The sequence below is a fragment of the Klebsiella sp. BIGb0399 genome, from assembly GCF_003752615.1.
Lineage (GTDB): Bacteria > Pseudomonadota > Gammaproteobacteria > Enterobacterales > Enterobacteriaceae > Klebsiella > Klebsiella lignicola.
The window spans coordinates 344,559-516,947 of sequence record NZ_RKHT01000008.1 but is presented as its reverse complement, the minus strand read 5'-3'; the positions used below and the strand labels follow the sequence as shown (position 1 = coordinate 516,947).

Genomic DNA, 172,389 nt, shown 5'->3' with positions numbered 1-172,389 from the left:
GGCAGCAGGAACGGCTTGTCAATCGCACGCTCTGGTTCCGGGATGTAAGAATCCAGGTAGCCAGCCAGCTCAACGATCTTAGCTTCCCACTCTGCGTCGCCTTCCAGCGCTTTCAGAGCAGAACCACGGATGATCGGAGTGTCGTCGCCCGGGAAGTCGTACTGAGACAGCAGCTCACGCACTTCCATCTCAACCAGTTCCAGCAGCTCTTCGTCATCAACCATGTCGCATTTGTTCAGGAACACGATGATGTAAGGAACGCCTACCTGACGACCCAGCAGGATGTGCTCACGAGTCTGCGGCATCGGGCCGTCAGTCGCAGCAACAACCAGGATCGCGCCGTCCATCTGCGCAGCACCGGTGATCATGTTTTTAACATAGTCGGCGTGGCCCGGGCAGTCTACGTGTGCGTAGTGGCGAGTCGGGGTGTCATATTCAACGTGGGAAGTGTTGATGGTGATACCACGAGCTTTTTCTTCTGGTGCGTTATCGATCTGGTCGAATGCACGAGCAGAACCACCGTAGGTTTTAGCCAGAACGGTAGTGATTGCAGCGGTCAGAGTAGTTTTACCATGGTCAACGTGGCCGATAGTACCGACGTTGACGTGCGGTTTTGTACGTTCAAATTTTTCTTTAGACACGGCTATATTCCTTACTATAGTGCTCTCCCCATCAGGAGAGAGCACGGGATTTTGGTTTTAACCCTACGGCTTATTTACCACGGGCTTCAATTACGGCCTGAGCAACGTTGTTCGGCGCGTCATCATACTTCAGGAACTCCATGGAGTAAGAAGCACGACCTTTGGTCAGAGAACGCAGCTGAGTTGCATATCCGAACATTTCAGACAGCGGAACTTCAGCATGAATCTGTACGCCAGTAGCGTTAGATTCCTGGCCTTTCAGCTGACCACGACGACGGCTAAGGTCACCGATGACATCACCAGTGTTCTCTTCCGGAGTCTCTACTTCAACCTTCATGATTGGCTCAAGCAGAACTGGTTTCGCTTTCTTAAAGCCATCTTTAAAGGCAATAGAAGCAGCCAGTTTAAACGCCAGCTCAGAGGAGTCAACGTCATGGTAAGAACCGAAGTGCAGACGCACACCGAGATCAACTACCGGGTAACCTGCCAGCGGACCAGCTTTCAGCTGTTCCTGGATGCCTTTATCAACGGCCGGGATGTATTCGCCAGGAATTACACCACCTTTGATGTCGTTGATGAACTCGTATCCTTTCGGATTTGAGCCCGGCTCCAGTGGGTACATGTCGATCACAACGTGACCATACTGACCGCGACCACCAGACTGCTTAGCATGTTTACCTTCGATATCGGTAACTTTAGAGCGAATCGCTTCGCGGTAAGCAACCTGAGGTTTACCGACGTTCGCTTCAACGTTGAATTCACGCTTCATACGGTCAACGATGATGTCGAGGTGCAGTTCACCCATACCGGCGATAATGGTCTGGTTAGATTCTTCGTCAGTCCATACGCGGAATGACGGGTCTTCTTTAGCCAGACGACCCAGAGCCAGACCCATTTTTTCCTGGTCAGCTTTGGTTTTCGGTTCAACAGCGATGGAGATTACCGGCTCCGGGAATTCCATACGCTCCAGAATGATCGGCGCATCTGGGTTACACAGGGTGTCACCAGTAGTTACGTCTTTCAGACCGATAGCTGCGGCGATATCGCCCGCGCGAACTTCTTTGATCTCTTCACGTTTGTTAGCGTGCATCTGTACGATACGACCGAAACGCTCACGTGCGGATTTCACGGAGTTCAGGATGGTATCACCAGAGTTAACCACACCGGAGTACACACGGAAGAAGGTCAGGTTACCCACGAACGGGTCGGTAGCAATTTTAAATGCCAGAGCAGCAAACGGCTCGTCATCGCTAGCGTGACGCTCAGCCGGAGTGTCTTTACCGTCGTCCAGAATACCGTTGATCGCAGGTACATCAACCGGGGATGGCAGGTAATCAATTACCGCATCCAGCATCGCCTGAACACCTTTGTTCTTGAACGCAGAACCACAGGTTACCAGGATGATTTCGTTGTTCAGAACGCGCTGACGCAGAGCTTTCTTGATCTCTTCTTCAGTCAGTTCTTCACCACCCAGGTATTTCTCCATCAGCTCTTCTGAAGCTTCTGCAGCGGACTCGATCAGGTTCTGGTGCCATTCATCAGCCAGATCCTGCATGTCAGCCGGAATATCTTCATAAGTGAAGGTAACGCCTGCGTCTTCTTCGTTCCAGTTGATGGCTTTCATTTTCACCAGGTCAACAACACCGGTGAAACCTTCTTCAGCACCAATTGCCAGCTGCAGCGGAACCGGAGTCGCGCCCAGACGGGATTTGATCTGACCAACAACTTTCAGGAAGTTCGCGCCCATGCGGTCCATTTTGTTAACGAACGCAATACGCGGAACTTTATATTTGTTTGCCTGACGCCATACGGTTTCAGACTGTGGCTGAACACCACCAACTGCGCAGTAAACCATTACTGCACCATCAAGCACACGCATGGAACGTTCTACTTCGATGGTGAAGTCAACGTGCCCCGGGGTGTCGATGATGTTAACGCGATGCGGTTCATACTGCTTAGCCATACCAGACCAGAATGCAGTAGTCGCTGCGGAGGTGATAGTAATACCACGCTCCTGCTCCTGCTCCATCCAGTCCATGGTTGCTGCGCCGTCATGAACTTCACCGATTTTGTGGTTTACACCGGTGTAGAACAGAATACGTTCGGTAGTAGTGGTTTTACCGGCGTCGATGTGCGCACTGATACCGATGTTACGGTAGCGTGCGATGGGTGTTGTACGAGCCATTTGATTCCTCGTTTGTTTCTTTAGGCGTTCAGTTAAGTTATCCAGTACGGGCGACTTACCTGAAGCGCCCGCCTGGTGACTATGACTCCGAAGGGATTACCAACGGTAGTGTGCGAACGCCTTGTTGGCTTCTGCCATACGGTGAACGTCTTCACGTTTCTTAACTGCAGTACCTTTGTTGTCTGCAGCGTCAGAAAGTTCGTTCGCCAGACGCAGAGCCATGGATTTATCACCACGTTTACGAGCAGCTTCTACGATCCAACGCATTGCCAGGGCATTACGACGAACCGGACGGACTTCAACTGGAACCTGATAAGTAGAACCACCTACGCGGCGGGACTTAACTTCGACGGTCGGACGGACGTTGTCCAGAGCGACTTCGAAAGCTTCCAGTTCATTTTTACCAGAACGCTGAGCCAGGGTCTCCAGCGCGCTGTATACGATTGCTTCTGCAGTAGATTTTTTACCATCTACCATCAGGATGTTGACAAATTTTGCCAGCAGTTCTGATCCGAACTTAGGATCTGGAAGGATTTTACGCTGACCAATGACGCGACGACGTGGCATGGAAATACTCCGTTGTTAATTCAGGATTGTCCAAAACTCAAAGAGTTTAGTTTGACATTAATATAAAACGTTTGGCCTTACTTAACGGAGAACCATTAAGCCTTAGGACGCTTCACGCCATACTTGGAGCGAGCTTGCTTACGGTCTTTAACGCCGGAGCAGTCAAGCGCACCACGAACGGTGTGGTAACGAACACCCGGAAGGTCTTTAACACGACCGCCACGGATCAGGATCACGGAGTGTTCCTGCAGGTTGTGACCTTCACCACCGATGTAGGAGGTGACTTCGAAACCGTTAGTCAGACGAACACGGCAAACTTTACGCAGTGCGGAGTTCGGTTTTTTAGGAGTGGTGGTATATACACGAGTACATACGCCACGTTTCTGCGGGCAGGCTTCCAGTGCAGGCACGTTGCTCTTTGCAACTTTGCGTGCGCGTGGTTTGCGTACCAGCTGGTTAATTGTTGCCATTAAATAGCTCCTGGTTTTAGCTTTTGCTTCGTAAACACGTAATAAATCGCCTCATATAATATGAGGACGCAGAATTTTAGGGCGGTGCCGAAAAGGTGTCAAGAAATATACAACAATCCCGTCATTACCAGGCCAATTGCCCGGGATGTTTGATCGACATTCTGACGAAATCAGTATAGCCAACCCTGACGACACTGTCTGAAATTTGACCAGTCAGCCCGCGGGCATCGATGTCATCTTGCAGAACATGAATGGTTATGGGGGCAGACTGCAACATTTCAAGGAAGCGGCTACCGGCGATGGCGGCAGTGACGCCATCCGATAACAGCAGCAGGTCATCCCCGGCGTTCATCAGACGGAGCATGGTGGCGATATCGGCATGCCAGGGAGAAACGCTTAAGGTGTGGAGCATCAGAACCTCAAAACCGCAGAATCACGTTGAAATCATCGAGCCGGGCGCGTAGCGCCTCGGGTTCCAGCCATTCAGCATCGACAATCCACGGTGTAGCTGCATCAAGACCACGGTCACGGACGGAAGCCGCACATATCCAGCAGGCGTCGATGTCATACAAAGACAGCAGCTTAAAGGTGGCGATATAGTCGCGGGCAAGCACCGCTGACGGGGTTTGCCCCGGCAACAGCTGAAAGACACCGTCGCCAACAAAGAAAACGCCCAGCTCATCGGTGAGTGCAGAGGTCGCCAGCAGTGCATCCAGACCTTCCCTGCCGGAAGCCGTGCCGTGCGGCGCGGAAGAAAAAACAAAGGCCACGCGTTTCATCAGAACTGCACCATCCGATCGCAGGTTAAAGACGCTTCGGCCAGCGCGCCCAGGCCGCTCAACGTAAACCCTGGCTGCAGATTATGGCCCGGCAAGCCTAGCTGCTGAGCTTCCCGCTCATCGGTTACGCCACGGCGCAGTGCAGCCGCAACACAAATGTGTAAAGCAACCGCATGTTCGTCATGCAAGCGTTGCCACGCGCGCACCAGGTCAAACTCATCGCTGGCAGGCGCCGTCAGCTGGTTAGCGTTATAGACACCTTCACGATAGAAAAAAATGCAGGCCAGTTCATGACCCTCTTGCAGAACCGCCTGAGCAAACTGCCAGGCACTGCTGGCCTGTTGTGTACCGTAGGCCGGGCCTGTCACCGTAATGGCAAAACGCATTACTTATCCAGCCCCTGGAAATCGCCGCTCTTAAACTGGCGAATGTAGAGGTAGACCGTATGTTTGGAAATATTGAGCCGATCGGCGACCTGGTTAATGGCATCTTTGATATCAAAGATCCCTTTCTCGTAGAGGTTCAGGACAATCTGGCGGTTTTTGGCATTGTTGGACACATTGCGGTCCGCATTGACTTCCTCAATCGTGAACTCAAGCGTTTGTGCGACCAGGTCATCAACAGACGATGCAAAGTTCACCTGCGAGTTCACCTCCGGCGTTTCCGGCGGAATAAAGGTGCTCATGATTTGGGAGAACGGAACATCGAGGTTCATGTTGATGCACAGCAGACCAATGACCCGATGCTCGCGGTTGCGGATAGCAATCGTGACCGACTTCATCAGGACGCCGCTTTTGGCCCGCGTAAAGTAACATTTGGAAACGCTGCTGTCGGCACCCGTCATATCGTGCAGCATCCGCAGCGCGAGGTCGGTAATAGGCGAGCCGATTTGGCGACCGGTATGTTCACCGTTGGCGATGCGGATAGCGGAGCATTTCAAATCCTGTAGGGAATGCAGCACGATCTCACAATGGGAACCAATGAGCATCGCTAACCCGTCCACCACCGCTTCATAGGATTTGAGGATATCGAAGTCGGTCTGGTCGAAAGGACGTTGATCCAGCAGGTCAAGCTCACTGGTTTCGTTGGTTAAAAGCGACCTGGACATGAAAAAAAGCACTCCTTTTCAGGAGCCTGTCATTTTTTACACCAAATCATTCAAGGTGCGTTGCGGCACAAGTCCAGGACAAATTCATCAGCAACGAATTTGACCAGCCAGAAGCTGGCTCAGTAAGAGGCACGACGTCTCTTATGATTCCCGGAGCTGACTCCGATGGTCACCGATATTAGCGGGTGCGGCCAACGTAGATGCAGCTTGAAGGATGAAGTGTAGCTCGTCAGGGCAGGCTCATCATCATTATTAAGCTATCTAAAGTAATACAGCGCTTGAGGCACTTTCCAGTTTTAATTATATCCGCCCCAAATAAAAAAGCCGCCGCCTTTGAGGGCGGCGGCTTAAACCAGATTACTTCTTGGCGTCTGCAGCCGGTGCTGCTGCTGCTGCGTCAGCCGCTGCTTCAGGCTTGGCATCGGCTTTCGGTGCTGGCTTGATATCCAGCAGTTCTACGTCAAATACCAGGGTGGAGTTGGCCGGAATACCCGGTACGCCTGTTTTGCCGTAAGCCAGATCCGGTGGGATGACCAGCTGGATTTTACCGCCTTTCTTGATATTTTTCAGGCCTTCAGTCCAGCCCGGGATCACGCCGTCCAGACGGAAGGAGAGCGGCTCACCACGGGTGTAAGAGTTATCGAACTCTTTACCGTCGATCAGCGTACCTTTGTAGTTCACGACAACGGTGTCGCTGTCTTTCGGTGCGTCACCGGTACCTTCTTTCTCAACTTTGTACAGCAGGCCAGATTTAGAGGTTTTTACACCCTTCTCTTTGGCGAAGGTGTCACGATAGGCTTTGCCTTTCGCGTCGTTTTCAGTCGCGTCTTTTTCCATTTTCTGCTGTGCAGCAGTTTTTACGCGAGTTTCGAAAGTCTGCAGTGTCTGCTCGATCTCTTGATCGGACAGTTTACTCTTGTTGGCAAACGCATCCTGAACACCGGCGATCAGCTGATCTTTATCCAGCTTGATGCCCAGTTTTTCTTGTTCTTTCAGGGAGTTTTCCATGTAACGTCCCAGCGATGCACCCAGCGCATAAGCAGATTTTTGATCGTCATTTTTAAATGCCGCTTTGCTTTCCGTCGCAGGTGCCGCCTTCGCAGCAGTATCAGCCGCAAAGGTCAGCGGTGCATTCAGGGCGACAGCCATTGTGGTCGCCAGCAGCGTTACTTTAAACAGTGATTTCATCCATTTCTCCAGGGCCGGGGCATCTCGCCCCAGGGTTATCGTAAAATGCAAAAGGGGTACTATAGAACGTTGCAGGATAAATCTACATACAGTCGTTCCTGAATATCACCCGTTTTAAGACTATTTTTGTATAAATTAGTTTCCTGCCTTACGCCAGGTTGCTGCACAACTGATGAAAATTCAGTAGAATCCGCCCGCGAAATCCGACAAAAGGGGTAACTCATGCACGATAATACACTGGAGACTCGCCTGGCGGAGTTGGAAAGCCGGCTGGCATTTCAGGAAATCACCCTTGAAGACCTCAACAAGACCGTTACCGCCCATGAGATCGAGATGGCGAAAATGCGCGAGCATATGCGTCTGATGGTCGAAAAACTGAAAGCCACCCAGTCATCGCACATCGCGTCACAGGCCGAAGAAACGCCTCCTCCACATTATTGAGACGTAAAAAAAGCGGGTTTCCCCGCTTTCTGTATCCGGTAGCAGCTATGCTACCGGATTGAATACCTTTAGAATTTCAAGCCACTATCTCGCGACATAGCGGTAACCTGAGAACACCCGACGTACCGGCGTTAACAGCGCGCCTGCGCTTGAAAGACGTCAGGTATTAGTGGCAGCCGCAACCACCGTTACCGCAACCACCTTTGCCATGTTCATGACCGTGGTCGTGATCGTGGCCGTGACCGCCGCAGCAACCATCATGATCGTGGTCATGATCGTGGCCGTGAGCACCGTGTACGTGACCGTGTTCCAGCTCTTCCGCCGTCGCTTCGCGAATCGCAACCACTTCAACGTTGAACTTCAGGTTCTGACCCGCCAGCATGTGGTTACCATCAACCACAACGTGCTCGTCATCAACTTCGGTGATTTCAACCGGTACCGGACCCTGGTCGGTTTCAGCCAGGAAACGCATGCCGACCTGCAGTTCATCAACGCCCATGAAGACGTCTTTAGGAACACGCTGAACCAGGTTTTCGTCGTACTGGCCGTACGCGTCGTTCGCGCCGACTTCTACGTCAAATTTGTCGCCCACTTCATGACCATCCAGCGCATTTTCCAGGCCGGAGATCAGGGAACCGTGACCATGCAGGTAGTCCAGCGGCGCGCTCACCGGAGACTCATCAACCAACACACCGTCTTCTGTACGTACCTGATAGGCCAGGCTGACCACCAGGTCTTTTGCTACTTTCATGATTGCTCCTGAGCATGGGAAGAATAGTGGCGCAGATTGTAACGGAATTCTGCAGCCGTGTACCCTCTAGCTTAAAAAAAGGCGAGCGATAACGCTAGTCCGGATGAAAAATGCCAATCACCTGTTCATCTTTGCGGACATGCTCTTTTGCCTCTTTATCCGCCTCACGCATCTGGTGCCCACACTTAACACACTCAACAATATCGACATTATTTTCACGCCACATCGCCAGTGAATCCTGAGCCTGGCACGTCGGACATTTTGCGCCAGCAATAAAACGTTTACGTACCGCCATCTTTTTATGACCCTTTATTCAAACTCATCCCAGCCATCAAGCTGTCTGCTCTCTTTCTGCATCTCGCGCTGGAAAATCTCCTCCAGCTCCCGGCGTGCTTCCCGCACGCGTGATATCTGCAGCGTATCAGTATTTACCGGCATTAACTCGCGCAGCATTCGCATATCCAGACGACGAAAGTGCAGTTGCGCACGTTGTGCCTGGTGCGGGTGCATGCCGACGGTAATCAGCGCTTTGCGCCCCAACTCCAGGGCGCTGGAAAAGGTCTCACGCGAAAACTGCACCACGCCGGCCTGCAGCAATTCATGGGCCTCAACGCGGCCCCGCGCCCGCGCCAGGATATTGAGATGCGGGAAATGCTGCTGGCACATCTCCACCAGCTTCATAGTATCTTCCGGCTCATTGCAGGTGATCACGATCGATTGTGCCGCCTCGGCCCCTGCCGAGCGCAGCAACTCCAGCTGAGTAGCATCACCAAAATAGACCTTGTACCCATATTTGCGCATCAGATTAACCGCGCTGATATCGCGCTCCAGTACGGTAATACGCATTTTATTGGCCATCAGTAAGCGGCCGATCACCTGCCCGAAACGGCCAAAGCCGACGATAATGACCTGCGGTTTATCATCCTCAACCCACGGCGCCTCATCTTCTTCTTCCGACTGATTAAAACGCCGGGAGAGCACGCTATCTATCAGGGTCATCAGGAGCGGCGTGGTCATCATCGACAATGTAACCGTCACCAGCAGCAGCGCCATCTGATCGTTTTCAAACAGCCGGAGTGAAGCCGGCAGCGAGAACAGTACAAAAGCAAACTCTCCACCCTGGCTCAGCACCCCGGCAAACTGCATTCGTTCCGAGCTTCGCAAGCCATACACTCTTGCCAGGATATACAGCACCAGGCTTTTTACCGCCACCAGCACCGCGACGCTTGCCGCCACCCACAGCAAATGGGTGTACAGCACGCCAAGATTCAGCGCCATCCCCACGGAGATAAAAAACAGACCGAGCAGAAGCCCCTTAAACGGCTCGATAGCGATCTCCAGCTCGTGGCGATATTCGCTTTCGGCCAGCAGCACGCCGGCAATAAAGGTGCCGAGCGCCATCGACAGGCCAAGGGCGTCCATAAACAGAGCCGACCCCAGCACCAGCAACAGCGTTGCAGCGGTGAATACTTCGCGCACACCGGAGCCGGCGATAAAGCGGAAAACCGGCCTCAGCAAAAAGCGGCCGCCAATCAGCATGCCGCCGAAAGCCAGCACCTTCATCCCGATCGTGACCCAGTCAAAATGGTCATCGCCGGGACCCGCCAGCAGCGGTACCAGGGCCAGCGCCGGGATCACCGCCAGATCCTGAAACAGCAGGACGGAAAACCCCAGCTGCCCGGATTCGCTCCGGCTCATTCCCTTCTCACGCATCAACTGTAGCGCCATCGCCGTGGACGACATCGCCAGCCCAATACCGCCGACCACCGCCGCCTGCCAGGAGAAGCCGGTCAGCACCAGCAGGCCGCCGAGAATACCCGCGCTGAGCAGCACCTGCGCCGCCCCCACGCCAAAGATCGAACTGCGCAAGCGCCACAGCTTAGACGGATTCAGTTCCAGCCCGATGATAAACATCAGGAACACCACGCCCAGCTCGGAGAAATGGAGGATCTCATCGACATCACTGATGAATCCCAGCCCCCACGGGCCAATCGCAATTCCGGCCAGCAGATAGCCTAAGACTGCACCGATACCGAGCCTGGCGGCCAGCGGTACCGCAACCACGGCAGCAAACAGAAATAAGACGCCGGCTAACAGCAGATCAGCTCCCGCCATAAATTCCTCCTGCCGTAATGGGATTGGCCAGCCAGTCACGGTAGGCGCGGGCATGACTTTTCAGATCGTCGGGCGATTGCCGGCGAGCCCAGTAGACAATAATCGGACTCATCCAGTGCATGCGACACATGCCGGCCGTCAGCTCAAAGGGCCGCAGAATATCGTTCATCGGATAGCGGTTTGCATCACGTCGGTAGGCACTTTCTGGCTCACCGGTGGTGATCACGCTGCGCCAGTACTTTCCCGCGAGCTGATTTCCTCCGGCACCGCTGGCAAAGCCGCGGCTCAGAACCCTGTCCAGCCACTCTTTCAGTAAGGCCGGGCAGCTCCAGGTGTATAACGGATGCTGGAACACAATCACCTCATGTTGGCGCAGGAGTTCCTGCTCATGGGCAATATCGATAAAAAAATCGGGGTAGTGCGCATAAAGATCGTGCACGGTGACATTAGGCAACTGTAAAGCCGGTTCAAGCAAAACCCGGTTGGCCACGGAATCCTGGGATTCTGGGTGGGCATACAGCAGCAAAACCTTCGCTGTCTGAGACATCATTCCCCTCCCGAATGTCTTTTGGCGGCCTCTAACATGGCTGCGTCCTGACGCAACCAGAATGACTTTGTCTATCGTCTTCGTTTTGGGCTACCATTGCGGCCCGGTGGAGCTATTTGCTACCACATTACATTATCATAATGACAAACTAACATAGTCAGAACATACGGCGCCTTATGATTGTTTTCTCCTCGTTACAAATTCGTCGCGGCGTACGAGTCCTGCTGGACAACGCCACTGCCACCATCAACCCTGGCCAGAAAGTCGGTCTGGTGGGCAAAAACGGCTGCGGGAAATCCACGCTGCTATCGCTTTTGAAAAACGAGATTAGCGCCGACGGCGGCAGTATGACCTTCCCGGGCAGCTGGCAGCTGGCGTGGGTTAATCAGGAAACCCCTGCACTTCCGCAGCCCGCTATTGATTATGTTATCGACGGCGATCGCGAATATCGCCAGCTTGAAGCGGATTTACATCACGCCAACGAGCAGAACGACGGCCACGCTATCGCCACGGTGCACGGCAAGCTGGATGCCATCGATGCCTGGACCATTCGCTCCCGCGCCGCCAGCCTGCTGCACGGGCTGGGGTTCAGCAACGAACAACTCGAAAGCCCGGTCAGCGACTTTTCCGGCGGCTGGCGTATGCGTCTGAACCTGGCGCAGGCGCTGATTTGCCGTTCCGATTTACTGCTGCTTGATGAACCGACCAACCACCTCGACCTCGATGCGGTCATCTGGCTGGAAAAATGGCTCAAAGGCTATCCGGGCACGCTGATTCTGATCTCTCACGACCGCGACTTCCTCGATCCGATCGTCGATAAAATCATTCATATCGAACAGCAAACCATGTTCGAATACACCGGCAACTACAGCTCGTTTGAAATCCAGCGCGCGACCCGCCTGTCGCAGCAGCAGTCGATGTACGAAAGCCAGCAGCTGCGTGTCGCGCATCTGCAGAGCTATATCGACCGTTTTCGTGCCAAGGCCACTAAAGCCAAGCAGGCACAGAGCCGTATCAAGATGCTGGAACGTATGGAGCTGATCGCCCCGGCCCACGTCGATAACCCGTTCCACTTCAGCTTCCGCGCCCCGGAAAGCCTGCCCAATCCCCTGTTGAAAATGGAGAAGGTCAGCGCCGGATACGGCGAGCGGATTATTCTGGACTCCATCAAACTCAACCTGGTGCCGGGTTCCCGTATCGGCCTGTTAGGCCGTAATGGCGCCGGTAAATCGACGCTGATTAAGCTGCTGGCCGGTGAACTCCAGCCGCTGCACGGTGAGATTGGCCTCGCCAAAGGTATTAAGCTTGGCTACTTTGCCCAGCATCAGTTGGAGTTCCTGCGCGCGGATGAATCGCCATTGCAGCACCTGGCTCGTCTGGCGCCACAGGAGCTGGAGCAGAAGCTGCGCGATTATCTCGGCGGGTTTGGTTTCCAGAGCGACAAGGTCAACGAAGAGACCCAGCGTTTCTCCGGCGGTGAAAAAGCGCGACTGGTGCTGGCACTCATCGTCTGGCAGCGCCCGAACCTGCTGCTGCTCGATGAACCCACCAACCACCTTGATCTCGATATGCGCCAGGCCTTAACCGAAGCGCTGATTGATTTCGAAGGCGCACTGGTGGTGGTATCGCACGATCGCCATCTGATCCGCTCGACCACTGACGATCTCTATCTGGTGCACGACGGCAAAGTTGAGCCGTTTGATGGCGACCTGGAGGATTATCAGCAGTGGCTCAGCGACTCGCAAAAGCAGGAAAGCCAGAGCACTGAAGCGCCGAAAGAGGCCGGTAACAGCGCCCAGGCCCGCAAAGATCAAAAACGGCGGGAAGCCGAACTGCGTACGCTGACTCAACCGCTGCGCAAAGAGATCACCCGCCTCGAAAAAGAGATGGAGAAGCTCAACACACAACTTGCCCAGGCGGAAGAGCTGCTGGGCGACAGCGAGCTGTATGACATCTCTCGCAAAGCGGAGTTAACCGCCTGCCTGCAGCAGCAGGCCAGTGCGAAGTCGGGTCTGGAAGAGTGTGAAATGGCCTGGCTGGAGGCGCAAGAGCAGTTGGAGCAAATGCTGCAGGAAGGCTAAAGCCGGGTATGCTAATAACAGAGGCGAAAATCCAGCGATGTGGTTTTATGGGAACGCATCGTGCTTCGCCTCTGTTAAAAACCGCATAACTCACCTGCAAGAGGAACTGCCATGGTTAAAAAAACGCTCCTTTCCCTCTCACTGCTGTGCGCCCTGACCCATACAGCCTTTGCCGCCTACACCGAGAGCGAATTAAAAAACAAAGAAAACGTCATCGCATTTTATAATAAAGCGTTGAACGATAAAGACTTTGAGGCCGCCAGCCCCTATCTCGGCCAGCAGTATATCCAGCACAACCCCGGTGCAAAGGATGGGCCTGAAGGCTTTCGCCAGTTTATCGCCTTCCTGAAAGATAAATACCCGGACTCCCGCAGCGAGATTAAACGGACGATCGTCGATGGCGACTACGTTGTCCTGCACGTCGCCACCACCGGACGCGAACCCGGAGTCACCCGCGCCATCGTGGATATTTTCCGCCTCGATGCACAGCACAAAATCGTGGAACACTGGGACGTTATTCAGACTGTTCCGGAAAAAACGGCCAGCGGCAACGGCATGTTTTAAATCCGTCACCCAGCCATCTGTAGTGCAAGGTGGCTGTTTTTCCTGCGTTATTCTCTGACCTCCCCTACACCTTGCTCTGTTTCCCCTCGTCATAACACTTGCGAATGTGTCTTGTTTAACCAATTTATTTACTTTACTGTAAAGTAAATAAATTGATGTGGATGCCGTAACATGACGCTGTACAAAAGGTGGGGTTATCTGTTGTTTTTCATGTTGTTATCGGCATTCAGCGCCGGAAATTCTGCGTCCGCACACCTTATTATCGCGCCGGTAGCGATCAAAATATCCGCCATCTGTCCGGCGCCCGCCGCCTGGACGCGCAGCGGCCTGCAACAGCGGTTGTTCAACCGTCAAAGTACGCTGGCAACGCTGCATCAACTGCGGGAAAAGTTGCAGCAAAACTCACTCAGTATCCAGGTCTATGACCGCCTGTGGACAGCATATCAGTGGAACCTGATGTTGCTTGAACTCAATCCACTCTGCGTCAACTACGCACGACGCGCCCTCTACTGTCCTGAAGCCTATCCCTCGCTTCTCCGGAAACTTTATCCCGCTGACTGACGAAAGGTTTGTGAATATGCTGGCACATTTTTTTGTTTCCCGACCCGTTTTTGCCGCCGTCATGGCAATTTGCATCATGGCGGCCGGCGCGCTCGCCCTGTTTACGCTACCCGTTGAACAATATCCCGATATTGCACCGCCTGGCGTCACCGTGACGGCAAACTACCCTGGCGCCTCTGCTGAAACGATCGAAGAAAGCGTCACTCAGGTGCTGGAACAGCAAATTAAGGGCATCGATGGTTTGCTCTATTTCTCCTCCAGCAGCAGCTCTGCCGGACAGGCACGCATCAGCCTCAGCTTTGCCCAGAATATCGATCCGGATATGGCGCAGGTCCAGGTCCAGAACGCCGTCAACCAGGCATTAACCCGTTTACCGCAGGAAGTACAACAGCAGGGGATCACGGTGACCAAATCGCAGGGAGACAGCCTGATGGTGGTCGCCCTGTACGATACAACCGGCCAGCTTACCAATATTGATATCAACGACTTCCTGGTCAGCACCTTGCAGGATCCGCTCAGCCGCGTCGATGGCGTCGGAGAAACCACGGTGTTCGGCGCCCAGTACGCCATGCGCATCTGGCTGAACCCGCACAAGCTCAACAGTTTCGGGCTGATGCCTTCTGATGTACGCGCCGCCATTGAGGCGCAAAACACGCAGGTGACCAGCGGGGAAATCGGCACGCTGCCGACGCTGGAGGGACAATACCTCAACGCGACCGTCACAATGCAGTCGCGGCTGGAAACGCCGGAACAGTTTGAAAACATCACGATTCGGACCAACCGCGATGGGTCCACGATCTATCTGCGCGACGTTGCTCGCGTCGAGGTCGGCGCCGAAAACTATCAGAACCTGACCACCCTGAATGGCTACCCGGCCGCCGGGATCTCCATCCAACTGGCCTCAGGGGCAAACGCGCTCAGTACTGCCGAAAATGTACGCGCTGAAGTCGAAAGATTAAGCCCTCAGTTCCCTGCCGGCATGGTGGCGGCCTACCCACGCGACAGTACGCCGTTCGTCACCGTCTCGATTGAAGGCGTGGTGCAAACCCTTATCGAAGCCATCATTCTGGTGGTGATCGTCATGTACTTGTTCCTGCAAAACTGGCGTGCGACGTTGATCCCAACGGTCACCGTCCCGGTCGTTCTGCTTGGCACCTTTGGCATCCTCAGCGTGCTCGGCTACAACATCAATACCCTGACGCTGTTCGCCATGGTTCTGGCGATAGGTCTGCTGGTCGATGATGCCATCGTGGTGGTCGAAAACGTCGAGCGGGTAATGGCTGAAGAGGGACTCGGCCCGGTAGAGGCGACGCTACGCTCGATGAATGAGGTCACCGGAGCGCTGATCGGTATCGCGATGGTGCTGTCGGCCGTCTTTGTTCCCATGGCCTTTTTTGGCGGCTCCGTTGGCATCATCTACCGGCAGTTTACCGCCACGATCGTGACCGCCATGAGCCTGTCCGCGCTGATAGCAATGACGCTGACCCCGACCTTGTGCGCGCATTTGCTCAAGCCCGGTCACGCGAAGCAAGGCCGCTTTTTCCGCTGGTTTAACCACGGTGTCGAAAAAAGCCAAAACCGCTATCTCATTCTTCTACAGCGCATCACCCGCCGGCCCTTACGTAACTGCCTGCTCACTCTCCTGCTGATCCTGTTGATGCTCTGGCAGTATCAACGCCTGCCAACCGGCTTCCTGCCGGAGGAGGATCAGGGGTCAGTCGTCATTCAGTTTACGCTGCCGTCCGGCTCGCCGATGTCGATGACCGAGCAGGCGGGAAAAGACATCTCAAACTATTTTATGACCGAAGAGAAAGACAACCTGAACGTCATTTTTATGGTCACCGGGCGTAATAACGCCGGCAGCGGGCAAAACGTCGGTATGGCGTTTGTCGAGTTAAAACGCTGGGACGAACGCCAGGGGACGGAAAACAGCGCCCAGTCGATTATTGCTCGCGCCAATCAGTACTTCAGGGCCTCGACCAACGCGACGATTAGCGTTTCCGCCCCGCCGGCCGTTCGCGGGCTTGGGCAGTCCAGCGGCTTTGAGCTGTGGCTGCAGGACCAGTCGGCGCAAGGGTATGACGCGCTACTGGCGGCGCAAAAAAACCTGCTGTCGATGGCAACAGCCAACAGCAATCTCGATGCAGTGAGGCTCAACAGCCTTGATGAAAAATCCCAGCTGCACATTGAGGTGGATCGTCAAAAGGCCGAATCCCAGGGGCTGGCGCAGGCTGACATCAACGAGACCATCGCCGCCGCCTGGGGGGGCGCTTACGTTAACGATTTTGTCGACCGCGGACGTATCAAACGTGTTTATATGCAAGGCGATGCCCCGTGGCGCTCCAGCCCCGAAAGTCTCGCCGCCTGGTTTGTACGCGGCAGTGAAGACAACATGGCCTCTTTCAACAGCTTCGCGTCGATGCAATGGACCACCGGGCCACAGATGCTGCAGCGATTTAACGGTCTGTCGGCGGTCCAGTTCCAGGGAAGCGCCGCCAGCGGTATCAGCTCCGGTAGCGCAATGAATGAGATGACCTCACTGGTGCAGGACCTGGATGGCTTCGGTCTGCAATGGAGCGGTTTGTCATACCAGGAACAGGCCTCATCGGGGCAGACGCTGTGGGTTTACCTTGCCTCCGCGATCTTTATTTTCCTCTGTCTTGCCGCGCTCTATGAAAGCTGGTCAATTCCGCTGGCCGTCATGTTGATCATTCCACCGGGCATATTGGGGGCCGTAAGCGCATCGACGCTGGCCGGTTTTGATAACGATATTTACTTTCAGGTCGGGATGCTGACCACCATGGGGCTGTCGGCTAAAAATGCCATCTTGATCGTTGAGTTCGCCCAGACGAGGCTGACGGCAGGCCAAAAGCTGGTGGAAGCCACCCTTGAAGGCGCGCGCCTGCGTTTGCGGCCGATCATAATGACGTCGCTGGCATTTGTTGCTGGCGCCATCCCTCTGGTACTCTCTAGCGGAGCTGGCGCGTCGAGCCGCACGGAAATCGGAACCGCGGTGATCGGCGGAATGCTTTCCGGGACACTCCTGACGCTGCTCCTGGTCCCGCTTTTTTTCATCCTGATCCAGCAGGGGATCCACTCCCTAAAAGGAAAACACAAAGGATAGCAATTGATGGCTAACCAACGCGGGCGTCCGATGACCGCACGCCCTCGCATTTTACATACCGCATGCGAACTGTTTTTAAAGCACGGGCTGGATGTCTCCCTCGACGCCATCGCCGCTGAAGCAGGAAGTTCCCGCCCCACGCTCTATAACCACTTCCCGGGTGGTAAAGATGCGCTGCTGCTGGAGAGCTTTACCTATTTAAACGGGAAAATGCAGCCGCCGCTGCGTCAGCTGCTGCAGGATAAGCAGCACGACCTGCCAGCGCTGCTGCTTGGTTTTGCCCGTGTCGTGCAGGCGCATTTTTACAGTGCGGAAAATATCCGTTTTCAGCGCCTGCTGATCCAGGTGCTGGTGCAAAAGCCCGAGCTATACGCGGCACTCGAACAACGCCCGGCGGGCCGGGTGTTGACCGTACTGGTTGAGATACTCAGCACGCAAAATGCGCGCGGCACGCTGACCCTGACGGAACCCGAGGTTCAGGCCAGATTGTTCCTTGGGTCGGTGATGGGTTACCCGTTACCGGCGGCGCTGATCTCGCAGCAGGCCCTTGATCCCGCCCAGTTGGAGCCGCTCGCTAAGTCCGCCGTCACCACTTTCCTCAGCGCCTGGCATTACCACTCCTGAGCCGCCGGACAGACGCCTGCCGGGTGCGATAATTTCCGGCAGCGCGTACTCCAGTCATCACCCGGACGCAATTTCGTGTAACCTATAGAGCTGGCCGTAAGACCACATATTGGATAACCGGCGCACCTCGTGCGCGGTATAGTGTTGTATTAGTTTATTAATTGCTCTGGTGCTATGGTTGAAATCACCCCCACAGAAATGACGCCCCCTGAAGACGATTCGCGCGAGTTTCATCCGATGCGCGGCGTGGGCAATCGTCATCTGCAAACCATGCTTCCGCGTCTGATCCGCCGCAAACTGGGCTTCACCCCCTTCTGGCAACGCCTCGAGCTGCCGGACGGTGATTTTGTCGATCTGGCATGGAGCGAAGCCCCCTCCCTGGCACGGCACAAACCGCGCCTGGTCGTTTTTCACGGCCTGGAAGGCAGCCTGCACAGCCCCTACGCCCACGGTCTGATTCATGCCGCCATGCAGCGCGGCTGGCTTGGCGTGGTGATGCATTTTCGCGGCTGTAGTGGTGAACCCAATCGCAATAACCGGATCTATCATTCTGGCGAAACCGAAGACGGCAGCTGGTTTCTGCACTGGCTGCAACGTGAATTTGGTACGGTCCCGACCGCCGCCGTTGGCTATTCACTGGGGGGGAACATGCTGGGCTGCCTGCTGGCAAAAGAAGGCGATAACGCCCCGCTGGACGCCGCGGTGATCGTCTCAGCTCCCTTCATGCTGGAAGCCTGCAGCTATCATATGGATAAAGGTTTTTCCCGGGTCTATCAGCGCTATCTGCTTAACCTGTTAAAGGCCAATGCGGCCCGTAAGCTGAAGGCCTACCCGGGTTCGCTGCCGGTCGATTTACGCCAGCTCAAAGGGATGCGCCGTATCCGCGAGTTTGACGATATGATCACCGCGAAAATCCACGGCTTCGCCGATGCGCTAGACTACTATCGCCAGTGCAGCGCGATGCCGCGATTAAGTGATATCACCACGCCGACGCTGATCATTCACGCGAAGGACGATCCTTTCATGGATCACCACTCTATCCCGCCGCAAGAACAGCTGCCGGCAAATGTCGAATATCAGCTGACCGAGCAAGGCGGCCACGTCGGGTTCGTTGGCGGCACGCTGCGTAAGCCGGAAATGTGGCTGGAACGACGCATTCCGGACTGGTTAACCCGTTGGTTGGGAGCATAAATATGATTATTCCCTGGCACGATCTGGATCCCGAAACGCTGGATAACCTGATCGAAAGCTTTGTATTGCGTGAAGGCACCGATTATGGTGAACATGAACGCTCGCTGGTGGATAAAGTCGCCGACGTCAAACAACAGTTAAAAAGCGGAGAAGCCGTGCTGGTGTGGTCTGAACTACACGAAACGGTCAACATTATGCCCCGCAAGCAGTTCCACGGCTAAGGCGGCACCACACCATCGTTTAATCTGGGAGTTGTTATGTCTGCCAAACATCCGGTGATTGCCGTCACGGGTTCCAGCGGTGCGGGAACCACGACCACCAGCCTCGCCTTTCGTAAAATTTTCGCACAGCTGAATCTGCGTTCTGCGGAAGTCGAAGGCGACAGCTTCCATCGCTACACCCGCCCGGAAATGGACATGGCGATCCGCAAAGCGCGCGATCAGGGCAAGCACATCAGCTACTTCGGCCCGGAAGCCAACGACTTCGGCCTGCTGGAAAATACCTTCCTTGAATACGGGCGCAACGGCAGCGGCCAGTCGCGAAAATACCTGCATACCTATGACGAAGCGGTCCCGTGGAATCAGGTTCCAGGTACCTTCACGCCGTGGCAGCCGCTCCCGGAACCAACCGACGTCCTGTTTTATGAAGGGCTGCATGGCGGCGTGGTCACCCCGCAGTACAACGTCGCGCAAAATGTCGACCTGCTGGTCGGGGTGGTGCCGATTGTCAATCTGGAATGGATCCAGAAGCTTATCCGGGATACCAGCGAGCGCGGCCATTCCCGTGAAGCGGTAATGGATTCCGTGGTGCGTTCGATGGAGGACTACATCAACTTCATCACCCCGCAGTTTTCCCGTACCCATATCAACTTCCAGCGAGTCCCCACCGTCGATACCTCGAACCCGTTTGCGGCGAAAGGCATCCCTTCACTGGATGAAAGCTTTGTGGTGATCCACTTCCGTAATCTGCAGGATATCGATTTCCCGTGGCTGCTCGCGATGCTGCAGGGATCGTTTATCTCGCATATCAATACGCTGGTGGTTCCGGGGGGCAAAATGGGTCTGGCGATGGAGCTGATCATGACGCCGCTGGTAGAGCGCCTGATGGAAGGCAGAAAGATCGACTAGGCATAAAAAACCCCGGACGCATAACGACCGGGGTTGTTCTCTGCTACCTGGCACTATCCTGCCGTCGGTTAGCCTTCAATGACTTCATAGGTGTGGGTGATGTTGACTGCTTTTTGCAGCATCAGCGCCACCGAGCAATATTTCTCTGCCGACAGATCCACCGCACGCGATACCGCCGCATCCTTCAGCTCTTTGCCGGTCACAATGAAATGCATGTTGATATGGGTAAACAGGCGCGGCGCCTCTTCCCGGCGTTCAGAGGTCAGCTTCACCTCACAGTTGGTCACATCGTGACGCCCTTTCTGCAAAATAGACACAACATCAATCGCGCTGCATCCGCCCGCCGCCATCAACACCATTTCCATCGGGCTTGGCGCTTTATCTCCGGAGTTGCCGTCCATCAGAATCTGGTGACCTGATGCGGACTCTCCGATGAAGGTTAACCCTTCAACCCATTTCACACGAGCTTGCATAAAATTTAACTCCGAGGTTGCAATTTTCCTGACAGATTACGCGCACATAACAATTCTCGCAACGGAAGGCGACCTACATCATGCTGAAGCGAGACACCAGGAGACATGCGGCAAAAGCTATGCTAAAACAGTCGGGATGCTACAGTATTACATTGATGTATTGCATGTATGCAGAGGAGTTCACATTACAGGCTGAAGAAAAATCACCAGCCATTTCCCAGGCATAGGGAAACAATACGATTGCATGCCCGGATGCCGTGTAGTGTCGGCACCCGGAGATAGCTTATAACAGAGGATAACCGCGCATGGTGCTTGGCAAACCGCAAACAGACCCTACCCTCGAATGGTTCTTGTCTCATTGCCATATTCATAAGTACCCATCGAAAAGCACGCTGATCCACCAGGGTGAAAAAGCAGAAACGTTGTACTACATCGTCAAAGGCTCTGTGGCTGTGCTCATCAAGGATGAAGAAGGTAAAGAGATGATCCTCTCTTACCTCAACCAGGGCGATTTCATCGGTGAATTAGGCTTGTTTGAAGAAGGCCAGGAGCGTAGCGCCTGGGTACGTGCAAAAACCGCATGTGAAGTGGCCGAAATCTCTTACAAAAAATTCCGTCAGCTGATCCAGGTTAACCCGGATATTCTGATGCGCTTGTCGTCGCAGATGGCTCGTCGTCTGCAGGTCACCTCCGAAAAAGTGGGTAACCTTGCCTTCCTCGACGTCACCGGTCGTATCGCTCAGACGCTGCTGAATCTGGCTAAACAGCCGGACGCCATGACCCACCCTGATGGTATGCAAATTAAAATTACCCGCCAGGAAATTGGTCAGATCGTCGGTTGCTCCCGCGAAACCGTCGGCCGTATTCTGAAGATGCTGGAAGATCAGAATCTGATCTCCGCACACGGTAAAACTATCGTCGTTTACGGTACGCGTTAAGTCGTTAAAACGGCGTGTTGCCCCCGCAATACGCCGTTTTTGTCTCCCCCTGATGTGGCGCAGGCTGATTTACCACCCGGAAGTCAACTATGCACTGCGGCAAACGCTGGTGTTGTGTTTGCCTGTCGCGGTCGGTCTTCTCCTCGGCCATCTGCAACAGGGTCTGCTGTTCTCCTTAGTACCTGCCTGCTGTAACGTCGCCGGTCTGGACACCCCGCACAAACGCTTTTTCAAACGCCTGATCGTGGGCGGTTCGCTGTTTGCCGGCTGTAGCCTGGTGGTCCAGCTGCTGCTGCAACAGGAGATCCCGCTGCCCCTGATCCTTAGCGGCCTGGCGCTACTGCTTGGCGTGACGGCAGAGATTAGCTCGCTCCATGCCAGACTCCTCCCGGCCTCGCTGATTGCGGCCATTTTTACCCTGAGCCTTGCCGGGAACATGCCCATCTGGGAGCCGCTGTTGATCTACGCCCTCGGCACCTTGTGGTACGGATTGTTTAGCTGGTTCTGGTTCTGGCTCTGGCGCGAACAGCCGCTGCGTGAATCCCTGAGCCTGCTCTACCGGGAGCTGGCTAACTACTGCGAAGCGAAATACAGCCTGCTGACTCAGCATATCGACCCGGCGACATCGCTCCCGCCGCTGCTCACTCGCCAGCAAAAGGTGGTGGACCTGATCACCCAGTGCTACCAGCAGATGCATATGCTGGCGGCGAACCAGCGCAACGATCACAAGCGCCTGCTGCGGGCGTTTCAGGTGGCGCTGGATCTACAGGAACATATCTCCGTCAGCCTGCATCAGCCTGAGGAAGTCCAGAAGCTGGTGGAGCGTAGCCATGCGGAGGCGGTGATCCGCTGGAACGCGCAAACCGTTGCCGCCCGTCTGCGGGTGCTGGCCGACGACATTCTGTACCATCGTTATCCGCAACGCTTTCATATGGATAAGCAGATTGGCGCGCTGGAGAAAATAGCCTGGCAGCACCCCGACAACCCGGTGGGACAATTCTGTGCCTGGCACTTTAGCCGCATCGCCCGGGTGCTGCGCACCCAGCGCCCGCTGTATGCCCGCAACCTGATGGCAGATAAAGAACGCCGCCTGCCGCTGCTGCCGGCGCTAAAGCACTATCTCTCATGGAAATCGCCGGCGCTGCGCAATGCCGCGCGTATCTGCGTGATGCTCACCGCCGCCAGCCTGATGGGCAGCGCCCTGCATCTTCCCAAGCCCTACTGGATCTTAATGACGGTACTTTTCGTCACCCAAAACGGCTACGGCGCGACGCGAGTACGCATCGTCCATCGAGCGGCCGGCACCCTCGCCGGCCTCGCCATTGCCGGGCTGACGCTGCACTTTCACGTTCCTGATGGCTATACGCTGACCGCACTGCTGATCATTACGCTGCTGAGCTACCTGATTATTCGCAAGCACTACGGCTGGGCGATGGTCGGCTTTACCGTGACGGCGGTATATACCCTGCAGCTGCTGACACTTAACGGCGAGCAGTACATTGTCGCCAGGCTTATCGATACGCTTATCGGCTGCCTGATCGCCTTTGGCGGGATGGTCTGGCTGTGGCCACAGTGGCAGAGCGGGTTGCTACGTAAAAACGCCCACGACGCGCTGGAGGCCGATCAGGAGGCCCTCAGGCTGATCCTCAGCGACGATCACCAGGCTCCGGCGCTGGCCTATCGCCGCATGCGCGTCAATCAGGCACATAACTCGCTGTTTAACTCATTGAACCAGGCCATGCAGGAGCCAGGGTTTAACTCGCATTATCTGGAAGATATGAAGCTGTGGGTCACCCACAGCCAGTTTATTGTTGAGCACATCAACGCGATGACCACCCTGGCCCGCGAGCACAACATGCTGACGCCGGAGCTGGCCCGGCGCTATCTGGAATCCTGTGAGATTGCGCTTCAGCGCTGTCAGCAGCGGCTGGACACTGACGGTCCCGGCAGCGCTGACGACGTGAATATTATGGAATCTCAGGACGTTGAAGTGAGTCGTGGCCCGCTAAGTACCATGGAGCAGCACCTGCAGCGGATCCTCGACCATCTGAACACCATGCACACCATCTCGTCGGTGGCATGGCGTCAGCGCCCACATCATGGCATCTGGCTGAGCGCGACTAAGCGCTAAGCACCTTCTGCACTGCCTGGGCAAAGCGCGCCATTCCTTCGGCAATATCCTGCTCATCGATCACCAGCGACGGCACAAAGCGCATGACGTCCGGCCCGGCGTTGAGCACCATGACGCCCGCATCCGCCGCGGCATACAGGAAATCGCGCGCCCGGCCTTGATGCTGCGGTTTGAGCTCTGCGCCAATCAGCAGTCCCATGCCGCGGATATCGCTAAACAGGTCGAAGCGAGCATCAATCTCCTGCAGATGTTGCACAAACAGCGCCCGCTTCGCGTTCACCCCTTCCAGCACATCAGGCGTGTTGATCAGGTCAAATGCCGCCCCGGCAACGGCGCAGGCCAGCGGGTTGCCGCCGTAGGTTGAACCGTGGGAGCCGGCGTGGAAGGCGCTGGCAATCTCGTTCGTGGTCAGCACGGCGCTGATCGGAAAACCGCCGCCCAGCGCTTTGGCGCTGGTGAGGATGTCCGGCGTCACGCCATAGTGCATGTACGCAAACAGCGAACCGGTACGCCCCATCCCGCACTGTACTTCATCAAACACCAGCAGCGCCTGATGCTCATCGCACAGCTCGCGCAGCCCTTTCAGAAACTCTGGCGTCGCCGCCATCACGCCACCTTCGCCCTGAATCGGCTCTACCACGATTGCGCAGGTGTGATCGTCCATCACCGCTTTAACCGCGTGCAGGTCGTTAAACGGCACGTGGATAATATCGGCGGGTTTCGGGCCGAAACCATCAGAATACTTTGGCTGCCCGCCCACGGACACGGTAAACAGCGAGCGGCCATGGAAGGCGTTATGGAAAGCGATGATTTTAGTCTTATACGGACTGTGGCGGGTAATGGTGTAGTGACGCGCCAGCTTGAAGGCCGTTTCGTTAGCTTCCGTACCGGAGTTCATAAATACCACACGCTCGGCAAAGGTGGCGTCCACCAGCTTGCGACCAAGGCGCAACGCCGGTTCGTTGGTAAAGACATTGCTGGTGTGCCACAGGGTTTCGCCCTGCTGCTGCAGCGCCGCCACCAGCGCCGGATGACAATGACCTAACGCCGTCACCGCAATCCCACCGGCAAAATCAATGTACTCTTTACCCTGCTGATCCCATACGCGGCTACCTTTACCCTTTACCGGGATGAATTCCGCAGGTGCATAAATCGGCAGAATAACTTCATCGAATGTGGCGCGGGTAATTACCGGTTGCTCAGTTGCCATGTCATGCCATCCTTCTTCGTTACGCAATCATTATTGTGATAATCTAATCACAAAATATGCATAAAAAATCAATCAATGGCAACTGTATCGCCAAAATAATTCGGGTTGTGAGGTGAAGCGACTAAGCGCTGGCCAGAAGGGTGAGCCTCACCATCAATGAGGCTCATACATCCAGGCAACTTGAAGGATGAAAGGTATAAATCATCGATTGAGGAAGTTTGCCAGCAGCTGATGCCCCTGCTCGCTGAGAATACTCTCCGGGTGGAACTGTACCCCTTCGAGATCCCACTCGCGATGGCGAATCCCCATAATTTCACCGCTCTCGCTACGCGCCGTTACGTCAAAGCAGTCGGGAAGCGTTGCAGGATCAATCAGTAAAGAGTGATAGCGGGTGACCACCAGCGGATTATTCAGCCCCAGGAAAACCCCGGTGCCGTTGTGGCGGATGGGGGAGGTTTTGCCGTGCATGACGGTGGCGGCGCGTACGATAGTGGCCCCAAAGACCTGCGCAATCGCCTGATGGCCCAGGCAAACCCCCAGCAGCGGAACCCGACCGGCGTAGTGCGCGATAACCGCCAGCGAGATGCCGGACTCATTCGGCGTACAGGGCCCGGGCGAGATAACAATTTTCTCCGGCGCCAGCGCCGCAATCTCCTCAAGCGTCAACTCATCGTTGCGCCTGACCAGCACCTCTGCCCCCAGCTCGCAAAAATACTGGTACAGGTTCCAGGTGAAAGAATCATAGTTATCGATAAGCAGGATCATGGTGGCTCCGGAAAAAACAAAACCGGGCTATTCTACTCAGATTATGGTGTTGCGCTTATCACTTTGCGAAACATCCGTGCAGAAGGGTCGGAATCGCCCTTTCCGCTGATACATAACGGGCGATAAGGCGCGGGCGATAATTACCCGCGCGGGAAGAAAAGCTTACGGCAGGACTTTCGCGGAGAGGATGACGACCGGTTTAGACGGAACATTCTGGTACGGCCCGACGTTGTGGGTCTGCACCTGAGAAATCTTATCGGCCACGTCCATGCCTTTCACCACTTTACCGAAGACCGCGTAGCCAAAATCACGCTGCCCGTGGTCGAGGAAGGCATTGTCAGCGATATTAATGAAGAACTGACTGGTCGCGCTGTCCTGATCGGCAGTACGCGCCATCGCGATGGTGCCGCGGGTGTTGCGCAGGCCGTTATCGGCTTCGTTTTTAATCGGCGGATTCGGCTGCTTTTGCTGCATCTGTTCGTTAAAGCCACCGCCCTGCACCATGAAGCCCGGGATTACGCGGTGGAAAGTGGTGTTGTTATAGAAACCACTGTTCACGTATTTCAGGAAATTATCCACGGAAATCGGTGCTTTCTGGCTATTTAACTCCAGCTCAATATTTCCCGCGGAGGTCGTCAGCAATACATGAGGATCGCCCTTCGCAGCCATAGCCGGAGAGAAAGCTGAAATGGCGACAACGGCAACCACCGCCGCCAGAGTTGATTTGAACATGGGAATTCCTTAACGGAGCAGAATAAAAAGCGAGTGCTTTGATTCTAAAGAGCCTTTGCATCCTGGGCCAGCGTTTTACCTAATTTTACGTAGCTGAAATAGTTGTTACGACACACGCATTAACCAGCAGGACATGCAAAACCGATCAACATCACACTAATCAATGCAAAAAAGAGTGCATTACATAATAAACGTTTGCTTACATCACGCGAATGAATAAAATCTGTTCGCCATCGCGCAGTCAATGCGTTTTACATTTCTATTCACAGGCCAGTCATGACTAACAGCAACCGTATCAAGCTCACATGGATCAGCTTCTTCTCCTACGCCCTTACCGGTGCGTTGGTGATCGTCACCGGAATGGTGATGGGAAATATCGCCGATTATTTCCACCTGCCGGTTTCCAGTATGAGTAACACTTTTACTTTCCTCAACGCCGGTATCCTGATCTCTATCTTCCTGAACGCCTGGCTGATGGAAATTGTCCCGCTGAAAACTCAGCTCCGTTTTGGCTTTATCCTGATGGTACTGGCCGTGGCCGGGCTGATGACCAGCCACAGCCTGGCGCTGTTTTCCGCCTCGATGTTCGTCCTGGGTCTGGTTAGCGGGATTACCATGTCGATCGGTACTTTCCTGATTACCCACATGTATGAAGGCCGTCAGCGCGGCGCGCGCCTGCTGTTTACCGACTCCTTCTTCAGCATGGCGGGGATGATTTTCCCAATGGTCGCCGCCTTCCTGCTGGCCCGTAGCATCGAGTGGTACTGGGTATACGCCTGCATTGGTCTGGTCTACGTGGCGATCTTTGTGCTGACTTTCGGCTGTGAATTCCCGGTTCTTGGTAAAAAAGCACAGCAGGACAACCAGCCTGTGGTCAAAGAAAAGTGGGGCATCGGCGTGCTGTTCCTCGCTATCGCGGCGCTGTGCTATATCCTCGGCCAGCTGGGCTTTATCTCCTGGGTGCCTGAATACGCGAAGACTCTGGGCATGAGCCTGGCCGACGGTGGTCAACTGGTGAGTGACTTCTGGATGTCTTACATGATTGGTATGTGGTCATTCAGCTTTATCCTGCGCTTCTTCGACCTTCAGCGGATCCTCACCGTTCTGGCGGGCCTGGCAACGGTGCTGATGTATCTGTTCATCAACGGTTCGCCGGAGCACATGCCGTGGTTTATCCTGACCCTGGGCTTCTTCTCCAGCGCGATTTACACCTCGCTCATCACTCTGGGTTCACTGCAGACCAAAGTGGCGTCGCCGAAGCTGGTGAACTTCGTTCTGACCTGCGGCACCATCGGCACCATGCTGACCTTCGTCGTCACCGGCCCGATTGTGGCAGCCAGCGGCCCACTGGCTGCACTGCACACCGCTAACGGCCTCTACGCCGTGGTCTTTGTGATGTGCCTGATCCTCGGGTTCGTCTCCCGCCACCGCCAGCACAACATGGCAGCGGCGTCTCACTAAGCCTTTAAGCTGTCGGCCCCTTGGCATCCGCGAAGGGGCTGTTTCTGGTAAAGAACAACTCCTCTCCCCCTCGGTCAGTCTGGATCCAGGTCTGTGCCAGCTGCGTCGTGGCAATCACCCGCCCCTGACGAATCGACCAGCGGACCGGTACCTGACAACGCACCGCTTCAAAACCATTCTCCGCCGGTAGAATAATCAGGTTGGCCGGGTTCCCCGGGACAATACCGTAATCCTGCAGACCGAAGGTGCGGGCGCTGTTGTCGGTGATAAGCTTCAGCCCGTCGTTAATCTGCTGATAACCCATCAGCTGACAGACATGTAACCCCATATGCAGCACCTGCAGCATGTTGGCGGTGCCGAGCGGATACCACGGGTCGAACACATCATCGTGACCAAAGCAGACGTTAATGCCCGCCGCTATCAGCTCCTTCACCCGGGTAATACCCCGGCGCTTCGGATAATCATCAAACCGTCCCTGGAGGTGAATGTTCACCAGCGGGTTAGCCACGAAGTTGATCCCCGAGAGCTTCAGCAGGCGGAACAGCCGTGAGGTATAGGCGCCGTTATAGGAGTGCATCGCGGTGGTATGGCTGGCGGTGACCCGCGGGCCAATCCCCTCTTTCAGCGCCAGAGCGGCAACGGTTTCGACAAACCGCGACTGCTCATCATCGATTTCATCGCAATGAATATCCAGCGGCCGCTGATACTGTTGCGCCAGACGGAACGCAATATGCAGCGATTCGACGCCATACTCGCGGGTAAACTCAAAGTGCGGAATGGCGCCCACCACATCGGCTCCAAGGCGCAGCGCCTCTTCCAGCAGGGCCTCTCCATTGGGGTAGGATAAAATCCCCTCCTGGGGGAAGGCGACGATCTGCAAATCTACCCACGGCGCTACCTCCTGCTTCACTTCCAGCATCGCTTTTAGGGCGGTCAGCGTCGGGTCAGAAACGTCAACGTGGGTACGAACAAACTGGATCCCGTTGGCAATTTGCCACTTCAGGGTTTTCCACGCCCGGGCTTTCACATCCTCGTGGCTCAGCAACGCCTTGCGCTCGGCCCAGCGCTCAATACCCTCAAACAGCGTACCGGACTGGTTCCAGTTTGGCTCGCCGGCGGTTTGGGTGGTATCCAGGTGAATATGCGGTTCAATAAACGGCGGAATAGCCAGCCCTCCACGGGCATTGAGCACTTCGTAACTTTCACTGCGCGCGTCACCCATCGGGGTGATATCGCCAAAACAGCCTTTATCTATCGCAATCTGCCATAACCCGTCGCGGTCCGGCAGACGTACGTTCTGAATTAACCAAAGCGGAACTGCTGTCATCGTGATGACTCCCGTTAATAATGCTGATTATTCACCCAGGCTATGAACATTTTCTCACCTCCAGTTTGTACACAAAAGCAACAGGAAGGAAAAGCCTGAGTTTTCCATAACTTATAAAAATCCATTAAAATCATGATCATACCCATTAAGTGGTAGGCGGGAGCGATCTTGATTTGTATCAATAAGTGCACTGGCTGAATCGTTAAGGTAGGCGGTAATAGAAAAGAAATCGAGGCAAAAATGAGCAAAGTCAGAATCGCTATTATCGGTAACGGCATGGTCGGCCATCGCTTTATCGAAGAGCTTCTTGATAAGGCGCCTGCCGGACAATTCGACATTACCGTGTTCTGTGAAGAACCCCGTATCGCTTACGACCGTGTCCACCTGTCGTCTTACTTCTCCCACCACACTGCGGAAGAACTTTCGCTGGTTCGTGAAGGATTTTACGAAAAACATGGCGTGAAGGTGTTGATCGGCGAACGTGCGATCACGATTAACCGTCAGGAGAAAGTCATTCACTCCAGCGCCGGACGCACCGTCTTTTATGACAAGCTGGTCATGGCAACAGGGTCTTATCCGTGGATCCCACCGATCAAAGGCGCGGAAACTCAGGACTGCTTCGTCTACCGTACTATTGAAGACCTCAACGCGATCGAATCCTGCGCCCGCCGCAGCAAACGCGGTGCGGTCATCGGCGGCGGCCTGCTGGGCCTCGAAGCCGCTGGCGCCCTGAAGAACCTCGGCGTCGAGACGCACGTGATTGAGTTTGCTCCGATGCTGATGGCCGAGCAGCTGGATAACATGGGCGGCGAACAGCTCAAGCGTAAAATCGAAAGCATGGGCGTGAAGGTCCATACCAGCAAAAACACCAAAGAGATCCTCCAGCAGGGCAGCGAAGCGCGCAAAACCATGCAGTTTGCCGATGGTAGCGAACTGCAGGTCGACTTTATCGTCTTCTCCACCGGTATTCGTCCCCGCGACAAGCTGGCGACCCAGTGCGGTCTGGCGGTCGCCCAACGTGGCGGCATCGTCGTGAATGATACCTGCCAGACCTCAGACCCGGATATCTATGCGATCGGCGAATGCGCCAGCTGGGACAACCGCGTCTATGGCCTGGTAGCCCCGGGCTATAAGATGGCGCAGGTGACCGTCGATCATCTGCTCGGCAACAGCAACGCCTTTACCGGCGCCGATCTCAGCGCCAAACTGAAACTGCTTGGCGTCGACGTTGGCGGCATCGGTGATGCGCATGGCCGCACGCCGGGCGCCCGTAGCTATGTCTATCTCGATGAAAGCAAAGAAGTCTATAAACGCCTGATCGTCAGCGAAGACAATAAAACCCTGCTTGGCGCGGTGCTGGTTGGCGATACCAGCGACTATGGCAACCTGCTGCAGCTGGTACTGAACGGTATTGAGCTGCCGGAAAACCCGGACTCGCTGATCCTGCCGGCCCATGCGGGCAGCGGCAAACCGTCGATTGGCGTCGATAAACTGCCGGACAGCGCGCAAATCTGTTCCTGCTTCGATGTCACCAAAGGCATGCTGGTTTCCGCCATCAACAAAGGCTGCCATACCGTGGCGGCGCTGAAAGCTGAGACCAAAGCCGGTACCGGCTGCGGCGGCTGTATCCCGCTGGTCACGCAGGTGCTGAACGCCGAGCTGGCGAAACAGGGTATCGAAGTTAACCACAACCTGTGCGAACACTTCGCCTACTCCCGTCAGGAGCTGTTCCACCTGATCCGCGTCGAAGGCATTAAAACCTTCGAAGAGCTGCTGGCGAAACACGGTAAAGGGTACGGCTGTGAAGTGTGTAAGCCGACGGTCGGTTCCCTGCTGGCCTCCTGCTGGAATGAGTACATCCTCAAGCCGCAGCATACGCCGCTGCAGGATACCAACGATAACTTCCTCGCCAACATCCAGAAAGACGGTACTTATTCAGTGATCCCGCGCTCCGCCGGCGGTGAAATCACCCCGGAAGGCCTGGTCGCCGTCGGGCGCATTGCACGCGAATATAACCTCTACACCAAAATTACCGGTTCACAGCGCATCGGCCTGTTCGGCGCGCAAAAAGACGACCTGCCGGAAATCTGGCGCCAGCTGATTGAGGCGGGCTTCGAAACCGGCCACGCGTATGCCAAAGCGCTGCGTATGGCAAAAACCTGCGTCGGCAGTACCTGGTGCCGCTACGGCGTCGGCGACAGCGTGGGCTTCGGCGTCGAGCTGGAAAACCGCTACAAGGGCATCCGCACGCCGCACAAAATGAAGTTTGGCGTCTCCGGCTGTACCCGTGAATGTGCCGAAGCCCAGGGCAAAGACGTGGGGATTATCGCCACCGAAAAAGGCTGGAACCTGTATGTCTGCGGCAACGGCGGGATGAAACCGCGCCACGCCGATCTGCTGGCCGCCGACCTCGATCGTGAAACGCTGCTCAGCTATCTCGACCGTTTCATGATGTTCTACATCCGCACCGCCGATAAGCTGACCCGTACTGCACCATGGTTAGACAACATGGAAGGCGGGATCGACTACCTGCGCAGCGTGATCATCGACGACAAGCTGGGCCTGAACGAACATCTGGAAGAAGAGCTGGCGCGTCTGCGTGCCGCCTTCGCCTGCGAGTGGACCGAAACGGTCAACACCCCGGCGGCGCAAACCCGCTTCAAACACTTTATCAACAGCAACCAGCGCGACCCGAATGTGCAGGTCGTTGCGGAACGCGAGCAGCATCGCCCGGCCACGCCGTATGAGCGTATCCCGGTGACGCTGGTGGAGGAAAACGCATGAGCCAGTGGATAAACATCTGCAAGATTGACGAGATCCTGCCCGCAACCGGCGTCTGCGCGCTGCTGGGCCAGCAACAGGTCGCCCTGTTCCGGCCCTACCATGACGATCGGGTGTTTGCGATCAGCAATATCGACCCGTTCTTCAACGCCAGCGTACTGTCACGCGGCATCATTGCCGAGCACGAAGGCGAGCTGTGGGTTGCCAGCCCGCTGAAGAAGCAGCGCTTCCGCCTGCGCGACGGTCTGTGCATGGAAGATGAAAGCCACTCCATCGCCCACTTTGAGGCGCGAGTCAAAGACGGCAACGTGCAGCTGAAAGCATAACGCCCTGCGGTTCCCTCCCACCCGGAGGGAACCCTATTTTTTTCTTATGACCACTAAGCGGTAGACACCAGAAAAGTCGTGTATTCCGTCAACCCTCTGCTGTTATGCTACGACCGCTTACCCTCTCCCACTGCTTTTCTGCGAGGATGTTCCGTGGACCACTTACCTATTTTCTGTCAGCTGCGCGGTCGCGATTGTTTACTGGTCGGCGGCGGTGATGTTGCCGAACGCAAGGCGCGCCTGTTGCTGGATGCCGGCGCCAGGTTAACGGTCAACGCGCTGGCATTCTCGCCGCAGTTCCAGGCGTGGGCGGATTCGCAGATGCTGACGCTGGTGAAAGCGCCCTTTGACCCCGTGCTGCTTGACGCCTGCTGGCTGGCGATTGCCGCCACCGACAATGAAGATGTCAATCAACAGGTCAGCGACGCCGCAGAAGCCCGTCGGATATTCTGTAACGTGGTGGATGCGCCGCAGCAGGCCAGCTTTATTATGCCGTCGATCATCGACCGTTCGCCGCTGATGGTCGCCGTCTCCTCTGGCGGTACCTCGCCGGTGCTGGCGCGACTGCTGCGGGAAAAGCTGGAATCCCTGTTACCACTCCATTTAGGTCAGCTCGCGCACTATGCGGGCCAGCTACGTTCGCGGGTGAAAAAACAGTTTGCGACGGTTGGCGAACGTCGCCGTTTCTGGGAAAAGCTGTTTATCAACGATCGCCTCGCGCAATCGCTGGCCAACCAGGACCGTCAGGCCGTGGCGGATACCACCGAGCAGTTGCTTACGGAGCCACTGGATCATCGTGGTGAAGTGGTGCTGGTGGGCGCCGGGCCGGGCGATGCCGGGCTGCTGACGCTGAAAGGGCTCCAGCAAATTCAGCAGGCCGACGTCGTAGTGTATGACCGCCTGGTCTCCGACGACATTATGAATCTGGTACGTCGCGACGCCGACCGGGTGTTCGTCGGCAAACGCGCGGGTTACCACTGCGTACCGCAGGAAGAGATTAACCAGATCCTGCTGCGCGAAGCCCAGAACGGGCGCCGCGTTGTGCGTCTGAAAGGTGGCGATCCCTTTATTTTCGGCCGCGGGGGTGAAGAGCTGGAAACCCTGTGCAACGCCGGGATCCCCTTCTCCGTGGTACCGGGGATCACCGCCGCTTCCGGCTGTTCCGCCTATTCCGGCATCCCGCTGACCCATCGCGATTACGCCCAGGGCGTGCGGCTTGTCACCGGGCACCTGAAAACCGACGGCGAGATGGACTGGGAAAATCTGGCTGCAGAGAAACAAACCCTGGTGTTTTATATGGGGCTGAGTCAGGCACCGGCCATCCGTGAAAAGCTCATTGCCCACGGTATGGCGGCAGAGATGCCGGTCGCCATTGTGGAAAACGGCACGGCGGTCAGCCAGAAGGTGGTCTCCGGGACGCTGGATCAGCTGGATCTTCTGGCACAGCAAATGGCCAGCCCGGCATTGATTATCGTGGGTCGCGTGGTCAGCCTGCGAGACAAACTGAACTGGTTCTCACATCATTGATTCAGGCTATGCCTGAATAGCAAAAGGGCGGGATAACCCGCCCTTCTCTGTTTGCCGAACGCTGACCGATTACGGCTTAGCGACAAAACCAATAGCGTCGTACACCGCTTTCAGGGTCTCAGACGCACGAGCGCTGGCCTTGTCGGCCCCGTCTCTCATCACCTGGTTCAGGAACGCTTCGTCGTTACGGAAGCGGTTATAACGCTCCTGCAGCTCCAGCAGCATGCCGGACACGGCATCGGCCACTTCGCCTTTCAGGTGACCATACATTTTGCCTTCAAAATGCTGTTCCAGCTCGGCGATGCTCTGCCCGGTTACCCCAGAGAGGATATCCAACAGGTTGGACACGCCGGCTTTATTCTGCTGGTCGTAGCGCACAACAGGCGGCTCGTCACCGTCGGTCATTGCACGTTTGATCTTCTTGACGACCGATTTCGGGTCTTCCAGCAGGCCGATCACGTTATTGCGGTTGTCGTCCGACTTAGACATTTTCTTGGTCGGCTCAAGCAGGGACATCACGCGAGCGCCAGATTTCGGAATAAACGGTTCAGGCACTTTAAACACGTCGCCGTAGATGGCGTTGAAGCGCTGGGCAATATCGCGGCTCAGCTCCAGATGTTGCTTCTGGTCTTCGCCGACCGGCACCTGGTTGGTCTGATACAGCAGAATGTCCGCCGCCATCAGCACCGGATAGTCGAACAGGCCGGCGTTAATGTTTTCTGAATAACGCGCCGATTTATCCTTGAACTGGGTCATACGGCTCAGTTCGCCGAAATAGGTGTAGCAGTTCAGCGCCCAGCCCAGCTGTGCGTGCTCCGGCACGTGTGACTGAACGAAGATGGTGCTTTTCTCAGGATCGATCCCGCAGGCCAGATAAAGCGCCAGCGTATCCAGCGTCGCTTTACGCAGTTTCTCCGGATCCTGACGCGCGGTGATAGCATGCAAATCCACGATGCAATAGATGCAGTGATAATCATCCTGCATGCTCACCCACTGACGCAGCGCACCCATGTAGTTGCCAATGGTCAATTCACCTGAGGGCTGTGCGCCACTAAAAACGATGGGCTTAGTCATTTTTCAATTCCTGAGTTTCACTGTTCGGTAGCCCGAAAGCGGGCAAGAGTTCATTAAATTGGTCGAAGATGTAGTCCGGTTCGCTGAGGGCAATCGACTCACCGTAGTTATAGCCGTAGGTCAGCCCGATGGAACAGCAGCCCGCCGCTTTTGCCGCCTGAATGTCATTGCGGGAATCCCCGACAAACAACAGCTCAGCTGGCGCCAGCGCCAGTTTCTGCGCTACCAACAGCAGCGGATCCGGATGCGGTTTTTTATTCTTCACATCATCGCCGCCAATAACGACGCTAAAGTATTTCGCGATGTCCAGCGCGTCGAGGATTGGCGCGACAAACGGCGTCGGCTTGTTGGTCACCAGCGCCAGCGGTAAACCTTTCGCGTGCAGGGCACCGAGGGTATCGGCAACCGCCGGGAACAGGAAACTGCCCTCTTCAGCGGCTTCGGCGTAGTAGCGGTCAAACAGCTTACGCAACACCATCAGTTGCTCTGCCTGCGGGATATCGTCATGATCGACAGACGGTTTACCCATTGCGGCACGCTGGGTGGCACGTTCCTGACGCGCCCAGTTGAGGGCCCGCTCCATCAGAACATCCGCGCCGTTGCCAATCCAGGTCACGACGCGTGGCTCACCGGCGACCGGTAACTCCAGCGCGTAAAGTGCGCTATCAACCGCGGCAGTCAACCCCGGCGCGCTGTCCACCAGCGTCCCGTCCAGGTCGAAGGCAATACCGCGAATGGCGTGTAATTTATCCATGACTAACCTTTGCTAATTCACTGCGCATTTGATCAATAACCTGCTGGTAGTCCGGCTGATCGAAAATCGCCGAGCCGGCAACAAACATGTCGGCACCCGCTGCTGCAATATCCGCGATATTGCTGACCTTGACGCCGCCGTCGACTTCCAGGCGAATGTCATAGCCCGAGGCATCAATACACTGACGAACTTCGCGCAGTTTATCCAGCGTCTGTGGGATGAAAGACTGGCCGCCGAAACCTGGGTTGACGGACATCAGCAGGATAACGTCCAGCTTGTCCATCACGTAATCGAGGTAGCTCAGCGAAGTGGCCGGGTTAAACACCAGACCGGCTTTACAGCCATGTTCTTTGATTAACTGCAGGGTACGGTCGACGTGCTCAGAGGCTTCCGGATGGAAGGTGATGATACTGGCGCCCGCCGCGGCGAAATCAGGAATGATGCGGTCAACCGGCTTCACCATCAGATGCACGTCGATCGGTGCGGTGATGCCATAGTTGCGCAGTGCTTTCAGCACCATAGGGCCGATGGTCAGATTCGGCACGTAGTGGTTGTCCATCACGTCAAAGTGCACAACATCGGCACCTGCAGCCAACGCTTTGGCGGTATCTTCACCCAGACGGGCAAAATCAGCCGACAGAATCGAAGGGGCAATCAAATACTGCTTCATCCGCATCTCCTTGAAATTATTTAGTCTTGGGCGGACGGTAAAGTGCAAGAAGCTCGTCCACCTTCTTTCGTGTACCACCGTTGCTGCTGATGCTGCGTCGCACTTTGACGACATGCAGCTTAGCCTGACGATACCATTCGCGCGTCAGCGCCGTATCGTGGTTGGAAATCAGAACCGGAACCCGCTGTTCGAGCAGATTCTCTGCCAGTTGCGCCAGGTGCGCCTGCTGTTCGGCATTAAAGCTGCTGGTGTGGTATGCCGTAAAATTGGCGGTCGACGACAAAGGGGCATACGGCGGATCGCAATAGACCACCGAAGACCCGTCCGCGCGTGCCATGCTGTCGGCATACGACTCGCAGTAGAAGTACGCATTCTGCGCCTTCTGGGCAAAATGATACAGCTCGGCTTCCGGGAAATAGGGTTTCTTGTAACGGCCGAACGGGACGTTAAATTCACCGCGCAGGTTGTAACGACACAGGCCATTGTAACCGTGGCGGTTGAGGTACAGGAACAACACCGCACGGCGGAATGGGTCCTGGCTCAGGTTGAATTCAGTCCGGAACCGGTAGTACTGCTCTGCGGCGTTATTTTCCGGCGTAAACATGTCACGCGCTGCGGCCACGTACTCATCAGTCTGCAATTTGACGATGTTGTAGAGACCGATCAGATCGCTGTTGATGTCCGCGAGGATATAACGAGAAAAGTCGGTATTAAGAAATACCGACCCGGCGCCCACAAAGGGCTCAATCAGACAATCACCTTGCGGCAAATGCTTTTTAATATCGTCAAGCAGGGGGTATTTCCCCCCTGCCCATTTCAGAAAAGCGCGATTCTTTTTCATGCTGCCTAACTAATTACACATTCTCCGGCTGTGGAGAAAGCTCCGACAGCACCCTGCGCTTAAGACTACACCGCGCTTATTTCAGGTCAGCTTGTACCTGATGCAGCGGTTTCGCCCACGGGTTTTTCGCCTGCACGTCCGCTGGCAGAGTGGTTACAGCACGCTTCGCTTCGTCTTTCGAGGCGTAGATGCCGCTGACCAGTACATACCAGGGTTGACCGTTGCGGGTGGTCTCATAGACAACATATTTTTCCAGCTTCTCTTTCTTCGCCCAGCTATTCAGGTTGTTGTAGTTGGAGGAGGAGCTAAGTTGCAGAGTGTAGTTGCCAGACGGTGCCGCTTTCATGGAGCTGACATCACCCGCTGTTTTACCACCGGCAGCTGCTGCCGGAGCCGCTGTCGCCGCCGTTGTGGCTGCTGCAGTGGCCGCTGGCGCGGTCGCCGTGGCTGCCGGAGCAGGTTTAGTCTGTGCTGTCGCAACAGGCTTGCTCGGCTGGGTAACAGGCGCTTTCACCGGGGCGGTTGCCGCAGTGCTTTCTACACGCTTAGGCTGTACTGGCTTCGCTTCAACCGGCGCTTTCGCAACGGGCTTCGGCTCAATAACCGTATGCTTACGCTCTGCCGGACGCTGGGTGGCGGCAGTCTGACGTTCGGTTGTCGCCTGACGCGGCGCGGTGCCATTGCGTACCGGAGCAACGGTGGCAGGTTCGGTCGGCAGTGTGGAGTTAGCCACAGCGCTGTCAATCTGGCCCGGTTGCTGAGTCAGTGCATTGTTCAGATCGCCCTGAACTTCAACACGCTGCTGCCCTTGCGGCTCAGTGGTCGTCTGGCCTTGAGTCGGGTTAGCGGCGATTGGCGGCAGAGAGACGTCCTGCTGCTGAGTGGTACCCGCAGTCTGACCCTGAGAAGCAGACGGCTCCTGAGAGGCTGGCTGAGCATTACCAGACTGATCGTCTGACAGGTTGATGCTCTTTTCACCTGATGCGGTTTGTTCGCTGGAAGAGGACGGCGACTTCAGTGCAGAACCGATGCCAACAATCAGCAGCAGCAGCACGAGGATCCCCACCCCCATCATAATATACTGGCGAGACGCTGGCTTTGAGGGCGCTTTCTTACGCTTACGCGGACGGCGCTCTACCTGCTGCTCTTCCTGCTCTTCGTCTTCTTCAGACTCTACGTCCTCTTCATACTCTTCTTCATCGCGCTCGCGGCGTGCTTTACTGGCACGTGTTGGACGGCTGTCATCCGCATCAAGATCGACATCATCAAAATTGATCTGCGGATCGCTATCGCGCTCGGAAGATTGACGGGAACGACCAGTACGACGATCGCTGCGATCGGCTTTCAGATCGTCTTCTGGTTTTAATTCATCCATTTAACACCCCACTAAAAGGCTTATGCTCACGACTTTTGCATGTCACCTGAAATGATAACGCCGCGCAAGCGCGGCTAGACCTTCTTATTGTTGCGCTAGCTGAGTATCAGCAATCGCGCCAAGAACAACATCATGCGGCACTCCGCCGCGTACTTCGCTTTTCCCTATAGCGAGCGGAAGTACCAGCCGCATCTCACCGGCCAGCACTTTCTTATCACGCATCATGTGGGGCAGATACGCTTGCGCAGACATCTCCTGCGGTCCACGTACCGGCAAGCCCGCACGCTGCAACAGCGTAATGATACGCTGAGTGTCCTGTTTGCTGAACTGCCCTAATCGTTCGGACGTATGCGCGGCCATCACCATACCGGCAGCGACGGCTTCGCCGTGGAGCCAGTTACCGTAGCCCATTTCGGCCTCAATAGCATGACCAAAAGTATGTCCAAGATTGAGTAAAGCACGTAACCCGGTTTCGCGCTCGTCAGCAGCGACAACTTCGGCTTTCAGCTCACAACAACGACGAATGCAATACGCCATGGCTTTCTCGTCAAGGGCCATCAGCGCATCGATATTGTCTTCAAGCCAGCTGAAGAATTCAGGGTCAAGGATAATGCCATATTTGATGACTTCGGCCAGTCCGGATGAGAGCTCGCGGGCCGGCAACGTCTTGAGACAGTTGAGATCGACGACCACGGAAACCGGCTGCCAGAAGGCACCAATCATGTTTTTTCCGAGAGGATGATTGACGGCCGTTTTACCACCGACCGAGGAGTCCACCTGCGACAGCAGAGTGGTTGGAACCTGGATAAAGCGCACGCCGCGCTGATAGCTAGCCGCAGCAAAGCCGGTTAAATCACCGACTACACCACCACCGAGCGCCACCAGCGTCGTATCACGGCCATGCGGTTTTTGCAGCAGGGCGGTAAAGACGGTATCCATCACTGCCAGGCTTTTGTACTGCTCGCCGTCAGGGAGAATGACACTGTCAACCTTAACACCCGCCAGCTCCATCACGGAGCGAACGTTATCCAAATAAAGCGGCGCCAGAGTCTCATTGGTGACCAGCATTACCTGATCGCCTGATTTCAGTGGCTGGAAGGAAGCTGGATCGTTAAACAAACCAGCCGCGATGGTAATCGGGTAACTACGTTCCCCGAGAGTTACAGTAAGCCTCTCCATAACGCGACGTCCACCTCAGTTGCTTTTACTCTGACGCTCTTTATTAAGCCAGAATCAATTGCTTTCCAGCATATGAATAATCTGGTTTGCCACGACTTTTGCGCTTTGATCGTCGGTACGGATAGTGACGTCAGCAATCTCTTCATACAGTGGGTTGCGTTCGTCGGCCAACGCTTCAAGAACTTCGCGAGGCGGCGCTTCAACTTGTAAGAGAGGACGCTTTTTATCACGCTGCGTACGGGCAAGCTGTTTTTCGATCGTTGTTTCCAGGTACACCACCACGCCGCGGGCGGAGAGACGGTTACGCGTTTCACGGGATTTCACAGAGCCGCCGCCAGTCGCCAGCACAATTCCCTGCTTTTCCGTCAACTCATTGATGATCTTTTCTTCACGGTCGCGGAAGCCGTCTTCACCTTCGACATCGAAAACCCAGCCTACATCTGCGCCAGTGCGTTTCTCAATCTCTTGATCAGAATCGTAAAATTCCATATTGAGCTGTTGGGCTAACTGGCGCCCAATAGTGCTTTTGCCGGCACCCATAGGCCCAACCAGAAAGATATTGCGTTTCTCTGCCATTTTTTCGGTACTACTAAGACTATTCGTTAATGGTAAACCCGCTTCGCAACTACCCGGCGCAGCAGGACATGAACTGAAACCTCATATGCAATAGAGCGAGAGTCAGACTGAAAATTATCTCAATACTCAGGCAGGTTTGGCAACTGAATATACTCTTCAATATTCAAACTACCCTGCCGTCGGCTGCACTTTTTCGCCTCCAGGTGCATAGTTATCTATGTTTCTGGGGGTAAATCAGCTTGCCGCCTTGATGCATCCTGAGTGATCTTGTTTAAATCACCGGACAAAAAAGAAGATTGATGCCGTACCCGACTCTCAAATCGGTACCCCTTGTATGCTAAATCCGTCCTCACGTCAAACACCTGAAACGTGTTTAGCAATAAAAGGGCTTAATGCACTGCCAGAATTCGTGGGGTGATGAAGACCACCAGTTCACGTCGTTCCTTCCCTTTACCATCGTGACGAAACAGCTGACCAAGCAAGGGGATATCGCTAAGTAAGGGAATACCATCGCGGGCTGATTTCTTTTTTTGTGAAAATATGCCGCCCAGCGCCAGCGTTTCACCGCTTTTCACTTCGACCTGGGTTTCAATTTCTTGTTTGTCGATCGCCAGCACTTCGCCATTCTCCTGTTTCAGGGCCTGGCCCGGCGTATTTTCGCTAATCCGTAACTTCAGGCGCACACGGTTTTGCTGCAGAACCGTTGGCGTGACCTCCATGCCTAACACCGCTTCTTTAAACTCCACCGAAGTCGCGCCGTTTTCACCCCGGGAAACCTGATACGGGATCTCGCTCCCCTGTTTGATACTGGCAGGCTGCATGTGGGAAGCCAGCAAACGGGGGCTGGCGATGATTTCCACCAGCTGCTTTTGTTCCAGCGCCGAGAGCTCCAGTTCCAGCAACCGCCCGCTGATGCGACCGATGTTAAAACCGGCCCGTGTATCGGCATGACTTACCGCCTGCTGACTGCTCAAGGTCGTTAGCTTGCCGAAACCTGGCGTATTGCTGGCCTCGGCCAGACTCCATTTCACCCCCAGTTCACGCAGGCTGGTTTCACTCATGGAAACAATATGCGCAGCCAGTTCGACCTGACCAACCGGGAGATCCATCTCCTGCGCCCACGCTTTCAGGATCGCAAGATGGCGGGCATCATCGCGCATCAGCAGGCGATTGGTGCGTGTATCCACCGTCAGGCTGCCACGAGCGCTGAGTAATTTATCCCCGACCTTCGCCAGCTCCGCCGCGTCGGCATAGTGCAAAGTCATGCTGTGCCGTTGTAACGGCAAGCTAAGTAATCGCTTCTCACGTTCCGCCTCCTGCTGTGCCTGCCGGGCGTTTTTCCAGGCCAGCGTGTGCACATAGAGAACCGTGCCCTGCTGGCTAAGCGTCAGTCCGGCGCTATCGATAACCGACCGTAACGCCTGCTGCCAGGGAATATTTTTAAGATGCAGCGACAGCGAACCGCTGACGTCCGGCGCGATAATCAGGTTTTTTTGCCGCATTTCTGCCAGGGTTTGCAGCACCTGAGCAACCGGCACATCATCAACCATCAGAGAAACTGGCGGCTCATTTTTTGCCGCTCCGCTCGCGGTAAGCGCCATTGCTGGTAGCAGCAGAATCAGCAGGCTTATCCATCGCATCATTTATTCCGACCTCCTTTCGCTTCCACGCCCAATGCAGGGGTTCGCATCCTGGCCCGGTAGTGATTTCAATGCGTTCCGCCGTCAGCGCAGTGACTTGCCAGCCAGAAGGCAAGACGTCATCCACCCGTACGCGGCGCCATTTCCCTGCGCTGTCCTGCAGGTAACCCACGTTCTGCTGCGCAGTACCCACCGCGCCGCCGTAATGCCATTGCGCCAGCTGCGCCGTCTGGCAGCGGTCTTCCACTGGCTCAAACGGATCGCGTTCGGCAGCCAGCCCCGGCAACGGAAGCAGACACAGCAGACACCACCCGTTAATCCGCATGCTCGGCCTCCAGCGCCAGCGTCATCTGCAACGATCCCTTGAGAGGATGAAGTGAAAACGCCGTGACGCGCATACTGCACTGCGCGAGCCACGAAAACAGAGGCGGTACCGCCTGCCAGCGGACATCCAGCACCAGTTCTCCCCCTCGCCCCACAGGACGCCAGGCCAGCAGTTTGCTGCCAGCACCGGGCAGATCCATCGGAGAAAAGCGCTGCGTGATGGGTTCTTCAACGCTATCCTGCTGCGCAGCGACCTGTAGCGGCATCAGCCGCAGCCACTGCTGGCGTATGCCGGGAGGCTCATGGCCTTCAACTGGCGCAGGTGGTAACGAGAACCAGAAATACCCCGCCACCAGCAATACCAGCACGATCGGCAGCGCCAGCTGGCCGCCGCGCCCGGTATAAAGCAGCCCGCTCCAGCGCTCAATGATGGCTCGCATCGGCGTGCTCTCCGGCAAGCGAAAAACTAAACTGCCAGTACCCCTGCTCACCGCGACGCGTTTCACCAGCCCTCGCGGGCCGGAACCCGGAAACCGCACTGAGAGCCTGCTCCAGCCCCGCTACGGCGTTCAGGTTCAAGGCCTGCCCGCTCAACGTCAGGGCATCACGCTGATACTCCAGCCGGGTTAACCAGACCTGTGATGGAAGCCGCGTGGCAATGGTCTGTAGACGCTGATGCCAGGCCTCGGTCAACGCTCGTCTGTGCTGCCGCTGGCGCCGTTGTTCCCACTGCTGTTGCCGCTCCAGCAGCAGGCTTTCGCGCTGGCTGAGGGCAGCAAGGAGCTGGTTGTCCGCCGCCATGCGTACCGCGACAGGTGCCTCGCCGGCGTCGCGTGCTGCCCGCTGAGCCACGGCGAGCGTCAGCAGCGTCAGTACCAGCCCGATGGCATACAGCATCCCGATGCGCACTCGCTGACGGCGGCGCACGTCACGCCAGGGTAGAAAATTGACCAGGGCAGCCATGGTTAACGCCCGCCTAACGCCAGCCCGATCGCCACGGCAAAGCCATCGCCGCCCTCTGGCAACGGGGGTTGCAGGCGGTAAATGACGCTCCAGGGGTCAAAGCAGGGTTCATCGCCGGAACCAGCAGCGCAATGCTGGAGTGACTCGGCGTTGATCTGCCGGGCAAGCTGGGTAAATGAAGCGGTTTCAGTGCAGGACGAGCAGCCCCAACCCTCTTGCGTGGCCCACAACCAGTTCTGGCCATGACGCCACCCCAGACCGTGCGATCCTGAAGGCAGCCAGGGGAAATAGGCGCTGAGAGCACTGGCATCCGGCACAATCTCTGCCACTCTTAGCTTCAGACGCACCGCGAGCTGGCGCAGCAGGTCGATCTCCAGGCGTTGCGCCGCCGTCACCCGCCATTCAGTCAGTGCCGGTGCGGCCGAATAATCGATGCAGAGTGAGGCGACGGGCATTTCCAGTTGCTGTGCCATAACGCTGGTTATCCATTGCGCGCGTTCACTTTCGCTGAGGGACAGCTGTGTTCGCGGCAGCCGCTTTTGCAGGGTTCGGCTGGCCGGAAAGGCAATGCTGACCTGGTGTTGCAGCGGCAACTCTCGCCGCCAGTGCCGTAGCTGCTGTGCCAGCCCGACAACGTCAACCACCATTCCATGACGAACGGTGCCGGGTGTCAGCGGGATACGCCACCAGCGACATAACGCCCAACGTGAGCGCGCGTAACGCAGCGCCACAAGCACGATTTCGTCCTGCTGGATATGCATCCCTATTCGCCAGTTGCTGAAAGCCATGCTTACGATCTCCTTGTCCGCCATTACGGCTCGACTCTATCAATGCACCAGGCTTGCCTTTATACTACCGCGCGTTTGTTTATAAACTGCCCAAATCAAACTAAATGGGAAATCTCCGGTGAAGTTCGTAAAGTATCTATTGATCCTTGCAGTCTGTTGCGTACTGCTGGGAGCAGGCTCGATTTTTGGCCTTTATAAATATATTGAGCCGCAACTCCCCGATGTCGCGACCTTGAAGGATGTGCGTTTGCAGATCCCGATGCAGGTCTATAGCGCGGATGGCGAGCTGATCGCGCAATATGGCGAAAAACGTCGTATTCCTGTCACGTTGCAGCAAATGCCGCCTGAACTGATCAAAGCGATTGTTGCCACCGAAGACAGCCGTTTCTATGAGCACCATGGCATTGACCCCGTCGGTATCTTCCGTGCCGTCAGCGTGGCCATGTTCTCCGGTCATGCTTCGCAAGGTGCCAGTACCATCACTCAGCAGCTTGCGCGTAACTTCTTCCTCAGTCCGGAGAAGACCCTGATGCGTAAGATCAAAGAAGCCTTCCTGGCGATCCGCATCGAGCAGTTGCTGAATAAAGATGAAATCCTTGAGCTGTACCTGAATAAAATCTATCTCGGCTACCGTGCCTACGGCGTTGGCGCCGCGGCGCAGGTCTACTTTGGTAAAAACGTCGATCAGCTGACGCTGAGTGAAATGGCGGTAATTGCCGGCCTGCCTAAAGCACCGTCGACCTTTAACCCGCTCTATTCGATGGATCGCGCTACCGCACGTCGCAACGTGGTTCTGGCGCGTATGCTGAGTGAAGGCTATATCACCCAGACGCAGTACGACAGCGCACGTAGCGAAAGCATCGACGCTCGCTACCACGCACCGGAAATTGCCTTCTCCGCGCCTTATCTGAGTGAAATGGTCCGCCAGGAAATGGTCCGCCGCTACGGCGAGCAGGCCTATGAAGATGGCTACCGCGTTTACACCACCATTACCCGTAAAAATCAGCAATCGGCCCAGCAGGCAGTCCGCAATAATGTGCTGGATTACGATATGCGCCACGGCTACCGCGGCCCGGCAAATGTGCTGTGGAAAGTGGGTGAAACCCCGTGGGATAACGCTAAAATTCTGGCGGAGCTCAAACGACTGCCGGGATACGGGCCGCTGACGCCTGCGGTGATCACCGCGGCGAACCCGCAGGAAGCCGTTGCACTATTAAACAACGGTACCGCCGTCACGCTGAATATTGATGCCGTCCGCTGGGCGCGTCGCTTTATCTCCGATACCCAACAGGGCGCTACGCCACGTAAAGTGACCGACGTACTGCAGGCCGGGCAGCAGGTGTGGGTGCGCCAGGTGGGTGCTAACTGGGCGCTCTCACAGGTTCCGGACGTCAACTCGGCGCTGGTATCCATCAACCCGCAAAATGGCGCCATTATCGCGCTGGTTGGCGGTTTCGATTTCAATCAGAGCAAATTTAACCGCGCGACCCAGGCGCTGCGTCAGGTCGGCTCAAACATCAAGCCGTTCCTCTATACCGCGGCGATGGATAAGGGCCTGACCCTGGCAAGTATGCTCAACGACGTACCGATTTCCCGCTGGGACGCCGGCGCCGGTTCCGACTGGCAGCCGAAGAACTCCCCGCCGCAGTACGCCGGCCCGATCCGCCTGCGTCAGGGGCTGGGACAGTCGAAAAACGTGGTGATGGTACGCGCCATGCGCGCTATGGGCGTCGATTATGCCGCGGAATATCTGCAGCGCTTCGGCTTCCCGGCACAGAATATCGTACGTACCGAATCGCTGGCGCTGGGTTCCGCTTCCTTTACGCCGCTGCAGGTGGCCCGCGGTTACTCGGTGATGGCGAACGGCGGTTTCCTGGTGACGCCTTTCTTTATCAGCAAAATCGAGAACGACCAGGCCGGTGTGATCTTCGAAGAACGACCGAAGATTGCCTGCCCACAGTGCGATGTGCCGGTGATTTACGGTGACACACCGAAATCCAACGTGCTGGAAAACAAGGATGTCGAAGATGTCGCCACCTCTGACACCGCACAGAATATTCCGGTACCGCCGCAGCCACAGCTTGAACAGGCTAACCAGTCTCTGGTCGCGCAAACCGGCACGCAGGAATACGCGCCGCACGTGATTAACACCCCGCTGGCATTCCTGATTAAAAGCGCGCTGAACACCAACATTTTCGGCGAACCAGGCTGGATGGGTACCGGCTGGCGTGCCGGTCGCGACCTGCAACGCAAAGATATCGGCGGTAAAACCGGGACCACCAACAGCTCTAAAGACGCCTGGTTCTCGGGCTACGGTCCTGGCGTCGTCACGTCGGTATGGATTGGTTTCGACGATCACCGCCGCGACCTGGGGCGGACCACCGCTTCCGGGGCGATTAAAGATCAGATCTCCGGCTATGAAGGGGGGGCAAAAAGCGCCCAGCCGGCCTGGGATGACTTTATGAAACGGGTGCTGGAAGGCGTACCGGAAGAGCCGCTAACTCCGCCACCTGGCGTGGTGACGGTGAATATCGACCGGAGCACCGGGCAGCTCGCGAGCGGGGGTAACAGCCGCGCCGAATACTTCATCGAAGGCACGCAGCCTACTCATCAGGCGGTGCATGAAGTGGGGACCACCATCACCGATGGCGGTGGCGAAACTCACGAATTGTTCTGACAAAAAAAGCGCCTGCGGGCGCTTTTTCTTTATCTCTGTGCTCGGATCGGCACCTGACTTTCGCGAACTACAACCGCCCCTGAGCCAGCAGCCATTCACGGACCAGGAACAACGCACTGACGTTGCGCGCTTCATTAAAGTCTTCTTCATCCAGCAGCGTCATCAGCTGCGATATCGGCCAGCGCACCTGCGGTAACGGCTCCGGCTCATCGCCCGGCAGCGATTCCGGATACAGGTCTTCCGCCACCAGAATATTCATCTTGCTGGAGAAATACGACGGCGCCATGCTCAGTTTTTTCAGGAACGTCAGCTGGTTGGCACCGAAACCGACTTCTTCTTTCAGTTCGCGGTTCGCCGCCTCCAGCACGGTTTCACCCGGATCAATCAACCCTTTGGAGAACCCCAGTTCATAGGATTCGGTGCCAACGGCATATTCACGAATCAGGATGAGGTGGTCATCAACAATCGGGACAATCATCACGGCTTCACGCGTAGAAGGACGCATGCGTTCATACACGCGACGCACACCGTTGCTGAACTCCAGATCCACACTTTCAACGTTAAAAAGACGCGAACGCGCTACTGTTTCAACATTAAGAATGGTGGGTTTTTGTAATGATTTGCTCATTGTTATCGATCTATGCTGTGATTCCAGAAGGCATTGTGCGATACGCGCCACGGTTTCGGCAATTCAATTCGCCACTAATTTACATAATTGCAACCTAAATAGCGGTAGGCGAACGCTGATTAAGATAAAAAAGTCAATAGTTTGAAATGTCTTTGAGAATTTACTGATTCCTGATTTTTTGCGTTTTTGATAAGCTACCAGGCAGCTGTATCGCATACTAATTTTTCCCGTATTTACACGACATCTGCCACGAGCAAACTGCAGGTTTGCGCAACGTGTTATGCAATCGACGAACCTGTAAGAAAAGAATAACTATGATGGGATGGGCATGGGCACCTTTCTGATTTCTGTCACAGCTCTGCTAATCTGCGCATTGCTCATCGGGTGGTGGTATCGCGTGCATGCCAGACGTCGCCGCCTCCCCCTGCTGCATGCCTTTAGTGACGCCGCGACGCGCAAGATCACGACGGATGAACAGCGGGCGGTAGAAAAATACCTCGAGGGCGTCAATCGCTCACAGCAGACGCCGGCATCCGGAGCCAGCGTGGCGCCGGCCGATCTCTCATTAACGCCTCAGAGCGATACCGTCTTTACCGTCACCCGCGCGATTACGCGCTACGGCATTACCACTGACGAATCGAACAAATGGCGCTATTTCCTCGACTCGGTAGAAGTTCATCTGCCACCGTTCTGGGAACAATATATCAATGACGAAAATAACATTGAGCTGATCCCTACCGAGAGCCTGCCGCTGGTCATTGCACTCAATGGTCATGCGCTCAGCGATTATCCGCAGGAGCATCGCAACTTCGCGCTTGAGCGGGTATCGGCCACCCAGGCCTCAATACGCGGGGAAGAGAGCGAGCAGATTGAGCTGCTGAACATTCGCCAGGAAAGCCAGGAAGAACACGCCCTGATTCGTCCTGACGGCCTTCGTGAAGCCGTCCTCATCGTCGCCTCGTTCCTGCTGTTTTACTTCAGCCTGATCAGCCCCTACGTGTTTACGCCGTGGTTGCTGGCTGGCGGCTTGCTGCTGCTGGCAGCAGGCCTGTGGGGGATCTATGCCCCGCCGCGTAAGACCTCGCTCCGGGAGATCCACTGCCTGCGCGGAATGCCAAAACGCTGGGGCCTGTTTGGCGAAAATGACCAGGAGCAGATCAACAACATCTCCCTGGGAATTATCGATCTGATTTACCCACGCCACTGGCAGCCCTGGATTGCCCAGGATCTCGGCCAGCAAACGGATATCGATATCTATCTGAGTCGCCATGTCGTTCGCCAGGGTCGCTTCCTGTCATTGCACGATGAGGTGAAACACTTCCCTCTGCAGTATTGGCTGCGCAGCGCGATTATCGCCAGCGGCGCGCTGCTGGTGGTGGTGATGCTGTGGGCCAGCGTGCCGCTGAATATGCCGTTTAAATTCACCCTCTCTTGGCTGAAGGGCGCGCAGACAATTGAAGCTACCACCGTCGCGCAAATGGAAAAGTCGCAGGTTCGCATCGGCGATACGCTCAGGTTGAAAGGCATTGGGATGTGTAATATCCACTCTCCCGACAGCTGGACGGCCAAAGAGAATTCGCCGTTTATGCCCTTCGATTGTTCACAGATCATCTGGAATGAAGCCCCGCCGCTGCCGCTGCCGGAGTCCGACATTGTCAGTAAAGCCACCGCGCTGATGCAGTCCGTTCAGCGCCAGCTGCATCCTGACCCGGACGATGATTCACGCGTCAGCCCGGCGCTGCGCTCGGCAATTCAGAAATCAGGCATGGTATTGCTGGACGACTTTGGCGATATCGTGATTAAAACCAATAGCCTGTGTTCGGCCAAAGATGACTGTACCCGGTTGAAAAATGCGCTGGTTAACCTTGGCAATACCCGTAACTGGGAAGCCCTGACCAAGCGCGCCAGTTCAGGCAAGCTGGATGGCGTCAACGTGCTGCTTCGCCCGGTCAGCGCCGAATCACTGGAGAACCTCGTCACCACCTCAACCGCGCCGTTTATCGTTCGCGAGACATCGCGTGCGGCACAGGCGCTGAACAGCCCGGCCCCTGGCGGCTTCGTGATCGCCAGCGATGAAGGCAGCGAGCTGGTCAATCAGCCGTGGCCCACCACCAGCCTGTATGACTATCCGGCCCATGAACAGTGGGGTGAACTGCAACGGTTGGCTGGCATGCTGATGCGTACGCCATTCCACGCCGAAGGGATCGTCACCAATCTGTTCACCGATGCCAACGGGACACAGCACATCAATCTGCATCGCATTCCTGACCGCTCCGGTCTGTGGCGCTATCTTGGCACCACCCTGCTGCTGCTGACGATGTTAGGCTGCATGTCGTGGCACGGCGTCCTGACGATTCGTCGCTACCAGCGCCATCGCCAGCGGATGGAAGATATTCAGAAATACTATGAAAGCTGCCTGAATCCGGTCCTCATCCCCTCGACGGATCATCAAGAGTAATTCCCGGCGCGATGGGTGTGATACCCTGTCGCGCATTTCCCCCCTCGCTGGAGACTCACCATGCACGTAGATATTGCCTGGCAGGAGGTCGATACCGTTCTGCTGGATATGGATGGCACGCTGCTCGACCTCGCCTTTGACAACTATTTCTGGCAAAAGCTGGTCCCGGAAACCTGGGGGGCCGCCCGCGGGCTCAGCCTGACAGAAGCCAAAGAGGCGATGCACCAGGAGTATCATGCGGTTCAGCATACGCTAAACTGGTACTGTCTTGATTACTGGAGCGAGCGTCTGAATTTGGATATTCGTGCGATGACCAGCGAGCAGGGGCCACGCGCTTCACTGCGTGAAGATACCGTGCCATTCCTTGATGCGCTCAAGGCCAGCGGCAAGCAGCGGATCCTGTTGACCAACGCCCATCCGCACAACCTGGCCGTTAAACTTAAGCATACCGGCCTCGATGCACACCTTGATTTATTGCTTTCCACCCACACATTTGGTTATCCGAAAGAGGATCAGCGCTTATGGCGTGCGGTCGAGGAAGAAACCGGCTTTGATGCGCGTAAAACGCTCTTTGTCGATGATAACGAGGCCATTCTGGATGCTGCCGCGCAGTTCGGTATTCGCTACTGCCTTGGCATCACCAATCCGGATTCCGGGCTGGCGGAAAAAAGCTATGCTCGCCACCCAGGGTTGAACGATTACCGGCGGCTGATCCCTTCCCTGACCCAACAGGAGAGGCCATGAAAGAAAAACCCGTCGATGCCGTCAGGCTGGACAAATGGCTGTGGGCGGCCCGCATCTATAAAACCCGTGCGCTGGCGCGCGAGATGATTGAAGGCGGTAAGGTGCACTACAACGGGCAGCGCAGTAAGCCTGGGAAAATCGTCGAGCCAGGCGCAATCCTGACCCTACGCCAGGGCAATGACGACCGCACGCTACTCGTCAAAGCGATCATGGAACAACGCCGGCCCGCCAGCGAAGCCGTCTCGTTGTATGAAGAGACAGCGGAGAGCATCGAAAAGCGCGAGAAAACGGCGCTGGCACGCAAAATGAATGCGCTGACCATGCCCCATCCCGACAGACGTCCGGACAAGAAAGAACGCCGCGACCTGATGAGATTTAAACACGGTGACAGTGAATAACCTTCTATATCCGTAGAAGCCACTGTGACCAGCAAGAGAGATAATTATGACTCAACACGATCAATTACATCGTTACCTGTTTGAAAACGTTGCCGTGCGCGGTGAACTGGTGACCGTATCAGAAACCCTGGCGCAGATTCTGGAGAATCACAGCTATCCGCAGCCGGTTAAAACCGTGCTGGCCGAGCTGCTGGTTGCCACCAGCCTGCTGACCGCAACGCTTAAATTTGCCGGTGATATTACCGTGCAGTTGCAGGGCGACGGGCCGCTGTCTCTGGCGGTGATTAACGGCACCAACCAGCAGCAGCTGCGCGGCGTCGCGCGCGTTCAGGGCGATATTCCGGAAGATGCGGATCTGAAAACGCTGGTCGGCAATGGTTATCTCGTCATTACTATCTCTCCGGATGAAGGCGAGCGCTATCAGGGCGTCGTCGGTCTGGAAGGCGACACCCTCGCGGCCTGTCTGGAAGATTATTTCCAGCGCTCTGAGCAGCTGCCGACCCGTCTGGTCATCCGTACCGGTGAACTTGAAGGTAAACCGATGGCGGGTGGCATGTTGCTGCAGGTGATGCCGGCACAGGATGCACAGGCGGCAGACTTCGAGCATCTGGCGACGCTGACGGAAACCATCAAAGCCGAAGAGCTGTTCACCCTGTCTGCGACCGACGTACTGTGGCGCCTGTATCACGAAGAAGAAGTGACCGTTTACGATCCGCAGAACGTGGAATTTAAATGCACTTGTTCTCGCGAGCGCTGCGCCGGTGCGCTGAAAACGCTGCCGGATGAAGAGATCGACAGCATTCTGGCTGACGAAGGCGAAATTGATATGCACTGCGATTACTGCGGCAGTCATTACCTCTTCAATGCGATGGATATCGCCGAGATCCGCAATAACGCCTCTCCGGCCGACCCACAGGTTCACTGATTTTCTTCCCCCGCCAGCGGGCCCGGTGTCGGTTTTCTGCCGCCGCCGCCGCTGGCGTGAAATTTTCCTTCGCGAGATGAATCGATTTTCACTGAAAGAGTTACGTAACTTTCTTTCAAGAAAGCGATTACATTCACATTTCAGCAGTTTCTTTAATTACTTTTTAACCAATAAGAAACATCTATCACCACCCATCGCCATTTTCCTGAGATAATCACGCACGCTTCGTGACAGGAGTCACCGTGTTTTTCGTAAGTAAGGCGTTTGTCGAGATACGTAAATCTATGAGCCTGGTCGCGGTCTATACCCCTAAAGAACCCCTACAATTTGAAGCAGTATATCTTAATGGCTAAGGAGCAGTGACATGCGCGTTAATCATGGTTTAACCCCGCAGGATCTCAAGGCTTATGGTATCAACGACGTCCAGGATATCGTCCACAATCCAAGCTACGAAACATTGTATCAAGAGGAACTCGATCCCAATCTGGAAGGGTATGAGCGTGGTACCCTCACCAGTCTCGGTGCGATCGCTGTCGATACCGGTATTTTCACCGGTCGTTCGCCGAAAGATAAATATATCGTTCGCGATGACACAACCCGCGATACCGTCTGGTGGTCAGATAAAGGCAACGGTAAGAACGACAACAAACCGCTGTCTCAGGAAACCTGGCAGCATCTGAAAGGTCTGGTCACCGATCAGCTTTCGGGTAAACGCCTTTTCATCGTTGATGCGTTCTGTGGCGCCAACGCCGACACCCGCCTGAGCGTGCGTTTCATTACCGAAGTGGCCTGGCAGGCACACTTTGTCAAAAACATGTTTATCCGCCCAAGCGAAGAAGAACTGGCACAGTTTACGCCAGACTTTATCGTGATGAATGGCGCCAAATGCACCAACCCGCAGTGGCAAGAACAGGGTCTGAACTCTGAGAACTTCGTCGCCTTCAACCTGACCGAGCGCATTCAGCTGATCGGCGGGACCTGGTACGGCGGCGAGATGAAGAAAGGGATGTTCTCTATCATGAACTACCTGCTGCCGCTGCAGGGTATCGCATCGATGCACTGCTCCGCCAACGTCGGCGAAAAAGGAGATGTTGCGGTCTTCTTCGGGCTTTCCGGCACCGGCAAAACCACCCTGTCCACCGACCCGAAACGCCGCCTGATTGGCGATGACGAGCACGGCTGGGATGACGACGGCGTCTTCAACTTCGAAGGCGGGTGCTACGCCAAGACCATTAAACTGTCGGAAGCCGCCGAGCCGGATATCTATCACGCTATCCGCCGCGATGCGCTGCTGGAAAACGTCGTCGTGCGCGCTGACGGTACCATTGATTTCGATGATGGTTCGAAAACCGAGAACACCCGTGTCTCCTACCCGATCGATCATATCGAAAACATTGTTAAGCCGGTCTCTAAAGCTGGCCATGCCACCAAAGTCATCTTCCTGACCGCGGATGCCTTCGGCGTACTGCCGCCGGTATCGCGCCTGACCGCTGACCAGACCCAGTACCACTTCCTCTCCGGCTTTACCGCCAAGCTGGCGGGTACCGAGCGTGGTGTGACCGAACCAACGCCGACCTTCTCAGCCTGTTTCGGCGCGGCGTTCCTGTCGCTGCACCCGACGCAGTATGCGGAAGTGCTGGTAAAACGCATGCAGGCATCCGGCGCCCAGGCCTACCTGGTCAACACCGGCTGGAACGGCACCGGCAAACGTATCTCGATTAGAGATACCCGCGCCATTATCGACGCTATTCTCGACGGTTCGCTGGACGATGCAGAAACCTTCACCCTGCCGATGTTTGATCTGCAGATCCCGACCTCGCTGCCGGGTGTGGATACGCATATTCTCGACCCGCGTAATACCTACGCGTCGCCGGAGCAGTGGCAGGAGAAAGCCGAGCAGCTGGCGAAGCTGTTCGTTGAGAACTTTGAGAAGTACACCGATACGCCGGCAGGCGCAGCGCTGGTGGCCGCAGGCCCGAAACGCTAACCCTCAGTCGCTAGCGTGCTGCTATCGCGGCACGCTATCTCGGTGACAGGCAGCAAATAAAGAAAAAGCCGGGCGTTCGCCCGGCTTTTTACGTTTATCACTACTCACAGCCTGGGTAGATTAACTCTCTTTCCCTGGCTTCGTAGGCGCCTGTACGCGCTGGAACGGCACCGGCAGCCACGCACGAATCAACAAGCCACCGCGTTCACTGGAGCCAATCTCCAGGCGACCGTTATGGTTATCGATAATACGCTGCACAATCGCCAGCCCCAGTCCGGTTCCGCTGGTGCTTCGGGCGCTGTCGCCGCGAACAAACGGCTGGAACAGATGCTCGCGCTGCTCCGGTTTGATCCCCGGACCATCATCCTCAACCTGGAACCACGCGCTGTTGGCTTCGCTACCGCTGCTCACCTTAATCCAACCGTTGCCATAACGCGCGGCGTTAACCACCATATTGGCCAGCGCACGCTTGATCGACAGCGGATGGATCCGCAGGGGGATTTCGCCTGGCTGCAGGTTAGTCGCGATTTCCCGCTCGTAGCCGCTCTCTGCCGCGATAACCTCACCCAGCACCGAGTTCAGGTCCGCCAGCTCCATCGGCATCTCCTGACCGGTACGCAGGTAGTCGATGAACTGCTCGATGATGGCGTTACACTCTTCGATATCTTTGTTGATCGATTCGGCGAGGTAGCCGTCCTCTTCGCCCATCATCTCCGTCGCCAGACGAATACGCGTCAATGGCGTACGCAGATCGTGACTGACGCCGGCCATTAGCAGAGTACGGTCGTCCGCCAGCTGTTTGACGCCGGCGGCCATATGGTTAAAGGCCCGGGTCACCGATCGCACTTCAGAGGCACCGTACTCCCGCAGCGGTGGCGGAATAATGCCGCGTCCAACCTGCAACGCTGCATGCTCCAGGTCAACCAGGGGTCGGTTCTGAATACGGATAAACAGCCAGGCCCCGCCAATCGCCAGCAGCATAATCGCCAGGGTATAGCGGAACAGCGGCGAGAAGTCGCCCTGATGGATTTCCGTCAGCGGTACGCGCACCCAGATATTGGGTGACAGCCAGGTTTTCAACCACACCACGGGAGAGCTTTTATTCACCTCAACCCGCACTTCGGTTGGCCCACCTAGCTGGTGCGCCATCTGCTGACTTAAGAACTCATAATGCTGCGCCCAACGCAGACCTGCATCTTCCGCCGCTTCGTTGGAGTACAGCGAAATCCCCAGCTCGCGGTAAATCTCGCGCCGAAACGCCGGCGGCACCACCAGTTGGGTACCGTCCTCCAGCTGCAGCTTATCGGTCATCAGCATACGCACTTCGTATGCCAGTACCTTATTAAACTGCTGGAGGCTCGGCAGGATCGCAAAGTTCAGCACCACCAGATAGGTCGTCACCAGGCTGACAAACAGCAGAGTGACGATCAGCAACAGGGTGCGGGCAAACGAGCTTCGCGGCGAGAAGCGCAGGCGTTTCATGCCTTAGCGCCGTCCGGCACAAATACGTAGCCAAGCCCCCACACGGTCTGGATATAACGCGGGTGGGCCGGGTCTTCTTCCACCATGCGACGCAGGCGGGAGATTTGCACGTCGATGGAACGCTCCATCGCCGAGTATTCGCGACCACGGGCCAGGTTCATCAGCTTGTCACGGGAGAGCGGTTCGCGCGGATGGCTGACCAGCGCTTTCAGTACCGCGAACTCGCCGCTGGTGAGCGGCATTGGCTCATCTTCACGGAACATCTCACGGGTGCCGAGGTTCAGCTTGAACTTGCCGAAAGCGATTACCGCTTCTTCCTGCGACGGCGCGCCCGGCAGCTCATTCGCCTGACGACGGAGCACGGCACGGATACGGGCCAGCAGTTCACGCGGGTTAAATGGTTTCGGAATGTAGTCGTCAGCACCGATTTCGAGGCCCACGATACGGTCAACTTCTTCCCCTTTCGCCGTCACCATGATGATCGGCATCGGGTTGCTCTGGCTACGCAGACGACGGCAAATGGACAAGCCATCTTCGCCCGGCAGCATCAGATCAAGCACCATCAGGTGGAACGATTCGCGGGTTAACAGACGATCCATCTGTTCAGCGTTGGCGACGCTACGAACCTGGAAGCCTTGCTCGGTCAGATAACGTTCGAGCAGCGCACGCAGACGCATGTCATCATCGACAACAAGAATCTTATAATTCTCTTGCATTGTTTATACTCCCAAAGGTTCACTGCATTTGTCAGTGCGTATTCTCAAAAAAGCCCGGCTCGCCCACCAGCTAAATCTGGTATATATTCCAGGCTAAATTGTTACAAAGCATATTTAACAGCAGCTTAAGCATACATTTAATCATAAGACACATTATTTATCCTGTCGGTATTATTACGCACTACGAATTGTGCGCAACCGCACATCCCCACGTGCAATACCGGTAACCTGAAGGTAGATCGATGAATGAAAACGCCGCTGATCACCCGTGAAGGGTATGAAAAACTTAAAAAAGAAATGGACTACTTGTGGCGTGAAGAGCGTCCGGAAGTGACGAAGAAAGTCACCTGGGCTGCCAGCCTCGGTGACCGAAGCGAGAATGCGGATTACCAGTACAACAAGAAGCGTCTGCGCGAAATCGACCGCCGGGTACGCTATCTCACCAAATGCCTGGAGCATCTGAAGATTGTCGATTACTCCCCGCAGCAGGAAGGCAAAGTGTTCTTCGGCGCGTGGGTGGAAATCGAGAACGACGACGGCGATACCAAGCGTTTTCGCATCGTGGGCTACGATGAAATCTTCGGGCGCAAAGACTACATCTCCATCGACTCGCCGATGGCTCGTGCGCTGTTGAAAAAAGAGGTCGGCGACCTGGCGGTGGTCAATACCCCGGCAGGCGAAGCCAGCTGGTACGTGAACGAGATTGAATATGTTAAATAGCGCGTCCGGAACATTCTGAGAGCCTCGTGCGGCGACTGGCATTTTACCGTGCCAGCCCGTATAACTATCCCCTGATTTTCGATCCACAAGATGAAATAGACATGATGAATGATTCGCTCTGCCGCATTATTGCGGGTGAACTTCAGGCCAGGTCTGAACAGGTAGAAGCTGCCGTTCGCCTGCTTGATGAAGGGAATACCGTGCCGTTTATTGCACGCTATCGTAAAGAAGTCACCGGCGGTCTGGATGACACGCAGCTGCGTAATCTGGAAACCCGTCTCGGTTATTTGCGTGAACTGGAAGACCGCCGTCAGTCGATTCTCAAATCGATCGGCGAACAGGGCAAGCTGACCGAGGCGCTGGAAAAAGCCATCACCACCACCCTGAGCAAAACCGAGCTCGAAGACCTCTACCTGCCGTACAAACCCAAACGCCGCACCCGCGGGCAGATTGCGATTGAGGCCGGACTGGAGCCGCTGGCAGACCTGCTGTGGAACGAACCGTCCCACGATCCGGAGACGGAAGCCGCCAGATTTATCGACGCCGACAAAGGTGTCGCCGATACCAAAGCCGCCCTGGATGGCGCACGCTACATTCTGATGGAGCGTTTCGCCGAAGACGCCCAGCTGCTGGCAAAAGTACGCGACTATCTGTGGAAGAATGGCCACCTGGTCGCCACCGTCGTGACGGGTAAAGAAGAAGAAGGCGCCAAGTTCCGCGACTACTTCGACCATCACGAGCCGATCGCTACCGTCCCTTCACACCGTGCGCTGGCGATGTTCCGTGGGCGCAACGAAGGCATACTGCAGCTGGCCCTCAATGCCGACCCGCAGTTCGACGAGCCGCCGAAAGAGAGCCAGTGCGAGCTCATTATTATCAATCACCTTGGCCTGCGCCTGAACAACGCCCCGGCAGACAGCTGGCGTAAAGGCGTGGTGAGCTGGACGTGGCGCATTAAGGTGCTGATGCACCTCGAAACCGAACTGATGGGCACCGTCCGTGAACGCGCGGAAGACGAAGCAATCAACGTCTTCGCCCGCAACCTGCACGATCTGCTGATGGCGGCGCCTGCTGGCCTGCGCGCCACCATGGGCCTCGATCCGGGTCTGCGTACCGGGGTGAAGGTCGCGGTTGTCGATGGCACCGGTAAACTGGTAGCCACCGATACCATCTACCCGCACACCGGGCAGGCCGCCAAAGCGGCGGTTGCCGTGGCTGCGCTGTGTGAAAAACACAACGTCGAACTGGTGGCGATCGGTAACGGCACCGCTTCCCGCGAAACCGAGCGTTTCTTCCTCGACGTGCAGCAGCAGTTCCCGAAAGTTACCGCGCAGAAGGTGATCGTTAGCGAAGCGGGCGCCTCCGTCTACTCCGCCTCCGAACTCGCGGCGCTGGAGTTCCCGGACCTCGACGTCTCCATTCGTGGTGCGGTATCTATCGCACGTCGCCTGCAGGACCCGCTGGCCGAGCTGGTTAAAATCGACCCGAAATCCATTGGCGTGGGCCAGTATCAGCACGACGTCAGCCAGTCGCAGCTGGCGCGTAAGCTGGATGCGGTCGTCGAGGACTGCGTAAACGCCGTCGGCGTAGATCTGAACACCGCCTCCGTACCGCTGCTCACCCGCGTGGCCGGTCTGACCCGAATGATGGCGCAGAATATCGTCGCCTGGCGTGATGAAAACGGTCAGTTCCAGAACCGCCAGCAACTGCTGAAAGTGAGCCGCCTCGGGCCAAAAGCCTTTGAACAGTGTGCCGGCTTCCTGCGCATCAACCACGGCGATAACCCGCTGGATGCCTCTACCGTGCACCCGGAAGCCTACCCGATCGTGGAGCGCATTCTGGCCGCCACCCAGCAGGCGCTAAACGACCTGATGGGCAACAGCAGCGAACTGCGCAACCTGAAAGCCGTCGATTTCACCGATGACAAGTTTGGTGTGCCAACGGTATCCGACATCATCAAAGAGCTGGAAAAACCGGGGCGTGACCCGCGTCCAGAGTTCAAAACCGCGAAGTTTGCCGACGGCGTCGAGACCATGAACGACCTGCTGCCCGGCATGGTGCTTGAAGGGGCGGTCACCAACGTCACCAACTTTGGCGCCTTTGTCGATATCGGCGTTCACCAGGATGGCCTCGTGCATATCTCATCGCTGTCGAATAAATTCGTCGAGGACCCGCATACTGTGGTCAAAGCCGGCGATATCGTGCAGGTGAAAGTGATGGAGGTCGATCTGCAGCGCAAGCGTATCGCCTTAACCATGCGCCTGGACGAGCAGCCAGGTGAGAGTAACGCCCGACGCGGCGGCGGCAGCGAACGCCCGCAGGGCAACCGCCCGGCAGCGAAAGCAGCAAAACCTCGCGGCCGCGAAACGGCGTCAGCCGGTAACAGCGCCATGATGGACGCGCTGGCTGCGGCAATGGGCAAAAAACGTTAATACCTTCCCGGCCCCTCGTTATGAGAGGCCGTTTTCTTTCCTGCAACGCTCGCCATTCCCTTTCCCTCTGCCAGTAATCTCTGAGTGTTTATATATTCTCGTAACCGGTTAATTACCGTTAATTACGGTCAATAAAATGAGTAAATATTCTCCGCATAAAGATTTCATTTTGTTAACCAATGAAACCTTAATTAAACATTAACGACAGCGGCTCACTTTGGCCTTATTTTTCGCCACACCACAGACCTTGCGTCATATCAAAAAACCGGCAAATTTGCCGGGCTAAGTTGATTATTACACCGCTTATGTATTGATGATAAAAACCATTATCATTATCATCATTTATAGTCAGTATATATTTTCTCCGTTGGCGATGCTCCCCGGCGCGGTGTAGCTATCGCATGCAATCCGTTCTCATTGACTTAGCGATGACAAGTAGGCCCTATGCAATTCACTCCTCATAGTGCGTGGAAAATCACTGGTTTCTCTCGCGATATTAGCCCGGCTTATCGTCAGAAACTGCTGTCTCTTGGAATGCTGCCGGGCTCTTCTTTTAGTGTGGTTCGCGTCGCACCGCTTGGCGATCCCGTTCATATCGAAACCCGGCGCGTGAGCCTGGTATTACGTAAAAAAGATCTCGAATTAATCGAACTGGAAGCGGTTGCACAATAACGCCAGCCCGGCACTCAGAGTCTGAAATATGAAAAAATTAACCATTGGTTTAATTGGAAATCCTAATTCCGGTAAAACAACGTTATTCAACCAGCTCACCGGCGCCCGCCAGCGCGTAGGCAACTGGGCCGGGGTGACCGTTGAGCGCAAAGAAGGGGCGTTTAGCACCACGGACCACCAGGTCACGCTGGTTGACCTGCCGGGAACATACTCGCTCACCACCATCTCTTCGCAGACCTCTCTGGATGAGCAGATTGCCTGCCACTATATCCTCAGCGGCGACGCCGACATGCTGATTAACGTGGTCGACGCCTCGAACCTGGAACGTAACCTCTACCTGACGCTCCAGTTACTGGAACTAGGGTTCCCCTGCATCGTCGCCCTGAATATGCTGGATATCGCCGAGAAGCAAAAAATCCGTATCGACGTTGATGCGCTTGCGGCCCGTCTCGGTTGCCCGGTGATCCCGCTGGTTTCTACGCGCGGCCGCGGGATCGAAGCCTTAAAAATGGCGGTCGATCGCCACCAGCAAAATACCGCGCTCGAACTGGTGCACTATCCGCAGCCGCTGCTGCGCGAAGCCGATATGCTGGCCCAGGAGATGGCGCAGGAAATCCCGGCACGTCAACGCAGCTGGCTGGGTCTGCAGATGCTGGAGGGCGATATTTACAGCCGCGCTTACGCCGGTAATGCCGAGCATAAACTGGAGTCCGCTCTCGCCAACCTGAGCAACGAGATTGACGACCCGGCGCTGCATATTGCCGACGCCCGCTATCAAAGCATCGCCGCCATCTGCGATGCGGTCAGCAACACCCTGACCGCCGAGCCGAGCCGCTTCACCGCCGCGATGGATAAAATCGTCCTCAGCCGCGTGCTGGGGCTGCCGGTGTTTCTGTTTGTCATGTACCTGATGTTCCTGCTGGCGATCAACATCGGCGGCGCGCTGCAGCCGTTCTTCGACGCCGGTTCCGTGGCTATCTTTATCCACGGTATCCAGTGGCTGGGCTACACCCTGCACCTTCCGGACTGGCTGACCGTTTTCCTGGCCCAGGGGATTGGCGGCGGTATCAATACCGTCCTGCCGCTGGTGCCGCAGATTGGCATGATGTACCTGTTCCTCTCCTTCCTTGAGGACTCCGGTTATATGGCGCGCGCGGCGTTCGTCATGGACCGCCTGATGCAGGCGCTGGGTCTGCCGGGCAAATCCTTCGTGCCGCTGATTGTCGGCTTCGGCTGTAACGTCCCGTCGGTGATGGGGGCGCGCACGCTGGATGCACCGCGTGAACGCCTGATGACTATCATGATGGCGCCGTTTATGTCCTGCGGCGCACGCCTGGCGATCTTCGCCGTCTTCGCCGCCGCGTTTTTTGGTCAGAACGGTGCGCTGGCGGTGTTCTCGCTGTATCTGCTTGGCATTGTGATGGCGATCCTGACCGGTCTGATGCTCAAGCACACCATCATGCGTGGCGAAGCCTCGCCGTTCGTGATGGAGCTTCCGGTCTATCACGTTCCGCATATTAAGAGCCTGATTATCCAGACCTGGCAGCGCCTGAAGGGCTTCGTGCTGCGCGCGGGTAAAGTTATCGTCATCGTCAGTATCTTCCTCAGCGCCCTGAACAGCTTCTCGCTCAACGGAAAACTGGTGAACAACATCAACGATTCGGCGCTGGCGTCGGTCAGCCGGGTGATCACCCCAATTTTCAAACCAATCGGCGTGCATGAAGATAACTGGCAGGCGACCGTCGGGCTGTTTACCGGCGCAATGGCCAAAGAAGTGGTGGTCGGGACGCTGAACACGCTCTACACCGCGGAAGATATCCAGAATGAAGCCTTTAACCCGCAGGAGTTCCACCTTGGTGACGAGCTACTGGCGGCGGTAGACGAGACATGGCAGAGCCTGAAAGATACCTTCAGCCTGAGCGTGCTGGCTAACCCTATCGAAGCCAGCAAAGGCGATGGTGAAATGGAAACCGGCGCCATGGGCGTGATGGGCAGCAAGTTCGGCAGCGCTGCGGCCGCCTACAGCTACCTGATTTTCGTTCTGCTCTATATTCCGTGCATCTCGGTGATGGGGGCTATCGCCCGCGAATCCAGCCGCGGCTGGATGTCATTCTCCATCCTGTGGGGGCTGAACATCGCTTATTCGCTCTCGACGCTGTACTACCAGACCGTCAGCTTCAGCCAGCATCCACGCTATAGCCTGGTGTGCATCCTGTCGGTGATCCTGTTTAACATCGTGGTCTTTGGTCTGCTGCGCCGGGCGCGGAGCCGGGTGGATGTCTCGCTGCTGGCCACGCGTAAAACACCGTCATCCTGCTGCCAGAGCCCGGCAGGGGATTGCCACTAGGAAACCATGATGGCGTCACTGATTGAAGTCCGCGATATGCTGGCCCTGCAGGGACGGATGGAGGCGACGCAGCTCAGCGCTCGTCTCCATGCGCCGCAGCCGCTGGTTGACGCCATGCTGAGTCGCCTGGAAGCCATGGGAAAAGTCGTGCGCATCAAGGAAGACAAAGACAGCTGCTTGTCCGGTAGCTGCAAAAGCTGCCCGGAGGGCAACGCCTGTTTGCGGGAGTGGTGGGCACTGCGCTGAGCGCCATGACGGCGCGAAGAACAAAGCGAAGCGGGTCCTGAGACCCGCTTTTTGCTTATTTGTAGACGTCGGCGTTAGCGTGCACGGTTTTCTCGTTTTTCTCACCGGCAATAACCACAAAATACTTGCCGCCCAGCTCATCCGCTTTCTTCGACAGATCGCGTTTTGCATCCATCGGGGATGTCGTTTTAGAGGTGGTAATGCTTCCGACTTTCGTCAAATTCATCGATGCAACTTCATCTTTTTGAATCTCTTTCGCCGCAAAAACGCCAAAAGACAAGGATCCAATAACCAGAGATGCAGCAATACCCGTAATAAGTTTCATAGCCTAACTCTCCATCAGGTTGTTTTTATAGGACGCGGTGATGACTGAAATTCACCTTCTCCGCGACAACCTAAGTATTGCGTTGACCGGGATTTTTGCCACAGCCGGCTACAAATAATTGCTCAGGCGGTTATTCAGCGCCACCAGCGGTTGGCAAAACGCCTGCGGGTGCGAGATAAACGGCGCATGGGCGGCTTTATCAAAGACGATAGATTCGCTCTGCGGCCATAAGGCGTCCAGCAGGGGCACAATTTTGCGCGGCACCAGGCCATCCAGTCGGCCATACAGTCTGATAAACGGCATGGTTAACGCCGCCAGCGGCAGGCGCAGGTCCGTGGTTTTGAGGATCTCCAGGCCACCGTTCAATACATCAGTGGAGGGCATCGGCAGCGACAGGACCGTGCTTTTCAACGCCCGGGCGTCCTGACGCGCGCTTTCGGTACCCATGGTCTGCAGTGCCAGAAAACGCTCAACGGTGCGCTGAAAATCCTCGCTCAGCTGCTGCTGGAAGCCGCTCAACACCTCCGCCTTGATACCCGGCCAGTCGCCATCGGCGCCAAAACAGGGGGAAGAGGCAACGGTCACCAGCCCCAGCACCCGCTCAGGATGCTGCAACGCCACCTGGCTGGCCACCAGCCCGCCAAGGCTCCAGCCCAGCCAGACCGCCTTTTCAGGCGCTTTTTCTGCTACCAGCTGCGCCATGGCGTCCAGCGACAGCGCGCCAAAACCGCGACTGCGGCCATAACCCGGCAGATCGACCAGATGCAGCGTAAAATGCGAGGCCAGTTCCGACACGACGCCATCCCATACTCCGGCATTCAGCCCCCAGCCGTGCAGCAGCACAAGATGACAATTTCCTTCGCCCGTGGTTTGCCACCAGATGTCGTTCATCAGTTACTGTTCTCTTTCCATCACTATGAGGTGAAATATGCTAACAGCACACAGCTTATGCTGGCTATGCCAAATGCCGCTGGCGCTCAGCGGATGGGGGATCTGTTCGCGCTGCACCAGTGCATTACTGCACCCGCAACCGCTGTGCCCACAGTGTGGACTGCCGGCCATCACCGGCCTGCTGCCCTGCGGACGCTGCGTGCAAAAACCGCCGCCGTGGCAACGGCTGGTGGCGGTCAATGATTACCGGCCACCGCTGAGTCGTCTGGTGCATCAGCTGAAGTTTACCGCGCGCCCGGAACTGGCCCCGGCGCTGGCGCGCCTGCTGCTGTTACGCCTGCGCCAGAGCGCGGAATTACCCCGGCCGGACCGGCTCGTCAGCGTCCCGCTCTGGCAGCGGCGCCACTGGCGGCGGGGTTTCAATCAAAGCGACCTGCTCTGTCGCCCGCTGGCGCGCTGGATGCACTGCGCCTGGCATCACGACGCTCTGCGCCGCCACCGGCGTACCGCAACCCAGCATCAACTCTCCGCCCGATTGCGCCGGCGTAACCTGAAAAATGCCTTTCAGCTTGAAATCCCGGTTCAGGGTCACCATATCGCCATTGTGGATGATGTCGTCACAACCGGAAGCACCGTCGCCGAGATATCCCGCCTGCTTTTGCGAAACGGCGCCGCGACGGTTCAGGTATGGTGTATATGCCGTACCTTGTAGACCCCTGCTGATGGGCGTATTATAACCCAGTAAAATAGTCAACTATTAGGCCAACGCTATGATCCGTATTTCCGATGCTGCACAAGCGCACTTTGCCAAACTGCTGGTCAATCAGGAAGAAGGGACACAAATTCGCGTATTTGTGATCAATCCCGGCACCCCTAACGCTGAGTGCGGCGTTTCCTACTGCCCACCGGATGCGGTGGAAGCCACCGACACGGCGCTGAAGTTTGAGCAACTGACCGCCTATGTCGACGAACTCAGCGCGCCGTACCTCGATGACGCTGAAATTGACTTCGTAACCGATCAGCTGGGTTCTCAGCTGACGCTGAAGGCGCCGAACGCCAAGATGCGTAAAGTCTCCGACGACGCACCGCTGATGGAGCGCGTGGAGTACATGCTGCAATCGCAGATTAACCCGCAGCTGGCCGGCCATGGCGGGCGCGTCACGCTGATGGAAATCACCGAAGACGGCCTGGCGATCCTGCAGTTCGGCGGCGGATGTAACGGCTGCTCCATGGTCGATGTGACCCTGAAAGAAGGGATCGAGAAGCAGCTGCTGAACGAGTTCCCGGAACTGAAAGGCGTGCGCGATCTGACCGAACACCAGCGCGGCGAGCACTCCTACTACTAAGCCTCCCCTGCTGCCTCATGCCCGGCGGTGTTTCACCTGCCGGGCTGCTTTTCTGACGCCCCCGCACAGCATTTCCCGCTACGCTATCCGGCTAAAACCCGGAAAAGAGTATGACTTAAGTCTCATATTTAAAATTTACCCCCGCCAGGTGATTCTCAACCTGCGCATGTTACCCGTATCATCTGTTTCAGGCACCGCTGCTATAAAAATAGCCAGCTATCCTTTATTACAGGAGTGATAGTCGATTTTATGGCGCCGCACCGCTTACCACCCTCGCGGGAGCAAGCGAAAAGAGATTGAAATTTGACGTTACCCATAACAAATGAAAGGCCAGGTAAATTATGCCATTAGTCATCGTTGCTATCGGGGTTGCCCTGTTATTACTGCTGATGATCCGCTTCAAAATGAACGGATTTATCGCGCTGGTTCTGGTGGCTCTCGCCGTCGGACTGATGCAGGGTATGCCGCTGGATAAAGTCATCGTATCCATTAAAAACGGCGTGGGAGGCACCCTCGGCAGTCTTGCGCTGATCATGGGCTTTGGCGCCATGCTCGGTAAGCTGCTGGCGGATTGTGGTGGCGCCCAGCGTATCGCCACGACCCTTATCGCCAAATTTGGCAAAAAGCACATTCAGTGGGCAGTGGTACTGACTGGTTTTACCGTCGGCTTTGCCCTGTTCTATGAAGTGGGCTTTGTGCTGATGCTGCCGCTGGTCTTTACCATCGCCGCGTCTGCTCGTATCCCGCTGCTGTATGTCGGTGTCCCGATGGCGGCCGCGCTCTCCGTTACCCACGGTTTCCTGCCTCCGCACCCGGGTCCGACGGCGATCGCCACCATCTTCCATGCCGACATGGGTAAAACCTTACTGTACGGTACGCTGCTGGCTATTCCGACCGTGATTCTGGCCGGTCCGGTGTATGCCCGCTGCCTGAAGAACATCGATAAACCGATTCCGGAAGGCCTGCATAACCCGAAAACCTTCACCGAAGAAGAGATGCCGGGCTTCGGCGTCAGCGTCTGGACCTCGCTGGTCCCGGTGGTGCTGATGGCGATGCGCGCCGTGGCGGAAATGGTGCTGCCAAAAGGTCACGCCTTCCTGCCGGTTGCGGAATTCTTTGGCGACCCGGTGATGGCAACGCTGATCGCGGTCTTAATCGCTCTGTTCACCTTCGGTCTGAACCGCGGCCGTTCGATGGATCAGATCAACGAGACGCTGACCTCATCGATTAAAATCATCGCCATGATGCTGCTGATCATCGGCGGCGGCGGCGCCTTCAAACAAGTGCTGGTAGATAGCGGCATGGATAAATACATCGCCTCTATCATGCATGAATCCAACATGTCTCCGCTGTTTATGGCCTGGTCCATTGCCGCCGTGCTGCGTATTGCACTGGGTTCGGCGACCGTTGCGGCCATTACCGCGGGGGGCATTGCGGCTCCGCTGATCGCCACCACCGGCGTCAGCCCGGAACTGATGGTTATCGCCGTAGGCTCAGGCAGCGTGATCTTCTCTCACGTTAACGACCCAGGCTTCTGGCTGTTTAAGGAGTACTTCAACCTGACCATCGGTGAGACCATCAAGTCCTGGTCGATGCTGGAAACCATTATTTCAGTCTGCGGCCTGGTGGGCTGTCTGCTGCTGGGGATGGTGGTGTAACTCAGGCACCGTGATAAAAAAAGGCCGGGTCCGCTTGCTGCGACCCGGCCTTTTTATTGTGGCGTAACCCGGCATACAAGTGCTGCCGGGTAAACGACAGAACTAACGTTTCTTCGCCACGGCTTTACGGCGCTTATCCAGATCCTTAATCAGCTTATTCACCCGTTCATCGGCAAACATCTGCTCAAGGGTCACCGACAGCTTGCGCCGCCAGTTCGGATACTCGGTGCTGGTGCCCGGAATATTGACCGGGGAGGCCATCTCCAGCCAGTCTTCCGGCTGTAACCCCAGCAACGCGCTGTTGCTGTCGGCAATATAACGCTGCATCCCGCGATTCAGGGTCGAGCTCATCGCCATCAGCGAGGCGTGATGCCCGGCGCGTTTTGGCAGGCAGCCGTATTGATGCAGGGCGTCCAGCAGCCCCTGCTTCGCCAGCTCGCGATCCTGATACAGACCGCGCAGTACCACTTCATCCGGATACAGGCCTAACGATTTACCCAGCGTCAGATCTCCGCTTTCCCAGTAGCCGCGCAGCGTCGGCAGGTCATGCGTTGTTGCCACCGCCATTGATTGCACCGGATACGTCTGCGGCGCGCGGAAAGTCTTCTCGTGGTCATTTTCGAAATAGAGCACTTTGTAGGAATAAACGCCGCTCTTACGCAGCTTGCCAACAATCTCTACCGGCACGGTACCGAGATCTTCGCCGATCACCATGCAGCGCTGACGTTGACTCTCCAGCGCCAGAATCGACAGCAGATCATCCACCGGATACTGCACATAGGCCCCGTGGTCGGCGGTTTCGCCGTACGGGATCCACCACAGACGCAGGACCGACATCACGTGATCGATACGCAGCGCGCCGCAGTTTTGCATGTTGGCCCGCAGCAGTTCGATAAACGGCTCATACGCCCGGGAGACGATGATATGCGGATCCATCGGCGGCAGGCCCCAGTTCTGTCCCAGCGGGCCAAGAATGTCCGGCGGTGCACCAACGGAGGCTTTCAGGCAGTACAGTTCACGGTCACACCAGGTTTCCGATCCCCCTTCCGCCACGCCGACCGCCAGATCGCGGTACAGGCCAATCGGCATTGCATCGCGCTGGCTGGTCTGCCAGCAGTCGGCAAACTGTGACCAGGCCAGCCACTGCAGCCAGAGGTAGAAACTCACCTCATCAGCATGTTCAGTGCAGAAGGCTTTCACTTCCGGGCTGGTGATGTCCTGGTAGGCTTTTGGCCACGCCGGCCAGCCCCAGCGCAGCGGGTCCTGCTGAACCTGCCAGGCATGCAGCGCATCAAACGCCGCCTGCCAGTACAGGCTTTCGCCTTCGCGCAGCACGAACTGACGAAACGCCGTCATGGCCTCATCGTTGCGGCCAGAAAAACGCTGCCAGGCCATACGCAATGCGGTCATTTTCAACGCGGTGACCGCGGTGTAATCCACATCTTCAGTCTGACGCGCCGCCTGTAAGGCCTGCTGTGTATCTGCCGAGTGCCACCAGGCCTGGGCTTCTTTGTTCAGACGAAAATCATCGACCGCATTGACGTCGATATAGATAACGTTCAGCCAGCGCCGCGAAGACGGGCTGTAAGGGCTGGCGCTTTCCGGGTTTGCCGGGTAGAGCGCATGAATCGGGTTAAGACCGATAAACGCCCCGCCGCGCTGAGCAATTTGCGGCAGCATTGCGCGTAAATCGCCAAAGTCGCCCACGCCCCAGTTGTTCTCTGAGCGCAGGGTGTAGAGCTGCACGCAGGCGCCCCACAACTTTTGGCCCTCTTTCAGCGCCTGAGGTTCATAGCAACGTACGGGCGCGACAATTGCCCGACAGTGCCAACGCTCTCCCTCCTGGGTGAGCGTCAGCGAGTGATAGCCTTCCGGGAGTTTCACCGGCAGCGGCAGCGTATCGCCGCCGCTAACCTTGCCCTGATACTGCTTCCCCTCTTCGGTGGTGAGGATCCACTGGTATTCACCGCTGCCGGCAACCGGCAGCGACATTTTTTTCCCGTGGGTGAATACCTTCACCGCCGGCAGGGGATCGACCGCCACTTTCGTGGCAGCCGTGGTCCGATGCATCGCATCAAGCAGACGCTTTTTCGTCGCCGCAGCAATAGACTGCGGCTTACCATGCGCATTGATGTAGTCAGGGCTTATCCCTGCCGCCAGCGCGGCGTTATCAAGGCGTTGAGTCTCCATAGGCCCGTCCTTAGCGTTTTGCCTGCCAGATACGTTGTTGATAATCGCGGATAGAGCGGTCGGAGCTGAACATGCCGCAACGCGCGGTATTCAGAATGGTCGCGCGCGTCCAGGCTTCCTGGTCACGGTACAATTCATCCACCTGCTTCTGCGCCGCCACATAGGCTTCGAAGTCAGCCAGCACCAGGTACGGGTCGCCGCCTTTCAGCAGGCTGTGCAGCATCTGGTCGAAGGCGTGTTTATCGCCATCGCTGTACTTACCGCTTTCCAGCTCTTTCAGCACCGCATCCAGCAGCTTGTCTTTCTTACGCCATTTCAGCGGGTCATAGCCTTTCGCCTTCAGCGCTTTCACTTCTTCGACGGTGTTACCGAAGATAAAGATGTTTTCCTCGCCGACCTGTTCAGCGATTTCAACGTTCGCGCCGTCCAGGGTGCCGACGGTCAATGCGCCGTTCAGCGCCAGCTTCATGTTGCCGGTACCGGAGGCTTCTTTACCTGCCGTGGAGATCTGCTCAGAGATATCCGCCGCTGGGATCAGCATTTCCGCCGCGGAGACACAATAATCCGGCAGGAACACCACTTTCAGCTTATCGCCCACCAGCGGGTCGTTATTTACCGCTTCCGCTACCTTGTTGATAGCGAAAATGATGTTCTTCGCCAGGTAGTAGCCCGGTGCCGCTTTCGCGCCAAACAGGAATACGCGCGGTACACGGTCTGCCTGCGGGTTTTCACGAATTTCTTTGTACTGCGCCAGGATGTTCAGCAGGTTGAGGTGCTGACGTTTGTACTCGTGCAGACGCTTGATCTGGATATCGAAAATCGCCTGCGGGTTAATCTCGATACCGGTACGCAGCTTAACGAACTCTGCCAGACGGACTTTGTTCGCCAGCTTGATGTCACGATACGTTTTACGGAACGCCGCATCATCGGCATATTTCTCGAGATTAATCAGCTGATCGAGGTCGTTGGCCCACTCTTTCTTCAGCGTCTTATCCAGCAGCGCGGCCAGAGCCGGGTTGCACTGTTTAATCCAGCGGCGCGGCGTGATGCCGTTGGTGACGTTATGGAATTTGTTCGGCCACAGCTGGTGATATTCCGGGAACAGATCCTTCACCACCAGATCGGAGTGCAGTGCCGCCACGCCGTTCACCGCGAAGCCGCTGACCACGCACATGTTCGCCATCCGAACCTGCTTGTCATGCACCACCGCCAGTTTCGCCCATACCTGCTTATCGCCCGGCCAGGTTTTCTCAACCAGGGTTTTAAACTGTTTGTTGATCTCGTTAATGATCTGCATGTGGCGCGGCAGCAGCGCTTTGACCAGCTTCTCGTCCCAGCACTCCAGCGCTTCAGGCATCAGCGTGTGGTTGGTATAGGCGAAGGTTTTGCTGGTAATAGCCCATGCATCGTCCCAGCTCAACTGGTGCTCATCGATCAGCACGCGCAGCAGCTCAGGGATGGCAATCGTCGGGTGCGTGTCGTTGAGCTGGATCACTTCGTAATCCGCCAGCTCGGCCAGCTTGCGGCCTGCCAGATGATGACGACGCAGAATATCGGCAACCGAACAGGCGCACTGGAAGTACTGCTGCATCAGACGCAGCTTTTTCCCTGCCTGGTGGTTGTCGTTCGGGTAGAGCACTTTAGTCAGTTTGGCCGCGTCGATACCCTGCTGTTCAGCACGCAGGAAATCGCCGTCGTTAAATTTGGTCAGGTTAAACGGATGCGCGTGGGTCGCCTGCCATAAACGCAGCGGCTGCGCGACGTTATTGCGATAGCCCAGTACCGGCAGATCCCAGGCTTCACCGGTAATCACAAACGCCGGCTGCCAGGCACCGCTCTTGCTCACCTTGCCGCCCAGCCCGACCTGTACGTCCAGCTGTTCGTTATGGCGGAACCATGGGTAGCGACTACGCCCCCAGTCATCCGGCGCTTCAATCTGCTGGCCATCGTTGAAAGACTGGCGGAACAGACCGTATTGATAATTGAGGCCATAGCCGGTTGCCGACTGGCCTACGGTCGCCATGGAGTCGAGGAAACAGGCTGCCAGACGGCCCAGGCCGCCGTTACCCAGTCCCGGATCGATCTCTTCTTCCAGCAGGTCGGTCAGGTGGATGTCGTGCGCTTTCAGCTCATCGCTCACCCCTTGATACCAGCCGAGGTTCAGCAGGTTGTTACCGGTCAGGCGGCCAATCAAAAACTCCATCGAGATGTAGTTGACGTGGCGCTGTCCTTTCGCTGGTTTCGCGATCGGCTGAGCCGATAACAGCTCGGCCAGCGCGCCGCTCACGGCGTGCCACCACTGACGCTGCGTCATCTCAGAAGCGGACTGTAAGCCAAGATGCTGCCACTGACGGGTCAGTGCAGCCTGAAACTGATCTTTATTAAAAGAAGTCTGTGACATAAGAAATCCGGGTCCTTTACTAAAACGTTGGCGTTAGTGTGCCGACCTCCTGCAACAACGTCCTCATCCCGAAGGGGATTAGGCAGGGAGGAGCAGCAGGGATGAGCGAAAAGTGTGATCGTGGCCACTATAACGGTAGCTCTCTGAGAAAAATTTGCTGAATAAATCACCACGCCGGGGGGCGATAGAGGGACAAAATCTGTTACAGGGCGAAACATGGTGCTCAACCCAATACCCTTGCGCAATTATCACCAAATAAAAATAAACATTGTGTAAAAATAATCCTCTCCGGGACGCTCAATACGTCAAAACGCTTATTTCTAAGAATTTGCTGACATTAATTTAATAAAAACATGCAACTACAAGAAAATGCAGTGAAATTCATTTCATCGCCGCTGAAAGTGCGATCAAACCCAGGCTCCACGCCCACTGGTACCGGTTTTACCATGCGAGTGATTTAATGAGGAATTTGTGACCTGGTGCAAATTCAAGAGCATAAAATTCGGACATAACTTGCAATAACTTTCATAATCGCCGACCTTAATAGTCATTAATTACGAAGCGCAAAAAAAATCGCAAACCTCTCTTGCACAGCGAAATGATTAACTATGTTGATTCCGTCTAAATTAGGTCGTCCAGTCCGCCTTGAACACACTGTGGTTCGCGAGCGATTACTGGCGAAACTTTCCGGCGCGAACAATTACCGTCTCGTGTTGGTCACCAGCCCGGCAGGCTATGGCAAGACCACGCTCATCTCACAGTGGGCGGCGGGGAAAAAAGAACTTGGGTGGTTCTCGCTTGATGAAGGCGACAACCAACAGGAACGTTTTGCCAGTTATCTGATCGCCTCCGTTCAGCAGGCTACCGGTGGGCACTGCGCCGCCAGCGAGGCAATGGTGCAGAAGCGCCAGTACGCCAGCCTCCCCTCGCTCTTCGCGCAGCTGTTTATTGAACTTGCCAGCTGGCAGCATCCGCTGTACCTGATCATCGATGACTATCATCTGATCAACAACCCGGTGATTCATGATGCGATGCGCTTCTTCCTGCGCCACCAACCCGAAAATATGACCCTGGTGGTGCTCTCGCGTAACCTGCCGCAGCTTGGCATTGCCAACCTGCGGGTCCGCGATCAACTGCTGGAGATCGGCAGCCAACAGCTGGCGTTTACCCATCAGGAAGCCAAACAATTTTTCGACTGTCGCCTGACGTCACCGATTGAAGCAGAAGACAGCCGCCGGCTGTGTGACGATGTCGCCGGCTGGGCAACCGCACTGCAGCTGATTGCCCTCTCGGCGCGCCAGAACAACTCCTCCGCCCACCACTCCGCCCGACGTCTGGCCGGCATTAACGCCAGCCACCTGTCCGATTACCTGGTGGATGAAGTGCTGGATAATGTTGATGCCCGCACGCGCAATGTGCTGCTGAAAAGCTCGCTGCTACGTTCAATGAACGATGCGCTTATCGTGCGCGTAACCGGGGAAGATAACGGCCAGATGCAGCTGGAGGAGATCGAACGTCAGGGTCTGTTCATGCAGCGGATGGACGATTCCGGTGAATGGTTCCGCTATCACCCTCTGTTCGGCAACTTCCTGCGACAGCGCTGCCAGTGGGAACTGGCAACCGAACTCCCTGAAATTCACCGCTCCGCCGCGGAAGGCTGGATGGCGCTCGGCTTCCCGAGCGAAGCTATCCATCATGCACTGGCGGCTGGCGACGCGAAAATGCTGCGCGATATCCTGCTCAATCACGCCTGGGGCATGTTTAACCACAGCGAGCTGGGGCTGCTTGAGCAGTCACTGGCGGCGCTGCCGTGGTCAAGCCTGCTGGAAAATCCGCGCCTGATTCTGTTGCAGGCCTGGCTGATGCAAAGCCAGCACCGCTACAGCGAAGTCAATACTCTGCTGGCCCGCGCCGAGCAGGAGATGGATATTAAGCTGGATACCGCCATGCACGGCGATTTCAACGCCCTGCGCGCGCAGGTGGCGATTAACGCCGGCGATCAGGAAGAGGCTGAGCGGCTGGCAATGGTCGCCCTCGACGAGCTGCCGCTGGCCAGCTATTACAGCCGCATCGTCGCCACTTCGGTGCACGGTGAAGTGCTGCATTGCAAAGGCCTGCTTAGCAAATCGCTGGCGGTCATGCAGCAAACGGAGCAGATGGCCCGTCGCCATGATATCTGGCACTACGCGCTGTGGAGCATGATCCAGCAAAGTGAAATTCTGTTTGCTCAGGGCTTCCTGCAGGCCGCGTGGGAAGTTCAGGAGAAAGCCTTCCAGCTGATCCGGGAGCAGCATCTCGAACAGCTACCGATGCATGAGTTCCTGCTGCGTATTCGCGCGCAGCTGCTGTGGGCATGGGCGCGTCTGGACGAAGCTGAAGTCTCAGCTCGCAGCGGGATGGAAGTCCTCGCGACCTATCAGCCGCAACAGCAGCTGCAATGTCTGGCCTTGATGGTCCAGTGCTCGCTGGCGCGTGGTGACCTGGATAACGCCCGCAGCCATCTCAACCGTCTGGAAAACCTGCTCGGCAACGGTCACTACCATAGCGACTGGGTATCGAACGCCGACAAGGTCCGGGTGATCTACTGGCAGATGGTCGGCGACAAAGCCGCGGCGGCCAACTGGCTGCGCCAGACGCCAAAACCAGAATTTGCCAATAACCACTTCCTGCAGAGCCAGTGGCGCAACATTGCCCGGGCGCAGATCCTGCTGGGCGATTTCGACTCGGCGGAAATGGTACTGGAAGAGTTAAACGACAACGCGCGTTCGCTGCGCCTGATGAGCGATATCAACCGCAACCTGCTGCTGCTCAATCAGCTTTACTGGCAGGCGGGGCGCAAAGGCGAAGCGCAAAAAGTGTTGCTTGAAGCGCTGGCCCTCGCCAACCGTACCGGGTTTATCAACCACTTTGTGATTGAAGGCGAAGCCATGGCGCAGCAGCTGCGTCAGCTTATTCAGTTAAATACGCTGCCGGAGCTTGAGCAGCACCGCGCCCAGCGCATCCTGCGCGATATTAACCAGCACCATCGCCATAAGTTTGCCCACTTTGATGAAGGCTTTGTCGAGCGGCTGCTGAGCCACCCGGAAGTTCCGGAACTGATCCGCACCAGCCCGCTGACGCAACGCGAATGGCAGGTATTAGGGCTTATCTACTCCGGCTACAGCAACGAGCAGATCGCTGGCGAGCTGGACGTAGCGGCCACGACGATCAAAACCCATATTCGTAATCTGTATCAGAAGCTGGGAGTCGCACACCGCCAGGATGCCGTTCAGCATGCCCAGCGGTTGCTTAAAATGATGGGATACGGCGTCTGACGCCGTTTAGCACAGTTCCAGCTGAACGTTATTCTCGCTAATCACCTTCAGCACTCCTGCCGGCGGCATCACATCGGTGTAGACTGCATCGACCATGCTGATGCTGCCCATATTCACCATCGCGTTACGGCCAAACTTCGAGTGATCCACCACCAGCATCACATGGCGCGAGTTTTCAATGATCGCGCGCTTGGTCCGCACCTCATGGTAATCGAACTCCAGCAGTGAACCATCGCTGTCGACGCCACTGATGCCGAGAATGCCGAAATCAAGGCGGAACTGGGAGATAAAATCCAGCGTCGCTTCGCCAATAATGCCTCCGTCGCGGCTGCGCAGTTCGCCACCGGCCAGAATAATGCGGAAGTCCTCTTTCACCATCAGCGTGGTGGCGACGTTGAGGTTATTGGTGACGATACGCAGATCGTTATGCTCCAGCAGCGCGTGCGCGACGGCTTCCGGGGTGGTGCCGATATCGATAAACAGCGTGGCGCCGTCAGGGATTTGGCTCGCCACCTTGCGGGCGATGCGCTCTTTTTCCTGCGTCTGGGTGGCTTTTCGGTCATGCCACGAGGTGTTCACTGAACTCGACGGCAGCGCCGCGCCGCCGTGATGACGCAGGATCATCTTCTGTTCAGCGAGGTCATTCAGGTCACGACGAATGGTCTGCGGGCTGACGGCAAACTGCTCGACCAGCTCTTCCGTACTGACATATCCCTGTTTTTTTACCAGCTCGATAATCGCGTCATGACGTTGTGTTTGTTTCATGAAATATCCCTGGGATTATAAGACTCACTTCACAGAGAGCCCGGTGAAGAGGCTCTATGTTCGCTTTCGCACATGCTGCGTATCGACAAACGCCATCGCCAGCCCGGTCAACAACCCAGCCACGTGCGCGCCGTTGGCGATCGACATGCCAAAAACATCAAACCATCCAGCCACTAACCATACTAATGAGAAGAGGATCAGGCCGCGCTGTAAATAGACGCCGCTTTGCGGATCCCGCTCGCCCCGCAGCCAGACATAGCCCATCAGCGCATAGACTACGCCGGACAAACCGCCAAACCAGGGGCCGCTATATTGATGCTGGATAAACCCGCTCAACAGGGCGCTAATCACGGTAATGACCACCAGCTTGCCGGTGCCAATACGCTTTTCCACCGCGCCGCCGAGGTACCACCACCATAGCAGGTTAAACAGAATATGCATCAGCGAGAAGTGCATGAAAGCATGGCTAAAGTAGCGCCAGGCCTCAAATTTCAGCGACGGGTCATACGGCCAGGCCAGCAGCAGCATCACCGGCTGGTCGCCGATAATGTTTTGCAGCACAAAGACCAGAATACAGGCGATCAGCACCGCCCACGTAAAGGGACCGGCGTTACGACGCAGGGTGGCAAAAAAGGGAAAGCGCTGGTAGCGCAGGCCGCTGTTGGTGTGCCCGGATTGCCAGCTGGCCGCCAGATAGCGCGGGTCGGCCGGGTTTTCCAGAAAGCGAGCCAGTTCAGTCTGCACCCGCCCGGCCTGGCTCTCATCAGCCAGCCAGACATCGCTCTGCTCATGCTGCTGAATGGTCAGGATAATGCCCTGCGTCGCCATGTAGTCGACAAACGCCTGGGCCACACGCGGGTTAGCAAAAGAGGTAATCATTAACATACAGCGGGTCGCTTATTCCACACAAAGGGGGCTAGTATATACACTAAACCCGTCGAGTTGCAGGAGATGTACGCCGCGGACGCCACCGGGCCGTCGCGCTAATGGCCCTGAGACGGCATCAGGCGGCAAGAGAGTGCCCAACGGCATCGACCAGCCGACGGCTGGCCAGGATACAGACGCTTACAGCGCGCCATGCTCCACTTCCGCCGGGAAGTGGCGATGCCACGCATCGAAACCGCCATCCACACTGTAGACCTTGTCATAGCCCTGCTGCAGCAGATACTGCGCGGCGCCTTTGCTGCTGTTGCCGTGGTAGCACATCACCATCACCGCGGTTTCAACATCGTTATCACGCATAAACGCGCCCAGCGTATCGTTGGTCAGATGAAACGCGCCCGGCGTGTGCCCCATCGCAAAGCTCTGCGGGTCGCGAATATCCACCAGCACCGCCATCGCCTGATGCAGTTTCTGGTGCGCTTCTTCTACGTTGATACATTCAAAGTGGTCCATGTGCTCTGTTCTCTATATATAGCAGGGGGTTTTTACGGGCGGTAACCGGCCATGATTCTACTGCTTAGTTTACCGTCAGACGGCAATTAAACACCAATATGTTACATGCATCACTCTGAAATGTTTTTTTGATGTTACCAAAGGCGCGTTTGTTTGCTATATTGAGCGATATCGAACATTTGTGAGCTTAAACGAAAGTGCCAGAGGTAGCGAACGTGGAAACCAAAGATCTGATTGTGATAGGGGGAGGCATCAACGGTGCCGGTATCGCGGCAGACGCCGCCGGGCGTGGTTTATCCGTCCTGATGCTGGAAGCACGCGATCTCGCCTGCGCCACCTCCAGCGCCAGCTCAAAGCTGATTCACGGCGGGCTGCGCTACCTTGAACACTACGAATTCCGCCTGGTCAGCGAAGCGCTGGCCGAGCGCGAAGTGCTGCTAAAAATGGCGCCGCATCTGGCCTTCCCGATGCGTTTTCGCCTGCCCCATCGCCCGCACCTGCGTCCGGCCTGGATGATCCGGGTAGGTCTGTTTATGTACGATCACCTCGGCAAACGCACCAGTTTACCCGGCTCAACCGGGTTGCGATTTGGCGCAGAATCAGTACTTAAACCTGAAATTGTGCGCGGTTTCGAATATTCCGACTGCTGGGTCGACGATGCGCGGCTGGTACTGGCTAACGCACAGATGGTGGAACGCAAAGGTGGCGAGGTCCGTACCCGTACCCGGGCTATCTCGGCGAAGCGCGAAAACGGTCTGTGGATTGTGGAAGCCCAGGATATCGATACCGGCGAGAAATTTACCTGGCAGGCCCGGGGACTGGTCAACGCGACCGGCCCGTGGGTCAAACAGTTCTTTGACGATGGCATGCAGCTACGTTCGCCGTACGGCATCCGCCTGATCAAAGGCAGCCACATCGTGGTGCCGCGGGTGCATACCCAGAAGCAGGCCTACATTCTGCAAAACGAAGATAAACGTATTGTCTTCGTCATCCCGTGGATGGATGAGTTCTCGATCATCGGCACCACCGACGTGGAGTACAACGGCGATCCGCAAAAAGTGGCGATCGATGACAACGAGATTAACTATCTGCTGAAGGCCTACAACGCCCACTTCAAGAAGACGCTGTCGCGCGACGATATCGTCTGGACCTACTCCGGCGTCCGTCCGCTGTGTGATGACGAATCGGATTCACCGCAGGCCATCACCCGCGATTACACCCTTGATATCCATGACGAAAATGGCCAGGCGCCGCTGCTGTCGGTGTTTGGCGGCAAGCTGACCACCTATCGCAAGCTGGCCGAACACGCGCTGGAAAAACTGACGCCCTACTACAAAGGGATCGGCCCGGCGTGGACCAAAACCGCCGTGTTACCCGGCGGCGATATCGGCGGTGACCGGGACGATTACGCGGCGAAACTCCGCCGCCGCTTCGCCTTTATCAGCGAATCCATGGCGCGCCATTATGCCCGCACCTACGGCAGCAACAGCGAGCTGATCCTCTCAGGAGCGACCTCGCTGAACGATCTGGGGGAAGACTTTGGTCATGAGTTTTATGAAGCTGAGCTGAAATACCTGGTGGAGCATGAATGGGTACGCAGCCTTGACGATGCCATCTGGCGTCGGACGAAACAAGGGATGTGGCTGAACGCCGGACAGCAGGCGCAGATTGAGACCTGGCTGGCGCAGCACGCGGGAAAGTCTGAGCTGTCGCTGGCCTCTTAAGCGACTGACCGGACCCGCAATAAGCCAAAAAAATGCTGGTCACCTTAGGTGACCAGCATTAGGACCAACCTGCCCCGGATGTTTTAGTGCACTAGCGGCTACAGCCGGACGGGGTCGATATGCCAGATATGCTCGGCATACTCCTGAATCGTACGGTCAGAGGAGAAATAGCCCATATTGGCGATATTGAGCATCGCTTTCATGGTCCACTCTTCCGGATGACGATACAGCTCATCGACTTTATCCTGGCAATCCACGTAGCTGCGGTAATCCGCCAGCACCTGATAGTGGTCGCCAAAGTTAATCAGCGAATCCAGCAGGTCACGATAGCGCCCCGGCTCTGAAGGACTGAACACACCGGTGCCGATTTGCGTCAGCGCCTGATGCAGTTCCGGATCCTGCTCGTAGAACTCCCGCGGCTTATAGCCACTCCGACGCAGCGCCTCCACCTGTTCTGCGGTATTGCCGAAGATAAAGATATTCTCCTCTCCGACGTGCTCCTGCATCTCGACGTTGGCGCCGTCCAGGGTTCCGATAGTCAACGCGCCGTTCAGGGCGAATTTCATATTACTGGTCCCGGAGGCTTCGGTTCCCGCCAGCGAGATCTGTTCGGAAAGATCGGCTGCCGGAATGATCACCTGCGCGAGGCTGACGCTGTAGTTCGGGATAAACACCACTTTCAGCTTATCGCCAATCTGCGGGTCGTTGTTCACCACCGCCGCCACGTCGTTAATAAGATGAATGATGTGCTTCGCCATGTAGTAGGCCGATGCGGCTTTCCCGGCAAAGACATTCACACGCGGCACCCACTCGGCGTCAGGATCGGCCTTGATGCGGTTGTAGCGCGCAATCACGTGCAGCACGTTCATCAGCTGGCGCTTGTACTCGTGGATACGCTTGATTTGCACATCAAACAGCGCTTTCGGGTTCACCACCACGTTCAGATGCTGGGCAATGTAGTTCGCCAGCCGCTGCTTGTTCTCCAGCTTCGCCTGACGCACGGCGAGGTTCACCGTCGGGTAGTCGATATGCTGCTCCAGCTCTTTCAGCTGGCTCAGATCGGTACGCCAGGTGCGGCCAATATGCTCATCCAGCACCTTCGATAACGGCGGGTTCGCCAGCGCCAGCCAGCGTCGCGGCGTCACGCCGTTGGTGACGTTGGTGAAGCGCATCGGGAAGATTTTCGCGAAGTCGGCAAACAGAGACTCTACCATCAGCCGCGAGTGCAGCTCGGAAACGCCGTTCACTTTATGGCTAATCACCACCGCCAGCCACGCCATACGCACCTGGCGACCGTTAGATTCATCGATGATCGACGTCCGGCTCAGCAGCACGGTATCGCTGGGGTACTGCTCCTGAAGCGTCTTCAGGAAGTAGTCGTTGATCTCGAAGATAATCTGCAGATGTCGCGGCAGGATTTTCCCCAGCATATCGACAGGCCAGGTCTCCAGCGCTTCGCTCATCAGGGTATGGTTGGTGTAGGAGAACACCTGGCAGGTGACTTCAAAAGCCTCATCCCAGCTGAATTTGTGCTCGTCAATCAACAGGCGCATCAGCTCCGGAATCGACAGCACCGGGTGGGTATCGTTGAGGTGAATCGCAATCTTCGCCGCCAGGTTGGCGTAGGTTTTATGCAGCTGATAGTGCCGGCTGAGAATATCCTGCACCGTGGCGGACACCAGGAAATACTCCTGACGTAAGCGCAGCTCGCGTCCGGAATAGGTCGAGTCGTCCGGGTACAGCACCCGGGAGACGTTTTCCGAGTGGTTTTTATCTTCTACCGCAGCAAAGTAGTCGCCCTGGTTAAATTTACCGAGGTTGATCTCGCTGCTGGCCTGCGCGCTCCATAGCCGCAACGTGTTGGTGGCGTCGGTGTCGAAGCCCGGGATAATCTGGTCGTAGGCTTCCGCGAGGATCTCTTCGGTTTCTACCCAGCGGGATTGTTTACCTTCCTGCTGAATGCGCCCGCCAAAACGCACTTTGTAACGGGTATTGTGGCGTTCAAATTCCCACGGGTTGCCGTATTCCAGCCAGTAGTCGGGGGACTCTTTCTGCCGCCCGTCCACGATGTTTTGCTTAAACATCCCGTAGTCATAACGGATACCGTAGCCCCGCCCCGGCAGACCTAAGGCCGCCAGAGAGTCGAGGAAACAGGCCGCCAGGCGCCCCAGGCCACCATTGCCGAGGCCCGGGTCGTTCTCTTCATCAATCAGCTCTTCCAGATTGAGCCCCATCTCCTCCAGCGCATTGTTCACATCCTCGTAGATGCCCAGTGACAACAACGCGTTAGAGAGGGTACGACCGATCAGGAACTCCATCGACAGGTAGTAAACCTGGCGAACTTCCTGAGAAAGCTGCGCGCGATTGGAGCGTAACCAGCGCTCAACCATCCGGTCGCGGACGGCAAACAGGGTGGCGTTGAGCCACTCATGTTTATTGGCGATAGCCGGATCTTTGCCGATGATAAACATCAGCTTGTAGGCAATAGAGTGCTTTAACGCCTCAACGCTCAGCGTGGGTGATGCATAGCTAAAGGGTACATTCATCGCAATGACTCCTGTGGTTACATCAAGCGTTGATAAAGTTCGCGATAGGAGTTCGCGGCAACCTGCCAGCTAAAATCCATATTCATCGCCTGGCGTTGCACGTAACGCCACAGCGACGGGCGCGACCACAGCACGAAGGCGCGTCGAATGGCCCGTAATAGCGAAACGGCATTACTGTCTTCAAACACAAAACCGCTGGCCACGCCATCGGCGAGGTTTTCCAGCGAACTGTCGGTGACGGTATCCGCCAGGCCACCGGTACGACGGACCAACGGCAGCGTGCCGTACTTCAGGCCATACAGCTGCGTTAAGCCGCAGGGTTCAAAACGGCTGGGAACCAGAATCACGTCGGCGCCGCCCATAATGCGGTGGGAGAAGGCCTCGTGATAGCCGATCTGCACGCCAACTTTCCCCGGATGCTCCGCCGCCGCGGCCAGGAAACCTTCCTGCAGTACCGGATCGCCTGCGCCCAGCAGCGCCAGCTGTCCGCCCTGCTCCAGCAGGCCTGGCAGCGCTTCCAGCACCAAATCCAGCCCTTTCTGGCTGGTCAGACGGCTGACGACGGCAAACAGAGGGGCTTTGTCATCGACTTTCAGCCCCATCGCAATCTGCAGCTGACGTTTGTTTTCTGCTTTCTCCTCAAGGCGGTCACGGTCATAGCGCGCGGCCAGCAGCAGGTCGCTTTCCGGGTTCCAGATACGGTCGTCTACCCCGTTAAGAATCCCCGATAGCCGCCCTTCGTGCTGACGCTGACGCAGCAGCCCTTCCATGCCGTAGGCATATTGCGGCTCGGTGATCTCGCGCGCGTAGGTCGGGCTCACCGCCGTAATGTGGTCGGCATAATAGAGTCCCGCTTTCAGGAACGAGATCTGCCCGTTGAACTCGAGGCCATGCATGTTATAGAACGACCAGGGCAGTTCGATATCATTCATGTGCCAGGAGTAGAACATTCCCTGATAGGCCAGGTTATGTACCGTAAAGACCGATTTCGCCGGGTGTCCGCGTGCCGCCAGGTAGGCGGGCGTCAGCCCCGCATGCCAGTCATGGGCGTGCACAACATCAGGGCGCCAGAAAGGATCCAGCCCGCTGGCCATTTCACTCCCGACCCATCCCAGCAGGGCAAAGCGCAGCACGTTGTCGGTATAAGCATGCTGATGGGTATCGTGGTAAGGGCTCCCTGGGCGGTCGTAGAGATGCGGGGCATCAATCAGATAGATCCCCACGCCGTTAAAATGGCCGAACAGCAGCGTCATACGACCCGCGAAGGTATCCCGGCGCGTCACTACCTGCGCATCGGTCACTCCACGACGGATATCAGGGAAGGCCGGTAACAACACACGCGTGTCGATACCTTCCGCGATTTGTGCCGCAGGCAGCGCGCCGAGGACATCTGCCAGGCCGCCGGTTTTTAACAGCGGAAACATCTCCGAACATACGTGTAAGACCTGCATTAGCGCTCCTGTTTATGCCCCAACTTCCGCAACATATCACGCGTAACCAGCACGATACCTTCCTCTGAGCGGTAGAACCGACGCGCATCCTCTTCCGCATGTTCACCGATCACCATCCCTTCAGGAATGACACAGGCGCGATCGATCACACAGCGGCGCAGACGGCATGAGCGCCCCACCCATACTTCTGGCAATAAGACTGACGAATCAATGTTACAGAATGAGTTCACGCGCACGCGCGGGAACAGCACCGACTGCACCACCACGGAACCGGAGATAATACAGCCGCCCGACACCAGGGAGTTCAGCGTCATGCCGTGGCTGCCGGAACGGTCCTGCACAAACTTGGCCGGTGGCAGAGACTCCATATGGGTGCGAATTGGCCAGTTCTGGTCATACATATCCAGCTCCGGCGTCACCGAAGCCAGGTCAAGGTTCGCTTTCCAGTAGGCCTCCAGCGTTCCCACATCACGCCAGTACGGTTCCGCATCCTGGTCAGACTGCACGCAGGAGAGTGGGAAAGGATGTGCATAAGCCATGCCAGCTTCGGTGATCTTAGGAATAATATCTTTGCCGAAATCGTGGCTGGAATTTTCGTCGTTATCGTCTTCCGCTAGCAGCTCATAAAGATAATCCGCATCAAAGACATAGATCCCCATGCTGGCCAGCGATTTAGTGGCATCACTCGGCATGGCCGGCGGGTTGGCCGGTTTCTCGACGAACTCGATGATTTTGTCGCTCTCATCCACCGCCATCACGCCGAAGGCGGATGCCTCTTCGATGGGCACCGGCATACAGGCAACGGTGCAGCGCGCCCCTTTTTCGACATGGTCGATCAGCATGCGGGAATAGTCTTGCTTGTAGATATGGTCGCCGGCGAGGATCACCACATATTCCGCTTTATAGCGGCGGATGATATCGAGGTTCTGCGTCACAGCATCCGCGGTGCCGCGGTACCAGTTTTCGCCATGCACACGCTGCTGTGCCGGCAGCAAATCGACGAACTCGTTCATCTCTTCGCTAAAGAACGACCAGCCACGTTGAATATGTTGTACCAGCGTGTGGGATTGATACTGGGTGATCACGCCGATACGGCGAATACCTGAGTTAATACAGTTGGATAACGCGAAGTCAATGATACGAAACTTACCGCCAAAATGGACGGCCGGTTTTGCACGTTTGATTGTTAAGTCCTTAAGCCGGGTACCGCGCCCCCCCGCCAGAATCAACGCAACGGTTTTGATCGGCAGCTGACGCGCCAGCATCAATGGGTCATTCTTTTCAAGCCTAACCATGATTAACTCCTTTTTACATCCCGGTCTTCCCGTCCTTCTCACCGCGCAGCCGCCGCGAGTTCAACCGGAAGCTTCAGGGCTTACGACCTTTGAAATACGCACACTCCGTGCGCGGGCCCATGCCAGACAGCTATGACGACCGGATTATCCTCTCCGGCGAAAGGAGGAACGGCGTGCCACTCCCCCTCAGGTAATTCCATTGGCGCCACCTCCGGGGTGGCGTTCAGCGTCACCAGCCAACGATCCGAGAGCAGAATTTGCAGGCGTGGAATGCCATGCTGCCACTCGTCAGCGGTTAATGGTTGCGCATTCTGGTTTAGCCACAGCACGTTGCCGTCTCCTTCCTGCCACCATGCGTTCCCGGTTAAGGCCGGTATGCTGCGGCGCAGATGAATGAGCGCGGCGGTAAATGCGGTCAGCCCACCGTTGGCCTGACTCCAGTCAAGCCAGGTCAGGGCATTGTCCTGACAATAGGCGTTATTATTGCCATGCTGGCTATGACCATGCTCGTCACCTGCCAGCAGCATCGGCGTACCTTGTGCCAACAGCAGCGTGGACAGCAGGGCATGAACGCTGTCCCGACGCCGCTCCATCACGTCGAGACTGCCACCTAACCCTTCTATACCATGGTTGCTGCTGTAGTTATTGTTAGTCCCATCGCGATTCTCTTCACCGTTCGCCTCATTGTGTTTCTGATTGAAACAAACGCAGTCGCAGAGGGTGAAGCCGTCGTGGGCGGTAACCAGATTGACCGCTGCGGCGGGCAGCCGTCCGTTATGCTGAAACACATCGCTGGAGGCGGCAAAACGCCGGGCGAACTCGCCCAGCGACACGTTGTTATGCAGCCAGAAACGCCTTGCGACGTCGCGGAAATGATCATTCCACTCGGCAAACAGCGGCGGGAAATTCCCCACCTGATATCCCCCGGCACCAATATCCCAGGGCTCGGCAATCAGCTTGACGGCCGAAAGCTGCGGATCGTGGCGAATTGCCTCAAACAGCGGCGCATCCTGGCGAAATTGCGGGGTGCGGCCCATCACCGAGGCCAGGTCGAAACGGAAGCCGTCGACGTGGCACTCATCGACCCAAAAGCGCAGACACTGACGGGCAAACTCCACGGTTCCAGGCTGGCTCAGATTGAGGGTGTTGCCGCAGCCGGTCCAGTTGTAGTAATCCCCGTCGTCCCTTATCCAATAATAGTAACGGTTGTCGATTCCGCGAAAACAGAAGGTCGGCCCTTCAAGGTCAATTTCCGCACTGTGGTTCAACACCACGTCGAGGATCACTTCGATGCCCGCAGCATGCAGCGCTTTCACCGCGTCACGAAACTCGTCGAGCGCGCGCTCCGGCTCGCTGGCGTAGCGCGGGTCGAGCGCGAACATCGCCATCGGGTTGTAGCCCCAATAGTTGCTCAACCCCATTCTCTGCAGCCGCGGTTCACTGGCGAACTGCGCCACCGGCATCAGCTCCAGCGCCGTGATCCCAAGGGTGGTGAAGTAGTCGATCATCACCGGATGCCCCAACGCTTTATAGGTGCCGCGGATGGCCTCCGGCAGCGCCGGGTGCAGCCACGTCAGCCCTTTCACATGGGCTTCGTAGATGACCGTCTGCCCCCAGGGCGTCCGGGGCGGCGCATCGTTGTGCCAGTCGTAGTGCAGATCCACCACCTGCGACTTCGGCGCAATCGCCGCACTGTCCCGGTGATCCGGCATATGGTCGCCGCCGTGGAGCAGCTCGTCATCGGGCAGCCCCCCCGCGACCCGATGACAACAGGGGTCGAGCAGCAGCTTCGCCGGATTGAAACGGTGCCCCTGTGCCGGGTCCCACGGGCCGTGGACACGGTAACCGTAGCGTAAGCCCGGCCCGGCATCCGCCAGCCAGCCGTGCCAGACATCCCCGCTGCGCGCGGGTAAATCAAAGCGCTGCTCATTGCCCTGCGCGTCAAAGACGCACAGTTCTGCCCGCTCAGCGTGGGCGGATAAGAGCGTAAAATTCACGCCCTTTCCATCATAGCTCGCGCCTAACGGTGAGGGTTTTCCGGCGGCCAGCATCGTCATTGTGCCTCCCGTACCAGCCAGACGGTCGCCAGCGGCGGTAGCGTAATTGACAGCGAATATTCACGGCCGTGGCTGGCGATAGCATCACTTTCCACGACGCCACCGTTGCCGGTATTGCTACCGTGGTAGTGCATCGAATCGGTATTCAGCTCCTCACGCCAGCGCCCAGGCTGGTTGATCCCGAAACGGTAGTCATGGCGCGGAACCGGGGTGAAGTTGCTGGCAACGATAATCTCGTTACCGGCTTTATCGCGGCGCACGAAGACAAAGACCGAGCGTTCGTGATCATCCACCACCAGCCATTCAAAGCCGTAGGGGTCAAAATCGAGTTCGTGGAGCGCTTTATGGTGGCGATAGGTATGGTTCAGATCGCGCACCAGGCGCTGAACCCCGTGGTGCCAGTTATCGCCGCCTTCCAGCAGATGCCAGTCCAGGCTGCCATCGTGGTTCCACTCCCGCCCCTGGGCAAACTCGTTACCCATAAACAGCAGCTTTTTGCCCGGGAAGGCAAACATCCAGCCGTAGTAGGCGCGCAGGTTGGCGAACTTCTGCCACGCGTCACCGGGCATGCGGTCCAGAATCGATTTTTTGCCATGCACCACTTCATCGTGGGACAGCGGCAGCACGAAGTTTTCGGTGTAGTTATAGAGCATCCCGAAGGTCATCTTGTCGTGATGATGACGGCGATGGACCGGATCGAGCTTCATGTAATCAAGGGTGTCGTGCATCCAGCCGAGGTTCCATTTGAACCAGAAACCGAGGCCACCGGTCGACGAAGGCCGTGACACGCCGGCGAAATCGGTGGACTCTTCCGCCATGGTGACCGCCCCCGGCGTCTGTTCGCCGAGCACGCGGTTGGTATTGCGCAGGAACTCAATCGCCTCGAGGTTCTCCCGACCGCCAAACTCGTTTGGCACCCACTCGCCCTCTTTACGGCTGTAGTCGCGATAGATCATTGACGCCACCGCATCGACCCGCAACGCATCGATCCCGAAGCGTTCAATCCAGTACAGCGCATTCCCGACCAGGAAGTTGCTGACTTCGCGGCGACCGTAGTTATAGATCAGGGTATTCCAGTCCTGGTGATACCCTTCGCGCGGGTCGCTGTGTTCATACAGCGAAGTACCATCAAACGAGGCAAGCGCGAAGTCATCGGACGGAAAGTGGCCGGGAACCCAGTCCAGAATCACATTCAGCCCAGCGGCATGTGCGGCATTGAGGAAGTAGCGGAAATCTTCACGGGTACCAAACCGGCGGGTCGGCGCGTACAGCCCGGTGGGCTGATAGCCCCAGCTGCCATCAAACGGATGTTCGTTAACCGGCAGCAGCTCCAGATGGGTAAAGCCCATCCATTTGGCATAAGGCACCAGTTGGTCAGCCAGCTCGCGATAGCTCAGCCAGAAATTGTTATCGGTATGGCGGCGCCATGAACCGAGGTGAACTTCATAAATCGAAATCGGCGCATCAAACTGGTTAGCCTGGCGACGCGCTTCCGGCTGTTCGACTTTTTCCGGCAACCCGCAGATAAGCGAGGCGCTGTCCGGGCGCATCTGTGCTTCAAAGGCATACGGGTCAGATTTCACCCGCAGATGACCGTGGGCGTCGATCAGTTCGAATTTGTACAACTGGCCGTTGTGCGCGCCGGGGATAAACAGCTCCCAGATACCGGACTCTTTTCGCAGGCGCATCGGGTGGCGGCGCCCGTCCCAGTAGTTGAACTGGCCGACGACGGAAACCCGGCGGGCGTTCGGCGCCCAGACGGAGAAGCGCGTCCCGGTGATCCCGTCCATCGTGTCAGCATGCGCGCCCAGCGTCTCATACGGGCGCAGATGGGTCCCCTCAGAGAGCAGCCAGACGTCGAGATCCTGCAGCAGCGGGCCAAAACGGTAAGGATCATCAATCAGATTTTGTTGACCATGCCAGGTCACCGCCAGCTGGTAGCGGAAGGGATTTTTTCGACGCGGCAGAACGCCGCTAAAGAACCCGCGTGCATCGAGGCATTCCAGTTTGCCTACTTTGCGCCCGGTTTTCGGCTCAATAACCCATACATCAGTAGCATCGGGTAATAACGCACGTACCTCCAGACCGGCATCCGTTTGATGCATGCCAAGCACGGAAAAAGGGTCCGCAAAATGGCCAGAGATAAGCGCATTAATCACGTCTCTATCGATACGATTAGACATGGTTTCATCCTGTTGTAAGTGCCGTCATTTCCTGTATCTGACGACTTTTTTTGACCTGAACGGTGCAGCACTCTGTGCATCCTTCTGCTCCGTCCCACCTTCAGGTAAGGCAACGTTGTCGTTCCTTACTTAAAGCATAGCCAAGGCTGACTTACCTCCGTTGGAAAAAATCTAACATCCGCGTTTACTCCTTGTATTACGCAAAAAAAAGGGGGTGTTAAACACCCCCTTTCCCGTTGTTGAGTCGGATATTAAGCCAGCTGGCGCAACATGCGTCGCAGCGGCTCCGCAGCGCCCCACAGGAGCTGGTCTCCGACAGTGAAGGCCGAGAGATACTCCGGCCCCATATTCAGTTTGCGCAGGCGACCGATTGGGGTGGTCAGGGTGCCGGTAACGGCAGCCGGGGTCAGCTCACGCATGGTAATATCACGATCGTTTGGTACCACTTTGGCCCACGGGTTGTGCGCCGCCAACAGTTCTTCAACGGTCGGGATAGAGACATCTTTTTTCAGTTTGATGGTGAACGCCTGGCTGTGACAACGCAGGGCACCCACACGAACACACAGACCATCAACCGGAATCACTGACGGGGCGGCGAGGATCTTGTTGGTCTCTGCCTGGCCCTTCCACTCTTCACGGCTCTGGCCGTTATCCAGCTGTTTGTCGATCCACGGGATCAGACTGCCCGCCAGCGGCACACCAAAGTTATCGACTGCCAGCTCGCCGCTGCGCGTCAGCGACGTCACTTTGCGTTCAATATCCAGAATCGCGGAAGCCGGGTCCGCCAGTTCTGCCGCGACATGGGTATGCAGCTGGCCCATCTGGGTCAGCAGCTCGCGCATATGACGCGCGCCGCCGCCGGAAGCGGCCTGATAGGTCGCCACGCTGACCCACTCAACCAGGTCCTGTGCAAACAGGCCGCCAAGGGACATCAGCATCAGGCTGACGGTACAGTTACCGCCAACAAACGTTTTCACGCCGTTGTTCAGGCCTGCGGTAATCACATCCTGGTTAACCGGATCGAGAATAATGATGGCATCGTCTTTCATACGCAGCGACGAAGCCGCATCAATCCAGTAACCCTGCCAGCCGCTCTCACGCAGCTTCGGATAAACATCGTTGGTATAATCGCCGCCCTGGCAGGTCACAATAATGTCCAACGCTTTCAGTGCTTCCAGGTCAAATGCATCCTGAAGCGTACCGCCGGTGCTGCCACCGAAGGAAGGAGCAGGCTGCCCCAGCTGAGAGGTGGAGAAAAAAACAGGGCGAATGGCGTCGAAATCGCGCTCTTCAACCATGCGTTGCATGAGTACAGAGCCGACCATTCCGCGCCAGCCGATAAAACCAACATTTTTCATAACGTATTTCCTGGGAGATGTGTGCTGTTTGTGTCAAGCCAGTTTCCTACTGGATCATCCCCCACATTACAAAATGCTGCTAAAGTCGCAAGTGAAATTAATCAATGATTGCGCGGCAATCAGAAAAGCAGCTTATTATTCACGCCACCTCTGTTGCCAGCAGCATCCAGGAAACCCTAAAGATTATCGGTATATTGCCCGGGGAAGGGAATATTTTCTGCCGCTGATTTATTGATCTGGGTTATGAAATCGTCCGGAAATGGGGTGACGGGCATGCGGCGGGAGAGTTCGCACAAAACCAGAGCTGGTGCGGCCTTACGGGGTTAATACGTTTTTCGCAGCGCTCAGCAGGAAGGAAATATCGGGTGATAGCAGAGGGAAATATCGCCCGGCGTGGCATCGCTCAGCCGGGCGAGGTGACCCACGTTTAGCTCAGCAGCGTAAACGCGATCATACCGACGATGGCACCGGTGGTGCCGAGGATAGTTTCCATCATCGTCCAGGTTTTCAACGTCTGCGCTTCGGTGGCGCCGGTAAATTTACCGAACAGCCAGAAACCCGCGTCGTTGACGTGACTCACCACGATGGAGCCGCCGGCGATACAGATGGACAGCGCCGCCATTTGCGCACCGCTGTAGTTCAGCTGCTCAATCACCGGCATCACCAGCCCGACGGCGGTTAAGCAGGCGACGGTCGCAGAGCCCTGAATAATACGCACCGCGGCCGCCAGCACGAAGCAGGTGACGGCAATCGGCAGACCCATACCGGTCAGCGCTTCACCCAGTGCCGGGCCCACGCCGGAATCCACCAGCACCTGTTTAAAGACGCCGCCCGCCCCGATAACCAGCAGGATAATCCCCGCCGGCTGCAGCGCGTGACCGCAGATTTCCATGACCCGGTCTTTCGCCATGCCCTGACGAACCGCCAGACCATAAATCGCCACCAGACAGGCCACCAGAATCGCGGTGAACGGATGGCCGATAAATTCGAACCATTCATAAGTCGTAGAGCCTACCGGCACAAAGCGTGCGGCGACGGTTTTCAGCCCAACCAGCACCAGCGGCAGCAGAATCAGCGACAGGCTAAAGCCAAATGACGGCATCTTGCCTTCGCCGAGGCTCGGCTCACTGATATCGTCAGGAATGTGCAGCTCAACGTAGCGGCTGATAAAGTTGCCCCACAGCGGACCGGCGATAATCATCCCCGGAATAGCGGCGCACAGACCAATCAGGATCATCCAGCCGAAATCGGCGTGCATCTGCGATGCCAGCAGCATCGGCGCCGGCCCTGGCAGCAGGAATGCCGCCGCGGCGGCAACGCCGGCGAACAGCGGGATCACCAGCTTCACCAGGTTGGTACCGGTATGACGCGCCATAGAGAAGGCAACGCTGATCAGCAGTACGATAGCCACTTCGAAAAACAGCGGCAGCGCACAGATCAGCCCGGCCAGACCAATCGCATAATGGGCGCGGTTATGGCCGAAAGATTTCAACATCTTCACGGCTATCTGATCGACCGCGCCGGTCTCATGGAGGATCTTGCCAAACATCGCCCCGAGCGCCACGACAATCGCCAGGAAGCCCAGCGTACCGCCCATCCCTTTTTCCATGGTCGCTGCAATCTTATCCAGCGGCATACCCGAAAAGAGACCGGCACCAATAGAAACCACCATCAAGGCCACGAAGGCATGCATACGTGCCTTCATGACTAAAAACAGCAGCAGCAAAACAGAGCCGACTGCGGTTAAAACAAGCGTTAAAGTACTCACTAGTTACTGCCTTTGTTGATCACCTCAATGGTGCTCGCGACCACGCCTTCCAGCGATTGATCAATATCGACGATTAAGACATCGCCTTCGTCTGCGCCTGGCTCCTGCAGCGTTTCAAACTGCGTCACCAGCATCTGGGTTTTGAAGAAGTGGCCTTTACGCGCCTTCAGACGGCTTTCGATCAGGTCAAAATCCCCTTTCAGGTAGACAAACGACAGGTTCGGGTTGCCTTTACGCAGAATGTCGCGATAGCTCTTTTTCAACGCGGAGCAGACAATCAGCGAAACTTTATTGGTGCGCTGCATAGCAAAAGCGGCGTCGTTCAGCGCCTGAAGCCACGGTGTACGGTCGTCGTCATTTAACGGCTCACCGGAGGCCATCTTATTGATATTGCTGCGCGGATGCAGAAAGTCGCCATCAAGAAACGCGGCATGCAGTTGATGCGCCACTTCGCTGGCGACAGCGGATTTACCACTGCCGGAAACGCCCATCAGGACATAGACGTGGTGATCATGGTTAGTCGTGCTCAAAGCTTCCTCCCACTGGACACATATGCGAGGCCGCGCAAGCTGCGGAATACAGCATGGAAGGCTCGCATACAGATTGATTGTTACGGGTAACTGTTATCGGTAACATTGTCATGCCGGACTAAGGGATAAGCAATCACCATTCGTGCCAGAAATGAATATGTGTGATCTACTTCAAACTTGTCGGATTAAATAGATCCGCCCGGTGACAATGTGAAACCTAAATCTAACATCTTAGGCGTAACGGTTTCACCACGGATCCGCGCCAGCAGCCGTTCGGCGCCAATGCGGCCCATGCGCTCACGCGGGGTCAGCACGCTGGCAAGCCGCGGCTCCATCACCTGACCAATATCATGGCCGTGGAAACCGGCAATCGCCATATCATCCGGAATTTTTAATCCCAGGCGCTGGCACTCAAAGGCCGCCCCGACCGCCAGGTCATCGTTGGTACAAAAAATACCGTCGAGCTGTGGGTATTCCCGGCGTGCCTGACGCATCAGCTCAATCCCTGACGAGTAGGACGACGACTGCTCAACCATCACGCTGTAGGGCGTCATGCCGGCATCAAACATCGCCTGCTCGTAACCCTTCTGTTTGATGATAGTACGTTCATCGAGGCGCGCGCCAAGATAAGCCACATGACGATGCCCACGGGCAATAATCGCGGCGGTCATCTGTCGTGCGGCGTCGAAGTTGTCAAAACCCACGGCGATATCGAGGCACGGCGACTGGCTGTCCATCAGCTCGACCACCGGAATACCGGCCACTTCGATCATCTTCAGCGTGCGGGGAGTATGGGTACGTTCGGTGAGGATCAGGCCATCAATGTTCCAGGAGAGCATTGATTCGAGACGTTTCTCTTCCATCTCCGGCTTATAGCCGTAGTGCGCCAGCATCGTTTGATAGCCGAAGGCATCGGTGACGCTTTCAATGCCGCGCAGCACTTCCGAGAAGACCTGGTTGGTTAACGACGGCAGCAGCACGCCGATGGCGCGACTGGTCGCATTGGAGAGAATATCAGGCGCACGATTGGGGATATAACCCAGTTCATCGAGAGCAACGGCAATCTTGCCACGCAAAGCCTCGGAAACCTGCTCCGGGTTACGTAAAAAGCGACTGACCGTCATTTTGGTCACGCCGACAAGATCGGCTACATCCTGAAGTACGGGTCTTTTCTTTTTCATCGTCCTGACTGTGATTCCTGGCTGTGATAACGGGGAGACATTATCTCAGTTTATCACGGACGAAGCGCAACCTTCCCAAACATCCGGGAAGGTTGCGCAATTTATTTAAACATCTTCAGAACGGCATCAGACCGGCGGCAGATCGAACAGCAGGATTTCGCTATCGCTGTCGGCGTGAACAGAAATCGCCTGCTCATCCCAAATCGCCAGGCCATCGCTGGTAGTGGCTTTGGTCCCGTTGATGGTCACTTCGCCCTTCACGACCTGGATCCAGACGCGGCGTTCAGCGGCAATCTGATGCACCGACTGTTCGTCTTTCAGCAGCGCCCAGCGGTACAGTTCCATATCCTGATACACCTTCAGGGAGCCTTCACGCGCATCCGGCGACAGCACCAGCTGTTTGCCCTGTGCCGCATCAAAGCGACGCTGTTCGTAGCGCGGTGTGATTCCGTTTTCCTGCGGCATAATCCAGATTTGATACAAACGCAGACGCTCGGTGCTGCTCGGGTTGTATTCCGAGTGGCGAACACCGGTACCGGCGCTCATGATCTGGAACTCACCGGCAGGCACCTGCTCTTTGTTACCCATGCTGTCCTGGTGTTCAACCGCCCCTTCCAGCACATAGGTCAGGATTTCCATGTCTTTGTGCGGGTGGGTACCGAAGCCCTGGCCGGCGTCAATCACGTCATCGTTGATGACGCGCAGCGCCGAGAAGCCCATAAAGTTCGCGTCGTAATAGTTGGCGAAAGAGAAAGTATGCCAGGAATCCAGCCAGCCGTGGTTAGCGTGACCGCGTTCGTTAGCTTTGCGTAAGTAGATCATGTTGCACCCCCGTATGTTTTCGATGGAGTCAGTGTGGACTCATTCCGCTGACGATCATAGAGGGTGAAAATTGACTCCTCTGTTCAAAAAATATGAATAAGAACCGAGGAGCCAAAAAAGCTTATTTCATGAGGGTTACTACCGACGGAGAAGGTTGTTCAAAGCCGCGTTCGAGGATCTCCATATTGGTGAGAACCTCAGATTCATTGACGTAATTTTCGCGACCATTCACCAGGGTGTCGTACAGCGCATCATAGACCCGGCCATAGTCACCCGGCTCCACGCCAATCTCCTCACGCACACTGACGCCGCTGTCATCAACGTATTCCAGCACACCAATGCTGTCATCCGCGGCAAAACCTGCTTCCCCCGGCATGATATTGGCTTTCAGGCTGGTCTCCTGCTGATCGATGCCGTACTTAATAAACGACCCACGATGGCCGTGGACGATAAACTTCGGATAAGGCAGCTTCACCAGATGGCTGGTTTTGACGATGGCTTTCATGGTGCCGTAGAACAGCTGGGCTTCGAAGGTATCATCCGGGTTGGCTTTATTACGCACGCTGCGGATGTCATAGGCCACGTGATCCGGGCGACCAAACAGCGAGATAATCTGATCCATCGTGTGCACGCCAAGACCGTAAAACGCGCCGTCCTGCGGCAGTCCCGGTTTGCCACCGTCCACCGGACGATAGTTGTCAAAGTGGCTCTCAATTTCGACGATCTCGCCGAGTTTGCCGCTCTCGATGACCTTTTTCATCGTCAGGAAGCAGGAGTCAAAGCGGCGGTTCTGGTACGGCGTCACCGTCAGGCCTTTGCTCTTCGCCAGCGCAAACAGCGCCTTCGCTTCAGCCATCGTTGGCGTGAACGGTTTTTCCACCAGCACGTTTTTGCCCGCCTCCAGCGCCCGTTTTGCATAGTCAAAATGGCTATCCGCATGGGTACAGACAATCACCAGCTTGACCTGCGGGTCATTGAGCACGTCATCAAGATCGCTGGTGAAGTGGATATGCGAGTACTGCGGCCCCTGTTCTTCGGGCTTCGCGCTGCGGCGATAGATGTGCGCGACGTGCCAGCGGTCTTTGCGGTGCAGAACATAGGGCAGATGGTAGCGGGTGGTACTTTTACCGAAGCCGATAAATGCACAATGCAGAGTCATAATAACGTCCTGTGTTGAGGTTTCTGCCGTTAACCATAGCGCACCCCGGCAAGGAACTTAACTCTTTCCCGTCCCGTAGTTGCAGAAATTTATCTGCAGAATACTTTAATCATTACACATACGAAACATTTATAACTCAATGATAAATAATGTTATTTTAAATTAAAGTGCTATCAAAGCCTTGTTCCTTGCGTGTAAAGTCGAGAGACACGAATCCTGAGCGGATGAGGTTTACGCCACCCCGTTTCCGGAGCAAATCTCCACCGTCCACGCAGACAAGGAAGCACCACCAATTCACATGGAAAGACAATATCTCGCGTTAAATAGCGCGCTGCTTTTCTGGTTCCTGGGGCTGGTGGCCTGGTGTTTCAACGCCTTATACCTGGCAGGCGCCGCCGCCGCACTTTCCATTACCGCGTTCATCATTCATTTCCAGTACCAGCAGGTTAAACTCATGTTCAAAAAGAAGAATACTCCCCGGACTTCCGCCTCCTCTTGCGATGAAGCCACCGTGCATGACCAACACGGGCAGTCCGAACCCACCGTGGTTGCCAGCGGCGTCAATGTGGAAGGCAATATCGTTGCCGACGGTAACGTCGATATTTATGGCTCGCTGACAGGCAATATCGATGCAAAAGAGGGCCAGATTACGATCAAACGCGACGGACATGTCGAAGGCAATATCACCTGTCGCACCCTAATTATCGACGGCAGCGTGACCGGCCAGTGCAACAGCGACAGCATTGAAATAGCGGAAAACGGCCGGGTGACCGGGACTCTGGCTTACCGCACTCTGGCGATGATTAAAGGTGCTGTATTCTGCGGCAAAGCGGAGATGCTGCCGGCACTGAGCGACAAACCTGAAGCGTGAGGGCCTGAAAAAACGCAAAAAAAAAGCCAGCACCTGGCTGGCTAAAGTAATACTGGAAGCAATGTGAGCAATGTCGTGCTTTCAGGCTTTCCGCAAGGGTCTCCCTGAATGCAGGACAATAATAATCATTCTCATTCGCACTTGTCTACCCCTTTTTGCAAAAATTAGCCGTTGACGCCTTTTTTAAAGTCAGGGATGTTGAAAAGAACCATTGAGCACACAAAGCCTGATATTCAGGTACAAGGGAGAAGAGGAATGAGTGAGATTGTGATACGCCATGCTGAACCGCGCGATGCAGAACCTTTACGCCAGCTGACTGCGCACCCGGAGGTCTATCACGACACGCTACAGCTCCCGCATCCATCAATGGAAATGTGGCAGGAACGGCTAAAACCCCGGCCACACGGTCACCACCTGGTTGCCACGATCGACGAGCAGGTCGTCGGCCACCTGATGCTCAGCGTCGAACCCCGGCCACGCCGATGCCATGTCGCCACTTTCGGGATGAGCGTGGCGGCACCGTTCCAGGGTCGCGGCGTTGGCAGCGCCCTGATGCGCGAAATGATCGGCCTGTGCGATAACTGGTTGCGGGTTGAGCGGATCGAACTCACGGTGTTTGCCGATAACGCCGCTGCGGTTGCCGTCTATCGCAAATATGGTTTTGTCGTTGAAGGGACCGGACGGAAATTCGCGCTGCGTAACGGCGAGTACGTCGATGCGCACTTTATGGCGCGCCTGAAGTAAAGGTTAAGACAGGGTTACAGGCCGGGCACACGCCGTGCTGCCCGGCCGTTGACTCAGTATCCGGCGGTTAAATCGCCCGGCGAGCGTGGGTCGGAAGCGCCGTACAGCGTCCCGTCCGGGCCAACCATAATGCTCTGCGTGCTGCCCATCGCCTCCTTCAGCACCACTTTTTGTCCCTTCTGTTCCAGCAGTTTCAAGGTATCCGGGCTAAAGCCCTTCTCCACCCGCAGCTCATCCGGCAGCCATTGATGGTGGAAGCGCGGCGCGTTGGTGGCTTCCGCGACGTTCATGCCGAAATCAATCGTATCCACCACCATCTGCAGGACGGTGGTAATAATGCGGCTGCCGCCCGGGCTGCCGGTCACCAGCCAGGTTTTGCCCTCTTTCACCACGATGGTCGGCGACATCGACGACAGCGGACGTTTTTTCGGCCCGACGGCATTGGCATCGCCGCCCACCAGCCCGTAGACGTTCGGTACGCCCGGTTTTGCCGAGAAATCATCCATCTGGTTATTCATCAGGATCCCGGAGCTACCCGCAACAATCCCGGTGCCAAATACGGTGTTCAGCGTATAGGTAACCGCCACCGCATTGCCGTCTTTATCCACTACCGAGAAATGAGTGGTCTGGTTGCTTTCATAGGGTGCCAGCTTGCCGGGACGGATCTGGCTGGAAGGTTTGGCTTTGTTGATATCAATCTGATCGGCAATCGATTTGGCGTAAGCCTTATTGGTTAAGGCCTGCCACGGCACGCTGACAAAGTCCGGGTCACCGAGATACTCCGAGCGGTCAGCATAGGCATGTTTTTCGGCCTCCGCCATGACCTGCATGGCATCTGCGCTGCCGAAGCCATATTTCTGCATATCGAAGTTTTCGAGGATATTAAGGATCTGTACGATGTGGATCCCACCGGACGACGGCGGCGGCATCGAGAACACCTGATAGCCACGGTACTCGCCGGCGATCGGCGTACGTTCGACCGCCTTGTAGCCCGCGAGGTCCGCCCGGGTTATCAGACCACCGTTTTTCTGCATCTCTTCGGCTATCTGATCGGCAATCGCCCCTTTATAAAACGCGTCCGGGCCATGCTCGGCGATCAGCTCGAGGCTTTTCCCCAGCTGTTTTTGTACCAGCTTGTCGCCCTTCTTCAGCGGCTCGCCGTTTTTCCAGAAGATGGCCTTGCTGTTCGGGTGCTGCGGGATCACTTCGCTCCCGTAGGTTTTCAGGTCATCAGCCAGCGCATCGTTAACCGTGAAGCCCTCTTCTGCCAGCTTGATCGCCGGGCGCATCACCTTGTTGAGCGGCAGCGTGCCGTATTTTTCCAGCGCTAATGAGAAGCCAGCAACGGTGCCCGGTGTACCGGAGGCCAGATGCGAGGTGAGCGATTTTTTACTGTCCGGGTTGCCGTGGTCATCGAGGAACATGTCCCGGGTGGCCTGCTCCGGCGCCATTTCGCGAAAATCTATCGCCGTGGTGTGCCCGTCTTTGGTCCGCAGCATCATAAACCCGCCGCCGCCAATGTTACCGGCCTGCGGATGGGTGACCGCCAGCGCATAGCCCACCGCCACCGCGGCATCAACGGCATTCCCGCCCTGGCGCAAAATATCGACCCCAACCCGGGTGGCCAGCGCGTCCACCGAGGCCACCATTCCCTGCTGCGCGCGAACCGGATGAAAGACATCCGCTTCGACACCGTAAGAAACCGGCGACGGGGCGGGATTTGCCGCGACGGTAAAACTACCGCCGGCCAGCAAAGCAGCGATGACCACCTGACGCCATAAACGTTTTGTTATCATTGTCTTACTCCTGAAATGTATTTTTATCCCCATATACACCCAAAATAATTCGAGTTGCTTGTACGTTGGCGGCAACGAGAATTATTCAGGGTTTAAGCCTGGCTGATAAGTCTTAAAAAATCATTGTTATGCCGGAAAGGAGGTACACTTAAGTGATCCCACACACGGGAGGAGAGAACGATGAAAGCACTATTTTTTCTGGCGGCGCTGATGCCGCTCAGCGTCCTGGCGCAGCCGCTTAACACCACCAACAACCCTAACCAGCCGGGGTATGTCGTCCCCAGCCAGCAGCGGATGCAGAACCAGATGCAGGTCCAGCAACAGCAGCATCAGAGCATGCTGAAGCAGGATATGCAGAACCAGACTCGCGCCCAGCAGCAGCATCTTCAGACCCAGCTCAACAATAATCAGCAGCGGGTAACCCAGAGCGGGAATTTGAATTCGTCACAGCAGATGTTGCCGAACAGCAACGGGGGAATGCTGCATCAGCAGACGACGCCATAGGCGCCGCCTGCAGTCAGCTCAGGGCTGAAAATCAGGGCCGATAACGTCGATGGCGTCGGTGCAGAGGCAATCGACGCCCCAGCGTAACAGCTCTGCCGCCCGCTGGGGTTGGTTCACGGTATACACGAGGATGTGCAGGCCAGCCGCTTTCAGGCTGGCGACGCGCGCCGCATCCAGCAGCTTGTGGTTGAGGTGAATCGACACGCAGCCCAGCCGGGTGGTCAGCTCGCGCCAGTCCTCACGCCACTCATCCAGCAGCAGCCCGCGCGGTAGCTCGGGCACCGCGTGCTGGGCGGCTTCCAGCGCATCAATTTCAAACGACGATAGCAGCGGCGGGGTCATGCCCTGCCACAGCTCGCGGGCCGCCAGCGCCACCGTTTTGCCGGTCAGCGGTCCGGTGCCGGTGGTCGGCTTAATTTCGATATTCGCCATCATGCCGTGCTGACGACAGCGGTCGGCTACCTCGGCCAGCAGCGGCAGCGGCTCACCTTTGAATTCGGCGCTGTACCAGCTTCCGGCATCGGCTTTCAGCAGATCGCGCCACGGCAGTTCTCCGGCAATGCCCCAGCCGTTGCTGGTGCGTTCCAGATTGTCATCGTGTAGCAAAAAGATCTCGCCGTCTTTCGACAGCTTGGCGTCGAACTCGATCATCGTATGACCAAATCGCGCGCCAACGTCGATGGCCGCCAGGGTGTTTTCCGGCGCCAGTTTCCCGCCGCCACGATGGGCGACGATGTGGGGATAAGGCCAGTGACTCATGCGCGTTGTCCTGTTTCACCATCAAAGAGGTGCAGATGTTCCCTGGGCAGCTGCAGCCACAGCGTGCAGCCCGCCGGCGGACGCTGCTGGTGTGGCAATCTGACCACCAGCTTCTGTTCGCCCCAGCGACCGTGGGCCAGGTTATCGGCACCTAAAATTTCCAGCGTATCCATCACCAGCGGTACGCCACCTTCCGCCTGGGAGCTTAATGCAAAATGCTCCGGGCGGATACCCAGCGTCATCTTACGCCCGGCGTACTGACGATGCCCGTTATTCAGCGGCAAACGCATGCCGCCCTCCAGCTCAAAGTCATTCCCCTCGGCGCTGACGCGCCCTTCCAGCAGATTCATCGCCGGGCTGCCGATAAAGCTCGCGACAAAGCGGCTGGCCGGTTTTTCGTAAACTTCCACCGGAGTGCCAATCTGTTCGGCAATCCCTTTATTCATGACCATCACCCGCTGGGCAAGGGTCATCGCTTCTACCTGATCGTGGGTAACGTACAGCGAGGTGGTTTTCAGGCGACGATGCAACTGCTGCAGTTCGAGGCGCATCTGCACCCGCAGCTTGGCATCGAGGTTGGACAGCGGCTCATCAAACAGAAACACTGCCGGGTCGCGCACAATCGCGCGGCCCATCGCCACGCGCTGACGCTGGCCGCCTGAAAGCTCACGGGGACGGCGTTGCAGCAGGCCATCGAGCTCCAGGATACGCGCCGCTTCCTGCACCCGCTCGGCGATCAACCCTTTACCCATCCCGCGGATCTTCAGTCCCCAGGCCATATTCTCTTCGACGCTCATGTGCGGGTAGAGGGCGTAGTTCTGGAACACCATCGCGATACCGCGATCCTTCGGCTCCATTTCGGTGACGCGCTTGCGGTCAATCCAGATATCGCCGCTGCTCACGCGCTCAAGACCGGCCACCATGCGCAGCAGCGTTGATTTTCCACAGCCGGACGGGCCGACCATCACGATAAATTCGCCATCCGCGACGTCCAACGTCAGCGGTTGGATCACCTGGGTTTTGCCATCCCAACTTTTAGTTACTGCCTGTAGTTTTAAACCAGCCATTTTATTTCTCACTGTCGACCAGGCCACGCACAAACGCGCGCTGCATGGTTAAAACGATAACAACCGGGGGAATAAGCGTGAGCAGCATCGCCGCCATCACCTGGTTCCACTGGGTGGTGCCCTCGCCGGTGGCGATCATGCCTTTGATACCCGCCACCGCGGTGCCAAGATTGACGTCCTGGATAATCAGCAGCGGCCACAGATACTGGTTCCAGCCGTAGATAAAGGTGATCACAAACAGCGCCGCGAGATTGGTTTTCGACAGCGGCAGCACGATGTCGCGGAAAAAGCGCATCGGCGAAGCACCGTCGATGCGTGCCGCTTCAATCAGCTCATCCGGCAGCGTCATAAAGAACTGACGGAACAAGAAGGTGGCGGTCGCCGAGGCCATCAGCGGTAACGTCAGCCCGGCGTAGCTGTCGAGCATTTTCAGGTTGGCGATGACTTCTACCGTCGGAAAAATACGGACCTCAACCGGCAGCATCAGGGTGATAAAAATCATCCAGAAGAACAGGTTACGCAGGGGAAAACGGAACCAGACGATGGCGAATGCCGAGAGCATCGACACCACGATTTTCCCCACCGTGATGCCGAATGCCATGATGAAGCTGTTGAGCATCATCAACCAGAATGGCGCGCTGTTCGCCCCGACGCCCTGGGTCCAGATGGTGGCCATGTTATCCAGCAGGTGTCCGCCGGGGATCAGCGTCATCGGCGTCTCAAACACCGCCTTGTTATCCAGCGTCGCCGCAACAAACGCGACATACAGCGGGAACAGGATCACCGCAATCCCCACGATCAGCATGGTGTGGCTGAAAATCGTCAGCCCGCGACGGTTCTCAATCATTGGTAGCGCACCTTACTTTCAACATAGCGGAACTGAACCACCGTCAGCACAATCACCAGCAGCATCAATACCACCGACTGAGCCGCGGAAGCGGAGAGGTCAAGACCGGCGAAGCCTTCGCGGTAAATCTTGTAGATCAACGTGGTGGTCGCCTGTACCGGGCCACCGGCGGTAGCCGCATCGATCACCGGGAAGGTATCGAAGAAGGCGTAGACCAGGTTGACCACCAGCAGGAAGAAGCTGACCGGCGCGATCAGCGGCAGCGCCAGCTTAAAGAAACGCCGCACCGGCCCGGCGCCATCAATGGCGGCGGCCTCGACCAGCGATCGCGGAATTGACTGCAATGCCGCGAAGAAAAACAGGAAGTTGTAGCTGATCTGCTTCCAGACCGACGCAAAGACCACCAGGAACATTGCCTGGCCGCTGTTTTGCGCATGGTTCCAGTCGTAACCCATCTCGGCGAGGAAGTGAGTAATCAGCCCACGCCCGGGATTAAAAAGGAAAATCCACAGCACCGCCGCCACCGCCGGCGCCACCGCATAGGGCAGCAGCATCAGGGTCTGATAAAAGCGGCTGCCGCGCACGACGTAGTCCACCAGGGCCGCAAAGAACAGGGAGATGATCAGGCCGCTGAAGGTCACCAGCGTGCTGAACTTAATGGTGGTCCAGAACGAGGCCAGATAGTACGGGTCATGGACCAGGGTCATGAAGTTGTCCAGACCAACGAACTGACTGGAAAGGCCAAATGGATCAACGCTTTGTAGCGAATACCACAGCGCTTCACCCGCGGGCCAGATAAAGAAAATAACGGTGATAATCAGCTGCGGCGCGACCAGCACATAGGGCAACCAACGCGAGCGGAATACCGGACGGGATGATGACATAAGGGAACTCTTCTTCAGAAAACGCCGGGAGGCGACATGCGCCCGACCCGGCCTACAAAATCTCGAACGACAGGCCCGGTCAGCATCACGCCGCCGGGCACAGGGTTAAGACTTCGTCGACTGCTCGAAACGGCGCAGCAGCTGGTTACCACGTTCAACCGCTGAATCCAGCGCTTGCTGTGGCGTCTTCTTGCCGGTCCACACGCTCTCCAGTTCCTCATCCACAATGGTGCGGATCTGCGGCATGTTGCCCAGACGCAGGCCTTTGGTGAACGGCAACGGCGGCTTGTTCAGCATCTGGCGAGTGGCGATATCCGCGCCCGGATTTTTCTCGTAGAAGCCTTGCTGACGGGTCAGGTCATACGCGGCGGTGGTGATCGGCAGATAGCCGGTTTTCTGGTGCCACTCCGCGGCGATTTCCGGTTTAGCGAGGTATTCGAGGAATTTCGCCACGCCGGTGTAGGTTTCTTTGTCTTTACCTTGCATCACCCACAGGCTGGCTCCGCCAATAATGGCGTTCTGCGGCGCGCCTTTCACGTCGGCGTCGTATGGCATCATGCCCACGCCGTAGTTGAATTTGGCGTACTGACGAATATCTGCCAGCGAACCGGAAGAGGCGGTGGTAATGGCGCAGTCACCGTTATAGAACTTCTCGGTGGACTCGTCTTTACGCCCGAAATAGCTGAAGTCGCCCTTCTTGTTCATCGCTTCCAGCATGGCGATATGCTTCACCTGCTCCGGCTTGTTGAACTCCAGTACCGCGTCGGTGCCGTCGAAGCCGTTGTTTTTGGTCGCCACCGGCAGGCCATGCCAGGCGCTGAAGTTTTCAATTTGGATCCAGCCCTGCCAGCCGCTGGCGTAACCGCACTTCATGCCCGCCGCTTTCAGCTTATCGGTATAGGCGGCCAGCTCCTGCCAGGTTTTTGGCGGTTGCTCCGGGTCTAAACCGGCTTTTTTGAAGGCATCTTTGTTGTAGTACAACACCGGCGTAGAGCTGTTAAACGGCTGGGAGAGGAGATGGCCGCTTTTTGAATCGGTGTAGTAACCGGAAACGGTCGGCACGAACTGCGATTCATCGAACTTAATGCCCGCATCACTGAACACCTGATACACCGGCTTAATGGCTTTCGAGGCCATCATCGTCGCGGTACCGACTTCATACACCTGCAGCAGCGCGGGCGCGTTACCGGTACGGAACGCCGCGATACCGGCGCTCAGGCTCTGCTCGTAGTTGCCTTTGTACACCGGCGTAATTTTGTAATCCGGATTGGCCGCGTTGAAACGTTGCGCCAGAGAATCAACTTCTTTACCCAGTTCCCCTTCCATCGAGTGCCAGAACGGGATGGTGGTGACTGCCAGCGCCTGACCGGCACATGCCAGACTGAGCGCCAGACCTAAAGCTGTATGTCGTAACGATATCATCGGTTATCTCTCTTGTTGTTCCAGATGCGCGATTTCACGCGTTTTATGTTCGCGGGGGTAACATGACATGCTCGAATTACAGAAAAATAACTTTTTTATTACAAAAAAAAGATAGTAAGGCGTCAAAGAGATGGCAAGACGATGAAAGATCGGAGACAGGAAAGTGGGAGCTGTGACACGAATAGATGTGATACCCCCCCGGGGTCGGCGCCAGCGCCTCGCCCGGGCTACGGTGCGGGAATCATTTTATTGAACACGCACAAGGGTAGCCCGGCCAGGCGTAGCGCCGCCGGGGACGTTTTAACCGCCCAGATAGGCGCTGCGTACCGCCTCGTTGGCCAGCAGTGCGTCGCCGGTATCTTCCAGCACCACGTGGCCGTTTTCCAGCACGTAGCCACGGTCGGCCAGCTTCAGCGCCTGGTTGGCGTTCTGCTCGACGAGGAAAATGGTCATCCCCTGCTCGCGCAGCTGTTCGATAGTGTTGAAAATCTGCTGAATGATAATCGGCGCCAGCCCCAGGGACGGCTCGTCAAGCAGCAGCAGACGCGGCTGGCTCATCAGCGCACGACCGATTGCCAGCATCTGCTGTTCGCCGCCGGACATGGTGCCCGCCCGCTGAATACGACGCTCAAGCAGGCGCGGGAACAGCTCGTAAACCCACTGAATGCGGCTCTGGAACTGATCGCGGTCGGCAAAAAAACCGCCCATCGCCAGGTTCTCTTCTACCGTCATCCGCGAGAAGACGCGACGCCCTTCCGGCACAATCGCCACCGCTTCACGCATGATTTTCGCGGTCTGCCAGTCGGTAATATCTTTACCATCAAAGACCACCTTGCCGCTGGAGGCGCGCGGGTCGCCGCACAGCGTGCCAAGCAGCGTGGTTTTACCCGCGCCGTTGGCGCCAATCAGAGTGACGATCTCTCCCTGATTGATGTGCAGACTGACGTTATGCAGCGCCTGAATCTTGCCGTAGTGGGCGCTCACGTTGTCAAAAGATAACATCACTTTTTCCATACTTATGCCTCACCAAGGTATGCGCGGATCACGTCCGGGTTATTGCGGATCTCTTCCGGCGTACCGTTAGCTAACGGCGTGCCCTGGTTAACCACATAAATACGATCGGAAATCCCCATCACCAGCTTCATATCGTGCTCAATCAGCAGGATGGTGGTGTTGTGATGACTACGCAGCTCGGCGATCAGCTCGTCCAGCTCTTTGGTCTCTTTCGGGTTCAGACCCGCCGCCGGTTCATCCAGCATCAGAATTTCCGGCTGGGTCACCATGCAACGGGCAATCTCCAGACGTCGCTGGTCGCCGTAGGCCAGGTTACTGGCCTGACGGTTGGCGTGCTCCAGCAAGCCGATGCGCTCCAGCCAGGTGGCAGCGCGGTCCAGCGCTTCGCTCTGGGCGCGGCGGAAGGACGGCGTTTTCAGCAGCCCGGAAAATACGCCGGTTTTCAGCTGCTGATGTTGTGCCACCAGCAGGTTTTCAATCACCGTCATTTCACGGAACAGGCGCACGTGCTGGAAGGTCCGGACCACGCCCATGCGGGCAATCTGCTGACCCGGCAACCCTTCGAGATGCTGATCGCGCAGTTTAATGGTCCCGCCAGTCGGTTTATAAAAACCGGTCAGGCAGTTGAAGACCGTGGTTTTGCCGGCGCCGTTAGGGCCAATCAGCGAGACGATCTCCTGCGGGCGCAGCTCAAGCGACACGTTGTTGACCGCCAAGAGGCCGCCGAAGCGCATCATCAGGCCGTTGACGGATAATAATGGCTGACTCATGCCTGCTCTCCTTTCGCCTGAACTTTTTTCAGCTTCAGCTGCGGGCGTGTCATCGGCAACAGTCCCTGCGGACGCCAGATCATCATCAGCACCATCAAACCACCCAGCATCAACATGCTGTATTCGTTGAAATCACGCATCAGTTCGCGCGATACCACCAGCAGCACCGCCGCAAGGATCACCGCAAACTGCGAGCCCATGCCGCCGAGCACCACAATTGCCAGCACGAAAGCCGACTCGGCAAAGGTGAAGGATTCCGGGCTGACAAAGCCCTGACGAGCGGCAAACAGCGTCCCGGCAAAACCGGCAAACGCGGCACTGATGGTAAAGGCGGTCAGCTTGATGCGCGTCGGGCTAAGGCCCAGCGAGCGACAGGCAATTTCATCTTCACGCAGCGCTTCCCACGCGCGCCCCAGCGGCATGCGCAGCAGGCGGTTAATCACAAACAGCGACAGTACCACCAGCAGCAGCGCCACCAGATAGAGGAAAATGACCCGGTCAGCCGGATCGTACTTCATACCAAAGAAGTTACTGAAGGTATCCCAGCCGCCTTCACGGGCGCTACGGCTAAACTCAAGACCAAACAGCGTCGGCTTAGGGATCTGGCTGATACCGTTCGGGCCGCCGGTCACTTCGGTGTTGTTGAGCAGCAGGATACGCACGATTTCGCCGAAGCCCAGCGTCACGATGGCCAGATAGTCACCGCGCAGGCGCAGCACCGGGAAGCCCAGCAGGAAGCCCGCGGCGGCAGACACCAGGCCCGCCAGCGGCAGACAGGTCCAGAAACCGAGGCCGTAATAGTGGTTCAGCAGCGCAAAGGTATAGGCGCCGATGGCATAGAAACCGCCGTAGCCCAGCACCAGCAGGCCTGACAGCCCCACCACCACGTTAAGCCCCAGCCCGAGAATGATATAAATCATCGTCAGGGTGGCAATATCCACCGTGCCGCGCGACACCATAAACGGCCACGCCACGGCGATCACCAGCAGCGCCACCAGGAACAGCTTCTGTTTCACCGTCGACCCGTCGATGGCCGGCATAATAAACTTCGGCCCGGAGACATTCTTCAGGGTTTTCTGGAACAACGGACGCATCAACTGGAAGAAGAAGACCACCGCGGTACCGATAAAGATCCACTGCCAGCGGATATCGGCGGCGGTGTCCACCACCAGCCTGGTGCCGTCCAGCTCCAGCTGCACGCCCATAAACACGCCGGCCAGAACAAAGAACATCGCCGCAGACAGCAGCGACATCGCAATATGCATTGGTTTCATACTTTCTCTACCTCCGGACGACCCAGAATGCCGGTAGGCATCACCAACAGCACCAGAATCAACAACGCGAAGGAGACCACGTCTTTATATTCCGTGCTGAGGTAGGCAGAAGAGAGCGCTTCGGCGATGCCGAGGATCAGCCCGCCGATCATCGCGCCAGGGATACTGCCGATGCCGCCCAGAACCGCAGCAGTAAAGGCTTTCATCCCGGCCATAAAGCCGATATACGGGTTGATAACGCCATAGAACTGACCCAGCAGAACGCCCGCTACCGCCGCCATTGCCGCGCCGATAACAAAGGTCAGGGCAATCACCCGGTCGGTGTTAATCCCGAGCAGGCTCGCCATTTTCAGGTCTTCAGCACAGGCGCGACAGGCGCGGCCCATGCGGGAGTAGCGAATAAACAACGTCAGTGCCAGCATCGCCACAAAGGTCACGACCCAGATCACCAGCTGCATGGTGGTGATGGTCGCAGAGAAGTTTTCGCTGCTGCCCACCGTCCACTGGCCATTGAACAGGCTCGGCAGCGCCACGTCGCGCGACCCTTCCGTCAGGCTGACGTAGTTTTGCAGGAAGATAGACATCCCGATGGCGGAGATCAGCGCAATCAGGCGCTTGGAGCTACGCACCGGCCGGTAGGCCACGCGCTCGATGCTCCAGCCGTAGGCGCTGGCGATCACAATCGCCCCGACAAAACCCGCGGCCACCAGCAGCCAGCTGGTATCAATCCCCATCATCATCAGTGCGGCAATGATCATGAAGGAGACGTAGCTGCCAATCATGTAGACCTCGCCATGGGCGAAGTTAATCATGCCGATAATGCCGTACACCATCGTATAACCGATGGCGATCAGCGCGTAAGTACTGCCCAGCGTGACGCCGTTGAACATCTGCTGCAGAAAGTAGAGAAACTGCTCGGACATAAGGTAACCTTTTTCATGCCGCCCGTTTTACGCGGGCGGTGGGATAACGCATCTTATTTTGCGACAGAGGATGATCCATCCGCATGCCACTGGAAGACACCAAACTCAAATCCCTTCAAATCGCCTTTTTCGTCCCAATTCAGCGGCCCAATCACGGTTTTCGCCCCGTGAGCTTTCAGATCTTTAATTAAGTCCAGCGGCTCCTGGCTCTTACTTCTGTCCATTGCCTGGGCTAACGACTGCACGGCAGCGTAGGTAATCCAGACATATGGGCCACTCGGATCTTTTTTCTCTGCTTTCAGCGCCTCGACGATAGCGCTGTTCGCCGGGTCCTGGTCGTAGCGTTTCGGCATTGTCACCAGCATGCCTTCTGCGGCTGCACCGGCGATGTTAGACAGCGATGCGTTACCCACGCCTTCCGGTCCCATAAACACGGTTTTCAGGCCCACGGAGCGTGCCTGGCGCAGCATCTGCCCCATTTCCGGGTAGTAGCCACCGTAGTAAACGAAATCGATATTCTCTTTTTGCAGGCGGGCCAGCAGCGCCGAGAAGTCTTTCTCACCGGCGGTAATGCCGTCGAAGAAGACAATGTTGGCATTGGCTTTTTTCAGGCTATCCTGGACGGAACGCGCCAGGCCTTCACCGTATTGCTGTTTGTCGTGGATGATGGCGATGCGCTGCGGCTTCACTTTTTCCAGAATGTATTTCGCGGCGGTCGGCCCCTGAGAAGAGTCCAGACCGGCGGTGCGCATGATGTACTGGTAGCCGCGCTGCGTCAGTTCCGGGTTGGTGGCGCCCGGGGAGATCATCAGAATGCCTTCATCTTCATAGATATCAGAGGCCGGCTGGGTGGAAGAAGAGCACAGGTGACCGATGACGTACTGGATGCCTTCGTTAACAATTTTGTTCGCTACCGCGACGGCCTGTTTCGGGTCGCAGGCATCGTCAAATTCAACGCCAACCAGCTTATCGCCCTTAATGCCGCCCTGGGCGTTGATGTCTTTGATTGCCTGACGCGCGCCGTTGAACTCCATGTCGCCCCACTGAGCGACCGGACCGGACATCGCGCCGACAACCGCAACTTTAATATCTTTGGCCATAACCGTGTGCGACATCGCCAGTGCGACAAATCCCGCAATAATCGTTTTCGCGTTCCTGTTCATGCTGCAGAACCCCGTTCGTGATGTGGTGTATACCCGTCATACTTCAAGCTGCATGAGTGTTGGCTGTACTCGTTCACCCCAGTCACTTACTTCAGTAAGCTCCTGGGGATTCTCTGCGTCGCCGCCTTCCTGCAACTCGAATTATTTAGGGTTTATATATTTTGTATTTTTATGGTTAAAAAGCATTCTGTGCTTTTATTAAACAACGCTACTTTTACCATTGTCTTTAAGGGTTTAGCGAAGTTTTTACCTGATTTTAGCGTAAAATCTCTATATTTCAGGCTATTAAGCGAAGATAATATTCTGAAATAAGTCGAAGATAAACAAAAAAAGTCCCGTTCCCAGCATAATATAACGATACATAAGGCGGAATAAAACGCTGCACATTAGGTTAAAATTCTGCTTATTTTTCGATCCATGACGCATTGCGCTACTCTGATTACCTCAGGAAAACGAATCCCCTAATGAACAGGAAAAAAACAGCACCCTGCCTGACGGCAAATTTGGGTACACTGACTCCTTCATTTTGACGGGGCAAGCTGTGCATGAAACTGACCATTATTCGATTACCGCTCTTCGGCGAACAGGATCGCATCGACTTAGGGAAAATTTGGCCGTCACAGGATCTCGACGCGATCCCGCTGGACGACCATCACCGGGTTTACGCCGCCCGCTTTAACGAGCGCCTGCTGGCTGCCGTGCGTGTGACGTTAAGTGGCGATGCCGGCGAGCTCAGCGCGCTCTGCGTACGCGAAGTCACCCGTCGACGCGGCGTCGGGCAGTATTTAGTGGAAGAGATCCTGCAGGATAACCCGGAGATCGGCCGCTGGCGGGTCAACGCAGCCGGCGTAGAAGACAAGACGGTGATGTCGGCATTTATGCAGGCGCTGGGCTTTAGCGCACACCAGGACGGCTGGGAAAAACGTTAAAAACATCCCGGATGGCGGCGCATCGCGCCTTATCCGGGCTACCAAAAGCAGACACCTGTAGCCCGGTATGCGCAGCGCCACCGGGGAAAGCGTAAACCACCCTCCCGGTTATCCCCGGGAGCTTACATCAGTAAGTGACCGGGGTTGAGGAGCGCAGCCAACACACCTGTAGCGTGAAAGGCTGTCAGCTTATTTAACCAGGAATTTCATGCTACAGGCAGGCGGCAAACGTCGAAATCCCCGGGAGCTTACATCAGTAAGTGACCGGGGTTGAGCAGCGCAGCCAACACACCTGTAGCGTGAAAGGCGAAGGTTAAATTATTTGGCGTCGGTGGCGGTGCCATCCGCGTGCCAGGTAAACACGCCGAACTCGAAGCCTTTCAGGTCACCCTTCGCATCCCATGACAGCGGCCCCATCACGGTATCAACCGAGTTTGCCTTCAGGTATTTCACGATTTCTGCCGGGTCTTCGGACTGATTCAGACCAGCGTCCAGCGACTGGATTGCCGCATAGGTGGTCCAGACGAACGCGCCGCTCGGATCCTGTTTTTTAGCTTTAATCGCGTCAACAATCGGTTTGTTCGCCGGTACCTGATCGTAGTTCTTCGGTTTCGTGACCAGCATGCCTTCAGCGGACTGACCGGCGATGTTAGACAGAGAAACGTTGGCCACGCCTTCCGGTCCCATAAACTGCGTTTTCAGGCCGGCGGCACGAGACTGGCGCAGAATCTGCCCCATTTCCGGGTGGTAGCCACCGTAGTAAACGAAGTCGATATTTTCTTTCTTCAGACGCGCAACCAGCGTGGAGAAGTCTTTCTCACCGGCGGTGATACCGTCGAAGAAGACGATGTTCGCGCCGCCTTTCTTCAGGCCATCCTGTACCGCGCGGGCCAGGCCTTCACCATACTGCTGCTTGTCGTGAACGATAGCGATGCGCTGCGGCTTCACTTTCTCGATAATATATTTTGCCGCCGTCGGACCCTGGTCAGAATCCAGGCCGGTGGTACGCAGAATCATTTTATAACCACGCGCGGTCAGCTCCGGAGCCGTCGCCGCTGGCGTAATCATCAGAATGCCTTCGTCTTCATAGATATCGGATGCTGGCTGGGTAGAAGAAGAGCATAAGTGGCCGATAACGTACTTAATGCCATCGTTGACCACTTTGTTGGCAACCGCTACCGCCTGTTTCGGGTCGCAAGCGTCATCATATTTAACGATCTGCAGCTTATTGCCTTTGATCCCGCCTTTGGCGTTGATATCAGCAACCGCCTGCTCGGCACCGGTAAACTCCTGGTCGCCATACTGCGCTACCGGACCAGACATCGCGCCAACCACGGCAATTTTGATGTCTTCTGCCAGCGCGGCATTGCTCATAATCAAGGCGATACATCCTGCCAGTAACGCTTTACCCTTCATGTTCATCCTGAGGCTCCCCATTATTATGGTTTTTGCATTTGTTGTGATGTTGTTTGTTAGCGCATTATTCTAATTTGAGTCATAAGAAAAGCATATGACGCCTATTTTAAGGTCTGCCGCCTGCGCTTTTGCAGCACACTATGCTAAACATACCGTCATTCAGGAGAATTTGAAATGACAAAATTGTGGGTTATGTAACAGATAAGTGACAAATAAAAAACCGCGCCAGGATCAACCGGACGCGGTGGAGTCAAGACGCCAGATTACCAACCGGCGGGCAGGTAGCCCAAAGCGGAAGCAATTGCGTAAACGGCGCTACAAAGATACAGCAACACAATGAAGGTCTGGATAAACGGATGGGTTATCGCCGCCGGACACACCCAGCCCGGGGTAATATCCCCACGCTGGCGAGCACCTTTGAGCATCAGAATCGGCATGATGGATAAAATCACCCCGCTAAACACCCCGGCGAAATAGAGCGCATTCACAAACGACACCATTCCGCTGTAGGCCAGAACAAATGGCGGAACCGCCACCACCACCAGCACCATCAGGCGCTTAAGCGGCTGTTCGTCGTTCCCGAGGCGGAACTGGTCGAAAATATTGGTCAGGAAACTGCCCCCCAGGCCCCAGTAGGAAGTCAGCATGGCGCACAGGGCAAACAGGTTGGCAGAGAAAAAGGCCCACTCACCGAGCGCCCGTCCCCAGGAGATGGTCGCGACATCGGAAATATTATCCAGGCCATTGAGCGCAATCACCGATAGCGGAACCAGCGCCAGCAGAACAAAGGTCAGCCCCATCCCGACCATAATGGCCTTTGGCAGCTTCTCCGGCTTATCGGCGAAGCCACGGGCCATTTCCGGGACAATATATTGCGCCGAGAAACAGAAGGCGACGACGTTGAACACCGGCACCATGTAGAGCCAGTTACCGTCGAGCAGATAGCTGATCTGGGTCGTATCTTTGAGCAAGGTGGCGGCAACCAGCACGGCAATCATCACCACCATGCCGATACTAATAAACTTCTCGCCGCGACCAATCGCTTTCAGCCCCAGATAGAGCACGCCAGCCGCCGGGATAAAAAACAGCACGCTGCCGAGCGCCGGGGAGATGCCGAACAGCGAATGCAGCAGCTTGCCGCTGCCGGTCATATAGGCGGTCAACGCGCCGACGCTGTTCACGCACACGGACAGGAACATCATCAACGCCCCGAAGCGCCCGACATAGCGGTGCGACAGTCCGCTAAGCTGCAAATGTTTGCGGGTACGCAGGGTCGATTCGGCGACATAAAGCATGGTAATGGTGGTCAGGCTGCCGACGATGATCAGCCAGAACAACAACGGTAGAAAACCGGCCTTACTGGAGGCATAGGCGATGGACAATACCCCGGCACCGATGTTGGTCCCGACGATCATCGACACCCCTTCAACGAAGCTGAGGGACTTTGCAGGTACAGCAGTACGTTCCCGGTTCGTCAGAACCGAGGAAAAGGTGGAATTTTCAGACATAATATTTTCCGTTTTATTCCGGCGATCTGCGCCGCCGGAAAAAAGGTGATATCAGGGTGATAAACCACTGACGCTGAGTAAAACCCCTGTGCGGCATCCTGTTTTATTCGGCTTCCCTGCCGCCGCACAGGCGTGTGGCGTGTTATCCCTTGAGGATACGCGCCAGAATATCCAGCGCTTTAGTAAACTGCGCGTCTGGAATAGTTAACGGGTACAGGAAACGAATCACGTTGCCATAGATGCCGCAGCTCAGCAGCAGCAGACCATTTTCCTGGGCTTTTTGTTGGATCTGGCGGGTAAACTCTGGTGACGGTTCGCCGGTCTGCGGATCGTTAAACTCCACGGCCACCATCGACCCTTGACCACGAATATCAACAATCGCCGGGCAATGTTGACGCGCCTGCTGCAGCACCTCTTTCAGATGGCTGCCGAGTTGCTCCGCGCGCTGGCACAGCTGCTCTTCGTCAATCACATCGAGGACCGCATGGGCTGCCGCCACCGCCAGTGGGTTACCGGCATAGGTGCCGCCAAGTCCACCCGGCGCCGGCGCATCCATTACGTCGGCACGGCCAACGACGCCCGAGAGCGGGAAACCGCCGGCGAGGCTTTTCGCCATCGTCATCAGGTCCGGTTTCACATCGTAATGCTGCATGGCAAACAGCTTGCCGGTACGCGCAAAGCCCGTTTGCACCTCATCGGCAATCAGCAGAATGCCGTGGGTATCACAGAGCGCACGCAGCGCCTGCATAAACTCTGGCGGTGCAACGTTAAACCCGCCTTCGCCCTGAATCGGCTCAAGGACAATCGCTGCCACCTGGTCCGGGCCAATATCGGCTTTAAAGATGCGCTCCAGGCTCTTCATGGCGTCAGCCGTGGTAATTCCATGGGCGGCATTCGGGTAGACCCCGTGATACACCGAGCCTGGGAACGGCCCAAAACCGATTTTGTACGGTGCGACCTTGCCGGTCAGCGCCATGGTCATAAAGGTACGACCGTGGAAACCGCCACCGAAGGTGATCAACCCCGGGCGGCCGGTGTAGGCGCGGGCAATCTTCACCGCGTTTTCTACGGCTTCAGCGCCGGTGGTGAAGAACGCGGTTTTTGCCGGGCCATCGATCGGTGCCAGCTCGTTAATACGTTCGGCCAGAGAGACATAGCTTTCGTACGGGACAATCTGATACGCGGTGTGGGTAAAAGCCTGCAGCTGCTGTGCGACGGCCTCAACGATTTTCGGGTGACGATGGCCGGTGTTGAGCACGGCAATACCGGCAGCAAAATCGATCACCTCGTTGCCTTCCACATCCCACAGCGTGGCGTTTTCTGCTTTCTCAACAAAGTAGTTGCACATTACGCCTACGCCGCGCGGCGTCGCCTGCTGGCGACGTTGATTCAGTTCTGAACTTTTCACCCTCGAATCTCCTGTCATGTGTGTCACGTTATCGCAACAATTTCGAAACTATGTCGTTTATTTACACAGGAGTTGGCCCTATAATCGAGTACCAATTTAGATTATCTGAGGGATCCAATTGCGTTCACTCGTCGGCGACCTGGTGCTGGTCAGATTGCAGGAAGAGTCAGACCCACTCCTGCATAAACGCTTATATAACGCGGTCCGCCGCTCGATTCTGGACGGTTCTTTACCGCCCCACAGCCGCCTGCCACCCTCGCGAGATCTGGCCGGGGAACTCGGCGTTTCAAGAAACACCATATTAACAACTTATGAACAACTCCTGGCGGAAGGATATGTTATCTCCCGCCGGGGAAGCGGTACATTTGTCGCAAAAATAGGCCATGATGCCTCGCATTCTGTTGATAAAACCGATGTAAACAGCAGCACCCCGGCACCGACGCCCTACCTATCCCGTCGCGGTCAGCGTCTGCTCACGCACGTCAGCGCCAGCCCGCGCCAGTGGGGAGCTTTTATCCCCGGCGTGCCGGACGTCAACGCCTTTCCCCATCCGCTGTTCAGCAAGATTCAGGCCCGCATCAGCCGCCGCCCGAAGCCTGAGCGATTGAGCTACAGCTGCAATGGCGGCACGCCGGAATTGCAGCAGGCGCTTGTCGAATACCTCAGGGTATCCCGAGGTGTGCATTGCCAGGCAGATCAAATTCTTATTACCGAAGGGATCCACCAGGCGATTGACCTGGTGACGCGCATGCTTTGTGACAGCGGCGACCTGGCCTGGGTGGAAGAGCCATCCTACTGGGGGATACGCCACGTGCTGGGAATGAATGATGTGCGGATCGAGCCGGTTACCGTTGATGCCAACGGCTTGTGCCCTCCGGAGACGGTTGAGGAGGCGCCGCACCTGATTTTTGTCACCCCGTCGCATCAGTATCCGCTGGGGGCGGTGATGACGCTGGCGCGCCGTCAGCGCTTGCTGGCACTGGCTCGTCAGCACGGCAGCTGGATCGTCGAAGACGATTACGACAGCGAGTTTCGCTTTTCCGGCCAGCCAATCCCGGCGCTGCAGGGGTTGGTCGCCGATGCGCCGGTGGTCTACATCGGCACCTTCAGTAAGACCCTTTATCCCGGGCTACGGCTAGGCTATGTGGTGCTGCCGCGACCGTTGATTGGCGATCTTAAAAACGCCCATGCCGAGCTCTACCGCGGCGGCCATTCGTTGATTCAGATGGCGCTGGCGGAGTTTATTAATGCCGGTCACTACTCCGCCCATATTCGCCGCATGCGCCTGCTTTACAGCCGCCGCCGCGCCTGCCTGACGGAACTCATCCAACGCTACTGCAACCCGCAGGCGCTGTCAGATTTCAGCGATAATGCCGGTCTGCATCTGATCCTCAATCTTCCGGACGAAGCGGACGATGTGGCGATCGCCAAAATGGCCAATGCCCGGCATATTCTGGTGCGCCCGCTGTCGCGCTACTACCTGACGGCCCGGCGTAAAAAGGGATTGTTGATGGGGTTTGCCAGCCTGCCAGAGACGCAAATGGAGCCGGCATTCCAGGTCCTGCTGGAGTGCCTGCAGACGTTATGTCCCGAGGTGCTGGCCAATGGAGATGGTGCAGAAAAACAAAACGCCCCAACGTAATGTGGGGCGTTATCAGGTGCCTGCGAAGAGGCGGGTGTTCACACGGTCGCGTTATGCTTCGATAGCCATACGCAGTTTCTTCATCGCGTTCTTTTCCAGCTGGCGTACACGCTCAGCCGACACGCCGTAACGATCGGCCAGTTCCTGCAGCGTCGACTTGTTGTCTTCGTCCAGCCAGCGGGCGCGGATGATGTCCTGGCTACGCTCGTCCAGACCCTGCATCGCATCGGTCAGCTTGTTGGCCGCCTGCTCTTCCCAGTTATCATCCTCAATGCCGTCGGCAAAGTTAGAGGTTTTATCCTGCAGATAGAGCACCGGAGCCATCGGCTGGCTATCGGACTCGTCGTCCGACGACATGTCAAAGGTCATGTCCTGCGCCGCCATACGGGATTCCATCTCACGCACGTCTTTGCTCGACACGCCCAGCTCGCGGGCCACCATTTCGACTTCATCCTGGTTAAACCAGCCCAGACGCTGCTTGGTTTTACGCAGGTTAAAGAACAGCTTACGCTGTGCTTTGGTTGTTGCGACTTTCACAATACGCCAGTTACGCAGGACATATTCGTGAATTTCAGCCTTGATCCAGTGCACGGCGAAGGAAACCAGACGCACGCCCACTTCCGGGTTGAAACGACGCACGGCTTTCATCAGGCCGATGTTGCCTTCCTGAATCAGATCCGCCTGCGGCAGGCCATAGCCCGAGTAATTACGAGCAATATGAACAACAAAGCGCAGGTGAGACAGAATCAGCCTTTTCGCTGCTTCCAGATCGCCCTGGTAATGCAGCTTTTCAGCAAGCTCCCGCTCTTCATCAGCCGACAACATCGGCCAAGTGTTCGCAGCCCGGATATACGATTCCAGGTTACCAACGGGGGCTAAAGCTAAAGTTTGCATATCTTTGGTCATTCAAATCCTCTCAATCGATATCGTCTGGCGCGGTGGCTTCCCATCACATGGGCAACAAACATGCCAGCATTTATGAGCAACGAGAATATCACCCACATTAGTATCAGACAGTGATTTTATCCACAAGTTCCATGCAACGATGTGAATAGATTACGCACAAAATGTGACATGGATATGAAGCGTAGGGAAGAGACAACAGGGACTCTTTCCCTGCAGAGAGACATTCATCAGTGCAGGGAAAGATTATACCAGACTTTTTTTAATCGGGGGTAAAGTGACGTAAATGTTGGACGGTAGCCAACCAGGCCGCAACCCAGCCAATCATCGAGCAGACGATCAGCATCAGCAGACACTCGTCGAAGCCTAAACCGCTGAGCTCAAATTTCGTCCCGAACACCTGCGCCACTTCGGTCACCGCTGACGACAGACGCATCACCATGATTTCCGACAGAATCAGCGATAAGAAGGCACCACAGAAGCCCAGCAGCGCCCCGCCGTACAGGAACGGACGCAGGATGAAGCCATCAGTCGCCCCGATCAGCTTCTGCACGTTAATAGTATCGCGGCGCGCAAAAATGCTCAGACGCACGCTGTTGCCGATCACCAGGAACACGGCGGCAACCATTAACACGCCAATCAAGGCTGATACGCGACCCACTAAGCCGGTTAAGGAAGAGAGGCGCGCGAACCAGCTGTCGTCCATACGCACTTCATCAACGCCCTGAATACGCGTCACCCGATCGCGTAACGTATTCAATGCCTCGGTTCCCTGGAAGTCCAGCTTCGGCACCACAATCGCCACCGCCGGCAGCGGGTTCTCTTCCAGCATATCCAGCGCACCGCCAAAGCCAGACCAGTTGCGGAACTCCCCTAGCGCTTCATCACGCGACAGGTAGTTAACCTTCTCAACGCCTTGCTCAGCTTGCAGCTGACCGACCACCCGCGCCGCCGCATCGTCATCCAGCGTTTTCTCGAGATACACGGTGATCTGCGGGGTAGGATAATACTGCGCTGCCGCGGTATTGACGTTTTTGTACACCATGTAGCAGACGCTCGGCAGCGTCAGCGAGATGGCGATAACCATGATCGTCAGGAAGGTCGCGAGCGGCGTGCTTTTCAGATCCTGAACCGCGCCATGCCAGGCATAGCGAACCTGTTCGTTAAAGACGTTGCTCTTACGGGAAGCCGGGGCTGGCGTCGCTTTGGGCCGCTTCGGCGCATTGCGCCCGCCACCACCGCCCGCACCAGCACCGTTACGCAGGCGATCGAACCTGTTGCCGAACTGGCGAATTTGATTTATTGCGTCACGCTTATTCACCCCAGTGGCCTCCATGCATATGACCGTCGCTCAGGGTCAGCATGCGATACGAGCGGCTGGAGATCAGCCCCAGGTCGTGCGTCGCCATCAGAACCGTTACCCCTACGCGGTTGAACTCCTCAAACAGACGTAAAATCCCTTCCGAGAGCGCCTCATCGAGGTTACCGGTAGGTTCGTCCGCCAGCAGCACCGCTGGCTTATTCACCACCGCGCGGGCAATCCCTACGCGCTGCTGCTCACCACCGGAGAGTTGGATGGGAAGGTTTTTCGCTTTGTCCAGCAGCCCGACTTTATCCAGCGCCGCTGACACGCGGCGACGAATATCATCGCCGCTGGCGCCGGCAATAATCAGCGGGATAGCCACATTATCAAACACCGTACGATCCATCAGCAGGTGATGGTCCTGGAAAATCATGCCGATCTGGCGCCGTAGGAACGGCACCTCCCGGCTCTTCAGACGGCTAATATCATGGCCGCCGAATAAGATTTTCCCGGCGCTCGGCCGCTCGATACCGCAGATAAGCTTAAGCAGGGTACTTTTCCCCGCGCCGGAGTGGCCGGTCAGAAATGCCATCTCGCCCGACTGCAGGTGAAAGTCCACCCCCTGCAGCGCTTGTCTCCCACCGAGATAGGCTTTGCTGACTTGTTCAAAGCGAATCATGATTAATCCTCTCGGGCAAAAAGTGCCTCAATAAAGTCGCCCGCATTAAACGGACGCAGATCCTCAATACGTTCACCGACGCCAATGTAGCGAATCGGAATACCAAACTGGTCGGCGACGGAGAAGATAACGCCCCCCTTCGCGGTGCCATCCAGTTTAGTCAGCGTAATACCGGTCAGTCCAACGGCTTCATGGAACAGTTTGGCCTGGCTAATGGCATTTTGCCCGGTGCTGGCATCGATGGTCAGCATGATCTCATGCGGCGCATCTTCATCCAGTTTTTTCATCACGCGGACGATTTTCTTCAGCTCTTCCATCAGATGCGATTTGTTCTGCAGACGGCCGGCGGTATCGGCAATCAGCACATCGACGTTGCGCGCCTTCGCCGCCTGAATGGCATCGAAGATAACCGATGCGGAATCCGCGCCGGTATGCTGGGCAATGACCGGAATGTCGTTCCGCTGGCCCCAGACCTGCAGTTGCTCGACCGCCGCGGCACGGAAGGTATCGCCCGCCGCCAGCATGACCGATTTACCCTGCTGTTCGAACTGGCGCGCCAGCTTGCCGATGGTGGTGGTTTTGCCAACGCCGTTGACGCCAACCATCAGAATAACAAACGGTGTTTTCCCTTCAACATTCAACGGCTCATCGACTTTCGCCAGGATGCCGCCCATCTCTTCTTTCAGCAGGCCATACAGCGCTTCTGCGTCGCGCAGTTGCTTGCGGCTGGCGCCTTCGGTGAGATTGGTAATGATCTTGCGGGTCGTTTCCACGCCAACATCGGCAATCAGCAGCTGCTCTTCCAGCTCTTCAAACAGATCATCATCGATTTTTTTACCGCGGAACAGACTGATAAATCCGGAACCGAGGTTCTGTTTGGTTTTAATCAGGCTGCGTTTCAGTCGGGCGAAGAAGCCCTCTTTGGTCGGTTTTTCCTGCTCCTGCTGGACAGGTTCTTCCGCCTGGGTCTCTTCTTCTTCGTGGTCGGCATCAACAGGCTGTGACGCCAGCGCCAGGGCTTCCAGTTCTTCATCAGACAGCGCTGGCTCAGGCTCGATGACCGCATCGTCGGCAACGCTGACGTCCGGCTCAGCCATCACCTGTTCCGGCGCGAGGTCGGCTACTGCTTCCGCCACAACCGGCTGGGCAAGACTCGCCTCAACCAGCGGCTCGGTAACAGTAACGTCTTCAACCCGAGGCGCTTCAACCACAGGCTCTTCAACCACAGGTTCTTCGACAACCACGACTGCTGGCTCTTCAACCACCGGAGCTTCAACAACCTCGACTGCTGGTTCTTCAACCACAGGTTCTTCAATCGCAGGTGCTTCAATCACAGGTTCTTCAATAACCGCGACTTCTTCAACCACCGGCGGCAGCTCGCGCTCAACCACCTGCTCAGTGACCTCCACGACGTCAGCTGCAAAGGTCTCCGGGTCCGCTTTTTCTACCGCAGGTGCGTTAACCGCATCCGCTTCTGGCGTCGCAACCGTCTGCTCAGGCAGCGTCTCTGTCGGATGCTGCCCGACAACCTCGTCCTGCCCTTCTACTTTTTGTTCGCTTTCGGTTTCCTGCGCCTGTTCTTTTTGTCCAAAGCCCAGCCAGGAAAAGAAGCCACGTTTTTTCTCTTTTGCCATTTGCGACGACACTCCCGCTGTTTATTCATGGCACAGCTTCGGCATATCACGCGCGGAAGCTGAAAAATGATGAAATTAGTCGGATAGTCTATCACTTAACTTAACTCGCATCACCGCCCCCGGATTAAGGTTTCGTCATCCGCGTTCGATCGCTAGAATAGCGGGCTGAAAGTGGAGACCTGAGCAAAGAGATGAAGAAACCAAACCACGCAGGCAGCGGCCAGATCCGCATTATTGGCGGACAATGGCGAGGCCGAAAATTACCGGTGCCGGAGAGCCCGGGTCTGCGCCCGACCACCGACCGGGTTCGCGAAACCCTGTTTAACTGGCTGGCGCCGGTCATGGCGCAGGCGCACTGCCTCGACTGCTTTGCCGGCAGCGGCGCCCTGGGGCTGGAAGCGCTCTCGCGCTATGCGGGAAGTACCACGCTGCTGGAAATGGAGCGCGGCGTCGCCCAACAGCTGCAAAAAAACCTGGTAACGCTGAAAGCGGCGAACGGCAAGGTGGTCAATACGAATACGCTCACCTACCTGAATCAGCCCGGCACGCCGCACCAGATCGTGTTTGTCGACCCGCCGTTCCGCAAAGGACTGCTGGAAGAGACGCTGCGCCTGCTGGAAAATAACGGCTGGCTCGCCGATGAAGCGCTCGTCTACGTCGAGAGCGAAGTCGAAAATGGCTTACCGCCGGTGCCGGTCAACTGGCATCTGTATCGTGAAAAAGTGGCCGGACAGGTCGCCTACCGTCTCTACCAACGTGAGGCACAAGGAGAAAATCATGCTGATTAATTTTGGCCGCGTGCTGATGCTGTGCGTGTGGGCGTTTTTGCTGTTAAACCTGTTTCAGCCTTTCCCGAAACCGCTGAATATTTTCGTTAACGTCGCGCTGATCTTTATGATCCTGATGCACGGCCTGCAACTGACGCTGCTGAAAGCCACGCAGCCGAAAGACGCCCCGCCGCTGGGACGCTTTGAGCAGGTGCGCATTTTTGTCTTTGGCGTGTTTGAACTGGTGGCCTGGCAGAAAAAGCTCAAGGCCACGCTGCGTAAGAAGTGACAGACCGGCTCAGGGTTCTGGCGTAAACGCGACAAACCTTGAGCCCTGATAGCTCAGCATCCCCCGGTCGCCGACGCTCAGCGCATGATATTGCGCGGCCTCAAGCCGAAAATTGACTTCCAGCCCGCCGGTCTCTGGCCGGAAGCTGGCCTCATAGCGAATATCGCTGCCGGCAGGCGCCACGGTCTGCTGGCGCGAACGGCGATCGTTGATCACCTTTTCCCGCTTGTTACTCACCACCACCCGCTTTTGCAGTACGGGCGCGGCGTCATTATTCATATTTTCCCGTCGCTGCTGCACATAACGCAGCGAGGCGGCCACCACAATAATGGCGACGACGACGATAAAAAACAGCGGTACCTTACTCATTCATCTAACCCATAAGAATTCTCAGGAATAAGCATACCGCGCCTTGATTAACATTGTCATCTGCCGCTCCGAACCACTACACTAGAATTCAGTACCGTCAATACACCAATCACTTAATAATAACAGATACAAGGACTTACTATGCTTTGGTCGTTTATTGCTGTCTGTTTCTCCGCGTGGCTTTATGTCGATGCATCCTATCGCGGCCCCACGTGGCAACGCTGGGTTTTTAAACCCGTCACCCTGATCCTGCTGCTGCTGCTCGCCTGGCAGGCACCGATGTTCAATGCCATCAGCTATCTGGTGCTCGCCGGACTGTGCGCGTCGCTGCTGGGCGATGCGTTAACGCTGCTGCCACGCCAGCGGATCATGTATGCGGTCGGCGCCTTTTTCCTGTCGCACCTGCTCTATACCATCTGGTTTGCCAGCCAGATGACAATGTCATTTTTCTGGCCGCTGCCGCTGGTCCTGCTGGTTATCGGCGCGCTGCTGCTGGCGGTGATCTGGAGCCGGCTTGAAGAGCTGCGCATGCCGGTGTTTACCTTTATCGGTATGACGCTGGTGATGGTCTGGCTGGCCGGCGAACTGTGGTTCTTCCGCCCGACGGATACCGCACTTTCTGGCTTTGCCGGGGCGTCATTCCTGCTGCTCAGCAATATCGTCTGGCTGATCAGCCACTATCGCCGCCGCTTCCGCGCCGATAACGCGATTGCTGCCGCTTGCTACTTCGCCGGTCACTTCCTGATTGTCCGCGCTCTGTACCTGTAATTAATCGCTTGACTCTGGAGTCGACTCCAGAGTGTATCCTCCGGGTAATGAGAAAATTATCATTACCCGGAGGGTCTCATGTCGACTCCAGAAGCTCAGGATAAAAAAGTCCCGCAATTCTCGTCATTCAAATTAAAGCCGGTGACTGCGCAGGCTGACAACTGCTGCACGGAGTCCACCTGTGCCACCGCCACGCCGCCTGAAAGCACGCCTTTAAACGAAGCTCGTTACCGTTGGTTAGTCGAAGGGATGGACTGCGCCGCCTGCGCCCGCAAGGTAGAAACTGCTGTGCGCCAGGTCGAGGGCGTCAGCCAGGTTCAGGTGGTGTTTGCCACCGAGAAGCTGCTGGTGAACGCCGATGGCGACGTCCGCGAGCGCATTGAAAGTGCGGTACGCGCAGCAGGCTATACGCTACGCGATGAAAGCGCCCCGGCGCCGAAAGTCTCACGTCTGCGCGAAAACCTGCCGCTGGTAACGCTGCTGCTGATGATGGCGCTGAGCTGGGGTCTGGAACAGTTCAACCATCCGTTTGGCGAGCTGGCGTTCATCGCCACCACCCTCGTGGGCCTGTGGCCCGTCGCCCGCCAGGCCGTGCGCCTGATCCGCAGCGGCAGCTGGTTTGCCATTGAAACACTGATGAGCGTTGCCGCCATCGGGGCACTGTTTATCGGCGCCACCGCCGAGGCGGCGATGGTGCTGCTGCTGTTTCTGATTGGCGAACGCCTTGAAGGCTGGGCTGCCAGCCGCGCCCGCCAGGGCGTGAGCGCGCTGATGGCCTTAAAACCCGATACCGCCATTCGCTTGCGCAACGGTGAACGGCAAACCGTCGCCCAGCGCGATCTGCGTCCCGGCGACGTGATTGAAGTGGCCGCCGGCGGCCGTTTACCCGCCGATGGTCAACTGCTGACACCGTTCGCCAGCTTCGATGAAAGCGCCTTAACCGGCGAATCCGTTCCGGTCGAACGTCGCTCTGGCGAGCGCGTAGCGGCAGGCGCCACCAGCGTCGATCGATTAGTGCAGCTGACGGTGATGTCCGAGCCGGGCGACAGCGCCATTGACCGTATTCTGAAGCTGATTGAAGAGGCCGAGGAGCGTCGGGCGCCGATTGAGCGGTTTATCGATCGCTTCAGCCGGGTCTATACGCCAGCCATTATGGTCGTCGCCCTGCTGGTGGCGATTGTCCCGCCGCTGTTCTTCAGCGCCGCCTGGCTGCCGTGGATCTACAAAGGCCTGACGCTGCTGCTGATCGGCTGCCCCTGCGCGCTGGTGATTTCCACCCCGGCGGCAATTACCTCCGGACTGGCGGTCGCGGCCCGGCGCGGGGCGTTAATTAAGGGCGGTGCGGCACTGGAACAACTGGGGCGGGTACGCCAGGTCGCCTTTGACAAGACCGGGACGCTGACCGTTGGCCAGCCGCGCGTCACCGCCATCATCGCGCTGAACGAAGAGGATGAAAACAGTCTGCTGGCGCTGGCGGCAGCGGTAGAGCAAGGCTCCAGCCATCCTCTGGCGCAGGCGATTGTGCGGGAAGCGCAGCAGCGCCAGCTGGCGATCCCTTCGGCCCGCAACCAACGCGCGCTGGCAGGCTCCGGGATTGAAGCCGACGTCGACGGCCAGCAAATCTTGATTTGCGCGGCGGGTAACGGCAGCGCGCCGCAGCATGAGGCGCAGATTCAGCAGTTGGAGAACGCCGGGCAGACGGTGGTGCTGGTACAGCGCGAGCAGGCGCTGCTGGGGATTCTGGCGTTGCAGGACACGTTACGGGATGACGCCCGTCAGGCGGTCGACGATCTGCATCGTCTGGGCGTCAAAGGGGTGATCCTCACCGGGGATAACCCACGCGCGGCGGCGGCGATTGCCGGAGAGCTGGGGCTGGCGTTCCGCGCCGGGCTGCTGCCAGCCGATAAGGTCACGGCGGTGACGGCGCTCAACGCCGAGGAGCCGCTGGCGATGGTTGGCGACGGGATTAACGACGCCCCGGCAATGAAGGCCGCGACCATCGGCATCGCTATGGGCAGCGGGACCGACGTGGCGCTGGAGACCGCCGACGCCGCCTTGACCCATAACCGGTTAACCGGTCTGGCGCAGATGATTGCCCTGGCCCGCGCCACCCACGCCAATATCCGACAAAACATTGCCATCGCGCTTGGGCTGAAGGGGATTTTCCTCATCACCACCCTGCTCGGATTAACCGGGCTGTGGCTGGCGGTGCTGGCGGATACCGGCGCGACGGTGCTGGTCACCGCGAACGCCCTGCGACTGTTACGTCAGAAGTAAGCGTCAAGCCCCGGGGGCGGCGCTTGACGCGCCTTGCCCGGGCTACAGGCTGGCGGATACCGGCGCGACGGTGCTGGTCACCGCGAACGCCCTGCGGTTGTTACGTCAGAAGTTAGCGGAAAGTCCCGGGAGCGGCGCTTGACGCGCCTTGCCCGGGCTACAGGCAAATACAGGCTGGTAGCCCGGACAGGTGCGCAGCACCGCCTCCGGGGCAGCCTGAAGCAGATCAGTGGCTTTTGCGGATCAGGTAACGGTACGGCAGCGCCTCGGTTTCCTGCGCCAGCAGCTCGTGTTCCATAAAGCGGCAAAACCCAGGAATATCGCGGGTGGTCGCCGGATCGTCGGCGATAATCAGCAACGTCTCGCCCACCGGCATCGTACGTACTGCCTTGCGCACCATCATTACCGGTTCCGGGCAGCGCAGACCCTGAGCATCCAGCGTGTGGTCAGGACTGGAGAAAAGTTCGGTCATTTTCATCTCACATCAACAAAACGGCCCTAGTTTACCCCCACTTTTGCGCCGCGCAAGTCAGGTTAACGTTTGCGCGAAAAACAACCGTTGCATTACGCACGCAACGCAGTATCATGCAGCCGTTTTTATTGGGTTCCCTCACCCCAACCACTAAAAAGGTCACAATATGAGTCCCTTTACTACCGTACAGCGTACAAAAGCGCTGGTCTGGCTTTCGCTTTTCCATTTGCTGGTGATCACCTCCAGCAACTATCTGGTGCAGCTCCCGATCTCCATTTTCGGTTTTCATACCACCTGGGGCGCGTTCAGCTTTCCGTTTATTTTCCTTGCCACCGATCTGACGGTGCGGATTTTCGGCGCTCCGCTGGCGCGACGCATTATCCTGGCTGTGATGATCCCGGCATTGCTGATCTCCTACGGCGTCTCCTCCCTGTTCTATATGGGCGAGTGGCAGGGTTTCGCCGCGCTGACCCACTTTAACCTGTTCGTCGCCCGTATCGCGGCCGCCAGCTTTATGGCCTACGCGCTGGGTCAGATCCTTGATGTCCACGTCTTTAACCGCCTGCGTCAAAACCGCCGCTGGTGGCTGGCGCCGACCGCCTCGACCCTGTTCGGCAACGTCAGCGATACGCTGGCCTTTTTCTTTATCGCCTTCTGGCGCAGCCCGGATCCGTTTATGGCGGCCAACTGGGGAGAGATTGCGATTGTCGACTACAGCTTCAAGGTGCTGATCAGCATTGTCTTCTTCCTGCCGATGTATGGCATGCTATTGAATATGCTGATGAAAAGACTGGCAGATAAATCTGATTTATCGGCATTGCAGCCAGGTTAAGAGTACTCACAGGTTGATGTGATAAGATACACGGATGAGCCGTTAATGGCCGTTTATCGAAAGGAAGATGTCAATGCGCAATTTGGTTAAATATGTCGGTATTGGCCTGCTGGTTGTAGGTCTTGCGGCCTGTGATAACAGCGATTCAAAAACGCCAACCGAAGGGGCTGCTGCACAGAGCAACGCCAGTGGACAAACCGTGAGCCTGCTGGATGGCAAGCTGAGTTTCTCCCTGCCGGCGGGAATGACCGATCAGAGCGGCAAGCTGGGCACTCAGTCCAACAACATGCACGTCTACTCTGACGTCACCGGGCAAAAAGCGGTGATTGTGATTGTCGGCGACAGCACCAATGAAGAGTTAAGCGTGCTGGCCCAGCGTCTGGAAGAGCAGCAGCGCAGCCGCGATCCGCAGCTGCAGGTGGTAACCAATAAATCGGTTGAGGTCAAAGGCCACACCCTGCAACAGCTGGACAGCATCATCTCCGCCAAGGGTCAGACCGCGTGGTCTTCCGTACTGCTCGGCAAGATTGACGACAAGCTGCTGACCCTGCAGATCACCCTGCCAGCAGACAACCAGCAGCAGGCGCAGACTGAAGCAGAAAGCATCATCAATACCCTCGCCATCCAGTAACTACTGGCCCGGCGTCGCGGCCTCCGGTTCTACCACCGGGGGCCGTTTTTTTAACTGCCAGCCTAACACCAGCGCCACCGCCACCAGCCCTGCAGCCACCAGATAAATCGCCGATATTCCAACCCACGCCATCAGCAAGCCCGCCAGCGGCCCGGTTACCCCTAACGAAAGATCCATAAATACCGTGTAGGTCGCCAGCGCCGAGCCCTGATTCTGCTGCGGTACCGCCTTCACCGCCACTACGCCCAGCGCCGGGAAGACCAGCGAAAAACCGGCGCCGGCCAGGAAGGTACCGATTTTCGCCATCAACGACGTTTCTGCCAGCCCCACCAGCAACAGCCCGACGATCTCCACGCTGAAGCACAGCATCGCTACGTTCAGTCCGCCCAGACGCTGAATACCGTTGGGGAACAGCAGACGGGTGCCGACAAACGCACAGCTAAACAACGTCAGCGCGAACGCCGCGCCATCCCAGCCTTTGGCATCGTAAAACAGCGTGATAAAGGTCGCGATGGCCCCAAATCCGGCGGACGCCAACGCCAGCGCCATGCCATAGGGCCAGACCCGGCCCAGCACCGCGCGAAACGACATAGCCTTGCCCCTGGTCGCCTTGACCGCCGCCTTGGGCAGCGCGCAGAGAATCGCCACCAGCGCCACGGCCATAATCGTCAACGCCAGCCCTTTCAGCCCCACGAGGGAATAACAGAGCACGCCAAGCGGTGCACCAATCGCCATCGCCCCGTAGGTCACGATGCCGTTCCACGAAATCACCCGTCCGATGTGCAACGAGCCGACGACGCCCACGCCCCACAGGGTCGAGCCGGTACCGGCAAAGCTTTGCCCAATGCCGAGAATCACGCGTCCCAGGCACAGCAGCGTCAGGCTGATCAGCGGCCAGTCGTCGCCAACCGCCGCCAGCAGATAGCTCAGGCCGCTGAGGAAGCAGCCGCACAGCCCGAAGACCACAATCTTTTTTGGCCCCAGCAGATCAGCGTAGCGCCCGGCATGCGGGCGACTGAGCAGCGTGGCAAAGTATTGCAAACTGATCACCAGCCCCGCCCAGAAGGCGCTGAACCCCATAACATCGTGCACATAGCCGGGCAGTACCGCCAACGGCAGGCCAATCGTCAGGTAGCTGGCAAAATTAAACATCACAACTGAAACAATCCGCAGATTGAGGCGCAATCCATTCAGCGCCGGTTCGTCAACGGCTTCGGGCATTGGGTTCACCAGATTTTTACAACAGTGTTTCACTATTACCACGTCCCCCACACAAAAGCAGCCTGCTGTGCATAAAATCACGTTTCAGCGGCGTACCGGCGGCGTATGGGAAGAATAGGTTTGTCTATATTTAAATAACTCAGGCGCTGTGGTTAAATATTGCGGATTATTAACTTGCCGGAAAAAATAATGTTAGCGTTCTGAGCAAGATAAATTGCCGTTGCCCGGATATAGTGCACGTTCAGCATCATCCGAGGCCAGTATCGCCCTGTTCGCACGTTTTTATGATCAACACGACCCGACAGAAAACAACGTTGAATTCGAGATAGCTATTTGCCTGGGGTTTTATTTTGACTGAGGATATTCAAGACCTGTGGCCATACTTCATGAGTAAGTACTCAAGCACTCATTCTGACTGAAAAATAGGGGCGGCGAGAGTGAATTCGGCATTCTCCTATGTATTCATCTGCCTGCCGCGGCAATTTGTGGCGCAAATGTCAGAGAGTAGTCATCGGCCTGTTGATGGAATAACGGAATATCGCTATCAGCTGCGAATAATTGCCATAATAAATTGCACTGGCATGCGAAAATAATGAAAATACGCGCTGACTTCACCACCTAATTTGCCAGGCGGTGAATATGCCTGCCGCTATGCCCTCACTCTGCACTGAGCAGCAGATATCCGGTCGGCAGAAAAAGCGGAGCGCTAAAAATCCTGGCTGGTAAAACGCCGTTGGTTCAGACGTTAGCCATACTGTATTCGCGGGCCAGAAGAAAATACAAAGCGGCGTTCAAAAAACGTAGCTGGAATCACCGGTTTATCGCGGATGCGCGTTGATGAAATTCTCACTAAACATAGTTGACTGGCAGGGCAGAGCCCCTGGGCTTAGCGAAACAGCGCAGTGGCAGCAATGGTCACGGCAGCCGCACGCCATCGATCCGGCAGCGCCGCAGGCAAAATTAAGTGAATTACCGATGATGGCCGCCAGACGACTCAGTTCGGGGAGCAAGCTCGCCGTGGAGTGTGGACTGGCAATGCTGCGCCGTCATCACATCGACGCCGTGCTGTACACCAGCCGCCACGGGGAACTGGAGCGCAATTATCGCCTCCTCCACGCTCTGGCGACGGGGCAGGATATCTCCCCTACCGACTTCGCGCTTTCGGTACACAATTCAGCGGTGGGCAATCTGACCATCACCGCTCAACACCCGATTACCTCCTCTTCGCTCTCCGCCGGACGGGACTCCTTCCAGCAAGGGTTATGCGAAGTGATGTGCCTGCTGAGCGCCGGTTATCAGCGGGTGCTGATGGTGGATTTCGACGGTCACCTGCCGGAGTTTTACCATCCGCAGCTGGCCCCTACCATGCCCACCTGGCCCTACGCGCTGGCGCTGGTGATTGAGGCCGGTGACGCGTGGCGCTGCGCCACGACAGGCGACGTGCGCGACGAAGAGCCTGACCTGCCGCAAAGCCTGCTGTTTTTACAGCACTATTTGCAAGACCACGCCGACTTTACCCTGCCGGGCGAACGCCTGCAGTGGCGCTGGAGTCGCGCATGAGCGGCATTATGCAGGGCGTAAACCGGGTCTGGCGCGGCGCCATGACCGGCGTCTGCTTCGCCCTGTTTGGCCTCGGTGGATTAGTGCTGTCCCTTATCTGGTTCAACCTGCTGCTGGTGGTGGTGAGGAATAAAGCCCGCCGCCGCCGTCTGGCACGACGCAGCATCGGGGCCAGCTTCCGCCTGTTTTTAACGGTGGTCCGAGCCGTCGGCGTGCTGGACTACCGCATTGAGGGCGAGGCGATTCTGCGTCAGGAACGCGGGTGCCTGGTGGTCGCCAACCATCCCAGCCTGATCGATTATGTGATGCTGGCGTCGATCATGCCCGAGACCGACTGCCTGGTGAAAAGCGCCTTACTCCACAACCCCTTCGTAAGCGGCGTGATCCGCGCGGCGGACTATTTGATCAACGACCAGGCCGATTCGCTCCTGCCCGCCAGCCAACAGCGGCTGCAGCAGGGCGATACCATCCTGATCTTTCCTGAGGGCACCCGTACCCGCCCCGGTGAGAAAATGACATTACAACGCGGCGCGGCCAATATTGCCGTGCGCTGTGCCAGCGATGTGCGGATCGTGACGATCCGCTGCAGCGAGCACATGCTCGGTAAGCAGTGCAAATGGTACGATGCGCCGCCAACCAAACCGCTGTTTACCATCGAGGTACGCGAGCGGGTAGATATAAGCCAGTTTTACGATGCCAACCTGCATGAACCGTCCCTGGCGGCCAGGCAGCTAAACCGGCATCTTTTGCTCCAGTTACAATCAGGGACTACGCCTGGTTCAGGAATTAATGATGCAAGCGCTCTATCTTGAAATTAAAAAACTCATAATAACTACGCTGAATCTGGACGAACTGTCGCCTGACGACATCGACACCGATGCAGCACTCTTTGGTGATGGACTCGGTCTGGATTCGATTGATGCCCTGGAGCTGGGGCTGGCGGTGAAAAACCAGTATGGCGTTGTGCTCTCTGCCGAAAGCGACGAGATGCGCCAGCACTTTTTCTCCGTTGCTACCCTGGCCGCCTTTATCCACGCTCAACGAACCTGAGGCACGTACCATGACTGAATCCCAAGATATTTATGCAGAAGTCTCGGCACTGCTGGTCAAACTGTTTGAAATCGATCCCGAAGACATCACGCCGCAGGCGCGTCTGTACGAAGATCTCGAGCTGGACAGCATTGACGCGGTCGACATGATCGTCCACCTGCAAAAGAAAACCAGCAAGAAAATTAAGGCCGAAGAGTTTAAAGCTGTGCGCACCGTACAGGATGTTGTTGATGCGCTAGAACGTCTCTCCCGAGAAGCCTGATCCGCATGTCGGAGGCCTTTTCGCGTCGGGGGATACCGCTGCTGACGAATCTGCTGCTGCTCGCCTGGCCTGGGTTAATCTGGCTGGGTCTGGCGCATAACAGTCTGCACTGGCTGCTTCCGGTGATGGCGCTACTGCTGTTTTTACGCTTCTATCAGACCCGGCGTCAGGCCGGGCCTCTGCGCATCGTCACCCAGGTCGTGGCGCTGGCCGGTATCACGCTGTGTACGGCCAGCTATGTGCTGAAAACGCATCAGCTGCTGCTGTTTTACCCGGTGGTGGTCAACGCTGTGATGCTGACCATTTTCGGCGGCTCGCTGTGGTCGGCGATGCCGATCGTTGAACGCCTGGCGCGCTTCCAGGATCCTCAGCTTCCCGCCGCGGCTATCCGCTATACCCGCCGGGTCACGCAGATCTGGAGCCTGTTTTTTATCGCTAACGGCAGTATCGCCCTGTTCACAGCGCTGTATGGCGATATGGTGCTGTGGACCGCGTGGAATGGCATGATCGCCTACCTGCTGATGGGAACGCTGATGGCGGGAGAGTGGCTGGTACGCCGCCGGGTCATTAAGCGAGACGCCGCATGAACGCGCCGCTGCCCATCTCCCGCTGGCTGAGCGCCCCGCGCTCCGCCGATACCCTCATCGCCTGGCAAGGCCAGCAACGCTGGACGGTCGACCACCTGCGCCACGATGTCGCGCGTTGGGTAACTCACCTGGACCAGCAGCAGGGCCAGCGCTGGGCGCTGTGTTTCGACGACAGCTACCTGTTTCTGGTGGCGCTGCTGGCCACCCTGCACGCCGGCAAAACACCGGTGATGCCGGGGCACAGCCGGGTTTCGCTGCTGAATGAACAGCGGGCGCTGTTTGATGGCCTGCTCAGCGATAAACCCCTCGGCTGGAACGGCCCGGCGCTGACCATCAGCAGCTTGCCGCAGGACACGACGCAATCCAGCGCACTACGCGATATCGCCGATGACGCCTGCGTGGAGCTGTTCACCTCCGGGTCAACAGGACAGCCAAAGCGAGTGATCAAGCCGCTGGTATGCCTCGACCGCGAAGCCGCCCTGCTGGCCGCGCACTTTGGCGAACGGCTGGCCGGCTGCCGCATTGTCGCCTCGGTAGCGCCCCAGCACCTGTACGGCCTGACCTTCCGCCTGTTTTTACCGATGGCGCTTGGCCTGCCGCTGCACGCCACGACGCTGAACTACGCCGAACAGCTTAGCGCCCTCAACCCGCAGCATCGTTATGCGTTTATCAGCAGCCCGGCGTTGTTAAAACGTCTGGATGCCCGGCTGACGCCACCGCCGGTGGAGCTGATTGTCTCCGCCGGGGGCCAGCTGGCGTGGCAGGATGTTACCCGCACGGTCGAGTGGCTTAAACGCTGGCCGGACGAGATTTACGGCAGCACCGAAACCGGCGTTCTGGCCTGGCGTTTTCGCGATCGGCCAGACGGTGACTGGCAGCCGCTGCCCGGCGTCAGATTTATGCCACATAACCAGGCATTCCGCGTGTTTTCGCCGCTGATAGCCGAAGAAGACGGCCTGTTACTCGATGACAGCCTGCAGTTCACCGCCAACGGCCATTTCCAGCTGGCAGGCCGCCGTGGACGGGTCGTGAAGATAGAAGAAAAGCGCATTTCGCTCAGCGACATTGAACAGCGCTTGCTGGAGCTGGAAGGCATTCGCGACGCGGTCGCGCTGCTCGTGACCCGCGGCGGTCGCCAGAATATCGGCGTCCTGCTGGTGCTGGATGAACACACCCGCCAGACGTGGCAACACGCCAGCAAAGCCCTTGAACAAACGTGGCGACGGGCGCTGCGCCCGACGCTGGAGCCGGTTGCCATCCCCCGCTACTGGCGCGTTACCGACGATATTCCGGTCAACAGCATGAACAAGCGTGTCTATGCGCAATTACAGGAGTTGTTTCTTGAAACCCCGTGAAATTGAACGCCATCAGGCACAACCCCAGCAGGTGGAGATTGTCCTGCATCTCGACCCGGACCTGCAGTGGTTCCGCGGTCATTTTGCCGTCCAGCCGCTGCTGCCCGGCGTCGCCCAACTGGACTGGGTGATGCATTATGCCACCACGTTGCTGGCGCCAGGCTGGCGGTTCCAGAGCATTCAAAACGTTAAATTTCAGGCGCCGCTGCTGCCGGAGAGCACCGTCACCCTCAGCCTCAGCTGGCAGCCCGAACGCCAGATACTGGCCTTCAGCTATCAACGCCACGATGGCGAGGCGCGTCATACCGCCAGCAGCGGGAAGATCCGCCTATGTCGCTAGTCTTCAAGCCCTGCGTGGTGATCCCCTGCTACAACCACGGTGCCATGATGGCGCAGGTGATTGCCCGCCTGCAGCCTTTCGCGCTGCCCTGCATCGTCGTCGATGACGGCAGCGACGCGGCAACCCGCGAGGTCCTGGCGCAGCTGGCCCTGCAGGAACCGAACCTGACGCTGATCCGCCTGGCGGAGAACGCCGGCAAAGGCAGTGCGGTGATCCGCGGTCTGCAGGCCGCCGCCGACGCCGGGTTCAGCCATGCCGTGCAGGTGGATGCCGATGGCCAGCACGCCATTGAAGATATTCCCCGGCTGCTGACGCAGGCGCAGGCGCACCCTACCGCGCTGATCTCCGGCCAGCCCATTTACGACGACTCCATTCCCCGCTCGCGGCTGTATGGCCGCTGGATAACCCATATCTGGGTGTGGATTGAAACCCTCTCGCTGCAGCTAAAAGACAGCATGTGCGGCTTTCGCGTCTACCCGATTGGCCCGACGTTGCAGCTGGCGCAGCGCGTGGCGCTGGGCAAGCGGATGGATTTCGATACCGAAGTCATGGTGCGCCTCTACTGGCAGGGCCATGACAGCTATTTTGTCCCGACCCGGGTCACCTATCCCGCCGACGGGCTGTCTCATTTCGATGCCCTGAAGGACAACTGCCGCATCTCGTGGATGCACACCCGCCTGTTCCTCGGCATGCTGCCGCGTATCCCTTCCCTGTTGCTGCGCCGCCGGGCGACCCACTGGGCGCGCCAGGATGAGGTCAGGGGATTATGGGGAATGCGTCTGATGCTGCTGGTGTGGCGTCTTCTGGGCCGCAACGTATTCTCATGGCTGCTCTATCCGGTGGTCGGCGTGTACTGGCTGACCGCACATCGCGCCCGTCGCGCCTCGCAGGACTGGCTGGCCCGGGTCCGCGCGCAGCTGACCGCCCGTCGGCTGCCGCTGCCGGCGCATCTCACCAGCTATCGCCATTTCCTGCGTTTTGGCGACGCGATGCTCGATAAAATCGCCAGCTGGCGCGGGGAGCTACGTTTCGATCGCGATGTTGTGTTCGCTCCCGGAGCCGAAGCCGCACTCAATAGCGGCGCCCCTACCGGCAAACTGCTGCTGGCCTCGCACCTCGGCGATGTCGAAGCCTGTCGGGCACTGGCGCAACTGCAGGGCGGTCAGGTCATTAACGCGCTGGTGTTTAGCGAGAACGCCCGCCGCTTTAAGCAGATCATGGAAGAGATGGCGCCGCAGGCCGGGGTGAACCTGATACCGGTCAACGATATCGGCCCGGAAACCGCCATGTTGCTGAAAGAGAAGCTGGAGCGTAACGAGTGGGTGGCTATCGTCGGCGACCGCATAGCCGTAACCCCCCAGCGCGGCGGCGAATGGCGCGTCTGCTGGAGCGAATTTATGGGCCAGCCGGCCCCCTTCCCGCAGGGGCCGTTTATTCTGGCCGCCATTCTGCGTTGCCCGGTACAGCTTATTTTTGCGCTGCGCCAGCAGGGCAAGCTGCATATTCACTGCGAACCTTTTGCCGATCCGCTGGCGCTGCCGCGGGCTGAACGCCAGGCGGCCCTGCAGGAGGCGGTCGATCGCTACGCGCAGCGCCTGGAACACTATGCGCTCCAGTCACCATTGGACTGGTTCAATTTTTTCGATTTCTGGCAGTTGCCGGATGCCAAAGAGAAGGAGTAAAGGGTGCTTAACGATCCCCGTTTTACTACCGAGGTAGAGCTGACCATCCCGTTTCACGACGTCGATATGATGGGCGTGGTGTGGCACGGTAACTACTTTCGCTACTTCGAGATTGCCCGCGAGGCGCTGCTCAACCAGTTTAACTATGGCTACCGGCAGATGAAGGAGTCCGGCTACGTCTGGCCGGTGGTGGACACCCGCGTAAAGTACCGCGATGTGCTGACCTTTGAACAGCGTATCCGCGTGCGCGCCCGGCTCGAAGAGTATGAAAACCGGCTGCGCATCGGCTATGAGATTTTCGCCGCCGACAGCGGCAAACGCACCACCACCGGCTACACCATTCAGGTGGCGGTCCACGAGCAGAGCCGTGAGATGAGCTTTGTCAGCCCGGATATTCTGTTCGAGCGCATGGGGGTGAAGCCATGAGATGGTGGCCTCTGCTGGCGCTGCTGCTCAGCCCGCTGGTCAGCGCCCTGACGCTGGACGATCTTCAGCAGCGCTTTACCGAACAGCCGGTGATCCGCGCCCACTTCGATCAAACCCGTACCATTAAGGATCTGCCGCAACCGCTGCGATCCCAGGGGACGATGTTGATCGCCCGCGACACCGGTCTGCTGTGGGATCAAACCACGCCGTTCCCGATGCAGCTACTGCTGGATGATAAACGGATGGTCCAGGTGGTCAACGGCCAGCCGCCGCAAACCATCACCGCCGAAAACAACCCGCAGATGTTCCAGTTCAACCACCTGCTGCGCGCCCTGTTCCAGGCCGACCGCCGCGTGCTGGAGCAGAATTTCCGCGTCGAATTTAGCGATAAGGGCCAGGGACGCTGGACCCTGAGCCTGACGCCGCTCACCACGCCGCTGGATAAGATCTTCGCCACCATCGATCTGGCCGGGCAGACCTATCTCGACCACATCCAGCTCAATGATAAACAGGGCGATCGCACCGACATCACGCTATCGCAACATCAACTGACTCCCGCGCACCTGACCGATGACGAACGACAACGATTTACCGCACCGTAACCGTCGGAGCATTGCGCTGCTGTGGGGACTCGTCTGCCTGCTGATGCTGGGGGTGTTGTTGACGCTGCTGCCGCAGTCGCGCATCAACAGCAGCGTGCTGGCCATGCTGCCGAAACAGACCCTCGGCGCCATTCCGCCGGCGCTCAACGAAGGCTTTACCCAGCGCCTTGACCGGCAGCTGGTCTGGCTGGTTAGCTCCGGCAAGCAGGCCGACCCGCAGGTGGCGCAAGCGTGGCTCAGCCTGCTGCAACAGTCCCACGCGCTGGCGGAGGTCAAAGGCCCGATGGATGCCGCCAGCCAGCAGGCCTGGGGCAGCTTCTTCTGGCAGCACCGCAACGGGATGATCGACTCCGAGACCCGCGCCCGTCTGCAAAACGGCGGCAGCGCGCAGGCGCAGTGGGTGCTCTCCCAGCTCTATTCCGCCTTCTCCGGCGTCAGCGGCAAAGAGCTGCACAGCGATCCGCTGATGCTGATGCGCGGCTCGCAGCTGGCGATGGCAAAAAGCGGCCAGCGCCTGCAGCTGAAAGAGGGCTGGCTGGTCACTCAGGATGCTCAGGGCAATCACTGGTATCTGATCCACGGCGAACTGGCCGGTTCCTCTTTCGATATGCAGCAGACGCACCGTCTGGTGACCACCCTTTCCGGGCTGGAGCAGACCTTCAAAGCGCGCTACCCGCAGGCGCAGCTGCTGTCACGCGGGACGGTCTTTTACAGCGACTACGCCAGCCAGCAGGCGAAGCAGGACATTTCCACGCTCGGCATCGCCACGATACTCGGCGTGATGCTGCTAATCATCGTGACCTTCCGCTCGCTGCGACCGCTAGTGCTGTGCCTGATTTCCGTGGGTATAGGCGGGCTGGCGGGTACCGTCGCCACGCTGCTGCTGTTCGGCGAACTGCATCTGATGACGCTGGTGATGAGCATGAGCATTATCGGCATCTCCGCCGACTATACGCTCTACTATCTGACGGAACGGATGGTCCACGGCCACGAGAGCACGCCGTGGCAAAGCCTGGCCAAAGTACGCAGCGCGCTGCTGCTGGCGCTGCTGACCGCGGTGGTGGCCTATCTTATTATGATGCTCGCCCCGTTCCCCGGCATTCGCCAGATGTCGGTATTTGCCGCCGTCGGGCTGAGCGCCTCCTGCCTGACGGTGATTTTCTGGCATCCGCTGCTGTCTCGCGGATTGCCGGTTCGCCCGGTTCCGGCCATGGTGCCGATGCTGCGCTGGCTGGCGGCATGGCGGCGCAGTAAAAAACTGTACCTCGGCCTGCCGCTGGCGCTGGCGCTGGTGTCGCTGGCCGGTATCGCCACGCTGCGTATCGATGACGATATTTCGCAGCTGCAGGCGCTGCCGCCGCAGATTCTGGCCCAGGAAAAGGCCATCGTGGCCTTAACCGGCCAGAGCGTCGACCAGAAATGGTTCGTTGTCTACGGGGCGACCCCGCAGCAAACCCTGGAGCGGCTGGAGGCCTTTGTCCCGGCGCTTGAACAGGCCAAAAAACAGGGGACGATCGCCGGGTATCGCACGCTGCCGCTCAATTCGCTGGCCCGCCAGCGCCAGGACCTGACGCTGCTCAAGGCCGCAGTCCCGGCGGTCAGCCAGGCGCTGCAGCAGGCCGGCGTGCAGACGGTTAATGTCGATCTTAACGCCATGCCGGTCACGGTTGAGGACTGGCTTGCCAGCCCGGCCAGTGAAGGCTGGCGCCTGCTGTGGCTGACCCTGAAAAGTGGGGAAAGCGGCGTCCTGATCCCGGTTGACGGCGTGAAAGAAAGCGCGGCATTGCAGGCATTGAGCGAGAAGCAGCCCGGCGTGGCGTGGGTCGACAGAAAAAGCACCTTTGACGGCCTGTTCGCCCTCTATCGGCATATTCTGACGGGGCTCCTGGCGGTAGCGCTGGCGGTGATCGCCTGCGGCGCGATACTGCGGCTCGGCTGGCGCAGCGGGCTGAAAAGCCTCGTGCCGTCGGTGCTGTCGCTCGGCTGCGGGCTGGCGGCGCTCAGCCTGAGCGGCCACTCCGTGAATCTGTTCTCCCTGCTGGCGCTGGTGCTGGTGCTGGGGATTGGCATCAACTACACGTTGTTTTTCAGTAACCCTCGCGGTACGCCGCTGACGTCGCTGCTGGCGATTATTCTGGCGATGATGACCACCCTGCTGACCCTGGGCATGCTGGTCTTCAGCGCCACCCAGGCCATCAGCAGCTTCGGCATTGTGCTGGTCAGCGGTATTTTCACCGCCTTCCTGCTGTCACCGATGGCGATGCCCGGTAAAAAAGAGAAAAAAAGACGATGATCACGCACAGACTGTGGCGCGCCGCCGCGCTGGTTGCCACCCTTATCCTTGCCGGGTGCAGCCACTCGCCAAAACCGCAGGACGGCCGTCCCCAGGCCTGGCTGGAGCCGGGGACCCGCGTTACCTTGCCGCCGCCGGGGATCGCGCCGCCGCTGAGCGCCCAGCAACTGCTGACCGGGCGTTTTCACGGCCAGACCCAGTCACTGCTGGTGATGCTCAATGCCGACGACCAAAAAATCACCCTCGCCGGCCTCTCGTCGGTGGGGATCCGCCTGTTTCTCGTCACCTACGATCAACGCGGACTGCGCGCCGAACAATCGATCGTGGTGCCGCAGCTGCCGCCCGCCAGCCAGGTGCTGGCGGATGTGATGCTCAGCCACTGGCCAATAGCCGTCTGGCAGAAGCAGCTTCCGGCCGGCTGGACCCTGACCGACATCGGCGATCGCCGGGAACTGCGTAACGCGCAGGGCAAGCTGGTCACGGCTATCGTCTATCTGAACCGCCAGGGAAAACGCATGCCCATCAGCATCGAGCAGCTGGCCTTCAAATACCACATCACCATGCAATATCTGGGTGACTGAGATGATCTATATTTCTGCTGTCGGCATGATCAATGCGCTCGGCAACGACATGGACGAGATCGCCGCGAACCTGACGCGCGGCGTGGCGCCGGGGATGCAACCGCGCGCCGGTTGGCTACGGGGAGTCCCTGAGGCCGTATTCGGCGGCGTGGACGCCACCCTGCCGGCGATCCCGGAGCGCTTTGCCGCCCACCGCTCGCGCAACAACCAGCTGCTGCTGGCGGCGCTGGCGCAGATCCGTCCCCAGGTTGATGAGACCATCGCCCGCTTCGGCCACGACAGAGTGGCGGTGGTGCTCGGTACCAGCACCTCCGGGCTCGACGAGGGGGATATTCACGTTGACCGCACCCTCAACGGCCGCGCCAGCAGCGACTGGCAATACCCGCAGCAGGAGCTGGGCGACCCGTCGCGCTTCCTGAGCCACTGGCTGGCGCTGGACGGCCCGGCGTTTACCCTCTCCACCGCCTGCTCCTCCAGCGCCAGGGCCATCATCAGCGGACGACGGTTGATTGAAGCCGGGCTCGCCGACGTTGCCATCGTCGGCGGCGCCGATACCCTGAGCCGGATGCCGGTGAACGGTTTTCACAGCCTCGAGTCGCTCTCTCCCACGCGGTGCCAGCCGTTTGCCCGCGACCGCAACGGGATCACCATCGGTGAAGGGGCGGCGCTGATGCTGCTCACCCGCGAGCCGCAGCCTGTTGCGCTGCTGGGCGTCGGCGAGTCAAGCGACGCTCACCATATTTCGGCCCCGCATCCTCAGGGCGAAGGGGCGATCCGCGCCATTACCATGGCTCTCGACGATGCCGGCATCAGCGCGGATGACGTGGGCTATATCAACCTGCACGGCACCGCGACTCCGCTGAACGATCGGGTGGAGTCGCAGGTTGTACAGGCGCTGTTCGGGGATCGCGTGCCGTGCAGCTCCACCAAACACCTGACCGGGCATACCCTCGGCGCCGCCGGGATTACCGAAGCGGCCATCGCGATGCTGATTTTGCAGCGCGACCTGCCGTTACCGCCCCAGGACTTCACGCTGTCACCGCGCGACCCGGCGCTGGCAGACTGCGGTCTGATCACCACCGCGCAGCCACTCGAGCGCCCGGCGATCCTCTCCAACTCATTTGCCTTTGGCGGCAATAACGCCAGCATTCTGCTCGGGAGATGTTCATGAGCCACTATCTGCCCCCCGGCGACTATCTGCCCCATGACGCGCCGATGCTGCTGCTCGAAGAGGTAGTGGAAGTCACCGAAGAGACCGCCACCTGCCGCGTCGGGGTGAACACCGCAGGGGTGCTGGCGCCGTTTGTCGATAGCGATGGCAACCTGCCCGGCTGGTTTGCGCTGGAGCTGATGGCACAGACCGTCGGCGTCTGGTCAGGCTGGCATCGCCATCAACACCAGCAGGAGAGCATCGCCCTTGGGATGGTGCTCGGCGCCCGGGAACTGGTCTGCGCCGCCGGTATTTTGCCTGCCGGATCCACGTTGACGATCGCCGTCACGCTGTTAATGCAGGATGACCGTTTTGGCAGTTTCGACTGCACTATCGCTGATGGGGATACCACGCTGGCAACGGGCCGTGTAAACACCTTCCAGCCTACCCCAGACGAGTTAACGACGCTGTTTAATCAGGGAGAGAAACCATGAGCCGTTCCGTATTAGTGACCGGTGCCAGCAAGGGCATCGGCCGGGCCATTGCCTGCCAGCTGGCGGCTGACGGCTTTGTCGTCGGCGTCCATTACCACCGCGATGACCAAGGGGCGCAGGAGACGCTGGAGACAATCCTCGCCGCCGGCGGTGCGGGCCGCCTGTTGAGCTTTGATGTCGCCGAACGCGAGCAGTGCCGCGAGGTGCTGGAGCAGGATATCGCCGCCCACGGCCCGTGGTATGGCGTGGTGAGCAACGCCGGTATCACCCGCGACGGCGCCTTCCCGGCGCTGAGCGACAACGACTGGGATGCGGTGATCCACACCAATCTCGACAGCTTTTATAACGTCATTCAGCCCTGCATTATGCCGATGATTGGCGCCCGCCAGGGTGGCCGGATTATTACGCTGTCGTCGGTATCCGGGGTGATGGGCAATCGCGGGCAGGTGAACTACAGCGCCGCCAAAGCGGGTATTATCGGCGCTACCAAAGCGCTGGCCATTGAGCTGGCAAAACGCAAAATTACCGTCAACTGCATTGCCCCCGGCCTGATTGACACCGGCATGATCGCCATGGAAGAGGCCGCCCTCAAAGAGGCGATGTCGATCATCCCCATGAAACGCATGGGCCAGGCCGCAGAAGTGGCCGGACTCGCCAGCTATTTAATGTCGGATATCGCGGGCTACGTCACGCGCCAGGTGATTTCCATCAACGGAGGCATGCTATGACTCGCCGCGTCGTGATTACCGGTATGGGAGGCGTAACCGCCTTTGGTGAAAGCTGGCAGGCGGTGTCTGCCCGGCTGCGCGCTTACAAGAACGCCGTGCGCGCCATGCCGGAGTGGAAAATCTATGACGGCCTGCATACCTTGCTCGGGGCGCCAATCGATGATTTCAGCCTGCCGGAACACTATACCCGCAAGCGGATACGCGCCATGGGCCGGGTGTCGTTGATGTCCACCCGCGCCAGCGAACTGGCGCTGGAGCAGGCCGGACTGATTGGCGATGCGGTGCTGACCAACGGCGAAACCGGCATTGCCTACGGCTCCTCCACCGGCAGCACCGGTCCGGTCAGCGAGTTCGCCACCATGCTGACGGAAAAGCACACCAATAACATCACCGGCACCACCTACGTGCAGATGATGCCGCACACCACCGCGGTCAACACCGGCCTGTTCTTCGGCCTGCGCGGGCGAGTGATCCCGACCTCCAGCGCCTGCACCTCTGGCAGCCAGGCGATTGGCTACGCCTGGGAAGCCATTCGCCACGGCTATCAGACGGTGATGGTCGCCGGCGGCGCGGAAGAGCTGTGCCCGTCTGAAGCCGCGATCTTCGATACCCTGTTCGCCACCAGCCAACGCAACGACGCCCCGGCCACCACGCCGTCGCCGTTCGACGAGCAGCGCGACGGGCTGGTGATTGGCGAAGGCGCCGGTACCCTGATTCTCGAAGAGCTGGAGCACGCCAAAGCCCGGGGAGCGACCATTTACGGCGAGATCGTCGGCTTCGCCACCAACTGCGATGCCGCGCATATTACCCAGCCACAGCAGGAAACCATGCAAATCTGCATGGAGCAGTCGCTCAGAATGGCGGGCTTAGACGCCCGGGACATCGGCTACGTCTCCGCACACGGCACGGCAACCGACCGCGGCGATATCGCCGAAAGCCAGGCCAGCGCCGCAGTGTTTGGCAACAACGTGCCGATCTCGTCGCTGAAAAGCTATTTTGGCCACACCCTCGGGGCCTGCGGGGCGCTGGAGGCGTGGATGAGCCTGCAGATGATGCGCGAAGGCTGGTTTGCCCCGACGCTCAACCTGCGCCAGCCGGACCCGCAGTGCGGCGAGCTGGATTACATTATGGGAGAAGCCCGCCCGCTGGACTGCGAGTTCCTGCAGAGCAATAACTTCGCCTTTGGCGGGATCAATACCTCCATCATCATTAAGCGCTGGCCCTGATATGTATCAACTGTACCTGCGGAAAATCTCGCCGCTCAGCGCCCAAACCCTGCCGCCTGAGATCGTGGCTCAGGCGCCACAGGGCGCGCGCCGCGCAAGCTGGCTGGCCGGTCGCGCCCTGCTGGCGCAGGCGATCTCACCGCTACCAGATATCATCTACTCCGCGCAGGGCAAACCGGGCTTCGCCGGCACCGCCACGCGCTGGTTTAACCTCAGCCACAGCGGCGATGATATTGCGCTGTTGATTAGCGATGAAGGAGAAGTGGGCTGCGATCTCGAAGTGATTCGCCCACGCCAGAACTGGCGCCGGCTGGCGAATGCGGTCTTTAGTATGGATGAGCATGCGGAGGTGGAAGCGGAACCGCCGGAGCAGCAGCTCAACGCATTCTGGCGGATCTGGACGCGGAAAGAGGCCATGGTGAAGCAGCGCGGCGGCAGCGCCTGGCAAATCGCCAGCGTCGACAGCACCCGCCACCCAACGTTGTCGATCAGTCAGATTCAGCTGGATGGCCTGAGCCTTGCGGTATGCACGCCGACGCCGTTTGTTGTGGATGCCGCGCTTATTCTTTGAGAGACGCCGGGCGTTTTAGCGGCCAGAAGATGGTCAGCACCCCGGCGATGATCAATAGCACCCCCACCAGCGCCCGCCAGTGGAACGGTTCATGCCATCCGGGAAGCCAGATTGCCGCCGCCCACACCACAATGTAGCTGAGGCTCAGCAGCGCATAGGCTTTGGCGAGCGGCAGCCGGTGCAGGGCAAAGTACCAGCAGACCATCGACAGCAAATAGCCGCTCAGCCCCAGCAGCAGGCTCCAGGTGCCGGGGCGCAGATGGAGCAGATGACTGAGAAACGCCATCAGGTCGCTCAGCGGCGGCAGCGCAACCATCGCGCCGCGCAGCAGCAGCTGCGCCACGCTGACCAGCCCGACGCTGAATAATGCCCAGATTAACCCCATCAGACGCTGCTCCCCAGGATCACGATCCCGACGACAATTAACCCCACGCCAGCCCAGTGACGCGGCGCCACCGGTTCACGCCAGAGCCCCCAGGCCGCTAACGTCACCCAGACAAAATTGAGGCTCAGCATCGGATAGGCCACGCTCACCGGGATGGATTGCAGGACGCTCAGCCACAGCAGCATCCCGCCGCCAAGCGCCAGCAGCGCCAGCCCCAGCCAGCCGAGAATATGGCGACCGCGCCGCCGGGATTTCGACGGGCGCGTCGCCTGTTTCTGGCACAGCTGGCCTGCACAGCTCAGCAGGCTCGCCAGTGCCAGACAGATCCAGGTACTCATTGCGGCAAATACTGAAGAAACACGACCCGCTCTAACACATACACATTGTCAGGTTTCGGGAGGGGTAAATCGGCCATGTTCTCTCCTTTATCCATCAGCAGCACCAGCGAAACCGGCCCTTGCTGACGATGGGTTGCCAGCCAGCCGGCAAACTCACTCTGGCTCACAAAGCTATTTTTGGCATCCGCCCAGCTTAAGCCGTACTTCAGCTCGCCCTGCTTGCCATACATGATGATATCGCTGCGCTTCAGCTCCCACGCCAGCCCTGCGGCAATGCCGACGTTATTACTCAACACGTAGCGGCTGGGCGCCAGCGACTCGCCGACGATATCCACCATAAACTGCGGCTGTTTGCTATCGATCACCCGGTCCGGGATCGCGAAGCCAATCAACAGCGCCAGCCCCAGCGGACAGCAGGCGGCTAAGGTCCAGCGACGACCGTTATCTTTCATCGCCAGCCAGCCCATCGCTGCCCAGACCGCAAACGCGATGGCCGCCAGCAGGCATTTATACAGCTCAATCTGGCTCCAGACCGGCTTATGCATGACGCCCCACGGCGACACCACCAGCACCGCCACCAGACCCGCCAGGCCGAAAATCAGGTTGATGAGGCCGTTAATCCGTAGCGCTTTGGCCCCGGCTTTCGCCGCATCCAGCCCATAGCGCGCCATCAGGATCGACAGCGGCGCGAAGCACGGCAGGATGTAGGTCGGCAGTTTGCCTTTCGCAATGCTGAAGAACAGCAACGGCATCACCACCCAGCCGAGCAGATACAGCGCCCCGCGCGCCTCATCGCGCTCGCTCCAGCCGCGCTTTAACGCACCGGGCAGCAGCGCCAGCCACGGCAGGCTACCGGCAATCAGGAACGGAATGTAATACCAGAACGGTGCCTTATGCTGGGCGTCTTTCTCGGCAAAGCGCTGAATATGCTCCACCCAGAAGAAGTAGCGCCAGAAATCCGGTTCGCGGTTGGCGATAGCCAGCCCCCAGGGCAGCACCATCAGAATGCAGACCCCGACCGCCAGCCAGCCGTAGGTCAACACCTCACGCCAGCGTTTGCGCGCAATGATCCACGGTAAAACCCCGATAACCGGCACCGCCAGCGCAAGGAAACCTTTGGTCATCACCCCCATGCCGCAGGCCACTCCCAGCAGCGCATAGCCGGCGATTTTGCCGCCTCGGGTCTGCGCCTGAGCGGCGCTCCAGAAACTGCACATCGCCAGGGCCATCCACAAGGTTATCATCGGGTCCAGCACCGCATAGGTACCAATGCTGTATACCAGCAGCGCGGTCAGGAAGATCACCCCGGACAGTATCGCCACCCGCTTATCCCGCCAGATGCGCCACGCCAGCCACGCCACCAGCAGCGCGGTGACGCTAATCGAAAATACCGCCCCAAAGCGCACGCCGAAGTTATTGTGACCAAACAGCCACTGCCCGATGCTGTTCATCCAGTATCCGGCAATGGGTTTTTCAAAATAGCGTAGCCCAAGAAAATGCGGTACCACCCAGTCACCGGATGCCAGCATTTCACGGCTGATTTCCGCATAGCGCGTTTCATCCGGCTGCCAGAGCAGGCGGAAATTGAGCGGAAGTAAATAATAGAGCGCAAATAGCACCCCTAAAACGACGCTATAACGAAGGCTTTTCATACGTCCTGACTCAATAATTGTTCACGCCCAAGCCAGCCTTCCCGGCCAGCCAGTTCACCACGCACCACTTTACCTAACGGCAGCGCGCTAAAATCAGCGGGCAGCAGCTGGCTCAGCGGGCAAAACTGGATTTCCTCTTGCGCGGCCATCGTCAGCAGTTCATCAAACTGTTGTGCAAAGGCAATGCCTTCCACTTCGGCATGAATGGTGTAGACCGGCGTGCCGCGATCCTGGTGGATCCTGTCCAGAAGATAGCGGTTGAAACCCGCGGCGTCGACGCGACTGCCGACCACTTCATCCCAGGTGGGCAGCGTCACTGGGATCTGCACGGTGCCCGTCGCCTTGTCGCCCAACAGCGGCAGGAACGGTCGGGTTCCCCGACAGTCGCTGTTGTAGAGAAAATTGCATGACTCTTTGGCTTTGACCACCCGCTGATCCGCCCGCCAGCCCGCAACGGCGGAACAGGTGACCGAACGGCCGATGATCCTCTCCAGTTCCAGCAGGCCGCGTTCAACCTCCAGCGCCAGACGTTCCTGCGGCCAGACGCCGCTCCATGCCTGCCAGCTGTAGTGGTCCCAGGCATGCAGCCCCACCTCATGATCCTGCGCTGTCGCACGGATCACTGCTTCATTCCCCGCGCCAATCCGCCGTCCGGGCCAGGCAGTCCCGGCCAGCAGAATATCCCAGCCGTACAGCGAGGCGGCGTTGGAACGCAGCATCTTCCACAGAAACTTCGGTTTAATCAGGCGCCATAAATGACGCCCCATATTGTCCGGCCCCACGCTGAAAAAGAAGCTTGCCTGAATCCCATGCTGTCCCAGCAGGCTCAGCAGGCGCGGCACCCCGTCCCGGGTACCGCGAAAGGTATCGACATCTATGCGTAAGCCGACCTGTTTCATGATGTCTTGTCGTCCACCAGTTCAACGGTGCGCAGGAAGAAGTCCAGCGTATGTTCCACGGTTTCTTCCATCGGCACGGCTGGCGCCCAGTTCAGGCAGCGTTTCGCGTTGCGAATGCTCGGCTTGCGATGCTCAACATCCTGGTAGCCTTTGCCATAGTAGTCGCTGCTCTCGACATCGCGGAAACCGGCGAACGGCGGGAAGTTGCTGCGCAGCGGATGACGCTCGAAGCATCCCAGCAGCATCTCCGCCAGCTCTTTGATACTGGCTTCGTTATCCGGGTTGCCGATGTTGATAATCTGCCCGTCGCAGTGGCCGTCTTTGTTCTCGATAATACGGAACAGGGCTTCAATCCCGTCGCTGATGTCGGTAAAGCAGCGCTTCTGCTTCCCGCCTTCGATAAGCTTAATCGGCGAGCCTTCAACCAGGTTAAGGATCAGCTGCGTGATGGCGCGGGAGCTACCGATACGCGCGGCGTTAAGGTTATCCAGACGCGGCCCCATCCAGTTGAACGGACGGAACAGGGTGAAGCGCAGGCCGGATTTGTCGCCGTAAGCCCAGATCACGCGGTCAAGCAGCTGCTTCGAAACCGAGTAAATCCAGCGCTGTTTGTTGATTGGGCCAACCACCAGAGTCGAGCTGTCTTCGTCGAAGTTTTTGTCGGTGCACATGCCGTACACTTCGGAGGTCGACGGGAAGATGATGCGCTTATCGTATTTCACGCAGTCGCGGATAATCTTCAGGTTCTCTTCGAAATCCAGCTCGAACACGCGCAGCGGGTTGCGGGTGTATTCGATCGGCGTCGCGATAGCCACCAGCGGCAGTACCACGTCGCATTTCTTAATGTGATATTCGATCCACTCGGAGTGAATGCTGATATCGCCCTCCACAAAATGGAAGCGCGGGTTGCCGAGGAAACGGCTGATGGCGTCAGAACCGATATCCAGGCCATAGATTTCGTAGTTGTCGTCGGCGAGCAGGCGTTCGGTCAGGTGGTTACCGATAAAGCCGTTAACGCCGAGGATCAGCACCCGGGTACGGCGTTTGATTGCCACCACCGGTTTGCTGCTCAGCACCGCGCCGCAAACCAGCCCCAGCACCTGCGCCAGCTGGGTACCCTGCATGTAAACGCCGCGGTCGGTTTGCCCGGTCAGGATCTCCAGCGCACCATCCTGACAGGCTACCACCAGCGGAGAGGTGGATATCACCGTCCCCGGCTTCGCGGCGGCCAGATCGTGGCGCACGCGGGATTTCCAGACGATAAATTTGTTGGCCCCGGCGTAGCCGAAGGCGCCCGGCCACGGGTCGGAGACGGCACGCACCAGGTTATGCAGCGCCAGCGCCGGCTGCTCCCAGTCGAGACGGCCATCTTCCGGCGTGCGGCGGCCCACGTAGGTGGCCTGACTCTCATCCTGCGCCCGCGCCTCAATATTGCCCGCACGGATCGCCGGCAATGCCTGGCCCAGCAGGTCTGACGCCGCAGAACACAGCTTGCGGTGCAGGGTCAGCGCAGCGTCATCGGCGCCAATCGCCACCGCCTGCTGCGCCACGATATCGCCCGCATCGGCACGATTGACCATCCGGTGCAGGGTGACGCCGGTTTCGGTTTCACCGTTCACCAGCACCCAGTTCAGCGGCGCGCGGCCACGATACTTCGGCAGCAGGGAACCGTGCAGGTTGAAGGCCCCTTGCGGCGCCAGGCTGAGGATCTCATCGCTCAGCAGATTGCGGTAGTAGAAAGAGAACAGCACGTCCGGATTCATGGTACGGATACGTTCAATCCACAGTGGATGGTTAACATCTTCTGGAGCCCACACCGGGATACCTTGCTCAGCCGCAATACGCGCCACCGAGCCAAAGAAGTGGTTTTCGCCAGGGTTATCCGGATGGGTAAAAATAGCGGCGATGTCATAGCCAGAATCCAGCAGAGACTGAATACCGGCACACCCCATATCGTGATAAGCGAAGACTACGGCTTTCATGAACGATCTTCCTCTTGAGACGCCGTTTCCGGCTGACGAATAACACGTTGAATAAAGTAACGGGGACGGGCGCGGACATCGTTATAGATGCGGCCGATATACTCCCCGAGCAGGCCCATGCCGACAAACTGCGCGCCGATAAACATAAACAGCACAGCAAACAGCATGAACACCCCTTCCGCCGCCCACTGCGGGCCAAACACCAGCCGCAAGAAGACCAGCAGGAAGGCAAAAGCAAAGCCCAGCAGGGCGATGACGCTGCCAAAAACGCTCAGCAGACGCAGCGGCGTGGTGGTTAAACAGGTCACCAGGTCGTACATCAGGTTAATCAGGCGCATAAAGCTGTATTTCGAATCGCCAAATTCGCGTTCCGCGTGCATCACCGGGATTTCAACCGCCCGGCGGGCAAAGGTATTGGCCAGAATCGGAATAAAGGTGCTGCGCTCATGGCAGTTGAGCATTGCGTCGATAATGTGGCGGCGATAGGCGCGCAGCATGCAGCCGTAGTCGCCCATCGCTTTACCGGTGGTGCGTTGGATCAGGCGGTTGATCATCTTCGAGGCGCTTTTGCGAAAGAAGGTATCCTGGCGATTCTGTCGCACCGTACCGACCACGTCGTAGCCTTCATCGGCCTTCGCCACCAACCGCGGGATCTCTTCCGGCGGGTTTTGCAGGTCGGCATCAAGGGTAATAATCAGATCGCCGGTGACATGGCTGAAGCCGGCCATGATCGCCGAGTGCTGGCCGTAGTTGCGGTTAAGCAACACCGCCACTACGTGGCTGCCTTCGGCTTCAGCGGCGTCGGTCAACATGCGGGCTGACTCATCGCTGCTGCCATCGTCCACCAGTAAAATTTCATACTGGCGGCCCAGCGTCGCGCAGGCGGCATCGGTACGGCGAATCAGCTCGGGCAGGCTTTCCTGTTCGTTATAAACCGGAATGACGACCGAGACCTTTTTCACGGGAGGGTAAGTAAACATATCAACATCCTGACAGCTGGTGCAGCGCGGAAATGACGCGGGTCACATCGTCATCGGTCATATCCGGGAACAGAGGAAGCGAACAGATGCGCGCGCTGTTCCATTCCGTATTCGGTAAGGACAACGTCGGGAATCGTTCACGGTAGTACTTTTGGGTGTGCGCCGCCCGGAAGTGCAGACCGGTGCCAATCCCCATGGCTTTCAGTTGTTCCATCAGGGCATCGCGGCCGATCCCGCAGGTGGCCTCATCCACGCGGATGATAAACAGATGCCAGGCGTGCTGGTGCTGCCACGCGGGGACCATCAGCGGTTCGAATGGCGTATCCGCCAGCTCGCGCAGGTAGCGTTGGGCAATCTCGGTACGACGCTGGTTGGCATGGGCGAGTTTATCCAGCTGAACCAGCGCCAGCGCGGCGTTGATATCGGCCAGGTTGTATTTGAAACCAGGGGAAATGACTTCCGCCTGCGGCGCCCGGCCGTGGGTCTGGCGGTCATAGGCGTCCACGCCAAGACCGTGGAACTTCAGGCTGCGAATACGTGCGGCCAGTTGCTCATCATCGGTGACAATCAGCCCTCCTTCGGCGCAGGTCATGTTCTTAATGGCATGGAAGGAGAAGATCGCGCAGCCGCGCTCCCCCACGTGGCGACCCTTGTAGTAGGTCCCCGCCGCATGCGCGGCATCTTCGATAACCGGGATACCGTGGCGCGCCGCTACCGCGCGGATGGCGTCGATATCGGCGGGCGCTCCGGCGTAATGCACCGGAATAATCGCTTTGGTCTGCGGGGTGATCGCCGCCTCAACGGCCTCCGGGGTAATCATCAGGTTGTCGCGGTCGACGTCAATCATCACCGGCGTCGCCCCCAGCAGACAAATCATGTTCAGCGTGGACACCCAGGTCTGTGACGGGGTGATCACTTCATCGCCCGGACCAATACCCAGCGCCATCAGCGTGACGTGCATGCCGCCGGTCGCCGAACTGACCGCCACCGCGTGACGGTTGCCGGTTAACGCGCAGAAGGCCTCTTCCAGCGCCTGGTTTTTCGGCCCGGTGGTGATCCAACCCGATTGCAAAACTTCACGCAGCGCAGCCAGCTCTGCGTCACCCATCGACGGGCGCGAAAACGGCAAAAATTCGCTCATCATTTTCCTGTTCGGTATATGACCCATCGCTGATTGCGGGTCTGATAGAAAAAATATCCTGCGCCAGCGGACTTAAACAAAATGAAAATGGACGCATTTAAATGCCACATTTCATTCCAGGGTATTCGATATTATTAAATCTAGACGGGGTTGCTTAGGATAATATTAAGAAATTAATATTATTTGATGTGATATGTATAATTCATTGTTTTTAAATGAAATATATATATAAAAAATGGAAAGGGATAACAACGAAACGAGACGCCTGCCTGCACCAGAAGCAGACGCCTGTCGGTATAAAGTAAACAAACATTAAACGGCGAAACAATAGATGAGGTTTAATTCTCAGTCCGTGGAAAATAAAGTTCAATCAGATCACAAATTTATTTCCAGGGGATTACAAGTTTGCAGGAAAATCAGCAGGTAATTCACTCGCCGGGCAATTAATCACGCTGTCATTATCCGCACCGCAATCACGCACAAAGGTAATCGTGGCGAACTCATCAATCACTTCGGTCGGGTAGGCCGGACCGGCGGCGCGGTAGGATTCCATCAGCGGAATATGATCGTTCTGGAAGCAGACGGTTTTTTCCGGGTTATTGATCACCCAACGTGGGAAAAAGATGGTGCCGTGAAACAGTTTATCGCCGAGGTTAACAATCAGGCTGACGTCGGTACCGGTCGGTTCGGTCCACGAAATTTTATAAATGCTCGCCCCCACCCGCACGATGTACGCCTGCTGGTCTTTTACCCAACGGTTGGCGACGATACCGCTGTGAATACGGTAATCCAGCGTGTGGCCGTTTTTGACATAAATCTCGTAGTTCCAGCCATTATCGTAGGTATAAACCAGATGTTTGCCGATAAAGCCGCTCAAGTCGTGTTTATCAAAAGTGTTCATAATGTCTTCTCCTTTGCTGTTGAGACTCAGCATACGGCTTTAAAAAATGAATGAATAACGCTATGTTTGGATGAAATACATTCATTTTTTAGATGAGTTATGCACAAGACAACGCTGGAACAATGGGCTTTGCTGGAGAGAGTGATCGAACTGGGCAGCTTCGCCAAAGCGGCGGACGAGACGCACCGTAGCCAGTCGTCGGTCAGCTATAACCTCGCCCTGTTGCAGGAGAGGCTCGGGGTCGCGCTGCTGCAGCCCGCCGGCCGCCGCGCGGTGCTGACCCCTGCCGGAGAGCTGCTGCTGAGCCAGGTGAAGCCGCTGCTGCAGGCGTTTTCCTATGTGGAAACCCGCGCCGCCACGCTGCATAACGGCGCGCGCACCCGGCTGGATCTGGTGGTGGACAGCATTTTTCCCCGCGAACGGCTGTTTGCCATTCTGCGCCAGTTCCAGCAGCAGCACCCTCAGACCCAGGTCCGGCTGACCGAAGTGCTGGAGAACAGAAAAGAGGAGAGCGAGGCCTTCAGCGAAGCCGATGTGATGGTCTTAACCCGCCGTCAGGATATTACCGGGCGCGGCGAGTGGCTGATGAATATCGATTTTGTCGCGGTGGCCCACCAGCATCACCCGCTTGCCGCGCTGAGCGGCCCGCTGGACGACAACGCGCTGGCCCCCTGGCCCCTCGTCCGCATCGCCGATCGCAGCGACGATCCGCAGGCCAGCCGGGATGCCTGGACCTTTTCCACCATCGATGCGGCCATTGACGCGGTGCTGTATCAGGTTGGTTTCGGCTGGCTCCCGGAAGAACGCATCCGCGACCGGCTGCAACAGGGGACGTTGAAGATTCTGCCTCTCGCCCATGGCACCCGCCGCGCCACGCCGCTGCACCTGATCGTCAAGCGCGATCTGGCCCCCATTGATAAGCCGCTTGCAACATTGCTGGCGCTGTTCAGAACGCCGTGATCCGCCGAATATCGCTGAGGAGCACGGGTGTAGCCAGGGCCTGTGCCGCCTGAAACAGCACGGTTATATAGGATTTTCTTATACTTTCCGGCCCTACATTGATCCAGATTACTCCTTAAGTATGATGAATTATTAAAATCATCATACTTTCCTGTCCGTTGAGATCATGACCTTGTCTATTTTCCGCTCCACACTGCTGGCGCTGCTCGCCTGTGTTCCTCTGCTGGCCCCCGCCGCCTCACACACCATCACAACCGCCTGGCCGGTGAATGTCGGCCCTCTGAATCCCCATTTGTATACCCCCAACCAGATGTTCGCCCAAAGTATGGTGTATGAACCACTGGTAAAATATCAGGCCGATGGCTCGGTCAAGCCGTGGCTGGCGACCCACTGGAGCCACTCCGCGGACGGAAAAGTCTGGACCTTTACCCTGCGTGACGACGTGCAGTTTTCTAACGGCGAACCGTTTAACGCCCAGGCGGCGGTTGCCAACTTCCAGGCGGTGCTGGCGAATCGCCAACGGCACGCCTGGCTGGAGCTGACCAACCAGATCACCGACGTTCGCGCCCTGAGCGATACCCAACTGCAAATTACCCTCAAAGGCGCCTACTACCCGTTCCTGCAGGAGCTGGCCCTGCCGCGGCCGTTCCGGTTTATCGCCCCGTCGCAGTTTGTCGAGGGAGGCACGCTGCACGGCATCAAAGCGCCGATCGGCACCGGACCGTGGGTGTTAAAAACGTCGAAGCTCAACCAATATGATGTGCTGGTGCGCAACGAGCGCTACTGGGGAGAGAAGCCGACGATCGACCAGGTCACGGTGAAAGTCATTCCGGACCCGATGACCCGCGCCGTCGCCTTTGAGACCGGGGATATCGATCTGCTGTATGGCAACGAGGGCCTGCTGCCGCTGGATACCTTCGCCCGTTTTAGCCACAACCCGGCTTACCGCACCCAGCTTTCGCAACCGATTGAGACGGTGATGCTGGCGCTGAACTCCGCCAAAGCCCCGACCAACGAACTGGCGGTGCGCGAGGCCCTGAACCACGCGGTCAACAAAAAATCTCTGATCGACAATGTGCTGTACGGCACCCAGCAGGTTGCCGACACGCTGTTTGCCCCGAGCGTTCCCTACGCCAACATCGGCCTGACGCCGCGGCAGTACGACCCGCAGCAGGCCAACCAACTGCTGGAAAAAGCCGGCTGGGTCCGCCCGGCAGGCAAAGAGATTCGCGAGAAGAATGGCCAGCCGCTGCGCATTGAGCTGTCGTTTATCGGTACCGATGCACTGAGCAAATCGATGGCGGAGATTATTCAAGCGGATATGCATCAGGTCGGCGTCGAGGTGACGCTGGTCGGGGAAGAAGAGAGCAGCATTTATGCCCGCCAGCGCGATGGCCGTTTTGGCATGATCTTCAACCGCACCTGGGGCGCACCATACGACCCCCATGCATTTATGAGCTCGATGCGCGTGCCCTCCCACGCCGATTACCAGGCGCAGCAAGGGCTTGCTGACAAACCGCTGATTGATAAAGAGATTGGTCAGGTGCTGGAGACCAACGACGAGACCCGGCGCCAGGCGCTGTATCGCGATATTCTGACCCGTCTGCATAATGACGCGGTCTATCTGCCGATTAGCTACATCTCGATGATGGTGGTGGCGAAACCTGAGCTGGGGGCCATTCCCTACGCTCCGATTGTCGCTGAGATCCCGTTCGAACAGATCCAGCCGGTGAAACCCTGATGCGACGTTATCTGCTACGGCGCATTCTGCTGCTGATCCCGATGATTTTTGCCGCCTCGGTGATTATCTTTCTGATGCTTCGCCTCGGCACCGGCGATCCGGCGCTCGACTACCTGCGGCTGTCGAACCTGCCGCCGACGCCGGAGATGGTGGCATCCACCCGGATCATGCTCGGCCTCGATCAGCCGCTGCTGGTCCAGTACGGCAGCTGGCTGTGGAAGGCGCTGCATCTGGATTTTGGCCTCTCATTTGCCACCCAGCGTCCGGTGCTGGATGACGTGCTGCACTTCCTGCCGGCGACGCTGCAGCTGGCAGGCGCGGCGCTGGTGCTGATCCTGCTGACCTCCGTGCCGTTGGGGATCTGGGCCGCCCGCCACCGCGAGCAGCTACCGGATTTCATCGTGCGCTTGATTGCATTTCTTGGCGTATCGATGCCGAACTTCTGGCTCGCCTTCCTGCTGGTGCTGTTCTTTTCCGTCTATCTACAGTGGTTGCCTGCGCTGGGCTACGGCGGCTGGCAGCATATCGTTCTGCCTGCCGTCTCGATTGCGTTTATGTCGCTGGCCATTAACGCCCGCCTGCTGCGTGCCAGCATGCTGGACGTCGCCGGGCAGCGCCATGTTACCTGGGCGCGCCTGCGCGGCCTGAACGACAAACAGACCGAGCGTCGCCACATTCTACGCAACGCCTCGCTGCCAATGATCACCGCCGTGGGGATGCATATTGGCGAGCTGATCGGCGGCACGATGATTATCGAAAATATCTTCGCGTGGCCGGGCATCGGACGCTATGCCGTCTCCGCCATTTTCAACCGTGATTATCCAGTGATTCAGTGCTTTACGCTGATCATGGTGGTGGTGTTCGCCCTCTGTAATCTGGCAGTTGACCTGCTAAACGCCGCGCTGGACCCCCGCATTCGTCGCCACGAAGGAGCGCACTCATGAACGTCTTCTGCTCCGCTCGCGGATCGGTGCGTGTGGCGATGGTCATTATCGGCCTGCTGATGCTGATCGCCCTCACCAGCCAGTGGTGGCTGCCCTACGATCCGCAGGCCATTAATTTGCCCGCCCGTCTGCTGTCGCCGGACGCGCAGCACTGGCTGGGCACCGACCACCTGGGCCGCGATATTTTCTCCCGCCTGCTGGCGGCGACGCGGGTCTCGCTGGGGGCGGTGATGGCCTGTTTACTGCTGGTGTTGGCGATGGGGATTATCGTCGGCGGCTGCGCCGGATTGCTTGGTGGGCGGGTCGATCAGTTCACGATGCGGGTGGCCGATATGTTTATGACCTTCCCCACCTCGATCCTCTCATTCTTTATGGTCGGGGTGCTGGGCACCGGGCTGACCAACGTCATTATCGCCATCGCCCTGTCGCACTGGGCATGGTATGCCCGAATGGTCCGCAGCCTGGTGGTGTCGCTACGCCAGCGCGAGTTTATTCTCGCCGCCCGACTCAGCGGCGCCAGCCGCTGGCGGCTGTTTGTCGACCATCTGGCCGGGGCGGTGATGCCATCGTTGCTGGTCCTCGCGACGCTCGATATCGGCCACATGATGCTGCACGTCGCCGGGATGTCATTCCTGGGCCTTGGCGTCAGCGCGCCGACGGCAGAATGGGGCGTGATGATTAACGACGCGCGCCAGTATATCTGGACCCAGCCTCTGCAGATGCTCTGGCCCGGCCTGGCGCTGTTTATCAGCGTGATGGCTTTTAATCTGGTGGGCGATGCGCTACGCGATCGTCTCGATCCACACCTGATCGCGGAGCACAACCACTGATGCCTCAGAAGATCCAGTTAGAACAATTAGCCCTGTGCGCCGGCCAGCCGCTGGTCACGGACCTGTCGCTGACCTTGCGCCGTGGGCAGGTGCTGGCGCTGCTGGGCAGCAGCGGCTGCGGCAAATCGCTGACCTGCGCGGCGGCCCTCGGCGTGCTGCCGCCTGGCGTCCGGCAAACCGCCGGCCGTCTGCTGCTGGACGGCATTCCGGTGCACGGCGAGCAGCTGCGCGGTGGCACCGTCGCCACCATCATGCAGAACCCACGCAGCGCTTTTAACCCGCTGTACACCATGGCCACCCACGCGCGGGAAACCTGCCGTGCCAGCGGCCAGCCCACGGATGAGGCGACGCTCATCAACGCCATGAAAGCCGTGGGGCTGGACAACCCCTCACAGCTGCTCAAGCGCTACCCCTTCGAGATGAGCGGCGGCATGCTGCAGCGCATGATGATCGCCCTCGCCCTGCTGAGCAAAGCGCCGTTTATTTTTGCCGATGAACCCACCACCGACCTCGATGCCGTCGCTCAGGGCCGTATCCTTGACCTGCTGGAAGAGATTGTCGCCACCCGCGGCCAGGGTTTGCTGCTGGTGACGCACGATATGGGGGTGGTTGCGCGGCTGGCACATGAAGTGGCGGTGATGGACAGCGGGCGCATTGTCGAGCGTTGTGACGTCGATACCCTGTTCAGCGCGCCGCTGCATCCCGTCAGCCAGCGCTTACTGGCAGCGCATCTGGCGCTGTATGGAATGGAGTCCCCGGTATGAATCTCCTGAACGTCACCAACGTCAGCCACGATTATCCACATCACCCAGGCGTGCTGCGCGAAGTCAGCTTCAACATCCAGGCCGGTGAGACCATGGCGCTGCTTGGCCGCAGCGGCTGCGGCAAAAGCACCCTGGCGCGCATGCTGGTCGGTCTGGAAACCCCTGCTCATGGCGACATCCGCTGGCAGCAGACCCCGCTGAACGCCTTAAAAGGCGAGGCACTGCGGGCGTTTCGCCGCGATATTCAACTGGTGTTTCAGGATGCGCACAGCGCCGTGAACCCACGTAAAACGGTGAACGAGATTATCAGCGAGCCGCTACGCCATCTGTTTCGCTACTCGCGCGATGAACGCCAGGCCCAGGTAGAGGCGATGATGCAGGCGGTGGACCTGTCCCCGGCGCTGCGCGATAAGCGCCCGGTGCAGCTCAGCGGCGGGCAGCTTCAGCGCGTGTGCCTGGCGCGGGCGCTGGTGGTGCAGCCGCAGCTGTTGATTCTTGATGAGGCGGTGTCGAACCTTGACCTCGTGCTGCAGGCGGAGATCGTTGCGTTACTCAAGCGTCTGCAGGTACAGTTTTCTACCGCCTGCCTGTTTATCACCCATGACCTGCGGCTGGTTGAGCGTTTTTGCCAGCAGGTGATGGTGATGGAGAACGGGCAGCTTATCGAGACGACACCGGTCCACGCACCGCTTCGTCTTCAGTCAACGGCGGGCCGGGCGCTACAGCGCGCGGTGCTTCCCGCTTTTCCGGCCTCCCTTGCTAAAGAGAAACGACCATGCAGCGCGTAACCCTGACTCTTGATGACGATCTTCTGGCGACCCTCGACGCGTTAAGCGCCCAGCGTGGCTATCACAACCGCTCGGAGGCGGTGCGCGATATCCTGCGTAACACCTTGATGCATGAACATTCCCAGCAGGGCGGGCAGCACGGCTATGCGGTGCTCTCCTACGTGTACGAGCATGAAAAACGCGAGCTGGCGAGCCGGCTGATCGCCACTCAGCATCACCATCACGACCTGTCCGTTGCCACGCTGCATGTGCATATCAGCCATGACGACTGTCTGGAGATCGCAGTGCTGAAAGGTGAAATGGGCGAAGTGCAGCATTTCGCCGATGAGGTGATTGCCCAGCGCGGAGTCCGCCACGGCCATTTGCAGTGCCTGTCTAAGGAAGGATAAAACCACACATACCGGATAAGGCCAGGCCCTTATCCGGTACCAGACGGTTATTATGCTTGCTTCAGACGTTCGCTAAGCGTCTCAATAATCCAGGTATTGACTGATACCTGTTCTTCCGCAGCCGCCGAGCTGAGACGTTCGCCGAAAGACTCCGGGTAGCGCAGGGTAAATGTTTTCAGTTTCTCTGGATGAACGTAGGGATCAATTCCCGCCTCCCGGCAATCCTCGAGATATTCTCGCAGGGAAATTTCGCCCTCTTCTTGTAGCCCCTGAATACTGTCAGAAACAAAATCGCAGTAGCCAGACAACCCAAGGAACTTGCCGCGAAAGGCATTAAGTTCAGGCACATAGTTGATGACCGCGGGCTGCCCGGCGATCTCCATTGAGTTAGGCGTTTTAGGTTTGATCATGGTTTTACTCCTATGCTTGTTAACCAGTCGCGCACACTCTCCACTGCGCCTTTATCGGTATTCGGTGAAGGATGAGGCCGATGAAAATTGGCAATGCTCTGGTTTAGTAAAAATTTGCATCGCGACCCGCGCCCTTCTTTGATCTGCCCACCTAACGCTTTTATCAGCGACTCAATATCCGTCCATTTAATACCTTGCGGCACGGGAGTTTTGAAGAGTTGCTCCAGCGTGTTGCGCTGCTTTTTGCGTAAGGATAATACCTGCTGCTCCATCGCACCTCCTACGACTTCATCCTTTGAAGTCACATACTATGATAGCGTAGAATGAAGTCAATCCCTACCTCTTCCGGTATTTCTCAACCATTAATAAACCATCTGAATTATACGCTTGGTTAATTATTTCCCTTCGCTAATAATCACGTCTCATTTAACGATCTCGTTATGGCGAGGCTCCTGCATAAACATAAGTTACCGCCCTGCTGGTATCGAGAGAGACCACTCAGGGAAATACAGGCATCCATCGAATCAAGGTGTTGCCAAGGTAACTTCTGGCGGTATTTTCCGTTCAGATACGTTGTGCAGTGCTAAACCCAGGACGTAGGGATCTGCCTGTGCGCACCCTGTCTTGTTCGCCCCTATGAGTGATTTTCTTAGGGTATATCTCATGTCATCTATTCAGCACTGCACCGCGCATCTGCCCGCTGCCAACTTTGACGGCGATGCTATCGCGCAATACATGCGTACCGATTTTATCACCCTGCCTGAGCACCTCAGCGTCTCTGAAGCGCGGGAACTGTTTATCTCCCGGCTCGCCAGCGATGAGATCCCCGGCCAGGTTTTTGTGGTGGCCGGTAAGAAGCTACGCGGAAGCTTATCAATTAAAAAACTGCTTCAGGAGAACGAGACGGCGCAGCCCATTCGCTACCTGATGGACAGCTGCCTGTTTCGCGTCAGGCCCGATGACGAGCGCCAGCAGGTGGTGGCGGAACTGACCGAACGCGGGCTCGATCTGGTGCCGGTGGTCGACAAAGGCGAACTGGTGGGCTGTCTGATGGAAAAAGAGATTGCCCATCTGCTGGAGGATGACGTCACCGAAGATGTTCACCGCCAGGGGGCAATGCTGCCGTTGGATCAGCCTTATCTGGAGATCAGCCCGTGGGCGCTGTGGAAGAAGCGAGCGGTATGGCTGCTGCTGCTGTTCGTGGCGGAAGCCTACACCAGCAGCGTGCTTCAACACTTTGGCGAGGCGCTGGAATCCGCCATTGCGCTGGCCTTTTTCATCCCGCTGCTGATTGGCACCGGCGGCAACAGCGGTACGCAGATCACCTCCACGCTGGTGCGCGCCATGGCGCTGGGGGAAGTCCGGTTACGGGATATGGGACGGGTGATCCGCAAAGAGGTGACCACATCGCTGCTGATTGCCATTACCCTTGGGCTGGCGGGATGCATCCGCGCCTGGATGATGGGCATCGGCATGGAAATCACGATGATCGTCAGCCTGACGCTGGTGTGCATTACCCTGTGGAGCGCGGTGGTGTCGTCGGTGATCCCGATGGTGCTCAAGCGCGTCGGGATTGACCCGGCGGTGGTCTCCGCACCGTTTATCGCCACGCTGATCGACGGTACCGGGCTGATTATTTACTTCAAAATCGCCCAGCACTTTCTTGGCCTGAATTAAAGATGTCGGGGCGCGCCAGAATGATGCCGAGAACTATGCCGAGAGCCAGCGCATTCCTGCGGCTTTCATGTCTCGCTCCTGGTCGCTGCCCCGGGTAGCAAACACGCGCTGTACCGGAAAACCACTCTGCTCTAGCAGATAACCAAGCGCGGCGTATTCACGCGGGTATTTTGCGACCAACGAGGAGTCAATCTCCGTGGGTCCCTGCGGGAAAGTGAAGGTTCCCATATCGTAGATACTCTGGCGATGGAACAGTCTCCACACGCCGTCGCGCTTTTCAGCCATATCATAAAAACGGTTATGGCACTCACAGCCGATATTCAGCCGGGTGTTTTCAGCAATAATCACCGCGCAGGTTTCGAGAATAGCCCGGCTGCCGTCATCGCTGAACTGCACGACGGGTGACGCGATAAGGTGACGGGTGCGCAGCTCAGAGGCGCCCATGCGGATCGAACCATCGATAAAATCGCTGGCCAGCCCTTCAAACCAGGTGATTTCTATCGTCCCGTCCGGGTGAAACAGGCCACGTAATTTATCCCATTCGCTCAGGTCACGATGGATCCAGCCGGTCATCAAGTCATTAAGCTGCTGACGGTCTTGTAATTGGCTATGCATGTTGGTCTCTCCGATTAGTGAACCGGGTGTAGTTTGTGCCCGCGATACAATAAACTCAAATATACAGATTTCATCAATCAATCACTTTTAGTGATTAATGAGGCTCTATGGAACTTCGTCATCTACGCTACTTTTTGGCCGTCGCCGAGGAGAGCCATTTCGGTCGCGCCGCGGAACGTCTGCATATCGTGCAGCCTGCGCTGAGTAAGCAGATTAAAGATCTGGAAAATGAGCTGGGTGGCGCATTGTTTATCCGCTCAAGCCGCCGGGTGATGCTTACTGAAGCCGGGAAGCTGCTGCAGGTTCAGGCACAAAATATCCTCGCCCAGACTGAGCATAGTCGCTTAATGGTCGAGCGTTCACTCAAAGGAGAAATGGGCCAGGTACGCGTCGGTTTTGCCGGTAATGCGGTGCTCAGCGGCCTGCTGGTTGCCGATATGCGGCTTTTTCACCAGCGCTATCCGCAGGCCGAACTGACGGTGCAGGAGCTGGAACCGCATCAGCAAATTGATGCGATTCTTAATGACCAGCTGGATATTGGCTATCTGCCGGACTTTCAGGGAGCAAGCCACCCGGCGCTGCGCTGCGAAGCCGTCGGCAGCTGGCAACGGTTTGTGGCGATGAGACAGGATAACCCGCTGGCCGCTCACCCGCAGCTGACCGTAGCAATGCTGGCGGAGGAGCCGCTAATCCTCTACGCCAGCCACGATGCAGATGCGCAGCTGGCGTCTGCTTTGCAGGCGCTCAACCCAGGTCACCCCCAGCGCATATCCCGCGCCTCGGGGACGCTGAGCGTGCTGGCAATGGCCGGTGCCGGACTGGGGGTGGCCCTGGTCCCCGAACCGGTGGTGCAGGTTGGCATTCCGGATATTGTCTACCGTCCCCTGAATGACCCGGCGCTTTGCGCCAGTCTGCTTCGGGTGAGCCGCAAAGAGGAGATTAACGGAGCTGCCCGCGCCTGGCAGGCGCTATTCCGTCACGCTTCAGTTGCAGAAGACTAATCCGCCAGCGCCTGCGCGCAGGCCCAGGCGGAAGACCACGCCCACTGGAAGTTATAGCCGCCCAGCCAGCCGGTCACATCCATCACTTCACCGATAAAGTAGAGTCCCGGCGCCTTGCGGGCTTCCATGGTACGTGACGACAGTTCGTTGGTATCTACGCCGCCGAGAGTCACTTCCGCGGTGCGGTAGCCTTCGGTGCCGTTCGGCTGGACGCGCCAGGCGGTCAGCGTCTCCACCAGCAGCTCCTGATCGCGCAGGTTCAGCTGTTTCAACGTGACATCCGGTATCTGTCCCAGCAGCTGCAGACACTCCACCAGCCGCTTCGGCAGCTGCATGGCAAGGGTATTTTTCAGGCTCTGGTTGGGGTGCTCGCGGCGCTGCTCGTTGAGAAAATCATCGAGATGGCAGTCCGGCAGCAGATTGATACTGACAAACTCACCCGGCTGCCAGTAGCTGGAAATTTGCAGCACCGCCGGCCCGGAAAGCCCACGGTGGGTAAACAGCAGGTTTTCACGGAACAGCGTGCCGTCCTGCGCCGTAATGGTTGATGGTACCGAGACGCCGGAGAGCACCTGCAGCTGTTCCAGCAGCGGTTTGTGCAGGGTGAAGGGCACCAGGCCGGCGCGAGTAGGCAGCACCTTGAGGCCAAACTGCTCGGCAAGCTTATAGCCGAACGGCGAGGCGCCCAGCCCCGGCATCGACAGGCCACCTGAGGCTACCACCAGTTTTTTCGCCGCCACCGCGTCGCCGTTCAGCTGCAGGGTGTAGCCCTCATCGTCGCGTTCGACGCTGATAATCTCGCTGCGCAGGCGGATCTGCACCGCCCCTTTTTCGCATTCGGCCAGCAGCAGGTCGACAATTTGCCCGGCGGAATCATCGCAAAACAGCTGGCCGAGGGTCTTCTCATGCCAGGCGATGCCGTACTTGCCGACCAGTTCGATAAAATCCCACTGGGTGTAGCGCGCCAGCGCAGATTTGCAAAAATGCGGATTTCGGCTGAGATACGCCGCCGGTTCAATATACATATTGGTAAAGTTGCAGCGCCCGCCGCCGGACATCAGGATCTTACGACCCGGCTTTTTGCCATTATCCAGCAGCAGCACACGCTGCCCTGCCTGGCCCGCCAGCGCTGCACAAAACATTCCCGCCGCACCGGCGCCGATTACAATGGCATCAAACCTTTCCACACAACTTTCCTCATATCCCGATTGTCGGGAATTGTAAATTTTTCACTCTGGTCGCACCAGCACGAAAATCCATGTATTTAGATACATCATTGAAAGATATAAGATTAATCTCAAGGGAGTGAAAAACAGACAGGAAGAAAATCAAAAAAAGTCTATATTTCACTTTGCCCGCGCCGCTAAAGTCCCTGATAATGCGCCGCGTTCATGTCCTCAAAATGGCGTAACGTCCTATGCTACATTTATTTGCCGGTCTGGATTTACATACCGGACTATTACTATTGCTTGCTTTAGCTTTCGTGCTGTTTTACGAAGCGATTAACGGTTTTCATGATACCGCAAACGCGGTTGCAACTGTGATTTACACACGCGCAATGCGGTCGCAACTTGCTGTTGCGATGGCGGCCCTCTTCAACTTCTTCGGCGTGCTGTTAGGTGGCCTTAGCGTCGCTTATGCCATCGTGCATATGCTGCCGACCGACCTGCTGCTTAATATGGGTTCCGCACATGGCCTCGCCATGGTGTTCTCTATGTTACTGGCCGCGATTATCTGGAACCTCGGCACCTGGTATTTTGGTCTGCCGGCCTCCAGTTCACATACGCTGATCGGCGCTATCATCGGTATTGGTTTAACCAATGCGCTGATGACCGGCACCTCAGTGGTTGACGCGCTGAATATCCCGAAAGTGATCGGAATTTTCGGTTCGCTTATCATCTCGCCGATCGTCGGCCTGGTGGTCGCTGGCGGGCTGATTTTCATTCTGCGTCGCTACTGGAGCGGTACCAAAAAACGCGCCCGTATCCACCTGACCCCGGCGGAACGTGAAAAGAAAGACGGTAAGAAAAAGCCGCCGTTCTGGACCCGTATCGCGCTGATTCTGTCAGCCATTGGCGTATCGTTTTCGCACGGTGCCAACGATGGCCAGAAAGGCATTGGTCTGGTCATGCTGGTGCTTATCGGTGTCGCCCCGGCGGGCTTCGTGGTCAACATGAACGCCTCCGGCTACGAAATCACCCGGACTCGTGATGCGGTCAACAACGTGGAAACCTTCTTCCAGCAGCGTCCTGAGCTGTTGAAGAAAGTCACCGGCGTTGATCAACTGGTGCCGTCTCCGGACACCGGCGCGACGCCAAACGGTGAATTCCATTGCCACCCGGCGAACACTATTAACGCGCTGGATCGTGTGAAGACCGCGTTGACCGGTATCGAAAGCTATGACGCCCTCTCGGTCGATCAGCGTGCTCAGCTGCGCCGCATTATGCTGTGCATCTCCGATACCACCGACAAAGTCGCGAAGCTTCCGGAAGTGAATGCAGACGATCAGCGCCTGCTGAAGAAACTGAAAACCGATATGCTGAGCACCATCGAGTACGCGCCAATCTGGATCATTATGGCGGTTGCTCTGGCGCTGGGTATCGGCACCATGATCGGCTGGCGCCGCGTGGCGACCACTATCGGTGAGAAAATTGGTAAGAAAGGCATGACCTACGCACAAGGTATGTCAGCCCAGATGACCGCCGCCGTTTCGATTGGTCTGGCGAGCTATACCGGTATGCCGGTTTCGACCACCCACGTGCTCTCCTCCTCTGTTGCGGGGACGATGCTCGTCGATGGCGGTGGCCTGCAGAGAAAAACCGTCACCAGCATTCTGATGGCGTGGGTTCTCACCTTACCGGCCGCGATTCTGCTCTCCGGCGGATTGTACTGGCTCTCGCTGAAGCTTATCTAACGCGGGTATCAGCACATGATAAAAACGGGTCAGGAAACTGGCCCGTTTTTTTTATCTGACCACCGGTCAGTGCCAGATCAGCAGCGCAATCAGACTCACCACCACCAGGCCACACAGCGCGCTGGTCAGGATAAATTGCCGCCGTACCCGCTCGCAGCGACGAATAAACTCATCATCATGATGATCGCGATAACGCTGGCCGTAGATATACCAAACCAGACGCATCTGTTTACCCGGCTGCCCATGCGAGGTGAAAAAGCCGCCACCATCGACATATTGATAAAGCAAGGGATCGCAACCACGTAGCACAACCAATAACGCACGCAGCGAAGAGAAGTAGCGTGCCATATTCACCACACAAACGATACACAGGGCCCAAAACAGCGCAATAGTGCTGATCATACTTCCTCCCCGGCGACCCACCCTCGGAGACGTCTCCGGGGCTAGCGCTCCCCAATACCCAACCCAACATACAATACGAGAGTGAGATACCGATCACGTTTATTTATCCGATCGGCTCATTAAATAGTGTAGGAGATCAGTCAATTTTTTTACCACAAGGTTAATCGTTATCAATACGTAAGACGGATATATTTGTTTAACTTTTGATGGACCAGGTGCATTGACGGAGCGCGAGGGGCGCTATAAGGTAGAAATATCTTCTACAATTAAGTCCTTAACAGGATGAACCCCCGCGGATTAGCGCGCAGGACGCGGGCGAAGCGACAGCACCAGCTGTCTGGTCCAATGGTCATCGACAACTTATGGAAGGAGTAACACTATGGCTTACAAACATATTCTTATTGCAGTAGACCTCTCCCCGGAAAGCAAAGTGCTGGTAGAAAAAGCCGTTTCAATGGCCCGACCTTACAATGCCAAGGTTTCTCTGATTCACGTGGATGTGAATTACTCCGACCTCTACACCGGCCTTATCGATGTCAATCTGGGCGACATGCAGAAACGCATTTCTGAAGAGACCCACCACGCGCTGAGCGAGCTGTCCACCAATGCGGGCTATCCGATTACCGAAACCCTGAGCGGCAGCGGCGATCTCGGCCAGGTGCTGGTTGATGCGATTAAAAAATACGATATGGACCTGGTGGTCTGCGGTCACCATCAGGATTTCTGGAGCAAGCTGATGTCCTCCGCGCGCCAGCTGATCAACACCGTTCATGTCGATATGCTGATTGTTCCGCTGCGCGACGAAGAAGACGAATAACCGTCGCACTGTAGACCTTCAGAATGCCAACGCCCGCCATCGCGGGCGTTGTTGTTTTTAGCGGTCGTGAACCGGCCTGAGCCACATTATCCCTGGTATTTCACCCTCGCCTCCCCCTCGCAAGAGAGACAGAATAACAATCCACAAAATTATTAATGATTAGTGTGATCAACCAATTATAAGAAATATAATTCGTATAATAATCTACAAACATAGCAAATGACCGAATCATTGCGCTTAAGAATACTTTTTCAGCGCGTTCTGGCATACGCGTTCATACTTTTTTGGGATAGAACTTTAAGGCGAAGGAATATGAAAACTACTGCACCTACTGGGTTGTTGCAGCAACCACGGCCGTTCTTCATGATTTTTTTTGTGGAATTATGGGAGCGATTTGGCTATTACGGCGTCCAGGGGATTCTGGCCGTCTTCTTTGTTAAACAGCTCGGATTTTCTCAGGAACAGGCGTTTATTACCTTTGGTGCCTTCGCGGCGCTGGTGTATGGCCTGATCTCGATCGGTGGCTATGTCGGCGACCATTTGCTCGGCACCAAACGCACGCTGGTGCTCGGCGCGGTGGTGCTGGCGCTGGGCTACTTTATGACCGGGATGTCGCTGCTCAAGCCTGACCTGATTTTTATCGCTCTGGGGACTATCGCCGTCGGTAACGGCCTGTTTAAAGCCAATCCCGCCAGCCTGCTGTCAAAATGCTATCCGCCCAAAGACGCGCGTCTTGATGGGGCCTTCACCCTGTTTTATATGTCGATTAATATCGGCTCGCTGCTGTCGCTGTCGCTGGCGCCGGTGATCGCCGAGAAGTTTGGCTATGCCGTCACCTATAACCTGTGCGGCGCGGGGCTGATTATCGCGCTGCTGGTCTATTTCGCCTGCCGGGGAATGGTCAAAGATATCGGTTCTGAACCGGACCATCGTCCCTTAGTGCTGCGTAACCTGCTGTATGTTCTGGTGGGTACGGTGGCGATGGTGTTCCTCTGCGCCTGGCTGCTGCATAACGTTAAAATCGCCAACCTGGTGCTGATTGTGCTCTCCATCGTGGTGATCATTTTCTTCTTCCGTGAGGCCTTCAAACTCGATAAGACCGGGCGCAATAAAATGTTTGTCGCCTTTATCCTGATGCTGGAGGCGGTGCTGTTTTACATTCTGTACGCGCAGATGCCGACCTCGCTCAACTTCTTCGCCATCAATAACGTCCATCACGAGATCCTCGGCATCACCATTAACCCGGTGAGCTTCCAGGCGCTGAACCCGTTCTGGGTAGTGGTAGCCAGCCCGGTACTGGCGGCGATCTACACGCGGCTGGGCAATAAAGGCAAAGACCTGACCATGCCGATGAAGTTTACCCTCGGGATGTTTTTATGTTCGCTGGGATTCCTGACCGCCGCGGCCGCGGGGATCTGGTTTGCCGATGCCCAGGGGCTGACGTCGCCGTGGTTTATCGTGCTGGTGTATCTGTTCCAGAGCCTCGGGGAATTGCTGATTAGCGCCCTCGGCCTGGCGATGGTCGCCGCGCTGGTGCCGCAGCATTTGATGGGCTTTATTCTCGGGATGTGGTTCCTGACCCAGGCGGCAGCTTTCCTGATGGGCGGCTATGTTGCGACCTTCACCGCCGTGCCGGAAAATATCACCGACCCGCTGCAAACCCTACCGATCTACACCAACGTCTTCGGCAAGATTGGCCTGGTGACCTTGGGAGTAACGATAGTGATGGCGGTTCTGGTGCCGTGGCTCAACCGGATGATCAATACGCCGACCAGCGACCAGTAACTCGGTGGTTAACCTCAGCGGGCAACACCGGCTGGGGTTAACCTTTGCGCGCGGCAATCCAGTCCTGTACTTCGATAACAAACTCGTCCGGCGCTTTGCGGTACATCTTACGCGCCAGGTCCAGAATGGTATGCTGCCCTAAGGCCTCTTCCATGCGCTGCTGGGCCATATCCATCACCGATCGCACGCCGCAGATCCCTTCGCAGGCCCATTCCGGCGGACGTTCGTCAAACACCGCCAGCCGCTGGCGAATTTCCCGACACTCAAAAATGCGCTTATCGCCATCAATGGCGTTCACCACATCGAGTACCGTGATATGTTCCGCCGGCTTCGCCAGCTGGAATCCGCCGCCCTTGCCTTCCGTGCTGCGCACCAGGCCGGCCTTCGAAAGGCGGGTAAAGATTTTGGCCAGGTAATCGTAGGGCACGCTTTGCAGATCGGCGATTTCGCGCACGCTCATATCGCGGGCGTCGCCTTTGCTGTCCACCATACACATCAGGCTATGGATGCCGTACTCAACACCGGAACTGTAGAATGCCATGCTCTTATCTCAGCCAAAATAAATCTGAGTTATTGTAGCTTTTTCGCCATAGCCTTACCACAAAGATAAAATATCCCGTCGTCCATAAAAGTTTTAAACTTTTTATTATCAATTAGATAAATACAAATCAACCCAGCCAAACCGCTCTGCGTTGCAAATCAGATTGCAATTACATACTACGACAAATAAAATCCGAGTAAACATATCGTCGTTAACAGTGAGTGAAACCATCATGGGTAAACAAATTCTGGTAGTCGGTGCCGGCTTTGCGGGAATGTGGGCCGCGCTTAGCGCTGCTCGCCTCGCCGATCAACATCAATCACAGGCCGTAGAGATCACGGTGATTGCCCCGCAGCCTGAACTGCGGGTGCGTCCGCGCTTTTATGAAAATGCCGTCGAGACCCTGGTAGCGCCGTTGCAGCCGCTGTTTGACGTGACTGGCGTGCGCTTCCTGCGCGGGACGGTTTCCCGGATCCTTCCGGCCAGCAAAACCGTGACCTGGACTGATGCCAACGGCGTCATGCAGCAGCAGAGCTACGACCGGTTAGTTCTGGCCAGCGGCAGCCACGTCAACCGTTCACTGGTGGCCGGCGCCGATACCCACGCCTTCGATCTCGATCAGCTGGAGAGCGCCAGCGAGCTGGAATCGCACCTGAAATCCCTTGCTCATGAGGCCGACAGTGAGTCACGCAATACCGTGGTGGTATGCGGCGGCGGTTTCACCGGTATCGAGATGGCGCTGGAGCTGCCCGGCAAATTGCGGGAGATCCTCGGCTCGAATGCTAAGACCAGAGTAGTCGTAGTTGAGCGCGGGCCGCAGCCGGGTTCACGCTACAGCGAAGCATTACGCGAGGTTATCGTCCAGGCCTCTGCAGAGCTTGGCGTTGAATGGCGGGTGAATACCGAAGTAGAACGCGTGGATGCCGACGGCGTGATGCTGAAAGACGGCCAGTACATCGCCTCCCGGACCGTTATCTGGACCGTTGGCGTCGAGGCCAACGGCCTGACGGCGCAGATTGATGCCCCGCGCGATCGCCAGGGCCGCCTGCATGTGAATACGGCGCTTCAGGTGGTGGGCCATGACGATATCTATGCGACCGGTGACGTGGCCTATGCGGCCACCGATGACAAAGGTAACCATGCGTTGATGACCTGCCAGCACGCAATTTTGCTGGGTAAATTTGCCGGTAATAACGCGGCTGCCAGCCTGCTCAACGTGATGCCGCTGCCCTATCGTCAGGAAAACTACGTGACCTGTCTCGACCTCGGGGCGTGGGGTGCGGTCTATACCGAAGGCTGGGATCAGCAGGTGAAGCTGACCCGGGAAGAGGCGAAGAAGCTGAAGATGTCCATTACCCAGGAGTTGATCTATCCGCCAAAGGCCGAGAAAACCGCCGCCTTTGAGATGGCCGACCCGCTGGCACCGTTTGTTTAATCCGTCACTCTCAAGGGATCTCCCGGAGGCGGTGCTACGCACCTGTCCGGGCTACAACATCCCCAACCGCATGGACCCGTAGCCCGGTCAGCGCATCGCCACCGGGGGAGTTTCCCGGAGGCGGTGCTACGCACCTGTCCGGGCTACAACATCCCCAACCGCACGGACCCGTAGCCCGGTCAGCGCAGCGCCACCAGGGAGTCTCCCGGAGGCGGTGCTACGCACCTGTCCGGGCTACAACATCCCCAACCGCACGGACCCGTAGCCCGGTCAGCGCAGCGCCACCAGGGAGTCTCCCGGAGGCGGTGCTACGCACCTGTCCGGGCTACAACCTCCCCAACCGCATGGACCCGTAGCCCGGTCAGCGCATCGCCACCGGGGGAGTTTCCCGGAGGCGGTGCTACGCCCCTGTCCGGGCTACAACATCCCCAACCGCACGGACCCGTAGCCCGGTCAGCGCAGCGCCACCGGGGAGTTTCCCGCAGGCGGTGCTACGCCCCGTCCAGGCGACAACATACTAAACCGCATGGACCCGTAGCCCGGTCAGCGCAGCGCCACCAGGGAGTCTCCCGGAGGCGGTGCTACGCACCTGTCCGGGCTACAACATCTCAAACCGCATGGACCCGTAGCCCGGTCAGCGCAGCGCCACCGGGGAGTTTCCCGCAGGCGGTGCTACGCACCTGTCCGGGCTACAACATCTCAAACCGCATGGACCCGTAGCCCGGTCAGCGCAGCGCCACCGGGGAGTTTCCCGCAGGCCAGGCGGTGCTACGCACCTGTCCGGGCTACAACATCTCAAACCGCATGGACCCGTAGCCCGGTCAGCGCAGCGCCACCGGGGAGTTTCCCGCAGGCGGTGCTACGCCCCGTCCAGGCGACAACATACTAAACCGCACGGACCCGTAGCCCGGTCAGCGCAGCGCCACCGGGGAGTTTCCCGGAGGCGGTGCTACGCACCTGTCCGGGCTACAACATCTCAAACCGCATGGACCCGTAGCCCGGTCAGCACAGCGCCACCGGGGAGTTTCCCGCAGGCGGTGCTACGCCCCGTCCGGGCGACAACATACTAAACCGCACGGACCCGTGGCCCGGTCACGCCGTTCCAGCGTAGATATCGAAACGGTGGCCTTTGGTGACCACCGCGTTCGGCGTGGCGACTTCGGCCAGCGGCGGCGCGTAATCCGGGCGTTTCACCACCACCCGTTTGGTTGCCAGCTGCCGTGCCGGCGCCAGCAGCCCGTCGGCATCCAGATCCGGTCCCACCAACGACTGAAACACACGCATCTCTTTCTTCACCAGCGCGCTTTTCTGCTTGTGCGGGAACATCGGGTCCAGATAGACCACCTGCGGACGCGGCGTAATATCCGTCAGCGCCGTCAGGCTGGAAGCATGAATCAACTGCAAACGCTCGCGTAACCACGGGCCGATTTCCGGGTCGGCATAGCCGCGTGCCAGCCCGTCATCGAGCAGGGCCGCCACCACCGGATTACGCTCCAGCATCCGCACCCGGCAGCCGACCGCCGCCAGCACAAAGGCATCCCGCCCCAGTCCCGCCGTCGCATCCACCACCTCTGGCAGGTAGTCGCCTTTCACGCCAACGGCTTTCGCCACCGCTTCACCGCGACCGCCGCCAAATTTACGCCGGTGGGCCATGGCCCCGCCGACAAAATCAACGAAGATCCCGCCGAGCTTCGGCTCATCGCGCTTGCGCAGCTCCAGATGCTCCGGGGTCATCACCAGCGCCATCGGGTTGTCATCATCCTGTTCCAGCCCCCAGCGGGTCGCAAGAACAGATAAGGCGCCGTCTCCGGCGCCCGTTTCATCGACTAAGCAAATTTTCACGAAACGCTTAGCCCTTGATCCCGTAATGATCGAGCATCGCGTCCAGCTGCGGCTCACGCCCACGGAAGCGTTTGAACAGCACCATTGGCTCTTCGGAACCACCGCGGCTCAGGATGTTATCGAGGAACGACTGACCGGTTTCGCGGTTGAAAATCCCCTCTTCTTCAAAGCGAGAGAAGGCGTCTGCCGCCAGCACGTCGGCCCACAGATAGCTGTAGTAACCTGCCGCATAACCACCGGCAAAGATGTGGCTGAAGGCGTGCGGGAAGCGGCCCCACGACGGCCCTGGCACCACGGCCACCTGCTTTTTGATTTCCGCGAGGGTCTCGAGAATTTTCGCCCCTTGCTCCGGCTGGTATTCTGCATGCAGACGGAAGTCGAACAGGCCAAACTCCAGCTGACGCAGGATGAACAGCGCCGCCTGGTAGTTTTTCGCAGCCAGCATTTTGTCGAGCAGCGCCTGCGGCAGCGGCTCACCGGTTTCATAGTGGCCAGAGATAAACGCCAGCGCTTCCGGCTCCCAGCACCAGTTTTCCATAAACTGGCTCGGCAGTTCGACCGCATCCCACGGCACCCCGCTGATGCCGGAGACCCCGGCGGTATCAATGCGGGTCAGCATGTGGTGCAGGCCGTGGCCGAATTCGTGGAACAGGGTAATCACTTCGTCGTGGGTAAACAGCGCCGGCTTGCCGTTCACCGGGCGGTTGAAGTTACAGGTCAGGTAGGCGACCGGTTTTTGCAGCGAACCGTCGAGTTTACGCATCTGGCCAACGCAATCATCCATCCACGCCCCACCGCGCTTGTGCTCACGCGCGTACAGGTCGAGATAGAAGCTACCGCGCAGCTCGTTGCTCTCGTCATACAGTTCGAAGAAACGAACCTCCGGGTGCCAGACGTCGATGTCCGTGCGCTCTTTCGCGGTAATCCCGTAAATGCGCTTAACCACTTCGAACAGGCCATTAACGGCTTTGTTTTCCGGGAAGTACGGACGCAGCTGCTCATCGCTGATGCTGTAGAGATGCTGTTTTTGTTTTTCGCTGTAGTAAGCAATATCCCACGGCTGCAGTTCGTCGACGCCATATTCGGCTTTGGCGAAGGCGCGCAGCTGGGCCAGCTCTTTCTCGCCCTGCGGACGCGCGCGTTTTGCGAGGTCGGTCAGGAAGTCGAGCACCTGCTGCGGATTTTCGGCCATTTTGGTCGACAGCGATTTAAAGGCATAGCTTTCAAAGCCCAGTAATTGGGCCAGCTCGTGGCGCAGCGCGAGGATTTCCGCCATCACCGGGCTGTTATCCCATTTACCGGCATTCGGACCCTGGTCTGACGCACGGGTGGAGTAGGCACGATACAGCTCTTCGCGCAGCGCCTGGTTGTCGCAGTAGGTCATCACCGGCAGATAGCTCGGGATATCCAGGGTCAGCAGATAGCCTTCCTGTTCTTTCGCCTGAGCCTGGGCCTGAGCCGCCGCCAGCGCGCTTTCCGGCATCCCGGCCAGCTCGGCTTCGTCGGTCACCAGCTTGCTCCAGCCCATGGTGGCGTCGAGGACGTTGTTGCTG

Annotated in this window: 160 protein-coding genes and 1 riboswitch (1 of these 161 cut by a window edge); of the genes, 72 read left to right on the top strand and 88 right to left on the bottom strand. The window is 57.3% G+C overall.

Annotated elements, in window-relative coordinates:
* The 9 genes from EDF82_RS20700 to fkpA all read right to left on the bottom strand — a co-directional run.
* Positions 1–641: GTP-binding protein (locus EDF82_RS20700; RefSeq protein WP_123757372.1), on the bottom strand; the 641-nt coding region annotated here is incomplete at its 3' end.
* Positions 642–711: 70 nt separating this feature from the next.
* Positions 712–2,826 (bottom strand): elongation factor G, encoded by a 2,115-nt coding sequence (fusA, locus tag EDF82_RS20695; protein ID WP_123757371.1) that lies wholly within the window; start codon positions 2,824–2,826, stop codon positions 712–714.
* Positions 2,827–2,922: 96 nt separating this feature from the next.
* Positions 2,923–3,393 carry a 30S ribosomal protein S7 gene (gene rpsG, locus EDF82_RS20690; protein ID WP_004106370.1) on the bottom strand — a complete coding sequence of 157 codons (471 nt, stop codon included), beginning with the start codon at positions 3,391–3,393 and terminating at the stop codon, positions 2,923–2,925.
* 95 nt (positions 3,394–3,488) lie between these two features.
* Positions 3,489–3,863 carry a 30S ribosomal protein S12 gene (gene rpsL, locus EDF82_RS20685; RefSeq protein WP_002920115.1) on the bottom strand — a complete coding sequence of 125 codons (375 nt, stop codon included), beginning with the start codon at positions 3,861–3,863 and terminating at the stop codon, positions 3,489–3,491.
* 124 nt (positions 3,864–3,987) lie between these two features.
* Positions 3,988–4,275, bottom strand: coding sequence for a sulfurtransferase complex subunit TusB (gene tusB / locus EDF82_RS20680; RefSeq protein WP_123757370.1), 288 nt, complete (start codon positions 4,273–4,275; stop codon positions 3,988–3,990).
* Positions 4,276–4,282: 7 nt separating this feature from the next.
* Entirely contained in the window at positions 4,283–4,642 is a 360-nt protein-coding gene (gene tusC, locus EDF82_RS20675) for a sulfurtransferase complex subunit TusC (protein WP_123757369.1), read from the bottom strand.
* Positions 4,642–5,028: a sulfurtransferase complex subunit TusD gene (tusD, locus tag EDF82_RS20670; RefSeq protein WP_123757368.1), complete on the bottom strand. Its 387-nt coding sequence runs from the start codon at positions 5,026–5,028 to the stop codon at positions 4,642–4,644. The genes tusC and tusD overlap by 1 nt, the downstream gene beginning before the upstream one ends.
* Positions 5,028–5,750, bottom strand: a complete 723-nt coding sequence (locus tag EDF82_RS20665) for a transcriptional regulator (protein ID WP_004868391.1) — start codon at positions 5,748–5,750, stop codon at positions 5,028–5,030. The genes tusD and EDF82_RS20665 overlap by 1 nt, the downstream gene beginning before the upstream one ends.
* Positions 5,751–6,107: 357 nt before the next feature.
* Positions 6,108–6,938 carry an FKBP-type peptidyl-prolyl cis-trans isomerase gene (gene fkpA / locus EDF82_RS20655; protein WP_123757367.1) on the bottom strand — a complete coding sequence of 277 codons (831 nt, stop codon included), beginning with the start codon at positions 6,936–6,938 and terminating at the stop codon, positions 6,108–6,110.
* A 222-nt stretch (positions 6,939–7,160) separates the two neighbouring features.
* Between fkpA and EDF82_RS20650 the strand changes: the two genes are divergently transcribed.
* Positions 7,161–7,379 (top strand): protein SlyX, encoded by a 219-nt coding sequence (locus EDF82_RS20650; RefSeq protein ID WP_123757366.1) that lies wholly within the window; start codon positions 7,161–7,163, stop codon positions 7,377–7,379.
* A 166-nt stretch (positions 7,380–7,545) separates the two neighbouring features.
* Here EDF82_RS20650 and slyD read toward each other — a convergent pair whose 3' ends face one another.
* From slyD to kefG, 4 genes are all read right to left on the bottom strand, one after another.
* On the bottom strand, positions 7,546–8,130 hold the full coding sequence (gene slyD / locus EDF82_RS20645) for a peptidylprolyl isomerase (protein WP_123757365.1): 585 nt from the start codon (positions 8,128–8,130) through the stop codon (positions 7,546–7,548).
* Between the two features lie 94 nt (positions 8,131–8,224).
* Positions 8,225–8,425, bottom strand: a complete 201-nt coding sequence (locus EDF82_RS20640; protein WP_123757364.1) for a YheV family putative zinc ribbon protein — start codon at positions 8,423–8,425, stop codon at positions 8,225–8,227.
* Between the two features lie 14 nt (positions 8,426–8,439).
* Entirely contained in the window at positions 8,440–10,245 is a 1,806-nt protein-coding gene (gene kefB, locus EDF82_RS20635) for a glutathione-regulated potassium-efflux system protein KefB (protein ID WP_123757363.1), read from the bottom strand.
* Complete coding sequence (gene kefG, locus EDF82_RS20630; RefSeq protein ID WP_123757362.1) at positions 10,232–10,795, bottom strand: glutathione-regulated potassium-efflux system ancillary protein KefG; 564 nt, start codon at positions 10,793–10,795, stop codon at positions 10,232–10,234. Before kefG ends, kefB begins: the two co-directional genes overlap by 14 nt.
* Positions 10,796–10,968: 173 nt before the next feature.
* Between kefG and EDF82_RS20625 the strand changes: the two genes are divergently transcribed.
* The 8 genes from EDF82_RS20625 (at position 10,969) to EDF82_RS20590 (ending at position 20,064) form a co-directional block, all read left to right on the top strand.
* Positions 10,969–12,873 carry an ABC transporter ATP-binding protein gene (locus EDF82_RS20625; RefSeq protein WP_123757361.1) on the top strand — a complete coding sequence of 635 codons (1,905 nt, stop codon included), beginning with the start codon at positions 10,969–10,971 and terminating at the stop codon, positions 12,871–12,873.
* A gap of 111 nt (positions 12,874–12,984) precedes the next feature.
* Complete coding sequence (locus tag EDF82_RS20620) at positions 12,985–13,437, top strand: nuclear transport factor 2 family protein (RefSeq protein ID WP_123757360.1); 453 nt, start codon at positions 12,985–12,987, stop codon at positions 13,435–13,437.
* A 171-nt stretch (positions 13,438–13,608) separates the two neighbouring features.
* Positions 13,609–13,998 (top strand): hypothetical protein, encoded by a 390-nt coding sequence (locus EDF82_RS20615; protein WP_123757359.1) that lies wholly within the window; start codon positions 13,609–13,611, stop codon positions 13,996–13,998.
* Between the two features lie 16 nt (positions 13,999–14,014).
* The gene (locus EDF82_RS20610; RefSeq protein WP_123757358.1) at positions 14,015–17,122 is read left to right on the top strand and encodes a multidrug efflux RND transporter permease subunit; all 3,108 of its coding nucleotides are present in this window, start codon (positions 14,015–14,017) and stop codon (positions 17,120–17,122) included.
* Positions 17,123–17,128: 6 nt separating this feature from the next.
* On the top strand, positions 17,129–17,746 hold the full coding sequence (locus EDF82_RS20605; protein WP_123757357.1) for a TetR/AcrR family transcriptional regulator: 618 nt from the start codon (positions 17,129–17,131) through the stop codon (positions 17,744–17,746).
* A 174-nt stretch (positions 17,747–17,920) separates the two neighbouring features.
* A complete protein-coding gene (locus EDF82_RS20600) occupies positions 17,921–18,937 on the top strand; it encodes a hydrolase (protein WP_123757356.1) in 1,017 nt (338 codons plus the stop codon).
* A 2-nt stretch (positions 18,938–18,939) separates the two neighbouring features.
* Positions 18,940–19,158 (top strand): YheU family protein, encoded by a 219-nt coding sequence (locus EDF82_RS20595; protein WP_123757355.1) that lies wholly within the window; start codon positions 18,940–18,942, stop codon positions 19,156–19,158.
* 36 nt (positions 19,159–19,194) lie between these two features.
* Entirely contained in the window at positions 19,195–20,064 is an 870-nt protein-coding gene (locus tag EDF82_RS20590; RefSeq protein WP_123757354.1) for a phosphoribulokinase, read from the top strand.
* A 68-nt stretch (positions 20,065–20,132) separates the two neighbouring features.
* Here EDF82_RS20590 and EDF82_RS20585 read toward each other — a convergent pair whose 3' ends face one another.
* Positions 20,133–20,537 (bottom strand): OsmC family protein, encoded by a 405-nt coding sequence (locus tag EDF82_RS20585; RefSeq protein ID WP_123757353.1) that lies wholly within the window; start codon positions 20,535–20,537, stop codon positions 20,133–20,135.
* A 305-nt stretch (positions 20,538–20,842) separates the two neighbouring features.
* Between EDF82_RS20585 and crp the strand changes: the two genes are divergently transcribed.
* Together crp and EDF82_RS20575 are read left to right on the top strand one after the other, a co-directional pair.
* Positions 20,843–21,475, top strand: a complete 633-nt coding sequence (gene crp, locus EDF82_RS20580; protein WP_000242758.1) for a cAMP-activated global transcriptional regulator CRP — start codon at positions 20,843–20,845, stop codon at positions 21,473–21,475.
* 52 nt (positions 21,476–21,527) lie between these two features.
* Complete coding sequence (locus tag EDF82_RS20575; protein WP_123757352.1) at positions 21,528–23,606, top strand: YccS/YhfK family putative transporter; 2,079 nt, start codon at positions 21,528–21,530, stop codon at positions 23,604–23,606.
* Here the strand turns inward: EDF82_RS20575 and EDF82_RS20570 are convergent.
* From EDF82_RS20570 to ppiA, 3 genes are all read right to left on the bottom strand, one after another.
* The gene (locus EDF82_RS20570; protein ID WP_123757351.1) at positions 23,596–24,816 is read right to left on the bottom strand and encodes an aspartate aminotransferase family protein; all 1,221 of its coding nucleotides are present in this window, start codon (positions 24,814–24,816) and stop codon (positions 23,596–23,598) included. The genes EDF82_RS20575 and EDF82_RS20570 overlap by 11 nt on opposite strands.
* Before the next feature lie 201 nt (positions 24,817–25,017).
* Positions 25,018–25,581: an aminodeoxychorismate synthase component 2 gene (gene pabA / locus EDF82_RS20565; RefSeq protein WP_123757350.1), complete on the bottom strand. Its 564-nt coding sequence runs from the start codon at positions 25,579–25,581 to the stop codon at positions 25,018–25,020.
* A 162-nt stretch (positions 25,582–25,743) separates the two neighbouring features.
* A complete protein-coding gene (gene ppiA / locus EDF82_RS20560; RefSeq protein ID WP_123757349.1) occupies positions 25,744–26,313 on the bottom strand; it encodes a peptidylprolyl isomerase A in 570 nt (189 codons plus the stop codon).
* Between the two features lie 276 nt (positions 26,314–26,589).
* Between ppiA and tsgA the strand changes: the two genes are divergently transcribed.
* Positions 26,590–27,774 carry an MFS transporter TsgA gene (gene tsgA / locus EDF82_RS20555; protein WP_123757348.1) on the top strand — a complete coding sequence of 395 codons (1,185 nt, stop codon included), beginning with the start codon at positions 26,590–26,592 and terminating at the stop codon, positions 27,772–27,774.
* A 4-nt stretch (positions 27,775–27,778) separates the two neighbouring features.
* Here the strand turns inward: tsgA and EDF82_RS20550 are convergent, their stop codons facing one another.
* Entirely contained in the window at positions 27,779–29,101 is a 1,323-nt protein-coding gene (locus EDF82_RS20550; RefSeq protein WP_123757347.1) for a cytosine deaminase, read from the bottom strand.
* A 240-nt stretch (positions 29,102–29,341) separates the two neighbouring features.
* Between EDF82_RS20550 and nirB the strand changes: the two genes are divergently transcribed.
* From nirB to cysG, 3 genes are all read left to right on the top strand, one after another.
* Positions 29,342–31,885 carry a nitrite reductase large subunit NirB gene (gene nirB / locus EDF82_RS20545; protein WP_123757346.1) on the top strand — a complete coding sequence of 848 codons (2,544 nt, stop codon included), beginning with the start codon at positions 29,342–29,344 and terminating at the stop codon, positions 31,883–31,885.
* Complete coding sequence (nirD, locus tag EDF82_RS20540) at positions 31,882–32,208, top strand: nitrite reductase small subunit NirD (protein ID WP_123757345.1); 327 nt, start codon at positions 31,882–31,884, stop codon at positions 32,206–32,208. Before nirB ends, nirD begins: the two co-directional genes overlap by 4 nt.
* A gap of 153 nt (positions 32,209–32,361) precedes the next feature.
* Complete coding sequence (gene cysG / locus EDF82_RS20535) at positions 32,362–33,735, top strand: siroheme synthase CysG (RefSeq protein WP_123757344.1); 1,374 nt, start codon at positions 32,362–32,364, stop codon at positions 33,733–33,735.
* Between the two features lie 69 nt (positions 33,736–33,804).
* Here the strand turns inward: cysG and trpS are convergent, their stop codons facing one another.
* The 12 genes from trpS to EDF82_RS20465 all read right to left on the bottom strand — a co-directional run bounded on the left by trpS (position 33,805) and on the right by EDF82_RS20465 (position 43,919).
* Positions 33,805–34,809 (bottom strand): tryptophan--tRNA ligase, encoded by a 1,005-nt coding sequence (gene trpS / locus EDF82_RS20530; protein WP_123757343.1) that lies wholly within the window; start codon positions 34,807–34,809, stop codon positions 33,805–33,807.
* Positions 34,802–35,563: a phosphoglycolate phosphatase gene (gene gph / locus EDF82_RS20525; protein WP_123757342.1), complete on the bottom strand. Its 762-nt coding sequence runs from the start codon at positions 35,561–35,563 to the stop codon at positions 34,802–34,804. The genes trpS and gph overlap by 8 nt, the downstream gene beginning before the upstream one ends.
* Positions 35,556–36,233, bottom strand: a complete 678-nt coding sequence (gene rpe, locus EDF82_RS20520) for a ribulose-phosphate 3-epimerase (RefSeq protein WP_123757341.1) — start codon at positions 36,231–36,233, stop codon at positions 35,556–35,558. The genes gph and rpe overlap by 8 nt, the downstream gene beginning before the upstream one ends.
* A gap of 16 nt (positions 36,234–36,249) precedes the next feature.
* Positions 36,250–37,074: an adenine-specific DNA-methyltransferase gene (dam, locus tag EDF82_RS20515; RefSeq protein ID WP_123757340.1), complete on the bottom strand. Its 825-nt coding sequence runs from the start codon at positions 37,072–37,074 to the stop codon at positions 36,250–36,252.
* 76 nt (positions 37,075–37,150) lie between these two features.
* A complete protein-coding gene (damX, locus tag EDF82_RS20510; protein ID WP_123757339.1) occupies positions 37,151–38,449 on the bottom strand; it encodes a cell division protein DamX in 1,299 nt (432 codons plus the stop codon).
* An 84-nt stretch (positions 38,450–38,533) separates the two neighbouring features.
* Positions 38,534–39,628, bottom strand: coding sequence for a 3-dehydroquinate synthase (gene aroB / locus EDF82_RS20505; RefSeq protein ID WP_123757338.1), 1,095 nt, complete (start codon positions 39,626–39,628; stop codon positions 38,534–38,536).
* A 54-nt stretch (positions 39,629–39,682) separates the two neighbouring features.
* Positions 39,683–40,204 carry a shikimate kinase AroK gene (aroK, locus tag EDF82_RS20500; RefSeq protein WP_004868452.1) on the bottom strand — a complete coding sequence of 174 codons (522 nt, stop codon included), beginning with the start codon at positions 40,202–40,204 and terminating at the stop codon, positions 39,683–39,685.
* Between the two features lie 389 nt (positions 40,205–40,593).
* Entirely contained in the window at positions 40,594–41,847 is a 1,254-nt protein-coding gene (hofQ, locus tag EDF82_RS20485; protein WP_123757337.1) for a DNA uptake porin HofQ, read from the bottom strand.
* On the bottom strand, positions 41,771–42,169 hold the full coding sequence (locus EDF82_RS20480) for a HofP DNA utilization family protein (protein WP_123757336.1): 399 nt from the start codon (positions 42,167–42,169) through the stop codon (positions 41,771–41,773). Before EDF82_RS20480 ends, hofQ begins: the two co-directional genes overlap by 77 nt.
* A complete protein-coding gene (locus EDF82_RS20475) occupies positions 42,159–42,608 on the bottom strand; it encodes a hypothetical protein (RefSeq protein WP_123757335.1) in 450 nt (149 codons plus the stop codon). The genes EDF82_RS20480 and EDF82_RS20475 overlap by 11 nt, the downstream gene beginning before the upstream one ends.
* Entirely contained in the window at positions 42,592–43,131 is a 540-nt protein-coding gene (locus tag EDF82_RS20470) for a PilN domain-containing protein (protein ID WP_123757334.1), read from the bottom strand. Before EDF82_RS20470 ends, EDF82_RS20475 begins: the two co-directional genes overlap by 17 nt.
* Positions 43,132–43,133: 2 nt before the next feature.
* Complete coding sequence (locus EDF82_RS20465) at positions 43,134–43,919, bottom strand: pilus assembly protein (RefSeq protein WP_123757333.1); 786 nt, start codon at positions 43,917–43,919, stop codon at positions 43,134–43,136.
* Positions 43,920–44,037: 118 nt separating this feature from the next.
* Between EDF82_RS20465 and mrcA the strand changes: the two genes are divergently transcribed.
* Positions 44,038–46,596: a peptidoglycan glycosyltransferase/peptidoglycan DD-transpeptidase MrcA gene (mrcA, locus tag EDF82_RS20460; protein ID WP_199733708.1), complete on the top strand. Its 2,559-nt coding sequence runs from the start codon at positions 44,038–44,040 to the stop codon at positions 46,594–46,596.
* A gap of 67 nt (positions 46,597–46,663) precedes the next feature.
* Here the strand turns inward: mrcA and nudE are convergent, their stop codons facing one another.
* A complete protein-coding gene (gene nudE / locus EDF82_RS20455) occupies positions 46,664–47,224 on the bottom strand; it encodes an ADP compounds hydrolase NudE (protein WP_123757331.1) in 561 nt (186 codons plus the stop codon).
* A gap of 328 nt (positions 47,225–47,552) precedes the next feature.
* Here nudE and EDF82_RS20450 point away from each other — a divergent pair, with 328 nt between their 5' ends.
* The 5 genes from EDF82_RS20450 (at position 47,553) to pckA (ending at position 53,736) form a co-directional block, all read left to right on the top strand.
* Complete coding sequence (locus EDF82_RS20450; RefSeq protein WP_123757330.1) at positions 47,553–49,682, top strand: intracellular growth attenuator family protein; 2,130 nt, start codon at positions 47,553–47,555, stop codon at positions 49,680–49,682.
* A gap of 60 nt (positions 49,683–49,742) precedes the next feature.
* Positions 49,743–50,426 carry a GMP/IMP nucleotidase gene (yrfG, locus tag EDF82_RS20445; protein WP_123757329.1) on the top strand — a complete coding sequence of 228 codons (684 nt, stop codon included), beginning with the start codon at positions 49,743–49,745 and terminating at the stop codon, positions 50,424–50,426.
* Positions 50,423–50,824, top strand: coding sequence for a ribosome-associated heat shock protein Hsp15 (gene hslR / locus EDF82_RS20440; RefSeq protein WP_123757328.1), 402 nt, complete (start codon positions 50,423–50,425; stop codon positions 50,822–50,824). Before yrfG ends, hslR begins: the two co-directional genes overlap by 4 nt.
* 40 nt (positions 50,825–50,864) lie before the next feature.
* Positions 50,865–51,749, top strand: a complete 885-nt coding sequence (gene hslO, locus EDF82_RS20435; RefSeq protein ID WP_174510152.1) for an Hsp33 family molecular chaperone HslO — start codon at positions 50,865–50,867, stop codon at positions 51,747–51,749.
* A gap of 364 nt (positions 51,750–52,113) precedes the next feature.
* Complete coding sequence (pckA, locus tag EDF82_RS20430) at positions 52,114–53,736, top strand: phosphoenolpyruvate carboxykinase (ATP) (RefSeq protein ID WP_123757326.1); 1,623 nt, start codon at positions 52,114–52,116, stop codon at positions 53,734–53,736.
* Between the two features lie 120 nt (positions 53,737–53,856).
* Here pckA and envZ read toward each other — a convergent pair whose 3' ends face one another.
* Both envZ and ompR read right to left on the bottom strand, forming a co-directional pair.
* A complete protein-coding gene (gene envZ / locus EDF82_RS20425; RefSeq protein WP_123757325.1) occupies positions 53,857–55,218 on the bottom strand; it encodes a two-component system sensor histidine kinase EnvZ in 1,362 nt (453 codons plus the stop codon).
* On the bottom strand, positions 55,215–55,934 hold the full coding sequence (gene ompR, locus EDF82_RS20420) for a two-component system response regulator OmpR (protein ID WP_006177890.1): 720 nt from the start codon (positions 55,932–55,934) through the stop codon (positions 55,215–55,217). Before ompR ends, envZ begins: the two co-directional genes overlap by 4 nt.
* A 246-nt stretch (positions 55,935–56,180) precedes the next feature.
* Between ompR and greB the strand changes: the two genes are divergently transcribed.
* From greB to feoC, 5 genes are all read left to right on the top strand, one after another.
* Positions 56,181–56,654 (top strand): transcription elongation factor GreB, encoded by a 474-nt coding sequence (greB, locus tag EDF82_RS20415; protein ID WP_123757324.1) that lies wholly within the window; start codon positions 56,181–56,183, stop codon positions 56,652–56,654.
* Positions 56,655–56,755: 101 nt separating this feature from the next.
* A complete protein-coding gene (locus EDF82_RS20410; protein ID WP_123757323.1) occupies positions 56,756–59,086 on the top strand; it encodes a Tex family protein in 2,331 nt (776 codons plus the stop codon).
* A gap of 444 nt (positions 59,087–59,530) precedes the next feature.
* Positions 59,531–59,758 carry a ferrous iron transporter A gene (gene feoA, locus EDF82_RS20405; RefSeq protein ID WP_123757322.1) on the top strand — a complete coding sequence of 76 codons (228 nt, stop codon included), beginning with the start codon at positions 59,531–59,533 and terminating at the stop codon, positions 59,756–59,758.
* 28 nt (positions 59,759–59,786) lie between these two features.
* Positions 59,787–62,105 carry a Fe(2+) transporter permease subunit FeoB gene (gene feoB, locus EDF82_RS20400; protein ID WP_123757321.1) on the top strand — a complete coding sequence of 773 codons (2,319 nt, stop codon included), beginning with the start codon at positions 59,787–59,789 and terminating at the stop codon, positions 62,103–62,105.
* A gap of 9 nt (positions 62,106–62,114) precedes the next feature.
* On the top strand, positions 62,115–62,351 hold the full coding sequence (gene feoC / locus EDF82_RS20395; RefSeq protein ID WP_123757388.1) for a [Fe-S]-dependent transcriptional repressor FeoC: 237 nt from the start codon (positions 62,115–62,117) through the stop codon (positions 62,349–62,351).
* Positions 62,352–62,406: 55 nt separating this feature from the next.
* On the opposite strand, the gene EDF82_RS20390 is transcribed toward feoC, so the two are convergent.
* Together EDF82_RS20390 and bioH are read right to left on the bottom strand one after the other, a co-directional pair.
* A complete protein-coding gene (locus tag EDF82_RS20390; protein ID WP_123757320.1) occupies positions 62,407–62,676 on the bottom strand; it encodes a YdgH/BhsA/McbA-like domain containing protein in 270 nt (89 codons plus the stop codon).
* 108 nt (positions 62,677–62,784) lie between these two features.
* On the bottom strand, positions 62,785–63,567 hold the full coding sequence (bioH, locus tag EDF82_RS20385) for a pimeloyl-ACP methyl ester esterase BioH (RefSeq protein WP_123757319.1): 783 nt from the start codon (positions 63,565–63,567) through the stop codon (positions 62,785–62,787).
* A gap of 37 nt (positions 63,568–63,604) precedes the next feature.
* On the opposite strand from bioH, the gene gntX reads away from it, so the two are divergent.
* From gntX to gntT, 3 genes are all read left to right on the top strand, one after another.
* Positions 63,605–64,279: a DNA utilization protein GntX gene (gntX, locus tag EDF82_RS20380; protein ID WP_123757318.1), complete on the top strand. Its 675-nt coding sequence runs from the start codon at positions 63,605–63,607 to the stop codon at positions 64,277–64,279.
* Positions 64,280–64,337: 58 nt separating this feature from the next.
* Positions 64,338–64,913 carry a Fe-S biogenesis protein NfuA gene (nfuA, locus tag EDF82_RS20375; RefSeq protein WP_123757317.1) on the top strand — a complete coding sequence of 192 codons (576 nt, stop codon included), beginning with the start codon at positions 64,338–64,340 and terminating at the stop codon, positions 64,911–64,913.
* Positions 64,914–65,254: 341 nt separating this feature from the next.
* On the top strand, positions 65,255–66,571 hold the full coding sequence (gene gntT, locus EDF82_RS20370; RefSeq protein ID WP_123757316.1) for a gluconate transporter: 1,317 nt from the start codon (positions 65,255–65,257) through the stop codon (positions 66,569–66,571).
* Positions 66,572–66,673: 102 nt separating this feature from the next.
* Here gntT and malQ read toward each other — a convergent pair whose 3' ends face one another.
* Complete coding sequence (gene malQ / locus EDF82_RS20365; RefSeq protein WP_123757315.1) at positions 66,674–68,761, bottom strand: 4-alpha-glucanotransferase; 2,088 nt, start codon at positions 68,759–68,761, stop codon at positions 66,674–66,676.
* Positions 68,762–68,771: 10 nt separating this feature from the next.
* Positions 68,772–71,162: a maltodextrin phosphorylase gene (gene malP / locus EDF82_RS20360; RefSeq protein ID WP_123757314.1), complete on the bottom strand. Its 2,391-nt coding sequence runs from the start codon at positions 71,160–71,162 to the stop codon at positions 68,772–68,774.
* Between the two features lie 608 nt (positions 71,163–71,770).
* Here malP and malT point away from each other — a divergent pair.
* Positions 71,771–74,476, top strand: a complete 2,706-nt coding sequence (gene malT, locus EDF82_RS20355) for an HTH-type transcriptional regulator MalT (protein WP_123757313.1) — start codon at positions 71,771–71,773, stop codon at positions 74,474–74,476.
* A gap of 6 nt (positions 74,477–74,482) precedes the next feature.
* Here malT and EDF82_RS20350 read toward each other — a convergent pair whose 3' ends face one another.
* The 3 genes from EDF82_RS20350 to glpE form a co-directional block, all read right to left on the bottom strand.
* Positions 74,483–75,241, bottom strand: coding sequence for a DeoR/GlpR family transcriptional regulator (locus EDF82_RS20350; protein WP_123757312.1), 759 nt, complete (start codon positions 75,239–75,241; stop codon positions 74,483–74,485).
* A gap of 54 nt (positions 75,242–75,295) precedes the next feature.
* A complete protein-coding gene (gene glpG / locus EDF82_RS20345) occupies positions 75,296–76,126 on the bottom strand; it encodes a rhomboid family intramembrane serine protease GlpG (RefSeq protein ID WP_123757311.1) in 831 nt (276 codons plus the stop codon).
* Between the two features lie 180 nt (positions 76,127–76,306).
* Positions 76,307–76,636: a thiosulfate sulfurtransferase GlpE gene (gene glpE, locus EDF82_RS20340; protein ID WP_123757310.1), complete on the bottom strand. Its 330-nt coding sequence runs from the start codon at positions 76,634–76,636 to the stop codon at positions 76,307–76,309.
* A 215-nt stretch (positions 76,637–76,851) separates the two neighbouring features.
* Between glpE and glpD the strand changes: the two genes are divergently transcribed.
* Positions 76,852–78,360, top strand: coding sequence for a glycerol-3-phosphate dehydrogenase (gene glpD / locus EDF82_RS20335; protein ID WP_123757309.1), 1,509 nt, complete (start codon positions 76,852–76,854; stop codon positions 78,358–78,360).
* 98 nt (positions 78,361–78,458) lie between these two features.
* Here glpD and glgP read toward each other — a convergent pair whose 3' ends face one another.
* From glgP to EDF82_RS20280, 11 genes are all read right to left on the bottom strand, one after another.
* Positions 78,459–80,906 (bottom strand): glycogen phosphorylase, encoded by a 2,448-nt coding sequence (gene glgP / locus EDF82_RS20330; RefSeq protein ID WP_123757308.1) that lies wholly within the window; start codon positions 80,904–80,906, stop codon positions 78,459–78,461.
* Positions 80,907–80,923: 17 nt separating this feature from the next.
* Complete coding sequence (gene glgA / locus EDF82_RS20325; protein WP_123757307.1) at positions 80,924–82,357, bottom strand: glycogen synthase GlgA; 1,434 nt, start codon at positions 82,355–82,357, stop codon at positions 80,924–80,926.
* A complete protein-coding gene (glgC, locus tag EDF82_RS20320) occupies positions 82,357–83,652 on the bottom strand; it encodes a glucose-1-phosphate adenylyltransferase (RefSeq protein WP_123757306.1) in 1,296 nt (431 codons plus the stop codon). Before glgC ends, glgA begins: the two co-directional genes overlap by 1 nt.
* A gap of 80 nt (positions 83,653–83,732) precedes the next feature.
* Positions 83,733–85,709, bottom strand: a complete 1,977-nt coding sequence (glgX, locus tag EDF82_RS20315) for a glycogen debranching protein GlgX (protein ID WP_123757305.1) — start codon at positions 85,707–85,709, stop codon at positions 83,733–83,735.
* Complete coding sequence (glgB, locus tag EDF82_RS20310) at positions 85,706–87,892, bottom strand: 1,4-alpha-glucan branching enzyme (RefSeq protein ID WP_123757304.1); 2,187 nt, start codon at positions 87,890–87,892, stop codon at positions 85,706–85,708. Before glgB ends, glgX begins: the two co-directional genes overlap by 4 nt.
* A gap of 251 nt (positions 87,893–88,143) precedes the next feature.
* Positions 88,144–89,250, bottom strand: coding sequence for an aspartate-semialdehyde dehydrogenase (asd, locus tag EDF82_RS20305; protein WP_123757303.1), 1,107 nt, complete (start codon positions 89,248–89,250; stop codon positions 88,144–88,146).
* A 427-nt stretch (positions 89,251–89,677) separates the two neighbouring features.
* Positions 89,678–91,018: a gluconate transporter gene (gene gntU, locus EDF82_RS20300; RefSeq protein WP_123757302.1), complete on the bottom strand. Its 1,341-nt coding sequence runs from the start codon at positions 91,016–91,018 to the stop codon at positions 89,678–89,680.
* On the bottom strand, positions 91,018–91,548 hold the full coding sequence (gntK, locus tag EDF82_RS20295) for a gluconokinase (protein ID WP_004868532.1): 531 nt from the start codon (positions 91,546–91,548) through the stop codon (positions 91,018–91,020). The genes gntU and gntK overlap by 1 nt, the downstream gene beginning before the upstream one ends.
* Before the next feature lie 185 nt (positions 91,549–91,733).
* A complete protein-coding gene (gene gntR / locus EDF82_RS20290; protein WP_123757301.1) occupies positions 91,734–92,729 on the bottom strand; it encodes a gluconate operon transcriptional repressor GntR in 996 nt (331 codons plus the stop codon).
* A 126-nt stretch (positions 92,730–92,855) separates the two neighbouring features.
* Positions 92,856–93,551: a pirin family protein gene (locus EDF82_RS20285; protein ID WP_123757300.1), complete on the bottom strand. Its 696-nt coding sequence runs from the start codon at positions 93,549–93,551 to the stop codon at positions 92,856–92,858.
* 121 nt (positions 93,552–93,672) lie between these two features.
* Positions 93,673–94,710, bottom strand: a complete 1,038-nt coding sequence (locus EDF82_RS20280; protein WP_123757299.1) for an oxidoreductase — start codon at positions 94,708–94,710, stop codon at positions 93,673–93,675.
* Positions 94,711–95,008: 298 nt separating this feature from the next.
* On the opposite strand from EDF82_RS20280, the gene EDF82_RS20275 reads away from it, so the two are divergent.
* The gene (locus tag EDF82_RS20275; RefSeq protein WP_148060403.1) at positions 95,009–95,581 is read left to right on the top strand and encodes a polymer-forming cytoskeletal protein; all 573 of its coding nucleotides are present in this window, start codon (positions 95,009–95,011) and stop codon (positions 95,579–95,581) included.
* A gap of 267 nt (positions 95,582–95,848) precedes the next feature.
* Positions 95,849–96,325, top strand: a complete 477-nt coding sequence (gene yhhY / locus EDF82_RS20270) for an N-acetyltransferase (RefSeq protein WP_187043076.1) — start codon at positions 95,849–95,851, stop codon at positions 96,323–96,325.
* Positions 96,326–96,378: 53 nt separating this feature from the next.
* Here yhhY and ggt read toward each other — a convergent pair whose 3' ends face one another.
* Positions 96,379–98,121 (bottom strand): gamma-glutamyltransferase, encoded by a 1,743-nt coding sequence (gene ggt / locus EDF82_RS20265; protein WP_123757297.1) that lies wholly within the window; start codon positions 98,119–98,121, stop codon positions 96,379–96,381.
* A 180-nt stretch (positions 98,122–98,301) separates the two neighbouring features.
* On the opposite strand from ggt, the gene EDF82_RS20260 reads away from it, so the two are divergent.
* Positions 98,302–98,625 (top strand): DUF2756 family protein, encoded by a 324-nt coding sequence (locus EDF82_RS20260; protein WP_123757296.1) that lies wholly within the window; start codon positions 98,302–98,304, stop codon positions 98,623–98,625.
* 18 nt (positions 98,626–98,643) lie between these two features.
* Here EDF82_RS20260 and ugpQ read toward each other — a convergent pair whose 3' ends face one another.
* From ugpQ to livK, 10 genes are all read right to left on the bottom strand, one after another.
* Positions 98,644–99,384: a glycerophosphodiester phosphodiesterase gene (ugpQ, locus tag EDF82_RS20255; RefSeq protein ID WP_123757295.1), complete on the bottom strand. Its 741-nt coding sequence runs from the start codon at positions 99,382–99,384 to the stop codon at positions 98,644–98,646.
* Complete coding sequence (locus EDF82_RS20250; protein ID WP_123757294.1) at positions 99,381–100,451, bottom strand: sn-glycerol-3-phosphate import ATP-binding protein UgpC; 1,071 nt, start codon at positions 100,449–100,451, stop codon at positions 99,381–99,383. The genes ugpQ and EDF82_RS20250 overlap by 4 nt, the downstream gene beginning before the upstream one ends.
* Position 100,452: 1 nt before the next feature.
* Positions 100,453–101,298 carry a sn-glycerol-3-phosphate ABC transporter permease UgpE gene (gene ugpE, locus EDF82_RS20245; protein WP_123757293.1) on the bottom strand — a complete coding sequence of 282 codons (846 nt, stop codon included), beginning with the start codon at positions 101,296–101,298 and terminating at the stop codon, positions 100,453–100,455.
* Positions 101,295–102,182, bottom strand: a complete 888-nt coding sequence (gene ugpA, locus EDF82_RS20240) for a sn-glycerol-3-phosphate ABC transporter permease UgpA (protein ID WP_123757292.1) — start codon at positions 102,180–102,182, stop codon at positions 101,295–101,297. Before ugpA ends, ugpE begins: the two co-directional genes overlap by 4 nt.
* A gap of 105 nt (positions 102,183–102,287) precedes the next feature.
* Positions 102,288–103,604, bottom strand: coding sequence for a sn-glycerol-3-phosphate ABC transporter substrate-binding protein UgpB (gene ugpB, locus EDF82_RS20235; RefSeq protein WP_123757291.1), 1,317 nt, complete (start codon positions 103,602–103,604; stop codon positions 102,288–102,290).
* A 300-nt stretch (positions 103,605–103,904) separates the two neighbouring features.
* Complete coding sequence (livF, locus tag EDF82_RS20230; RefSeq protein ID WP_123757290.1) at positions 103,905–104,618, bottom strand: high-affinity branched-chain amino acid ABC transporter ATP-binding protein LivF; 714 nt, start codon at positions 104,616–104,618, stop codon at positions 103,905–103,907.
* 2 nt (positions 104,619–104,620) lie between these two features.
* On the bottom strand, positions 104,621–105,388 hold the full coding sequence (livG, locus tag EDF82_RS20225) for a high-affinity branched-chain amino acid ABC transporter ATP-binding protein LivG (RefSeq protein ID WP_123757289.1): 768 nt from the start codon (positions 105,386–105,388) through the stop codon (positions 104,621–104,623).
* A complete protein-coding gene (gene livM / locus EDF82_RS20220; protein ID WP_123757288.1) occupies positions 105,385–106,662 on the bottom strand; it encodes a branched chain amino acid ABC transporter permease LivM in 1,278 nt (425 codons plus the stop codon). Before livM ends, livG begins: the two co-directional genes overlap by 4 nt.
* A complete protein-coding gene (gene livH / locus EDF82_RS20215; RefSeq protein WP_123757287.1) occupies positions 106,659–107,585 on the bottom strand; it encodes a high-affinity branched-chain amino acid ABC transporter permease LivH in 927 nt (308 codons plus the stop codon). The genes livM and livH overlap by 4 nt, the downstream gene beginning before the upstream one ends.
* A 53-nt stretch (positions 107,586–107,638) precedes the next feature.
* Entirely contained in the window at positions 107,639–108,748 is a 1,110-nt protein-coding gene (gene livK / locus EDF82_RS20210; protein ID WP_123757286.1) for a high-affinity branched-chain amino acid ABC transporter substrate-binding protein LivK, read from the bottom strand.
* Positions 108,749–109,293: 545 nt separating this feature from the next.
* On the opposite strand from livK, the gene panM reads away from it, so the two are divergent.
* Entirely contained in the window at positions 109,294–109,677 is a 384-nt protein-coding gene (panM, locus tag EDF82_RS20200) for an aspartate 1-decarboxylase autocleavage activator PanM (RefSeq protein WP_123757285.1), read from the top strand.
* Positions 109,678–109,995: 318 nt separating this feature from the next.
* Here the strand turns inward: panM and livJ are convergent, their stop codons facing one another.
* The 3 genes from livJ to EDF82_RS20185 all read right to left on the bottom strand — a co-directional run bounded on the left by livJ (position 109,996) and on the right by EDF82_RS20185 (position 114,009).
* Entirely contained in the window at positions 109,996–111,099 is a 1,104-nt protein-coding gene (gene livJ, locus EDF82_RS20195) for a branched chain amino acid ABC transporter substrate-binding protein LivJ (RefSeq protein ID WP_123757284.1), read from the bottom strand.
* Between the two features lie 257 nt (positions 111,100–111,356).
* The gene (locus tag EDF82_RS20190) at positions 111,357–112,601 is read right to left on the bottom strand and encodes an aromatic amino acid transport family protein (RefSeq protein ID WP_123757283.1); all 1,245 of its coding nucleotides are present in this window, start codon (positions 112,599–112,601) and stop codon (positions 111,357–111,359) included.
* Between the two features lie 142 nt (positions 112,602–112,743).
* On the bottom strand, positions 112,744–114,009 hold the full coding sequence (locus tag EDF82_RS20185; RefSeq protein WP_123757282.1) for a 4-aminobutyrate--2-oxoglutarate transaminase: 1,266 nt from the start codon (positions 114,007–114,009) through the stop codon (positions 112,744–112,746).
* A gap of 118 nt (positions 114,010–114,127) precedes the next feature.
* Between EDF82_RS20185 and EDF82_RS20180 the strand changes: the two genes are divergently transcribed.
* The gene (locus tag EDF82_RS20180) at positions 114,128–115,651 is read left to right on the top strand and encodes a PLP-dependent aminotransferase family protein (RefSeq protein ID WP_123757281.1); all 1,524 of its coding nucleotides are present in this window, start codon (positions 114,128–114,130) and stop codon (positions 115,649–115,651) included.
* 51 nt (positions 115,652–115,702) lie between these two features.
* Here EDF82_RS20180 and rpoH read toward each other — a convergent pair whose 3' ends face one another.
* The 4 genes from rpoH to ftsY all read right to left on the bottom strand — a co-directional run bounded on the left by rpoH (position 115,703) and on the right by ftsY (position 120,170).
* Positions 115,703–116,557 carry an RNA polymerase sigma factor RpoH gene (gene rpoH, locus EDF82_RS20175; RefSeq protein ID WP_123757280.1) on the bottom strand — a complete coding sequence of 285 codons (855 nt, stop codon included), beginning with the start codon at positions 116,555–116,557 and terminating at the stop codon, positions 115,703–115,705.
* Between the two features lie 259 nt (positions 116,558–116,816).
* The gene (gene ftsX, locus EDF82_RS20170) at positions 116,817–117,875 is read right to left on the bottom strand and encodes a permease-like cell division protein FtsX (RefSeq protein WP_123757279.1); all 1,059 of its coding nucleotides are present in this window, start codon (positions 117,873–117,875) and stop codon (positions 116,817–116,819) included.
* Entirely contained in the window at positions 117,868–118,536 is a 669-nt protein-coding gene (gene ftsE / locus EDF82_RS20165; protein WP_123757278.1) for a cell division ATP-binding protein FtsE, read from the bottom strand. The genes ftsX and ftsE overlap by 8 nt, the downstream gene beginning before the upstream one ends.
* A 2-nt stretch (positions 118,537–118,538) precedes the next feature.
* Complete coding sequence (ftsY, locus tag EDF82_RS20160) at positions 118,539–120,170, bottom strand: signal recognition particle-docking protein FtsY (protein ID WP_123757277.1); 1,632 nt, start codon at positions 120,168–120,170, stop codon at positions 118,539–118,541.
* A 191-nt stretch (positions 120,171–120,361) separates the two neighbouring features.
* On the opposite strand from ftsY, the gene rsmD reads away from it, so the two are divergent.
* Both rsmD and EDF82_RS20150 read left to right on the top strand, forming a co-directional pair.
* Positions 120,362–120,958 carry a 16S rRNA (guanine(966)-N(2))-methyltransferase gene (gene rsmD / locus EDF82_RS20155; RefSeq protein WP_123757276.1) on the top strand — a complete coding sequence of 199 codons (597 nt, stop codon included), beginning with the start codon at positions 120,362–120,364 and terminating at the stop codon, positions 120,956–120,958.
* The gene (locus tag EDF82_RS20150; RefSeq protein WP_123757275.1) at positions 120,948–121,226 is read left to right on the top strand and encodes a DUF1145 family protein; all 279 of its coding nucleotides are present in this window, start codon (positions 120,948–120,950) and stop codon (positions 121,224–121,226) included. The genes rsmD and EDF82_RS20150 overlap by 11 nt, the downstream gene beginning before the upstream one ends.
* Before the next feature lie 9 nt (positions 121,227–121,235).
* Here the strand turns inward: EDF82_RS20150 and EDF82_RS20145 are convergent, their stop codons facing one another.
* A complete protein-coding gene (locus tag EDF82_RS20145) occupies positions 121,236–121,595 on the bottom strand; it encodes a DUF2500 domain-containing protein (protein ID WP_123757274.1) in 360 nt (119 codons plus the stop codon).
* A 141-nt stretch (positions 121,596–121,736) separates the two neighbouring features.
* Between EDF82_RS20145 and EDF82_RS20140 the strand changes: the two genes are divergently transcribed.
* Positions 121,737–122,363, top strand: coding sequence for a lysoplasmalogenase (locus tag EDF82_RS20140; protein WP_123757273.1), 627 nt, complete (start codon positions 121,737–121,739; stop codon positions 122,361–122,363).
* A gap of 78 nt (positions 122,364–122,441) precedes the next feature.
* A complete protein-coding gene (gene zntA, locus EDF82_RS20135; protein ID WP_123757272.1) occupies positions 122,442–124,640 on the top strand; it encodes a Zn(II)/Cd(II)/Pb(II) translocating P-type ATPase ZntA in 2,199 nt (732 codons plus the stop codon).
* A gap of 226 nt (positions 124,641–124,866) precedes the next feature.
* On the opposite strand, the gene tusA is transcribed toward zntA, so the two are convergent.
* The gene (tusA, locus tag EDF82_RS20130) at positions 124,867–125,112 is read right to left on the bottom strand and encodes a sulfurtransferase TusA (protein WP_123757386.1); all 246 of its coding nucleotides are present in this window, start codon (positions 125,110–125,112) and stop codon (positions 124,867–124,869) included.
* A gap of 166 nt (positions 125,113–125,278) precedes the next feature.
* Here tusA and EDF82_RS20125 point away from each other — a divergent pair, with 166 nt between their 5' ends.
* Both EDF82_RS20125 and EDF82_RS20120 read left to right on the top strand, forming a co-directional pair.
* Positions 125,279–125,944 (top strand): 7-cyano-7-deazaguanine/7-aminomethyl-7-deazaguanine transporter, encoded by a 666-nt coding sequence (locus EDF82_RS20125; protein WP_123757271.1) that lies wholly within the window; start codon positions 125,279–125,281, stop codon positions 125,942–125,944.
* Positions 125,945–126,017: 73 nt separating this feature from the next.
* A complete protein-coding gene (locus EDF82_RS20120) occupies positions 126,018–126,575 on the top strand; it encodes a DcrB family lipoprotein (protein ID WP_123757270.1) in 558 nt (185 codons plus the stop codon).
* Here EDF82_RS20120 and EDF82_RS20115 read toward each other — a convergent pair whose 3' ends face one another.
* Entirely contained in the window at positions 126,576–127,796 is a 1,221-nt protein-coding gene (locus EDF82_RS20115) for an MFS transporter (RefSeq protein WP_123757269.1), read from the bottom strand.
* Positions 127,797–128,633: 837 nt separating this feature from the next.
* Between EDF82_RS20115 and EDF82_RS20110 the strand changes: the two genes are divergently transcribed.
* Genes EDF82_RS20110 through acpT form a run of 17 tightly spaced genes read left to right on the top strand, consistent with a single transcriptional unit; the run spans position 128,634 to position 142,703 of the window.
* Positions 128,634–129,356: a beta-ketoacyl synthase chain length factor gene (locus EDF82_RS20110; RefSeq protein WP_123757268.1), complete on the top strand. Its 723-nt coding sequence runs from the start codon at positions 128,634–128,636 to the stop codon at positions 129,354–129,356.
* Positions 129,353–130,168: a 1-acyl-sn-glycerol-3-phosphate acyltransferase gene (locus EDF82_RS20105; protein ID WP_123757267.1), complete on the top strand. Its 816-nt coding sequence runs from the start codon at positions 129,353–129,355 to the stop codon at positions 130,166–130,168. The genes EDF82_RS20110 and EDF82_RS20105 overlap by 4 nt, the downstream gene beginning before the upstream one ends.
* Positions 130,149–130,406: a phosphopantetheine-binding protein gene (locus EDF82_RS20100; protein ID WP_123757266.1), complete on the top strand. Its 258-nt coding sequence runs from the start codon at positions 130,149–130,151 to the stop codon at positions 130,404–130,406. The genes EDF82_RS20105 and EDF82_RS20100 overlap by 20 nt, the downstream gene beginning before the upstream one ends.
* Positions 130,407–130,416: 10 nt before the next feature.
* Complete coding sequence (locus EDF82_RS20095) at positions 130,417–130,668, top strand: acyl carrier protein (RefSeq protein ID WP_123757265.1); 252 nt, start codon at positions 130,417–130,419, stop codon at positions 130,666–130,668.
* Between the two features lie 5 nt (positions 130,669–130,673).
* Positions 130,674–131,255, top strand: coding sequence for a hypothetical protein (locus EDF82_RS20090; RefSeq protein WP_123757264.1), 582 nt, complete (start codon positions 130,674–130,676; stop codon positions 131,253–131,255).
* A complete protein-coding gene (locus tag EDF82_RS20085; protein ID WP_123757263.1) occupies positions 131,252–132,610 on the top strand; it encodes an AMP-binding protein in 1,359 nt (452 codons plus the stop codon). Before EDF82_RS20090 ends, EDF82_RS20085 begins: the two co-directional genes overlap by 4 nt.
* Positions 132,597–132,950 carry a hydroxymyristoyl-ACP dehydratase gene (locus EDF82_RS20080; protein ID WP_123757262.1) on the top strand — a complete coding sequence of 118 codons (354 nt, stop codon included), beginning with the start codon at positions 132,597–132,599 and terminating at the stop codon, positions 132,948–132,950. The genes EDF82_RS20085 and EDF82_RS20080 overlap by 14 nt, the downstream gene beginning before the upstream one ends.
* Entirely contained in the window at positions 132,941–134,632 is a 1,692-nt protein-coding gene (locus EDF82_RS20075; RefSeq protein ID WP_123757261.1) for a glycosyltransferase, read from the top strand. Before EDF82_RS20080 ends, EDF82_RS20075 begins: the two co-directional genes overlap by 10 nt.
* Positions 134,633–134,635: 3 nt before the next feature.
* Positions 134,636–135,058 (top strand): thioesterase family protein, encoded by a 423-nt coding sequence (locus EDF82_RS20070; RefSeq protein ID WP_123757260.1) that lies wholly within the window; start codon positions 134,636–134,638, stop codon positions 135,056–135,058.
* Positions 135,055–135,660: an outer membrane lipoprotein carrier protein LolA gene (locus EDF82_RS20065; RefSeq protein WP_123757259.1), complete on the top strand. Its 606-nt coding sequence runs from the start codon at positions 135,055–135,057 to the stop codon at positions 135,658–135,660. The genes EDF82_RS20070 and EDF82_RS20065 overlap by 4 nt, the downstream gene beginning before the upstream one ends.
* Positions 135,629–137,953: an MMPL family transporter gene (locus tag EDF82_RS20060; RefSeq protein WP_123757258.1), complete on the top strand. Its 2,325-nt coding sequence runs from the start codon at positions 135,629–135,631 to the stop codon at positions 137,951–137,953. Before EDF82_RS20065 ends, EDF82_RS20060 begins: the two co-directional genes overlap by 32 nt.
* Complete coding sequence (locus tag EDF82_RS20055) at positions 137,950–138,534, top strand: DUF3261 domain-containing protein (RefSeq protein ID WP_123757257.1); 585 nt, start codon at positions 137,950–137,952, stop codon at positions 138,532–138,534. The genes EDF82_RS20060 and EDF82_RS20055 overlap by 4 nt, the downstream gene beginning before the upstream one ends.
* A 1-nt stretch (position 138,535) precedes the next feature.
* Entirely contained in the window at positions 138,536–139,705 is a 1,170-nt protein-coding gene (locus tag EDF82_RS20050) for a beta-ketoacyl-[acyl-carrier-protein] synthase family protein (RefSeq protein ID WP_123757256.1), read from the top strand.
* Positions 139,702–140,178, top strand: coding sequence for a 3-hydroxy-fatty acyl-ACP dehydratase (locus EDF82_RS20045; protein WP_123757255.1), 477 nt, complete (start codon positions 139,702–139,704; stop codon positions 140,176–140,178). The genes EDF82_RS20050 and EDF82_RS20045 overlap by 4 nt, the downstream gene beginning before the upstream one ends.
* On the top strand, positions 140,175–140,906 hold the full coding sequence (locus EDF82_RS20040; protein WP_123757254.1) for a 3-ketoacyl-ACP reductase FabG2: 732 nt from the start codon (positions 140,175–140,177) through the stop codon (positions 140,904–140,906). Before EDF82_RS20045 ends, EDF82_RS20040 begins: the two co-directional genes overlap by 4 nt.
* Positions 140,903–142,132 carry a beta-ketoacyl-ACP synthase gene (locus EDF82_RS20035; RefSeq protein WP_123757253.1) on the top strand — a complete coding sequence of 410 codons (1,230 nt, stop codon included), beginning with the start codon at positions 140,903–140,905 and terminating at the stop codon, positions 142,130–142,132. Before EDF82_RS20040 ends, EDF82_RS20035 begins: the two co-directional genes overlap by 4 nt.
* Before the next feature lies 1 nt (position 142,133).
* Complete coding sequence (gene acpT / locus EDF82_RS20030; RefSeq protein ID WP_123757252.1) at positions 142,134–142,703, top strand: 4'-phosphopantetheinyl transferase AcpT; 570 nt, start codon at positions 142,134–142,136, stop codon at positions 142,701–142,703.
* Here acpT and arnF read toward each other — a convergent pair.
* The 8 genes from arnF to EDF82_RS19990 form a co-directional block, all read right to left on the bottom strand.
* Positions 142,693–143,088 (bottom strand): 4-amino-4-deoxy-L-arabinose-phosphoundecaprenol flippase subunit ArnF, encoded by a 396-nt coding sequence (gene arnF / locus EDF82_RS20025; protein WP_123757251.1) that lies wholly within the window; start codon positions 143,086–143,088, stop codon positions 142,693–142,695. The genes acpT and arnF overlap by 11 nt on opposite strands.
* Positions 143,088–143,426 carry a 4-amino-4-deoxy-L-arabinose-phosphoundecaprenol flippase subunit ArnE gene (gene arnE / locus EDF82_RS20020; protein WP_123757250.1) on the bottom strand — a complete coding sequence of 113 codons (339 nt, stop codon included), beginning with the start codon at positions 143,424–143,426 and terminating at the stop codon, positions 143,088–143,090. The genes arnF and arnE overlap by 1 nt, the downstream gene beginning before the upstream one ends.
* Complete coding sequence (gene arnT, locus EDF82_RS20015; protein ID WP_123757249.1) at positions 143,423–145,078, bottom strand: lipid IV(A) 4-amino-4-deoxy-L-arabinosyltransferase; 1,656 nt, start codon at positions 145,076–145,078, stop codon at positions 143,423–143,425. Before arnT ends, arnE begins: the two co-directional genes overlap by 4 nt.
* Positions 145,075–145,977, bottom strand: coding sequence for a 4-deoxy-4-formamido-L-arabinose-phosphoundecaprenol deformylase (arnD, locus tag EDF82_RS20010; RefSeq protein WP_123757248.1), 903 nt, complete (start codon positions 145,975–145,977; stop codon positions 145,075–145,077). Before arnD ends, arnT begins: the two co-directional genes overlap by 4 nt.
* The gene (gene arnA / locus EDF82_RS20005) at positions 145,974–147,959 is read right to left on the bottom strand and encodes a bifunctional UDP-4-amino-4-deoxy-L-arabinose formyltransferase/UDP-glucuronic acid oxidase ArnA (RefSeq protein WP_123757247.1); all 1,986 of its coding nucleotides are present in this window, start codon (positions 147,957–147,959) and stop codon (positions 145,974–145,976) included. The genes arnD and arnA overlap by 4 nt, the downstream gene beginning before the upstream one ends.
* A complete protein-coding gene (gene arnC, locus EDF82_RS20000; RefSeq protein WP_123757246.1) occupies positions 147,956–148,939 on the bottom strand; it encodes an undecaprenyl-phosphate 4-deoxy-4-formamido-L-arabinose transferase in 984 nt (327 codons plus the stop codon). Before arnC ends, arnA begins: the two co-directional genes overlap by 4 nt.
* Before the next feature lies 1 nt (position 148,940).
* Positions 148,941–150,080: a UDP-4-amino-4-deoxy-L-arabinose aminotransferase gene (arnB, locus tag EDF82_RS19995; RefSeq protein ID WP_123757245.1), complete on the bottom strand. Its 1,140-nt coding sequence runs from the start codon at positions 150,078–150,080 to the stop codon at positions 148,941–148,943.
* Between the two features lie 397 nt (positions 150,081–150,477).
* On the bottom strand, positions 150,478–150,984 hold the full coding sequence (locus EDF82_RS19990; RefSeq protein ID WP_174510213.1) for a phenolic acid decarboxylase: 507 nt from the start codon (positions 150,982–150,984) through the stop codon (positions 150,478–150,480).
* A 96-nt stretch (positions 150,985–151,080) separates the two neighbouring features.
* On the opposite strand from EDF82_RS19990, the gene EDF82_RS19985 reads away from it, so the two are divergent.
* The 7 genes from EDF82_RS19985 to nikR all read left to right on the top strand — a co-directional run bounded on the left by EDF82_RS19985 (position 151,081) and on the right by nikR (position 157,397).
* Entirely contained in the window at positions 151,081–151,941 is an 861-nt protein-coding gene (locus EDF82_RS19985) for a LysR family transcriptional regulator (protein WP_123757243.1), read from the top strand.
* A 166-nt stretch (positions 151,942–152,107) separates the two neighbouring features.
* On the top strand, positions 152,108–153,682 hold the full coding sequence (nikA, locus tag EDF82_RS19980) for a nickel ABC transporter substrate-binding protein (RefSeq protein ID WP_123757242.1): 1,575 nt from the start codon (positions 152,108–152,110) through the stop codon (positions 153,680–153,682).
* Positions 153,682–154,626, top strand: coding sequence for a nickel ABC transporter permease subunit NikB (gene nikB / locus EDF82_RS19975; protein ID WP_123757241.1), 945 nt, complete (start codon positions 153,682–153,684; stop codon positions 154,624–154,626). Before nikA ends, nikB begins: the two co-directional genes overlap by 1 nt.
* On the top strand, positions 154,623–155,456 hold the full coding sequence (gene nikC / locus EDF82_RS19970) for a nickel ABC transporter permease subunit NikC (RefSeq protein WP_123757240.1): 834 nt from the start codon (positions 154,623–154,625) through the stop codon (positions 155,454–155,456). Before nikB ends, nikC begins: the two co-directional genes overlap by 4 nt.
* Entirely contained in the window at positions 155,456–156,220 is a 765-nt protein-coding gene (gene nikD / locus EDF82_RS19965) for a nickel import ATP-binding protein NikD (protein ID WP_123757239.1), read from the top strand. The genes nikC and nikD overlap by 1 nt, the downstream gene beginning before the upstream one ends.
* Complete coding sequence (gene nikE, locus EDF82_RS19960) at positions 156,217–157,008, top strand: nickel import ATP-binding protein NikE (protein WP_123757238.1); 792 nt, start codon at positions 156,217–156,219, stop codon at positions 157,006–157,008. Before nikD ends, nikE begins: the two co-directional genes overlap by 4 nt.
* A complete protein-coding gene (gene nikR / locus EDF82_RS19955; RefSeq protein WP_123757237.1) occupies positions 156,996–157,397 on the top strand; it encodes a nickel-responsive transcriptional regulator NikR in 402 nt (133 codons plus the stop codon). The genes nikE and nikR overlap by 13 nt, the downstream gene beginning before the upstream one ends.
* Positions 157,398–157,447: 50 nt before the next feature.
* On the opposite strand, the gene EDF82_RS19950 is transcribed toward nikR, so the two are convergent.
* On the bottom strand, positions 157,448–157,807 hold the full coding sequence (locus tag EDF82_RS19950; RefSeq protein WP_123757236.1) for a type II toxin-antitoxin system HicB family antitoxin: 360 nt from the start codon (positions 157,805–157,807) through the stop codon (positions 157,448–157,450).
* Positions 157,804–158,079 carry a type II toxin-antitoxin system HicA family toxin gene (locus EDF82_RS19945; protein ID WP_123757235.1) on the bottom strand — a complete coding sequence of 92 codons (276 nt, stop codon included), beginning with the start codon at positions 158,077–158,079 and terminating at the stop codon, positions 157,804–157,806. The genes EDF82_RS19950 and EDF82_RS19945 overlap by 4 nt, the downstream gene beginning before the upstream one ends.
* 155 nt (positions 158,080–158,234) lie before the next feature.
* Positions 158,235–158,416, top strand: a riboswitch (M-box (ykoK) riboswitch).
* A gap of 54 nt (positions 158,417–158,470) precedes the next feature.
* On the opposite strand from EDF82_RS19945, the gene EDF82_RS19940 reads away from it, so the two are divergent.
* On the top strand, positions 158,471–159,484 hold the full coding sequence (locus tag EDF82_RS19940) for a magnesium transporter (RefSeq protein WP_123757234.1): 1,014 nt from the start codon (positions 158,471–158,473) through the stop codon (positions 159,482–159,484).
* 33 nt (positions 159,485–159,517) lie between these two features.
* On the opposite strand, the gene EDF82_RS19935 is transcribed toward EDF82_RS19940, so the two are convergent.
* Complete coding sequence (locus EDF82_RS19935; protein WP_123757233.1) at positions 159,518–160,099, bottom strand: nuclear transport factor 2 family protein; 582 nt, start codon at positions 160,097–160,099, stop codon at positions 159,518–159,520.
* Positions 160,100–160,206: 107 nt separating this feature from the next.
* Between EDF82_RS19935 and EDF82_RS19930 the strand changes: the two genes are divergently transcribed.
* A complete protein-coding gene (locus tag EDF82_RS19930; RefSeq protein ID WP_123757232.1) occupies positions 160,207–161,100 on the top strand; it encodes a LysR substrate-binding domain-containing protein in 894 nt (297 codons plus the stop codon).
* On the opposite strand, the gene EDF82_RS19925 is transcribed toward EDF82_RS19930, so the two are convergent.
* On the bottom strand, positions 161,097–162,287 hold the full coding sequence (locus EDF82_RS19925; RefSeq protein WP_123757231.1) for an NAD(P)/FAD-dependent oxidoreductase: 1,191 nt from the start codon (positions 162,285–162,287) through the stop codon (positions 161,097–161,099). The two genes, EDF82_RS19930 and EDF82_RS19925, sit on opposite strands and share 4 nt — an antisense overlap.
* Positions 162,288–162,517: 230 nt before the next feature.
* Between EDF82_RS19925 and pitA the strand changes: the two genes are divergently transcribed.
* Positions 162,518–164,014, top strand: coding sequence for an inorganic phosphate transporter PitA (gene pitA, locus EDF82_RS19920; RefSeq protein ID WP_123757230.1), 1,497 nt, complete (start codon positions 162,518–162,520; stop codon positions 164,012–164,014).
* A 66-nt stretch (positions 164,015–164,080) separates the two neighbouring features.
* Here the strand turns inward: pitA and uspB are convergent, their stop codons facing one another.
* On the bottom strand, positions 164,081–164,416 hold the full coding sequence (gene uspB / locus EDF82_RS19915) for a universal stress protein UspB (protein ID WP_123757229.1): 336 nt from the start codon (positions 164,414–164,416) through the stop codon (positions 164,081–164,083).
* 379 nt (positions 164,417–164,795) lie between these two features.
* On the opposite strand from uspB, the gene uspA reads away from it, so the two are divergent.
* On the top strand, positions 164,796–165,233 hold the full coding sequence (gene uspA, locus EDF82_RS19910; protein WP_004126268.1) for a universal stress protein UspA: 438 nt from the start codon (positions 164,796–164,798) through the stop codon (positions 165,231–165,233).
* A gap of 312 nt (positions 165,234–165,545) precedes the next feature.
* Positions 165,546–167,018: a dipeptide/tripeptide permease DtpB gene (gene dtpB / locus EDF82_RS19905; RefSeq protein ID WP_123757228.1), complete on the top strand. Its 1,473-nt coding sequence runs from the start codon at positions 165,546–165,548 to the stop codon at positions 167,016–167,018.
* A gap of 37 nt (positions 167,019–167,055) precedes the next feature.
* On the opposite strand, the gene EDF82_RS19900 is transcribed toward dtpB, so the two are convergent.
* The gene (locus EDF82_RS19900; RefSeq protein WP_123757227.1) at positions 167,056–167,559 is read right to left on the bottom strand and encodes an Rrf2 family transcriptional regulator; all 504 of its coding nucleotides are present in this window, start codon (positions 167,557–167,559) and stop codon (positions 167,056–167,058) included.
* A gap of 232 nt (positions 167,560–167,791) precedes the next feature.
* Here EDF82_RS19900 and EDF82_RS19895 point away from each other — a divergent pair, with 232 nt between their 5' ends.
* Positions 167,792–168,994: an NAD(P)/FAD-dependent oxidoreductase gene (locus EDF82_RS19895; RefSeq protein WP_123757226.1), complete on the top strand. Its 1,203-nt coding sequence runs from the start codon at positions 167,792–167,794 to the stop codon at positions 168,992–168,994.
* Between the two features lie 1,092 nt (positions 168,995–170,086).
* Here the strand turns inward: EDF82_RS19895 and rsmJ are convergent.
* A complete protein-coding gene (gene rsmJ, locus EDF82_RS19890) occupies positions 170,087–170,836 on the bottom strand; it encodes a 16S rRNA (guanine(1516)-N(2))-methyltransferase RsmJ (protein WP_123757225.1) in 750 nt (249 codons plus the stop codon).
* Between the two features lie 7 nt (positions 170,837–170,843).
* Positions 170,844–172,389: the 3' portion of an oligopeptidase A gene (gene prlC / locus EDF82_RS19885; protein ID WP_123757224.1), read on the bottom strand. Its footprint extends 497 nt past the window's final position; only the last 1,546 of its 2,043 coding nucleotides appear in the window; its start codon lies beyond the right edge, outside the window; it ends in the stop codon at positions 170,844–170,846.

What these genes read in the sequence shown, in the direction of transcription:
- fusA (WP_123757371.1), bottom strand. Translation starts at nt 2,826, where the DNA reads ATGGCTCGTACAACACCCATCGCACGCTACCGTAACATCGGTATCAGT.
- rpsG (WP_004106370.1), bottom strand. Translation starts at nt 3,393, where the DNA reads ATGCCACGTCGTCGCGTCATTGGTCAGCGTAAAATCCTTCCAGATCCT.
- rpsL (WP_002920115.1), bottom strand. Translation starts at nt 3,863, where the DNA reads ATGGCAACAATTAACCAGCTGGTACGCAAACCACGCGCACGCAAAGTT.
- tusB (WP_123757370.1), bottom strand. Translation starts at nt 4,275, where the DNA reads ATGCTCCACACCTTAAGCGTTTCTCCCTGGCATGCCGATATCGCCACC.
- tusC (WP_123757369.1), bottom strand. Translation starts at nt 4,642, where the DNA reads ATGAAACGCGTGGCCTTTGTTTTTTCTTCCGCGCCGCACGGCACGGCT.
- tusD (WP_123757368.1), bottom strand. Translation starts at nt 5,028, where the DNA reads ATGCGTTTTGCCATTACGGTGACAGGCCCGGCCTACGGTACACAACAG.
- EDF82_RS20665 (WP_004868391.1), bottom strand. Translation starts at nt 5,750, where the DNA reads ATGTCCAGGTCGCTTTTAACCAACGAAACCAGTGAGCTTGACCTGCTG.
- fkpA (WP_123757367.1), bottom strand. Translation starts at nt 6,938, where the DNA reads ATGAAATCACTGTTTAAAGTAACGCTGCTGGCGACCACAATGGCTGTC.
- EDF82_RS20650 (WP_123757366.1), top strand. Translation starts at nt 7,161, where the DNA reads ATGCACGATAATACACTGGAGACTCGCCTGGCGGAGTTGGAAAGCCGG.
- slyD (WP_123757365.1), bottom strand. Translation starts at nt 8,130, where the DNA reads ATGAAAGTAGCAAAAGACCTGGTGGTCAGCCTGGCCTATCAGGTACGT.
- EDF82_RS20640 (WP_123757364.1), bottom strand. Translation starts at nt 8,425, where the DNA reads ATGGCGGTACGTAAACGTTTTATTGCTGGCGCAAAATGTCCGACGTGC.
- kefB (WP_123757363.1), bottom strand. Translation starts at nt 10,245, where the DNA reads ATGGCGGGAGCTGATCTGCTGTTAGCCGGCGTCTTATTTCTGTTTGCT.
- kefG (WP_123757362.1), bottom strand. Translation starts at nt 10,795, where the DNA reads ATGATGTCTCAGACAGCGAAGGTTTTGCTGCTGTATGCCCACCCAGAA.
- EDF82_RS20625 (WP_123757361.1), top strand. Translation starts at nt 10,969, where the DNA reads ATGATTGTTTTCTCCTCGTTACAAATTCGTCGCGGCGTACGAGTCCTG.
- EDF82_RS20620 (WP_123757360.1), top strand. Translation starts at nt 12,985, where the DNA reads ATGGTTAAAAAAACGCTCCTTTCCCTCTCACTGCTGTGCGCCCTGACC.
- EDF82_RS20615 (WP_123757359.1), top strand. Translation starts at nt 13,609, where the DNA reads ATGACGCTGTACAAAAGGTGGGGTTATCTGTTGTTTTTCATGTTGTTA.
- EDF82_RS20610 (WP_123757358.1), top strand. Translation starts at nt 14,015, where the DNA reads ATGCTGGCACATTTTTTTGTTTCCCGACCCGTTTTTGCCGCCGTCATG.
- EDF82_RS20605 (WP_123757357.1), top strand. Translation starts at nt 17,129, where the DNA reads ATGGCTAACCAACGCGGGCGTCCGATGACCGCACGCCCTCGCATTTTA.
- EDF82_RS20600 (WP_123757356.1), top strand. Translation starts at nt 17,921, where the DNA reads ATGGTTGAAATCACCCCCACAGAAATGACGCCCCCTGAAGACGATTCG.
- EDF82_RS20595 (WP_123757355.1), top strand. Translation starts at nt 18,940, where the DNA reads ATGATTATTCCCTGGCACGATCTGGATCCCGAAACGCTGGATAACCTG.
- EDF82_RS20590 (WP_123757354.1), top strand. Translation starts at nt 19,195, where the DNA reads ATGTCTGCCAAACATCCGGTGATTGCCGTCACGGGTTCCAGCGGTGCG.
- EDF82_RS20585 (WP_123757353.1), bottom strand. Translation starts at nt 20,537, where the DNA reads ATGCAAGCTCGTGTGAAATGGGTTGAAGGGTTAACCTTCATCGGAGAG.
- crp (WP_000242758.1), top strand. Translation starts at nt 20,843, where the DNA reads ATGGTGCTTGGCAAACCGCAAACAGACCCTACCCTCGAATGGTTCTTG.
- EDF82_RS20575 (WP_123757352.1), top strand. Translation starts at nt 21,528, where the DNA reads ATGTGGCGCAGGCTGATTTACCACCCGGAAGTCAACTATGCACTGCGG.
- EDF82_RS20570 (WP_123757351.1), bottom strand. Translation starts at nt 24,816, where the DNA reads ATGGCAACTGAGCAACCGGTAATTACCCGCGCCACATTCGATGAAGTT.
- pabA (WP_123757350.1), bottom strand. Translation starts at nt 25,581, where the DNA reads ATGATCCTGCTTATCGATAACTATGATTCTTTCACCTGGAACCTGTAC.
- ppiA (WP_123757349.1), bottom strand. Translation starts at nt 26,313, where the DNA reads ATGTTCAAATCAACTCTGGCGGCGGTGGTTGCCGTTGTCGCCATTTCA.
- tsgA (WP_123757348.1), top strand. Translation starts at nt 26,590, where the DNA reads ATGACTAACAGCAACCGTATCAAGCTCACATGGATCAGCTTCTTCTCC.
- EDF82_RS20550 (WP_123757347.1), bottom strand. Translation starts at nt 29,101, where the DNA reads ATGACAGCAGTTCCGCTTTGGTTAATTCAGAACGTACGTCTGCCGGAC.
- nirB (WP_123757346.1), top strand. Translation starts at nt 29,342, where the DNA reads ATGAGCAAAGTCAGAATCGCTATTATCGGTAACGGCATGGTCGGCCAT.
- nirD (WP_123757345.1), top strand. Translation starts at nt 31,882, where the DNA reads ATGAGCCAGTGGATAAACATCTGCAAGATTGACGAGATCCTGCCCGCA.
- trpS (WP_123757343.1), bottom strand. Translation starts at nt 34,809, where the DNA reads ATGACTAAGCCCATCGTTTTTAGTGGCGCACAGCCCTCAGGTGAATTG.
- gph (WP_123757342.1), bottom strand. Translation starts at nt 35,563, where the DNA reads ATGGATAAATTACACGCCATTCGCGGTATTGCCTTCGACCTGGACGGG.
- rpe (WP_123757341.1), bottom strand. Translation starts at nt 36,233, where the DNA reads ATGAAGCAGTATTTGATTGCCCCTTCGATTCTGTCGGCTGATTTTGCC.
- dam (WP_123757340.1), bottom strand. Translation starts at nt 37,074, where the DNA reads ATGAAAAAGAATCGCGCTTTTCTGAAATGGGCAGGGGGGAAATACCCC.
- damX (WP_123757339.1), bottom strand. Translation starts at nt 38,449, where the DNA reads ATGGATGAATTAAAACCAGAAGACGATCTGAAAGCCGATCGCAGCGAT.
- aroB (WP_123757338.1), bottom strand. Translation starts at nt 39,628, where the DNA reads ATGGAGAGGCTTACTGTAACTCTCGGGGAACGTAGTTACCCGATTACC.
- aroK (WP_004868452.1), bottom strand. Translation starts at nt 40,204, where the DNA reads ATGGCAGAGAAACGCAATATCTTTCTGGTTGGGCCTATGGGTGCCGGC.
- hofQ (WP_123757337.1), bottom strand. Translation starts at nt 41,847, where the DNA reads ATGATGCGATGGATAAGCCTGCTGATTCTGCTGCTACCAGCAATGGCG.
- EDF82_RS20480 (WP_123757336.1), bottom strand. Translation starts at nt 42,169, where the DNA reads ATGCGGATTAACGGGTGGTGTCTGCTGTGTCTGCTTCCGTTGCCGGGG.
- EDF82_RS20475 (WP_123757335.1), bottom strand. Translation starts at nt 42,608, where the DNA reads ATGCGAGCCATCATTGAGCGCTGGAGCGGGCTGCTTTATACCGGGCGC.
- EDF82_RS20470 (WP_123757334.1), bottom strand. Translation starts at nt 43,131, where the DNA reads ATGGCTGCCCTGGTCAATTTTCTACCCTGGCGTGACGTGCGCCGCCGT.
- EDF82_RS20465 (WP_123757333.1), bottom strand. Translation starts at nt 43,919, where the DNA reads ATGGCTTTCAGCAACTGGCGAATAGGGATGCATATCCAGCAGGACGAA.
- nudE (WP_123757331.1), bottom strand. Translation starts at nt 47,224, where the DNA reads ATGAGCAAATCATTACAAAAACCCACCATTCTTAATGTTGAAACAGTA.
- EDF82_RS20450 (WP_123757330.1), top strand. Translation starts at nt 47,553, where the DNA reads ATGGGCACCTTTCTGATTTCTGTCACAGCTCTGCTAATCTGCGCATTG.
- yrfG (WP_123757329.1), top strand. Translation starts at nt 49,743, where the DNA reads ATGCACGTAGATATTGCCTGGCAGGAGGTCGATACCGTTCTGCTGGAT.
- hslR (WP_123757328.1), top strand. Translation starts at nt 50,423, where the DNA reads ATGAAAGAAAAACCCGTCGATGCCGTCAGGCTGGACAAATGGCTGTGG.
- pckA (WP_123757326.1), top strand. Translation starts at nt 52,114, where the DNA reads ATGCGCGTTAATCATGGTTTAACCCCGCAGGATCTCAAGGCTTATGGT.
- envZ (WP_123757325.1), bottom strand. Translation starts at nt 55,218, where the DNA reads ATGAAACGCCTGCGCTTCTCGCCGCGAAGCTCGTTTGCCCGCACCCTG.
- ompR (WP_006177890.1), bottom strand. Translation starts at nt 55,934, where the DNA reads ATGCAAGAGAATTATAAGATTCTTGTTGTCGATGATGACATGCGTCTG.
- greB (WP_123757324.1), top strand. Translation starts at nt 56,181, where the DNA reads ATGAAAACGCCGCTGATCACCCGTGAAGGGTATGAAAAACTTAAAAAA.
- EDF82_RS20410 (WP_123757323.1), top strand. Translation starts at nt 56,756, where the DNA reads ATGATGAATGATTCGCTCTGCCGCATTATTGCGGGTGAACTTCAGGCC.
- feoA (WP_123757322.1), top strand. Translation starts at nt 59,531, where the DNA reads ATGCAATTCACTCCTCATAGTGCGTGGAAAATCACTGGTTTCTCTCGC.
- feoB (WP_123757321.1), top strand. Translation starts at nt 59,787, where the DNA reads ATGAAAAAATTAACCATTGGTTTAATTGGAAATCCTAATTCCGGTAAA.
- feoC (WP_123757388.1), top strand. Translation starts at nt 62,115, where the DNA reads ATGGCGTCACTGATTGAAGTCCGCGATATGCTGGCCCTGCAGGGACGG.
- EDF82_RS20390 (WP_123757320.1), bottom strand. Translation starts at nt 62,676, where the DNA reads ATGAAACTTATTACGGGTATTGCTGCATCTCTGGTTATTGGATCCTTG.
- bioH (WP_123757319.1), bottom strand. Translation starts at nt 63,567, where the DNA reads ATGAACGACATCTGGTGGCAAACCACGGGCGAAGGAAATTGTCATCTT.
- gntX (WP_123757318.1), top strand. Translation starts at nt 63,605, where the DNA reads ATGCTAACAGCACACAGCTTATGCTGGCTATGCCAAATGCCGCTGGCG.
- nfuA (WP_123757317.1), top strand. Translation starts at nt 64,338, where the DNA reads ATGATCCGTATTTCCGATGCTGCACAAGCGCACTTTGCCAAACTGCTG.
- gntT (WP_123757316.1), top strand. Translation starts at nt 65,255, where the DNA reads ATGCCATTAGTCATCGTTGCTATCGGGGTTGCCCTGTTATTACTGCTG.
- malQ (WP_123757315.1), bottom strand. Translation starts at nt 68,761, where the DNA reads ATGGAGACTCAACGCCTTGATAACGCCGCGCTGGCGGCAGGGATAAGC.
- malP (WP_123757314.1), bottom strand. Translation starts at nt 71,162, where the DNA reads ATGTCACAGACTTCTTTTAATAAAGATCAGTTTCAGGCTGCACTGACC.
- malT (WP_123757313.1), top strand. Translation starts at nt 71,771, where the DNA reads ATGTTGATTCCGTCTAAATTAGGTCGTCCAGTCCGCCTTGAACACACT.
- EDF82_RS20350 (WP_123757312.1), bottom strand. Translation starts at nt 75,241, where the DNA reads ATGAAACAAACACAACGTCATGACGCGATTATCGAGCTGGTAAAAAAA.
- glpG (WP_123757311.1), bottom strand. Translation starts at nt 76,126, where the DNA reads ATGTTAATGATTACCTCTTTTGCTAACCCGCGTGTGGCCCAGGCGTTT.
- glpE (WP_123757310.1), bottom strand. Translation starts at nt 76,636, where the DNA reads ATGGACCACTTTGAATGTATCAACGTAGAAGAAGCGCACCAGAAACTG.
- glgP (WP_123757308.1), bottom strand. Translation starts at nt 80,906, where the DNA reads ATGAATGTACCCTTTAGCTATGCATCACCCACGCTGAGCGTTGAGGCG.
- glgA (WP_123757307.1), bottom strand. Translation starts at nt 82,357, where the DNA reads ATGCAGGTCTTACACGTATGTTCGGAGATGTTTCCGCTGTTAAAAACC.
- glgC (WP_123757306.1), bottom strand. Translation starts at nt 83,652, where the DNA reads ATGGTTAGGCTTGAAAAGAATGACCCATTGATGCTGGCGCGTCAGCTG.
- glgX (WP_123757305.1), bottom strand. Translation starts at nt 85,709, where the DNA reads ATGACGATGCTGGCCGCCGGAAAACCCTCACCGTTAGGCGCGAGCTAT.
- glgB (WP_123757304.1), bottom strand. Translation starts at nt 87,892, where the DNA reads ATGTCTAATCGTATCGATAGAGACGTGATTAATGCGCTTATCTCTGGC.
- asd (WP_123757303.1), bottom strand. Translation starts at nt 89,250, where the DNA reads ATGAAAAATGTTGGTTTTATCGGCTGGCGCGGAATGGTCGGCTCTGTA.
- gntR (WP_123757301.1), bottom strand. Translation starts at nt 92,729, where the DNA reads ATGAAAAAGAAAAGACCCGTACTTCAGGATGTAGCCGATCTTGTCGGC.
- EDF82_RS20285 (WP_123757300.1), bottom strand. Translation starts at nt 93,551, where the DNA reads ATGATCTACTTACGCAAAGCTAACGAACGCGGTCACGCTAACCACGGC.
- EDF82_RS20280 (WP_123757299.1), bottom strand. Translation starts at nt 94,710, where the DNA reads ATGACTCTGCATTGTGCATTTATCGGCTTCGGTAAAAGTACCACCCGC.
- EDF82_RS20275 (WP_148060403.1), top strand. Translation starts at nt 95,009, where the DNA reads ATGGAAAGACAATATCTCGCGTTAAATAGCGCGCTGCTTTTCTGGTTC.
- ggt (WP_123757297.1), bottom strand. Translation starts at nt 98,121, where the DNA reads ATGATAACAAAACGTTTATGGCGTCAGGTGGTCATCGCTGCTTTGCTG.
- EDF82_RS20260 (WP_123757296.1), top strand. Translation starts at nt 98,302, where the DNA reads ATGAAAGCACTATTTTTTCTGGCGGCGCTGATGCCGCTCAGCGTCCTG.
- ugpQ (WP_123757295.1), bottom strand. Translation starts at nt 99,384, where the DNA reads ATGAGTCACTGGCCTTATCCCCACATCGTCGCCCATCGTGGCGGCGGG.
- EDF82_RS20250 (WP_123757294.1), bottom strand. Translation starts at nt 100,451, where the DNA reads ATGGCTGGTTTAAAACTACAGGCAGTAACTAAAAGTTGGGATGGCAAA.
- ugpE (WP_123757293.1), bottom strand. Translation starts at nt 101,298, where the DNA reads ATGATTGAGAACCGTCGCGGGCTGACGATTTTCAGCCACACCATGCTG.
- ugpA (WP_123757292.1), bottom strand. Translation starts at nt 102,182, where the DNA reads ATGTCATCATCCCGTCCGGTATTCCGCTCGCGTTGGTTGCCCTATGTG.
- ugpB (WP_123757291.1), bottom strand. Translation starts at nt 103,604, where the DNA reads ATGATATCGTTACGACATACAGCTTTAGGTCTGGCGCTCAGTCTGGCA.
- livF (WP_123757290.1), bottom strand. Translation starts at nt 104,618, where the DNA reads ATGGAAAAAGTGATGTTATCTTTTGACAACGTGAGCGCCCACTACGGC.
- livG (WP_123757289.1), bottom strand. Translation starts at nt 105,388, where the DNA reads ATGAGTCAGCCATTATTATCCGTCAACGGCCTGATGATGCGCTTCGGC.
- livM (WP_123757288.1), bottom strand. Translation starts at nt 106,662, where the DNA reads ATGAAACCAATGCATATTGCGATGTCGCTGCTGTCTGCGGCGATGTTC.
- livH (WP_123757287.1), bottom strand. Translation starts at nt 107,585, where the DNA reads ATGTCCGAGCAGTTTCTCTACTTTCTGCAGCAGATGTTCAACGGCGTC.
- livK (WP_123757286.1), bottom strand. Translation starts at nt 108,748, where the DNA reads ATGAACAGGAACGCGAAAACGATTATTGCGGGATTTGTCGCACTGGCG.
- panM (WP_123757285.1), top strand. Translation starts at nt 109,294, where the DNA reads ATGAAACTGACCATTATTCGATTACCGCTCTTCGGCGAACAGGATCGC.
- livJ (WP_123757284.1), bottom strand. Translation starts at nt 111,099, where the DNA reads ATGAACATGAAGGGTAAAGCGTTACTGGCAGGATGTATCGCCTTGATT.
- EDF82_RS20190 (WP_123757283.1), bottom strand. Translation starts at nt 112,601, where the DNA reads ATGTCTGAAAATTCCACCTTTTCCTCGGTTCTGACGAACCGGGAACGT.
- rpoH (WP_123757280.1), bottom strand. Translation starts at nt 116,557, where the DNA reads ATGACCAAAGATATGCAAACTTTAGCTTTAGCCCCCGTTGGTAACCTG.
- ftsE (WP_123757278.1), bottom strand. Translation starts at nt 118,536, where the DNA reads ATGATTCGCTTTGAACAAGTCAGCAAAGCCTATCTCGGTGGGAGACAA.
- ftsY (WP_123757277.1), bottom strand. Translation starts at nt 120,170, where the DNA reads ATGGCAAAAGAGAAAAAACGTGGCTTCTTTTCCTGGCTGGGCTTTGGA.
- rsmD (WP_123757276.1), top strand. Translation starts at nt 120,362, where the DNA reads ATGAAGAAACCAAACCACGCAGGCAGCGGCCAGATCCGCATTATTGGC.
- EDF82_RS20150 (WP_123757275.1), top strand. Translation starts at nt 120,948, where the DNA reads ATGCTGATTAATTTTGGCCGCGTGCTGATGCTGTGCGTGTGGGCGTTT.
- EDF82_RS20145 (WP_123757274.1), bottom strand. Translation starts at nt 121,595, where the DNA reads ATGAGTAAGGTACCGCTGTTTTTTATCGTCGTCGTCGCCATTATTGTG.
- EDF82_RS20140 (WP_123757273.1), top strand. Translation starts at nt 121,737, where the DNA reads ATGCTTTGGTCGTTTATTGCTGTCTGTTTCTCCGCGTGGCTTTATGTC.
- zntA (WP_123757272.1), top strand. Translation starts at nt 122,442, where the DNA reads ATGTCGACTCCAGAAGCTCAGGATAAAAAAGTCCCGCAATTCTCGTCA.
- tusA (WP_123757386.1), bottom strand. Translation starts at nt 125,112, where the DNA reads ATGACCGAACTTTTCTCCAGTCCTGACCACACGCTGGATGCTCAGGGT.
- EDF82_RS20125 (WP_123757271.1), top strand. Translation starts at nt 125,279, where the DNA reads ATGAGTCCCTTTACTACCGTACAGCGTACAAAAGCGCTGGTCTGGCTT.
- EDF82_RS20120 (WP_123757270.1), top strand. Translation starts at nt 126,018, where the DNA reads ATGCGCAATTTGGTTAAATATGTCGGTATTGGCCTGCTGGTTGTAGGT.
- EDF82_RS20115 (WP_123757269.1), bottom strand. Translation starts at nt 127,796, where the DNA reads ATGCCCGAAGCCGTTGACGAACCGGCGCTGAATGGATTGCGCCTCAAT.
- EDF82_RS20110 (WP_123757268.1), top strand. Translation starts at nt 128,634, where the DNA reads ATGAAATTCTCACTAAACATAGTTGACTGGCAGGGCAGAGCCCCTGGG.
- EDF82_RS20105 (WP_123757267.1), top strand. Translation starts at nt 129,353, where the DNA reads ATGAGCGGCATTATGCAGGGCGTAAACCGGGTCTGGCGCGGCGCCATG.
- EDF82_RS20100 (WP_123757266.1), top strand. Translation starts at nt 130,149, where the DNA reads ATGCAAGCGCTCTATCTTGAAATTAAAAAACTCATAATAACTACGCTG.
- EDF82_RS20095 (WP_123757265.1), top strand. Translation starts at nt 130,417, where the DNA reads ATGACTGAATCCCAAGATATTTATGCAGAAGTCTCGGCACTGCTGGTC.
- EDF82_RS20090 (WP_123757264.1), top strand. Translation starts at nt 130,674, where the DNA reads ATGTCGGAGGCCTTTTCGCGTCGGGGGATACCGCTGCTGACGAATCTG.
- EDF82_RS20085 (WP_123757263.1), top strand. Translation starts at nt 131,252, where the DNA reads ATGAACGCGCCGCTGCCCATCTCCCGCTGGCTGAGCGCCCCGCGCTCC.
- EDF82_RS20075 (WP_123757261.1), top strand. Translation starts at nt 132,941, where the DNA reads ATGTCGCTAGTCTTCAAGCCCTGCGTGGTGATCCCCTGCTACAACCAC.
- EDF82_RS20065 (WP_123757259.1), top strand. Translation starts at nt 135,055, where the DNA reads ATGAGATGGTGGCCTCTGCTGGCGCTGCTGCTCAGCCCGCTGGTCAGC.
- EDF82_RS20060 (WP_123757258.1), top strand. Translation starts at nt 135,629, where the DNA reads ATGACGAACGACAACGATTTACCGCACCGTAACCGTCGGAGCATTGCG.
- EDF82_RS20055 (WP_123757257.1), top strand. Translation starts at nt 137,950, where the DNA reads ATGATCACGCACAGACTGTGGCGCGCCGCCGCGCTGGTTGCCACCCTT.
- EDF82_RS20050 (WP_123757256.1), top strand. Translation starts at nt 138,536, where the DNA reads ATGATCTATATTTCTGCTGTCGGCATGATCAATGCGCTCGGCAACGAC.
- EDF82_RS20045 (WP_123757255.1), top strand. Translation starts at nt 139,702, where the DNA reads ATGAGCCACTATCTGCCCCCCGGCGACTATCTGCCCCATGACGCGCCG.
- EDF82_RS20040 (WP_123757254.1), top strand. Translation starts at nt 140,175, where the DNA reads ATGAGCCGTTCCGTATTAGTGACCGGTGCCAGCAAGGGCATCGGCCGG.
- EDF82_RS20035 (WP_123757253.1), top strand. Translation starts at nt 140,903, where the DNA reads ATGACTCGCCGCGTCGTGATTACCGGTATGGGAGGCGTAACCGCCTTT.
- acpT (WP_123757252.1), top strand. Translation starts at nt 142,134, where the DNA reads ATGTATCAACTGTACCTGCGGAAAATCTCGCCGCTCAGCGCCCAAACC.
- arnF (WP_123757251.1), bottom strand. Translation starts at nt 143,088, where the DNA reads ATGGGGTTAATCTGGGCATTATTCAGCGTCGGGCTGGTCAGCGTGGCG.
- arnE (WP_123757250.1), bottom strand. Translation starts at nt 143,426, where the DNA reads ATGAGTACCTGGATCTGTCTGGCACTGGCGAGCCTGCTGAGCTGTGCA.
- arnT (WP_123757249.1), bottom strand. Translation starts at nt 145,078, where the DNA reads ATGAAAAGCCTTCGTTATAGCGTCGTTTTAGGGGTGCTATTTGCGCTC.
- arnD (WP_123757248.1), bottom strand. Translation starts at nt 145,977, where the DNA reads ATGAAACAGGTCGGCTTACGCATAGATGTCGATACCTTTCGCGGTACC.
- arnA (WP_123757247.1), bottom strand. Translation starts at nt 147,959, where the DNA reads ATGAAAGCCGTAGTCTTCGCTTATCACGATATGGGGTGTGCCGGTATT.
- arnC (WP_123757246.1), bottom strand. Translation starts at nt 148,939, where the DNA reads ATGTTTACTTACCCTCCCGTGAAAAAGGTCTCGGTCGTCATTCCGGTT.
- arnB (WP_123757245.1), bottom strand. Translation starts at nt 150,080, where the DNA reads ATGAGCGAATTTTTGCCGTTTTCGCGCCCGTCGATGGGTGACGCAGAG.
- EDF82_RS19985 (WP_123757243.1), top strand. Translation starts at nt 151,081, where the DNA reads ATGCACAAGACAACGCTGGAACAATGGGCTTTGCTGGAGAGAGTGATC.
- nikA (WP_123757242.1), top strand. Translation starts at nt 152,108, where the DNA reads ATGACCTTGTCTATTTTCCGCTCCACACTGCTGGCGCTGCTCGCCTGT.
- nikB (WP_123757241.1), top strand. Translation starts at nt 153,682, where the DNA reads ATGCGACGTTATCTGCTACGGCGCATTCTGCTGCTGATCCCGATGATT.
- nikC (WP_123757240.1), top strand. Translation starts at nt 154,623, where the DNA reads ATGAACGTCTTCTGCTCCGCTCGCGGATCGGTGCGTGTGGCGATGGTC.
- nikD (WP_123757239.1), top strand. Translation starts at nt 155,456, where the DNA reads ATGCCTCAGAAGATCCAGTTAGAACAATTAGCCCTGTGCGCCGGCCAG.
- nikE (WP_123757238.1), top strand. Translation starts at nt 156,217, where the DNA reads ATGAATCTCCTGAACGTCACCAACGTCAGCCACGATTATCCACATCAC.
- nikR (WP_123757237.1), top strand. Translation starts at nt 156,996, where the DNA reads ATGCAGCGCGTAACCCTGACTCTTGATGACGATCTTCTGGCGACCCTC.
- EDF82_RS19950 (WP_123757236.1), bottom strand. Translation starts at nt 157,807, where the DNA reads ATGATCAAACCTAAAACGCCTAACTCAATGGAGATCGCCGGGCAGCCC.
- EDF82_RS19945 (WP_123757235.1), bottom strand. Translation starts at nt 158,079, where the DNA reads ATGGAGCAGCAGGTATTATCCTTACGCAAAAAGCAGCGCAACACGCTG.
- EDF82_RS19940 (WP_123757234.1), top strand. Translation starts at nt 158,471, where the DNA reads ATGTCATCTATTCAGCACTGCACCGCGCATCTGCCCGCTGCCAACTTT.
- EDF82_RS19935 (WP_123757233.1), bottom strand. Translation starts at nt 160,099, where the DNA reads ATGCATAGCCAATTACAAGACCGTCAGCAGCTTAATGACTTGATGACC.
- EDF82_RS19930 (WP_123757232.1), top strand. Translation starts at nt 160,207, where the DNA reads ATGGAACTTCGTCATCTACGCTACTTTTTGGCCGTCGCCGAGGAGAGC.
- pitA (WP_123757230.1), top strand. Translation starts at nt 162,518, where the DNA reads ATGCTACATTTATTTGCCGGTCTGGATTTACATACCGGACTATTACTA.
- uspB (WP_123757229.1), bottom strand. Translation starts at nt 164,416, where the DNA reads ATGATCAGCACTATTGCGCTGTTTTGGGCCCTGTGTATCGTTTGTGTG.
- uspA (WP_004126268.1), top strand. Translation starts at nt 164,796, where the DNA reads ATGGCTTACAAACATATTCTTATTGCAGTAGACCTCTCCCCGGAAAGC.
- dtpB (WP_123757228.1), top strand. Translation starts at nt 165,546, where the DNA reads ATGAAAACTACTGCACCTACTGGGTTGTTGCAGCAACCACGGCCGTTC.
- EDF82_RS19900 (WP_123757227.1), bottom strand. Translation starts at nt 167,559, where the DNA reads ATGGCATTCTACAGTTCCGGTGTTGAGTACGGCATCCATAGCCTGATG.
- EDF82_RS19895 (WP_123757226.1), top strand. Translation starts at nt 167,792, where the DNA reads ATGGGTAAACAAATTCTGGTAGTCGGTGCCGGCTTTGCGGGAATGTGG.